We start from the raw sequence: 170,310 nt of genomic DNA, 5'->3' as shown, positions 1-170,310 counted from the left end.
TGTCACGCACTGTTATGTAATTAGATGACCAATCGGTCGTGCCAACACTGTTGCGCGCCTTAACCCGATAATCGTGTCTGCCCACAGGTAAAGCCTGCTCTAAACTTTCTGAAGGGCCTACGTAAATAGTTTCACCATTTCTTTCGACGGTATATTCTAGAATGGCTGGCTCGGAAATATATTTGAATGTGAAGGTATCACCGATATAGAGCGAGCCGCTATAGCTTATCGCTGGTTGGGTTGGTGCACCAATCACTGAAATTTCTTCACTCAGCGACCAGCCACTACACTCATTTAAATTGTTACAGTTTTTACCGCGATACTGGTAGGTTCCCTGAGGTAAATCCATGTCGGTATAAAGCGTACTCGTGCCGAAATAGATAGGAGTCCAGGTTCCGCTCGACGCTTTCCGTTCGACCAGGTAGTTTCGCTGAGTCCCCATATAATCCCAGCGAACTTCAGCTATCGAAGTGCCATCATGATCAACGACGCGAAAATTAGTGAGCGGAACAACCGGTCCACAACCCTGCGGCAAAAAGTCACAATCCTGGTCCCACGCATAAACAGTCGGTATTCCTGACAACGCACCAAAAAAGCTAACCGGACTCAATGAAACGAATACCAACAACCATAAATAATTTAATTTCCTTATCATTTTATTTCTCCCTGTGAATGACTTCATAACGACCACTGATGGCAGAACGGGCTGTGAAATTTCCCGTAAAAGACGATGATGACAATACCCCTCTAAAAACAGTTACTGCACCTGATAAACAATGCATGACTATGCGACCTTGCAACTCCATATTAATCCCCCGATTAAACCGACTACTCAATTTCAAAACATCTCGTTTCTTGTATATTTTTAAACTACAGGATTTGCCCGACAAACCACTATCAATATTCGGACATCCACTAACAAAATTCGGACATTCTTTATCAAACCCGCAAAGTACAAGGGCTCCAGAGACAAAAAATCCGCAACTCACTCTGACCGAAAACCAACTGCAATGATTTTTTCTTGGCGCAAGCGAGCCCAAAGCGTTTAAAAACGCCTTAATATTGAGTTAACTGAAATAGTTCGAGTGGAGCATTCAAGACTTCAATGCGCAGGTTGGCCAACAGCTCAACAATCAAGAGATTTTTTTCTAAGCAAAACTCGCCATAAAATCGAATTTTCATCGTAGAAAATTCAATCTCACTTTCATTCGATTGGTTGATTAAACTGGTCTTCTATCCCTGTCCCTTTTTTGGTCTACACCCCTGAACAATATTTCCTTTTTTCCTTCCAACGATTAAAGATTATTTCATTCTCGTTATTATGGTGAGTGCTTTAGGTTGGCACTTTGTTATTGATTTTCTTATTATTGTTGTTTTTTGAATTTGTCATTATTTTGAACTGACTGGTTATTAAATTGCTATAACCAAAAAAAGAATAACCAATGCCAGATTAAGTTGCAATGGCCGGATAAAAACAATATTTGGATAAACTCAATACACAAAATAGTTCAAATTGTTTTATTCCGACTGACCTGGTGAATTCGACTGTTAGTTCAAATTGACTGATTGCAAAACTTAAATATTCTTGCTTAGGTGATTCAAATAATATTTAAAAAACACCAGGGTGGCAAAGGCTAATTTTTGTGGAAAATTTATGTGTGTACTTTTCAAGCATATAAAAAAACAAAAGAATTTCGGTTAATTTTAAACCATGTTTTTTTACAAAAGATAATTTCTATTCCATTTACATATCGCTTTCCCTAACCAGTTTATTACCCGGCCATTACCGAAAGTTTTTAATTCATCAATAGCAGTTAATTCCCCGCACGAACCAAACCACCAAGACCTCTTTTTTCCATTGTTTTCAGCAAATGGTCGCGCACTTTGGCTTCCGTTTCAAAAGCTTCGATTTCCGCCACCAGCTGTTGCATTTCGCTTAATTCAAAACGAGAAATCGCGCGTTTTACTTTTGCGAGGCTACCAATATTCATACTAAGTTCGTTATAGCCCATACCAACCAACAATAGAGAAGCCAGCGGATCAGCCGCCATCTCGCCGCAAATCTGTAGCGGAATTTGCGCATGCTCACATTCATGGGCAATTTGTTTTAATACCCGTAAGATCGCAGGCTGAAAATGGCTGTACAAATTTTTTACGCGTAAGTTGTTGCGATCTACAGCCATCAGATATTGAATTAGATCATTAGTTCCAACCGAAATAAAATCGACTCTTTTGGCGAAGCTTTTCAGCTGAAACAAAGTTGCCGGTACTTCAAGTATCAAACCAACTTGCGGTTTTGTAACCCGTTTTCCAATCGCAGCCAATTCTTCCTCAACTTCGTCAAACGCTTGATTGATCAAACGATAACTTTCATTTAGCTCTTCCAGCGTCGTCACCATGGGAAGGGCTAATTTAAATCCTTCACACCCTTCACTGGCTTTAAAAATTGCGCGTAGCTGAACCAGGAAAATCTCTGGATGATCGAGAGTTACACGCACACCACGCCATCCTAAAAATGGATTCTCCTCTTCAATTGGAAAATAACTAAGCTGTTTATCGCCACCAATATCCAGCGTTCGAATGGTGACCGGTAGCCCTTCAAACTCTTGCAGAAGATCACGGTAAATACAGGCCTGAACATCTTCAGAAGGAAACTGGTCAAGCTGCATAAAAGGAATTTCAGTTCGATACAGGCCGATCCCGTCAGCACCGGTTTGCCTGGCTCTGGAAGAATCAGTACCTAAACTGCTGTTGATCATCAAATTGACTTTCATGCCGTCACGAGTGGCATTAGGTAAATGTTGATCCTGACTAAGTTCTTGTGCAAATTGACGCTCTTCGTCTAACAACACTTGGTATTGGTTCACCAAAGTCTGGTTTGGTGAGACAAACAACTGGCCGTTATAGCCATCAACAATCAATTGCTTGCTATCCATGCGGGTAATCGGACAAGCCTCCAACCCCATAATGGCGGGCACACCCAGCGCTTTAGCCAAAATAGCGGCATGTGAAGTGGAAGAACCTTTTAAAGAAACAATACCCACAATATCGTTAGCCGGTAAATCTGCAAGCATTGCCGCGGTAATATTTTCGGCAACCACAATAGTCCCCGGCTCAATCTTTTGCCGGCCATGGGGACTGCTGAGCAGTTGTGCTAAAACGCGATTGGCCAGATCTTCGATATCATTAGCTCTCTCACGCAAGTAGGGATCCTGCATGAGTTTAAATGCATTAAGATGTTTCTGGACGACCTTTCTCAGTGCCGTCGCTGCCCAGAATCCTTTGCGGATCACTTCTTCAACTTCAACAGCCAGTCCTTTAGAACCGAGAATTTGTTGATAGGCGTCAAACAGTGCCAACTCCTGCTCAGACACTCGCCCTTGCATTCGCCGGGACATTTTCTCTAGCTGGCGATGGGTCGCTTTTACCGCAGCGCCCAGTTTAGTCAACTCACCTTCAATGTCATCGGTTTGGCGATCGGGAATACTATGAATATTTTCTAATGGAAATAGCACTCGCGCCTTGCCGATAGCAACGCCGGCTGAAGCGGGCACACCACGGACAATTCGGGCAAAGTATTCATTGGGCGGCTGTTCAAACCATTCGTTGATTTCGCTACTGGATAGAATTGTTGATAGTTGCGCTGCCAGTGTGATTAAAAAGGTTTCTTCGTCTAATTCAAATTGGCGGGGTGCTTTTTGTTGAATAACCAGTACGCCAAGAACTTTCCGCTGATGAATAATTGGCACACCCAAAAAGGCATTAAACTCATCTTCTCGAATTTCTGGAATATGTCGATAGGCGGGGTGCTGGCTGGCTTGTTGCACGTGAATGGGCTCTTCACGTTGTCCGATCAACCCAACCAGTCCTTCGTTAAACCCGAGTTTCACCTGTCCCACAGACTCAGGATTTAGACCGCGGGTTGCCATTAAAACAAATTGATGGAGCTGGTAGTCTGCGATATAAACAGAGCAGACTTCAACATCAAGTGCACGGCAAATTTCTGCGACAATGACATCCAGCTTTTGCTGTTGTCCGTCTGCGAAACTGACCGCTTGAGTAACCTGGCGTAACTGCTCCAGCAATAGAGCCTCCTTAAATAAAATCTCAGAAGGCAAATAGGAAACACTAGCGACTAGTATAACCTTCAATAACGACTAGCTTTTGCGGTTAGATCGACGCCCTCTGTTTTTTCTTTGTCTTGCTTGATATTCCATCATGCACGGCATCAGTTCACTTAACGCTTGTCGATAAACTGACTGCTTAAATGAAATGACCTGGCGCAATGGATACCAGTAATTAACCCACATAAAGTGGTCAAACTCCGGATGTCCGGTTTCATCAAAATGTATTCGCGACTCGTGGCTGGTGAGCCGCAATAAATACCACTTCTGCTTTTGACCGACGCACAGTGGGTAGCTATCCTGGCGGATGTAACGATTAGGCAACCGGTATTTCAACCAGTTTTTAGTCGAACCTAGAATCTTAACGTCTTGCTTATCTAACCCAATCTCTTCCTTTGACTCTCTGAACAAAGCCTGTTCAGGAGATTCTCCCGCATCAACCCCGCCTTGCGGAAATTGCCAGGAATTTTGTCCTATGCGTCTGGTCCAGAGCAGATTGCCAAAATCGTTGCATACAATGATGCCGATATTGGCTCGAAATCCCTCTGAATCAATCACTTATCGATACCAATTAAAATCTATTATTAACTTATTCAAACACACAATTGAGTATTCAGCAAATTTCTTTGGTATATTTGCTGCATATCACAAATGAAGCATATTAAAGCCGATTAACTTTCTCTCTATGGAAATCATCGTTCCACCACCACAAACAGAAACTGAGTTGCTAGAGCGAACCAACCAGCTGGCTGGAAAATCTATCGGCGAAGTCGCCAGGCAAATGAATATTCCAGTACCGGAAAATCTGAAGCGCAAAAAAGGTTGGCAGGGGCAGTTCATAGAAACTTGCCTGGGCGCGGATAGTGGGAATTTGTCTCAACCGGATTTCAGCCACCTGGGCATCGAGCTAAAAACTTTACCCATCGATTATTCAGGCAAAGTGCTCGAATCAACTTATGTCTGCGTTTTAAACTTAACCGGCCAATCGCTTCTCCAATGGCATGACAGTCCAGTGTTTAAAAAGCTCAATAAAGTTTTGTGGGTCCCTGTTGCCAAAGCACCGGGACAGTCAGTGATTGACTACCGCATCGCTACCCCTTTTTTATGGCAGGCCCCGCCGCAAATTCTGGCCGTGTTACAACAAGACTGGGAAAACGCAGTTGAACTGGTCAGTCTGGGGAAAGTCGACCAGTTGAACGCGCGGCAGGGTGAATATTTGCAGGTTCGCCCCAAAGCAGCTGACTCCAAGGCACTTACTCATGCGGTAAACCGCGAAGGAAAAATGATCGAAACCCTGCCAAGAGGGTTTTACCTGAGGTCGAGTTTCACCCAGCAAATTTTGCAGCAAAATCTGAAACTATCGTAAATTTCTAATTCACATTGTTTTACCCCTCTCCGGCGGGAGAGGGCCAGGGAGAAGGGAAAGGTTTAAAACATATGCTCAGTACTGATCCTTAGCACGATCTTTCGGCAAAGGAACCATCGATGAAATCAGAAAACCCGCCACCAGTGAGATCCCGATAACAGCCACATCAAAAGCTATCTCCAGGCCACCAACAATATCTTTTTCTACCAATGCCAAAATACTCCGATAACCAACGGAACCAGGCACCAGGATAATAAATCCAGGCATCATAATCATCGCGCCGGGAATAGAAAAAACCCGCGAACCGAGTTTTGCTAACAATCCGACCGTAATTGCACCACTAAACGCACCGAGTGATGGCCCTAGCAATTGAGATGCGAAATGAACAGTGGTAAACGCCGATAACGCTGCCAGCAGAAACCAGACGACATCTTTTTTGCGTGCTTCAAATAGAGGAACAAGTGCAATAGCCGCCACTGCCGCAGCCAACCAGATACTCCAGAATGGCACCTGAGTCACGCTACTATCTTGCACACTGAAAGAGAACAACTTTCCAACTTCAACGCCTAGCGCACTGCCAAAGGCCAGTTGAATAAATACCGTCGCAGCCCCAGTCAATCGCGCAGTACCAGACACCATGTTTTGGGTCGCCAATTCTGCCATTGCTATGGTTAACGATAATCCCGGGAGCAATATGATCAGCCCGGAAATAACCACCACAGACACGGCGATATTCGGCAACAAGAAATGCTCGATAACAAAAGCCAACAAGGTCGCCAGAAAAGCACAGGTTGACGGCAAAAGGTGATCAAGCAATGGCCGAGTTCTTGAAGCTAGCGCAACCACACCAACCACAAGGCCGATAACCCCTGCCGCTGCAATTTCTAACATTCCACCGGAAAAAATCCGAGCGATTGCACCCGAAACAAAAGCGAACGCCAACACGGTGATCCACCAGGGATACTCAGGCTTGGCTTGAGAAACAGCTTTTAATTTAGCGGCACCATTATCACTTGACAGATTACCAGCGATGACCTGCTGCGCGATATCTGTCGTTTTGCGCAATTTTTCCAGGTTAACTTCGCCTGGTGCAACACGGATCAGGTAAGTTTGGGGCTCGCCCTGCGGCGGTAACAGCGTCATGCTAATTGAGGTTGGCAAAGACATGCACTGAATACCATAGCCAAGCGCTTCCGCACACCCGTTCATGGTATTTTCAAGCTCATATGCTGGCAATCCGTAAGTATGCAGTGCCTTGGACAATCGCAATAAAAACCCAACGGGTTCACGTCGGTCGGGCGCGTGAGGAACTTCGTCCAGCGAGCGATTTTCAGTAACCAAAATATCCGAAAGTTGCGACATTAATGTATTTTCAATTGTTGGGATGATTGGATGTTCCAGACTATACCACGAATCAAAATGCCTTTATTTACAATGACTTTTTGTTTAATTTGAGGTACTTTGCTTAGTCAGAAAACTACTTTGATAAAGTATAAGTCAATATTTTGTTTTTGCCCGTTAACCTGAACGCATTCAAAAAAGCTGCCGTTTGCCTGCTGATATTGCTGGGCTGTATTTTTGCAAGCCCGACGTTTGCCAGCCGCAACGCTATCAGCTTTTTACATATCGGCACCGAACAGGGACTCCCGCAGAGTACCGTCAACACCATCTATCAGGACAGCCAGGGGTTTATGTGGATAGGTACTTACGACGGATTAACTCGTTACGATGGGTATCGATTTGTTAATTTTAAAAATAACCCACAAGATCCCGGTTCGCTTTCCGATAATATCGTGGTTTCGATTATCGAAGATGATCAGGGTTACTTATGGATTGGTACAGCGCAAAACGGTGTTAATCGATTTAACCCGAAAAACGGCGAATTCACGCGATTTATTTCCAAAGAAGACGATTTTGATAGTTTGAGTAACCCTCAGGTCAGAGTGATCCATCAAGACAATGCTAATCGCATCTGGGTTGGCACCGACCAGGGACTCAATCTTTTTCTCCCTGAAAAACAAGCGTTCGCACATTTTCTCAATAATCCATTAGATAATCAGTCATTGCCCGACGGCGCAATCGTCGACATTGTTGATGACGGCAATGGCAATTTATGGATTGCCAGTGATGAGACGTTGGCGCACTTCGATATCGATCAGCAGGTTTTTACTTATTATCAGGGAGAAACCGCGCCCGAAAATATTAACGACCTTTATCTGGATACGGACAACAGCCTCTGGATTGGAACACTTTTCGACGGTCTTTATCACTTACGCCCGGACCAGAATGATTTTGAACAATACATGCACGACGAATCTGACCCCGAAAGTCTCGCCAATAATGATGTTCGTTCGATACTGAGGGTTGCCAGCGGCGATCTCTGGGTTGGGACTAATGAAGGCGGTTTAAACATTCGCCGCAAAGGCGCCAACAAGTTTCAGCGTTTTTCGCGTAACTCTGCAGACAACCACAGCCTCACCATTAACGACATCTGGTCAATGTATCAGGATCGTTCTGGATTAATCTGGGTGGGCACAGCCGGTGGTGGTATTAATATTACCATGTCCTTTGAAAACCGACTTTCTCGACTGACCCACGCGCCACATCAGTCTAATGGCTTATCCCATGAATTTGTCTGGGACATTGAAGAGGATAATAACGGATTGATCTGGATCGCGACTTTAAATGGTCTCGATCAATATGACCCGACCAATGATAAGTTTGTTCATTTCACTGAATTTTTTGACAGCAATAATCAACCTATCGGCAATCGGATCCAGGCATTCGCTTTTGATCATAAACGGCGTATCTGGTTTGGAAATCAGCAAGGGCAATTAGCAGTTTTTGACCCTAATACGAAACAGTCTCAGCTTATTCAACGCAAGGATTTTCGAAAAGGTTATGTCAGTAGCAATCGTATTCGCATGGTCGAAAGCGACCGCTTCGGCAACATCTGGGTAGGTACTGACGACGGCTTGTTAAAAATTGATTCTGAAACGCTCAACATTGCTAACGACTATAACTTTGTTGAGCAGGGCCAGCTAGGTAACACCATTGTTCGTACCATGTTGCAGGATGAAGATGGCATTATCTGGTTTGGGACATGGAACAAAGGTCTCCAGCGTTATGATCCGGAATTTGGCACCTTGCTCGCGTTTGAAAACAAACCGGGTGATGAAACTTCAATCAGTGATAATAGTGTGCGAAGTCTTTATAAAGATAATTCAGGAAATTTGTGGGTAGGGACTTTTAACGGATTGAATCTATTATCAGCCGAGCAAATTCAAAACAAAGACTTTCAATTCAAAAGTTATCTTGAAAAAGATGGTTTACCTAACAGCGCCATACATGGAATTGTCGCCGCTGCGAACGGAAATTTGTGGCTGGGTACTAACCGGGGACTATCAGAACTTGACCCTAATACCGGGCGATTTACCAACTACACTATTGAAGATGGACTGACGACCAATGAATTTACCGGGAATGCCGTGACGCGCTCTTTGTCCGACGAAATTTATTTCGGCAGCGTTAATGGCGTGACCATTGTTAACCCGATAACGCGAACTCGCAATAACTTTCAGCCACAGGTAAAAATAACTGGCATAAACGTCCAGGGAAAACCCTTTTTACCGCACGGTGTACCTTACCAGCAACAACCCATTGAACTTCAATATAACGAAAACGATTTATTTTTTGAGTTTGCTTCTCTCGATTTTCGTCACCCGGAAAGAAACCGATTTCGCTATCGTTTAATTCCCTATAATGATCAATGGACAGAATCAGGATTGAATAACCAGGCTGTATTTACCAACCTTGATCCCAATCGATATACATTTGAATTAAAAGCAACTAACAGTGATGGAAACTGGGTAGATGAAGTGGTTAAAGTGACCTTCACGATTAAGCCGCCCATGTGGCAAACCTGGTGGGCCTACTTTTTATATTTTGCATTAGTGATTGCGCTATTGGCTTACTACCTCAACAAGCATGAACGCTCACTACAAGAACAAAAAGCGATTAATGAGCATTTACGTCGCGTGGATCAACTAAAGGATGAATTTCTGGCCAATACTTCGCACGAACTGCGCACTCCACTTAATGGTATTATCGGCATCGCAGAATCTCTTAAGGAAGGAATAGCAGGTCTGCAAAATCAGAAAACGCTTAACCATTTACAACTAATTATTGATGGCGGTAAGCGACTAGCTCAACTCGTTAATGATATTCTGGACTTTAAAAAACTGTCTCATCATAACCTGGTATTGCAACGAAAAGCCGTCGATCTCTCCTCAATTGTTAATGTAGTGGTGAGTTTATTAAGACCGCTGGCGTTAGAAAAGTCATTACAAATAGTTAACTCGATTCCAGCAGAGTTACCGTTAATTTATGCCGACGAAAACCGTATTCAACAGGTGCTACATAATTTGATTGGTAATGCGATCAAATACACCAACAAGGGTTTAATAGAAATCAGTGCAAATAGTAAAAATAATTTTGTCGAAGTTTGCGTTAGCGATACAGGAATGGGGATTGACAACTCGCAGCTAGAAGTCATTTTTGAACCATTTGAACAAGCCTCCTTGCCGGAAACCATCAGTCACCGCGGAACCGGTCTTGGCCTATCGGTCAGCCACCAATTAATTGAAGAGCACGGTGGAAATTTATGGGCAGTTTCTAAGCTGGACGAAGGCTCGCAATTTTACTTTGAAATTCCAATGTGGTTGGAGAATATCCACGAAGTTGAAGTGGTGGAAAGTATCACACACGAAAAACCTGCTAGAGTGATTTCAACAACGAATAAATCTAAAACTATTAAAAAGAGGAAAAAAAATAATAACCTGGACAAAGGTAAGGTTCTTATCGCCGACGATGATCCAATCAATCTTCAAGTACTTTCAGATTTATTGCAAATGAACGGCTACCAGGTTGTCAGCGCAGAAGACGGATTAAAAGCTGTTGAATTAGGCGAACAGGAAAAATTTGATTTAGCCATTATTGACATCATGATGCCAGGATTATCTGGCTATGATGTGTGCAAAAGATTACGGAAAAAATATACAGCGATCGAGTTGCCGATACTGCTACTTTCGGCGCGAAATCAACCTGGCGATATCAGCGCAGGCTTCGAGGCCGGTGCCAATGATTATGTTACTAAACCTATTGAGCGTGAAGTTTTGTTAAGCCGTATTCATACCATGAGTTTGCTAAGAGGCCTGGTTGACGCTAAACAGCAGCAAGAACATACTGCTACATTGCAACAAGCGTGTGAGCGCATGGGAAAATATTTTCCAAAACAAATGGTTAAACAAATCATTACTAATGACACTCAGAATCCATTGGTGGCGATGCGAAAACAGATCACCGTTTTATTCGCAGATCTGGCTGGTTTTACTTCGATCTCTGATCGTTTTGAGCCCGAATCCATCACCGATATTCTCAATAGTTTTCTTGGGAAAATGGGCCAGTTAATCGAAAACAAAAATGGCGTGCTTAATGAAATTTTGGGAGACGGCCTGGTGGTCTTTTTTGGCGCCCTGGATAATATGGACAAACAATTGCAAGCAAAATCCGCAGCAAAATTAGCACTTGAAATGCAGCAAGCAATGACCGAACTTTCAGAGCAGTGGTTGGAAGCGGGCTTTGATCATAATGTCAAATTGCGCATTGGCATTCATCAAGATTTTGCCACTGTCGGAAACTTTGGTTCTGAGGATATTGTCGCCTTTAGAGCTGTGGGCAGCGGAATTAATCTGGCCTCTCGTTTAGAAAATTATTCTCCATCAGGGAAAATAACAGTTAGTTATCCTATTTACGCCCAATGCCGTAACGAGTTTGATTTTACTGAGTTAGAAGAAATTCAATTTAAAGGATTTAATCATCCCCACCGGGTTTGTCAGTTGGTGGGGGAGTCGTCTGATTGATTTGCCATCAACCTACCTACTTAAAGTTAACTACGTCTTTATCTATTTTTCTGTTTTAAATATTCAGAAGGATTAACACCAAAACAGGCTTTGAAGCACGAGCCAAAATAGCTGGCAGAAGAAAAGCCAACCTCAAATGCAGTTTGCGAAACTTGCATACCACTTTCCAGTAACTCGGCGGCTTTGCGCATACGGTAGTTTCTTACATAATCCGGAATACTTTGGTTCAACAGAGCTTTCACTTTTCTCTGTAATTGTTTTTCACTCATAAATAAAAGACCACTTAATATTGACACGGTCAATTTATCGTTCGAATAACGACTTTCCACTGCATCCTCTAGTGATTTGATAAACTCTTGATCACGGAGGCTAATTCCTTCCAGCGAAACCCGTTCATCATGATTCACATTATTTAGCTGTGAATTAACGCGAGAGCTTAATAGCCGACGAATATTGAGAAGGTTTTGACATCTAACTAGTAATTCATGTTGATCAAATGGCTTAGTGATAAATTCATCTATTTCTGTTTTCCATGCCGTTAATCGACTGCCGATATCTCCTTTAGCGGTGAGTAATATTATTGGAATATGTGAAGTTTTAGTGTCGTTTCTGAGCGCCTTGGCGACATCAAATCCTGACTTACCAGGCATCATTAAGTCAGTAATAACCAGATCGGGAATTGTATTAATTGCTTTTTCGATCCCCTCACTACCATTTTTTGCCAACTCGCAATCATAGTTGCTATTCAATAAATTATTTAACATGGCACGCATTTCAGGGTGATCTTCAACAATTAATACTTTAGGTTTATTTTCTGCCAGGGTCTCTTCTTGGCTACTAACTTCAATGGTAGATTGACTATTTCTTATTGCATCGACTTCTTGCGTTGAAATAATGCTGTCTAAATCGATCTCCGTGTTTATTTCACTAGAGTGTAGATGTTCCTTGTTTTCAGCTTTCGGCCACTCAATGCTAAAACAGGACCCCTGATCTATTTCGCTTTTTATAGATATTTTTCCTTGGTAGCGTTCAACCAGTTCTTTAACCAGAGCAAGACCAATGCCTGCTCCAGGGATATCAGTTTCATTTTGTTCTAATCTGACAAATCGCTCAAAAATTCTTTCTTGCTCTGATGACGGAATTCCTATTCCTGTATCAGAAATTGAAAAGAAGACTTTGTCTTTATTAGTTTCAAGCTTTATCGAAATAGTTCCATTAGGAGAATTATATTTGATGGCATTCGACACTAAATTAACGATTACTTTTTCCGCCGCATCATAGTTAACTTGTACGTAAGCAGAATCGCTAACATTGATTTTTATATTAAGTTTTCTCTCCTCAGCAAGAGATTGCATATTAACGGCAATTTTTTTTACAAGTTCTGAAAGATTTATTATTTCGAAATCGCTTTTTTGGTCGCTGTCAATTCTCGCAATGTCTAATAGTTGATCGACCATTCTTAGCAAACGTTTGGCATTATTTATGACCGGCATGAAGTCAACCTTATAATCTTTGTGCTTTTGTATAAACGAATTGACCGGTCCAATAATTAGCGTTAAAGGCGTTCTAAACTCGTGAGAGACATTGGCAAACATTTCATTTTTTCTTTCAAGTAAGTTTTTTATCGTCTCTTTTTGAATTTCAATTTGCTCAGTTCTTTGTTTGACTTGTTGCTCTAATTCCTTTGCCTTACGCGTAAGTACACGTAAACGATACTGGTATATTGAATATAGAATAAAGCCAATCGCAATAAAATAGAAACTATAAGCCAACCATGTTCTCCACGGAGGTGGAGTGATTGTTAAAGTAAGCTCTCTGACTGGCCCCCATTGTTCACTATCTTCTATGCGTGCCTGAACCTTTAAAGTATATACACCGTCAAATAAACTGGGATAGCTTGCAAAGTTTTGTTGGTAATTAGCATACAACCAATCTTCATCATAGCCATCTAATTTGTATCGGTACTTAACCTTGTGTGGCACCGAGAAATTTGATGAAAAGAAATCAAATTTGATTGTACTTTTTGAGTATTTTATCTCTAAATTTTCGACATAAGGTATTTGAAAGTTAGTATTAACTAAAGGATGGTTTCTTAGATCAACCTTATTATTATTCAGGTAAAAATCGCTGAAATTAACTTTTACATGCTCTTCCGGATGCTCGAATTTATCAAAACTCAACTTTAACGATTTTTGCAAATATGGGAAAAAGCCTACGTTATTTTCGATATATGGTTTCGAGTAATAAGAAGCAGTAGAGATATCTTCGAATCTGCTAAGATCCACTATTGAGTGTTTTTCGCTTTCCTTATTAAATATATAGAAGAGTCCTTCCGACTCAATCCATAAATCTGTATCAGTCTCTACCGTTCGTCCAACATATACATCTACATCGTGCACATGTTTTACGTTTTTTGATAACATGTCGACTGAAAACACTCCAGCCTGCGCACCAACCCATAAATAACGACCTAAACCTTGACTTATAGTATTACATCGAAGTGTAACTTGATTTCTATTCGTTAAAGTGACTTTTTGTAAATTCGCGCCATTTAGATCGGAATAGAATAATTCGCCATCCATAGCACAGCCCCATACTTGGCTATCAAAATTTCTAAGGTAGAAAGGAGAGATTTTCGATTTTAAGCCACGTTTTTTCCAAAAAATCTTCGCTATTTTTTTGTTAAAATGTTGATAACGAATAACCCCTTTTGAAGTTACGACCCATAAGTAACCATTATCTCCACCAATCAAAGAAACATTATTGATATTTAAGTTGCTCAGCGTTTTGTTAAGCGCAGTTGCTTCTATATTTCGTTTACTAGAGCTATCATAAAAGTATACATTAACTCTCCCTTGAAAACGCTTAGTGTAATAAATACCAATTCCATTTAAAATTCCGGAACTCTGAATTTCATGCTCTAATAGCTTTTCACCCAATAAAGTTTCTCTATCGAAATGCCAAAAACCATTTGAGGACATGAAAAGGTTATTATGAATTTTATCCATGGACATCAGTAGTCCCTTACTTGTAGTAGCCGTAAAGAACTCATATACATCTAAATTCTTACTTAACTTAACTAGGCCCCCATCCGTCCCAAACCAGATAATACCTTCTTGATCTTGGTGTGCTTGATAGAAATCATCATTCTTAAAAGAAGACTGAAAAGCGTTGCTAGACAGAATTTCTCTTGCAGAAAATTTTCCGATGTTAATGACGCAAATATTAATGCTATCGCCACTAAAACTCAGCCAGATTCGATTAGCATCATCAAAAAACATTTTTTTAATCGGCTGCCTACAAAGCTCCTTTTCTTTCCAATCGAGTAAGGTGATGTCGTTATTTTTTTTCGAGTTAAATTTATAGATATTTTTTGATGTCGCAACCCATAGATATCCATCATTACTTTTTTCAATATCTACAACTTGAAAATTATTAGTATCCCTTAAAAAAGCAGGTAAATGTCTTTTATAACTATTATTGTGATCTAGTTCGACAATACCATTATTTGTTCCAATCCATAGTTTTTTTCCTTCCTGAACAATATCTGACACAGAATCAATTGTCGATTTCTTATTATTGCTAACAAGAGGGAATTCCTCAAACTGATTTATTTTTCGATTTAACTTTTGTAAATTTGTTGTGGTGCCAACCCAAATATCGTTGGAACTGTCAACAAAAACTTTCGTAACTTTTCCTTCATCTAAGAGTTCTCCGTGCTTATTTTTTAGATTGTATAATTTCGTACTGCTAGTTCTAGTATTATATCTAACAATAGTCCTCGGATAGATGCTCAACCAGATATTTTTCTCAAGATCTCCAGTAACATGATGTACCCAATATTTGGAAGCCATAATATCTTGTATATTTACTAGAGAAAATCGAACTCCGTCATAACGATAAAGTCCATAAACAGTACCAACCCACAAAAAACCGTCTGAACTTCGATAAATGTCGAAAACAGAATTACTACCAAGGCCATTCTTCTTTGTGAATGTCTCAAAAATCTTCGTTTGAAAAACTCTATCTGATTTTGGATAAGAGTGAATACTAATAAAAAAGAGAGGGATAACTAAAAAGCTTATTATTGGTTTTAACTTCATATTGAAACGACAAGCCTAAACCGAAAAATTAGCGTTATTTGTAATTTCATTAGATAATTGAATCGCCTTTCTACACAATCTTAACTATTGTGAACAAACACACGTAACATTTCGACCCCATGCTGAGACAGCACAGACTCAGGATGAAATTGAACCCCCTCAATCGGAAATTCTCGATGCTTAATTCCCATAATATATTCAATATCATTTTGCCTATCATCCTGATTTTCATCGGAATTAAAATTCGTCCAGGCAGTCACTTGCAAACAATCGGGCAATGATTCTTTTTCCAATACCAAAGAATGATATCGAGTAGCTGTAAACCCTTGTGGTAATCCTGTAAAAATCCCTTGGTTAACGTGATAAATTTTCGACGTTTTACCATGAACTACAGTTTCAGCTTTAACAACTTTTCCACCGAAGCATTGCCCAATCACCTGGTGGCCAAGACAGATACCCAAAATTGGAATAACGCCTTTGAAATGATTCACGATATCCAATGACAACCCCGCTTTATCAGGATCACAGGGCCCCGGCGAAATCACAATATGGGAGGGCGCTAATCGCTCAATATCTGCTAGCGTTAACTGATCATTACGCTTAACAACCACTTCGCTTTTTTGTTGTTGCTCTTCATCGTCGTTTATCTCAGCAGTAATTTGCTGCAGATAATGAACAAGATTAAAAGTGAAGGAGTCATAGTTGTCGATCATTAAAATACGACCGACATTTTTACTTGCTGTCACGATAATTAAGCGCCGACAGCTTTAGTAATATTTTGTCGCATTGACTCTATCGTTGCTTGATAATCTTCGGCATTAAAAATAGCTGACCCAGCAACGAAAGCATCGGCACCGGCGGCAGCAATTTCACCGATATTATCAACCTTAACACCGCCATCAACCTCCAGGCGTATATCATAACCACTGTTATCAATTAAGCTTCTGACCTGTTTAAGCTTATTAAGTGTTTGTGGAATAAACGACTGACCACCAAAACCGGGGTTAACCGACATCAACAAGATGACATCTAACTTGTCCATTACATGCTCCAGATAATGTATCGGCGTCGCAGGATTAAAAACTAAACCAGCCTGACAGCCAGAATCACGGATCAGTTGCAGGCTTCTATCAATGTGTTCACTGGCCTCAGGATGAAAAGTGATAATACTCGCACCAGCTTCAGCAAAGTCCGGAATAATCCTATCAACTGGCTTTACCATCAAATGCACATCAATCGGTGCTTCAATGCCATGATTTCTCAATGCTTTACAAACCATCGGACCAATGGTCAAATTAGGAACGTAGTGGTTGTCCATCACATCAAAATGAACCCAGTCAGCTCCAGCGGCGATAACAGCTTCAACTTCTTCCCCTAGACGGGCAAAATCAGCGGACAAAATAGAGGGCGCAATAATTGGCTTTCGCATGTAAAAATTCTCAGTAGCGATCTAAAGTGTATTCATTTTATAAGATTGAATGTATCGTTGCACTGAAATTTCATCCTGATTGATTGACCTACAGGTCACACTCTGACTGAGTTGTTGCGTCATTCTGCTGATTAAAGGGTAACTATCAGGTATAGTATCCGCTCAATTAATACCCGCATTTACTAATATCAGCCAAAGATGAACCGAACTTTCATTCAATTAACCATCGCTTACCTGCTTCTTGCGCTCTCATACAGCCAAACAGGTCGTGCTGCGGTTTTAGTCAAAGATAAAATGTGGCCTCAGAACATGGTACTGAATGTGGTGTTTCTTGACGGATCAGCCCAACAAATCGATCTGGTCAAAAACATTGCGCCGCTTTGGGTAGAGAATACCAGTCTGAAGTTGCGCTTTATTAGCAAAATAGACTCTAAATCCATCGACACTCACATCCGAATTAGTTTTAGCTCTCATACCGGCTCGATGTTAGGTGACCATGGAGACTACGCTGGAACAACCCCAACATTATTACTCAACCGGCTAAGTCAGGAACAACTGGCACCTGAACTGGCAAAACGGTATGTTCTTCATGAATTTGGTCACGCACTGGGATTTGAACACGAATACCGTAATCCTACCTGGCCCTTCGGCAACGCTCCCATTCAAAAACATATCGAAAATTGCATTCCTCGAATGAAGCAACTCGGCTATCTGGGGCAAAAAGCAACAATCAAGTGCAGAGAAATCAATCAGCCGCTACCAAGTCAGAAAATTAACGCCACTATCTATGACCAACACTCGATAATGAACTATCCTCAAGTAGTCGTCCTGGAAGATAACACCGAAAAACTGATTCTTGCGAAAAGCGAACTATCAGCACTGGATAAACTGGCGATGGAAAGGTGGTACGGCCTGCAGCAGTAACGAATAATTCAGCAGTGTGAAACATTTTGCCACTTCATCAGTCTTTGAGAACAATCTAATTAAATGGTCGGAGATTTTTATTTTGATGAAGCTAGTCGAAAATTATTATAAGTTACACAATGCAATCTTTAACAAAACAGACTTAATTTCTGGGCTTGGCCCCTTAGCACTCAGATTATTCCTATTCCCCGTATTTTGGGTTGCCGGCACCAATAAACTGAATGGATTTGAAGATGTCGTTGCATGGTTTGGAAATTCAGATTGGGGATTAGGCTTACCTTTTCCTGAGGTGATGGCAGGTCTGGCAGCAGGCACGGAAACAATAGGCGCCATTTTATTATTAATTGGACTTGCTACACGCTGGATCGCTATTCCCTTAATGGTAACCATGTTAGTCGCTATTTTTGCTGTCCACTGGGAGAACGGCTGGCAGGCTATACATGATTTGAATAGTTGGGGAGCAACAGAAAACACTGAAGTCGCTGTTGAAAGGTTATCTCGCGCAAAGAGTATTTTACAAGAACACGGTAATTATGACTGGCTAACCGAAAAAGGGAGTATCGCTAGCCTAAATAACGGAATTGAGTTTGGAGTCACTTATTTTGTCATGCTACTTGCCCTGTTTTTCAGCGGCGGCGGTAAGCTATTTAGCGTTGACTACTTTCTGGATAAGCATTTCAACAAAAGCTAACTTTTCAATTGAAAACTCTAAGACTAAAAATCGGGTTAATTGGTAATTAACTCGATTTTTAGTAACTGGTGCGACAAAAACGGCTTAGAAGTACAAAAAACTGAAAAAAGACAAGCCCATTAATGATAATCATTATCACTTATTTTATAATCACTAAAATTATGCTGAGGCAGTCGAATTTTTTAATACAATTCAGTTATTGAGCTATAGACCTGAGGCGATTAAAAAGTTAGGATCCGCCTGCAAAACAAGGGCTGTCAACACACATTTTTAAAAATGGACCGTTACCGAACCAAACAACCAGAATTGTTAACTAAATATTGTTATAACGATGTCTTAAATTCCCTATTTCACCCTTTGGAAACCAATGATTATCCCAATTAAAACAGCGAATGGTTAATTAAAATACAGTTTTATTAAGCGTTTTGGCCAATGCTATCTAAAATAATACAATCAACGCGCTTAACTTAACGATTAAAAATGCGATTTCGAACCGATTTTAAGACGGATTCATAAGACAGACTTTAAGCTAACCTGGAACACTAGAGAACAACAATGCAGGAAAAATATATCGACCGAATGCGAAGTAGTAGCAGCCTTTCCGGTGGCAGTGCTTCTTACGTAGAAGAGCTCTATGAGCAATATCTGGATTCAGAAGAATCGGTGTCGGAAGAGTGGAGAGCTTACTTTAAATCCATTGCCAGTGAACTTCCTGCAGGTCAAAAAGACATTTCACACGCACAAGTCAAAGAACAATTTTCCCAACTCAGTAACCGACGCAAAATTAGCGGCACTGTTTCTATCGAACATGAAACGAAACAAGTTGCTGTTTTAGAATTGATAGAAGCTTATCGCGTCAGGGGACATCAAGTCGCCAGCCTGGACCCGCTAGGACTCATGGAAAGGAAGCCGGTGGTTGATTTAGCACTCGGCTATCATGGCTTATCAGAGCTTGACCTAAACACTAAATTTCAAACCAAAACACTTTATTTCGGCGAAGAGCAAGCCACGCTGAAAAATATTATCGACGCACTGAAAAAGACATACTGTACCTCGGTTGGTGCTGAGTTTATGCACATTGTTAACAGTGAAGAGAAAAAGTGGTTTCAAGAAAGGTTAGAGTCGGTTCAGTCTCACCCCAAATATGACCAACAGACCAAACTTAAGTTGTTGGATCGGTTAATTGCCGCCGAAGGCCTGGAAAAATACCTTGGCGCTAAATACCCCGGAACGAAACGCTTCGGACTTGAAGGTGGAGAAAGTTTAATTCCCATCGTCGACGAGCTGATACAAAAAGCCGGAAGTTACAACACCAAAGAAGTTGTCATCGGCATGGCACACCGCGGCAGATTGAATGTTCTGATTAATACACTAGGCAAAAAAGCTTCTGAGCTAATTGATGAATTCGAAGGAACTGCCGAATATGAAATGGGTTCGGGCGATGTAAAATATCATCAAGGATTTTCGTCCAATGTTATGACACCAGGTGGAGAAATTCATTTAGCCCTGGCATTTAACCCCAGTCACCTGGAAATTGTTTCGCCGGTTGTTCAAGGCTCTGCACGAGCCAGACAGGACAAACGCAGAGATTTGTCCGGTGATACCGTAGTTCCAATCAACATTCATGGAGACGCGGCCTTTTCCGGCCAGGGTGTGGTGATGGAAACCCTGCAAATGTCTCAGACTCGCGCCTATAAAACCGGCGGTACCGTCCATATCATTATTAATAATCAGGTCGGTTTTACAACCAGTAAAAAAGAAGATGCGCGCTCAACTGAATACTGCACCGACGTTGCTAAAGTTGTCGAAGCGCCAATTCTTCATGTTAATGGTGACGATCCAGAAGCGGTTCTTTTTGTTAGCCAGCTTGCCATCGACTATCGTTTCCGTTTCAAAAAAGACATTGTCATTGACCTGGTTTGCTACCGGCGCCGCGGTCACAATGAAGCTGATGAGCCCTTTGGCACTCAGCCATTGATGTATAGCATTATTCGAAAATTACCGTCTGTTTTGTCCCAATACAGTAAAAGCCTGGTGGAGCATAATCAGATAACTAACCAACAAATCAACCAGATGGCTGATGAATATCGTGCCAACCTGGAAAAAGGCAATAGCGTCGTTAAAGGCCTGGTTGAGGATCCTGACAAAGCCCTGTTTTTCGATTGGACACCTTATCTGGGCCATGACTGGGATACACCCGCTGATACAACTTATGATCAACAAGCCTTAGTAGAATTAGCCGGTGAGTTTTGTGAAGTACCGGAAGGATTTGCATTACAACGCCAGGTTCAAAAAGTCATTGAAGATCGAAAACTGATGGCGAGTGGCGAACTTCCCGTAAATTGGGGATTTGCCGAAACACTCGCATACGGCAGTATTTTGAAGGGTGGCAATTCTGTAAGAATCACCGGGCAAGATGTTGGTCGAGGAACTTTCTCTCATCGTCATGCCGTATTGCACCACCAGAAAACCGGTGAATCTTACGTTCCATTACAAAACCTGCAAAATGTTGAGAAGCGATTCACCATCTACGATTCATTCTTGTCTGAATTAGCGGTACTCGGATTTGAATATGGTTATGCAACAACTAACCCGATGACCATGGTTATCTGGGAAGCCCAGTTTGGTGATTTTGCCAATGGCGCGCAAATGATTATCGACCAATTTATAACCAGTGGTGAACATAAATGGGGCCGGTTATGTGGATTAACCATGTTGCTACCCCATGGTTATGAAGGGCAGGGACCAGAGCATTCATCCGCAAGACTTGAACGCTTTTTACAGCTTTGCGCCGAACATAACATTCAGGTTTGCGTTCCAACGACGCCGGCACAAATTTTCCACTTATTACGCCGTCAGGTTATTCGCCCGATGAGAAGACCATTGGTCATCATGTCGCCCAAAAGTCTATTGCGCCACAAAGAAGCAGTTTCCACTATGGAAGAGCTTGCTAACGGTAGCTTTAAAAACGTATTACCTGAAACTGACGATATTTCTCCAGAAAAAGTCACCAGGCTAGTAATGTGTAGTGGGCGAGTTTATTACGATTTACTTGAGAGACGTCGCCAGATTAACGCTGAGCATATCGCGATTGTAAGAATAGAGCAGCTTTATCCATTCCCTGAAGAAGAATTAAAAGCAGCAATTTCTGAGTATAAGAACCTTGATAAAGCGATATGGTGTCAGGAAGAGCCCAAAAATCAAGGTGCCTGGTATAGCTCTCATCACCATCTAAAAGATGTAGTTCATGCCCATAACGAAAACTTGCTAGTTGAATTTGCCGGAAGAGAAGCCTCAGCCGCACCGGCAGCGGGTTATATGGCATTACATTTAAAACAGTTGGAAGAGTTTATTACACAGGCGATAGGTCAAAAGTAAGACCCCAAATTAATTGAGTGCTCCAGAGATGTGGGCATTAATAAAAAATCAGTATTGAACGAAATTAATAGATAACAAAACCTTATAGGAATAATCATGGCTACTGAAATAAAAGCTCCAACATTTCCAGAATCTGTAGCAGACGGAACCATCGCTACCTGGCACAAAAGTGCTGGCGAAGCTTTCTCACGAGACGAATTGATTGTTGATATAGAAACCGACAAAGTCGTCATCGAAGTGGTGGCTCCTGAAGACGGTACACTAAGCAAAATTCTTAAGGATGAAGGAGACACGGTGCTGAGTGATGAAGTCATTGGGCACTATGATGCCGGCGCAGGTGGTTCTACTTCAGCGCCATCAACCGACGAAGAATCTTCAAGCGGCAGCGCAGAAGCTGATAGCAGTGATGCTATTCTTAGCCCAGCAGTAAGAAAGCTGGTGGCTGAATATGAAATTAATCCTGATCTCATTCAAGGAACGGGCAAAAATGGACGCATTGTCAAAGAAGACGTGATGGCCTTTATTGAAAACCGATCAAACAAAGAAGCAGCACCTGCAGCAAGCAGCAAAGCGCCAAGCGAACCAGTCATTCCACAGGGAGAGCGTTTCGAGCGACGCGAACCTATGTCGAGATTGCGCGCAAAAATCGCGAATCGCTTAGTTGAAGCACAGCAAAATATGGCCATGCTGTCCACTTTCAACGAAGTGAATATGAAACCGATTATGGACTTACGTGCCAAGTACAAAGATGAATTTGAAAAACGTCATGATACTCGCCTAGGTTTTATGTCATTTTTTGTTAGAGCATCAGTTGAAGCGCTAAAGCGTTTTCCAGCAGTTAATGCCTCTATCGATGGCAACGATATTATTTACCATAGTTATCAAGACGTCGGTGTTGCAGTGTCTTCACCACGGGGACTAGTCGTTCCAGTATTAAGAAATGTTGATAATATGAGCCTCGCCGATATTGAAAATAATATTCGCGGCTATGGCATAAAAGCCCGAGATGGAAAACTATCAATCGATGACATGACCGGTGGAACTTTCACGGTTTCAAATGGCGGCGTATTTGGTTCGTTACTTTCAACGCCTATCGTTAATCCACCGCAAACTGCAATTCTGGGTATGCACAAAATCCAAGATCGCCCCATGGCGGTTAATGGTGAAGTCGTAATTTTACCAATGATGTACCTGGCGCTTTCTTATGATCACCGACTAATCGATGGCAAAGAAGCGGTTGGATTTTTGGTAACGATAAAAGAGCTGCTTGAAGAGCCGGAGCGGTTACTTTTAGGACTGTAATATATAGATTGCAGCACTTAAAAGCATCGACGAAAAACGGGGCAACTAGCGCCCCGTTTTTTATTTGTCCTTTCCTGTTGACGATTTTACCGGTTCGCTAAAAAGTCCTGCATAGTATAAAAACCCGCTGGCTGCTGCGCTAACCAAACTGCAGCTTCCACCGCGCCTTCCGCAAAACAATGGCGATTTTGTGCTTTATGCTCAATACTGATGATTTCGTTATCCAGCGCAAATAATACTTTATGTTCACCAATAATTTCCCCAGCTCGAATGACGGACATACCGATTTCACCTTTTTTGCGCGTTCTTTTTTCAAAACGGCTATCGGTTGTTTTGAGGTCGTTAAAATTCTCTCCCATTGCTTCGGCAATGGCCTGACCCATTCGAATCGCCGTCCCTGACGGCGCATCAATTTTGTGCTTATGATGGGCTTCGATAATTTCAATGTCGGCTTGTTTACCAAGCATTTTTGCCGCCAAAGACAATAATGCTAAAGTAGAATTAACACCAATGCTGGTATTTGGCGCAAGTAACACAGGAAAATTTTTCGCGGCATCTTTGAGTTCACTAATTTGCTCGTCACTAAAACCTGTTGTACCAATAATTAATGGCGTTTTAGTTTTAGCCGTTTGCTTTACCAGCTCCATTGTTCCTTCAGGTAAACTAAAATCAATAACGACATCACTCTGGTTTAGACCTTGCTCAATATCACTGGTGTATTCAATATTGTTAAACCCCACCTGACGTCCTAACAATCGATGGTCCGAACGGCAGAAAGCGGCAGTGAGCTCCACCTGCGAATGTGAGGTTGCTTGACTAATAACTTGCTGCCCCATTTTTCCAGAAGCGGCATTAACAGCAATTTTGGTTTTCATAATTATCCTTGTGAACTTATCATCAATTAAGATCGCTTTACTTAAAAACTATTAGTAGAGTGCAGAATAAAAACGCGCAATAAAGCGCGTTTTTAAACAGTATTAATTTTAACTATCTAATGAAATGATTAACTTAAAATGTCACCAGACATATTTATCTTAAACTCTGATTAAAAGCTTGTAGCAAATCATTGCCAGGACAAAGATCGGCTTCGTCCATGGTATTGAGTGGCCGCTTGGACGTATTAATAATTTCATGGGTATTTTGCGAATCACTATTAAGGTGCAGTAACCCAGTTAACACCTGGCCACTTTGCTTCGCTTCTTCCAATGCCGATAAAACCGATTCTCTACACTTAATATCCAGAGAGCCCGGCTGACGATGCAAATTAATGACTGAACCATCATGCAATTTGACACTTTCGTGCAACTGCTCCGGATCCTGTACTTTAATTTCTTGTTCGTGAGGTACCAGATCAAAAGTACCTGTCGCTTCTTTGTGATCACGAACCCATTCGTAACTTTTGGTAGAACCGTTATTATTGTTAAAAGTCACGCAAGGGGAAATACAGTCAATCAGTGCAAAACCGTTGTGTTTTATTGCGCCTTTAATAAGAGGAACTAACTGGTCTTTATCGCCAGAAAAACTTCTCGCGACGTAACCCGAACCAAGAGAAATGGCCAGCTCGCACAAATCCATCGGCTCGTACATGTTAGGCACACCTTTTTTACTCGCACTACCGACATCAGCGGTGGCCGAATCCTGGCCTTTAGTCAATCCATAAACGCCATTGTTCATCACGATATAAACCATGTTGATATTCCGGCGAACCAGATGCATGAACTGTCCCATTCCAATCGAAGCTGTGTCTCCATCACCAGAAATACCCACGTAAACCAGGTCACGGTTAGCCATATTGGCACCGGTGGTTACCGATGGCATTCGGCCATGGACAGAATTGAAACCATGAGAGTTCGACAGAAAATACGCAGGAGTCTTTGACGAGCAACCAATACCAGACATTTTGGCAATTTTATGGGGCTCAAGTGATAACTCAAAACACGCATTGATGATCGAGTTACTGATAGAGTCATGCCCACAACCCGCGCATAACGTCGACAAAGCACCTTCGTAATTAGCCTTTGTATATCCCAGGTCATTTTTGGCCGATTCAGGATGACGAAACCTGGACTTTAAATAACTCATGCCGCTACCTCTTTACCGCTATTGGCCGTCGTAAAAGGATTAACATTTTCACCATTTAACATTCTTTCAATTTTCCGTTTGATTCGACGGGCTCGGATCGGCATTCCGTCGATATTCAATATTGACTGTAATTTTTCGGTGCCAGTGTTGAACTCATTGATAAGCAAAGTTCTCATTTGCGCATCACGATTTTGCTCGATAACAAAAATAGTGTCGTGTTGCTCAATGAAATCCTTAATATCAGGATGGAAGGGGAAAGACTTGATTCGGCAAGTATTAATTTTGATATTTTCAGCTTCCAAACCATCGAGCGCTTCATAGCTAGCTTGCGCGCTCGTGCCATAAAAAATTGCGGCAACCTTCGAATTTTCGTCGCGGTATTTAATTTGTGGTTTTGGTACTAAATCTTTTGCCGTATCCCACTTTTTAACCAATCGCTGCATATTATCTTCATAAACGCCGCTGTCTTCAGTGTAGGCAGCATAATCGTCATGTGAAGAACCACGAGTAAAGTAAGAGCCTTTAGTTGGGTGAGTACCAGGATAAGTTCGATAACCGATGCCATCACCATCGACGTCTTTATAACGACCCCAACGTTCTTTCATATTATCCAAATCTTCAGCAGTTAATACTTTTCCGCGATCATATTTACGTTCATCATCCCATATCAGCGGTCGACTCATATGATCGTTCATTCCCAAATCAAGATCCGATAATAAAATGACAGGCGTTTGTAATCTGTCAGCCAAATCAAAAGCTGTGGCAGACATTTCAAAACATTCAGCGGGGTCACAAGGAATCAACAAAACTTGCTTGGTATCACCATGCGACGCGTAAGCGGCAGAAATAACATCTGACTGTTGAGTTCTTGTGGGCATTCCTGTACTCGGACCGCTTCTCTGAATGTCCATTAAGACAACCGGAATTTCTGCAAAATAAGCAAGGCCTAAAAATTCACTCATTAATGATACGCCAGGACCCGACGTTGCGGTAAAAGCGCGAGCGCCGTTCCAGTTAGCACCTATGGCCATACCAATAGCGGCCAGTTCATCTTCGGCCTGAATAATGGCGAACTTATTTTGTTTAGTGTCATCTTCTATGCGGAATTTTTTTGCATACTTTTCAAATGCTTCGACCACAGATGTTGATGGTGTAATCGGATACCAACCAACGACTGTTGCACCGCCGTAAACAGCACCAAGACCAGCGGCACTATTACCGTCAATGATAATTGAATCGCCTACATTATCTCGACGTTGAACCTTCAAGCCACAAGCATTTGGGTAATGTTCTTTGGCATAGTTGTAACCTAATTCGAGCGCACCAATATTCGGTGGTATCAATTTCTCTTTTTTAGCAAACTGATCCTTAACCATATTGGTTAATACCTCAAACTCCATATCGAAAAGATAGGCGAGGGCACCAACGTAAATAATATTTTTAAATAACTGGCGTTGTCTCGGGTTGGTGTAGTTATCGATACACATCTGAGTTAACGGAATGCCAATTTCGATAATGTCGTCTCGTTTAAAATCTCTCGGCAAAGCTTTGGTAGAATCGAACAAAAAATATCCGCCGGGCAACAACGAATCATAGTCTTTACGCATCGTCTGGCCATTAATCGCCACAACGAAATCGACATCACCTCGACTACCCAGATGACCTTTTTCAGTGACTCGAACTTCAAACCAGGTTGGTAAACCCTGAATGTTAGAAGGGAAAATATTTTTCGGACTAACCGGCACTCCCATTCTAAACACTGCTTTGGAAAACATATTATTCGCACTGGCAGATCCAGTACCGTTCACATTCGCAAAGCGAATGACAAAATCATTAACCGCTTCTATGCGCATTCTTTGCCCGCCTTAGTAACAGAATAAGAAAATTTTTGCATGTCCCATGCTGCCGTCGGACAGCGTTCGGCACATAAACCACAGTGGAGACAAACATTTTCGTCTTTCACCATCACTCGGCTAGTTTTTAATTCGCCAGAAACATATAAATCCTGATCGGTTAAATTAGCCGGTTCTAGTAGACGTGTTCTAAGGTCTTCTTCCTCACCGTTGTCCGTAAAATTAATACAGTTAGTCGGACAAACGTCAGCACATGCATCACATTCAATACAAAGGTTGTCAGTAAATACCGTTTGCACGTCGCAATTCAGACAACGCATGGCTTCTTCGTAACCTAAATCTTGATCGTAGCCTTTTTCAACTTCAACTTTTAAGTTGTTTAGTGCAATTTCCTTATCAACGTGAGGCACCAGATGGCGCTTGTCATGATCAATTTCATTATCATAGGTCCACTCGTGGAAACCCATTTTCTGTGACAATAAATTAACCTGCGGCGCGGGTCTGTCAGTTAAACTTTCGCCCTGACAAAACTTGTGAATTGAAATCGCGGCCTGATGGCCGTGGGCAACTGCGGTAATGATATTTGATGGCCCGAAAGCAGCATCACCGCCGAAGAAAACTCGCTCATTGGTAGACTGGAACGTCACCTGATCGACAACCGGCATATCCCACTTGCCAAACTCAATGCCAATGTCTCTCTCAATCCAAGGGAACGCATTATCCTGACCAATCGCAATCAAGACCTGGTCTGCTTCCATGAAAACTAAATCTTCACCGGTTGGTACTAAAGAACGCTTACCATTTTCATCATATTCAGCGCGCACCTTTTCAAACTTCATTCCGGTCAATTTACCGTTTTCTACCACAAATTCTTTCGGTGTATGGTTTTCGAAAATCGGTACGCCTTCCGAAATTGCATCTTCAATTTCCCAAGGTGATGCTTTCATATCAGCCTGTGGACTACGCACGACAATTTTGACGTTTTTCCCGCCTAATCGAAGCGCAGTACGGCAACAATCCATAGCGGTGTTACCGCCGCCTAACACGATGACGTTTTCGCCGATAGACTTAGTGTGCTCAAAAGCCACACTATCAAGCCAATTAATACCAACATGAATGCTGTCATCGCCTTCCTGACGCCCAGGTAATTTAGTCAAGTCGCGGCCATTTGGCGCGCCAGACCCAACAAAAATAGCGTCATAATCTTTATCGACTAAACTTTTTAAACTATCGACATAATGTTTAAAATGAGCAGCAACGCCCATATCAAGAATGTAGTTAACTTCTTCGTTTAACACTTCGATTGGGAGGCGGAAAGAGGGAATCTGATTGCGCATGAAACCGCCGCCGATGTCTTGTTCATCAAAGAGCTCAACTTCATAACCCAATGGGGCAAGATCACGAGCAACAGTCAGTGACGCAGGTCCAGCACCAACCAGTGCAATCTTTTTACCATTTTTCGGCATGATGGTTGGCAGTCGATCTTTTATATCTTCTTTATTATCTGCTGCAACACGTTTCAATCTGCAAATTGCAACCGGCTCTTCTTCAACTCGGCCGCGCCTGCATGCCGGCTCACAGGGACGATCACAAACCCGACCCAAGATGCCAGGGAATACATTCGACTCCCAATTAATCATATAGGCATCATCATAACGCCCTGCGGCAATCAGTCGAATATATTCTGGCACCGGTGTATGCGCGGGACACGCATACTGACAGTCTACAACCTTGTGAAAATATTCAGGATCTTTAATATTTGTTGGCTTCACACCAAAGTCCCCTAAATGTCTGTTAAGTGGTAAAAAGCTTTGTCAAAAGCCATCAATTCTAACCAACAATTAGATACATCTAAGCATAGGTTATTTTTTGTTAATTGAGCGTGATTATACTGATTTTTCAAACTTTGTGTCTTGCTTTTGTATAAAAGATCAGCTTTTATCGAGTTATTATTCTATAAAATTCTGAATCCTATTCAGTTTCTTCTCCACTGTTCGTTAAAACCTTTGAAAAACAGCCGGTTAGCAAAGTTTTCCAAACTCAACGAAAAGCATAGGAAGAAAGTATACAGACTATATTTTAATTCTATTAGCACTTTTTACTCACAGCTTTTAATATATAAACCAATTACCTTATATATAAAAACCCCAACTCTAAAAACAGGCAATAATTATGGAGAAAGTGCAAGCCAGACTGATTTTAGCAACGATCATGTTGGTTTCTTTATTAGGAACCGCAGGTATTGCTTTACCTTACCCGATTTTGTCGCCCTATTTTATGAGTGGTGGTGATGATCCCTTAATCAATTTTGGCGGAATAGATCCTAAAATTTTATTGGGTATCGCATTGGCCACATACCCTCTGGGCATTTTGATCGGAAGCAACATAATAGGGTCTTTGTCTGATCGATATGGCCGAAAATCAATTTTAATTTATTCGTTAATTGGTAGTATTCTGGGTTACCTGGTGACCGGATGGGCGATTCAGCAAAGTTCATTCATTGGCTTTATTACTGCGCGACTGATTACCGGTTTTTGTGAAGGTAATATTTCTGTAGCCCGAGCAATCGCCGTAGAACTGCACCCACATATTGATAGAGGACGTTCATTATCACTGCTGTATGCAACGGTTTATGGTGGATGGTTAGTCGGCCCGTTAGCAGGTGGGTATCTTATGCCTTATGGCATCGAAACGCCTTTTTACATCGCGGCGATTGCGGTGTTGTTATCCCTCATCCTGGTATTTTTCACTTTGCCGGATCAGCCGCCTCAAAAACGTTCAACACTGCCCTTATGGCAAGAAATTAAAAGTAACCACTCGGCGACTTTGTTAAAAATTCCGGCAATTCGACACTTCTTTATTTACTACTTTATTTATACACTCGGCATCAATGCTTACTATGAGTTTTATCCTTTGTGGTTAGTCGAATCCTATTCTTTTAATAGCAAAGAAATTGCCTGGATTACTGTGGCGATCACTCTCCTGATGGTTTTGGTTAGCTCGACAATTGCAGAAAAAATACCAAAAAAGATCGGCGAAAAGAAGGCATTATTGGGTGGAAATTTAATATTTGCTGGACTTATCATCGTTGCGACTTTTCTCGATGCCGAATCGGTATACCTGCCATTGGCGTTAACCGGCGCAGTGATAGCTGTCATCAATATCGTGTTTCCTGCAATGCTATCTGAGTATTTCGGGCATCATGGTCAAGGTAAAATCATGGGGCTTCAGGTGAGCGTGTTTTGTTTCACCAATGTCGTCATCGCTATCGGTGGCAGTATTGTTGCTCTCATCAGCGCAACCACAACTCTTTGGCTTGCCGCCGCACTAATTGTATTATCTGTATTTTTGTTTCAGACTCCTGAAAAGCAACTGAAAAATAGCACCGTCGAGGCATAAATGAACACCTCAGATAATAAAACAAGCAACGAAAATAACGCCAGTCAGAGCAAAATTCTTCACTTGCTGAAAACCCGTGGAGAATTGACTGCCGGGCAGGTAGCAGAAATACTCAAGATGACTTCAATGGGCGCGCGACAGCATCTTGAAAATATGGAGCATCAGGGCTTGCTTGAGCATCAGTTTATTGCAGAAGGAAGAGGGCGCCCCAAGAAAAAGTGGTACTTGACCCGAAAAGCTCAGTCACAGTTTCCGAATACCCATTCCGCTTTACTCGTTAATCTTTTAGGGCATATCCAACAAGAGCTCGGCGAAAATGCATTAGATAACCTGATTACAATCAGGGAAAAAGAAATGCGTGACAGTTACCAGCAGCAACTCGCTCAATTTGAAACGGTGCCGGAAAAGCTAAGCAAACTCGCCGAAATTCGCACCAATGAAGGTTACATGGCAGAGGTGGTTGAGGAAGACGGGCAATTATTTTTAGTCGAGAACAACTGTCCCATCTGTTCGGCAGCCACCCAGTGCCAACAGTTTTGTCGTTCAGAACTGAGTATTTTTAAGCAGGTTCTAGGGTGTAAGATAGAAAGAACAGAGTATATTCTGGAAGGGGCGAGACGGTGTGCTTATCGCGTAGAAGCCTAGCTGGTGCTCAATCTTTCCAGCAATAAATCGAGCGACTCTAACAATGTTTGTTGCTGCTCTTTGCTGAGATCGCCGAGTTTCTTTTCCCATTTTTCTTTACTCGCTAGCGCTGCTTCGGCAAAAATCTGCAGCCCTTTTTGAGTGGGGACAATCCACCGCTGTCGCCCGTCATCCTTAGATTGAGCCCGAATAACCAGGTTATCTTTTTGCAACTCATCCACTAATTTGGACATAGTGGGCATGCTGACACCTTGAATATCACAAAGCTGGCGCAGCGTAACGGGATTTTTCTCTTGAATGATTCGCAATACGTCAAATCTTGCTGCGGAAATTTCCGCATTTTGCGCCGTCATATTCAAATAGCGATTCAACCGGAGAAGTTTTGTTTCTATGCTCACACTGGGTCCATAAACTCGATTTAGTTAGCAAAGCTAATTATTAGCCCAAATAAAATTCAATAAAGTTCTACAAATGCGATATTTTTTCATTTTTTATGGCTCGACTGCACCCCATTGCAGTGGTCCGATTGTACCAGCATTTCTGTTCCGGTAGTATCAAACTCAATAAGACTAATAAGTAGTTATAAGCAATTATCAGTACAATTAATTTTAAAGGGAAGCCTATGGATGATAGGTGTAAGCAAAACGAAAAAACAGGTAACCTTGTCATTGTTGGCACCGGAATTTTGACACCTGCACATCTGTCACAAGAATCCATAGCACATATTAAATCCGCCGATATCGTTCATGCACTAGTTCCGGATCCCTTAGGCTTTTCGACCATCCAAAAACTGAACGACAATATCAAAAATTTAGACGAACTTTATTATAAACCACAAGATACAGTTAACGGATCGAATCGTATTGATGGTTACAATAAGATGGTTGAGTCGATAATGTCTGATGTTCGTGATGGGCTGAATGTTTGTGCCGTATTTTACGGTCATCCAGGTGTTTTTGTTAACCCTTCACATGCCTCAATCAAACAAGCAAGAAGTGAGGGATTTGAGGCAAAAATGTTGCCATCAATCTCAGCGGAAGATTGTTTATTTGCAGACTTGGGTGTTGATCCCGGTTACATGGGTTGCCAAGCCTATGAAGCGACACAGTTTATGTTTTATAAACATTCAATCAACATTCATTCGGCGCTTGTTCTTTGGCAAATTGGAGCTGCAGGGGACGAATCAATGCAAAAATTTAATCCAGCCAAAAATGGTTTGGCAATGCTAAAAGACAGAATGCTTGAGTGGTATCCAGAAAATCACGAAGTGATTTTATATGAGGCAACGACGTTGCCCATCATAGAGCCAAGAACAGAAAAAATTTTACTTGCAAACTTAACTTCAGTCAGCGTTAAAACGATTACAACAATGTATATTCCTCCCGTGTCAAAACCTGAACTAAATTTAGAGTTTTGCAAAAAATGGGGAGTAGATACTCAAGAACTAATTTCTTGTTCAGCTTAATTGTGAATAAGGTTGTCAACATTTAATAAGTTTTTCTCGAGTTTAATTGAATCCGGTTGTAACTGAATTAACTCGTTATTTAAAGGAGGTAGAGAGGCTATCTCTATCGATTTTAATTTATCGCAAAGGAAATAAATATGTTAGAAAATAACTTACAAAACTATCTTTCAGATTTATCAGTTAATCCTCAATTGATGGCATTTCATAAGCAAGATAAAATCCAATCAATGACCAAATACGGAGTATCTCAAGAGGAAATAAAATTAGTAATCAACTCAAATTTTGAAGCTATTGGCAGCTATTTAAGTCAAAAAAATTCGCCAGCTTCAGGTACTTTTATTTCTGGGTGGATTATCTAGGATAGCAGATCTTTCGGTCAACGAATTCTCTCTAACTATTAAACCGGTTGTAGAATTTTATTTTAGCAATCCTGCTTATGCGTGTACTATATTCTATGAATGGGAATGTTTGATTTCAACGAAACTATTAAGGTAGTTATCATCAAAATTTATTGTAGTTAACAAATTTAGGGGTATATCTTGGTGCAATTCACAAAAAATAAATCAAATGGTATTAATTAGAAAGTCGGCTTTCCTTATTATTTTGTTAGTACTATACGGTAGAGTAGCGTTTATAACCGCCGACTCATCCGAAGTTGGCGTCTCTTCAAAAAACGCAAAACAGACCAACGAAATTGCTTATGCTCATTTAGTAAAGGGAGAATACGAACAAGCTTATAAGTTGTCCAATGTCGCAAAGCGAATGGCACTTTTGGAAGATGATCAAAGAGAGCTGGCAAGAGCTATCAGCAATATTGCATCGAATTTGTATTACTTAGGGAATTTTGAGCAGGCCCTCTCTCTTTATAGAGAGTCCCTAAAAATCGCTCGAGATCAAAATGACACTCTGGGTATAGATCGAGCGCTTGGAAATATTTCCGCAATTTATTTTAAACTTGATAACTTTACTGAGGCACTTAATTACCAAGTCAGAAAGTACGAGCTTCTACAAAATACAAATAACACAAAGCTTAAGGCTGCAACACTAATCGGTTTATCGGATATTTACATAAAACTAAATGACAAAGCTAAAGCATATAAATATTATGATTTAGCTAGAAAGTTGCTTGAGGGTTTTAAGCTTCCTTTTTATGATGTATACGTCTTGATGAGACGTGCAGCAATAGCTGCTCTCGACCAAAATTACTTTGAATCAATCCGCTCATTAGAACATGCTCTACTCATAGCTAAACAAAATAACTTTCAAGGTCTGGAGGTTCAAATCCTTACTGAAATGGCTGAGTTTCATTTCAAAAATAACGACACAGATAACGCAAAGAAAAACTCACTAACCGCTATAAAATCTGCAGTTGAATTAAAAATGAAGTCGAGTGAACTACAGAACCACCAACTTCTAAGCGAAATTTATGAAAAATCAGGTCAGTTTGATTTAGCATTAAAACATAGTAGAAAAACCTATGAAATGAATCAGGTAATCACTGGCGAGAAAGTTCAATTACTCGCAGAAGTTACTAAAGTAGATCGCCAAGTCTACGAGACCCAAGAACGCCTAAAACAAAGCGAACAAGAAACAAAAATTGCCCAGTTAGAATTAGAAACCCAAGAACAGATTCAGGTAATTTGGACCGCAGGTCTGATTTCACTATCTTTGCTAATAATTTTCGGATTTTACCGCCACTCAAGTAAAAAACAAATTGAACAACAGATACAAGTTAACAACGAGCTAAAAGAATTAGATAAATTAAAAGATAGGATATTAACCAACACATCACACGAATTAAGAACGCCACTTAATGGAATTATCGGTTTATCAGATATTATTGAAACTGAACATGGCGATAATCTTGATCCAGAAATATTAGAGTCGGTGAGACTAATCGGAAAAAGCGGAACCCAACTGTCAGAGACCGTCGACGACATTCTCGATTTAGCCAGGCTCAAAAATCGAAAAATGCCATTTAAGTACAGCGACTTTGATCTCATTTCGGTTATTAATGAAGTGATCAAACTTTGCGAATCATTAACCAACGGTCCTGAAGTTAGTTTTGATTTTGATGCGCAAGATGATTCACTAACTATTCATCACGATAAAAAACGCGTCCAACAATTGTTATTTAACCTAATTGGAAATGCTGCGAAATTTACTGAAAATGGAAGCATTAGAATCCGCTATGCAATGCTAGATGATAATGTTCGCATTAGCGTGAGTGACACTGGAGTGGGGATCCCCGCAGATAAAATCGAACGAATTTTTGAAGGCTTCGAACAGGTTAATCCAAATGACAATCGCAGTCATACCGGTTCAGGATTGGGCTTAGCAATCAGCCGCGAACTAATATCAAATATGAACGGTTCAATCGATCTGCAATCAGAGCTTGGCATTGGAACAACAGTCAGTATCGAATTTCCGGTCAAAAAAACCGAGACAATTTCAGCATAACCCCCAATCCAATTTTGCACTTTAGTTCAACCAAATTCGACGCAATAAAAAAGGTAGCAATTGAGCTACCTTTTTTAATCTTCTCAGGGAAAAATTCTAGATATATAGTATTTTTTGTTAATGCCAACTCAATCAATTAGTCATTTCATCCCAGAAATTTTTAACACCTTCCCACCAATTACTGGATTTTGGACTGTGTTGTTTTTTACTACCAGCTAAATACTCATCAAAGTCTCGCAGCATTTTCTTCTGCTCTTTGTTAAGTTTAACCGGCGTCTCTACAATCACTCGACATAGTAAATCGCCACGCATTCCACCACGCATTGGCGTAATGCCTTTGCCTCTGAGACGGAACATGCGACCTGTTTGAGTTTCTTCTGGAATTTTTAGCTTCACTTTACCGTCTAATGTGGGAACTTCTAGCTCCCCACCTAAGCAGGCAGTCACAAAGCTAATTGGCATTTCACAGTACAAGTTATCACCATCGCGCACAAAAATTGAATGCTCTTTAACATGAACCTGTACATAGAGGTCACCAGCGATGGCGCCAGGGCCACCAGCTTCACCTTCACCCGTTAACCGAATTCGGTCACCAGTATCAACGCCAGCAGGAATTTTGACAGATAGCGTTTTTTCTTTTCTAACCCGACCTTGCCCAGAACAAGCACCACATGGATCAGAAACAACTGTCCCTTGACCATGGCAAGTTGGACAGGTTTGCTGAACAGAAAAGAAACCTTGCTGCATTCTTACCTGACCGGCACCTTTACAGGTTCCACAAGTCGTAGGTGCTGTTCCTTTTTTCGCACCGCTACCATCGCAAGTGTCACAATTAACGTAGGTAGGAATCTTTATCGATTTCTTAATGCCTTTTACCGCATCTTCTAGTGATAACTCCAGATTATATTGAAGATCAGCACCACGTCTTTGTCTTTGACGTCCGCCACCACGACGACCTCCACCAAAGATGTCACCAAATACATCACCAAATATATCACTGAAGCTATCTGCGCCGCCTTGGCCATGAAATCCTCCCTGGCTGGGATCAACGCCGGCATGACCAAATTGGTCATAAGCTTGTCGCTTTTGCGAGTCGTTTAAAACTTCGTAAGCTTCCTTGGCTTCTTTAAATTTTTCTTCGGCTTCTGTTGAGTCAGGGTTTCGGTCAGGATGATATTTCATTGCCAAACGCCGATAAGCTTTTTTAAGCTCCTGCTCATTAGCGTCTTTACTAACGCTTAAAACCTCATAGTAATCTCTTTTTGACATCTTACGGAATACCAATAGTTAACTTTTTAGATCAGCTGCGCGGGGTGTCCCCCGCGCAACAACAACCAAGTTAAATAATCAGACAAATAATGCCTGTTAACGATTACTTCTTATCGTCGTCTTTAACTTCTTCAAATTCAGCATCAACAACATCATCATTAGCGTTATCACTTGCTGTGTCACCACCTTCTGCACCGGCACCTGCTTCAGGTTGAGCTTGTTGTGCTTCAGCTTGCGCCTGGGCATACATTCTCTCAGCCATTTTTTGTGAGGCTTTGGTTAGTGCTTCAATTTTGGCTTCAATCGCAGCCATGTCATCGCTCTTGATAACGTCTTCAAGATCTTTGATCGCTGCTTCAATCGCTTCTTTTTCGCCATCTTCAAAAGTGACTTTTTCATCTTCCATCGTTTTCTTAGTCGCGTGAATCAAGCCATCGGCTTTGTTACGAACTTCGACTAATTCCTGGAATTTCTTATCTTCTTCAGCATGCGCTTCGGCGTCACGAACCATTTGCTCGATTTCATCATCAGACAAACCAGAAGAAGCTTTAATCACGATAGATTGTTCTTTACCCGTCGCTTTATCTTTAGCTGACACGTTAAGAATACCGTTCGCATCAATATCAAAGATAACTTCAATTTGCGGCATACCACGTGGCGCAGGTGGAATGTCAGAAAGATCAAACTTACCTAATGACTTATTTTGTCCAGCCATCTTACGCTCACCTTGCAACACATGCACGGTTACCGCAGTTTGATTGTCTTCCGCAGTAGAGAACACCTGATTCGCTTTGGTTGGGATAGTAGTGTTTTTATCAATCAGGTTAGTCATCACACCACCCATGGTTTCAATACCAAGAGATAGTGGCGTAACATCTAACAATAGTACGTCAGTCACATCACCTGCCAAAACAGCACCTTGAATAGAAGCACCCATTGCAACCGCTTCGTCTGGGTTCACATCTTTACGAGGCTCTTTTCCAAAGAAACCGGTAACCGCTTCTTGTACTTTAGGCATCCGCGTTTGACCACCAACCAGGATAACATCGTCAATATCAGAAACATTCAAGCCTGCGTCTTTGATTGCAGTTTTAACTGGCTCCATTGAACGCTCAATCAGGTCATCAACCAATGACTCTAATTTGGCGCGAGTCAACTTAACATTTAAATGTTTAGGACCAGACGCATCTGCAGTGATATATGGCAAGTTAACATCAGTTTGTTGACTTGAAGACAACTCAACTTTCGCTTTTTCGCCCGCTTCTTTCAAACGCTGTAATGCAAGCGGGTCATTGTGTAAATCAATACCGCTTTCTTTCTTAAATTCATCTGCCAAATACTCAATGACGCGCATATCGAAATCTTCACCACCAAGGAAAGTATCTCCATTGGTCGCCAATACTTCAAAAGTGTGCTCACCTTCTACTTCTGCAATTTCAATAACCGAAATATCGAATGTACCGCCACCTAAATCATAAACAGCGATTGTTTTGTCGCCCTTCCCTTTATCTAAACCATAAGCAAGTGCAGCGGCTGTCGGCTCGTTAATAATTCTCTTAACTTCCAAACCCGCGATACGACCGGCATCTTTAGTCGCTTGACGCTGTGAATCGTTAAAATATGCAGGAACAGTGATAACTGCTTCGGTGATAGTTTCACCCAAAAAGTCTTCAGCAGTTTTCTTCATTTTCTTTAAAACTTCTGCGCTAACTTGTGGTGGTGCAATTTTTTCGCCTTTCGCTTCAACCCAGGCATCACCGTTATCTGCTGCAGAAATTGTGTAAGGAACCATTTTGATGTCTTTTTGGACGACATCATCTTTGAATTGACGACCAATTAATCGCTTGATCGCAAACAATGTATTGTTAGGGTTAGTAACCGCTTGTCGCTTGGCAGATTGACCGACCAGGATTTCACCTTCGTCAGTATAAGCAACGATTGAAGGCGTTGTGCGCGCACCTTCTGCATTTTCAATGACTCTTGTATCTTTTCCATCAAGAACAGCCACGCAAGAGTTGGTTGTCCCCAAATCGATTCCAATAATTTTACCCATGTTATTTCTCCAACATTTTTGTTTTGATTCGCTAGTCGTTGTAAAGCAAAACCGAAAACAAACTTCATTAAATCTTCAGATGCCCTTTATCTGGGGGCACTATTTGCTAATTCAAGGTTTTTTTACGCTTTTTGATCGATTTCCGGCGCCTTACCTTTCGCCACTATCACCCTTGCAGGACGAATCAATCGCCCATTCAAAGAATAGCCCATCTGAATCACTTGCATAACGCTATTTGGTTCGTGCTCATCGCTTTCCTGCATAACCATAGCTTCGTGTAAGCCGGGATCAAATGCATCGCCTAGCGGAGAGATTTGCTCAATGGAAAACTTATTCAAAGTATCAATTAATAATTTATGCGTTAGCTCGATACCTTGGTGCATAGCAGCCTGCGCATCATTTTCAACCGGATGCTCAAGTGCCTTTTCCAAACTATCAACAACAGCCAGTATTTCTTTGGCAAATCTTTCGAGTGCAAATTTACTCGCGTTGCTGACTTCTCTTTCTGCGCGACGACGGATGTTTTCCGATTCTGCTTTTGCACGAATAGCAACGTCTTTATGTGTCGCGACTTCTTCTAACGCTTTATTTAGTTCAGCGGTTAAGCTCTCAACCTTCTCCTCAAAAGTCTGGTCTTTCTCCGCTTGCTCGGTCACCTCTTCGACCTGCTCATCAGGTGTTTGAAGATCCTCATTATTACTCATTGATACAGCTCCTAAGCCAAAAAGAACGATCTGTTCGTCCCAGATTTATTAGTAAGTCCAAAAATTAGATGGTGAAAATATGGGGGCGAGTTGGCTATATTCAAGCCAATTTTCGATAGATCAGGAAAAAATTTGGATTTATTCCACGGAAGATTTCATTGTCAGGGCATTTGAAAGCAACTTAGCAGTCACATCAACGATGGGAATGACCTTGTCATAACGCATTCTCGTTGGCCCAACTACCGCCAGAACGCCGATAGATTCACCATTCAGCTTATAAGGGGCAGTAACGATACTACAATCATGCAAGTTTTGATTACCACTTTCTTCACCAATAAAGATTTTGACACCATCAGCCACCAGGGAGCGCTCTAAAATACTCAATATCTGCTGCTTTTGCTTAAACGCCTGGAAAATTCGTTCCAGGTTTTCCAATTGCCCATGGGTGGCCATCGATACAAGGTTAGTCTGGCCGGAAAAATGAAATCCGGACCCTTTATTTTCCGCGCCACTTTCTGTTTCCAACCCTTGCTCTGCCAATTTAATCGCTTGCCGAGTTAGCTCATCCAACTGCCGTTGTTCGTTAATCATCTGCTGTAACAAGTTTTCTCGCGCAGTATTTAAGTCTTTGCCGGCAATGTGATGGTTAAGGAAATTAGCCATCACGCTGAGTTCTTCACGGCTGTAACCACGTTCAACCCGAATAACGCGATTTTGAATTTCTTCATTTTGAAGCACGAGTACAACCAATATACGGTTATCGGACAAAGGCACAAAGTCGATATGTTCCAGTTTTTGAAAAGGTTTACTGGGTATTTGCACCAAGCTGGCCATTCGTGTCATTTCAGATAACACAGAAGACGCATTCCCTAAAATAGTGTTGGTTTCCTGACCGGGATTGAGTGAATGTTTTAGATGCTCCATCGTATCGTCACCCAAACTTTTCACTTGAACCAGCTGGTCGACGAATATCCTTAAGCCTTGCGTTGTGGGTATTCTACCGGCAGAAGTATGGGGCGACAGCAATAATCCCTGTCGTTCCAGATCAGCCATAACATTACGAATAGTTGCTGTGCTTACTGAAAGGTGTGAAGAACGTAATAGTGCCTTGGAACCAACAGGATGACCTTCTCGAACGTAAGATTCAATCAGAGATTTCATCAATATCAGGTCACGATTTTTCATAAACAACTCTTAGTTATAGGCTTCGTTCTGTTACTAATTGCGCGACCTGGGGCCCGCTAAGGGTTAGACGAAAAACGATTAAATTCGCTAGCATCTTGATAATTAACAAAAAACAACCGATGATAAACACACTAGAACAATATGAGACCTTTGGGCGGAAATTTCAAGTCCACGAGTATCCAAGATGCCAAATTCAAAAGCATTTAACAAAATCGGAATAACCGGTAAGCCAGGCAGTAAGGCCGCTATGGAAACCGTGAGTTTGTTGTGCAATCAATTACTCAAAGCCGGTAAGCGGGTTTTTGTCCCTGAACGAAACCACGAATTTGTCAATGCCAATGATGTCGAGCTTGTCGGCTTTAAGGAATTGGGTAACTTATGCGAGTTGGTCATTGTTGTCGGTGGTGACGGCAGTATGTTGAAAACAGCGCGGGAACTAGTCAACAGTCAGGTTCCTTTATTAGGGATTAATCGCGGTCACTTAGGGTTTCTCACAGATATTCGACCAACAGAGCTGGAAACCCGCGTTCCCCCCATACTTGACGGTGAATATACGCTGGAGAATCGCTTTTTACTCCACGCTGAAGTCTACCGAAAAGATCAAATCATCGGCTCTTCTTGCGCGGTTAATGACGTTGTCCTATATCCTGGTGAAATAGCGCGAATGATTTCATTTGAGCTTTATATGGACAGACAGTTTGTTTACAGTCAGCGCTCAGACGGTCTAATTGTTTCAACCCCAACCGGCTCAACCGCTTATTCATTATCCGGCGGCGGACCTATTATGGCCCCCGAGACAGATTCAGTGGTGCTGGTTCCCATGTGCCCTCATACTCTGACCAGCAGACCAATCACCGTTAACAGGCAACGTATTATTGATCTGGTCATTTCTGAAGCCAACCCTCACAGCCCACAACTCAGCTGCGATGGTCAGGAGATTATTTCCCTGGCGCCGGGCGACCGCATACAAATTAAGCAATATCCGATTGAGATGCGTCTAGTGCATCCATTGGATTATGACTACTTTGAAGTTCTTCGCAGTAAGTTGAATTGGGGCCAAAAGCTTTAACACATCCCTCCCTCTAGCTCCCTCCCAAAGCGAGGAAGGATACACTACCGACCTGTCCGCAAGGAGAGGCGCTCTTGCACTGTGCATAACAATTAGGCAACTGTAACTGTTCAAAATCTGTTAACTACTATAAAATGCAATCAACCACTAATAACTACTTGTACAGATAGATGTTAAGCCGCATTGAAATCCGTAACTTTGCTATCATCCAATGTCTGGATTTGGACTGGTCTTCGGGAATGACAGTTATCACCGGTGAGACAGGTGCCGGTAAGTCCATAGTGATCGATGCACTCGGGCTGACGCTGGGTGAAAGGGCTGATCAAGCAGTCATTTACCCACAGGCTAAGCAAGCAGAGGTCACCGCACTTTTTGATTTGGACGAAAATTCGTACGCTAGTCAGTGGCTGGTTGAGCAGGGGCTCGACGAAGAAGGAGAATGCATATTACGAAGAGTGGTGGTTAGAGAAGGGCGCAGCAAATGTTTTATTAACGGCAGGAGTGTGACTCAATCTCAGCTGAAAAGTCTTGGTAGTTTGCTGATAGATATTCACGGTCAACACGCCCATCAAAGTCTGCTCAAATCAAAAGAACAACTCAATCTACTCGATCGTTATGCGGCCCACCCCGATTTACTGAACGCCGTAAAAAAGAGTGCCCACACGCTTAAACAACTCCAGCAAAGAAAACTCACCCTTGAAGATGAAAAGCAAGCTCGAGATGCAAAACGAGATCTACTCATTTATCAAGTAGAAGAACTCAATGAAGCCAACCCGGAACAAGCGACTTTAGATAGTCTAGAACAGGAACATAAACAAGCAGCAACCAGCCAGGAACGCCTGCAGCTTGTGGAAGAAAGTGCTCAATGGCTGCATGAAAACGACTCATCATCTGCGTTATCAGCAGTGGCTAGAGTTAACGATCAAATCGCACAGCTCAAAACAATGGACGAAGGCGTAGATAATCTAAACGAAATTCTCATTCAGGTGGAAAGCCTGCTTCAGGAGGCTAAAGCAGAACTGAGTGACTATCGCAATAACCTTAATTGCGATCCTGAAAAACTTTATGAACTCGATCAACAACTCGGCCAATTTCACGATCTGGCAAGAAAGCATCATGTCTCGCTCGAACAACTACCCGCTCACTTTAAGTCGTTACAGGAAGAACTTGAACAATTGGAAGCGGATGATAACGAGTTAGATAAAATTGAACTTGAGTATCAAAAAGCGCTCAACGATTATCTGAAAAAATCTGGAAAGCTCACTAAAAGCCGGCAAAAAACAGCCAATAAATTGCAGCGTTTGGTAACAGAAAAAATCCAGGGACTCGCAATGGAAGGTGGGAAACTGGAAATTCAACTGACTTCCACAGAGAATACTCACAGTTCGGTTGGCGTTGACTCTGTAGACTTTCTGGTTTCAGCAAATCCAGGCCAACCACTGCAACCATTGAACAAGGTTGCTTCTGGGGGTGAGCTATCAAGAATCAGTTTGGCTATTTCAGTTATCACCGCCGAGCAACAACTCGTACCGAGTATTATTTTCGATGAAGTGGATGTTGGGATCGGCGGAGGAACCGCTGAAACAGTCGGCAATTTACTCAATCAATTAGCACAAAAGCGCCAGGTTATCTGTGTCACTCACCAGCCACAAGTTGCCGCATGTGGAGATAATCATCTGGTGGCTAGCAAAACAAAGCAATTGAATTCAACGACGACCAAAATGACACTACTTGATGAACAACAACGCATTGATGAAATCGGGCGAATGTTAGGCGGCTTAGTGGTGTCGGAAAAAACTTTGCTACATGCTAAAGAAATGTTGGGCGTTTGATAAATACAGCGTCATAAAACAGGCACAACTCCTTTTGCGCCTGTTTTCAGTTCATCTATGCGAAAATAACTTTCAGTAGATTCGTTTAAATCAATTTTTCAATTATTGAATATTAACGGTGAAGTCTTCGACTTCGCCCCAGGGAAAACTACCGCAAGGTGATGCATAGCTGCCATACCGCATCGCGATTCGAGCTCGAGTAACACCTGTTTCTACAGACATCGGTAAGTTTATTTCTCCATTAATTTGGCTTTTGGAACTCTGAGAAAATACGCTCTCGTCTGTTTCAAATTCGCCATTTTTATTAAAGTCGATCCAAACTTTCCAGTTCTCTCGATAACTTGTAGATCTGAACCCAGGCTTCAAAATCAGCGTATTCGAACCTGCTCTTAAGTCAACAACAGATTGCTCGGTTAAGTCCTGGTATCCACTGGTACTTTTTCCAGAAGAAAAAACTTTGTCGGCCAACTGAACTTCTTGAATCCATTCATAAGACGTATTCCGTCCATTAGCAGCGCAATACGAAACCACACTAGTGTCTTCCTTTACATTGATTAAAATCGTGTGGGTTGTTCTCTGTCCAGCAGAATCGCCAATTCTTGCGTTTATCGTATAAGTTCCGGCTTCAAACTTTCGGGACACCGTTTTGCCATTCCCCATAGGACCAGAACCGTTATAGGTCCACTCAATATTATCGCTAATTTCACCGTCCTCCTGATCACTAGCCTCAGCGGTAAACTCGATGAGATCGCTGGTGAGGAATTCTGCATTATTCGCAGGCGATAAAATATTGACCACCGGTTTCGCATCAGGCACTTCAGTGACAGAAAGCTGAACCGTTGCAGTATTTATTGCTCCCACTGAGTCGGTAGCAGCTGCCGTTATTACATGCTCTCCCAATGATAAACTAGTGATGCTGATTTGAGCGCCGGTTCCGAAGTGACCATCCACATCAGAAGACCAGGAAATACTTGGATCAATATTTCCATCTTCTTCATCTTGCGCACTCGCGTTAAACTGAATATTTTCACCCAGATGATATGTAGAACTCTGAGCAGGGGTACTGATATTCACAGTGGGTGTTGAATTGGCTAACACGCTGAACGAAATAGATTCTGATGTAGACCCCCCCAATGAATCCGTGACAGACGCTCTTACAACGTGATTCGAATTAGCAAAAAATGTTTTGCTAAAACTGGCACCTGTGCCTAAGTCTCCATAATAAGGTGAATGCCAACTAATTTGCGCAGAAAGATCACCGTCTTCAACGTCTGACGCCGTCGCAGAAAAATGAATCGGAACGCCTTCATAAAACGTCTGGCCTGTCGGAGAACTAATATTGACAACCGGCAACTCATTCACAGAACCAGTGTCACTACTGTACTCAATTTCGAGTTGCGCATCACGTTCGATGGAAAGGAATGCATCCCACCAGGAAGCCACTAAATTAAAGCCGATATAATTTGTCGTTCCCATTTTATCTGCAACGAAAGAAGTGACATCAATCTCATACTCCCCAGTAGGGTAGTCAATGCTGGTGACTAACAAGTCTGAATGTTCAAAGTCATCTAGTTCGATTGTACCGTTAGCCGTATATCCATACACTCTCACTTTATCGCCAAAAGTAGAAGTAGAGCTGATCGTTTTTATTTTTAATTTGGCCGAATCGACAGAGATATTTGTGCTATCAGGAATAGAGCCAAGATTGAACTCGAACATTCCTCTAAACTCTGTGTATTTAGTGAAGTCCAGACTACGATAACGACGAATGACGACTTTATCGTTTTCTAAATAGTTATCAAACTCACCATCCATCGTCCAGTTATAGTTTGCTCCACCATCGATGCCGTAAGCAGATACACTTTGATTGAGTGAAAGCGTTTCTGCTTTTATTAAAGTTGAACAAAATAAAGCAGGCAGTAAAAACAGTGAAGATAATTTAGATTTGTTTTTTAACATGTAAAGCTCCTTTTCAGTCCATAAATAAGCAAAAAGTACAGTGTATATTTGCAAATATTTTTAACTGACAAACAAGCAAGTTGTCAGTGGCAATTATGACTGAGTGATTGAGATTGAATTAAAAATTACTACAAGAAAAATAAAATCTGAGGAGCTAGCAACCTCGAAAGGCTGGATTGAAATATCTTTTACCTGACGAATCTAAAGATAAAATGAAAGTTTTAAAGCGGCTGGTTTTAAAAAAATATTTTTTTGGGAAAAAGAAAGAATTCATAAGAAAAACTCCGTTTGAATTCGAGATGGTTTAGACAGAAAAGTCGTGTAGGAAATCACCTCAAACAACGACAGCAATTATACTAAAAAAGTGCCGTTTTGTCCAACAAAAAGTGCCACTAATTCTGTGTTTTTTTTCGACAATTGTCTTCTCTGATTATTCAAAAATAACTTCACACCAAAGCGTTTTCCAACGCGATACTTTCTGCTCAGCGGTTAGTTTTTTTGGTGAAACGACTTGAGGCTCTCCGAGCTCATTTTGACGATCGAGCATCGTGCTATTGATAGCACCTTTAACACTCTGACCTGACTGATAGATCACGGCAACAATACTTTCACAATTGCTACAGCCGATAAAATCGGCTTGCTCATCGCCTTGCTTCAAAACTAATTTTGAGTGGCCACACTTAAGAATAATTTTACCTTTCGGGTCGGAAACATAACTAATATGACGACTTGTACAAAAATCACAGTCACATTGCCTGGGAGAATAATTTGACAGTCGCTCAGGCAAATCAATCGTAAACCCAATAGCACCACATTGACACTTTCCAGAATTCATTAGCTTTCTCCAATTTAAAAACGATAGGTCTGTCTATTGAATACGCTCACAACACATCTGTCAATTCACCATAATCTGGCACGCCATATAACAATCATTAAACCATAGATTCCTTGTAGATATTTTGTTGTTTCACCTCTTAAAGATATACTTAACCAGAGTTCTTACATAAGAACTCTGGTTATTTACTTTTAGTCACTCAAATTTTACCGTTTAAAATAGGGCGTCGTGATTCAATGAGTATTAAGCGAAAAACTAAGCAAGCAGAACAAATGGTTAACTGGAATCTTGTGTTTCCAAATCAGGCCAACCCAAGCGGTAATATGTTTGGTGGTGATGTCTTAGCGATAATGGATACCACCGCAGCGATGGCCGCGAAGCGATTTAGTGAGCACCAAGTTTCAACAGTGACAGTAGAAGCAGTTCATTTCGCCAAGCCAATAATGGTTGGCGACAACATAAAGACAACGGCAAAAGTCGTTGCAGTGGGCTCAACTTCACTGACGGTTAAATCCGATGTTTACCGAGATGATGGCAATGGTGGGTTAATGAAATGTGTGAGCGCTTTTTTAACTTTTGTTGCATTTGACTATCAAAGACAGCCAACGATAGTCCCGTTACTGGAACTACTACCCGAGGACGAAAAAGATCACAAAAAAGCACTTATTATCAGAGAGTCAGCAAAGAAACGGGAGGAAATGCTTAAGCAGCTTTAAAAACAGGCTCACTAATACGGTCGCCGGTAAATTATCGAATTTAGGAAAGACCACCCATCTTATTTGAAATTGACGCGTCTTTAGCCAGTTTCCGCTTCGCGGTGTTATCAAGTATTTCTTGACGACGCTGGTTATCGGCGCCATGCCAGCCGGTTATCTCATCAATATGACGAAAACACCCAACACAAATATCTTCTTCGTCCAGGCAACACTGACTAATACAAGGGGAGGTGATTGGGGTTGCATCCTGGTTATTCATAGCTAGCTTTCTCGTACTCTCTTCTCAAACATCTTTTCACCAAGTTCGACTTGGCGATAAGTCTGGCTGCAAGTTGGTGATCTTTAGTGAGTTATTATATCAAGATTCAGGCAATCTGCTGCCATATTCCGACCGAATAGCAATAATTGCCAATCAATACAACGAAATCAGTTCAAAGTTGAAGGTAACCGCGGCGATGACAATAATTTCGCAAACCGCTTCCAACGTCCAATAGGGCTTTGGTCCGGACCGGCCTCGACCCAATTTTTAACCAGCTCTTTTCCCCAATTATAATTAATCACATAGGCACCATAACTATCAATAAAACGGACTCTCTGCTTTGCTTTTTCCGGGCTCATCAGTGCATACTTTTGCAACATTTCCTGCGCTTTGTCGGCGTCAATTTTTCCGTTTCTATAGGATCTCGCTACTTCATTAATCGCATAGTCCAGCTTTCCGGTTAGCTGCGTGACTTGCGCATATTGATCCGCCAGCTCAGGATTGAGTCCCGCCAGCGGAAAAAGCAGCTTTTTTTCAAACAGTTTTTTCTCATCGCCGGGAAATGCCATATCCACGCCATAGTTAGCGCTTCCTTCGGCAATAAGCGACTGTGGACTAAAAAGAGGGTAAACGGAAAACTCGACCCAACCTCGCTTTTTTACCAAATTAGCTTCCAGCAAGCCATTATAAGTATGGTGTCCCGGATAACCTTCGTGGCAACCCAAATCAACCGCGCGCGATATTTCAATCGGTAACTCGGTGTTAACCTGAATGAGAGAGAAACCATTACCTTTATACCAGTTGTAACCACTCCAGGGCTTATCTTTCACAAACTCCAGCGTAAAGGTTTCATTACCAAGTAACTCAACATAAATTTTGGTTCTCTCTCGGCATGCTTTTATTGCCGCGTCAAACACAGCTTTTAACTTGTCCTCTGGAATAACAAATTGACTGCGAAAAGCATTGATCTTTTCCGCCAAGGGTTTCTCACCTGGCAGAAGTTTATCTAACTCATCGAGGACTTTCTGAAATTCAGACCATTCGTATTGCGGTGGTTGAGTGTCATAAAGTGCCTTACTTTCCTGGTCAAAATTATACTTAACATTGCCAATTAACATTAATGCTCTGGCCGCAAGAGACCCGAGCTGAGTGTTCAGATAAGCAAACCTCAATGGCACAGTATCATTTTTTTTCTGCTCGCGAGTTAAGACGTCTTGTAATGACTTGGCCGCAATGACAATTTTTTTTAAGTCCATTGGCGCTTTTGCCGCCTCTTCGCGCCACTTTTCCGGCCCATAATAAGCGTCAACATAATTGCTATCGTGCTGACCCATGGCTAACACCAACTTGACGTATTGCTCAGCCACTTCGTCAACAACTGCCGAAGAAGCAAAAGTATTTAAATTTAACAGGAATAGGGAAATGACAATCAACTTTATTTTTTTCATTTTATTTCTCTGAATAATTTTCGTGCACGCTATTTTTTTAATAGCGTGCCTCAATTTCAATAGCCCAACTAACTGCGCCAGAAATCGGGGGTAAACAATACTAACAATGTAAAAATTTCCAAACGACCGAACAACATTGAAATCGCCAATACCCACTTAGACAAATCGCTTAAGCTGGAGTAATTGTTAGCAACTTCACCCAGCCCAGGACCCAGATTATTCATACACGCCGCCACAGCAGAAAATGCGGTAACCTGATCGAGCCCATCGGCCATCAAAATTAACATAAAGATAAAAAACAACGCGACATAAGTTGCGAAAAATCCCCACACTGCTTCAATAATACTTTCGGGTAAAGATGAGCTACCAACTCGAATTTTGAAGATTGCACTAGGATGAATCAGCTTTTTAATTTCTCTTGCACCTTGTTTAAACAACAACAAAAACCGGATGACTTTCATCCCACCGCCGGTAGAACCTGCGCACCCACCGATGAAACTGGCAAATATCAATAACACGGGAAGGAACAACGGCCATTGAGAAAAGTTGTCAGTAGAAAAGCCGGTTGTTGTGGCAATTGATACGGTGTGAAATATGGCGTTTCTAAAAGCTTTAGAAAATTCAAAGTTAGCCTGGAAAATTAATACCAATAGCGCAATTAAACTGACTGTGATAATTATAGTGATATAAACTTTAAATTCGGGATCGCGCGTATAAGGCTCAATCGTTAATCCGCGAACAGAAGCAAAGTGTAGTGAAAAATTTACACCGCTGATTAACATAAATATGGTGCAAATCATTTCAATTCTTGAACTGTCGAACCATCCGATACTTTGGTCGTGAGTAGAAAAGCCGCCGATTGCAACGGTAGAAAAACTATGGCTAATTGCATCGAACATCGACATACCTGCGCCCCAATAACTGAGCGCGCAAATAATGGTTAATCCGAGGTAAATAAACCAGAGTGCCTTAGCCGTTCCGGCAATTCTGGGCGTTAATTTTGAGTCTTTGACCGGCCCGGGAGTTTCCGCACGATAAAGCTGCATTCCCCCAATACCAAGCATGGGTAAAATAGCGACCGCGAGTACAATGATCCCCATGCCCCCCAACCATTGGAGCTGTTGTCGATAAAACAAGACAGAATGGGAAAGGTCGTCTAGCCCAACAATTACCGTTGCGCCGGTTGTGGTTAATCCCGAAAAGGATTCAAAAACCACATCAGCTATTCCAAGGTTGTTAATGTCACTTAAGTAAAGCGGTATGGCACCAAATAAACTCAACACCGCCCAAAAAAGCACGACGACCAAAAAACCATCTCTGATCCTCAACTCGCCGCGTAACTTTTTTCGAGGGAGAAAAAGCACCAGGCCGGTTAATAAGCTGATCAGAAAACCGAGAAAAAATGCAAGGCCACCACCATCCTTGTACAACACTGCCACACCCATAGGTGGTATCATGGTGACGCTGAAAATCATCAACAAAATACCGAGGATTCTTATTATTAACTGGCTTTGCATATTTTTATTTGAAGCTTATCTCTTGTTGAACACTTTTTATTGATAAGGAACTGTTGGTTAAAAATCGGCTGTCTTGGCAAATTAGAAAAATGTTAAATCCACCTGGAACAGCTGCTCAACATCACGTACATATTTTTTACCAACCAAAAATAAAATCACATGGTCATTACTCTGAATAACAATATTATGATGAGCAATTATAACCTTATCATCACGCACAATTGCCGCGATTGTGGTCCCTCTGGGAAGTTCGATATCACCAATAGCTCTGCCCACAACCTTGGAAGTTTCTTCGGTACCGTGGGCAACCGCTTCCATCGCTTCAGCCGCTCCACGTCGCAAAGTATACACGTTGGCAACATCACCACGACGAATATGCGTTAGCAAACTACTAGTTGTAGTTTGTTGTGGCGAAATCGCAATATCAACTTCATTACCCTGAAGTAAATCGATATAAGCAGTGCGATTAATGAGCACCATGGTTTTTCGTACACCTAATTTTTTCGCCAGCATCGCCGACATAATATTGGCTTCGTCTTTATTGGTGACGGCAATAAACACGTCCATATGATCAATATTTTCATCGAGCAACAATTCCTGATTACTGGCATCGCCTTGAAGAACAATCGTGTTCTCCAGTCCATCACTGATTGAATGGGCTTTCTTGGGATCAGCTTCCAATAACTTGACGTGATAAGTATCTTCAAGGGATTTCGCTAAGCCCTGGCCGATATTTCCGCCACCGGCAATCATGATTCTTTTATAAGGATTTTCAAGCTTTTGCAGTTCACCCATCACCTGACGAATATGATGACTGGCAGCAATAAAAAAGACTTCATCATCGGCCTCAATAACTGTATCGCCCGTCGGCATAATCGCACGACCGCGACGAAAAATGGCGGCAACGCGGGTTTCGATGTTCGGCATGTGATCTTTTAACGCGGAGAGGGCATTTCCCACCAGTAATCCACCGTAGTAGGCCTTTACCGCCACCAACCTGACTAACCCGTCAGCAAAATCAACGACTTGCAGCGCCCCCGGGTTTTCAACCAATCGTCTGATATATTTAACTACCAGTTGCTCAGGACTAATGACAACATCGACTGGCAAATTTTTCGCGTCGAACAGCTTTTTCTCTTTTAAATATTCTGCACTACGTACGCGCGCTATTTTGGTCGGAGTGTTGAAAATCGAATAGGCAACCTGGCAGGCAATCATATTGGTCTCATCACTGTTGGTTACCGCGATTACCATATCTGCATCCTCAGCGCCTGCTTGACGCAGAATTTGCGGATGAGCGCCATAGCCCACAATGGTTCGGAGGTCGAGGTGGTCCTGTAATGCTCTAAGTTTTTTGGGATTGGTATCAACCAGGGTGATATCGTTATCTTCACCAGCTAAGCTGATTGCAAGGGTTCCACCAACTTGTCCTGCACCTAAGATAATTATTTTCATTGTTTCTCTATGCCTGGATCAGGCTGTTCCTGCTCACTAATTTTGAGACTGTCGCTCATTGGTAAATGATCTTGTCGAGTAATCATCTTTCTTGATAAATCGCTACTGAAATCATTTTATTGCATTCCTTTCAACAGTGAGCTTATTTTAGCCACAAGCGTTAAGATTCACCAACAATCAACAACCTCGTCCCCAAAAAATCAACCAGCCCATTTAATTATTATTTACAACGACTTACCAGTAAACAAGGAATTAGAAGAGTTTTTTAACCAGGCTTTTTCAAACCACACAGGTAAAACCCGTCCATTTGCGCTTCTCCGGGAAAAATCTGATAGCCGAACTCAGCCTCGTTATTCAGTTTTTTCTCTATCTTATTGGGTAGTGAAACAAACTCGACTTCATTTCTCTTGGTAAAAGCAGCAATTTGTGCATCGTTTTCCTGTTTAAACACCGAGCAGGTGGCATAAACCAATATGCCGCCGGGCTTAAGCAATTCCCATGTTTTATCGAGTATTTTTGACTGTATTTCAACTAGTGGCTGAATATCAGTAGTTTTACGGTGTATTTTAATATCCGGGTTACGTCGGATCACACCGCTCGCCGAGCAGGGAACATCCAATAAAATTCGATCGTACAGTTGCCCGTCCCACCAATCTTCGACCTCGGTGACATCGGCACAAATAAGATGACAACTCTGAGCAGGATAAAGTCGCTCAAGGGTTTCTTGAATTTTTTGTGCACGCCTTGGCGACAACTCGACAGCCGTTAACTCAAGATTTGGCTGACGCTGCATAATATGGCCGGTTTTTCCGCCTGGCGCGGCGCACGCGTCCAACGCTCGAAGGTTCTCGTCGAGTTGCAACAATTCAACCGCAAGTTGTGGTGCCGCATCTTGAACGGTAACACCGCCCGATTGAAATAGCGGCAGTGAAAAAACATCAGATGCTTTTTCCAGCACCACAGCATCTGCTGCGACAGGATGGGGAGATGCCTGATAATTATTTTCTGTCAGTTGCGAAAGATAGTCTTTCTGAGAAATAACTTGTGTATTAACACGCAAAATCATTGGCGCATGTTGATTATTTTGCGACAAAATATCTTCGGCGCGAGACGGCCAGTCCTGACGTAATTTTTTAATAATCCAGCCAGGGTGGGAAAATTGAAATTGCAGCGATTTGCTCAAGGAATCTTCGATCTCATCCTTTTCTCGCTGATATCGGCGCAAAACACCGTTTATCACGCCGCTCGCCCATTTCTTTTTAAGTTTTCGAGTTAACTCAACTGACTCAGAAATGGCCGCGTGATCGGGTGTTGATAAATATTTAAGTTGATAAAGACCGGTGACTACCACTAGCAACAAATCGAGATCTTTGTCTTTAAATGGTTTTGCCAACAAATTTTCAGCAATGGTTTTAAGCTGATGATAATAGCGCAAACAGCCATAGAGTATCTGTTTTGCCTGGGCTTTTTGCTGAGGAGATAACTGGTTGGCTGGATGCCTGTCTGAACCAGGAGATTGACTACTGTTTGCCAACAAATCGTTAACAGAACGACCCTCGTGGACTCTGATTAGCCAGCCTAGCGCCACTAAACGCGGATCAGCCACGACTTCCCAGAACCGGACTGTTTTCAAACCATTCTTTACGAGAATTAAGCAGGGCGGCGGCGTCCATCTTCTTACTGCCATCAGGTTGAAGATGTGTCAGTAAAAGTGTTTTCTGGTCACCACACACAACTTCTATGCCGTTTTTTGAAAAACCTGTTACTGTGCCCGGAGTTTGCTCCGTTTCTGGTTTTATTCCAGGTTGCGCTTGCCAAACTCTCAATCGTTTATTATTAACACTTGTGAAACAAACCGGCCAGCCATTAAAGGCTCTGATTCTGCGCTCAATTTGCTCGGCGCCCTCAGACCAGTCAATTTCGGCTTCTTGTTTTGACAACTTATGGGCATAACAGGCGAGAGTATCATCCTGAACTTCTCCATAATTCGAAGCGTCGAATTTCGATGGATTAAAGTCCGTCAAATATTGATTAATTGCCTGACCGCCGAGCACAGCCAACTTATCGTGCAAACTGCTGCCGGTTTCCTTATCTTCAATCGGACAATTCAGTTTTAGCAGCATATTCCCTGTATCCAGTCCCTTATCCATCTGCATAATTGTAATGCCGGATTCATCGTCGCCATGCTCAATCGCTCTTTGAATGGGCGCAGCACCTCGCCAACGGGGCAGTATTGAGCCATGGATATTAACGCATCCATATCGGGGCGTATCTAAAACAGCTTGGGGCAGCAAAAGCCCATACGCCACCACGACCATCAAGTCGGCCTGATAACTTGCCAATTGCTCAACACTGGACTCTTGCTTAAAGTTTAGCGGTTGTTCGACTGGAATATTGTGGCCTAGCGCGAGTTGCTTCACAGGTCCGGCAATTAATTTTTTACCGCGGCCGCTAGGCCTGTCTGGTTGACAATAGACGGCACAAATATCGTGTCCTTGTTCAAGCAAAGCTTTTAGCGCGCTGGCGGCAAAATCCGGCGTACCGGCAAAAATTATTTTTAACGGATGGTTATTCATTTCAGGCGCGGTTTCTAGCCTTATGTTCTTTTTCGAGTTTTTTGCGGATACGCTGGCGTTTTAATGGCGATAAATAATCGACAAATAATTTTCCCTGCGTATGATCGAGTTCGTGCTGAATACACACAGCCAGTAAACCGTCTGCATCGAGCTCAAATGGCTCACCATTCCGGTCCAGTGCTTTAATTGTCACCTCATCGGCTCTTTCAACCTTGGCGTAGATCCCTGGAAATGAAAGGCAACCTTCCTCCATTTCTTCTACACCCCGCAACTCAACAATTTCAGGGTTAATGAATGTTAGCGGATTGTCATTATTTTCAGAAACATCAATGACAAAGAGGGTCTTGTGAATGTCCACCTGAGTAGCGGCCAGGCCAATTCCAGGCGCAGCATACATGGTTTCGAACATGTCATCGATCTGCTTTTGTAAGCTCGCACCAAAATCAGTAACCGGTTTCGCTTTGGTGCGTAAACGAGGGTCTGGATATTCAAGAATTTCTAATGTTGACATAACTCTGTGACGTAAGTTCTAGTAAATTCATAAGTAATACTGCTAAGATAATGATCATACTGGAAAATTTGCTATGAATACACCATTTTAACAAACTAGTCTTTTTAACTGATTTTAGGCTAAAATGGCTTACAGAGAGCAAAAATTAACAATGGGCCCACCTAGATAAGGGAAAGCGCAATGAAAAAACTCACCATTGGCATTTTGTCGACACTGCTCAGCTTATCCGCTTGGTTCAGTAGCGCCGCCGAATTAAAACAAAATCATCCAGAATTTCATATTGTGCAGCCCGGCGACACTTTGTGGGATATCTCCGAAAAATTCCTGGATACTCCCTGGTTATGGCCGGAAATCTGGCATGTTAACAACCAGGTTGATAACCCGCATCTAATTTTTCCAGGGGATATTATCGCTCTGGTTTATGTTGATGGCCAGCCAAGAATTACCAAAACCAATCGTTTGCCAAACGGAACTATTAAGTTAAGACCGAAGGCGAGGGAGCTGTCTGCTGATTCAGCTATCTCCACATTACCACTAGATGCAATCTTACCCTTTCTGACCTCAGCACAAGTTGTCTCCGAGTCTCAAATCGAAGACTCTCCTTATGTAGTGGGTAGCGATAGTGACCGCTTACTAGCGGCTGAAAATAACAAAGTTTACGTTCGAGGGATCCTGGACGAAGCCGCACAAAAATATACCTTCTTTCGCAAAGGCGATCCCTACATCGATCCTGAAACCGGCGAAATGCTAGGTATAGAGGCCATTCATATTGCCGAGGGCTTAAAAGAGGTTTCTGGCGACCCGTCAGTAATGCGGCTGAAAAAGTCGGTACAGGAGTTACGACGCGGTGACAGAGCCTGGCCAACTAATGAAGAACAATTACGACCTGTTTATTTTCCTCATTCACCGAAATCATTCGATGGCGGGCAAATAATTTCTGTTTACGGTGGCGTGCAGCAGATAGGGCAATACGATGTTGTGGTCATTAATCGTGGCGAGAGAGAAATGATGGAAGTTGGCCACGTGCTTTCAATATACAAAAAAGGTGAGACAATTGTCGATGACATTGCGACTAAAAGACGTCAGGAAGATGATTCTGTTAGTGCTCTGACTAAATTTAAGGAGTCAATCACCAATACTAAGCAAGAAGTTAAGTTACCCGACGAGTTAGCGGGCAGGCTCATGATCTTTAGAACTTTTGAAAAGGTTAGCTTAGGTTTAGTGCTAAAAGCAGAAAAAACCATCCACGTTTATGATAAGGTAAAGATGCCGTATTGATAAACACAGGAACAAAAGCAGGGAATGCACTCAGTTAAAAGTTCTGAACAATTAACTCAAAAATCGATAAAAAATCAAAAAACTCAGAAAAGTAGCAATGAAATTGGTTATTTACTCGCGTTAAAAAACCTCAAGGGCGTTGGCATCATCAGCGCCCATAAACTCCTGAATCACTTTCACACAGCACAAGCTATTTTCGATGCCAGTAAGGAGCAGCTGATACAGGCGGGTTTAAAATCATCAGTTGTTAACCAAATACTAAGCTTTAACTTTGACGCCTTAGAAACAGCACTTAGTTGGTCGGACTCGTCAGATCGTCACATCATTCCATTAAATTCAGCCTATTACCCACCCTTACTTGCCGAAACCGCTACGCCACCATTATTACTTTTTGCCCTCGGTAACCCCGAGTTGCTTTTGTCTCCTCAGATTGGGGTGGTGGGATCTCGGCAACCAACGGCTCAAGGTTTGTCGAATACACAGTCTTTTTGCAAAGCGCTCTGTGAACACGGATTAACAATTACTAGCGGCCTTGCGACCGGTATTGACGGAGAGGCACATCGAGCAGCACTTGCAGCCGATGGCCACACCATAGCGGTCATGGGCACTGGACTTAACCGAGTGTACCCGGCGCACCACCGAGAACTTGCCCATCAAATAGCGGAAAGAGGGCTATTAATTTCAGAAAAAATGCCAATGGAACCTTTCGATAGAGGAAGTTTTCCACAACGAAATCGAATTATTGCTGGCTTGTCCCTTGGAACTTTGGTTGTTGAAGCGGCGGAAAAAAGCGGTACCTTAATTACCGCACGATGTTCAGTTGATGAGGGGAGAGATGTGTTTGCAATTCCCGGCTCAATCCATAATTCGCTCGCCAAAGGCTGCCATAAACTGATAAAGCAAGGCGCAAAGCTCGTCGAATCTGTAGAAGATATTATTGAAGATTTACCCTGTATCGCGAAGGGGCAAATCGATCGCTCACAACAGCATAGCAGGGCCGCACTCAGCCAGGAAGATGCAGAATTTCTTAAGTTGATCGATTATGACATAACCAGTCTGGACACTATCGTGGTTCGTAGCCAATTGACAGTGGAAGCTGTGACCAATAAACTACTGTTGTTAGAATTAGAAGGCTGGATTATTAACAGCGCAGGCGGTTATATCCGTCAATAATACCTTTTTGGGGAAAATGAATGAAAGCAGGAGTACTTGATGTACTACTCTATATCTTCGAGAGATTTCAAGACGACGAAATTGTGCCAGTAGAAAGAGCTCAAGAACTGGTGAGTGAACTTGAAGAAGTCGGATTTAAAAGTATTGAAATAGACTCTGCGCTTAGTTGGCTGGATGGTCTGGTTGATACCAGTTCTGATAATTTCGCACCAATTGAGTCTAGTCAACAAAACACTCGCGTTTATCACCCTTACGAACAGCATTTTTTATCCACAGAATGTCGTGGTTTTATGTATTTTCTGGAACAGGTCGGTGTACTCGATCCACATAGCCGGGAAGCCGTCATTGATCGCGTGCTTGCATTAGAATCAAGTAAACCGGTAGATCTCGACCAGTTAAAGTGGGTCGTCATGATGGTTCTATTCAACCTACCGGGGAAGCAGGGTGCTGCAGTGTGGTTGGAAAACATGGATGCCTGTTTCCACTAAAGAAACAATTGCTCTCAAACTCAGATTACTGATACGGCGTTATTCCATTTGATTGGCGCTTAAAACGCTTGTAACTCCATTGATATTGTTCTGGATTTCGTTCAATGATCTTTTCAATTTGCTGATTCATTGCGAGATTGAATGGGTCAATTTCTCTTTTTTCGAACGGAAAGTCAGCTTTCTCAATATTAATTGAAAAACCCTTACCATCTTTTAATCTTATACAGCTGCCGAAAAGCAACTGAGCGCCGGTCTTGCCAATAAATTTATGCAACAACGTCATGGTATAAGCAGGATAACCAAAAAAGGGGGTATAAACTCCGGCACCTTCTCGCGGCGCCTGATCAGGCAGGATCATCATAATTCCGCCTTTTTTTAACGCTCTTAACAACCCCATAATACCTTTAGGATCTGTGGCAAAAGGTTTTCCGCCAAACTTGGTTCTTGCCTTAAACATCACCTCATCCAACAAATCAAACTTCGCCGGGCTATACATGGAAATCGCTGTGTAATTCAATTGCAACCAGTGCCAGAAATATTCCCAGTTACCAATGTGAGGAACGGCTACAATTATTGGTTTCTCTGCCTGCCGGCATTCTTCCAGTATGTTCTGTCCGTTAATTTCGAAGATTTTCGATTCAATCTCTTGCTTGCTTCCCATCCATGCATCAACGACTTCGCCATACATTAACGCACTTTCCGCCACAACCTGACGGGCTAAAGTGCGTCTCTCTCGCTTCTCAAGCGCAGGGAAACAAAGCTTCAGGTTGGTCAACACGGTTTGACTATTTTTGCTGTTAAGCCAATATCCTGCATAGGCAAAAAACCGGCTTAGGCCAGTTACAATCATTCGCGGCAGGCGGTACGAGCACACCAGAACAACTTTCATTATTGCACCCTTAATTCGGGTGCTTGTTCTATCTCGATAAGCCAAAATTCACCGCCTGCTGATGAGTTGCTTTATTTCAGCCAACTCTTTTTGTAATTGCTCAATTTGCGCTCTACTTGCCGGCTCACCGCCTTCCTCAGTCTCACCATGGCTCTCAGCGCGGTACCGCTCGTGCTCGCTACCCATAACTTCCAATACTGTGCCAACCATCATATTCAGGAAAATAAACGCAGTTAAGAAGATAAAGCTCAAATAAAAGATCCAGCTAAATGGATAGACATCCATTGTTTCATACATCACGTCAGTCCAGTCTTCAAAGGTCGCGACTCGGAAAAGCGTCAGCATTGAAATAGAAACATCACCCCATAGCTTTTGATTGATATTTTCAAAAAGAATACTACCAATAGCGGCGTAAATGTAGAAAATAACGAACATTAGCAGCGCTATATATCCCATTCGAGGGATCGCTTTAAGTAATGCGTTAATCAATATTCTTAATTCTGGAATCATTGAAACCAGACGCAAAACCCTGAAAACTCTTAACAATCTAGCTAAGAGCACACCCGAACCACCAGCCGGAATCAGACTACCGATAACAATGGCGGTATCAAAAATATTCCAGCCGCTGGAAAAAAACTTCTTAGCGTTATTGGTCGCTAAATAACGAATAATAATTTCAATCGCAAAAAAAACGGTAATTGCCACATCGGCGATCACTAGCGCCTGAATGTATTCTACAGGCAAATTGTGTGTTTTAGCACCGATTGAAAGAGCAGAAAAAACAATGACCAAAACAACAGATACCTGGAATATCTTGCTTTGGTTAATTTTTTCCAGTTTGGTCAAGAATTGGGTCCACAAAATCGCTAAACTCCGCTTGAAAGTGTTGCTTAAAAAAGAACCGGATAATAATCAAAAAACGGCTGTGAGAAAAGTAGATTGGTATTTTAGTTGCCTTGACAATCAGCAAAAAGCACAATCAGAAGATTGTGCTTTTCTTGAACTTGATGAAAGTTAAGCGATTGCTGACACAGCTCAATTGAAAAGAGCGGAGATATCTATCAATTTGATTAACTAACGGTTAAACGTGATACCACTAAATTTAAACCCGTCTTTATCGCCTTTATGAAGCAAACCGCCTTCAGGATATCCATCCACAGCTTCAAGCACGGTATCAAACTTGTCCAAAGCCTCTACATTTGCGCATAACGCTTCAGCTTTTACTTCGATTTCTGTGGCATTAGCTTCAACATACTCCTCCATTTGGCGCTCCATATTCTCCATTCTAAATTCGAAATCTTTTAACTCCTCCTGGTCACCCGAAAACACCGCAGTCAGCACGCTTCCTGCTATTTTTCCGGCATACTTGGTCGCGGCAACCTCGATCAATTTCTCAAATTCTTCGTCAAATGCATTCTCAAAGGAGGCTTCCAATGCCTGTGTATTCAAGCTTGTCGCACTAATATTTTGCTTTATTTTGTTGCTAATCGCTTCGATTGGCTGAATTAGATCACTGTGAACACCTTGATCATCTCCTACCAGTGCAGTAAGCGCGATAGTTGTCGCTTTGATACCTAGCTCAGCACCTTCCACCGCTATTTCTGCAATTTTTGGCACCATTGCTCTGGCACCAGCTTGCAGTTTTTCACTCGCGCGTTTTTGTTTCGCGGTTAATTTTGCGGCTTCGCCATTGATAAATAGCTTGTCGCCTTTAAATTCTATTGCGTCGCCGCTATTTTTATCAAAAACAACTCTGTCTTCGTCAATATTAATATTAAAATCCGTTGAAAATTCACAAACATTTGAATCCGCATTGGCAATACCGCTCGCCCCCAAAATCATTGCGGTCAATAATATTTTCTTCATTGAAATCCTCCCGTAAACGATGGTCTATAACGCCAGCTATTTCTGCACGCTAACCATTGAGTCGTCTAAAATAGCGATAAAGTCGGGATTTGTGTAGCGAAGGATGTAAGAAACTATTTCAGAGGAGAAGAAGAGAGCGTGTTTCTGAGATAAACACGCTCTTTTATGAGTTTGATTACTGAGCTGGAGCCTGCGATTTGTTTAGCCCGGACAGTTCTTTCACTGCCTCTTCCATACGCTGATAAGAGCCAAGTCCGGCACTATTAAGTTTATAGCGTTTATTAACCAGGAAAACCGGTGTGCTTGCCACTTTATTCTTGAAAGAATATTGTTTTGCTAGACGCATCTGAGTTTTCAACCAGTAAGATTTTGCCACCTTATCATAAGCATCTGATTCGACGCCCAAAGATAGGAAAAACTCTTTCATGTCGTCTTCCCCTTTAAAAAACTTCTTTTCAACGTGAAGCCGATGAAAAATTTTGCCATGGCTTTTCTCTAACACGCCCAACTTTTCACCAATAAAATAAGCTTTAACGTATATTTTCCATGCTGGGCGTAATTCCACCGGCACAGCTCTAAATTTCAGTCCGGGATTATTTTTTTTCAGATTAGTGGCAAATTGTTCCGCGCCATAACATGCACCACAAGCATAATTAAAAAACTCTTCTACAACCGGCTCTGTCTGGATTTGAGGCCCTACGATCTCATAGTCTTTGCCAGCTTCGAATGAGTTAGCAGCAACATTCCACGAAGCAGAGGCGATAACCGCAACCCCAATCGCGAATAACTTCTTCAGTTTTTTCATAATACCCTCTTGGTCAAAAATCTTATCTTATACTTTAAAACAGCCAGTGGCTTTAATAAGCCGCCCATCGATTGATAAGCAGCTTTTCGAAAAATAACTATTCAACAGTTACTGACTTAGCCAGGTTTCTAGGCTGGTCAACGTCTGTACCACGGATAACCGCAACGTGGTAAGACAACAGTTGCAGCGGCACCGTAAAAATAATAGGTGCAATATAGCTTCCCTTCGCTGAACAGTGAATTAATTTAATACCGCTATTTTCACTAATTTCACAAGCTTCATCGGCAAACACATATAATTGACCGCCGCGAGCGCGAACTTCTTCCATATTTGACTTTAACTTTTCGATTAGTTCATTATTTGGCGCGACCACAACAACCGGCATATCTTGGTCAATAAGCGCCAACGGACCGTGTTTAAGTTCCCCCGCAGCATAGGCTTCAGCGTGGATGTAGGAAATTTCTTTTAGCTTCAACGCACCTTCCATCGCAATCGGGTACTGCTCCCCGCGCCCAAGGAATAAACAATGATCTTTTTCGGTAAACTCTTCAGCAACCTGCTCAATCAATTGATCCATCGTCAACGCTTCGTTAATTTCCGCCGGTAATTGGCGTAGTTGCTCAACAATAGAAGCAATTTCGGCTTCAGTCATGGTTTGTCTGGTTTGTGACATTGCCGTCGCTAACATCAGCAATCCAGTTAACTGCGTGGTAAAGGCTTTGGTTGAAGCCACACCGATTTCTGCACCAGCGCGAGTCATAAATGCCATATCCGACTCACGAACCAACGAAGAGCCAGGAACATTGCATATCGCCAGACTCGCCATAAACCCTTGCTCTTTCGCAATGCGTAAAGCAGCCAATGTATCGGCTGTTTCGCCAGACTGAGAAATGCTGATAAACAATGAATTAGGGACTGCAACCGTTTTTCGATACCGGTACTCGCTGGCAATTTCTACCTGGCAAGGGATACCAACCATCGACTCAATCCAATATTTGGCGACCATGGCGGCATGATAACTGGTTCCACAAGCAACGACCTGTACCGCCTCAGCGTTCGCTAACAATTCAGGCGCTTTATTTCCGAACGATTCCACGATAACGGAATCATTCGCCAGTCTTCCTTCCAATGTGCTGCTGATCGAACTAGGCTGCTCGAAAATCTCTTTCATCATGAAATGACGGAATTGGCCCTTATCGCCCGCGTCGTGTTGAACGCTGGACTCTTCAAACTCTCTTTTAACCTCTTCACCAGATGGTGCAAGGATTTTAACGCTACGACGACTAATTTCCGCAACTTCGCCTTCTTCAAGGAACATAAACTGTCGCGTAACAGGTAATAACGCCAGTTGATCAGAGGCAATAAACATTTCACCGATCCCCTTACCAACCACTAGCGGACTGCCTGAACGAGCAACCACTAACTTATCCGGGCTGTCCAGCTCCATCACAACAGTACCATACGCGCCTTCTAACAATTTAGTCGCTTTAAGCACAGCATCTAACAATGAATCGCTTGATTGGCGCTCCCTTTCGATTAAGTGAGCCATTACTTCGGTATCGGTATCAGAAGCAAAAACATAACCTTGTGATTTCAATTCGCTTCTCAGGTTTTCGTAATTTTCAATAATACCGTTGTGAACAACAGCAATACGCTCATTCGAAAAGTGGGGGTGTGCATTAGATTCAGTTGGCTCTCCATGGGTAGCCCATCGGGTGTGGGCAATACCACTGCTACCATCGACTGGCTCCTCATCAAGTGCTTTTTGTAATTCAGAGACTTTTCCGACTCGTCTGACTCGCGCAATTTGATTGTTAGAAATAACTGCTAATCCAGCAGAATCATAACCTCGATATTCTAATCGCCTAAGCCCTTCAACTAATATTTCGGCTATATCTCTTTGCGCGACTGCGCCGACTATTCCACACATGTAATTGGATCTCCCTCGAATTATTTTTGTTTGGTTGGTCGTTTCCAACCAGTAATATTTTTCTGCTTAACTCTTCTGGTACAAAGAGCATTATCTTCAACATCACTGGTGACGGTCGTGCCCGCGCCAACAGTAACATTTTTGCCAATTCTCACCGGTGCAACAAGTTGTGTGTCAGAGCCGATAAAGGCTCCATCTTCGATTATTGTTTTATGTTTGTTTGCACCATCATAGTTGCAGGTAATAGTTCCCGCACCTATGTTTACCTGTCGGCCAACTTCGCTGTCGCCGATATACGCCAGGTGTCCTGCTTTAGATCCTTCGCCAATAGTTGACTTCTTAATTTCGACAAAGTTGCCAACATGAGAGTCATCACGTAAATGAGTCCCGGGACGAAGTCTGGCGAATGGACCGACGCTACACCCTTGGTCAACCGTGCTATCTTCAATCACACTGTTCGCTTTAATGACGCTGCCCGCACCAATTACACAATCTTTCAGAACTACGTTGGGTCCAATTCGAGCCCCTTCATGTAGGCAGACCCGGCCTTCAATAATACAATTAATATCGATAACCACGTCTGACTCACAAGTCAGGGTACCGCGTAAATCAAACCGAGTGGGGTCAAGAAAAGTCACGCCGCCACCCATCAGTTGCTTAGCCATTTCTAACTGCCATACTCGTTCTAATTCAGCCAATTGGCGTAGCGTGTTAATCCCTTCCACTTCAAACAGCTGCTTAGGTTGCATAGCTGTCACCTGATTACCTTCAGCGACGGCCATAGCGATAATATCAGTGAGATAGTACTCGCCTTGCGCATTATCATTGTTTAGCTGATTGATCCATGTCGTTAACTGATTCGAATTACAGCAAAGAATGCCAGTATTGATTTCATTGATTTTCTTTTGCTCATCGCTAGCATCTTTATGCTCAACAATTCCGGTTACTCGATCATCAGCGTCTCGAGTAATTCGACCATAGCCAGTGGGATCATCCAGAAAACAGGTCATTAACGCGATTCCAGATTTATCTGACTCATGGATAGCGACCAATTCTGACAATGTATCATGGTGAATGAGCGGAACATCGCCATATAAGATTAAAGTCGGTGTATCGGGTTTTAAGCCATCAAGGGCAACCTTAACCGCATGACCGGTTCCAAGCTGTTGTTTTTGTTCAACAAAAGAGAGTTCTACCCGACCACCATCAACTGCTTGTTTAACCGCTTCAGCACCGTGACCGACAACCAGGTGGCAGTGGTTTGCCCCCATAGAGCGACAGCTATCAATAACGTGTTGTACCAGTGATTTACCGGCTATTTGATGCAAAACTTTAGGTAGTCGTGACTTCATTCGGCTACCTTTTCCGGCAGCAAGAATTATGACCTGGATATCCATTCTATTGTATTGATCCGTAGTTATTAGGTAAGAGACCTATTTTACTCACATTGACAGGCAAATAAAACCTCTAAGGCGTTCCGAAAAGTAGGGAAAAGAGCAGGATCTGTCGGGTAAAACAGTTGAGTTGTTTCAAATACCGCTCTGCTGGGCTGAGTTAGCTTTTAACTCAGACGGGAATTAGCTATGCTTCGAAACATGAAATTGTCGAGTTTTAATTCCAAGGCCCTGATTGCCAACTTCATTATTTGGGCCGCATTCATCACCATTAGTTTATCTGCGTCAATTATTGATTCGGAACGAGCAGGCCACGAATTTAACTATTCTCTAAGAACAACAGGCTATCTGATCAGCTTTATACCCTGGATGTTTGTTACACCATTTTTTTATTGGGTACTTCAAAAGCAACAAAAACTTAAGCGACTATCAATTTTAAAAACCTCTTTATTTTTACTCATTGCCTGGGCCCCACTTGTCGCGTTTTTTGAAACTAAATCTTTTATGGTGATAAGAGACATCAGTGATCGATCGATGCTCGATATTGTGGTTCATCTGCCGATTTTTTACTGGGTCTATTGTCTGATGTTATTTTGTGCGGTGATGGGGGCTTGTCTCTCGCTCATTTACTACCAGAGATATGATGCCAATAAACTGGAAGCGTTAAAAATAAAGCAGGCAAATGTTGAGTTGGAACTTCAACTCAGCGAGCTAAGAATGAAGTCGCTGCAAACTCAGTTGGAGCCCCATTTCTTATTTAACTCACTCAATTCAATCGCTAGCCTGGTCAGGATCACCGAGAAAAAACAAGCGTTGACAGCCATAAAACAATTGAGTGACTTGCTGCGCTACGCAGTGGAAGCAAGCAGCCATAAGTTTGTTCCAATCGACAATGAGATCGACTTTGTTCAAGATTATTTATCGCTTCAATCATTGCGGTTTGACGATAAACTGTCAGTGGAATTTATCGACAAAAGAACTTCCCACAATCAAGAATGCCCACCATTTTTGTTACAAATTTTTGTCGAAAATGCGATTAAGCACGGTTTAGAGCGGTGCGGCGATTCGATGGATCTCATCATCAAAATTAGCGATTTAAATAACTCACTGACTTTATTTATTCAAAACACTCACCAACGAACACAAACTAAAACACGGGGCCTGGGTATAGGGCTCTCTAACTTAAAATCGCGCCTGGAAATTTTGTACCGTGACACAATTGAATTTAATACCTTTGAGACCTCTCAGCACTATACTGTAGAAATAGTTGTACCGGCTTTCGCCAAAGATGACTAGCAATAAATAGAAGTGTTTTGATTAAACTAATCACTTTTTCAATGACATAATTACACATTCAACACCACCAGAAAAATGGCAGAGCAACAAAAATATAAAGCACTAATTGTCGATGATGAGAGCTTAGCCAGAGCGAACATTGAATATTCACTGATGGAATTTAGTGATTGGTCGATTTGCGGTCAATGTAGCCGCGGCGACCAGGTATTAGACTCTGTCAAACAACAAGATCCTGATGTGGTTTTTCTCGATATTAAAATGCCGGGACTAGATGGTTTAAGCGTTTGTGAACAACTTCAACAACTAAACAAGCCGCCCTTAATTGTATTTGTAACTGCCTTCGATGTGCACGCGGTTGATGCATTCGAATTGTGTGCACTTGATTATCTCTTAAAACCCTTCGACGACGAACGCTTTGCCAAAACTATCGACAGGGTAGAAAAGCTATTGATCAACAACCATGATCAACAAGAACAAGTTAATCAACTCAAACAAGTATCAGCTCAACCAAATGAGAAATTGGAAACGCTCATCGTACGATCCGTTGGTAGGATTCAGTTGATTGCTATCGAAAAAATAAATTGGTTATCAACTGCCGGAAACTATGTTGAGCTACACCTGGATGATCAAATTATTTTACACCGGGTAAGTTTGAGTTATCTGGAAAAACACTTAACAACAGAGGATTTTTTTCGAATACATCGAACGGCGATGATCAGAATTTCCCAAGTAAATGAATTTTTGACGCTTGCCGATGGACAATATGCTGTCGTGTTAAAAACGGGAGAACAAGTTAGTGTAAGTCAAAGCTATAAAGAAAGACTTCTTTGTCGCCTTGGCATTGAATAGCAAAATTTCTCACTTCTGTCTCAGTAACAAAGCTCTCCCTAAAACTAAAATCGGCCGACATAATGCCGGCCGAATAAATCAATAGTTCAATCAAGTATCAGGTTAGCCTAAAAAGCATAAGTCCATTGCAACGAATAAGTTCTACCGAGTGGAGAATACATTCTTTGCTCAAAATAAGGCCATTGACCAAATCCACTAACCGGTGGCTCTTCGTCAGCCAGGTTTGAAACCATCAATGTGAAGGCATGTTCGTGGTACTGGTAATTCAATCGATAGTCCAGCTTAGTGAAATCTTCAACCTCAGTAGTTTCAGTTCCATGCGAACCGGTATAGTAAGCCGACAATACGTGCTCGAAATCACCTTGATCCCAGATCAAACTTGCATTAAACCGGTTTTCTGGAAATAAGTATTCACCGTCTAATTCTGTTCGACTATTCAGTGCTTTGTTATCCTGTTGTAATTTTAATAAGTGGGTAACGCTCATTTGTAATTCAACCGACTGGCTTAAACTCAGTCGCGATGTAATATCAATGCCCTGGGCTTTCTGGCTATCAATATTTAGAAAGGGATCCGTAACAAAGGCGATTGAGTTATCCGGGTTAAAGGTGATCAAGTTTTCATAGATCAAGTTGCCCGACTCATCAACGGCATTTAATATCGTGTTAACACCAAGATTGGTAATGATATCTTCAACATCAATCTGCCATAAATCGAATGACGCCATAAAGCGCTCATCGATATCAAACACTATACCTAAATTAAAACTCTCGGAAGTTTCAGCATCAAGGTCAGGATTCCCCTGAGTGACAAATGGAATAGTGCCTGCAGAGCCAGATACCTGATCGGTATGTAGTTCAAACAGATTAGGCGCGCGGAAACCAGTTCCCCATGAAGCTCTTACCAACAGAGTTTCATTAGGTGCATAACTAAAAGATACTTTAGGGTTAACGCTGGAGCCAAAGTCACTATAGTCGTCATAACGCACCGCCAGGTTAAGTTCTAGTTCCTCAGTTGCAGGAATAATAAACTCGGCAAACAATGCGGAAATATCTCTATCACCCCTGGCCGACGAATTACCAAGACCAACAACATTTCCGTCAATTATCGCCTGGTCAGAAGAGTCACGAATAAACTCTCGTCTGAATTCAATACCCGAAGCGAAATAAAGTGTACCACTCTCCAACTCCGCAAGTTCTCCAGATAGATTGCCCGATACCGATGAATGATAGCTTCGTCCGTCGTGATTAAATTGAGACGTATAGTTATCAATTTGCTGCTGCGATAGTGGATTAAATGGATTAATTTCTCCGTTATTAACCGCAGCGAATAGCGCATCACGATCGGTCACACTCATCCAGCCTTTAGAATAAACTTCTTTGACCTCTGTCAAACCGTGACTTAACGCTACATCATAATCGAAGTCGGAAATAAAACCTTCGATACCTGCCACAAAACGATAATTACGCGACTCTGTTTCAATTGTCTGAAGCCCTAGCTCAGAAAAACCTCGGCGATAAAACATATCTTCGGTCAGAGGGTTAATAGCAGAGTTAGCGGCGATAAAAAAGTCACCTCCAACCAAACCAAAAGGTACATCAGAACTTGTTTCAATCTGGTTAGCGCTAATACCTGCATAAAAAGTACTATCACCAAAATATTGATTCCATTTTACTGAAACAGAGGCCCTTTGATTTTCTGGAATAAGTTGGCGCAATTTCGCCCAGTCGTTGACACAAACCTGACCTTGAACATTATTGAGGAAACCTGCTGCGTTTTCTGTTCTCTCGCAGTTTTCAGCGGCGGTCGCCAATAAATTAGAGTTGGCGTCTGAAGTAATATAGGTTCCGGGAAAACTAAATGAGCTTAGGTCGCCCAATTGTAACCGCGAGCTTTCATCTAGATCTTCACCAAGCAACGCCTGGTAATCTTGTAATTCTGCGATCACAATCAAATCGTTAGAGTCGCCTGAAAAACCGCCAAGATAAGAAATAAAGTTACCGTTATAATTGGAATCTGACTGAGTCGTTTTTACAGCGATCTCACTACCTTTATGTTCACGTTTTGTGATCACGTTAACAACCCCAGAGATCGCATCTGAACCATAGACAGCTGAAGCGCCATCTTTTAAAATTTCGACGCTTTCAACTTCTGCCAATGGAATGATATTAAGGTCAACAAATGCAATATTTCCATCTTGGCCAAATGGGTAACTTGGCAATCGTCGTCCATCAACTAACACCAAAGTTCTGTCTGTTCGTAAACCTCTCAAATTATAGCTAGCGGCTCCAGGTGTGAAGCCACCTGTTTGTTGATTGTTTAAAGATGCGCCATTGCTATAAACAGTTGTCTGTAATAAATCAGCCAGGGTAGTGGCTCCTGAACGGGCAATTTCGTCTTTACTGATTATTACGAGAGGGGAAGATGATTCGTTATCGATGCGTTTTACATGAGAACCGGTGATAATAATTTTTTGCTGGTCGTCCTGCGTCATTTCGGCATACGTTGAAAAACTGGTTGCCGAAATACAGACTGACACAGCGAAAGAAACAGGATGAAACTTTCGCATTTGATATTACTCCATTGATTGGTAAGACTAAAAAATCGGGCAGGAGTATAAAGTAATTTTTTAGTGAGTCAACGCAATACTTTATTGAATTTACTTTTAATTTTTTGATCAATTGGAGTTCGTTTTTTTCAAAAAACATTTTTTGAAATTACTGTGCAGGAGTTCTCAAATACAGTTTTACTATTGTGAATTTTCTCTAAAAAAGACAAATCAAAAAAATAAAATTGTCTGACAGGATTGGAAGAAATAGACGACAAGATCAAAATTAAAAAACTAAAAAAATGGGAACAACCCACTAAAAAAAATATTTTAGTGGGTTATCGTCTCAAAGAATCAATTAACTGACAAATAATAGCCTTGCTTGGGTAAAGTCCTGATCTTGACTTGGGTCACACCCAAATCATTTAATTTTTTTCTTAGTTTGCAAACGCTATGGGTGACACCTTTCGCACCTGTATAATAGTTTCCATCCCAAACTTTTTCGATCAATTCTGATCGTGAAACTAATCGTGACTCATTGGCAACCATATGAAACAAAACTTCATTGAGTTTATTCCTCAAATAAATAGTTTGTGTACCTAGTGATAAACTTTGACTAGAAGCATCATAAATCAAATTGCCAATTAAAAACTGTTTCGATTCTAAGTGAGCAATATTGGGGTTGTACATAAGGGTTACTCCTCTATTTTTCTACGCTAGAATGACGTGCTTTGATTCCTGACAATAATTCAGTTTCAACACCCCACAAATTCATACTGATAACCTGAATGGGTTCAATACCAAAATCACCGAAGTAAGGGTACTTTTTGTATATGCGTTGAGCGATTTCTTGACGCTTATTTTTGATAAGGTGCGACTTGTCACTACTAAGATTTGCTTTATGCTGTATGGCATCTGAAACGCTTTTTCTTAGCAACTGAATATAATTAATTTGCTGGTCAATGATGGTGGTTCGTCCAGGTTCTCCATGACCTGTAAATAAAATGTTCTTTTCATATTCTTTCTTAATGTATTCCAGTTGGGATAATATCTTTTTAGAACGTCCCTCACCGAGATAGTAATGAACATGGTGCATAGTGGCGTCACCAGTAAAAAGCCACTTTTTCTGTGGTAAATAAATCAAGCTATTATTTTCGGATTCTCCCGCACCTAAATCATCTAACTGAAATTTTAAACCATCAATAACAACCACTTCTTTATGTTGCAGCGTTTTAGTAATACCGGTAAATCGCTTCTCAACTTTATCGCCAAACGGTTTTGAAAATGAGCTATTTAAAAATCGTTTAAGAGAACTTTCGAGTTTTTCAGCTGTTGTTTTCGAAGAATAAATTGGAAACTGGCCAAACTCATCTTTTAGCAATGCGAGTCCGGCGAAATGGTCGGGATGAGGGTGAGTAATAAACACCGCAGCCAGTGGTTTGTTAGTGGTCTTGATGATACTCGCGATTTTTTTCGCATCAGCAGGCAGTAATTGAGCATCAATCAGGACAATACTTTTTGTCGTTTCAATCCAGTAGGCATTCACCCCCCAGGCTGCGAGACTGGTGTATCGATTGACTTCAGCCCGCGGTGAGTTGCTCTCAACCACCTGACCAATCGTTACCTGGATTGAGCAGATGGATAGCAACAGGCAAAAAAGTATCTTCATAAATGACTCAATTAGATTAGATAGAGTCATTTTTGTACCTAATTGAGCTATGCCTAACAAGGCAGATGTGACCAGACAAGGGGACTATTTGATGAAATGCCCGATCCGGAGTTTGAGCAAATTAGCTCTTTCATTGTTATGGAGTGAGTTTGCGTAACAGCAGTACTCATCAAATCCTTGCTAGCCGACGCTATTATGCTGATTAAAGAAAAGATTAGTCTTAGATTGACGCGAGATTCTAGTTCGGACTCAATCTATTAACAATTGCTAGTCAAGATGAACCAGTTTATAAACTTGGATTACTAACCTTTTAATTTAACTGGATTAGTGTCGTCGGTTTCTTTCTATTTTGAGCCTTACTTATCTCAATTGAGTTATTCGTACCAATTTCTTCATTGCTCAAAATCACCTCTTTCGTGGACGAAGCCTGGCTGGCAGATAAAACTCCACACATAATAATTGTGGCTAACATGGCAATGATAGGTTTTAAAAGGGATAGTTTCATGACTGTTCACCCAAATTTAGGCATCTGAATATATAGTCGTAATGAAACCGGAAAAAGTTTGAATTTTTCTTTAATAAATATGAATTAGCCTGACTTTTACCTATTTATCTAAAATTTGGGCTTAAAAAACAAAAAAGGCGCTAAAAGCGCCTTTTCATAACTTTACCACTGACTCAGTAACTAATAGCTTACTTACCAACCTTCTTACGAATAGCCTGAATGGTTCGTAATTGAGCAACAGCTTCAGCTAATTCAGCCGCCGCTTTTGAGTATTCAATTTCTGAGTTTTGATCAGTCATTGCGGCTTCAGCTGCTTCTTTTGCGGCAATTGCTGCCGCTTCGTCCACATCATCAGCTCGCGCTGCAGTATCCGCAAGGATGGTAGTCACATGGGGTTGAACCTCTAACATCCCGCCGGAAACGTAGTAATGTTCTACTTTTCCATCGTGATCTGTGACTTTTACCGTCCCCGGCTTTAGCTTGGTCAGCAAAGGGGCGTGACCCGGAGTAATTCCCAACTCGCCTAATTCACCTGTTGCGACTAGCGAATCAACAGTACCAGAAAAAATCGACTTTTCTGCACTGACGATATCTAATTGAAATGTATACATATCCAATTTCCTAGGTTCTTAAGCTCAGTTTAAAGGGATTTAGCTCTTTCCACTGCCTCTTCGATAGTACCAACCATGTAGAAAGCTTGCTCTGGTAAGTGATCATACTCACCGTTAAGAATTCCCTGGAATCCGGCAATGGTATCTTTAAGAGATACGTATTTACCTGGAGAACCGGTGAAAACTTCTGCAACGAAGAATGGCTGTGATAAGAATCGCTGAATCTTACGAGCACGAGCAACCGTTTGCTTGTCTTCTTCAGAAAGCTCGTCCATACCAAGAATCGCGATGATATCTTTCAATTCTTTATAACGCTGAAGTACCGATTGTACGCCACGCGCAACGTCGTAGTGCTCTTGTCCGATAACTAACGGATCAAGCTGGCGCGAGGTTGAGTCTAGTGGATCAACCGCTGGGTAAATACCAAGCTCTGCGATTTGACGCGAAAGTACAACTGTCGCATCCAAATGAGCAAATGTTGTTGCAGGTGATGGGTCAGTTAAGTCATCCGCAGGTACATATACCGCTTGAACCGAAGTGATAGAGCCTGTTTTGGTTGAAGTAATACGCTCCTGAAGTACACCCATTTCTTCTGCAAGTGTAGGCTGATATCCTACCGCCGATGGCATACGACCAAGTAGTGCTGATACTTCTGTTCCAGCAAGTGTATAACGATAAATATTATCGATAAATAATAATACGTCACGACCTTCATCACGGAATTTTTCCGCCATGGTTAACCCAGTCAAAGCAACACGAAGTCTGTTTCCTGGAGGCTCATTCATCTGACCGTAAACCAGTGATACTTTGTCGATTACGTTTGAGTCAGTCATTTCATGATAGAAATCGTTACCCTCACGAGTACGCTCACCAACACCTGCAAATACAGAGAAACCAGAGTGCTCCGTTGCGATGTTACGAATTAATTCCATCATGTTTACGGTTTTACCAACACCCGCACCACCGAAAAGACCAACTTTACCACCTTTCGCAAATGGGCAAACCAAGTCAATAACTTTGATACCGGTTTCGAGCAATTCGTTAGCCGCAGCTTGATCTTCATATGAAGGCGCTTCACGGTGAATAGACATGCGTTCTTGCTCACCGATTGGACCTTTTTCGTCGATTGGGTTACCAAGAACATCCATGATTCGACCTAGTGTTTCTTGTCCAACAGGTACTGAAATTGGTGCGCCGGTATTGGTTACTTTCATACCGCGGCTCATTCCTTCAGAAGAACCCATAGCGATACAACGAACGATACCGTCACCAAGTTGTTGTTGTACTTCTAGTGTTAATTCACTGCCTTCAATATCAAGTGCATCATACACTTTTGGTACATCAGTCCGTGGAAATTCCACGTCGATGACAGCGCCGATGATCTCAACAATGCTACCGTTGCTCATTGTTTGTTCCTCTATTAATATTTAATCTTTAAATTCGTTAACTAAAAATCTCTGGCTTGTTACCGCAGTTATACTGCCGCAGCCCCACCAATAATTTCTGAGATTTCCTGAGTAATAGCCGCCTGACGAGCCTTATTATAAATAAGTTGCAAGTCATCAATAATATCACCGGCGTTGTCGGTTGCTGCTTTCATCGCAACCATTCGTGAGGCTTGCTCACATGCAATATTATCTACAACACCTTGATAAACCTGAGACTCGATGTAGCGAACTAATAACACATCTAAAAGCTCTTTAGCATCTGGCTCGTATATATAATCCCAGTGATGCTTTAGTTCATCTTCTTCATTTTTCTCGACAGGAAGAAGTTGATGAACTCGAGGCTCTTGAGTCATTGTATTGACAAATTCATTGTGGACGAGAAATAAACGGTCAATTCGGCCTTCATCAAAAGAATCCAACATGACTTTCACGGTACCGATAAGATCGGTAACTGTTGGTGCATCACCCAGATGAGATGTTTTAGCGACAACATTGCCACCAAAACGACTGAAGAAACCAGCAGCTTTTGAACCAATTAAACATAGATCAATTTCTACGTCTTGTTCTTGCCACTGTTGCATTGACTTCAAAGCATCTTTAAAAAGGTTAGTATTTAAGCCACCACATAATCCACGATCAGTCGAAACGATGATAAAACCAACACGCTTCACTTCTCGGTCAATGATGTAAGGATGTTTATACTCAGTGTGCCCCATACCCAGGTGTCCGATAACACCACGGATTTTTTCAGCATAAGGTTTGGTTGCTTCCATACGATCTTGCGCTTTACGCATTTTACTCGCAGCAACCATTTCCATCGCACTGGTAATTTTCTGAGTATTTTGAATACTTCCAATCTTGGTACGAATTTCTTTTCCGACCGCCATAGACTGTTCCCAGTAATTTAGTTAACGTTTCAATTTCACCCTTTCACATAAGAAAAGGGTTAGAGGGGAGGGAAGAATAAATTCAGCCCCTCACCACAAAAAACTACCAAGTAGCAGTTTCTTTAAACTTACGAATTGCAGCATCTAACTCAGCTTTAATTTCGTCGTTGTAATTACAAGTTTCGTTGATTTTATCCATCAAGGCTTTTTCATTGCTTCCCATATGGTCTTGTAATGCCGACTCAAAATCCTGAATTTTGTTTAACTCAATATCAGTTAAGTGTTTTTCTTCAGCTGCAAATAATGAAACAGCCATTTGCGCAACAGACATCGGTGCGTATTGGTTTTGTTTCATTAATTCAGTCACTCGCTGACCGTGCTCTAACTGCTCACGAGTCGCGTCATCAAGATCCGATGCAAACTGAGCGAATGCCGCCAATTCACGATACTGTGCAAGTGCCAAACGAACACCACCACCCAGTTTCTTGATAATTTTAGTTTGCGCTGCGCCACCAACACGAGATACCGAAAGACCCGCGTTAACCGCAGGGCGGATACCCGCATTAAATAAATCAGTTTCAAGGAAAATCTGACCGTCAGTGATAGAGATTACGTTTGTTGGTACAAACGCTGATACGTCACCCGCTTGAGTTTCGATAATTGGAAGCGCAGTTAAAGAACCAGTTTTACCTTTAACTCGACCGTCAGTAATCTTCTCAACATGCTCAGCATTAATTCTCGCAGCACGCTCAAGTAGACGAGAATGCAAGTAGAATACGTCACCAGGATAAGCTTCACGTCCAGGCGGACGACGAAGTAACAAGGAGATTTGACGATAAGCCCAAGCTTGCTTGGTTAAATCATCATAAACAATTAACGCATCTTCACCGTTATCACGGAAATATTCACCCATGGTACAACCAGAGAATGGTGCGATAAATTGTAGTGCCGCAGAATCTGAAGCCGCCGCTGCAACAACAATAGTGTGAGCCATTGCGCCGTGCTCTTCAAGCTTACGTACGATGTTAGCAATTGTTGATGCTTTTTGACCAACAGCAACATAAATACATTTTACACCGGTGCCTTTCTGGTTGATGATTGCATCAACAGCTAAAGCTGTCTTACCAGTCTGACGGTCTCCGATGATCAACTCACGTTGACCTCGACCAACAGGAATCATCGCGTCGACAGATTTATATCCAGTTTGAACTGGTTGATCAACCGATTGACGAGCGATTACACCCGGTGCGACTTTTTCTACAGGAGAGTAAGTTGCAGTTTCAATTGGGCCTTTACCGTCGATTGGATTACCTAGTGCGTCAACAACGCGGCCAAGCAAGGACTCACCTGTTGGTACTTCAAGAATACGACCGGTACATTTGGCTTTTTGACCTTCTACAATGTCAGAATAATCACCTAAAACTACCGCACCAACCGAATCACGCTCAAGGTTTAGTGCCAGGCCGTATTTTCCGCCAGGTAATTCAATCATCTCACCTTGCATAACTTCCGCAAGGCCATGAATTTTTAAGATACCGTCAGATACACTAACAATAGTACCTTCGTTTCGCGCTTCAGACACAACTTCAAAGTCGTTGATTCTTTGTCTGATTAATTCACTAATTTCTGATGGATTCAGTTGCATGCTCATGCTCTGTGTTCCTTATACGTTTAGAGTGTCAGACAATTTAGCCAGCTTACCGCGGACTGAACCATCAATCACTAAATCTTCTGCTTGAATAATCAAACCACCCAGAAGTTCTGCGTCAACATCAACGCTCACTTCAATTTGTCGGCCAAGCTTTGCCGCCAATTTTTCTTTTAGTTGAGTGATTTGCTGCTCATTTAACTCTGTCGCTGAAGTGATTTGCGCGTCTATTGTTTTTTCAAACTCGCTACGCAAAAAGTTAAATAACACTTCGATTTCAGGTAAAGCCAAGAGTCGCCCATTTCGTGCCAATAGTTTAATAAAGTTGGTGCCTTTATCATCCAACTTATCCTGACACACCTTAAGCATCGCGTCTCTTTGATCTTCTTTAGTAAAATGAGGGCTCGTTAATAGCTGTTGCATCGACTCATCGCTAATCACGCTAGCTGCAAAGCCCAGCATATCTGACCATTCAGCCAGTCGCTTTGCTTCTAATGCATGCTCAAACGCTGCTTTTGCGTATGGTCTTGCTAATGTTGTTAATTCAGCCATGGGCCACCTTCATTTCGGTTAAAGTTCAGCAACTAAGCTATCAAGAATATCTGCTTGCGCAGATGCATCGATATTGCGTTGAAGAATTTTTTCAGCGCCAGCTAAAGCTAACACAGAAACTTGCTTGCGCAGTTCTTCCCGAGCACGATGAACATCTTGTTCGATCTCTGCATGAGCACCGGCGATAATTTTATTCGCTTCGCTGCGCGCATCATCTTTTGCAGAATCTACGATTTCAGCGTGGCGCTTTTTCGCTTGCTCTAACAACTCGGCCGCTTTTTCTTTGGCTTCACGCATAGTTTCAGCAGCATGCTTCTTAGCCAACTCTAAATCGTGCTGGCTTTTATCTGCAGCTTCCAAACCTTCTCGGATTTTATCTTGACGCTCAGTGATAGCCGCATCTAGCAATGGCCAAATGTATTTCATTGTGAACCAGACGAAAAAAATCATCGCTATCGTCTGGCCAAACAGGGTTGCATTTATATCCACGGCAATCTCCTCTTAATGTCGGTTAAATTTAAAGACTTTGAGGGTGATTAACCTGCAGCAGTTGCTAACTGTGCTACGAAAGGGTTAGCAAAAGTGAAGAACAATGCGATACCAACACCGATCATGGCTACCGCATCCAATAGACCAACAACGATGAACATTTTAACCTGTAGCATAGGTGCTAATTCTGGTTGACGGGCAGCGCTCTCAAGGAATTTACCACCTAAAAGACCCATACCAATACCAACGCCAAGTGCGCCAAGACCGATAAGGATAGCTACTGCGATTGCGGTAAAACCGATTACTGTTTCCATTTTGTTCTCCTAATTAGGAATAGTTAAGTTTAAAGTTATTAATTAAAAGTATTAATTAGTGATCTTCATGCGCAAGGCTGAGGTAAACCACAGTCAGCATCATAAAGATGAAAGCTTGTAAGAAAATTACCAATAAATGCAATACGGCCCAACCAAAGTGAAGTGGTAACTGAACCCACCCCAAGAGCGCGATGAGTATGAAGATCAGCTCTCCCGCATACATATTACCGAATAGACGAAGCGATAAAGAAATTGGCTTAGCGATTAGAGCAGCCCCTTCCAATACTAAGTTGATTGGTATCGCTGCCCAATGATTAAAGGGGTTCATGGTTAGCTCTTTAGTAAATCCACCAACGCCTTTAACTTTAATGCTATAAAAAATGATTAGGATAAATACTGACAAAGACATGGCAAAAGTAATATTAACGTCAGTACTTGGTACGATTTTCAGGTAAGGGACGCCCATCCAGTGAGCAAGGCCAGGAATATAATCCACAGGAATCAGGTCCATTAAATTCATCAGGTAAACCCAGACAAAAATTGTCAGTCCCATCGGCGCTATCAGTTTATTCTTACCATGAAAGGTATCTTTTACATTGGTATCTACAAAGTCGATGATCAGTTCGATAAAGCACTGGAATTTACCAGGCACACCAGTAGTCGCTTTCTTTGCCGCACTACGGAAAATCCAAAGGAAAATTAATCCCAAACCAATCGAAAAACCCAAAGTGTCGACATTTAGTGCCCAAAAGTTCCCAGAACATAGTGTTGGGTTATCTGCGGTATTGAATGCCCAACCTGCCTCAGTAGAGCATGCTTGGAGGTTCTGGAGATGGTGCTTGATATAACCCGCACTTGTTTCTGCACTCATAAACTCATTATTCCTGTTATTAATGGGTTTTGATGATAATTGGCGCTAACCATTGGCTTAATAGCGCCACTACATAACCAGCTAAAGCAAAGATTTCAAATCCCGGCAATTGCCAAAATGCAACGGATATCAATCCGACTGCAAGAAATATCTTTATTGTTTCCCCTAAATAAAAAGCCCCAACCACCTGTTTGTTGGCTTGCGCTCCAGATTTAGAAAACGCTTTATAAACGAAAAAGCAATTCGCTAAAAAAACTGCCATTCCGCCCGATAGCAAAGCAACTGCTACCTTAAATTCTTTAATCAAACCGAAACATGAAACAAACGCTATGATTAGAGCCTGTATCATCAATAGTTTCTTGGCTTGTTGGTATCCGTGGCTTATTAAGGCTTGACTCATATATCAAAATTTCTCAGCAAATTTCGCCTCAATACAACCCGGACCTTTCGATTGGCCCTTTACGCCGGCTTCAGCCGCGCAAAAAACAACCATTTAAATGCGGCGCAAATTATAGAGATCAATGCCTTTATTGGCAAGTGATCAGCCGCTTTAATTCAGCGTAAATTATGCTTATTTACAACCAACCGGCTATGTTCTAATTCTGATTGCCATATTAAGTTGAGTAATGCTAATTATCGAAAACGATAAGCTCATGTTATTAAAGGGAATGTTGTCTAGTTTCTTCGGGCTTTCTAAGTACATTGGAACGAAGTGTAATTTTTAACCAGAGAATAACCAGTGATTACAAAAAGATTAAAAAATGATGATTTGTTGATTTTACCAATTTTGAATACAAAGGTTGTGGCGTAGCGTCATAATCAAATTCGATTGCGCGGTATTCAGATTGCTTGTTTGATACGTGATAGCTAGCGTTTTTTGATAAAAACCGGAGCCATTGCCAGGCTTAACGATCGGCGTCGCTACTAATCTGTTATCACTATTACTTCTGATAAGATTCTTTCATCGTTTTGGGGAGTTTTTCAATCGAAGTTCGCAACATTGTTCTGGGCATGTTTTGATAGTTTTTGTCTAGAAACTCGGTCAAAATGGATTCTTCCCGTTTACCAACTTCTTTTAGCATCCACCCAACCGCTTTGTGCATAAGATCTTCCTGATCATTAATGAGCACCTTGGCTAATTTAAGTGTGTCGTTAAAATCATTTTGTCTGATAAAGAAGTGAGTTGAAACAATGGCAATTCGCCGCTCCCAAAGAAGATTAGATTTAGCTAATTGGTAGAGTGGCTTCCTGTCACCTTCAAATAAATGTGCTCCAACTATTTTAGAGGCAGAACAATCAACTAAATCCCAGTTGTTAATACGCTGCGTATTATTTAGGTAGGTTTCGAACACCGCATTTTTAAGCTTTTCGTCCTTCGCTTTATATAATTCAACCAACATTAATAAAGCAAACATGCGAATTTCATGATAATCGTTGTTTAATAAAGATTCGCACAATGACAATTCTAGTGGTTTCAGTAATTTTACCTGTTCTCTTAATTGAGGTACGGTAATTCCCAATAGAAGATCGTGTTCGCCATAATCTCCTTTGCCAGACTTAAAAAACCTTTTTGATTTTTCAATGACTTCAGCATTTGCTAATTTCTCAAGTCGGGCAACCACCTCTTTATATTTCATTTTGCTTTTCCCTTGAGCCATCTCGCAACATGTTGCTTACTGCAAGATTTCACTTTAAAGTTAAATATCAAGTTCCACATCTGATTCTAGCCGCGTAGTACAGGTTAGAATGAAGTTTTCTTGCTTTCGCTCTGAATGTAAACCGATCTCATTTACCGTGTTGGTGTCACCGGACAATTTTTTAACCTGACAACAGCCACAATTTCCAGCGCGACAAGCTGACTCTATAGCGATACCTTCAGCTTCAATTCTTTCCAATAAAATTTCGTCCGCTTCTACGATCACTGTTTTACCTGTTTTCTTAAAAGTCAGATTAAATGGTCCGTCAGGTTTTTCATCTCGCATTTTTTGAGCTTCAACTTTTTCAGCTGCAAGTTTGGATTTTTTCTTTCCACCGGGATCAAAAGTTTCATCATGATACTGGCTCATATCAAAGTCGAGCTGCTGCAAACAGGTTTTCAGCTGTTCCATAAATCCTTCAGGTCCACAACAAAAAATAGTTCGCTCGTGGAGATCAGGAACAATATCTAACAATAAATTTTTATTTAATCGGCCACGTCTACCTAGCCAATTTTCAGTTAATCCTGGTTTGGTGCACACAACTTCCAGATTAAAATTAGCATGCTGATGATCGAGCAACGCCAACTCTCGCCGAAAAATAATATCCTGCACCGAGCGGGACCAATTGACAAAATGTATGTCTTTATCAGCTGATTGATCGCACCAAAACCTGGCCATGGACATTACCGGTGTGATCCCTGAACCCGCGGAAATCAACAGTACTTTATTCGATTTTATATCCATACAGTTAAATCGACCGGCAGGTCCACGCAACTCTAATGATGAGCCGACTTTAATATTTTGATGCAACCATGGCGAAACACTGCCAGCCGGGTCTAACTTGACGGTTAATTCCAGCACATGGGGGCGAGTAGGGGAAGAAGCGATAGTGTAGGAGCGGTTATGCCTTTCTCCGTCAATAGTGACCTGAATACCGATAAATTGTCCTGGTTTAAAATGAAACAACTGCGCTTGCTCTGTTTTAAACTGAAATGTTTTAACGTCATGAGTTTCTTCGATCACATTAACGCAGATCGCCGTTGTCTTTCGCGTAGACCAGGACTCAAGCGATTGGAGTTCAGTCAGGTTATCTACAAACATCTATCAATTAACCTTTAATTTTCACACCGGTTTTCATTCCAATTATTGATTCCGGTGATAGATAAAATTTGTGAGCAATTTTTTCCATTAATTTGCTCAAATAAAAAAGGGCTTATAAAAGCCCCTGTAAATTAAATTGTTGGAACAACTTAAAGTTGCTCTATTCCCATGTGTCGCAAAATACCATCGAGTTCATCCAGACTATTATACTGAATCGATATTTTACCTTTACCTTTGTTTCCGTGCTGAATAGATATCGGCGCGCCAATTTTATCGCCAATAGCTCTTTCAAGCTGTTCGATATGTGGATCAGCCGTTTCCGTCTTGTTTTTGGGTTTAATTGGTGAAAGGTGTTTACGCACCAGTTTTTCAGTTTCTCTTACCGTCAACTCTTTTGAAACAACCGTTCGAGCAACCAGTGTCTGTTCATCGCCAGGCAATGATAATAAAGCTCTCGCATGACCCATTTCCAGATCGCCGCGTTCTAGCATCACTCGACAAGGTTCCGTTAAACTTAACAATCGCAGTAAGTTAGTAACAGTGGTTCGGCTTTTGCCAACTGCATCAGCAGTCTGTTGATGAGTTAAACTAAATTCTTGCATTAATCGTTGCAACGCCACCGCTTCTTCCATGGCATTCAGATCTTCTCGCTGAATATTTTCAATCAAAGCCATCGCAATCGCGGCTTCATCAGGGATTTGTTTAACCAGACAAGGGATCTCGTCTAACTGAGCAATTTGCGAAGCGCGCCAACGGCGTTCACCGGCAATAATTTCGTATTTGTCTTTGCCGATTGATCTAACAACAACAGGCTGAATAATTCCCTGAGCCTTAATAGAACTTGCTAATTCTTCAAGTGCATCGTCGGTCATTATTTTTCGAGGTTGATATTGACCGGGTTGCAATAACTCTACAGGCAGTTTTTGTAATTCCCCTTTAGGAATCGCACTTTCAGCGGCTTCACCTTTTTGATCTTTTTGCGGTTTACTCAGGAAGGCATCAAGTGGTGAACGACCAAGTTTTTTTTTCATTAAAATTCTCTAATCGAATAATTTTTTGTTAAGCGAGTTAATCCCTTTAAGCGGCAGATCCAGCCATCGACTCTTGGCGGCGAATCATTTCTCCAGCTAAAGCCAGGTAAGCTTTGGCGCCACGTGACAAGCGATCGTATAAAAGGGCAGGCAATCCATAGCTGGGAGCTTCTGCTAAACGGACATTACGTGGAATGACTGTTCGATAAACTTTATCACCAAAATGTTCATGCAGTTGTCCGGAAACTTCAATTGCAAGGCGATTTCTCGGGTCGTACATGGTTCGAAGAATACCTTCGATTTCAAGATTGGGGTTAACGTGCTCAGTAATTTGTTGAACAGTTCGTAAAAGTGCACTCAATCCTTCAAGCGCATAATACTCACATTGCATAGGAATCATAACGCTATCAGCGGCAACGAGTGCATTAACAGTTAATATGCTGAGTGAAGGCGGGCAATCGATGAAAACATAGTCATATTGATCTTTAATGGAAAGCAATGCCTGTTTCAGGCGAGACTCTTTATTTTCCATATTGAGTAGGTGTGCTTCCGCAGATGCAAGATCTGAATTTGTCGGCAATACGAAAATTCCCGCCTGTTCTGCATTAATCACACAATCGCTAATAGGGCGCTCCCCCATTAACACATCAAGAACATGAAATTCTAATTCTTCTTTATCAACTCCACATCCGCTACTGGCATTCCCTTGTGGATCCAAATCAACAAGTAATACTTTACGCTTGGTCGCCGCCAGGGACGCAGCAATATTAATACTGCTTGTTGTTTTACCGACACCACCTTTCTGATTGGTGACTGCTATGATTTTGCCCACAAGATACCTCGGCTCCAGTTCTGCGGTTTAATCTCCGCGGTTTATTTCCTGCACAATCGTTTTACCTGACGGTTGTCATTTTTATTGGGTAATCAGGTTATTTAGTAAACACAAGAGCTCTACAGCCTAACTCTTTGTTTTTAAAATACTTTTATGAATTACCTTGTTATCGCTGCGTTAAAAATTGATCGGCGAGCGATCCATTATAGATTGATCGACGCTGGGATCAATCATTTCGTTTGGTCAATTCAATTAAACATCTTTCGACGTCAAGCCCGGGAATATTGAGTGACAAAACATCCTCTTTCCTTGCCCAGGACGGAAGTTGCTCGACTTCTTGTTCCGAATAAACACCCTTCATTGCCATCCATCGTCCGTTTTCGGCTAACAATGAACGCGTTGCTCCCACCATATCGGCCAGGGAAGCAAACGCTCGGGAGACAATCGCATCATACCCTTGCTCATCTTCAGATAATTGATGTGCCTCAATTCGACAATGATGGGCAACAACATTCTTTAGCTTCAGGTGATGAATTTGCTGACGAATAAATCTTATCTTTTTGCTGTTACTGTCTAACAGGTGAAATTCTTTGTCCGGCAACGCAATCGCCAGCGGCAAACCAGGAAACCCTGAACCGGTGCCAACATCAAGCGTTTTTTGGAAACGCCAAAAAGGCACAATCGATAAACTGTCCAGCAAATGAAGTTTCAGTGCTTGCGTTTCATCGGTAATCGCCGTTAAGTTAAACGTCTTATTCCACTTCAGCAATTCCGTCAATAATTCCATTAATTGGTCAAGCTGATGAGATGTCAAATTAAGTTGAAGGCTTTCAACGCCTTGCATTAATATTTGTCGCATACTCTCAGTCTGACTCAAGCTTGTTTAGACAGTTTGACACTGCGCTTTTTTATCGTTATCAACAACATTGAGATCGCTGCCGGCGTTACCCCGGAAATTCTGCTGGCCTGGCCAATTGTCTCTGGTCTGGTCGTTTCCAGTTTCTGAACAATCTCAGCAGATAAGCCGCCGATAGATGAGTAATCAATATTGTCTGGAATGAGAAGATCGAGCTGCTTTTTGTTTCTCTCAATTTCATCCTTTTGCCGATTGATATAGCCGGCATACTTTGCCTGGATCTCAACCTGTTCTTTCACATCAGCATTTAATCCCTGGCCAACGCCATCAATTGAATCTTCCAATAGTTGATAATTAAGTTGTGGTCGTTTTAAGAGATCCAGTTGGCTGTACTCATGAGACAGCGCTTTTTCCAGGTGACGATTAATTTTGTCTGCGGATTCCGACTGATGGTGAACCCAGGTAGTTTTCATCCGCTCTAATTCGTTCTCAATCGCGTCTCGCTTATTCGCAATCAATTGCCATTTTTGATCGCTTAATAAACCTAACTCATTCGCTTTTTGAGAGAGTCGCAAATCAGCATTATCTTCTCTAAGTAACAAACGATACTCTGCGCGAGATGTAAACATCCGATAGGGTTCTTGGGTACCTCGGGTGATCAAATCATCGATCATCACGCCAATATAGGCTTCTTCCCGTGAAGGTGACCAGGCACTCTTACCTTGCACTTGAAGCGCAGCGTTGAGCCCGGCTATTAATCCTTGCGCCGCAGCTTCTTCATAACCGGTTGTGCCATTGATTTGGCCGGCAAAAAATAAACCTGCGATATGCTTTGTCTCTAAAGAAGACTTGAGTTCTCGTGGATCGAAATAATCATACTCAATCGCATAACCTGGTCGGGTAATATGAGCGTTTTCAAATCCTTTGATTGAACGCACAAATTCAAGTTGGACATCAAACGGCAGGCTGGTGGAAATACCGTTCGGATACACTTCGTGAGTATCTAACCCTTCTGGTTCAATAAAGATCTGATGAGAATCTCGTTCTGCAAAGCGGGTCACTTTGTCTTCAATTGAGGGACAATAACGCGGGCCGACCCCTTCAATTTCACCACTAAACATGGGCGAACGGTCAAGCCCCCCTTTGATCAATTCGTGGGTTTGCAGGTTAGTGTGAGTAATATAACAAGGGATCTGGCGCGGGTGCTGAGAAGCAGAGCCAAAAAAAGAAAACACTGGTACCGGCGTATCGCCATGCTGTGGTTCAAGCCCTTCAAAATTGATACTTCGCGCATCGATACGCGGCGGTGTCCCTGTTTTGAGCCGTTCAACTCGAAAAGGGAGTTCTCTTAATCGTTGAGATAGGCCAATTGACGGTGGATCACCGGCTCTACCGCCGGAATAGTTAGATAATCCGATATGAATTTTACCGTCGAGAAAAGTTCCGGCCGTCAAAACAACCGTTTTGGCGTTGAAGCGCAGCCCCATTTGAGTGACCACGCCAACCACTTGATCCTGCTCTAATATCAGATCGTCAACTGACTGTTGAAAAATACGTAAATTGTCTTGTGTTTCCAGCGCTTTACGGACGTAGTTCTTATACAAGGTACGGTCAGCCTGAGCACGCGTTGCCCTGACCGCAGGCCCTTTGCTGGCATTGAGTTTTCGAAAATGAATTCCTGCGTGATCAATGGCAGTCGCCATAATTCCGCCCATCGCATCCACTTCTTTAACCAGATGACCTTTACCAATTCCACCAATGGCCGGATTGCAGCTCATCTGGCCTAAAGTTTCGATATTATGAGTTATCAGCAAAGTTGACACGCCAGTGCGCGCTGCTGCAAGTGCAGCTTCGGTGCCGGCGTGCCCACCACCAACTACAATAACGTCAAAACTCTCGTCAAAAATCATCAATTTTTCCATGGATTAAAAAAGGAGGGCGATCTTACCTAAAACTGTTTAATATTTGAACGACATTTAGCGATTAATTTAACAGTTTTCCTAAATGGCATAAAAATATTCGTATTTGTTCACTAATTAACGGATTATTAGCGTCAGTTCTGTCATTTTCGAGCTTTCTTTATTTTAACAAACAATTCTGGATCGGCTATTTAGTTCTATCAAATTAATTACCAAGATTAATGTTAAAAGTACTAAACAAAATTACTCGCTATTTATTGCTACTGGCTTTTGTAGCTTATCTGCTTTTCCTGTGGCAGGTAAAAAATGATATTAATGAATTTTTACGTAGTAGGCCGCTGAATCTCGAAATAGACTATTCATGGCTATGGGTAGACTGGCAAGGTAAAATATTCCTCCAAAATGCTGTTGGTTATGCAGACAGTGATGTTCCCATCTGGCACTCAGCTCTGGTTCAAGTTGATTTTGGTAGCCTCACAGACATCTGGAAAATGAAAGAGTATGTGGTATTCAGGAATTTGCCGCCTAATCTGAAAATTCTCATTGTTGAAGCTCATACGACCAAAGCGCTCGATCTGAAGGCGTTTTTTCAAACCTCAACGATAAAAATTCTAACTTCACTGGTGCCGGTCGAGTGCCAGAACAATTTTTATCAACATCCAGCCCCCTTCAGATTTAGCCTGCTTTCAGAACTGAAGTACCAGGAAACTTCGTCTCAAATAGAATTTGATGTGGATTTAAAAATGTTGGGGCTAATGAACGCAGTATTTACCGGAAATATTGACAACTTTAATACTAGTTCAACCAATAACCCCTTCGTTAGTTCGCTCACTTTTAGTAGTGACAGGCATACGTTGTTGCAGCAAAGAATACAAAAATGTATCGAAGATTCGGCCCTGCCGCCAGAAAGGGTAGTTAAACGATTTTCTGAGCAGCTTAACCGATTTGCGTCTGAAAGAAATTATTCATTAACCCGGGAATTCACTGATATTTTCGAGAACTTCGTTTTCTCCCCCCAGTCGTTCCATGTCAGTTATCATCCACCTGTTGGATTAAACTGGAACCAATTAATGCAAATGCCAGTTCACGAGTTGCCCGATAAAGCAGGGGTTACCTTGGAGCTCAACGCAAAAAACACCAATCATTACTTTTCCAACCTGGCACAACGAACCCAAATTCAAAAGGAACCATCGAATGCTAGCACAAAACAGGAAAATAATAGTTTCCTGCCTGTTAGCTATTCTGGATTGCAAAACTTTGAGGGATCAAAAGTCATCCTTCACCTGACCAATAATGGGACAGTGACAGGGATTATCGATCGATTAAAAATAAATCGGCTAGAACTCGCTCAACATCAATTCGGCGGAAAGTCGATATTACCATTTAAGTACAGTGAAATAAGCTCTATAGAGTTAGTAAACAATCACTAATATCAATCTATGGAAGGTTTGGAACGATAAAAACTATTTTCCGATACAGAAACTACTAAAGATTTTACCCAACAAATCATCTGACGAGAACTCACCAGTAATTTCATTGAGACAGTTTTGCGTCAACTTTAACTCTTCAGCTAAAATCTCACCGGCAGCCATTTCAACAAGTTGCGCGTATCCTGTTTGTAAATGGTGAGAAGCTCGAGTCAAAGCGTCAATGTGTCTCCGCCTGGCCATAAACGTACCAGATTCACTTGCCTCAAAACCAACCGACTGCTTTAGGTGCGATTTTAGCAATGCCAATCCCAGTCGCTTTTTCGCCGAAAGGGTAATTACCGTTTCACTGTTTTCAGTCGCAATACCAGCTACTTCATTTGTCACATCGCATTTATTGCGGATAAGGGTGACAGGGGGTAACTCCACCTCAGAATCGATAAATTGCCTTATTTCCTGCTGGGCCAGGTGTACCTCACCGTCGCTAGAATCAACCACTAACAGTATTCGATCAGCCTGTTCAATTTCTTTCGAAGCTCTTTCAATACCAATTTGCTCGACTTTGTCTCGCGCCTGTCTTAATCCAGCGGTATCAATAATGTGCAAGGGAAGACCGTCAATATTGATTTGTTCGGACAGCACATCTCGAGTGGTTCCAGCAATATCAGTGACAATCGCCGATTCTTTACCAGAAAGGGCATTAAGTAAACTCGATTTACCGGCATTAGGCTTACCGGCGATAACGACCTTCATGCCTTCCCGCAACAAACTGCCTTGATGTGCGCTGGACAACAATTGTTTAAGTTCTTTAACAATTTCGTCGAGTTGAAGTGTGACTTTGTCATCGGCGAGAAAATCTATCTCCTCATCTGGAAAATCAATCGCGGCTTCGACGTACATCCGAAGGTAGATAACTTTTTCAACCAGTTGATTTATCTGTTGGGAAAACTCGCCGGTTAAGGAACGCAAAGCCGACTTAGCCGCTTGCCGAGAACCGCTGTCAATTAAATCAGCGATAGCTTCCGCTTGAGCAAGGTCTAACTTGTCGTTAAAGAAAGCTCTTTCAGAAAACTCTCCAGGTTTGGCTAACTGTGCGCCACAAGACAGGATTGTCTCAATTAACAAGTCCATGACAACGGGGCCGCCATGTCCCTGGAACTCCAGCACGTCTTCACCAGTAAAAGAGTTAGGGCCATCAAAAAACAGGGCGATTCCCTGGTCGAGCTGTTGACCGGTAAGATCACGAAACGGAAGGTAGTGAGCATAGCGCGGCTTAATGGATTGACCCAGTAATTTTTGCGCTATGTCATGACACAATGGTCCCGAGACTCTGACGATAGAGACACCACCTTTACCAGGCGGCGTCGCTAAAGCAACAATGGTTGATTGATGGGGCTCAGTCATCGAGAGCTACTTATTTTTTGCTTCCTGTTCTTTGTTGAACTGGTTAGTGATGTAAAGTTGCTGAGCAATCGAGATCAAGTTATTCATTAACCAGTATAAAACCAGACCAGCCGGGAAGAAGACGAAAAAGATCGTCATAAACACCGGCATCATCTGCAACATTTTTTGTTGCATTGGATCCATCGTCGGCGAGGTCGGTTGCATTTTCTGCATCAGGTACATACTAGCGCCCATCAATAATGGCAAAATGTAGTAAGGATCTTTAACCGCTAAATCATTTATCCACAGAATAAAAGGCGCGTGTCTTAACTCAACGCTCTCCATCAAAACCCAGTATAAAGCGATGAAAACCGGCATTTGAATTAACAATGGAAAACAGCCGCCTAAAGGATTTACTTTTTCCTTCTTATACAACTCCATCATCTTCATCGACATTTGCTGGCGATCATCCCCATAACGCTCTTTCATTGCAGTCATTTTGGGTTGTAATAATCGCATTTTCGCAAAGGAGCGGTACTGAGCCCTGGCTAGCGGGTAAAGCAGCATCTTGATTGCTATCGTAACCAAAATGATAGCCGCTCCCCAGTTAATCACAAATCCCTGGAAAAATATTAACATGTAGAAAATCGGCTGGCCGATCCACCAGAGAAATCCATAATCAACAGTCAATTCAAGACCTTCTGATAATTTTTCCAGATCTGCTTGAATTTTCGGCCCAACATAAAGTTTTGCTGCAAACTCTACTGATTGGTCAGGATCTATCCATACCCAGTCCTGAGTAATTCGAATTTGAGATAAACCAGCTTTCCTCAAATTTTTTGAAGTTGCATCAATTTTATTAATCGACTTCGATTCGCCTTCCGGGACCCAAGCTGTAACAAAATAGTGTTGCAAGATAGCTATCCAGCCACCTTGAGTTTGAGCGCTCAGATCGCTTTCAGCTAAATCGTCAAAATCGTACTTTTCGTATTTAGATTCTTGCGTTGAATACGCGGGTCCAAGGTAAGACTGCATACCAATACCGACAGATTCTTGGCCGTCAGCAGGTAGTTGATCTCTCTGTAAAGCAGTAAACATGCGGTTGGCGATCCGCTCGCTACTTTTGTTATTAACCAAGAACTTCACATCAACAACATATTGTCCTTTGTGGAAAGTAAATCGTTTTATATATTCGACACCGTTTGCATTTACCCAGGTCAGATCCACATTAATCGATTCTTTACCATCAAGTTCATAGTGGTTTTGCGCGGAATGATAATTAGCTACATTTTTGTTGAAATCTGGTGCACCTGTGCCGAATAACCCTGATAAAGCCAGAAATATTCGCCCATCGCGGTTTTCTAAGATGTTGATAGGTGGCGAATTTTCATCTAGGGACATTTTGTAATTCAGTAATTCTGCAGATACCAGATTTCCACCGTTTGGTGAAATCAACACTTTCAACGTATCTGTAATTACCTCAATTGGTTGAGTTGATACCGAAACTTCAACTGAAGGGTTTGTTTTACCTGGCTCTTGCGGAATTTCAGCTGACAAATCATCAGCGTTATTTGGGCTAGCAGAAGGAATTGCCTGCTCTGACTGATAAACATCAACGGAGCTTTCGATAGAAGGTTTGGAAACTGGCTCTGGTTTATGGTCTTCTTGCCACGCCTGGTAAAGCAAAAATGTTAAGAACGCAAAAAGAATAAAAAGAAAAGTACGGGCGGATTCCATAATAAGTTAATTCTCGTAATATTAGTGCTTATGTTGACACTGACAAAATGGCTCTGGAACTTCATCAACGCCGCCAGGATTGAGTGGGTGACATCGAGAAATACGCTTAATCGTCAACCAGGATCCTTTGAAACTACCATGCTTGCGGATCGCTTCAATCGAATAGTTAGAACATGTAGGGTAGAAACGACATTCACCGCCAATAAACAAACTTAGCGTTTTTTGGTAAATCTTGATGAAACCGATCAAAATCGTTTGCATTTTTTGTGGAATTTGTCGAATAAGTCGTCGCGAAGTCGGATTATATCTGTTTTGGGTAATACAGCAATATCCCGTCGTGTAAGAATCACCAAATCGTAACCGTCTAAGGTATGCTGCCTAACCCTGAACTCTTCTCTGAGTAACCTTTTCACCAAGTTTCGTTGATAGGCGAATTTAAGGTTTTTTTTCGCAATAACCAATCCTAATCGCGGATGTTTAAGGTTATTTTTTCTCGCCAACAGGGTAAAAGCTTTATTGTTGACCTTAAAAGCTTTATCAAAAACTCGGCTAAAATCTTTAGCTGTTAAAAGACGAAGCTCCTGCTGAAATTTAAAGGACGCATTTATCATCCCCAATTCCTAACAGGAGCAACTAATTCTATCTAAGCTGATCAATCAACAATTAAGCAGTAAGTCTTTTACGACCTTTTGCTCTACGTCGATTAATTATCTGGCGGCCATTTTTTGTTGCCATACGTGCACGGAAACCGTGACGGCGCTTGCGCTTAAGTGTGCTAGGCTGAAATGTACGTTTCATCAGTCTATCCGTTATTTAATTAGCTAGTGATCACAGGCAACACGACTACCTGTCTGTAAGGGGCGCAAATTCTATTGCATTGAATTTTCAGTGTCAATGAGTTTTCTGCTCACTTTTTATTCTTTTGTCAAGTTGCTCCATTTTCTTTTGTCCAACTTTTATCACTAACTACTATATATAGTAATAATGTAAAAATTCTGTAACTAAATATGCGATCTTTTTAAAAATAGTTCTCATTTCTGTGGATAACCTATTTACCAAAAATAATTTAAAAATAGGAAAATTTCCCTAATTTTTAAGCCAGATCGCTGATAGTCGCTAAAACATTAACTAATCCGATCCAAATTTACTAAGTTATCTACAGGCTAATAATAATTATAATAAATAAAAAAGATCTTATTATTACTTATTATTAGATCTGCTTAATTCTGTGGATAAGTAACTATATCACTTTAAATACAAGTATTTAGGCAAAGGATAACTATGTCAATATAAACTGTAAATCAACTTAAAAAACTTTGATCAAAAGTGTAAAAATAAACACAAATTATTAAATCTCTTGTTATGCACACAATTTTATACATTAAATTAACAAAAACGATCACAAAACCGTTATTAAAGAAAAAAATTGCTCATTAAACCCACATTGTTAATTTCTAGAAGATTCAAAGAAAATTATGACAAAACGCGAAATTCTGTGGATCAATTATTAAATTCGATCTAAACTTCACAACTCTTTCACAACACATTTATTAAAAGTGTTAGAAAAGGAAAGAAAACGTAGCTGAAAGCAATAATCAGCTTAACTTAAGCCAGTCAATAATTAATAATAATCCCGAACCCTCAATCAATGTGGAATAAGTGCCAAAGATATCTGCAGGATGAGCTGCCACCTACTGAATTCAGTACCTGGATCCGTCCGTTAAAAGCAACCTGTAGTGAAGATAAACTCCATCTCCAGGCACCCAATCGATTCGTGCTTGATTGGGTTAGAGAAAAATACTTGTCTAGAATTCAAGAAATCTTATCAAGCGAAGTACAAAATAAAATTGAAATACAACTTGATATTGTTTCGGTTAATCCTTTGTTTGAAAAGAAAGAGAAAGCTAACAATGTTTTAGTCAAGGAAACCCAGCAGCAGCAAACAACTGTTAGTGAACAACCAAAAAAACCTTCTTCAAATCCTTTAGAAGGTAATAAAAAGGGCAATTTGAACCCAGCATTCAAGTTCGATAGTTTTGTTCAAGGAAAAAGCAACCAACTTGCTATGGCGGCAGCTAAGCAGGTCGCACAAAATCCAGGGACAGCCTATAACCCACTTTTCATTTATGGCGGTGTCGGTTTAGGTAAAACCCACCTAATGCAATCAGTTGGCAATCAAATTTTAAAGAACAAGCCGAATGGTAAGGTCATTTACCTACATTCTGAGCGATTTGTTGCTGATATGGTAAAAGCGTTACAAACCAATTCAATTGAAAAGTTTAAGCGGTTTTATCGCACAGTCGATGCGCTATTTATCGACGATATTCAGTTTTTTGCAAATAAAGAACGATCCCAAGAGGAATTTTTTCATACCTTCAATGCATTACTTGAAGGAAATCAACAAGTTATATTAACATGTGATCGTTATCCCCGAGAAATAGATGGTGTTGAGGAACGCTTAAAGTCGAGGTTTGGATGGGGCTTAACCGTTTCTATTGATCCACCGGAACTTGAAACAAGAGTTGCAATACTGATTTCGAAAGCTGAGGAAACTGGCATTGAACTTCCACACGAAGTTGCTTTTTTTATCGCGAAAAGAATACGTTCGAATGTACGCGAACTCGAAGGCGCGCTAAAACGCGTTATTGCAAATGCACAATTCACTGGCAAAGAGATCACCGTCGAGTTTGTTAAAGAAGCTTTAAGAGACCTGATTGCGGCGCAGGATAAACAAGTCAGTATCGAAAATATTCAAAAGACGGTGGCTGAATATTATAAAATTAAGGTTTCTGACTTGCTGTCAAAGCGAAGAAATCGTTCTATTGCCAGGCCGCGCCAGCTGGCAATGTCGTTGGCAAAGGAGCTCACTAATCATAGTTTGCCAGAGATAGGCGAGGCGTTTGGCGGAAAAGACCATACGACAGTGTTACATGCATGTCGTAAAGTAAAAGCGCTAAAAGAAGAATCACAGGATATTAACGAAGATTATACAAACTTGATGAGAACATTATCGAGTTAACGGTGGTATGAGGAGCACCAAATAATGAAATTTTCGATAGGAAAAGAAGAGTTAGTCGCACCATTGCAGTTGATTTCCGGCGCTGTAGAGAAACGCCAGACATTGCCTGTGCTCGCTAATTTGCTTTTAAAAATCGATAACGGCCAACTAACTCTGACTGCAACTGATCTCGAAATAGAGATGTCAGCTAATCTACCATTGGAAGGCGAGTATGTGGAAGGTGATATCACTGTCCCTGCGCGAAAGTTGTTAGATATTTGCAAAAGCCTATCCGATGATAACGTAATCGAGATCACCCTTGATGAAAACAAATTAAGGATTTCATCTGGTAAGAACCGTTTTTCTTTATCGACAATTTCAGCGCAGGAGTTTCCAAATATTGAGGAAGCGGTGTTTAATTTGGAATTTGAAATTGAGACCGGCGATTTTAAAAATCTTTTTGATAAAACTCAGTTTGCCATGGCGCTGCAGGATGTTCGTTATTACTTAAATGGAATGTTGCTAGAAATAAACGGCGCTAACCTAGTGTCAGTGGCAACTGATGGCCACCGTTTAGCGCTCTCTAAAATCGAGTTAGAACAACCAGTTAATGAAGAATTAATGCAAGCTATCGTACCCAGGAAGGGGATATTAGAGGCAGGTAAATTGTTGTCTTCTGCAGAAGGTAAATGCAAGGTAGAGCTTAGCAGTAATCATATTAGAATCACGTTAGGGACTTACGTATTCACCTCTAAATTGATTGATGGCAGGTTTCCAGATTACGATAAAGTGTTACCCAGGAATTCACAGCGGTTACTGGTCGCGGATAAAGGTGCGTTGAAAGATGCCTTCTCTAGAGCTTCTATTTTGTGCAACGAAAAATTTCGTGGTGTTCGGCTCGATATTAAGGGAAATTTATTAGAGATCCACGCAAATAACCCGGAACAAGAAGAAGCTGAAATTGAGTTAGATGTCGACTATAACGATGAAGATCTGGAAATTGGTTTTAATGTCGGCTATTTGCTAGATGCGCTTAATGTTATTCAGTCGGAAAATGTCCGGTTTAATTTAGGTGATTCCAATAGTAGTGTGTTGATAGAGAATGCTGATTCGAGCGACAGTTTATATGTCGTCATGCCTATGCGTTTGTAAATGGTTAGAAATACAACATTGAATGTATTTAAAGTCTTTTAGCCATCAAGGAATACGGAACCTCGCTTCTGGTAAGTTCGAATTGAGTCCGGCTTTGAATATTGTTTATGGCGAGAATGGGGCAGGGAAGTCTAGCTTGCTAGAGGCTATCTGTTTACTCACCTCTGGCCGTTCTTTCAGAACGAATAAACTAGACTTGGTAACCAATGAAGAAGCAACCCAATTTATTGTTTTTGGGCAAAACGAAGAGCAAGGAAGATTTGGTTTAAACTACCAAAAAAAATCTAAGACAAAGCTCATTAAAATAGACGGTGAAAAGGCAAAGGCGTTGTCCTCTTTGTCGAGAATTTATCCGACCCAAGTTATCTGCCCGGAGTCATACCACCTAATTGATTCCGGCCCCTCTGAGAGAAGAAAGTATCTAGACTGGTGTTTGTTTCACGTGAAACATCAGTATCATTCTGAGTGGAAACAATATTCGGCTAACTTGAAACAACGAAATGCACTATTACGAAGGAGCAGTAAACCAGATCTGGAGCAATTGGAAATCTGGGATAAGTTGCTTTGCGACAGTGCGAATAAAGTTAATCAAGAACGAGAGGCATTACTTCTACAGTTAGAGCAGACGGTTTTAGCGACCATAGCTCAGCTCAATATTGAGTTTTGTGATTCTCTGACAATGCGCTATTATCCGGGACATTCGGGGGATTTGGCAGAAAAGTTAAGAGGTAATTACCAGTCTGATACAGATTCGGGATTTACAAAATTTGGACCCCATAAGGCAGATATCAGACTGAAAGTTAATGGCTACCTGGCAAAGGATTATTTGTCACGAGGGCAGAAGAAAATTTTAATCAATGCCTTGCTGTTGGCTCAAACAAATTTTCTAAAGACTCAAACTAACAAGGATAGTCTATTCATAATCGATGATTTTTCATCTGAGTTAGATCAGAATAATCAGCGAGAGCTTTTAAGCATGTTGATAGCGCAAAACAATGTGCAAATCATTTTGTCTTGTTTGCAACTTGATTCACTAAAGTGGTTAGAAAAAGGGTATAATAATGCCCATATGTTTCACGTGAAACATGGGAATGTCACTCCCATCAAATCATCAGAAACTTATTGAATTAATTAAGAAAAGGTAGAGTATTGAATGTCTGAAAATAACGATAGTTATGATTCATCCAGTATCAAGGTTCTAAAAGGACTAGACGCAGTTAGAAAACGTCCCGGCATGTACATTGGAGACACCGACGACGGTACCGGCTTACATCATATGGTATTTGAAGTTGTCGACAACTCGATTGATGAAGCGCTCGCTGGCCACTGTTCTGACATCAATGTCACAATCCATCCTGATAATTCCATCTCAGTGTCCGACGACGGTCGTGGAATTCCCGTTGGAATACATCCAGAAGAGGGGGTTTCTGCGGCTCAGGTTATTATGACGGTGCTACACGCAGGTGGTAAATTCGACGATAACTCTTACAAAGTATCAGGCGGATTGCATGGCGTTGGTATATCTGTTGTTAACGCGCTTTCTGATCAACTATCCTTGACCATACGCCGGGAAGGTAAGGTTCACGAGCAAAACTATAATCTCGGTGAACCTGTTGCACCTTTGGCGATTATTGGTGATACGCAAAGAACAGGCACAGAATTACGATTCCACCCAAGCCCTGATATCTTTAGTGATATTAACTACCACTACGATATTCTTGCTAAAAGACTAAGAGAACTATCTTTTCTGAATTCCGGCGTGAGTATTCGTCTTAAAGATGAGCGTTCTGGTAAAGAAGATCACTTCAAATACGACGGTGGCATACAAGCATTTGTTAGCTACTTGAACCAGGCAAAAACGCCAATCAACGATAAAATGTTCCACTTCACTGCAGAAAGAGAAGAAGACGGTATTACTGTTGAAGTGGCGATGCAATGGAACGATAGTTTCCAGGAAAATATATTCTGTTTTACCAACAATATTCCTCAGCGTGACGGTGGGGCGCATTTGGCTGGATTCCGTTCTGCGTTAACTCGAACCTTAAATAGCTATATCGAAAAAGAAAATGTCGGTGGAAAGAATAAGGCATCAACGACTGGCGATGATGCAAGAGAAGGGTTAACCGCAGTTATTTCTGTCAAAGTACCTGATCCGAAATTTTCGTCTCAAACGAAAGACAAGTTAGTTTCCTCTGAAGTAAAAGGCGCCGTTGAGCAAGCGATGAGCCAGAAGCTCAGCGAATATTTACTAGAAAATCCTCAAGAAGCTAAGACCATAGTAACCAAAATGATGGATGCTGCTCGAGCCAGAGAAGCGGCGCGGAAAGCAAGAGATATGACTCGCCGTAAAGGTGTTTTAGATATTGCTGGTCTGCCAGGTAAATTAGCTGATTGTCAGGAAAAAGACCCTGCGGTTTCAGAACTTTATATTGTGGAGGGTGACTCTGCGGGCGGTTCTGCTAAGCAGGGGAGAAACCGTAAAAACCAGGCGATTTTGCCGCTAAAAGGTAAAATTCTTAATGTGGAAAAAGCGCGTTTTGACAAAATGTTATCTTCAGCTGAAGTTGGTACGTTGATTACAGCACTCGGCTGCGGCATTGGCCGTGACGAGTTTGATGTTGAAAAAGCGCGTTACCATCGAATTATCATTATGACCGATGCTGATGTTGATGGAGCGCACATTAGAACGCTCTTGCTGACTTTCTTTTATCGTCAAATGTTACCGCTGATAGAGCGAGGCTTTGTGTATATTGCTCAGCCACCACTTTATAAAATGAAGAAAGGTAAACAGGAAACCTATATTAAAGACGACGCCAGTTTGGAAGAATATTTAACTAGTATGGCGCTAGATGAAGCATCATTACATGTTAATGCTGAAGCACCTCCTTTGGGCGGAGCGGCACTAGAAAAACTGGTTAATGAATATCGTTCAGTCGAAGCTGATATTCGCCGACTGTCACAGTTGTACGCACCTACAATCTTAAAGGAGCTTGTTTACTTACCTGAGTTATCTGTTGAATCTTTGGAAGACAAAGATAAAGTTGAAGAATGGATAAGCTTACTTGATAAAAGCTTGAAGGATGACGGAAAGGCTGGTGCAACTCGTTATGAATTATCGGCTAAGAAGGACGAAGAAAGAAATCGTTACCTACCTGAAATTAAAGTCATTCATCATGGTTTATCCAAAGTATATAGTTTAGATAAATCTTTCTTTGCTTCTGGAGAATACAAGAAAATTGTCGCACTTGGTTCTCATATAAACGGTCTCTTAGAAGTGGGTGCTTACATACAACGTGGAGCTAGAAAACAAGAAGTTTCGAGCTTTGACGAAGCTTTAGACTGGTTAATGCAACAATCAAGACGCGGCTTATCCATTCAGCGATACAAAGGGTTAGGAGAGATGAACCCGGGGCAGCTTTGGGAGACTACTATGGACCCAGAAAGCCGTCGTATGCTGCAGGTAACTATCGAGGATGCTGTTGCTGCTGATCAATTGTTTACCACGCTGATGGGCGACCAGGTTGAGCCTCGTAGGGACTTTATTGAGTCTAATGCATTGGCTGTAGCTAATTTGGATGTTTAGTTAGCCATTTAATTTGAAAGCTCAGAATTCGTGGAATGAAGTTTCATCAATTTTGAAAAAGTAAAAGGGCATGTTGAAAGGCATGCCCTTTTTATTTCAAAAGAAATCATAGTGAGTACTTACTAATAATAAGCTTTATCAGTGGTGAAATGTGAAAAAATATTTGAGCGAAAAAAGTACAGGATGGTTTAACTTCGGAATTAGTTGAGAAAATGAAAGAGCATCATTATAAAAATACATTTAGGGATAATATAAAAAACATCTTGATAACTGAGAAAGATGTAGAGAAAGCGTTTTTGGCTTTTCAAGATGAATACCATTCTCTGGATAAGAACTTAGCTCCCGCTTTTCCTTTTGAATTAGAACTCACCGAAACTGAAAGTCTAAGATATAGTGTTTTCTATCAAGGCTCAGTCGAAATGTCAGAGCAAACTATAGTGATTACTCATAAGGGATATGATGCGTATCTTTGGACTGATATCGATGGTTGGAATTTGGACAATGAACACACTGATGTTGACGAAATTGTGCGACAGCTTTCCTCAGCTCCGATAATTAATAAAGTACCAGAAAGTGTAAAGGAACTTAAAAAATTGCTCGATGATGGATATTGGTCTTTCAATAACGGGCAACTTCCTAGTTTTAAAGGCGAAAGGCCTGAAGATGATAAGGAAGTTTTTTCTTGGGACTCTGATTTTGTATTAGTTGGTAACAAACTAGATAACTTGGAAATCATGAAGCGGAATGAATGGGCAAAATTATGCGAAAGGGAGCAAAACTGGTTTAGAGAATGAAAGAAATTAAATTAGCCTCTGGCGAGAATGAGTTTTCGATAAGTTTAATCGATGAACAGACTGAAGACTTATCTTTAGAATATGATGTAAGAATACAAGTCGAAGTTAAATCAGATGATTTTATTGGGTTTACTAAATACTGGGTGCTTAGTGAGGCGATGCAAGGATTTTGTCAGTCTTTAATTAACCTTAATGAAACACGAAGTGGCTCTGCTTTATTGGAAAGTATGTCTAGCGGGGAGCACGAGATGAGAGTCTTTGTGAATAAGACGCTTAAAGGGGAATCAAAGACAGCACTTAATATCGGCGGTCCTTCTTGTGGTAGATATTACGATATCAGAGAAGGTTTTTGTTTTCCAGAATACTAACCCTGATTACTTTTTTGCTGTGAGTGAAAACGATCTTAAAAACTTACATTCGGATGCTAATAAGAAACTTTCCAATCTAATTCAGTTAGCTGACGAGTTAAACTAACTATTGGTTGTTACCTTTGAGTATAAGCCGAAAAGCAATTTTGACTGATTGTGCTCTTTAATGGAATTAATTTTAGTACCAAAGAAGCGAGAGATGGCTTGTCCAAACTCTTCAGTGGATTTTGTAATCAACTACACCAACTCTTACGCTTAGTAACAACAAACCTTTGAAATTTGTAAATATCGACGGTATAAAACAATATCAGCTATTTGGGAAACATTTAAGCTTCGACTGGCAGCTTCAAATATACAATTCGTCTTCGTGAGTATTAAGAGTATTCAATGCAAAAAAAATTAGCCAAAGTTTGTGTTTTATTGGGACTCCTATTACTTTCATCGTGTGAAAACGAAACTTCAAAATACAATCACCTCGCAAAAAATGTGCTTAAAATAAACAGCTTACCTTCTAGTGCTTTGTTGTTAGAAGAAAGTATTGGGATAAACACATTTTTTAAAGTTAAGGAGTATCACTTGGAAATTTCGGCTGCCGACTTTAAATCCTTAATATCTGGCAGAAGGTATAAGGCTTGTGCTACTCAAACAGTTTTTCTTCATGATGCAACGCTAAGCTTTTCAAACTCGAAAAACATCCTCTTAAATTATTGCATGAAAGCAGAAGGTATTGCTATCTATAGCGATAGTGGCAGGCGCAACGTATTTATAATACAAGAGTATTAACTAGAAGCATTTCTACTTAAAATTAAAATACGAAAAGTGATAATAAGAAATAGCGGCCTGAAGATGTAACTCAAACGTGTGTAATTAAAGTTAGGTAATCATGTAGTGTATGAAAATTGAACGAAAAAAAGCGCAAGAGCTAATCGCAAAGAAAAGCATCGCTTTACTTTCTGATAAAGATACGCTGAATATTATTTTCGAATATGCGATTTATGAGAATGAGAGTGAAGCAAAAGAAGGTATAGAGAATGGTGATTTGCCTCATTTAGACGATAAAGCTATTTTGGCTCTTTGTTCGTTTCCTAATCTGCCCGTACCTGATAGAAATATTTTTGAGCCATTGCTTATGGACTTCCTAATCTTTAAGTTAAACAAAGTTCAGAATTCCTATATAGAAGACAAGTTAAGAAAATACGGTTTGGACTGTGCTGTTGACGGAGAGCCAGAAGAAGTCGCTCCTTGCCCATGTTGTGACTATTTATCAATAAGTCCTGGTGAAAAAGGAGCTTGGGAGATTTGTACTGTTTGTTTTTGGGAAAATGGTGGTGATGGCCCAAACCATATGTCCTTGGCGGAAGCTCGAAGGAACTTCGAAGAAATTGGGGCTATAGATAGATGTTCACTTAAATTTATAGATATAGAAGGTCCTAAAAAATACGCTCGAAATGTTTATAAGAAGTAGCGTTTTGCAACTAATAAATGATCAAATAGGTTAAATCTACATTGTAGTAGCTCAGACTTAGTGTAAGAGCTACTGGTTTCAATGTCAGCTATAACTAAATTTTCCAAAGCCAATGTTAGCTATCTGAAGTCGAAACTCTCTGCAATTTTAAAAACACAAAATAATACAAGACAACACCCAACAACAAAAATATTAATGGCCATATAAAAGATGGCTGATAACCTTGTTTATTCTGCTTAAATTTTGGAAAGTTTTCTAGCGCTTTTTTATCGACCTGTTTTCCATTATATAAATAGAAATATATAAATTCTCGAATGTTCTGGTGGTGCTCACTAATTTTTTGCGTTTGTTCAAACCAGTCTTGACTCCCACTACCAGCCACGCGATTCACCGCTAACTGAAATGCAATACTTGGCGACAGCATACTCAGCTTTTTGAGTTCTTCAATCCTGGAACGTTCTTGCGATAAATAATGCTGCCAATATTTATCAACTGCGACATCACTCATATGTTGTTGCGCATAATACCATTCCCAGGAACCACTCCGATCTGGTAACTTAAAGTCGCTATATTCAGGATATTGTTGCTTAAACTCTGCAAACATTGTCTCGCCTTTTTTATCCCAGCCATTATTCATAACCATACGTTGCTCAAGTGTTGCTTGAAGTTCTGGCTTTTCATCATATTGATGTTGTAGATGTAAGTGGACTGAAGCCGGGATCAATATTGTCAACACTAACCAAACGCCAATGTAACTCATCGTATTGAAAGTTGAGCCTTTCGCTAAACTAATGATGAGTCCGGCAATAATAGTCCAAAACATCATGTAAACACTAAAGATCAGCAGCAGCCAGACCAAAACCAGATCAAACGGAATGGATAGCCAAATTACAGCCAATAATATGGCCCCCCAACCAATTACAGTGATAGTAGAAGATGCCAGCATAAGCCGGCGCCATATCAATATTTTTCCAATCTTTCCAATAGAGCCTAACATGCGCCAGCGGTTAGATTCCTTTTCTTCGCTAAGCAGTGTAATAGAGAGGACGCCAAGCAAAATAGGCATTAAATAAATGAGAACAAAACCCAGATCGAGACGACCGGCTTTTTGCCATGAAGGGTTCAAGATTTCGCGGCTGTAGATTTGTCCTTGTAAAGCAAGAGCGCGTATTGGCATTGAGCTGTATGCGGTCTGGCTTTGCCCAGTAAACAAACTAGTCCATGGTGATAAATACCAGCGAGTTGGAGAAAATAAATAATATCCTAAGCTCCCGGCGCTTGGTAGTTTAGCTTGTTCTTTATATTCGCTGATTTTTGTTTGATAAGCAGCATCTGAAAGTTGCTGTTCTGTTAATACTCTTTGTCTACTTTGCTCACCCAGATGAATAGCTAATATGGTGCAAACAAAGATCAAACCAAGCGTGATCCGAGAGGCTATGCTACTAAACAATAATTTGAACTCTAGTTTAAGGCTAGGTATTTTAAGATTAGAGATTTTAAGACCAGGCATAAAGCCTCCTTTTTATTGGTCGGCTTCTTGCTGTGAAAATGACGATACCAATTATCACTAATGGTATAGGCCAAAAACTGGTAAAGGGTTTCACAGAGACTACTAAATTCGGTGCTTGATAGTGGAACGCCTGAAATTTTGACCACATGTCATGGTGGGCTTTTGAGCCTCTATCTTGATGGTAGTCAATATGCTCAGCGTGGATTTGATTTAACTTGGTTATACGGTTAAACCTGTGCTGTTCTGACTGTAGCTCGTAATCATAAAAGTGTTTGATGTTCGATCCTGAAACAGCCATGGACAAGTCTCGAAACAATAAATATGGATTTATCCAGTAGAAATTGCTGACAAAAAGAAATTGCTTTTCTTGTTGTAAAATCGATGCTTTATAAAGTTTGGAATAAATTTCACTACTAATTCGCTCTCCTTCTTGAATGACAAGTGCTCGATAGTTCACAGGCAACTCTTCTACAGTTTTGACACCGTAACGCTGTAGAGTCTTAGCTTTAAACTCATTAAAATGCGGATCGTCTGGGTTATGACTATTTCCAATTTGACTCACTTGTTCTTTTATTTCACGGTCAAATGCGTTTCTGCTTAATTGCGGAAATTGTTCAGCAGCAATATCTGCTAACAACCTGGGACTGATGATAACCAGAACAAACCACAACGAAATCAATATACCCAGGGCGTACCGCGGCAAATTGGTTAAGCTTGATACTAAAAGAATACACGCGATCCAAAACACGCTATACATGATATAAATAACGGCCAATAGGCCCACTCGAATTAAAGTGTCACTCGCATATGTTACATCCGCGAAAAGCAGTAAGGCCAAAGTGGCTATAAACACTGGCAATATAAAAAGTAAAGATATAACCAGGTAGCAAAGTCCTTTACCCGTCAATAGCTGAGTTATGGAAACATCAACAGACAGCAATAGTTTTAGTGTGCCGCCTTTTTTCTCGGCAGCGATGGTGCCAAACGCCATTGCGATCAGGAGCAAAGGCCAAAAAGTGAGCATCAGATTAGCGACTGACATTTCCGAAAACCTGAGTAAGGTGCCACTGCCCTGATCATTGGCAAAATTAGCGCTGTTTTGTCGGTGAGCTTCGATAAAAATACTATTGCCAACAAAATTATTGACACCAATATCAAAGAAACTTAAAGCGCTAGGTGGTCTAAAAGTGAAATGACCAAAGTGAGCAACTCTGTGAGGATGGCGATCAGGTTGTGAGTTCCATTGATGCTCAACTATTTCTTGTGCTTTTGCCTGTTTTTCCTGAGTTTGCATATGTTGACTCCAGCCCGAAATTAAAGCGGTGAACATGAGTCCCTGGCTGATTATAAACATTAATGTGAGTAACTTTTCTTTACTCTTCTGTCGCCACTCGTGGCGAAATACAGTCAATATATTGTTCACAAAACTTACCTCAATTTAAAACTTGATGAGAAGGTTTTGAATTAACACCAATAACATCCAGATATCGTTTTTGTAATTCTCCTTGTGACAGGTCGTCAGCGATTAACGAGTCAACCACTGTTCCGTTATCGATAATGGCAATATGTGTCGCCAACTTTTCGGCGCAGTAAAGATCGTGTGTAACTAATAACACTGCTGTATCTTGATTGGCTAGCGTTTTGACAAGCTGTATAAACTCATTAGTGGCCGTTAAATCCAAACCCGAAGTCGGTTCGTCAAGTAGAAGTAGTTTTGCTTTCCTTAATACAGAAAATGCGATACCAACTTTTTGTTTCATGCCCTTGGAATATTGTTTGAGTGGTTGCGCCCAAGCTTTCTCATATAGCCCTGTTTGGCCAAGTGCTTGTTTGATCTCTTCTTTACTGGTATTTATCTCGCTTAATTGTGTCAGATATTCCAGGTTTTCGATGGCGTTGAATTGTTCATAAAGGTTCACTTGTTCCGGCAAATAAGCAATTTTTTTTCGTGCCTCAACAACCGAAGTTTGTTTTGATATATCGATTTTATTTCCGTCAACAAATATTTCACCACTGTCGGCCTCAATAAAACTAAGAATAAGATTTAAAGTTGTGCTCTTGCCTGCACCGTTAGAACCCAATAAACATAAAATTTCTCCCGGTTGTATATTGAGCGACAAGTTATTTACAGCCATTTGGTTAACAAACTTCTTTGTAAGATTTTTAGTGACAAGCATGTGAATTCTCTATTTTTAATAACTAATTTGATAAAGTTCTAATAGGGTATATTGGCTAGTGCATTAGACAGTCATATCTCGATTAATATTGATAAACGAGCAGTTGATTCGTCATAAACCAAGTAAAGGAAAATAAGTAAACTTCTCATCATTTAGTCGCGTAGCTTTTTTGGTTACTACAAGGTTTATTATTGGTAGTATCAGCATTATGACTTTTGACTTTAGTATTCTCGACTTCAGGATAAGTAAACTTTCTCCAAATTATTTCCAATGGTCCATGAGAAAAATGTTTTAGCCAAAAGTGGCTCAATACAATTTGCGCCGATAAAACTCCAATTGCAAACAAAGTAATCTGATAGAAGGGGATTTTTCCCATTAGTGAAAGTCCGTATCCATAAAAAATGAATACACATAGACTGGTTTGTATCAAATAATTGGTAAGAGACATTCTTCCTAATACGATAAGAGACCTTGTTATTAATCCTTGCTCTAATTTCTTAAAAAGCTTAACGAATATCGCGATATACGCGAGCGCTAAAAGTATTGCTCCAGCTATTTGGGCGAAGTTTTGTAGCAGGCCCAAATTACTTAAAATAAAAGGAGATCCTTCAATTGCTTTTATCCATGCATAGATGGCATTGAAAATAAGACCGGGAATAAGAAGGGCGACTATTATTTTATTCGATGGAGTATATGACTGAGCTTTACTCTGCAATAAAGGAAGATATCTTATTGCTAGATAAACACCAATTAAAAAATAGGCGAGAACAATAAAATAACGTCCTGTTTTCAAATAGCTCATTGGGCGTTCAATCGCCGAAAAAACATTAGCAAAAAATACACTAGTGATATCGCTCGAAGTTCGTAATTCAAGCTGGCTAAAAGTCGCGTATCCTAAATTACTTTTTAAAGTATTTTTTATATTCGAAAGAATTTTCCAAAAACTTCCATCGGCTGTCAGGATTAACAGCAAATGAATAAGCAAAGGTATGAGCATTAATATTACTATCCACCTCAAAAGATTCTTAGATGATTTATTAAGAAAAAGTGGTAGTAGAATTCCAACCAGACTATATAGGGTGAGTATGTCTCCATGCCAAATAAAAAACATATGAGTCAGGCCTATGATCAGCAGGATGAACATGCGCCGATACCAAATTTTGACGAGTAGCTTAGAATCCAACGAACTGTTACTTTTGATAAGGTGTAACCAAAAGCCTATACCTAACAATATTGAAAATAGTGCATAAAACTTACTTTCAATTAAAAAATCAATTAAGAATAGTGTTGTTCTATCATACAAGGGGAGTTGTTCTATTTGCTGTAAGTTAAGCGCATAAAATCCGGAAAAGCTCATCAGGTTAGCTAATAATATGCCGCAAAGTGCAAATCCACGAATGAGGTCCAACGTTTCTATTCTGTCAGATTTTGAGGTAGGTTGTAATGTGTTATTCAATGAACCTCTTCCTATTATTGTTGTTAACTTTAAACTGGTACCAATTCTTCTTTGATGTTTTGCTTCGCCTCGGTTAACTCTCTCTTATTCCAATGCATAACACTCCAGGGCATTTCGATGCCATCTAGATCATTAATGAAGATTGGTGAAAGTTCTTCTAGCGGGAAAGCATTTTCAGACTGCTTAAAAACTTCGTCTAAATAACGATGTCCTGTATCTGCAGCGATAAATAAACAAGGCGTTTCGTACCTTCGGCTACACCAGTCTGCAATTGTGTGACAAGCGCCAGCAGAAAGGCCTGCGAAAATTGCGTACTTTTTTAATAAAGCAATTGTACCGCTAAGACTATAGTCGAAGGTAATCCAATGGATATAGTCATAAAGGTTAAAGCGAACATTTTTAAAAGGAATTGCGCTACCAATCCCGGCGATAATAATGCCTGGATCTTCCAAGTGTTGAGAATTAAAAGTAATGCTACCGAATGGTTGTACGCCGTGTAATTTAGCGTCAACCCCCATATTTTTTAAGTAAGTCGCAATTGCACCAGTGGAGCACCCAGAACCGACACCTCCAACAATATTAAGTGAAGAGTGCTGAAAATTGTTGGCGATAAGTTCGGCAAATTCTTGATATCCTTTGTAGTGAATATCGTCATGGTATTGTTGCATCCAGTGAATATCTTTTCTTTCTTCTAAGATTTGATAAATACGCTTAACACGATTTTCCTGGTCCATTTTTAAATTGGGTGCGCTGGCTGCAGGCTCTACAACTGCGCCTAGAAGTTCTAGCTGTAATTTTAAAGTCGCATCGACTGTTTTACTTGCAATAATATGGCATTTCAAACCGAACTTGTTACAAGCCAAAGCTAAAGCGTAGGCATAAATACCACTAGAACTGTCCAGTAAAGTATCACCTGAGTGAATTTTTCCTTCTTTAAGCAATAGTTCCACTGCTTTAAGTGTTGAGTAAATTTTCATTGACTCAAAACGCGCTACAAATAAGTTGTCTTTTAATTTAACAATATGAGGTGTTTTGATCGCGTCAGCGATATGAGAGTGAATCATCCATTAATCTCCGTAAATTGACAGTTACCTTGTAGCGATTTGAAAAACATACTGACTTCTTCCAGAAGTTGTATACCTGGTCGTTCACAGAATAAATAGCCAATTACTGAGCCTGTATGAGCAACGATAATTCCGTCGGCATTAAAGCTTTTCATTTCATTGACCAGGCTAGAAAAATATTGTTTCGGGAAAATGCCCTGTGAAAGTTCTGCGCTTTGAGATGAAAGTTGGCAAATCGTTTTGATATCTTTTGAGTTAAACGATCTAACGACATCCCGATAAAGGTCTTTATAAGAATGTCTATTTTTTTCATAAAAATTATTTAATATTGATTTTGTGTTGTCTGTACAAACTGTCTCATCTTCATGAATGTAAAGTGCATAAAGTGGTGGAATATGGTTAAACTGTTGAATAATTTCGTGACGAGAACTGCAAAACAAAGCCAGTTCATTTAAGAAGACACTATCTGATCGCTCAATTTTTGAAAGTATAATTAATATTTCGTGGATGGTGAGTGTTCGATTAAAATACTTCGCAGCACATCGTAAAATCGCCACTATATCTGCGGTAGAACTTGCCATTCCTCTCGCCACTTGTAACTGACTGCTGAACTCCCAATGCCCATCAGGTAGTGCGACGTTGTGTAAATTACAATAGTGATCGAGTGCTATTATTGACTTTCTGTGGAGATGATTTTGACGTAGAGACTCGTAGTATTTCTGAGTATTCTCTTCTGATGTGCTGGATGGAGAAAAGTAAGCCCAACTATACTTGGGAATTAAAGAAGATATTATGGCGATTTCATTTTCGACATGTAAAGCCGGCCCTTGAAATAATTCTCCTAAGGCTCCTCTGCAGACACCCACATATTGTTTTCCAGATAAAAAAATATCTCTTGAACAGGTTCTTTTGTCGGAGTATTCAGCTCGTTTTTTTCCCTGCCTTTTTATTTTCAGTGCTACTTGTTCCACGATGTTTACCGTCAAAAGAAATTCATGTTTTAACGCGCAACACTGGCACGATGAGTAGAGTACTGTGCGATATTTTTAATTGAGATATTAACTTTTCGCCAACTCATAATTCTTGTGTTGTACCAATGTGAGATATGATATAACATATCATAACAATATGATACCAGTTAAAGCAATAGAAAATGTGAGGCAAACAATGGCACACTTATTAGTAATTGAAAGCTGGGTGGAAGGTACCGGACGTTTACTGCCTGAAACACTTAAGCGATTAGGTCATGAATACACTTTTGTTACGAGAAATGAAACCCATTATAACGACGAAAATACAAAAGAAATTCACCCAATTTTTTTGAATGCAAAATGTACTCATGTATTAGAAACAAATAACGTTGAAGAACTTATTCATTCTCTTAAAGAGTTGCACAGCAAAGAAAAGTTTGATGGGGTTTTAACGATTTGTGATTACTACATCGATACAGTCGCCCAAGTGGCTAAGGCTCTTAAACTACCGCAGGCATTTTCTGATAATGTAAGCAATGAGAGACATAAGCATTATGTGCGTGAAGCTATCGAAACAGCAGGGTTACCGAATGCAAAGTTTTTTGTGACCCGGTCTTGGCTGGAAACAAAAGAATCTGCTGATAAGCTTGGGTATCCGTTAATTGTAAAACCATCTGATCTTGCCTCAAGTGCTTTTGTGAAGTTAGTTCATAGTGAGGCAGAGCTTAAGCAAGCCTTTGAAGATCTTGAAACCTTTACACATAATTTCAGAGGACAAGCTCGGGAACCATTGTGGTTGCTCGAAGAGTATCTCAGTGGTGAAGAAGTCAGTGTTGAAGCGGTTACTTATCAAGGGAAAACAACGGTAATAGGAATTACAGATAAGAGTGTTACCGGTGCGCCTTATTTTATTGAAGATGGCCATATGTTTCCCGCAGCTTTAAACTCAACACTGGTTAAAAAAATTCAAGAATATGTTGTTAAAGTACTTAAGGCGGTCGGACATAATCATGGAATTAGCCATACAGAAATAAAAATTACCCGAGAAGGCTTGCGAGTAATTGAAATAAATCCCCGTCCAGGCGGCAACTACATTGCTGAATTGATCGAACATGTCACAGGAATCAATATGCTGGATGTACATGTCAATCTGGCAACTAATGTTGAACCCGACTTATCATCTGCGGAGAACAAAAAAGGAAGCGCAGCAATCAAATTTCTTGTTCCTCCATCAAAGGGAAAACTCAAAACACTTCAAGATAAAAATAGCTTAGATTCAAACGAAAAAATACTCCGCTGGACCATGAAAGATGTTTGCGGACTCGAGGTAGATGATCCTATCGATAATGCTTGTTATCTCGGACATGTCATTGCCCAGGATCTTGAAGGTCTTCGAGCAAGAGAGATTGCTGAAACGGCTCTCGCAAAATTAAAACTAGAATACGCATAAACAATACCCACAAAAAGTATATTAGCTTAAATCGTATGAACTCAAATCATAGGAACTTAATATGTCTCAAGTGACGACTATGTCAGAGTTGGTTTCTATTAACCAACTGATACAAAAAGTATTGCAAGGAGAATTTTCCGTCAATCCAGAGTCATTGCCTGTTGTCGGCTCTTTTTGGGTTAAACAAAGCACGCAATTTCCAGGCTCTCCTCAAAAATACCATAATCACTATTTATTGTTGCGAGTTGGCTCTGCTTTCGGTGGTTGTTGCGTTGAATTATCAGATATTGACTCGAATATTGCAGCTGAACTTTCGGGCCACTCGGTTGCGGAACTATTAGATCATTCTCTTGAAGCGGTTCGGGTAGCAGCATTAGATGCTTTCTTTGGAGAAGTTTATGCACATCGAAAATCGAATGCTAAGCCTCTCGCTTTACCAAGAGGTACGCCATTAGAACGTGCCGTTGCTCGTGATCAGGCAATTGCAGATTTACTCGATTTTGAACCCGGTAAAAAAATAGGTTTAATTGGTGTTGTTAATCCTTTGGTGGACGCGATAGTAGAGCGTGGAGGAATTTGTCTGCCATGTGATTTTAATATGAAAAAAACTCAAAGCGGTTTAACGGTAGTGCAAGACATGATGCCTGTGCTGCAGGAAGCAGATTATATTCTCGCAACAGGTATGACGTTATCAAACGGATCTTTTGACACTATTCTCAAAGTCTGTCGTTCGAGAAAAATACCTTTCGTCTTATATGCTCAAACAGGTAGCGCAATAATTCCACAATTTTTAGATCATGGTGTAACCGCTATTTCCGCCGAACCTTTTCCATATTCTCAGTTCAGTGCAGAGCCGAGTACAGTCTACCTTTATCGTTCTAGAGAAAATTAAAGTGATTACCGCGGAAAACTCTATTTCTTTAAGTGAAAATAAACGGCGATTAGCACTGCGTTCTTTATTAGTCTACACGTTTATTATGGTTATTGGCTTTTCCATGCTGATGCCATTAGTTGCCGTTCACTTTGTTAACAATATTGGTTTAACAGCAACACTCGTTGGTGCAGCGCTAGCAGTTCGCCAATTAACGCAACAAGGATTAACTGTATTTGGTGGAGCCTTGTCTGACCGTTTTGGCGCGCGAAAAATGATATGTTTCGGCGTACTGTTGCGTGCACTTGGGTTTGCGAGTTTGGCGTTTGCTGATCAACCGACAATGTTATTTATTGCGCTCATCATATCAGCATTAGGTGGTGCTTTGTTTGAAGCGCCTTATCAAGCTTCAATTGCGGCATTAACTGAAGATGACAATCGCGACAACTATTATCTGATGAGTAATTTTATTGGAGGGATCGCATCTGCCGTTGGTCCTCTTGTCGGCATACTATTGCTCAAATTTGACTTTTCTGTTGTCTGTCTTTGCGCAGCACTTTGTTTTTCAATTAACTTCATTATTGCAGCGATTTTTTTTCCTGATATCCGAGCAACAGAGCATACCGAAGAATCAAACAAAAAACGTTTTGGTGGGTTTGACAAAGTTTTCGAAAATAAAGTTTTTGTTTTATTTACTGCGCTAATGATTGGGTATTGGTTTAGTGCAATGCAAATTAACATTAGCTTTCCGTTATGGGCAGAAAAAATTACAGGTAACCTGGATAGTGTCGGAATAATGTTTGCACTTAGTGCCATATTAACCGTGGCATTGCAGTACCCTTTGGTCAAGATTTTTCAACGAAAGTTCGATACCAAAGAGACTTTTTTAATTGGCATTGTAATGATGTCATTAGGCTTAGCCTGTATAGGTTTTATCAGCAACTACTTTGCTTTTCTAGCTTGCGTTGGTTTTTATACCCTTGGGGTATTGTTAACGCGACCCACCCATCAATCTATTACCGCCGATCTTGCTGATAAAAATGCCCTGGGTGTTTTTATGGGGTTTAGTTCTTTAGGACTTGCTGTTGGCGGTGGACTGGGAAGTGTATTGGGAGGGTGGTTATTTGATCTCGCAGAATTGAACGGATGGTCTCAATTACCTTGGATAACTTTTTCACTAGTGGGCTTAATGAGTGCTTTAGGTTTCCATTTTCTATTTAAGAAGAGCTCTATTTAAGAAGAGCTTATTTATGAAGATCTTATTGAAGAAAAACTGGCAGATAGCCAAGGCATAATTCTAATTATTGATTGATTTATTTTTTAGGGGAATTTTTCTCATGTTTATTCGATTTCGCTCCATATTAGGAGTTTTTTACATTGCTATTTCGTTATTTTCTTTCTCTGTAACCGCAGATGAAAAAGAAGATAAGGAAGTAGAAGAACCTGCGACAAAAGAAAATGTTCTTGTCATTGTAGGTGATGTTGTTGGTGAGCTTTCTTTATTTGAAGAGTCATCTACCGCGAGTCGATTAGGGTTATCTTCATTGGAAACGCCTGCAACGGTTGAAACAATTACTAGCGATGTAATGCGCGCAAGGGGATACCAAAAACTATCGGATGCTATCGAAAGTTTGCCTGGGGTTGTTACTGGTGAGCATCCGACGGCGCCTTCAACATTTTCAATACGAGGTTTTACCAGAGGCCAAGTTACAGTACTACGTGATGGGTTGTGGATTGGCCCAAGTACCATGGTAATGAGGCCACAAAATACATTTAATTTAGAAAAAATAGAAGTACTGAGAGGACCATCGTCGGTCGTTAATGGAATCGGCGCTGTCGCTGGAACCGTCAATGCGATTACACGAACAGCTAAACAAACAGATACCAACCTTGTTGAAACACTGGTTTCATATGGCGAGTTTAATTCACACCATCTGGGCGTTAATGCTTCAGGTAAGATGGGGGAAAAGTCCTGGTACAATGTGAGTGTTAGTGATTATGGATCGGACGGATATGTTGATCGCACTGATTTATCTTCTACCAATCTTAATGCGAGCGGACTTTGGCATATTAATGAAAACCTGGGGATAAAATTCTCTGTCGATCATTTAGAGGACGATGTTGGCAGTTACTTTGGTACGCCGTTAGTGCCCATATCTGTGGCTCGAGATCCATTGACTAGTGCCGTGACCACAGAACGCGGAGAAACACTCGATGGTGCAACACGCTTTAATAATTATAATGTTGAAGATGCTGTTGCAGAATCTGAGCAAACTTTTTGGCGCTTAGATTTCGATTGGCAACTCGCGGATAACATGCGATTGCAAAATACAACTTATAGCTTTGATGCCGAGCGAGAATGGTTGAATGCGGAAGGGTATGTTTATTGCACCCAAGTCGTAGGAACCTGCACTGAAATTGGAACAGTACAAAGGTATTATGGCTATTTCATGCTCGACCATGAACAAGATTTGATTGGTAATCGAACCACCCTGAATATCGACAGTCAGTTTGGTGATATGGACAATCGCTTTGTGATTGGCGCAGAAACTATATCTGTTGATTTCGAACGAGCCAGAGGATTTCGAAGAAGTGCACCGCAGGTTCCTGGTGATGCCGTAGATTTATATGATGTTGTTCCCGGTGTTTATGGGCCGCGAGAACTTCGAGGAATCAGCCCAACCGAAATCGATACTCTCGCCATTTTTGCTGAAAATGCACTTCAGGTTAACGATGACTTTAATCTGGTTGCCGCGCTTCGGTACGATGAAATGGATCTGGACAGAAAAAATTTCAATGCATCGGGTGAACTGGAGGCTAATGGGTTTAGTCGCGAGTACGATTGGACCAGCTGGAGACTGGGCGCAGTTTATAATATAGCTGATAAGTCTATGATCTATGCACAATATAGTGATGCGAAAGATCCAATCAATTCCAATATTTTCTTAGTTAATAATAATCAGGATTTTGACCTAACAAGCGCCAAACAATGGGAAGTTGGTATGAAAAGTATTTGGATGGATGGAAATGCAGAAACAACGATTTCTTATTTCGATATTCAACGAGATGATATCTTCGAAAGATTTTCCTTAGATAGTGCGACTAATGTTGGCGGGCGTGAGTCTAACGGAATAGAAATTTCTCTAACCATGACTCCTTCAGAAAACTGGCGTTTTGGCGCTAATGCTTCTTATACCAATGCGGAATTTTTAGGGTCGGCGAACTTTGAAACGCTGGCCGGTAATACTCCACCCAATGTCGCCGAAGTTACCGCAAATACCTGGTTGAGCTATAACAACTTCGCGGAGTTACCACTGGAAATAGGTTTTGAGTGGCACCATGTTGGTGACCGATATGGAGACAACGCCAATACAGTGAAGCTAAAAAGCTATGCGCTGTTTGATATCTTTGCCGCCTGGAAAGCAGACAACTACCGTATTTCATTCCGCGTGGATAACGCCTTCGATGAAGAATATGTGCCCTGGTCTGACGTTTTTTATCTTCATCAAGATAGTCCCGGATTTATTTATGCTAATCAACTAATGCTAGGTGCCCCGAGAACTTATCGACTTAGTTTAGAAACTAATTTCTAAAGAAATTAGAATGCTAGCTGGAATGTGAAAATGCGAAATAAAGCTAACCTACTCATATTGATTTTCTTATCTATGCTTGCTTGCCCTTTCTACGGAAAGGGTAAGCAACAGTCGGCAGAAGTTTACGATGCCAATTTTTTCAAACAGTATCTGGTGGAAAATGCGTTAGAGATGATCCTTAGATTACCGGGTTTCGTTCTTGAGGAAGAAGAAGACATTCGAGGGTTTGGTAGTGCCGCGGGAAATGTTCTGATTGACGGCGTAAGACCATCATCAAAAGCGGGTGGTATACGTGATGCGCTCAGTCGAATTCCAGCTAAGCAAGTGATAAAAATTGAAATTTTACGTGGTGGCGCTGCAGCGGGTGAGACGGCGGGGCAGGGATTGGTTGCCAATGTGATCAGGAAAACTCAACAAAAAGATGGTCGATGGCTTTTAAAAACTGAACGAGCAGATAACGGAAAATTGTTTGGTGAAGCTCAAATCAATCTGTCGAGGCAAATTAAAAAGTGGCAAACGTCATTTAAGGCGCAAGCTCTCTATGAAGCCCTTCCAAGAAAAGCAACTATTGTTACCAGAGATGACCAGGACAATCTGATCAGCAGTCAGCAAGAAAATCGCCCCAGTATTTTACGTGATGTATTAGCTAATGGTGATGGAAAGCGACAATATGAAACAGGTATTCTTCAATGGAATGCGCAAATTATCTGGAGCCAATATAAACCAACTACACACCGCTTTGGTTTTAACAACCGTCTTCCTGACCCTGAGGGTGTAATTGATAGCGTATTTCTCAATGACCGGGATAGCCAGTTTGTTAATGGTGAACTCGGTGTTGACTGGACAGAAAAGTTAGCTAATGATTGGAGTTGGCGAGTTATCGGATTAACTAATTGGCAAGACTGGTGGGTTGATGCGACTAGCACATACTGGGAACCAGAAAATATATTTGATAAAAAAAATATATTCAGGTTTGATGAAGATAAAAGCGAAACAATATTTCGCACGACTCTCGGCAAATCGGAAAATTCGACCGTGAGACCTGAGTATGGATTTGAACTTGCTTATAATAAACTTGATAGTGGTTTAAGTTTGAGAGATGTTGACGTAAACGACAATGTTGGAGCGGTACTCTCACAATCAAAGACAACGGCAGAAGAAACTCGTGCTGAACTTTTTGCTAACGTCATTTGGCGTTCATCACTATTGATTTATAACGCTGGACTTGCAGTAGAGTATTCAAAAATCTCCGTTAGTGGAGATGCTAGTGATGAACAATCATTAGTTTATTGGAAGCCTAATTTTTCGATCAGTTACAATGTTTCTTCCTCAACACAATACCGAATCAATCTCGAACGTATCATTGGACAACTAGACTTTAGTGATTTCGCGGCATCCGCTGACTTGATTGATGATCGAGAAACGTCAGGAAACCCACGACTTTTACCCGAGCGAACAGACCGTTTTAGTTTAGCGCTTGACTACCGTTATGGTGATAAAGGTGCGATTAGTTTGGAACTATTTCACGAGTGGAGGAATGGGGTACTGGAGCAAATCGTTCTACCATCAGGTGGACGTAGTCTTGGAGACGCTGGTGACGGCAGAGTTTGGGGCCTGGATGCAGCGATGAACATTCCAATGGATTTTTTACTAGAAAATAGCCTGTTAGAAGTAAAATCAAAAGTCTATGATTCCAGTTTTGATGATCCGATTACTTTTGAAGAACGAAATCTTAGTGGACTCAAGAGTCCGTTGACTAGGGTTAATTTTCGACAGGACATTATTGATAAAAAGCTCTCATGGGGAGTTGGTTATCAAACTTATAATGTTAAAAGAAATTACTTTGTGAATGAGATTGACTATGAAAGAAATGAGCCTTTGTGGAATGCTTTTTTTGAAACGACTATTATAAATGGTACTAAAACTCGTTTTGAAATTACTAATATCGGTAAAGAAAAAACATTTCGCGAGCGTTCTGTCTATCAAGAAAATAGAGCTGGCGAACTCAACTTTGTTGAGCAATCAAATCGTGAGAGAGGAGTGGTAGTAAGCTTAACCTTTAGCCGATCATTCTAAACAAACTTTCCTAACTCGTATCCTCCTCGGGCTCCCTTTCTAAAGGAGCGAAATAGTTCCCTTCTTCATTAAAGGGGGGTTAGGTGGTCCGACATTTTCAAATCCTCCCCAGCTCTCCTTTGCTAAAGGAGGGCTTAATGATGTCTGGTTTGAACAGATGTGGTCGATTTCTTTTAAACAACCAAAGTACACGGACTAGCGTCGGTCCAGTTACCACTAATCTGTACTTGCTCATTAAATAGAATCAATTCTGATTTTAGAACTTTATTAATCTAATGTTATGTTGTAACATATCATTTTTCTGGGTTTATGATATCTGGAACTTAAATCTAACCATTTAGAGAACAACATAGAGATACTATGAATGGAATAAACAAACTACCCGTCACTGTGTTATCTGGGTTTCTCGGGGCAGGTAAAACAACAGTTCTGAGCCACATTTTGAATAATCGCCAAGGTAAAAAAGTGGCGGTTATTGTTAACGATATGAGTGAGATCAATATTGACTCTTCTATTGTCCAAAATGAAGTTTCTTTGAATCGAAGTGAAGAAAAATTGGTAGAAATGAGCAATGGCTGTATTTGCTGTACTTTGCGCGAAGATTTGCTGGAAGAGGTTAACAAACTAGCAAAAGAAGGAAGATTCGAATACCTGGTTATTGAATCCACTGGTATTTCTGAGCCTATGCCAGTGGCCGAAACATTTACTTTCGCTGATGAAAATGGCGTTTCGCTATCTGATGTGGCTGATTTGGATACCATGGTTACCGTGGTCGACGCGGTGAATTTCCTGAAAGATTACGACGAAGCAAAGTACTTAAAGGAAACAGGTGAGTCTCTGGGAGAAGACGATGAGCGAAGTGTTGCAGATCTCCTTATCGATCAAGTTGAGTTTGCTGATGTTATTTTAATCAGTAAGACCGATTTAGTCGAAGCTGGCGAAATAGAGCGGCTAACAGCAATTTTAACAACGCTGAATACCCACGCTCAAGTTTACCCTATTACTCACGGTCAAATTGAACTAGGTGCCATTCTTAATACCGGGCTTTTTAATTTTGAACATGCCCAACAGGCTCCTGGTTGGCTGAAAGAGATGCGTGGAGAACATATTCCTGAAACAGAAGAGTATGGTATCAGTAGCTTTAGCTACGTTGCTCGTCGCCCTTTCCATCCCGAAAAATTCTACCAGTTTCTTCATGGCGTTAAGAAGTATGGCAATTTAATCCGCTCAAAAGGCTTCTTCTGGTTAGCTTCTCGTCCTGAATTTGCAGGTCAATGGAGCCAGGCGGGAGGTGTTGCACACTACGGGTTTGCAGGGTTGTTTTGGAAGGCCGTTCCTAAAGACAGATGGCCAACCGATGAAGATTACCTGGCATCGATTAAAAAACAATGGGAAGAGCCCTTTGGCGATATGCGTCAGGAATTGGTATTTATCGGCCAGGGTCTTGAAGAATCCAAATTCACACGAGCGCTTGACTATTGCTTATTAAGTGAAGAAGAAGTATTGCGAGGAAAAGATTATTGGACAACTCTCCGCGATCCTTTTCCTGCATGGGAGGATAGAACATGATTAGCGAAATTTTAAAATCTCGTCCTGGTAATGATCCCTTTTTTGCCCCAAATGATGTTCATCGAAGATCAATTCAAAGTAAAGAAATTGATGTCTTAACTGACATATATCAGGAAGAGATCAATATTGCTGTCTGGCAGCGGGAGTTATCTGATGATATTAAGCTAGCTGTTAGTGATTTTCTTAATGCTAATCCTGAATTTCAAAAGGCTATGACAGTCACCCCTCAAAGCGCTTATTCCAGTCTAAGTAGCTCTCTCGGAAAAGTAAGCTATTCTGGATTGAGCGAAAATATTGCCGAACTTGTTGATATATTCTGTTGCTTATTTGATTTAAAGCGCGCTGGTTTACGGTTAGTTGTTCTCAATAAAGCCATGTGCCCGAAGTTTCACGTGGATAGAGTGCCTTGCCGTTTGATTTGTACTTATCAAGGAGAAGCAACCGAATGGCTACCTCATCATCTAGTTGACCGTAAAAAGCTAGGTCGAAGAGCTGACGAGTTAGTTGATAATCTGTCTGGTGAGAACAAACGAAAGCTCAAAAAACTTAACAGTGGAGATGTTGCATTGTTGAAAGGAGAAAGCTGGCAAGGAAATGAAAATGCTGGTTTAGTCCATCGCTCTCCGAGTTTATCTGGCGGCGAAAGTCGTTTACTTTTAACTCTTGATTTTGCTGGTTGATATTTACTGTGAACTCGATCAGGAATATCCGATGAGCAAGTCATTTTTTTTAATATGGATTTGTTGTTTCGGTTTTGTTACAGCTGACGTAATCGCCGGAAACCAAAAATCACATGTTCATGGATTGGTTACATTGACTTTGGTATTAGAAAAAAAAACGTTAGCAATAAAAATCGAGTCACCTGCTGAAAGCTTACTTGGTTTTGAACATAAAGCTCGCCAATCGTCTGAGAAACAAGCGGTTAAAAGAGCTGAAAAATTGTTGAATTCACCTGAGCTTTTATTCTCAATTGAAGGAGTAAATTGCAAACCCAAGAAGTCAAAAGTTGAATTATCTCATTTTATTGACAGCGAAGTTCATCACCATCACGGTGCCCATCATGAAATCCGAGAAAATCATTTAAAAGGCCATAATGAGGTTAGTCATAGCGAGATTAGTCATAGTGAAATATCTGCAAGTTATTTCTTTAACTGTGACAGTGAGGAGAATTTAGAAGTTGTCTCTGTGAGGTTGTTTAAGTTTTTTCCGAGAATCGAAAAAGTTAATGCGATGTGGGTAACTGACCTCGGCCAGGGGGCTGCGTTGCTGAGTTCCCGAAAAAATACTATTCCGTTGAAATAAGTATTATGGCCAAAGTTGATAAAGTTCTTGATCACGCAGAGCAACATTGCACGTCCCTTGGCGTACGGTTGACTCAAAAAAGAAAGCAAGTTTTAACTGTGCTGTTGTTGTCCAGGAAAGCTTTGTCAGCTTACGAGTTAATTGATGTTTACAAAAAAGAATTTGGTGATACGTTGCCGGCAATGTCGGCATATCGGATATTGGATTTTCTTCAGGGTAAGGATTTAGTCCACAAATTAAATCTCACCAATAAATACGTTGCGTGTTCGTGCATTGACAATGGCCACGTTCATGCTGTTTCTCAGTTCTTGATTTGCAAGAAATGCCAAAAAGTTAGCGAAGTCAATATCAATCAGTCGACTATTTTAGAATTTCAGAAAAATGTCGAGGATGCAGGCTTCCGCCTGGTTAGTTCGCAACTAGAAATGAATTGTATTTGCGAGAGCTGTATCGCAAACGAACCTTAGGAAATTAATTCTGATGAAAAATATACAAACATTAACTGATAAGTCAGCGATAGGACTTTCTTTGCTTTGCGCAGTTCATTGCCTTGCTTTTCCGTTGATTCTTGTGCTTTTGCCAAGCGTTGCTGCACTGCAATTGGACAATGAGGCTTTTCATTTATGGATGGTGGTAGCTGTTTTACCGACAAGTACTTATGCATTAACTGTAGGGTGTAAACAGCACAAACATTATTACCTTCTTGCGTTTGGGCTAGTTGGTTTAGCTTGTTTAGTTTTGGCGGTTGCTTTAGGTGAGTCAGTTCTGACAGAAGCTGGGGAAAAGTCACTAACTGTAATAGGCGCCGCAATTATTACTTACGGACACTTTAGAAACTACCGTTTGTGTTCGCATAAAGAAAATTGTCAATGTCCACAATAACGAAATGAATTTTGAAAATATTGAAGAGTAAGTTGCCAAGAGTAAAAAATGGAAAAATCATTTATACCTAATAGCTACGAAGAGTGGCGCCACTGTATTACTGTCGAGTGTGGTCTTGAGTTGACCCATGATTTTATAGAGAAGCGAATTGAATCATTGCAGAATACTAATGAACATTACACTCAACAGTTTCTTCGGCTTTATGGCCAGCAGCATTATCAAAAAGTAATTAGCTGGTTTATACAAGCACGAAAATCGGTTTAATTAGACTGTTTGTTTAAGATGATTATTTGGGAATAATAAAGTTTGTAAAGTTAATTGAGAATCTAAAGTGTGTTTGCTCACGAAATTGCAATTCAAGATAATCGTTTATTGATGGGTTTTGAAAACCACCGCTATGATGGTCCCTGGATCGATATTAACGAAAATGTGAAAAAAAATAACGCGCTACTCAAGTACGTCAGCGATACAGCAAGCAGCCAATTTTCTTTAGTTTTCCTCGGATACGAGAATAGTTGGAATTCAGCTGATCAGATCCCGGAGCGAGTTGTCTCAAGCCAATTAATCGAAAGTCTCGGTTCAATAGATACCGATGTTGGCGGCGAATCTAGTCGCTACAGTCTTTTAGCAAATTATAACAATGGCAACTGGATTGTCGGGGCCTATGTTATCGATTCGCAATTAGATCTTTTTTCCAATTTCACTTATTTTCTCGACGATCCCGTTAACGGCGATGAATTTGAGCAAGTCGATGATCGTAGAATTATTGGAGGAGAACTGATTAAGAAGTTTACGACCAATGTAAGCGACAATCATATTCATCATACTCTCGGATTACAATATCGTTATGATGACATTGAAAAGGTCGGTTTGTATAAAACAGTGCAAAGGCAACGTATTATTACGACTCGTCAAGATTCGATAAATCAATATTCGCTAGGTTTATTTTGGGAGGGAGATATAGACTTAACTGAACGCCTTACGACTAATCTCGGTATCAGGTATGATTATCTGTATGTCGATGTAGTCAGCGATAATCCACTCAATAGTGGGGTTGCCGATGATGGCTTGTTGAGTGTTAAGTTTGGATTAAAGTATCGGTTGCGCGACGACTTGTATGGTTACTTTAATGCCGGCCAGTCGTTTCACTCGAATGACGCCAGAGGAGCGACTATCTCGGTTGATCCTGTTTCAGGAGAAGGCGTTGAATCCGTCGATTTGATGGTCCGCGGCGAAGGGGCTGAAGTTGGACTGCATTTTAGTGAACAAGATAATTACAACTTGTCCCTCAGTCTATGGTATCTGGAGTTAGAATCGGAATTATTGTTTGTCGGTGATGCCGGCAATACTGAGCCAGGGCGAGCTTCGCGACGACAAGGGGTCGAGTTTGCAGGCTACTACTGGATTGATGAGTCTTTTAGCAGCGATCTCGAATTAGCTTGGTCGCATGCGCGTTTTCGAGAGGCTGCAGATGGTGAAGGCGACCGAATTGAGGGGGCTCTCCCTTTTGTTGCCAGCGTTGGATTGAACTGGATCCCTTCAGATGACTGGAGAACCAGTTTGCGCGCACGATACTTTGGTGAGCGGCCGTTAGATAGTTTTGCAGCGCAGAAATCTGACGACTTTACTGTCATTAATTTTGCCGTAACTTACAACTTGGAGCCTTGGCAAATTGACCTGAAGATACTTAACCTGTTCGATAGTAATGATCATGATATCGACTACTATTATGCATCTCGTTTGCAAGGGGAAGCCGCCGAAGGTATAGAGAGTAATCATTTTCATCCGATCGAACCTCGTTCTTTCAGGTTACAAATGCGATATGTATTTTAAATAACTTTGTGATTGAGCTTTGGAATTGGCATTATTTGGTTTACCTTATTGGATAATTTTGATTGATAAACCATACATTTAACGGTCTTATATTAATATTTAGCTTTCTTTGGGAAGTGAAGATTGAGCTGGACTGTCATCGCAGAAAGGAAGCTGCACTTTTGAACTTTCAATATAATTAAAAGGGGGTTTCTATGAATAGAAAACATATACTTGGTGTAGCTATTGCGCTAGCAATTTCTGCTTGTTCACAACAAGACGATTCAACTAATAAAACTGCAATTGATAAATCTACAACTAACAAAGTGGAAGACATTCAAGGTAAAGGTTCTGCAGCTAATTCACTTCTTGTAAAGTGGGAAACGCCATACAAAATTCCACCCTTTGAGCGTATTAGCGATAGTGACTATATGCCGGCTTTTAATCAGGCGGTAAAATCGATGAGAAATGAAATCGATGCCATCACTAATAATCCAGAAGAGCCAACATTCGAGAACACAATTGTTGCGCTCGAGACGGCGGGAAGTGAGATGACACGAATTATTCGTGTTTTTTCGAATATTACTGGAACTGATACCAATGACAAACTCAGAGCTTTGCAAGTAGAAATATACCCGAAGCTTACTCGTGAGCAAGATGCGATTACGCTTAATCAAAAATTATTCGAAAGAGTTGCGGCGGTTTACAATAAGCGAAATAGTTTAAATCTCGATCAACAGGATGCTCGCTTGCTTGAGTTAACACACCTGGGGTTTATTCGTTCAGGGGCATCCCTTGACGAAAAGTCCAAAGCAAGACTAAAAGAAATTAACGCCGAGATTTCCAAAGTTACCACTAATTTCGCGCAAAACCTTCTCGCTGAAACTAAAAACTTTGAATTGGTAGTAACCGACGAAAAAAAGCTTGCTGGATTATCTGATGGAATGATTAACGCAGCTAAAAGTAAAGCGGAAAGTAAAGGCAAAAAAGGCGCCTGGGTTTTTGGTCTGGATCGGGCAACCTATGAAGGGTTTATGACTTACTCGGAAAACAGAGAACTTAGAAAAGTGATGTTCGATGGTTACCGAGCGAGGGGCGCAAATGGTAATGAAGCAGATAACCGTGAACTTATACTTAAGATTGCTAAATTACGTGCGGAACGAGCGAAGCTACTCGGTTATGACAGTCATGCTCATTATCAGCTAGAAACCCGAATGGCAAAAACGCCGAAAAATGCAGAAGATTTTCTGTTAAAAGTCTGGAAGCCTGGTCTGGCACGCGCTGAGCAAGAAAAGGCTGAAATGCAGACAATCATCAATGAAGAAGGAAAGCGCTTCGAATTGGCTGGTCACGATTGGTGGCACTATGCAGAAAAGCTGCGCGCGAAAAAATATGCTTTTGACGAATCTCAGGTGAAGCCTTACTTTGAGTTATCCAATGTAATCAACGGTGCATTCCATGTTGCTGGCAAATTGTTCGGACTTACCTTCACTGAACTAAAAGATACACCTAAATGGCATTCTAAAGTTCGTGTCTATGATGTGAAGGATGAAAATGGTGAACACCTGGGCGTTTTTATGGCTGATTTCTACAGCCGTGATTCAAAGCGAGGCGGTGCATGGATGAGTTCATTTAGGCAGGCCTCTTCAGTAGACGATAAAGTTGTGCGTCCGATTATCACCAATAACCTGAATATTACTCCGCCGGCAGAGGGCGACCCTACATTATTGAGTTTCGATCAAGTAAATACTCTGTTTCATGAGTTTGGTCATGGCCTTCATGGATTAATGACTTTAGCACGCTACGAAAGATATGCAGGAACCAGTGGTAGTCCAAGAGACTTTACCGAGTTTCCCGCGCAATTTTTAGAGCACTATGCATCTGCGCCGGAAGTATTGCCAATATATGCTAAACACTATCAAACTGGTGAAGTTATTCCGGCTGAACTTTTGGCGAAGTTACAAGCTGCAAGTACTCATAATCAAGGGTTCAAAACAACAGAGTTTATTGCTGCGTCGTTACTCGATTTAGCTTGGCATCGATTGAGTGAGGAAGAGTTAAGCAAAATAAGCGACGCTGAAGTATTTGAAACGAAAACTCTAAGTGATTATGGTTTATTAAAGGAAATCGGGCCACGTTATCGTAGTAATTATTTCGCGCACATATTTTCTTCGCCTTCTGGTTATTCAGCCGGTTACTATGCGTACTTGTGGTCTGAAATTTTAGATGCCGACGGGTTTACTGCGTTTCGTGAATCTGGAAATATCTACGATAAGACACTTGCATTGCGATTAGCGCAAAATGTTTATCAAGCGGGTGGCCGTGAACCTGCCGATGAGTTATATCGGAAATTCCGCTTAAAAGATCCAACGATTAAACCTTTACTGAAAATTCGAGGGTTGGATTAAATTAAAACCGAATTAAACCTGAATTAAACACAGACTAAAAAGGATCAAGCGAAGCATCTGGTAACAGGTGCTTCGTTTTTCTATAGAAAAAACAGTAACTAGAAATTTATCAAAAGACTAGATTATCCTTTCTATCACCCAATAACTGCCTAAACATGCAATCATCAAGCTTCCTGGAATCACAACGAAGTGTTTGTACCAATCTTTCTTGATAGATTTATACAGCATTAAAAAAACAATCAGAGCAAAACTCAATTGGCCGATTTCCACGCCTAAATTAAAGCCTAATAGCGCACTGACAAAATGATCTTCGGGTACCCCCAGTTCACTCAGTGCGCCGGCGAATCCTAAGCCATGAAGTAACCCAAAGCAAAATACAATGAGTGGTCGCCAATAGGTCAGCGATTTAAGAAATATATTCTCTATGGCGACAAACACGATAGAAAATGCAATTGCCACTTCTACCCAGGTCCCTTCTAACACGAGAATACCTAGCACACCCAAAATCAGGGTGACGCTATGGGCCAATGTAAACAATGATATTTGAATCAGTAGTGGTCTAAATGCAGTTGAAGACAGTAGTAGAGCCAACACAAAAGCCAGGTGGTCAAGCCCCATGGGTAAAATATGTTCTACCCCGAGTTTTGTGTAGAGTAAGGCTGTTTCAAACGGCGAACGATCCAGTTTAATTTCCGGTAGGTCAAAGTTTCCATCTGTTTTTGCGGGTCGGTCAAGTTCAGCTAATTGAGCGCATAATTGCGGATCCATTTTTACATCATTGCAAAACTCATCTTCAGGATGCGCTAAAGCCTGTGTACTAAAAAAGCAGAAAAATAATACAGCTATTAGTGAAGGTACAGATACAGGCAGTAAGTAGTTATTGATTTTATTTAATATCATTTCTTGAATATTTCATATGATTTAGTCGAAGTTTAAGCTCAGGTACTCTTATTTTCTATTCATAGTATTTTTCAAAATATTGTAGATTTAAAGAATAGGTAGCTTTGGCTATTTCATTTTCGACAAGCGAAGTTTGTAAAATACCTGAAATCCAAAACGGATCATATAAAGATTCTAGTTGGAGACCTTTTGGGTATTCAACAAATATTATTTGATTTGGTGGTGGCGGTGGCATATGGATACAAGCACCGAAAAATGGTACTAAGAAAAACTGGGTAATGATTTGTTCGTCATCAAATTCCACTGGTACAACAAAACCGGGGATCCTGATCGCCTGGTCGTTCATTTCTGAAACCACCCGTGTTGATACCAGCGCTTGCTGGTAGCGGTCATCATTTGCCGCAGCAATAGTACTTTGAACCTGACTAGTGATCTGATCTTCGATAGAGCCGTCTTCAATTTCTGAGAGGTAATCTGGCGGGTTTAACAATGCATCCAGGTCATCTTTAGGCATTAGATCGGTCCACTCAATAGTTTTAAACGATGTTTTAGGTAACTTTTCTCCCGGTGTAAGGCGAGCAGTATCGGAGTCAGTCTGGTTGGCATTCGCTGTGTTTTTCCCATTGGACTTTGTGTTTATGACATCTTGTTTACTTGGTGTTTGCTCGGATTGCTCTATTTCATCGCAGGCGCCTAACAAAAGAGTTATTAGCGACACGAAAATTAACTGCCGAATATTGCCCATCTTTAGTGATTTCATAGGGGATAAAGATTTTAAATTCTATTGCAAAAAATGATACATTATATCTTTCTCAATTAGCAATCTGTTATTTTCAGTATTCCGTCGGAAAATTCATGTCTATTAGCCTTAAAAATGTCTATTTCACCTATCCTGATGCGCCCCATAGGCCAGTTCTTAATATCCCATGCTGGACAGTGGCACCTCAAGAGCAGGTTTTTGTCCATGGGCCGTCGGGTGGAGGAAAATCCACATTATTAAATTTACTCAGTGGAATGTTGGTACCTAGTCAAGAGGGGCAAGGGGGCCAAGGGGAAGTATCAATACTGGGTAAGCGTCTGGATAAAATGAGCCAGCGCCAGCTGGATCGTTTTCGAGCCAATCATATTGGTTACGTATTTCAACAGCTTAATCTGATCCCTTATTTAAGTTCGGTAGAAAATATTCTGCTAGCCACTTATTTTTCTGCGCATAAAAAGGCGAGAGTTAAATCAGCTGATGTAGAAAAACTTCTCACAAAATTAAACATCTCCCCTGATGATTGGTCCAAACAGATTGCTAAGCTGAGCACAGGGCAGCAACAACGCGTAGCAATTGCCCGTGCATTGATCAATAAACCTGAATTATTGATAGCTGACGAACCGACATCATCACTTGATCAGGATAACCGCGACAATTTTATGTCTGTTTTAGTGTCGTTAGTTGCTGAAAACAAGATTACTTTAGTTTTTGTCAGTCATGATAAGTCTTTGTCTCGCTATTTTAACCGAATTGATGCTTTGTCTGATATTAGCTGTTTGAGCGGAGCGCGCGGATGTTCATAAAGCTCGCATTAAAAAGTCTACTCAATCGTAAAGGCTCAGTCGTTCTCACATTAATGGCAATGACAATTAGTGTTTTTGTATTGTTGGCGGTAGAACACATTCGTTATCAGGCTAAGGAAAACTTTGCTAAGACGGTCTCCGGGGTCGACCTTATTGTGGGGGCGAGAACAGGGAGTCTTAATTTATTACTGTATTCGGTTTTTCGTATCGGTTCACCTACCAATAACATTGCCTGGGAATCTTTTAAGCAAATTGCTAACAACCCGCAGGTGAAATGGGCTATTCCTATAACGCTTGGTGATTCACATAAAGGTTATCGGGTAATGGGAACAACCAAGCCATATTTTGAGTATTTCAGCTACGGGAACCAGCACAAATTAAAGTTTGATCAAGGTAGCGCATTTAACCAGGTATTTGACGTGGTACTTGGATCGGACGTCGCCAAAGAGCTGGGTTATTCAACAGGCGACGCAATTATTTTATCCCATGGATTAGCGAGTACGAGCTTCAGCCTTCACGATGACCGGCCATTCACCGTAACTGGTATTTTAGAGCCAACAGGAACGCCGGTTGATCAAACCTTGCATGTGAGCCTGGAAGGGATTGAAGCGATACACATTAATTGGCGGCAAGGTGTAAAAATGCCGGGAAACAAAATGACCGAGGAGCAAATTGAGCAGCTCGAGCTCAAACCCAAAAGTGTCACCGCTTTGATGTTAGGATTAAAATCGAGGATGGCTACATTTCACGTACAACGTGAGATTAACCAATCAGTGAGAGAACCTTTGCTGGCAATACTGCCAGGTGTTGCATTGTCCGAACTTTGGCAAATGATGAACATTTTAGAAAACACACTGCTTCTGGTGGCAATATTAGTGTTTGTTGCTGCGTTGCTGGGGTTAAGTGCAATGCTGTTATCTTCTATTCGTTATCGAGAGGCAGAAATTAGATTGCTCAGAGTCGTTGGTGCGCCATCGGTCTTTTTGTTTTTTCTTATCCAGATAGAAACGTTAATGATAACGATCGTTAGCTTGATACTGGGAGCTGGAATTTTGGCGATTAGCTTGGCCGTCGCACAAGATTTTTTGATTTCGCGATTCGGTTTGCCTGTAAGCAGTAATATCCTATCTGAAAGTGCTGCCTACTATGCGCTGGGTATTATTGCTGCCTCGATAGTGATTGCTATAATTCCATCTTTAAAAGCATACAGCAAAGCGAAAATTAACATTTAACCTGGATTCTGGATATTGAGTGTATCTGACAAATGATTGTTATATTTTAAGGGTTTAAACCGAGTTTGAGTATGGGGTTACGAAAAAACTTGATTAACATTAGTTAACAATCGAATTAGTAAAATTGACTCTGCTCTATAGAATCCAGTATTTATTCGCGATATAAAGACCCATCTGCGTTTTCTTTCAATTTATCACAGGCAAGAAAAATGAAAAAAATACTATACTCCAAGCCGAGCAAAGGACTATTAGCAACACTGGTTGGCGCGGTTTTTCTGTCAACACCTGCCCTGGGTAACGATTCTACCAGATTATTGCGGTTTGCCGATATCCATAAAGATAAAGTGACGTTTGTATATTCAGGTGATATTTATGTCGCTGATATCAACAGTGGCAAATCGACGAGGCTTACGTCACATAAAGGAATGGAGACGTTTCCAAAATTTTCGCGCAAAGGGGATAAAATCGCATTTGCGGCGGAGTTTAATGGTAGTCGCCAAGTTTATACGATGAATTTGGACGGAAGCGGTGTCAATCAAATTACTTATTACAATGATGTTGGCCCAATGCCGCCACGTGGTGGTTATGATTATCGTGTCATGGATTGGTCTGCAGATGACAAACATGTTTTGGTTCGTGGCAATCGATTACCTTGGGGCGTCCGCATGGGGCGACCTTATCTGGTACCTGTAGACGGTGGTTTAGCAGAGCCACTTGCAGTTCCTGAAACCGGTGGCGGTATGCTATCGCCAGACGGTAAAAAATATTTATATACACCAATCGATCGAGAATTTCGCACCTGGAAACGCTATCGGGGTGGTCGGGCACAAGATGTCTGGATCTATGATTTAGAAAATAATACGAGTGAACAACTCACTACAAACCGAGCAACCGATAATCAGCCGGTTTGGGTCGGCGATAAGATTTATTTCTTAAGCGACAGGGAATATACACTGAACTTATTTGAATACCAAAAAGGTTCTGCCCCCTTGAAGCGGACCCAACATAAAGACCATGATGCACTGTGGGCTTCAGCAGGACCAGAAGCGCTGGTATATGAGCAAAATGGATTTTTATGGCGGTTTGATCCTGCTTCTAATCAATCGAAAAAATTGAATATAAAAATTAATGGCAACGCTGAACATTTGATGCCGCAGTTTAAAAATGTCACCGCTCAAATCGAGTCGATGGATATTTCCAAAGATGGTAATCGGGCAGTGTTTGGCGCTCGTGGGGAAATTTTTACCGTTCCCGCCAAAAATGGAGAAATTCGCAACGTCTCTAATACACCAAATGCCAGGGAGATTTCTGTTAGTTGGTCACCGGACGGAAAAAATGTTGCTTACTTAAGTGATAAAAGTGGCGAATATGAGATCTACATTCGCGCACAAAATGGCCAAGGCAAAGAGCAGCGATTAACGACTGACGGTTCGATTTGGCGGTTTGCCCCTGTGTGGTCACCAGATAGTAAAAAATTGGTATTTAGCGATAAGAATCAAACGCTCTGGAGTTTAACAGTCAAAAATAAAAAACTGACCAGGCTAGATCGTTCAGATACCAATGATATTGAGGATTATACCTGGTCACCTGATAGTCAGTGGGTAGCTTATACCAAGCAGGAAGATAATGGTTATGGTTCTATCTGGGTAGCCAATGTGAAAAGTGGTAAGGCGCAGCGTTTAACTTCAGCGAATACCAGTGATCAAGAACCTGTGTTCGACGCAAATGGAAACTATCTTTTCTTCCTGTCAAATCGTGATTACAACTTCTCTTTTAGCAGTTATGAATTTAACTACCTCTACCACCAGGCGACTCGTGTTTATGCCGCACAGTTAAATGCAAAAGCGCCCGCTTTATTTCCACATAAAAGTGATGAAGTATCTTTAACGGCTGCAAGCAAAGAAGAGGACAAGGATAAAAAATCAAAAAAGCTCGAAGTTGAAATCGACTTTGCCGGATTTGATTCTCGTGTTATTGCATTGCCAGGTGACGCCGGCAATTACAACAATTTGCAAGCTAATGGTAAGCAGGCTTTTGTATTGCGCAATCAAAATAGTCAGAATGATTTACAAATTATTGATTTGCAAAAAAATGAAAAACCTAAAGTTGTTGCCGAAAATATTAGAGATTATTCGCTTTCTGATGATGGCAAAAAACTCTTATTACGACGGGGGAATGATTTTGCCATTGTGGATGCAAAGGCTGAGCAAAAGTTTGATAAAACCAAGCTTAACTTGACTAATTTAACCTTAAAGATTGATCCAAAAATAGAATGGCAACAAATGTATGTTGACGGATGGAGAATTTTACGAGATTGGTTCTATGATCCCAACACTCACGGAAACGACTGGTTGCAAATACGTAGTAAGTACCAACCTTGGGCAGATGCCGCAACTCACCGCACAGATTTAGACTATGTGTTTGGAGAAATTGCAGGCGAACTCAATGCCGGTCACGTTTATGTTAACGCTGGTGATCAACCGCGCGTTGATAGTAGAAAACATGGATTGTTAGGCGCTGAATTTTCCCATGATAAATCAGGTTATTTTAAAATTAATAAAATTTTTGCAGGAGAAAACTGGCATGATGCGTTCCGTTCTCCGCTCACCCAGCCGGGTGTAAAGGTCAGCGAAGGTGATTTTATTTTAGCGATTAACGGTCATTCGACCAAGCAGGTAAACAATATTTACCAGTTGCTGGAGGATACTCAGAATCGAACGATTACTTTAACTTTAAATTCTCGTCCACGCATTAAAGGTAGCTGGACTGCTCAGGTGAAACCGATTGCTCGCGAACATAACCTGCGTTATCTGGATTGGGTTAACCAAAGAGCGGCCATGGTAGAAAAATTATCGGGTGGAAGGATCGGCTACTTGCACTTACCTAACACGGCAACCGATGGCAACCGCGAATTATTCAAACGATTTTTACCGCAAGTGACTAAAGATGCATTAATCATTGATGATCGATATAACGGTGGCGGTTTTATTCCCGATCGTATGATCGAGTTGCTTTCTCGTAAGACGCTAAACTATTGGAAGTTCCGTGGGCTAAAACCCAATGCCACTCCGCTGATTGCTCACGATGGACCAAAAGCCATGCTGATCAATGGTTACTCCAGCTCGGGTGGTGACGCCTTACCTTATTACTTCCGCAAACTCGGTTTAGGCAAACTGGTTGGCACGCGAACCTGGGGCGGTTTAATTGGGATCAGTGGTAATCCAGGACTAGCTGATGGTGGTTTATTGTTAGCGGCAACTTTTAGAACCATGGACACAGATGGAAATTGGATTGTGGAAAATGTCGGTGTTTCGCCGGACATTGAGGTATTGGATCGTCCCGAATTAATCAATGCCGGTAAGGATCCATCGCTGGAAAGAGCCGTTAAAGAGTTACTAATAGAACTTGAGGCTAATCCACGTAAATCAATTAAGGCACCAAAACCACCGACTAATTTTAAATAATCTATCTAGGGCGTGTTTATCTTTCGTTCTTTGAGATTGCCGCGGTCATTTTTTTGTTCAGCAAGTGATGCGGCATCCCGACGAAAGATGAGCCATGTAGCCATTCTACAGGTTCATCTTTAAACCATCGATAATGTAACTTACTTGTCGATGGTTTTGAGAATCTCGCAGACTTATGCTCGTGGTGGGAGATTTTAATCTTCTTTCACACACGCTTCGCAAATGCAATTGATTTCTAGCTGAGGGCTTTTAAGGTGATAACCTGCTTCTTCTACATTCGCCTGAAGGGTTTGAATAATTTTTTTGTTAATACCAATCTCTGTTACTCGCTGGCAATCACTACAAATCAAGAACTGGGGAACTTCATGAGCGTGATCACAGGTAATATGGGAGCAAGCAACATATTTATTGGCCAGGTTGAGCTTGTGCACTAACTGCTCTTCTTGTAAAAAATCAAGGATCCGATAGACAGACATTGCTGGAAGGGACTGGTCGAGCTCTTTAGCGCAGTAATTTGCCAGTTCATAGGCAGAAAGTGCTTTTTCAGATTGTAATAGACCAGCCAATACGTTCTTTCGTTTATCTGTGAGACGTGAACCGTTATTTTTGCAATGCTGCTCTGCGTGCTTAATGATGTAATCTATTGTCGCCATATGTTCTATCGGAGGAATGAAAGAGGGCCAAAGAACTCTGCCCAATATTATTTAATACAACAGCGCTACAATATATCATTTCGTTGAGTAAGATGAAATCATATAATGTTTACTAGTTTTTAAAGAATAGCAGTATTTTATCGATTTAAACGGATCTCTATTAAAAAGTAATAGAAAAAACTAAGAAACTTAAAGTGATTTTTCAAATGCTGTCTGTGGCTTAACTTCGTTTTCAATTTGGCACTTAAGCTAATTCCAGACGCGCCATTAGTCATTACAAATATCAGCTACTGTTTTTTTATTCTCGATTCTAATAATAAATACGTAATTAACCTTCTAAAATTCCCCAGTCCAGGAAACCGGAGGAAAGAATAAACAATTCAATATTTGGGTGTTCAGTTCGCAACGCAATCCATGAGTTGTGTTTCTAGCGAACCATCCAGGCTGTCGGATATGATTTCAATACGACTTTCGAAACAGTCATCCAACTCTACTTCCGTGAGTGCATCTTCCGTAAGGTTGTAGCCAAATATTCCCGCGTTTGTGATAAATACCGCTTTCATTCTTTCCGCCTGGATACCAGTTAGAAACGTCAATAATTTCTGGCGGTTAAATATTTTTTCCGGAGAGAATCGCCAGCCAACACTCTTAAAACCGTCGCCTTCATTGGTGGCCTTAATAAATCCACATTTTGGAATGGGGCTTTCTGAGATGGTTGGCTTTTTTTCATTATTGTAATGATGGTGGTGAGACTTTGAGAATAGGGTAGCGGTGGCGCCTTTTAATTGAGATAGCGCTATTTTGCCATGTTGGGTAAAAGTAACTTTCGCCTGGGATTGGCCATGTTGTTTGACGAAATCCGTTAACCTGTTTTTTTCTTCATTTTCATAAAGATCCAACTTATTACCCACGACAACATCTGCGAGCGCTATTTGCTGGATAAAAGTATCATGTGTCGAATATCGCTTATCCGAAAGTTTCCGAGCATCTACCAGGGTGAGTGTTTTTTGCAACGAAAGTACATCTTTATAATGGTCACTTGAAAGTACCTCTAAAACTTCTTTCGGATGTCCAAGCCCTGTTGGTTCAATTAACAGGCGATCGGGTTTGGCGAGAGCGAGTAGCTGATTTAAAGCGATTTGCATTGGTAAGCCTGATGCACAGCACATGCAACCGCCGGGTACCTCGCGAATAAATACGCCTTGGTCTTTTGAATGTTGCCCTTCAAATAAACTGCCATCAACACCAATTTCACCAAACTCATTGACTAATATTGCCCAGCGTTCATTCTTGGGTTTATTGCTTAGTAAATGGATTATCGCGGATGTTTTTCCAACACCCAAAAAACCCGTGATGATATTAGTTGGGACTGCTTCTATATTGGAATTAATGTGGCTCATTGGACTGGCTTAACTTATATATCAAGAATAGTTTTATGGTAATGCTCTAACAGCTGCAGGCTTGTTTGCAGCATAACCGGTGGTTTTTTACATGCCCGTAAGCGACAGCAATAGCGCCTAATAAAGTAAATGCTTTTTCGCCAAACTCACCCAGCGCGTCGTGACCTAAAACGAACGCTAATAACAACAGACTTAACCCGGAGATTCCCCAGGCATAGATAATTGATTGTTTGTGCTTCCGGTAGCCCGTCGATAAGGCAAAAATACTGTTAATAAATACCGCTGCTAACATATATTGATGGAATTGTTTGTCGTTAAATGAAAATGCCGCAATTGACGGTGCTATTAGTAAGACTATAGGCAAGACAATGCAATGTACTGTGCATAAAAATGAAAGGCCAATGGCCGTTTTATCTCCTATGGCTTGAATATTCATAATATATATTTTCCGTTTATCTGTTAAGCGGCATCTACCATGCAGTGTTCGCACAGGCAATTCATTTCCAGTTGCGGACTGAGTAGGCGAAACCCCGCTTTTTCTACATTCAATTGAAGATTTTCGATTATCGATTTCTTGATAGTAATTTCTTCGACTTGCTGACACTTGCTACAGATTAGAAACTGAGGGATTTCATGGGCGTGATCACAGGTGATGTGAGAGCAGGCGACGTATTTGTTTGCGATATTTAGTTTGTGAACCAGCTGTGCTTGCTGTAGAAAATCCAGAATTCGATAGACAGACATAGGAGGCATTGCAACTTCAAACTCTTGGGTATAATAGTCTGCAAGTTCGTAGGCAGATATGGCCTTTTCCGATTTTACCAGGCCCATTAAAACTTGTTTTCTTTTGGTGGTCAGTTTAACGCCCATGTGCTTACATTTCTCATCAGCACGTTCAACGATCTTAAGCAAATTTTCTGCAACTTTCTTTGTGCTCATTAATCTCTTCTAGTTCGCTTTTACTCATTGATTTTGGGGTACTATTTCAATTATTAGCGCTTGAAAAATAATGGTATGTTGTATCAAATAGGGAGAAAAGCTTTGTTAAATTTGAGTCTAATGTCATATCGACATTTTAAGGATTAGTGACAAAAGCTTCGAATTAACTCCAGTCCATAGGTTACGTTATAACATAGCATAAAAATCAATTGAGCGTTAGTCTGGATTCTTGAATACTTTTTTCCTAATCTGCGTTTGGCGGTTAGGATTGAAGCTCCATGACCAGGAAACAATAGTAAACTCGAGAATGATCAGAATGACGCCTCGTTTAATGATATTTATCGCGAAGTCTCGACTATCGCTAAAACGATTTTCTATTATCGCTGCAGACAAGTCTGCGAGAAAAACAAATATTGCTGTACAAAAATGATAATCATGCCTCGGAGTAGATTGATATGATGAAGAGTGTTTTTTTCATGATATATTTTATAAAAAAGTGCGCGGCTTAAAGCCGCGCTAAAGGAGGGGCTGCGATATGCCCTACAAATACCAATTTATTGAGATACTACCGTTGATGCCGTCACCAGGTGAGTGAATAGTGAAAGTAGCGTCATTGCCAAAGTCGAACGCATACTCATAATATTCATCGTTGATAATGCACGCAGAACTTTCATGCGTTTCCCCTGAACATAAATTACCTGTTAAAAATAAAATTCCGGTTCTTTTTTTATCATTCTCTGTTTGACGTCGGCCACTTCACAAAGGCAAACAAGAATTTAAAGTTTTCTTTTATTATTTGAGTTTTCGCTAAAATAATAATTTTTAGATATGTTATAACATATCTTTTGTGGGAGTGGAACCAAACACTTGAAATCAAAGAGCAATTTGCCGGTTGTTGTGACAGATTTAACGTCCAGGGAGAGGTTATGAAAAATTTAACCGGAAAATGTCCTTTTTTTTAACTATTTGATTTATAAGAATATCTTCTGGCTGTCGGATTTTTTCTGGATTTTGTAGCAGTAACGAGAGTGGTTCAAAATTGTGAACCAGAGTCTTGTTTATATGAACTGACGATTCGTGTTCGATTTTAAAAAACAGTGTTCATTTTCGTAAATCTCTTGTCCGCCTAACCCTCACAAAAAAATAATTCCCTTTAGATACAATGAGTTATGGTTGAACGTGATCCTGGCATATTAGCTGCTAAGTAATGGATATTTATAACTGGATGTGCGCCTAAAATTGAAGGGTTGCATTTATATCGAGTACCTTAAGAGCTTTTATGGATATTCCGATTCGCCGAAATCAAAGCGCGTTTTTTAAAAGAGTGAAACCAATATATTGCGTTATCGCCATTGCGCTAGTTGCCATGACGGTACTCTCGTTCACTATCGAGTCAGCTTTACCCTCTGTCGAAAATGAAAAAGTTTGGGTAGGGGAAGTTAAGCGGGGCGAATTTAGCCATGAAATTCGAGGTGTTGGAAATTTAGTTGCCGCAGACAATCGATGGATTTCCACTGCCTCTGCTGGAATTGTCGAACGGGTATTGGTTAAACCGGGCGCTCGAGTCTCCGGCGATAGCATTTTAATCAAATTACGTAATCCAGAATTGGAACAAGACTATAAGCAAGCCGAGTGGGAATACAATGCGGCCGAAGCGCAATTTCTGGCGTTAAAAGCCGAGATTGAAGAAAAAAATCTGGAATATGAAATGTTGGTCGCCGAGGCGAAAATGGAAGTTGAATTGGCATTGATGAACGAAAAAGCGCAAAAGCCCCTTGCCGAAAAAAATATTATTTCAGCCATTGATTTTGAAAACTCGAAGCTACGTGCACGCCAAAGTCAATTAATGTTAAGAATAAGAAGCGAAAGACAAAAACGAAGAGCTGAAGTCGCAAAAGCGCGATTAGCCGCAGAAGAAGCCAAGGTGTGGATGTTTCGCAATCAAGTAGAAAGGATGCGCGCTCAAGTTGAGGCATTAGAAGTGCGTGCAGGCTTCGATGGCGTCGTTCAACAAATTCCGATAGAGCTTGGACAACAAATTCAGGTGGGTACCAGCGTCGCACGAGTTGCAAATCCGCAAGAATTGATCGCTGAATTACAAGTACAGGAAGTGCATGCTGAAAAACTCAGTTTAGATTTGGTGGTTATTATCGATACCAGGAATGAGCTGCTAAATGGAAAAGTTATTCGAATTGATCCCAGAGTAGACAAGGGAAATGTTCAAGTTGATGTTGAATTTAATTCGCAACTATCTAATAGCGTTAGGCCCGATTTGAGTGTCACTGGAACAATATTGGTAGAAAAAATTGCCGATACACTTTTTATTGATCGGCCTGCCGGTGTCAGTGCAAATAGTGAGTCATTGCTTTACATTGTGGACCCCTCAACATTGGTCGCTAGAAAAAGCCTGGTGAGTTTTGGTAGTGCCTCTGTGAGTCAAATAGAAATTTTAAACGGTTTGCAGCTTGGGGAAAAGGTTGTTCTCTCTGATACGACAGAATTTAGGCAGCACAATAGTATTCAAATAAATTAGCAGTATCCGAATAATTTAGTCATTTCGTTCGCCACATTGAAGAGGCGATGAACAATCAAATATAGAAAACAAGAGGTAGTCTTGATGCCAACGAACCAATCGAATAATAGCGAACTATCGAATTCCAGTTCTTCACCAGGTGGTCAGCATAATGAACCGCTGATTAGTCTCCGTGGCGTTGGCAAAATCTTACGTACAGAAGAATTGGAAACGCATGCGCTATCTAATATCAACCTGGATATTCATCAAGGAGAGTTTCTTTCCGTGTCTGGTCCATCAGGTTGCGGAAAATCTACTTTGTTATCGATTATTGGTTTATTAGATGAGCCGACAAGTGGGCAATTTAAATTAAAAAATATCACCACAGAAAAACTGAATATGGATCAACGGGCACAACTCAGAAGTACAGAAATTGGATTTATCTTTCAATCGTTCAATCTTATTGGTGATCTATCTGTTTATGAAAACGTTGAGCTGCCTTTATCTTATAGAGATGGGATTAAAAAAGATGAAGTTAAAACAAAAGTTGAAAACGCGCTCGACAGAGTGGGTATGACTCATCGTAAGCGTCACTACCCAGGGCAGCTATCCGGCGGACAGCAACAAAGAGTGGCAATCGCTCGAGCTTTAGTTTCAGAGCCTTCACTTTTATTGGCAGATGAACCCACTGGAAATCTTGATTCTAAAAATGGTGAGGCGGTAATGAATCTGTTAACTGAATTGCACTCTCAAGGGACAACTATTTGTATGGTCACTCACGATCCTCGATATGCCGACAGAAGCGATCGTAATGTGAGAATTTTCGATGGTCGACTAGTCGATGAAAACATTCGCACAGAAAGTGCCGATAAGTTGATCGTTGCTTAGGAGGCATTATGAGAAGGTTAATGAAAGACATAAGCTTTAGTTTTCGAACTTTAACGTCACGTCCCATATACTCACTAATCGCATTGCTAACTTTGGCACTTGGGATCAGTGTTACTGCGACTATGTTTACCTTAGTCAATAGTATTCTTTACAAACCTTTGCCGATGCCGGAATCTGAACAATTGATGATATTGTCGATTGAAAATAAAACCAAATCGAAAAAAAGTACATCTTTCAATCTTAATATTTTTCATCAAATGACTAAAGTTGATGGTGTGTTCGAATCCATTGCCTTTTGGGCATATGATCAAACAACCTTAACTGAAAACAATTCAAGCAAACCTTTGTACAACCTCCGTGTTAGCGAAGATTATTTTCGAGCGCTAGGCGTGCAACCCATTAAGGGTAGATGGCATACTATCGATGATAAAGGAAAAAATAATGTTTTAATTAGTTACGACTTATGGCGTGATGAGTTTCAGCAATCAGAGACAATTTTAGGTCGTTCCATTTTACTCGATCTAAAGCCACATACAATTATTGGCGTTATGCCACCTGGATTTAATTCGACAGGTGATTTAAATATTCAAGTTTGGAATCTGCTTGAAACCCTTGATAGGCCGGGTGGTTTAATAGCGCGACTTAAATCGGATGTTAATCAGGAGACTGCTAGCCAGCAGCTCACTCCATACAATCAAGTTTTGAATCAAGTTCGGCAAGAAAAATCTGAGGTATGGCGTTTAAAGTTAACTTCAATGGTGGAGTCGTTAACTAAAAATTATAAGCCCGCGCTCGTATTGTTGATGCTGTCAGTTTTAGCTGTATTTTTGATTGCAGTATTGAATGTGGTTAATTTAAGTTTCGCTCAATTTGGAAATCGAATACAGGAACTTGCTATACGAGTATCTGTTGGTGCTACTCGCGTTCGCCTGGTTAAACAGTTGCTGGTAGAGAATTTAATGTTGTCATTCGCCGGCGGGGCTTTAGGTTTACTTCTTGCTGCTTGGGGATTAAAGCTAGTGAAACATCTTTCGCCAGCAGATTTACCCAGGATTCATGAGTTAGCTATGGATGTTGAAGCCGTCATGGTTATCGTCTCACTAATCGTGATTGCTGGCGTATTAACTACGCTGGTTCCTGCCTTTTCCCTCGTACACCCTAAGAAATTAGCCCTGGTTTTAAAATCAGCCGGTCGTAAAATGACAGGAGATAAAAAGAGTAATCGTATTCGTCGTTCGCTTGTCGCGATAGAAGTTTGCGTTGCTGTTATACTGTTGATAGCAACAGGACTTTTACTCCAAAATTATATTTCACTACTGCAACAACCACCCGGGTTTAAATCAGACAATATCATCGCAGGACACGTTTGGCTGCCCGAACAATTTGGCAGTAAGCGAAAAGAATATTTACATTGGCGTAGTTTAATTAATGAAATTGAGAAATTGCCTGGAGTAAAAGCTGTCGCGGCGACAACTTCGCTACCGATGATGCCGACGGGAATAGACTATGATGTGAATTACAGCTATACCGGCATGTCTGAATCTTTGCCCGGTGAAGAGCCGCAAGCTGCAACTCGATCAATTACCGGAAATTATTTTTCAACCCTGCAAATTCCTATTATAGACGGCCGCGAGTTTGATGAACGAGATACCGCAAATTCATCTAAGGTTGTTATTATTAATCGAGCCCTGGCCGAACGTTTATGGCAAGAAAAATCGATAATTGGAAGAGAGCTTGTTCTTCCAAGCTGGATGGGGGGAACTCACCATATAGTTGGTGTCGTAGAAAATGTTAAACATCGTGCATTAAGTTCGGAAATTAAGCCTGAGTTTTATTTACCCTTCGCACAAAGGGTCTATAGTGGTATGAGTTTTATTGTTCAAGTAGATTCTCAACAAACCAAAATCTTGCCCAGACTACTCGCAAATACCGCTACTTCAGTAGACATTACTGCGCCTATGACGAACATTAGTTCATTACATCGTTTAACCGTGGATTCCATTGCTGCGGAAAAGTTGATGCTGAGTATTCTTGCCATTTTTGCGAGCTTAGCGTTGTTTTTAGCTAGTATCGGCGTGTATGGTATTAGCGACAATATGGTGAACCAGCGAACCAATGAAATTGGTATTCGCATGGCATTGGGGGCCCGTCCTAAAACTATTTTGCGATGGATTTTATGGGAAAGTTCGCGCCCAGTAATTGCTGGTGCTGTTTTAGGTTTGATCCTTGTTGGTTTTCTGGGAACCATAATGTCAAAAATACTTTATGGAGTTAGTGTGTGGGAGCCAACCATATATCTGTCGGTCCCGGCTACATTAGTTTTAGTGGGAATTATCGCTGCTTGGACGCCTGCCAAAAAAGCCACCAAAATTCATCCACAAGAAGCGCTTCATTGTGAGTAATATAGGTCAAGATACCCTAATTATAATTGCTTAAACCAAGCCATTCGTTGCTATTATTAATACACGTCAATGGCTTGTGTTAGACTGCTATTAAAATAATTTGATATTCGATCACTGTTTACTTTATGAAAGCTAAGCGCCAATCTCATATATTAATCGCGGACGACCAGGAGCATATTCTGGACACGCTCACCATTTTGTTAGAAGGCGAAGGTTTTCAGGTAACTGCGGTTAAAGCACTTGATGAAATCATTGAACATTGTCGAACGAGTTATTTTGACCTGGCATTGTTAGATATGAATTACACTCAGGATACGACATCAGGACAAGAAGGACTTTTATTACTCAAACGAATTCGAGAAATTGATGAAACTATTCCCATCGTTTTAATGACTGCCTGGGCCAGCATCGAGTTGAGTGTCGAAGCAATTAAAGCTGGTGCCAGTGATTTCATTGAAAAACCCTGGAAGATTAACCGACTGTTAAGTGTAATTAATAATCAACTTTCACTGGCGCGTGAGCGTAGAGCCAATCAAAGATTAAATGCTCTCGTCTGTGAACCGGAATCAATACCTGATCTGATTGTTCAATCGAAAGTGATGCAGCCTGTTATGAAGTTAATTCAGCGTACCTCGGCAAGTGACGCTAACATTCTTTTGACGGGTGAGAGTGGCGTCGGAAAAAGTCATATTGCAAAGTCAATTCATAGGCTTTCCCATCGAAGTGACAGACCTTTAGTTAAAGTGAATATGGGGGCTATTGCCGAGTCATTATTTGAAAGCGAACTATTTGGACATGCTAAAGGCGCTTATACTGATGCGAAAGAAAAACGCATAGGCCGGTTTGAAATGGCTGATGAAGGTACTTTATTTCTCGATGAAATTGCCAATATTCCTAAAGCATTACAAGGAAAGTTATTAAGAATACTTGAATCTGGTGAATTCGAAGTATTAGGTTCGTCTCATACTCGCTGTGTAGATGTTCGTATTATTTCCGCCAGTAATGTCAACTTTGAAGAAGAAATTAACAAAGGGAATTTTAGACAGGATCTTTTTTATCGGTTAAACACCATCACTATTCATATCCCGCCGTTACGAGAACGCAAAGAAGACATTCCCTTGTTGGTAGACTTTTTTATCAATAAGTACCAGCGAAAATATCGACGAGAAGGTATTGTTGTCGACAAAAAAGCCATGCAATCATTAATCGACTTTCCCTGGTATGGCAATGTTCGAGAGCTTGAACATACAATGGAGCGAGCAATGTTAATGGCATCAAGTCAAGTGATAGGCATCAATGATTTAGGGCTGCAAAAATATACTCGTCGTGAAAACCTGGAAGACATGACTTTTGAACAAGCCGAAATTTTACTGATCAAAAATGCGATAGCGAAGTTTTCTGGCAATATTCTCGCTGCAGCTGAATCATTGGGTGTTTCAAGAGCCGCCTTGTATCGTCGAATGGAAAAATATCAAATACAGACCAACTCTGAAATATAATAAATAGTGAAGATAGTTAACTTTGCTTCCACCGTTATTAAAACCGAGATAAAACCACGCATAAATCAAAATACTTTTTTAGAGTTAATGTAATGATATGACGAACAAAAGAAAAAGTTTAGAAAAACAGTTAGCCATTGCTGTGTGTGTGGCACTGTTGCCTTCGACAATAATTATTTTCCTGTTACTATTTTTCGGCGATTATTCCTTTTTACTCGTTATCACTATCTGCCTACTGGTGCTTTTGAGCGGCTTAATAGGCATGTTTTATATTTATCGAAATGTTAATAAGCATTTACTGACGTTAGCAAATTTAGTTGAGGGAATAAGAAACAAAGATTTTAGTTTGAGAATAAATTTGACCAATAAAGCGGGATCTTCCCAGGAATTAAGCAGAGAACTTAATTTGTTGGCAGAAAACTTACAACAGAATCAAATCGATTCGGTTGAATCGAGTATTACTCTCGATAAATTAATTGAACAAATCGATATTCCTGTTGTAGTTATTGATGAGCGTTTAGCCGTTCAAAATTCAAACCACTATGCCGCGAGGCTATTTAATCAGAAGCGTCGTCAAATTATTGGTTTAAGCGTTGAGCAACTTAAAATTGAAAGCTTTCTGAAGCTTCCTTCCGGTGCAATTGTCGAACATCATTTTCCAACACAAGGTGGGCGGTGGGAAATAAAATCTAAAATTCTCGTTAGTTCTGGAAGCAAATACCGCCTATTAGTTATCAGTGATATTAGTCGGGCACTTAGGTTGGAAGAAAGAAATGCCTGGAGCCGCATGGTTAGAGTTATTGGCCATGAGCTTAATAATTCGTTGACTTCGATTTCTTCACTTGCGGAGACTTTATTACTGCAACTCGATAAAAAGCCGGCAGATGATCAGCTGGGAAATCTACGCAAAGGCCTAAAAATGATTTTGGAAGGAGGGGAGTCTTTGCAGCGTTTCATCTCCGCGTATGCAAGTATTGCCAAGTTACCTGCGCCGAATTTTGAAGGATTCTTTTTACACGATTTTCTGGATAAAGTGACTGCTTTGTATCCTGATGAAGTCAAACTTGAAAAACATGAAAATATCAAACTAAATGGCGATCAGGATCAACTACAGGCTGCTGTTATCAACTTAATTAAAAATGGCATTGAAGCCGGTGAGAAGGACGATAAAGTGGTTGTGTCAGCAAAACGTAAATATGAGGGAGTTGTTATCCAGGTCTCTGATAGTGGGCCCGGCATCGCCAACCATGATAATTTATTCGTTCCCTTTTATACCACGAAGGATAACGGCTCTGGAATTGGACTTGTACTGAGTCGAGAAATTGCTGAAGCACACAAAGGTTCGCTAAATTTATATAATCGTTCATCGCAGGATGGTTGTGTTGCGGAAATCTGGCTACCGGAGAATGTTCAAAACTTTGTTTCACCAGGGTAAACCGCCCATTCACTATTGAAACGAATCGTCGGGTCAGGTCAGTTGAGCAGTAACTAATCATGTTGATAGCGATATCAACAAACCTTGACCCTCGATTCATTCATCTAAATAAACAATCTTATTTCTATTTTGCCCTATTTCTCTGGGGTGATTTTTCCCCACGAGACATTGGTTATTCTCCAACCCTGAGCCAGTTTATGTAATACAAATGCCTTAAGGTAGCTTCTTTTTTCATCATAATGGTGTACTGATTTGACAACCGCCATATTCCCATAAATATCAAGTTCAACGATATATGGGATGTAAGCGTTCACTCCCTTACCTTTATAGGCAAAATCCACCGAATAAGAAATATGCTCACCTTCCTTACTAATCCGATTATAACGAACACTCTCCGCCAGGCTTCGTTTCGCAAAGTCTGCGCCGCCTTTATGATCCCAGTGATAAAAATTATCCATGGTATCGGTGATTGCCTGCCTGTCGGTCAACGACTCGGCGTGTGTAGAAAATGGAATACCGCAAAAAAGAGTCGTGCTAAGTAGCAAAAATATTCTTAGTAATCCCATTATTTTAACTCCGTATTATTTCTAAGTAAGCTGACTAATTTTTGTGAAAGTAAGGCTGTCGACTGCGGATTTTGCCCAGTTAATAAGGGAAAGTCATAGACAATATAGGCTTGTTTAGGTTTGCCTGAAGAGTACTTACTACCCAATTCCTTAAATTTATCTTCGATCAAAAACGGATACCAGTCTTCTGCCCAACGAGGCTCTTCAGCATTTGATTTTCCCGTGGTTCTTAAACCGGCAATAAGCCTTTTCCCATTTTTCAACTTCACATAGGTTAATGCGGCGGGCCCATGACATAGCGCGGCTATAATTTTGTTTTCCTGATGAAATGCGTTAACCAGTCGACTGACCTCGGGATGACCAGCTAAATCAAAAACCGGCCCAGCACCACCAGGAAAATAGATCGCTTCATATTCGTCACTATTAATGCTCTTTAACGATTTAGGTGTGGATATCTTTTCTTCAATTTGGCGGTAGACGGTTTTTAATTCTGGTGATAGTTGCGATTCCGCCTTTGGATGTCCCGCTGCTCCTTGAGGACTGGCAAACTCAACCTGGTATCCGTTGTCAGCTAAATCTTTGTATGGTCTAATGACTTCCGGCAACCAGTACCCGCTATGATGACCTGACAGCACAAACAATACTTTGTTTTCTGCCTTCGCGTTAGTCGGTGTTAGCGTTTGGAGCATTAACAGAAACAGTACTTTTAAAATTGATTGCACACAGTTGTTAATTTTTATCCGCATTTTATATTCCTCGAAATTAATGTCCGAAGAATACTGTTACTTAAGTGAAAATTAGTCGTTGTTGTTTTGTGAGTAAAAGTGATTTTTTATGATTTGCTATAAATAATCACAAGTTATCGGAAAGTTTTTATGCGCTGGAAAGTAGGTAGCTATTATTTTGATGATCAGTCAAATGAACTCGAGAATGCCCAAAATTCAATACTATTAGAGCCAAAACCTTCCGCTGTGTTGCATTACTTTGTGCAAAATACAGGCAAAAATATCAGTCGTGATGAGCTTATGGAGGCTGTATGGCCTAACCAGGTTGTTTCTGAAAATGCGATAAATCGCATCATTGTTCAATTAAGAAAAGCGCTCAATGATTCTGAAAAAGTAAAGCGCTATATTGTGACTGTTCCCAAGGTCGGGTATCGATTTATTGCCGAATGCGTTCTTATCGATGAAAAGCTAGAAAGCACCGCCGATAGCACTGAGCCAGATAACTCAAAGGCTACTGGCCATGGTGTTAATAAAGTCCTTTTAACCTTAATCCTGATGATAGCTGTCAGCTTCTTTTTTTCCTATCAATATTATCTCAAGGATACTCAAACGACCTATAACTCTCCTAAAGTCTCGCCTTTAACGCGTTTTTCTGATATTGAGTTTGGCGCTGAACTGGCCCATGACAACCGGCAGCTAGTTTATACAGCATGGGGTGAAAATGGTTACAATGAAATTATGTATAGGCCAACACCCACTAGCCAGTCAATCAGAATTAGCCGACTCGATGGCAATGGGGCAAACCCAAGTTGGAGTCTGGATGACAGCCAGTTGGTTTATTTGTATAAAAACAAAACAACCTGTGAGTTTCACCTGGTCAACTTTAATGATGCGCAACCTGGCCCGCCGAAGGCGATTTATTCTTGCCCTCTGGAGAGCTATTCACATTTTGCTTTTTCAGTAGACCAGGAAAAACTGTATTTCACAGAAAGAAAGACAACGTTTTCGCCTTATATGGCCTATGAATTAGATATCAAGAATTCTAGTAAAATACGGCTCGCTCAACCCGTTGCAATTGGAAGAGGTAACCATTCTTTAGATTACGATTCTGAAAAAGATGAATTATTGCTGTTGAATGAGTCACGTATCGGCAAATCGACAGTATTTTCTCTTAATGTGGCGAAGCAAACTTATCAAAAGCTGGTCGACCTGGATTATCGGATAGACAGCGTAATTTGGGGGCACGAGCCTGATACTATTGTACATCCCGGTATACATCCGTCTTATCAACTGATTCAAACGAATATAAAAGACGGCACAACCCAAACGCTACTTTCAGACACGAGAAGAATATCTTCACCAAAGCGAGTTAACAATAATAAAGATTTCCTGTTTACCTCGTATCTATTTAACCGCGACATTACCTTGGACGCTGATATTCCTGTCAATATTAACTCGGCTGTCATGGATTATATCCCCGCAATATCCCATGATGAAAAATACATTGCTTTCATTTCAAAGCGCTCCGGGTATAGTCAAGTTTGGCTTTATTTAAGAGAAAGCCAAACTTTAAGTGTTTTTGATAGCATCAATGATGGAAGAATGTTTTATAGTTTAGACTGGTCTTTTGATGACAAAAAACTATTGGCAAATAGTTCGCTCGGTTTAATGGTTCTGGATCGTGAATCTGGTGAAATCGAGCAAGAAATATTACCGACTTCTCGAAGTTATACTGCTAGTTGGTATTCGAATAACGAAATTACTTATAGCGTTTTTCAAAATGAAAAATGGCTAATTCACCATTATAATTTAGACACTAACTCTACTCAGTTACTCGATGAAAATTGGGCGTTCGCTATTTCAAATGGTACAAGTACCATTTTTATTGACCAAACTATGAAAATGAATTTATCGGGCGAAACGAGGAATTACACCAATTTATGTGCACCGATAATCAACCGCTTTAGTTTTAATATCCGCTTTACTCAAAATGGTTTTTACTGTCCGGCAAAAGATAACGGCAACGACTTAATTTATATCGACAATAAGAATCAACAGAAACGACTAGCAGGAGCTTTGTATCAAGCGCCGTTTTACTCCATTACCACTAACTTGAAGGCTAACATTGAGTTAAAAAATTCGGTTAGCGACATTATGCGCACTAACTATTAACTTTTCTGCGTTGAAGGTTATGATTTTTTTGTAAATAACCCAAGCTGATAATTTCCATTGTTACTTTGGTATGCTTTACCTAACCTGGCGAAAGACGTTTTTTTAAAAAGGTGATGCATAATGAGGTTATCTTCTCGAGTTGTCGCAAAACAGCTATTGCCATCGAGAGCATTGATAACAGACTTCATTAAAAAACTCCCGATCCCCTTTCCCCTTGATTCCGACAAAGTGTAAAGATAGCCAAGTTCATAAAGGTAGTCTTTTGCTGCGTCAGGCTCGCCTGACTTTAAGAATACCTTGTTCTTATAATTGATATTTGGGCGTTTCAACGCGCCTACTGCGACACACTGATTATCGAGTTCAATAAAAATAAGTTTGTAGGCCTGTTCAATTCGTTTTCTCAAACCTTGCGCCTGAACTTCACCGCCCTCTAGAACTAACTTTTCAAAAAGTGAAATTTCATCTAGCGAACATTCTCGCGGGGTTTTAATTATCGCTCGCATACTTATTCCAAAAATCTACATTGTTGGGTTAAAGATATTTTGTGTTCAAATTACGCCCAAATGCCGCTTGAAGTGTTTCGGCATTAATCAAATTTGTTTGTGAATACCGCCGATCTCAGTACCAAAAATTTAGGCGTTCAATTGGCATTCTGCAAGTTTACTGGCCACCTGAGACTACTATAGAAAATGTTATTGAATTTAATCATTATGTCGCATTTATGTTCTATAAAAGGTGTTTATTAATTTCATTTGGTTATAAAATACAGCGCTCTTTACAAGGTTGTTATGAGTAAAGAGTTAATTCAATTTCATTATTAAGGAGAATATAAATGCAAAAGTTTTATAAGGTTTTGTGTGCGCTGGCTTTGGTTGTCGTGACGCAATTTGTTCAGGCAGGTGTATTGAAATATGAGATACAGCAGCCCACTCATCAATATAATCCTGCATTTCCAGGACTGGATTTAAATAACTTGAATTTGATTAAAGTGACAGCTGTTGAGTCTGAGTTTTCACCAGAAGTTTCCATTAGTCGCGTTGAGTTTGTTTTTCAGAACGCATCCAACCTGATTGTTAGTAACTTTAAAAAAGATGGGAACATTTACCGTGGTTTAGTCAACGGAGCCTGGGTTTACAAACAGGTTTTAGTGGAAGTTGAAGTACCGAGTCAACTGGAGCCGAATGCGCAGCTTCGAACCCGGATTATGGTTGTTGAAAACCAGAGTTTTCTCAACAACACTGGATTTACCCATGGTTTTTTAACCCTTGAAGCTGAAGGCGCTTTATTTGATGTATCTGCTAATCCAGTCGCTGACACAGCCTGGTTAAAAGTTGACAATAAAGGCTTATCAATGAAGCTCTATCAACGAGCGACATTTGACCACATGACCGGTCGACAAGGTTTCAAAATTTATACCAACTGGATGGGTCACGGAGAACGTGAGCTTTATATTAATACACCGTTTCCTCCAAGTGACTATGGCCGATTCAAAGCAAAGGCGATAAAAATAGATACCCATGTTCAACCTGATGGTGAGGCGCTGCATATGATTTCTATTGATTACGAAGATCAAGGTGGTGCTACGCAATCAACACCATTTGAAGATCTTAAGATGCATCTTGATCAAGTCTATCCGCCTGCAGCATAACTAAAACGACTAGCCGGTCATAGACTGGCTAGTTAACCTGAATAAGGCCAACCATCCAGAACAAGTCTTTTACTGCCTGTCTTTAACGATATGTTAGTAATGTCTTAAAATCTAAACGTTTTCTGGCTGTTCTTATCCCGAGTTCAGGTTAGTTATTACCTGTTTCGAATTCAAGTTATACCTTTCCGTCGATCTTTGTTTCGCTCCGATAAATAGCCGGTTGCCGACGACTTCGTGGTTGTATAAAATTCGATCATCGACAAATCGTTCAAATTCTCGAACAAAGATCAGTATTTCTCAGTTAAGTGTGCGTTAGAATAGCCAACTGAAAATCACCGACTTAAAAAATAAATGAAAAGATCCTAAGGACTCATTAATCATGAAACTCCAATTTTTGATTTCTCTGTTTATTATTTCTTTTGCGTCTACTGCCGCGACGGCTGCAGATATTGAAGCAGGAAAAAAACGAGCCGCAGTTTGCATTGGTTGCCATGGTCCAGATGGCATCAGTTTTATCCCGACTTATCCAAATTTAAAAGGACAAAAAGCCGCTTACACCGAAAAACAGCTCAGGGATTTCAAAGCAAAAAAAAGAATCGACCCAACAATGATAGCTCAGTCGATGTCCTTGTCTGACGCGGACATTAAAAACATTGCTGCTTATTATGAGAGCTTAGGTAAGAAGTAAGTAGTTACTAATTTAATGGTTAGCTAGTGCTCGCCAGATAAAACAGGGGAATGGATGATGGAGAGCATCACCTGGAGTGATTTTGAAAAAGTCCAAATCAGGGTCGGAACTATCGTAGAAGTTGAAGATTTTCCACAGGCGCGAAAACCCGCTTTTAAACTGAAAGTCGACTTTGGCAATGAGATTGGTATTAAAAAATCCAGCGCACAAATTACTGATCTTTATTCGAAGCAGTCTTTGTTGGGTAAACAGGTTGTCGCGGTGGTTAATTTTCCGCCCAAGCAAATTGGCCCGTTTATGTCGGAATGTTTAGTGACTGGTTTTTTTCAGCAGGACGGAGCGGTAGTATTGGCGGTGCCTGATTCCGAAGTAGCTAACGGGGCACGTCTGGCCTGATAAATTTCTTAACCCGAATTCAGATTATTTTGCGTTCGACGAAGCCGTCAATCTATCGCAATATTTTCGTCGACAAAGCTTTTTAAGTTATCGTAAATTGGCAAGTTTTGGGGTAGCCCGCCTTTTTCGAGCGTTCTTTGTCCTTTACCGGTTAACACCAACACTGGTTTACAACCCGCGTTAATAGCGCACTTTATGTCTGAGAGCGAATCACCGACAAACCAGGTTTGCGCCGGGTTTGCTTCAAACATTTCTATTAATTTGTTGGGCATTCCTGGATTAGGTTTTCTATTGGGTCCAGGTTGATCTGGGTGATCAGAGCAATATTCTAGTGCATCAATATGAGCGCCAACACGAGCGAGCTCCATTTCCATTTTTTTATGCATCATCGCCAGGGTGACTTCATCGAAGTAACCGCGGGAAATTCCTGACTGATTAGTCGCGACGCCGACTTTATAACCTGCCCTATTCAGTATTGCGACCGCCTTGAGACTCGATTGAATGGCTATCCACTCTTCGGGACTTTTAATGTAGTCGTCAGAGTCGAGATTAATCACGCCGTCGCGGTCAAGAATAATCAATTTGGTTGTTTGGGTCATATTGTTAAAACTGAGAATTAAGTTTGTCTCGCTCTTCGCTTAATTAGCATCAAGCGTAAGGTTTAGATAGAAAAATTTCAGCTGGAAAAATGAGAAATCAAAATGATTTCTCATTCCAACTCAATAGGTTACGAGTTATTAACGCTGCCTACTTTTGTAATAAGGAGATATCTGCAATACCCAAAAATAAATTTCTCAATTGGGCGATTAGCGCGAGTCGATTATTACGTATTTGCGGGTCGTCGACATTGACCATGACGTTGTCAAAAAAGTTATTCACAACTTCTTTTAAGCCCGCTAATTTATCCAGCGCTTGTTGATAATGTCCTGCTTGAACCTGAGAGTTAACAAACTCTGCAACCTCATTGATTGTCTGGTAAAGCGCAGTTTCCTCTGCTTCAAACAATTGTGTGTCAATATTGACAGCCGCAGGGTCAAAATCAGATTTTTCCAGAATGTTCTTAACCCGCTTATTCGCTTCGGCCAAATCCGCACTTTCTGGGGTTTTGTTGAACAAATCAACGGCTTTTATTCGATTGTAAAAATCCAACGGCTGAGTCACATTGAGTTCTTGAACAGAATTAATGACTTGCGTGTTAATCCCCTTCTCCTGATACATCGCTGTCGTTCTTGCCGCGAAAAATTCCAACAAATTCGATTTGGTCTCAGCATTAAGGAGCCCGTCGTCGAAAGTGTTAATCGATGCATCGATTAATTCCACTAAATCCAGCGTAACAGATTTTTCGGTAATCAGTCTTAACACACCAAGCGAAGCGCGCCTTAGTGCAAAGGGATCTTTGGCGCCCGTTGGTAATTGTCCGATGCCGAAAATTCCGACCAGCGTATCTAGTCGTTCAGCCAACGCGAGAATCAGACCCGTTGTTGTTTGCGGTAACTCATCTCCAGCAAACCGAGGCATATAGATTTCATCCATGGCTGCCGCAACTTCAGAATTTTCGCCATCATTGGTTGCGTAATAACGTCCCATAATGCCTTGCAGATCAGGAAATTCATAAACCATATCGGTCATTAAATCACACTTACAAATTTCGGCTGCGCGGGTCGCTGTTGCTTGATCAGCACCAAGTGAGTGAGCAATTACTTTTGATAATGATGATATTCTTTGGCTCTTGTCATACAAAGTACCCAGCTTATTTTGGAAGACAACAGTTTTCAATTTATCGATATAATCTTCCAGTTTCTTTTTACAATCGTTGTCGTAAAAGAATTTGGCATCGGCTAAACGAGGACGAATGACTTTTTCATTGCCTTCAATCACAGACTCAGGTTGACTGCTCTCAATATTGGAGATGGTGATGAAGTTGGGGAGTAATTTGCCATCGTTATCGATCAAGTGGAAATATTTCTGGTGCTCAGCCATTGAAGAGATAAGTGCTTCAGCGGGAACCGTTAAAAACTCCTGGTCAAATTTGCCCACCAACGCCACCGGCCATTCCACCAGTGCGGTGACTTCTTCTAATAAGTCTTCATCAACAACTGCTGTCGCGTTAATTTTCTTTGCTGCGTTTTCAACTTGAATGCGAATTTGCGCTTTTCGGGCTTCAAAACAACTCACAACTCTGGCATCCAATAATTTGGACTCATAATCGGTTGCATTGTTGATTGCAATGCTTTGTGGCGCATGGAATCTGTGTCCAAAGCTGAGGTTGCCGGCTTTTATTTCGAATAGTTCGACCGGTAAAACTTCCTCACCCAGAATCGCTAAAACCCAATGTACAGGCCGACTAAATTGACTAGTTGAGTTACCCCAGCGCATGGCTTTAGGCACCGGCAGCTGAGACACGGCTTTTTGCAGAATATCCTGGATTAACTCGCTGGTTTGTTGGCCTTTAACGTCAGCCACAAAAGCCAGGCGCTCGCCTTTATCGGTTTGCTTGCGGCTCAGTGCTGAAACTTCCACACCGCAGGATTTAGCAAAACCTGTCGCAGCCGGTTTCGGATTGCCATCATTATCAAAAGCTGCGGCCACGGCTGGGCCTAATCGTTCAACCTGCTTATCTTCTTGTGCCGAATCTAACTCAGTGAAACGAATAGCCAATCGTCTCGGTGTCGCAAACCATTCACTGGCAACAAAGGAAAGTTGTAATGACTCAAACGCGCTAGCCACGCTGTCATGTAAAGACTTGGCTAGTTTGGTGAGTGCTTTTGGTGGTAATTCTTCGCAGCCTAATTCAAAAAGGAAATCTTGTTTGTTCATTATTGTTTCTCCTGCTGACAAATCGGAAATCCAAGCGCTTCGCGAGAATCGTAATAAGCTTGAGCCACTGCTCTAGACAAGGCTCTGACTCTTAAGATAAATCGCTGTCTTTCCGTGACAGAAATGGCATGTCTTGCATCTAGCAGGTTAAATGCATGGGAGGCTTTAAGGACCATTTCATAAGCTGGGAGTGGCAATCCTTTTTCTACCAACTGCTGGCTTTGAGATTCACAATAATCAAAATAACCAAACAAGTAATCCACGTCAGCGTGCTCAAAATTGTAGGCAGACATTTCAACTTCATTTTGATGGAAAACATCACGATAAGTGACTGGGCCTTGTGGGCCGACAGTCCAGATCAGATCAAAAATACTGTCAACACCCTGAAGGTACATGGCAATTCTCTCCAGGCCATAGGTGATTTCGCCGGTGACCGGTTTACATTCTAGTCCGCCGACCTGCTGAAAATAGGTAAACTGGGTCACTTCCATTCCGTTTAACCAAACTTCCCAACCCAGGCCCCAGGCACCTAATGTGGGTGATTCCCAGTTGTCTTCAACAAAGCGGACATCATGCTCTAAGGTATCAATCCCCAGAATATTAAGTGATTGAAGATACAGGTCCTGAATATTTTTAGGAGACGGCTTTAAGATGACCTGGTATTGGTAATAGTGCTGTAGACGATTAGGATTTTCGCCATAGCGGCCGTCAGTGGGTCGTCGACAAGGTTGTACATAAGCTGAGTTCCATGGCTCAGGACCTATCGCACGCAAAAAAGTGGATGGGTGAAATGTGCCCGCGCCGACTTCCAGATCCAAAGGTTGCACGATAACGCAGCCCTGTTCGGACCAGAATTCCTGTAGTGCCATAATCAAACCCTGGAAGGTTTGTGGTGCACCCTCAATCCCCTTATTTGTTGACCTTATATCAGACAAAACCTTGCTCCAGCAATACCCAGATTAAAGGCCGAATTATATCAACCCTGTTTAGGCGATCCTATGGCTTGAGGTCGCTAAAATGAATAAATCTGTGGATAATTTCATCATTAACCGATATAAGCGCAAATAATAGGCTAATTAACCTGAGATTCGGATAAGGAAATTCACCAGCGTCCCTATTTTGCAGCTCTCTGCGTTAAGCCTGCTTTCAATAGCTTGTATTGCTTCACAGCCTTGCCTTGATAGCCACAAAAATAGTGACACTGGCCACGATTGAGAGAATGAATTTAAAAGGAATAATTTTAACGCATTGAAATAACAACCGATTAACAGCTCGGTTGAATTCCCTTATCCAAACCTCAGGCTAATTAAACAGGTTTTCCGTCCAAAATTTTCAGAAAAGTCATCGGCTCAGGTCGGACGCGGTAGTTGTCAGTCAGGTCTGCAAATAGGATAACACCGTTTTCATCAGTGATAATCACGGTTGGCATCACCGTGTCTGAATCATAGCCTAATAACTGCATTCCCATGGGCAAGCCCTGTTTTGCCAAAATGCCGAGCCGATCAGCGACTCGACAGTTTTTATCAACAGCATAAATAAAAGATAAATTAAACTTTTTGGCTAACTTTTGAGTTTTCGCCTGCGACTGGGGACTAATCAATACTATTTTTAACCCGCGTTCCATCAACTGTTGGTATTCATTCGCTATCTCTCTGATCTGTGCCATACAAAGCGGACACCAGTTTCCGCGATAAAAAAGGTACAGCACGGGACTTCCTTGCAGATTTTTTGATTCAAAAGGCTGATTATTAATATCTGATAAAGTCAGTTCGGGAAGCGGCTTTCCCGGGATTAATAAATCGGTTTCTCGATGGCTATATTTTGAAAACCAGTAGTCATAAAGCAGCCAACCAAAAAAGCTCCCTGCAGCTAGTAACAGGCTGGGTAATTCGATGACCTTAATTTCAGGAAAGTTAATGATCATATTGTTAAATACAACCAGTAAAAAGCCGATCAACTTAAGCAAGGTAGCCCAGGTTAAATGAGGAGAGGTTCTTGCTACTGGTTGAGCCAATAGTAGTGTGTCAAATACAAGAACACCGGGAATTGACGCAATGAATAGTCCTGACCATAAACTGGTGAAACCATCATTCCATAACTGGTAAACCGAATAACCCAATGCAACATGCAGCAAAGTTAAATAGAAAGAAATAAACAGAGATTTGAGCAGCATGATTTTCTGGATTCTTAAAGTTTATCGGTGGTAAGTAGGTTTTAGTGATGATTAATTTGAGTATTTGTTACATAAAAGTAGGTAAGGTGCGGTCGCTGTCATCAGAAATGTATGACGTTATCGAAATGTTAAATGCAACTCCCACATAATCGCTACTTAATTGCCATGACACTTTTTATATTTCTTTCCACTATTACAAAAACAACGGTCGTTTCTACCGATTTTAATCGGTGGTAGATGCTCACCATCCAGGTAAAACCAATGTGAATCTTGTTTGATAAAGCGAGAACATTCATGAAGCTGTTGAATACCATTTTCTTGGTAAAATGCAACAAACTCCACTGAGCCCTGATTTGGTTTGCTGTCATCAAATTCCGTCGAAACAATTTTCAAACCTATCCATTTTGTACTATCGATAGTTTGCTGGATTTTGGCTTTTTCGTCTAATTGGCGTTTTTCCGGCGCTAAAGTGTCGAGCAGGTATTGCGCGTTTCCGGTGCTGTAGGCTGAATAGCGAGAACGCATTAATTGTTCTGGTGTGAGCGGCTTTTTCGCAGTGCGAATCAATGGTTCGCAGCACTGAGCGAAAGATCCATTGTTTCCACAATAACAGTGATTCGTCATTTTTATTTGAATAATGATTAATTGATATCTTTCAGACGGACTTCAATTGTTCGTGTCGCCTGCATTGGTTGACCGGCATTACATTGTCCTTGACTGCTAACCTGATAATAATCTTCCGAGCCGACGGTAATTGTTGTACAAGTTGTGGTCGCACTACAACCATTTAGCCCATTGGCATTAAAATTAAAGTTCTGATTAGCGCAAACACCTGCACCACCGGCGATTGGAAATATACTGGTGGCCTGTAACTGAGCGCCAGACTCCGCAGCAAAAAAAGCTCGGGTAGCGATCACCTGTTGCGCGTTAGCCAGGTTCGATTGTGTATTGATCCGGGTTAATGCTGTCGCCAGCAACCCGACAATAATAATTATAAATAACAAAATAGCAAGGCTGATCCCTTGCTGCTCCTTCGGCAATGAAACTTTGCTGTGTCTTCGATTGAATTTGCTAAGGAACATTTCGAACATGCACCTCGTGAAAAATCTCAAATGACTCGTCGTTTCCTGCTAGATTGCGGTCGCGATTTTGTAGTCGAAAATTAATTTGCAAAATTCCAGCGCGACTTAAAGTGCCCGGTTGATAATTAAAAACAGTACCGTTAGCGGAAAAATCTTCTCCCATTAATTCTGTTGTTCCGCCTGCGGGTGGGAAAACTTGTGCGGCGGTAATGGCATAACCTGTGTAGCGATTAACTTCTCCATTATTGTCATTTAAACAGTATGAAACAGGTGTGTCTAGCAAGTAGAATCGATCTTGTGGGGAGCGACGATCAAAAGTAGTTGGTGCTGATAAATTAATCGTTGATTGGCTGCCGCTGGGAACAATCGAAGCAACATTTCCCAGGGTTCCAGCAACGGTGTAAGTTGTGGTTGGATCGATGGGCATCACTGCAACCAATAATCCGGCGGAAAAACTGAGATCAAAACCCACGGCATCAAAACTGCTAACCGCACCAGTCGCCGGTAAATTGAGATAACTGGATGCGTTAACAATATTCATAAATTCGACACAGTGGACGTTAATAGAATTTCCCGAACGAATACTTTGAGGCAGGGCTTCTCTGACTTCTCTTGATACTCTCTCCATTAACCATTTGCCGGATTGACTAAGGCGATTTCGATCCTTGGCATCAATGTAGCTAAAAACTGCGGTGCTGGTGATATTGGTAAATGACACTGCCAGAATGCCAATTAATATGATGACAATGATTAATTCAATTAAGGTAAAACCTTTTTGTCGGGAAATTTTTCTCATCAGAAATTTCCCCTGTATTGACTAAAAACATATCGACTGGTGTCAGGAGCAATGACAGTGACCTGTATTCTTTTGAGTGCTTGAGCTGTGAGGCCAAAATCCGTTCCCGCATAGGTCACGGATACATTAACGGTAAAGCTGTTGAACCCGGTGCGATTATTTCCTAAAGCATCTTGTGGTGGACTGTCACTGAGGTTGTGGTAGTCATCAATATCATCAAATAGTACGCGCGTTTCTCCCCCTTCAGCGCCTAAAGCTCCGCTACAGGCTGGAGCAGAAGGTGCGTCGCACCGCAATGCATTGCCGGTGGGAGAGTTTTCGTCGTAACGTTTTAATCCAATCTCTTCCAGATAAGCCTGTCCTAGCTCGGCGGACTTTACTTGAAAAACAGGTTCTACCGACTGCCGTTGAGTGACCGCGAAAACAGAAAAAAAGATAATCACGGCAATACCGGTCAGTGCAATGGTAATGATTAATTCAATTAACGAGTAGCCTCGCTGATTGATGCAATGTGCATTTAACATCGGTGAAGATAACCACTGGTTTCAATGCAAACTTGTTGAGTGTTGTTAATAGTAACATTAATTGTGGTGGCGGCAGTTTCGCCCAGACTATTAAAAACCACATTACCAGTTGGTGCAAGTGTGACGTTATCTCCCAGATTGATTGGTAAGCTGAGATTAGACACAGAAAGCGATACTCCATCAGCTAAAATATCGAGTTGATTGCTTTGAATTGATAACGCAAAATTTCGCGCGGAATCATTCATCGAAAGTTGTTGGGTAAGCCGAGCGACGCTGATCAATTGTTCGATAGCGCTATCTTGTTGATAGTCGTCGGAACTTTGAATACGACTTTGAATGTAAACTGAGATAACCGCGAGAACCGCGACAACAATAATAAGTTCCAATAAAGTGAAAGCCGCCTGTTGATAAGGCGGCTTATGAAATTGCATCGGGCTCTTTTTTAGCAGTTAGCTGCGGTCACTGCGGCAGTATTAATGACCGGTGCGGCATTAGCTGCGGCCGACTCTGTATAAGTAATTACGCATGCAGCTTGTCCGACATACGTAAAAGTACTGACACCTGCTGCATGAGCTACGCTTATTTCTGGAGAAAAATCGAGCGCGGCTTCAATCCCGGTTGCTGTTCCTGCTGGATAACCAAAGTCTGTATCGACCGCGACACCTTGAACGGTTACCTGACTTGCGGCGGTTCCGTCACTTGCGGTGCCTTCTTCACCTTCGATTAAGGATTTTGAATAAACTAATGTAGCGGCGCCTCTAACAGCACCTTCGAGTCCGTTCATAACTGAAATTCTTGCGTCGGTTTGTAAATCAACAAATTTAGGACCAGCGATTGCAGCCATTATCCCTAAAATGACAATAACAACAATCAGTTCTATCAAGGTAAAACCTTTTGATTTAGACATATTTCTTTTCACTGAATTATCCCCATATGGTGTGCCTGGTTGTGGCGAGTTTAAAAGAATCTAATAAAAGTGTAGTAAAGAATTGTTTTTTTTCCATAAAAATTAACCTGTTACCAACAATAGACTGACTTTTCCGGTGTTCGAATTGTATCTTATCTGCCTATCGTTAATTCTCGGACTTCGATAAACGCAAATATCGTTATTCATGAGCGTTACTAGGTAGTTTTCGGGCTCAGAATTGGTTGATACGCGGGGTTGAAGTGGCCCCATCAAGAATTGCCAGATCTGTTTACAGTTTTCTGCGGACTCAGGTTTTTCTTGTCTACTGTTAGTAATATCGGTTCCTATTGGATATCCTTTAGAATTAAAATCCAGACCCACTTCATTTTCGACCCATTGATCAGTGGGTGTTGGGTTAGCCTGTCCGGCCAAAAATTTTAAGTTAGCCAGTCTGATGGAATTTTTAAGTGCCAAAAAGTTAAAATAAAATGCGTTTTGCTCAAGACCACTGCGCAAACTTGGTTGCTTCAGAAACCAGAAATACCCTACGACCACCAAAAAAATAATAATGACGCCCAAATAAAGATAACTACTTTTTACACCGGATGCTGTTAACGAACTAGCCATTGCGTACCCTGGAAGTTAATTCCCACATAGGCAGGTACACAGCAAGCATTAGAATTAATACGATGGCGCCGATAAATACAATGAGCACTGGTTCAATATAGTCTGATAATTTTTTCAAATCATAATCAACCTGCTCTTCGTAGAAAGCAGCAACTTGATCGAGCATCTCATCGAGTTGGCCAGTTTCTTCGCCGACAGAAATCATTTGAATGGTTAATGGCGAGAACATCTCCGACCGAGTTGCAACCAGCCGAATTGATTCGCCTTTTTCAACCCCACTTCTCATTTCGCGAATATGCTGTGCGACCCAGACATTGTCGACCACATCAGCGACAATATTGAGTGCATTAATGAGCGGAACGCCGGAGCGATTCATCATGCCAAAAGTTCTCGCAAATCTGGCAAGTAAAGAACGGTAAATGATGTCGCCAAAAATAGGGATCTTCAGCTTTGTTTTATCCCACCACAAATTCCCATTCTCCGTTTTTATGTAGCGCATCGCTGCATATACGCAACCCACGCTGACGACTAACAAGTGTGGCCAGAAATTAATAAAAAAACTACTGGTCGCCATGAGTATTCTTGTTGGTAACGGTAACTCTCCGGCATCAAAACTCGAGAACAAATTAGCAAATTGCGGGATCACAAATATGTTAATAATAATGACCGCGCCAATAATAGCCATCATGGCAAAAGTTGGGTAACGTGTGGCGGTTTTAATTCTCTGCTTGGTTTTTTGTTCTAGTTCTAGATAATTAGCGATTTGTTTGAACGCTTCTTCTAATCGACCTGAGTTTTCACCAACATGAATAAGGCTAATGTACAATGATGAAAAAATGTGATCGTGTCTGGAAAATGCTGTGGCTAAGTTGGTCCCCGCATTTAGGTCATTGTAAATCGATTCCAGAGCATCTTTGAGCGCGGCGGAATTGGTGGTTTCTAGCAATCCACTGATGGCTCGAGTTAAAGGGATCCCTGCCTTGGTTAAACTATACATTTGGCGGCTGAACATAACCAGTTGGTTAAGGTTCACTTTTTTCGATTTAAATAACTGACCAACATCAAGGTTAAGAAGTGTCTTTTCTTCCTTGGCCTCAACAATTGAGATTGGGTAATTGCCTCGTGCTAGTAATCTCTCCGCTACCGCTTCCTGGTTAACCGCGTCAATGGTTCCGCTAACGGCCTCGCCGGTGGAGGTTTTCGCTTTGTACTCGAATACTGCCAAGTTACTTCTCCAGATCTTCTATTGATTCACATACTCGGAGTACTTCTTCAACGCTGGTAATACCGTCCATAGCCAGGTTGATCGCAGATTGGCTCAGTGGTGTATAAAACTCAGACTGATTGGCTAGTTGAACTAGTTGGTTAAAATTCTGTGTGCGAATCGCTTCCAGCATTTTTTTATCGGGCAATAGTATTTCGAAAATAGCAGCTCGGCCCAGGTAACCGGTGTTGTGGCATTGAACGCAGCCTTTCCCGTGTTTCCATTTAGTTGTTTCATCCACCAGGTTACTTTCTTTAGCCAACCAGACTACTTCGTGCTCATCCGGGTGATAGTCTTCGATACAGAATGAACAAATTCTTCTGACGAGTCTCTGCGCAATTACACCGCGTAAACCGCTCGCTAACAGGTAAGGTTCAGCGCCCATGTCGGCTAATCGAATGGCCGCTGATAACGTATCATTAGTATGTAGTGTTGAAAGTACCAGGTGTCCGGTAACGGCAGCGCGTAAACCGATTTCAGCCGTTTCCTGATCGCGCATCTCCCCTACCAGAACAATATCTGGATCTTGTCTGAGTACTGCCCTTAGCACTTTGGCGAAGGTGAGATCGATTTTGTTATTCACTTGAACCTGGTTGATTCTGGAAAGTTTATACTCCACGGGATCTTCGATCGTAATAATCTTTTTTTCCGGAGAATTGAGCTCTGATAAAGCTGAATAGAGCGTCGTCGTTTTACCGCTACCGGTTGGGCCGGTTACCAGAATTAATCCGTGTGGATAAGCTAGCAGTTTACGAATTTCTTTTAAGATTTTTGGTTCAATGCCAGTTTGCTCCAGCTTTAATAAACCTGAGCTTTGATCCAGCAAACGCATTACCACAGATTCTCCATGCTGCACTGGCATGGTGGACAAACGTATATCGACTTCATGGCCGCGGGCACGAATTCGAAAACGACCGTCCTGCGGAATTCGCTTCTCGGAAATGTCCAAACCACACATTAATTTCAGGCGAAGAACTAATGCAGGTACAATTCGAGTTTCTTTTATTACTTGTTCTTGCAATTGGCCGTCGACGCGCATTCTCACCCGTAGCACTTTTGAATCTGGTTCGATGTGTACGTCAGATGCTTTCATTTGCATCGCCTGATCAAAAATACTCTGGAGTAATTTGGCTACTGGCGCGTCTTCATTGGAAAGATTTTCGTTCAGTCCCGGCAGGTCGAAACTATCATCGCTTAATTCATCTTCGAGTTCTTCAGCTAGCGACGATATCTCGCTGGCCGAGCGGTATAAATTGTCAATGTTGGTTATGATTTCTGATTCGAGTGCAACACATAACTTGACTGGCTTTGAGAGTTTTTCTTGTAGCTGATCGAATTTATCCAAATCAGTAGGGTCGGCCATTGCTACTATAAAGTGACCTTCTTTTTCGTCAATAACCAGCGCTCGTAAACGCCTCGCGTTCATTTCGCTAAGTTGTAGCACTGATTCTGTGTTAACTTTGAATCGAACCAAATCGATAAATTCGATTTGTAGTTGCTCAGCCAATAACATGAGCAGTTGTTTTTCGTCCACATAACCGAGACTGACCAACAACCTCCCCAACCGTTGGCGACTAGATTTTTGTTCGGTTAGCGCATCTTCAAGTTGTTTTTCCGTGATAACTTTTTTTTCAACTAATAGATCGCCTAGCCTGACTTTTCTTAACATCGTTATTTAACCTTGATGAATGCTTAATTTTTGTCGGACAAATTCAACTTGCTGTGATGATAGACGGTTATCTTTCAACGCATTTTGAAAACTGAGTTTTGCTTGATTAATTTGACCAAGCGCTTCGAGTGAAATACCTAATGCAATATAAATATCGCCTCTGTTTGGTGATATACCCAGGATACGGCCATAGTCTTGAATGGCTAATTGATGTCTGGACTGTTTTTGGCGAATAATCGCGCGAGTTTGCAATAAGCTGGGTTGAACTTCATTGAGCTGGCTCAAATCTAAAAGAAAGCTCTCGGCGGTTGCTAAATCATTTTGCTCGACAAAATATCGAGCGGCGGCAATACGAAATGCCGGTTGGGAAGGACTTTCTTTAACTGCTCTCTGCAAAAAGGAACTTAATTCAGGGTGTTTACTTTCCCAGGCTGTTTTGATGAGTTGGAGTCTGGCAGGGTCGAACCTGGGGTTTTGCTGCACCAGAACTTTAAGTTTGGTTATCGCATGCTCGGCGCCAAAAAGTTTTTTTTCTGATTGGATTGAGCGAAGCTTTTCATTGAGCTGTGTGGCTAGCGACTTAGTTTTAATTTCGGATTGAATGAGGGGAGCTTTTTTCGACTCTTCTTTTAATATTTGTCTCTTCGAAAAGCTTACCTTTTTATTTTCTTCCAGTTGACCAGTTGCTTTTTCTTTTGACGCTACGATAGTTTTTTTACTTTTACTAACTATTTCTTTTACGATAGGCTTTAGCGCGCTTTGTTTTTCAGCGGTGTTTTCACTTTTTATTTTATTAACACCAGGCTTCGTATTTGATTGTTCATGCGCTACTAATTGTTTCGCCTGGTTGCCATCTAGCTTGTTGGACGCTGTACCATCCATTGAAAAAAAATACCAGGCGAGAATTAAAATACCGACGCCGATAAACAGCCCAGTTACAATGGGAGAGAGCGAAAATTTTTTGGCTACCGGTTGAAAGTTAAGCTGTTGCTTGACCGGTTGTGAGTCTTGTAACTCCCTTAACATTTCATTGACGACGCTCATCCGATCCCCCAGAAAGCCATGGCTGAGCTACTTGCCAATACAGCGACCAGCGCCGCGATCAACTTGGTGTGGTTTTGAATCCAGGTATTAACCGACTCGGTATCTTTTGCTGCTTTGATAAGATTGATTGCGTTAATACTATCTTTATTTTGCCCAAAACTTAGCAGCAGTGCCTTATGGCATAATATATTGATGATTCTTGGAATGCCTTTGGAGTAATGATGAACTAGCCAGTTCGCAAATACTGAATAGCGGATTTGGGTACTGCCGACTGACTCTAAACGCTTCTTTACATAAGCACAAACCTGGCCAGTGTTAAGCGGTTTTAAGTGGTAACTAAATACAATTCTTTGTTTAATTTGTCGAAGCTTCGAGTTTGCTAACTTAACGTCTAATTCTGGTTGTGCAAACAAAACAATTTGAAGCAGTTTATGTTGCTCGGTTTCCAGATTGGTAAAAAGACGTAAAGTTTCCAAGCCATCATTATCTAATACTTGTGCTTCATCGATGACTAATACAACCGGCCCATGTTTTTTGTTAAGGTTGAGAAGTCGGGTCTGAATTCTCTGGGTTAACTGGTCGTCTCTGCATTCGGTACTGATTCTGATCCCGAGTTCTTTTGCCAGGGAAAACTTCAATTCTCGTGCGCTCAATTTTGGATAAGGAATGTAAGCGGTACGACGATTAGTATCGAGCTGGTTAAGTAGCAGGCGGCACAACATGGTTTTTCCGGTGCCGACTTCGCCAGTAACTTTCACCAATGCTTCGCCACTGTTGATGGCAAAAGTTAAAACATTGAGCGCTTCGATATGGGGTTCCAATGGGCAAAAAAGTTCCGTATCGGGCGTTAACCCAAATGGTAACTTTTGCATTCCGAAGCGATAAAGGTACATGGTTTGCGAATGACTAAAGTTTATTAAAACGCTTTTTCACTCGCTGAATTTCATCGCGAGTGAAATCATTGTTCACCAGGTTTGCTTTCAGCAAGATCACCAGTTCGCTTTTAACCTGAGACTCTCTGGTCTGGGTAAATATCTTACCAAGTACTGGAATATCTCCGAGCAATGGTGTTGTGTTTTCTCGGTTTCTAATTGTATTTTGCATTAGCCCGCCGATAACAATGATTTGCTGATCTTTGGCTCTTACAATGCTATCGGATTCTCTAATATTGGTGAGTGCTAGAGGTAAGGTAAAGTTATCTTCACCAAGGGTGATTGTTTTTTGTTGATCGGTAACTTCACTAACCACTGGATGAATGTGTAAGACAATTTCACCCTGATTATTTATCTGTGGTGTGACGTCCAGTGATATGCCTGAAAAGAAAGAAGTTAGCGTGACATCCGGTGTTGTCGCTGTACTGGTTCCTGTGACTGTTGTGGTTGAAACGTCGGTTACGAAGAATTCATCGCTGCCGACTTTTATAACGGCTTTCTGGTTGTTGACGGTAGATACTCTGGGAGATGACAAAACCTGAACGTCGCCCTGAGTTTTTAACAGGTTTATGGCGGCGTCAAATCGATTTCCCTGGTAAAGCATTGAAAAAACACCGTTAAGCGGATTTTCTTCGTCGAGGGTATTGAGAACCTGACCTTGCGGGCCAAAAATAAAACCATCGCCGTCATTCACCAGGTTAACCTTTCTCCAATCAATGCCCGCTTGATAGCCGTCATTTAAAATCACTTCGATGATTTTGGCTTCCAGAATAACTTGTCGGTTGAGTCCGTTTTGAGTGACTCCTAAATACTCTTTAATTAGACGTTGAGTTTTTGGCATGGCTTTAACAACAACGATCCCGGCGTGAGGGCTGACGACGATGCTGGCTTTTTCTTCATCTTTTACAATTAAATCCAGGCTAAGCTTAAGCTCTTTCCAGAAATCGGTGTTGCTTTCGGTGTTAATTTCAGATGAATTAAGTTGAGTAACGCTGTTTTGAGTACCGGTTTGATTGTTATCTGATTGGCCCCCGCCTTCTGATGACACTAATGTTTGTCCGGCGACATTAGTGCGAGATTTGCCGCGGCGGGAAAGATTTAAGTAATCGACAGGATAAATCGCAGTCATTGTCTCTGCGGAAGAAACAAAAAACAGGTTATCTTGTTTTTCTACCATTAATGGATAGATTTTTTCAAGGGCCGCTAACACTTCGGAAACTGTGACATCTTTAAGCTGTAAAGAAATCTTGATGTCGATATCTGGGCTGACCATTAAGTTGTAATCGGTGCCGTCAACCAGGCCGAGTAAAAAGCTACGCGCATCGATATTTTTGACAGATACATCGAACTTTTCTTCTTCGATTGTGGGATCTTCTAATGCGACTGGTGGTAGAAGGGTATCTAACATTTCCTGGCTGCTGACAACAGGCCGGCCAGAATTCTGCAATTTTTGAAGTTTTGCGAGTTCTTCAACGGCGATAGAGACTTTCTTCTCTTCTGGCGCCGGCTGAAATGTTTCGCAGCTGGTTAATAAGCTAACCATAAGAATAAAAGAACTTAACTTCAATGTCGTTTTTACCATAGTCATTTACTTTTTATTTGTGGGATCAATGTTAATCTTCTACTGCCGTTAGCAGAGCTTATTAACACGCTACCCTGATATATTTTCATAATACGGCTACCTCGATAGGTATCGCCGACTCGATAAGTGTCGCCTTCGATAATGGCGTAACGCTTTTTGCCGCGAGTAATGATTGCTGTTAATACTTGTTTAGGGCGTTTTGTTTTCGGTTTAGTATCACTGACAGAAACGCTTCCGATTAAAGGTTTTGTCGGATCGCGCTGCTCCGCACTCGACGCAATACTAACGGCTAATGCGATAGCGCAAAAACAGGGTAAAGCCATTTTAATGGTCATGTTAGCCACCAATCCATTTCCTCTCTAAGCTTAAGGTGGAAACCACCAGTGTTACTTTGGAAACAGGGTGAGTCTGTACCGTATATTGTAAACTTTCAAAATTGACTTTCTGTGGCATGTTTTCAATTTGTTTGAGGAAGTTTTGCGTGTCGCTGTATTTTCCTTCAAACACCATTTCAAGTGGGTGTCGATACATCTGGATCGAATCGTCTGCTTGGGCGTCATTTTCATCGACGAAAAGTGGTAACGCCGGCTGCTTGACCAAAGATAACAAAGTCAATTTTTCTGAACGGTTAATAATTTCTTTGAGAACCGTTGCCATTGCTTCTGGCTTAACAAGATTGATTGTACGTTCTTCAAGTGTTTGCTTAGCTTGTTCAATTTGTTGTTTAATTTGCCCTAGTTGCTTGCGTTTTGGGTGGTTACGTTGGTTGGAAATCGCTGCATTGAGTAAGTTTTGACTTTCCAGCGTTTCGTTAATCTGTTTATCTACCTGATCTATCAGCCCTTGTAAATTCTTGGTTTCGGTTTGAACTGGCGAAAACCAGAGTAGATCGACGATAAAAACCAGGATCACTATGCTGGAAAAAACCAGTAGCAAACGCAACCTGATAGGCAGTTTGTCATACTTTTCTGTCAGCTCAGTTAACTTATTGGCCATCGAACTTCTTACCATTAATGAGTGAAAAGTTAATTAAGCGATTGTTTTTTCCGTCCCTAGTTATTTGTAGTTCATCAAATTGACGCTTTAGTGAACTCGCATCTTTCAATTCATCGACATAACGCGGAATTGAATCTGTCTTGGTTGTCGTTCCATGTAAGCTTAAATTTTGCGCATCAATATTAATTTCAGTTAACCAGATTGAATCAGCTTTGCGTTCTGATAGTTCCTGTAAAATTTGACTGTAAATATCGCTTTGAGATTTCTGCGGGGTTTTAACCAACCCGATTACTTTTCGATATTGATTCAACATTTTGAGACTATTATTCAACTCTATCTCAAGTGCTTGAATCTCGGAATCCTGTTTTAGCTTTTGAGTCAACTGGGTGATCTCTGTTTGCAATTTGGCAAATCGCACCTGCTTTTCTGCCAGGCGTTTTTCCATGTCTGACTTTTCAACCGATAAGATGCTGCCAATCACAATTAACCCAATAAAGGTCAACGCAAAAATGGACAGGGCAAACTGACTGTTAAAACTAAGCGGTTTGGGTTTGTACTCGTCGAAGTAGAAGTTAACTCTTTGCATTCAGGCCTCCATTCCCAGAGCGAGTCCTACCTCAGCCAGGTTGGGGGCCTGTGAATTTTCCTGTTTCGTTTCAACCTTCGGTGAAATCAGAATGACGTCGGTTTCTGTTAATTGCTTGATAGTTTCAGCCAGGGCTTCACTTTTTTCCGATTCTTGTTGTAATAAAATGGCATCAAGCGGGCGGCGGAAGATTTGGCTAATAACGTAGTCAAGGGTTCTCTGAGTTTCTAACAAAAACGATTCTTCCTGGGCTTCCTGATCGGTATCAAGTACAAACTCACCTTCTCCAGCCTTAGGCATAAAACGACCCTTTTTATGTCGACTGAAACACAATTCACCGCCATTATAAAAATTAAATACCAGACCTTTATCGTCTTCACCGACAAAACCAATAATTTTATCCTCGGATAAATGTTTGATGAGCGCGTTGCCTATTGATAGTTCTTCAATTTCAATCGACTCCATCAGTAGTCCGCTTTCCCGTGTAATGTTAATCAAAGACTCGACTAGCTGCTTTTCAACGACAACAGCGGTAACCTGTTTTGCTCGGTTGTCTGGGTGGCTTGGTCGATAATGGCTGACCAGAACTTCGTCAACGCCGTGATCCAGCAGATCTTTGATTTGCCATTTGATTGCGTTATCAAGTTCATCGTCGAGCACATTGGGGGCGTCAATACTGTGGGTTTGGTATAATTCACGCATTAGGAGCCAGCGACAGACGGTTTTCTTGCAGTTATTTTGCCCAACCCATCGCGAAAATTTATCGCCCAGCTCTGACAAATTGGCATATTTGATCGATTCTGATGAAGAAAGTGACAACCCTGAGTCTTTTATCCAAAAATGGTAAAGCCGACAATGTTGGCTGTCTATTGAAGCCACAACGAGGTTGTCTGTGAATTTTTTGCCCGGAAATTTCATTTTATACTTAGATTAACCTAATAAAATCAAATAGATATGTTTATTTTTTTGTTGGCAAAGAACGTGCAGTTATGTGCTCGAGAACTTTGGTGCGGGAAAATTTCAGGAATGCTGAAAATTCCAATGTTATTAATTCCCTACAGCTTTTAGTTAAAGTGTAGTCAAGATTTCAAAAAAGGTAGTAACTATTTGAATTGATAGTCAATAAAGTAATTTAGCGTAGATCTTTCATCCAACCTGCTAAGTCGGCTATAATTTGCGCCTGATTTAATCGCTGAAATTTTTAATTGGCGATCACTGAAAATTGCCAATTGTTAAATTGGGGGAGAAAGACATTGTATAAATTGGGGTCTAAATTGAGAGTCATGTTGATTGCGCTACTTGTTGCATGTGCAGGCGCAGTATCCGCGCATCACATGGAAAAGGAGTCAATTCAAAAAAGAACCAAACCTAGCGGCGAAGTTTATCGAGTTGGAGATGATGTTCCGGTATCTAAACCACCGGTTGTTGAAACGAGCGGACCGCGCAGTGGTGAAGAGGTGTACACCGCGAAATGTGCTATGTGCCACGGTGCCGGAATTGCTGGTGCACCAAAAGTTGGTGAGGCGAGTGCCTGGACCGATCGAATCGCTCAGGGTAATGACATATTATTCGAACATGCGATTAAAGGATATCAGGGAAGTGCTGGATTTATGCCTGCTAAAGGTGGTTGTGCCGACTGTAGCGACGAAGAAGTTATAGCAGCGGTAGAGCATATGTTAGAAATGCTCAAATAATCACTTTTCCTGTCGGAATGGATGATAAAAAAACCGGGATTTAGTAATCCCGGTTTTTTTATTGACTCGCTTTTTCTAAGAGTATTTCAAGTTTTTCCACGAGATTATTGCGGGCCCGCATGAGCATTTGCTGGCTTTCATCGTGTTTCTGCCAACTCGCTTCGCCAAACACAATATGATACTTAATTGATTTGCTAATAAAGTCTATCTGTACCTTCATGGCTTTATGGAGTTTTTCCTGCAAAGAATTTAGCGCCTCACCGGGCGTTTCCGGTAGCACCATCAAATAGGTGCCATGATCGGTGTGGCCAATCATGTCGGCCCACCGGAGTTCATTCATTAAGGTGTCTTTGATAGTTTGATGTAAAGTTTCTTCAATCACATTATCTGGTTTTTCTAACACAATCAGGTGAAGCTTCAGTAGTGATAGCGGATTGTTGTAGCGGCGACTTCGGCTCACTTCATAGTCAAGAAATTCAACCCAGCTGGCACGTTTCGGTAAACGTGAGCCACCCAATTTGTTAGCAGCTAAGCTGAGTTTAGATTGTTGTTCTCGTTCACGAGTGAAATAGTGGATTTTGGCTTTTTCAGGTTGCTCAAGGGTATTTTGCCAGTACTGAAACTTAACGTCATCATTGCCATTTTCATTAAATAGCTGGACTATTTGTGCGTTTTTATCAATGGCTTCTATCGGCAACGATGGGTAGAGCTTGCCAACGACTTCACTCTCATCGAGGTGGGTATCACTCAGAAATTGAGAATTGCACCAAAGAACGCGCTGGGAGTTGTCACTAATGACAATGCCTAGAGGTGATTTTTCGAGGAGTTCTGTTTGGTCAAAGGACATATCAAACTCAAAAAAGTACTGTTATTGTTAAAAATCATATTATCGTCATTAATAGTTGATCATAAAGCAAAAAATACTTCTACACTATTATTTCATCTAAAGGGTTACATCACCTACACTATTATAATAGCCGTTCGCCTAAAAAACTCAATATTGTGACAAAGCAGGAAATCGACCCTAAACAGATAAAACTCATCACCTCTCGGTTCGTTCAATTGAGTGAAGCCCGCTTAAATAGAATGTTAAGCGGGTTTAGTTTTAGCCAGTCAGACTATATCAAACTACTCCCGTTTCTATTTCACGTAAATCATCCGCTACTTCCTGGTTATGTTGATAAAAGTACACCTTGCGGAATTCCTAATTATTATCCGACTGCGCTTGAGAAAAAAATCCTCAAAACCGTTAGTCGTAGTTACAAGTACCAATCGCGTGCTTACCTTAAATACGATGTTGTCGGATTATATTTGATGGGCAGTACCGGAACGCTGGCTCAATCGGTGCGTAGCGATCTGGATTTATGGATTTGTGTCACCGAGCATTTTGACAAACCTCAATTAACCAAACTACAAAAAAAAGCAGGGTTAATCGGTGAATGGTTAGCTGGTGTTGGGGTGGAGTTGAATTGTTTCGTTGTTCATAAAGACGATTTTGCACAGCGAGCGAGTAAGAGTTTGTCGAAGGAAAGCTGTGGCGATACCCAAAATTATTTGTTGCTGGATGAGTTTTACCGTACCGCGATCTGGTTGTGCGGGCGTATGCCATTGTGGTGGTTGGTGCCGCCAGGTGAGGATCATTCACAGTACAGCAAGCGGTTGCTGACTAACAAACATGTTGATTTTGCCGACTGGTTAGATTTTGGCGAAGTGTCTGAGATTCCTGCGTCTGAATATTTTAGCGCCGCGTTGTGGCAAATGTATAAGGCCATTGAATCACCTTACAAATCGTCGGTTAAGTTGTTAATTCTAGAGATTTATGCGCGCCATTTTCCGCAAACGGGACTGCTTTCGGCCAACTATAAGCAGCTTATTTATGATGGTGAGGATGAACTTAAAAAACTCGATCCCTACATGATGATTTTGGAGTATGCGGAGGACTTCTTAAAAAAACAACCGCAGAGATTGGAGTTTTTAAGGCGGGCCTTTTATCTGAAAGCGGGCTCTAAAATTCAACTGAATAAACAGAATAAGAAAAATTGGCGCTATCAGCAATTGCGTGAATTGGTAATGCATTGGGGGTGGAAGCAGTCCAGGCTGGACTACTTGAATGATCGGCTTAACTGGAAAGTGGATGCGGTTATTAAAGAGCGGCAAGATTTAGTCAGAGAACTTACTCACTCCTATCACTTCCTTTCTAATTTTGCTCGTGTGCAAGGTGTACGGGATCAAGTTAGTCAAAATGAGCTGGCTTCGCTCGGCAGAAAACTCTATGCAGTATTTGAAAGGCGGGCAAGTAAAATTGATCGTGTTAATACCGGAATTGCCAAAGATATTACCGAAGCCGCAATTACCATTCATCAAAAAGCAGAGAATGAGTGGGTGTTGTATCTCGGTCTAATCACGCAAAAGCAGTTGGCTATTCGACCATCTGCGCACACCGCAAACTGCTTTTTTGATATTTTAGCCTGGTGTGTTTGTAATCATGTAGTAACGCGTAAAACAAATTATAAAGTGTATGCAAAGTCGAGTTATTTCGATCATGAACTTGCCCAGGGAATTGTCAAAGATCTTTTTTCAATGGTAGACCTGCAAAAAGAATCTTACCTGGATGATGATACATTTCAAAGTCCGGCAAAATTGATCAAACTTGGTATTTATCTAAACACTCAACAGGACCCATTGACTAAAGAAAAAAAAATGGATGTATACAGTATTGGCGGTAATTCGGACTTTTTTAATTGGGGAGAAAGCCAGGTTAATATGGTGGAGCAGTTTAATACTTTTTGTATTAACAGTTGGGGAGAGTATTCCAGTAAGCAATATAATGGCGTTTTCTCCTGGATAGATTTTTTCGTCGACAATAGAGCGATCATTAATGACGATAATATGATCTTTTTTTGTCGTGGTTTACCATCAACTGCCAAAGTTCAAGAAAGAATAACCGGGTTGCTTGGCCAGTGGAATCGACTAATCTTGAACAGCGAAAGAAAATCAAAGTTTTATAGTTTTT

Annotated in this window: 148 protein-coding genes (1 of these 148 only partly in view); 56 read left to right on the top strand and 92 right to left on the bottom strand. The window is 41.2% G+C overall.

The window, feature by feature from the left end:
• The 4 genes from FLL46_RS09115 to rppH form a co-directional block, all read right to left on the bottom strand.
• A partial coding sequence (locus FLL46_RS09115) for a hypothetical protein (RefSeq protein ID WP_142893172.1) occupies positions 1 to 655 on the bottom strand: 655 nt, incomplete at its 3' end.
• Position 656: 1 nt separating this feature from the next.
• Positions 657 to 989 carry a hypothetical protein gene (locus tag FLL46_RS09110; RefSeq protein ID WP_142893171.1) on the bottom strand — a complete coding sequence of 111 codons (333 nt, stop codon included), beginning with the start codon at positions 987 to 989 and terminating at the stop codon, positions 657 to 659.
• 825 nt (positions 990 to 1,814) lie between these two features.
• Positions 1,815 to 4,085, bottom strand: coding sequence for a phosphoenolpyruvate--protein phosphotransferase (gene ptsP, locus FLL46_RS09105; RefSeq protein ID WP_168204102.1), 2,271 nt, complete (start codon positions 4,083 to 4,085; stop codon positions 1,815 to 1,817).
• A gap of 72 nt (positions 4,086 to 4,157) precedes the next feature.
• On the bottom strand, positions 4,158 to 4,682 hold the full coding sequence (gene rppH / locus FLL46_RS09100) for an RNA pyrophosphohydrolase (RefSeq protein ID WP_142893169.1): 525 nt from the start codon (positions 4,680 to 4,682) through the stop codon (positions 4,158 to 4,160).
• Positions 4,683 to 4,809: 127 nt separating this feature from the next.
• Here rppH and mutH point away from each other — a divergent pair, with 127 nt between their 5' ends.
• A complete protein-coding gene (mutH, locus tag FLL46_RS09095) occupies positions 4,810 to 5,490 on the top strand; it encodes a DNA mismatch repair endonuclease MutH (protein ID WP_168204101.1) in 681 nt (226 codons plus the stop codon).
• A gap of 75 nt (positions 5,491 to 5,565) precedes the next feature.
• On the opposite strand, the gene FLL46_RS09090 is transcribed toward mutH, so the two are convergent.
• Positions 5,566 to 6,852: a threonine/serine exporter family protein gene (locus tag FLL46_RS09090; RefSeq protein ID WP_142893168.1), complete on the bottom strand. Its 1,287-nt coding sequence runs from the start codon at positions 6,850 to 6,852 to the stop codon at positions 5,566 to 5,568.
• 143 nt (positions 6,853 to 6,995) lie between these two features.
• On the opposite strand from FLL46_RS09090, the gene FLL46_RS09085 reads away from it, so the two are divergent.
• Entirely contained in the window at positions 6,996 to 11,411 is a 4,416-nt protein-coding gene (locus FLL46_RS09085) for a two-component regulator propeller domain-containing protein (RefSeq protein WP_142893167.1), read from the top strand.
• Between the two features lie 38 nt (positions 11,412 to 11,449).
• Here the strand turns inward: FLL46_RS09085 and FLL46_RS09080 are convergent, their stop codons facing one another.
• From FLL46_RS09080 to rpe, 3 genes are all read right to left on the bottom strand, one after another.
• Complete coding sequence (locus tag FLL46_RS09080) at positions 11,450 to 15,514, bottom strand: hybrid sensor histidine kinase/response regulator transcription factor (protein WP_142893166.1); 4,065 nt, start codon at positions 15,512 to 15,514, stop codon at positions 11,450 to 11,452.
• Between the two features lie 80 nt (positions 15,515 to 15,594).
• Positions 15,595 to 16,227 carry an anthranilate synthase component II gene (locus FLL46_RS09075; protein ID WP_142893206.1) on the bottom strand — a complete coding sequence of 211 codons (633 nt, stop codon included), beginning with the start codon at positions 16,225 to 16,227 and terminating at the stop codon, positions 15,595 to 15,597.
• A gap of 38 nt (positions 16,228 to 16,265) precedes the next feature.
• Positions 16,266 to 16,943, bottom strand: coding sequence for a ribulose-phosphate 3-epimerase (gene rpe / locus FLL46_RS09070; RefSeq protein WP_142893165.1), 678 nt, complete (start codon positions 16,941 to 16,943; stop codon positions 16,266 to 16,268).
• A gap of 198 nt (positions 16,944 to 17,141) precedes the next feature.
• Here rpe and FLL46_RS09065 point away from each other — a divergent pair, with 198 nt between their 5' ends.
• The 4 genes from FLL46_RS09065 (at position 17,142) to odhB (ending at position 23,238) form a co-directional block, all read left to right on the top strand.
• Positions 17,142 to 17,867, top strand: a complete 726-nt coding sequence (locus FLL46_RS09065) for a zinc metalloprotease (RefSeq protein WP_142893164.1) — start codon at positions 17,142 to 17,144, stop codon at positions 17,865 to 17,867.
• 85 nt (positions 17,868 to 17,952) lie between these two features.
• Positions 17,953 to 18,558 carry an HvfX family Cu-binding RiPP maturation protein gene (locus tag FLL46_RS09060; RefSeq protein WP_142893163.1) on the top strand — a complete coding sequence of 202 codons (606 nt, stop codon included), beginning with the start codon at positions 17,953 to 17,955 and terminating at the stop codon, positions 18,556 to 18,558.
• 555 nt (positions 18,559 to 19,113) lie between these two features.
• Positions 19,114 to 21,936, top strand: a complete 2,823-nt coding sequence (locus tag FLL46_RS09055; RefSeq protein WP_142893162.1) for a 2-oxoglutarate dehydrogenase E1 component — start codon at positions 19,114 to 19,116, stop codon at positions 21,934 to 21,936.
• A gap of 96 nt (positions 21,937 to 22,032) precedes the next feature.
• Entirely contained in the window at positions 22,033 to 23,238 is a 1,206-nt protein-coding gene (gene odhB / locus FLL46_RS09050) for a 2-oxoglutarate dehydrogenase complex dihydrolipoyllysine-residue succinyltransferase (protein WP_142893161.1), read from the top strand.
• Positions 23,239 to 23,324: 86 nt separating this feature from the next.
• Here the strand turns inward: odhB and dapB are convergent, their stop codons facing one another.
• The 4 genes from dapB to FLL46_RS09030 form a co-directional block, all read right to left on the bottom strand.
• On the bottom strand, positions 23,325 to 24,113 hold the full coding sequence (gene dapB / locus FLL46_RS09045) for a 4-hydroxy-tetrahydrodipicolinate reductase (RefSeq protein ID WP_142893160.1): 789 nt from the start codon (positions 24,111 to 24,113) through the stop codon (positions 23,325 to 23,327).
• A gap of 154 nt (positions 24,114 to 24,267) precedes the next feature.
• Positions 24,268 to 25,320 carry a 2-oxoacid:ferredoxin oxidoreductase subunit beta gene (locus FLL46_RS09040; RefSeq protein WP_142893159.1) on the bottom strand — a complete coding sequence of 351 codons (1,053 nt, stop codon included), beginning with the start codon at positions 25,318 to 25,320 and terminating at the stop codon, positions 24,268 to 24,270.
• Positions 25,317 to 27,173, bottom strand: coding sequence for a 2-oxoacid:acceptor oxidoreductase subunit alpha (locus FLL46_RS09035; protein ID WP_142893158.1), 1,857 nt, complete (start codon positions 27,171 to 27,173; stop codon positions 25,317 to 25,319). The genes FLL46_RS09040 and FLL46_RS09035 overlap by 4 nt, the downstream gene beginning before the upstream one ends.
• The gene (locus FLL46_RS09030; protein ID WP_142893157.1) at positions 27,164 to 28,945 is read right to left on the bottom strand and encodes an FAD-dependent oxidoreductase; all 1,782 of its coding nucleotides are present in this window, start codon (positions 28,943 to 28,945) and stop codon (positions 27,164 to 27,166) included. Before FLL46_RS09030 ends, FLL46_RS09035 begins: the two co-directional genes overlap by 10 nt.
• A gap of 400 nt (positions 28,946 to 29,345) precedes the next feature.
• On the opposite strand from FLL46_RS09030, the gene FLL46_RS09025 reads away from it, so the two are divergent.
• Together FLL46_RS09025 and FLL46_RS09020 are read left to right on the top strand one after the other, a co-directional pair.
• Positions 29,346 to 30,572 (top strand): MFS transporter, encoded by a 1,227-nt coding sequence (locus tag FLL46_RS09025; RefSeq protein WP_142893156.1) that lies wholly within the window; start codon positions 29,346 to 29,348, stop codon positions 30,570 to 30,572.
• Positions 30,573 to 31,217 (top strand): helix-turn-helix transcriptional regulator, encoded by a 645-nt coding sequence (locus FLL46_RS09020; RefSeq protein ID WP_142893155.1) that lies wholly within the window; start codon positions 30,573 to 30,575, stop codon positions 31,215 to 31,217.
• Here the strand turns inward: FLL46_RS09020 and FLL46_RS09015 are convergent.
• Positions 31,214 to 31,615 (bottom strand): MarR family winged helix-turn-helix transcriptional regulator, encoded by a 402-nt coding sequence (locus FLL46_RS09015; protein WP_142893154.1) that lies wholly within the window; start codon positions 31,613 to 31,615, stop codon positions 31,214 to 31,216. The two genes, FLL46_RS09020 and FLL46_RS09015, sit on opposite strands and share 4 nt — an antisense overlap.
• 224 nt (positions 31,616 to 31,839) lie before the next feature.
• Between FLL46_RS09015 and FLL46_RS09010 the strand changes: the two genes are divergently transcribed.
• The 3 genes from FLL46_RS09010 (at position 31,840) to FLL46_RS09000 (ending at position 35,142) form a co-directional block, all read left to right on the top strand.
• Positions 31,840 to 32,682, top strand: coding sequence for an SAM-dependent methyltransferase (locus FLL46_RS09010; RefSeq protein ID WP_142893153.1), 843 nt, complete (start codon positions 31,840 to 31,842; stop codon positions 32,680 to 32,682).
• A 137-nt stretch (positions 32,683 to 32,819) separates the two neighbouring features.
• The gene (locus FLL46_RS09005; protein ID WP_142893152.1) at positions 32,820 to 33,041 is read left to right on the top strand and encodes a hypothetical protein; all 222 of its coding nucleotides are present in this window, start codon (positions 32,820 to 32,822) and stop codon (positions 33,039 to 33,041) included.
• 208 nt (positions 33,042 to 33,249) lie between these two features.
• Complete coding sequence (locus tag FLL46_RS09000) at positions 33,250 to 35,142, top strand: tetratricopeptide repeat-containing sensor histidine kinase (RefSeq protein ID WP_142893151.1); 1,893 nt, start codon at positions 33,250 to 33,252, stop codon at positions 35,140 to 35,142.
• A 132-nt stretch (positions 35,143 to 35,274) separates the two neighbouring features.
• Here the strand turns inward: FLL46_RS09000 and dnaJ are convergent, their stop codons facing one another.
• The 4 genes from dnaJ to hrcA form a co-directional block, all read right to left on the bottom strand.
• Complete coding sequence (gene dnaJ, locus FLL46_RS08995; protein WP_142893150.1) at positions 35,275 to 36,411, bottom strand: molecular chaperone DnaJ; 1,137 nt, start codon at positions 36,409 to 36,411, stop codon at positions 35,275 to 35,277.
• A 103-nt stretch (positions 36,412 to 36,514) separates the two neighbouring features.
• Complete coding sequence (dnaK, locus tag FLL46_RS08990; RefSeq protein ID WP_142893149.1) at positions 36,515 to 38,464, bottom strand: molecular chaperone DnaK; 1,950 nt, start codon at positions 38,462 to 38,464, stop codon at positions 36,515 to 36,517.
• 122 nt (positions 38,465 to 38,586) lie between these two features.
• Positions 38,587 to 39,168: a nucleotide exchange factor GrpE gene (grpE, locus tag FLL46_RS08985; RefSeq protein WP_142893148.1), complete on the bottom strand. Its 582-nt coding sequence runs from the start codon at positions 39,166 to 39,168 to the stop codon at positions 38,587 to 38,589.
• Between the two features lie 138 nt (positions 39,169 to 39,306).
• The gene (gene hrcA, locus FLL46_RS08980) at positions 39,307 to 40,353 is read right to left on the bottom strand and encodes a heat-inducible transcriptional repressor HrcA (protein WP_142893147.1); all 1,047 of its coding nucleotides are present in this window, start codon (positions 40,351 to 40,353) and stop codon (positions 39,307 to 39,309) included.
• Between the two features lie 184 nt (positions 40,354 to 40,537).
• Here hrcA and FLL46_RS08975 point away from each other — a divergent pair, with 184 nt between their 5' ends.
• On the top strand, positions 40,538 to 41,422 hold the full coding sequence (locus FLL46_RS08975; RefSeq protein ID WP_142893146.1) for an NAD(+) kinase: 885 nt from the start codon (positions 40,538 to 40,540) through the stop codon (positions 41,420 to 41,422).
• 170 nt (positions 41,423 to 41,592) lie between these two features.
• Complete coding sequence (recN, locus tag FLL46_RS08970; protein WP_142893145.1) at positions 41,593 to 43,254, top strand: DNA repair protein RecN; 1,662 nt, start codon at positions 41,593 to 41,595, stop codon at positions 43,252 to 43,254.
• A gap of 102 nt (positions 43,255 to 43,356) precedes the next feature.
• Here recN and FLL46_RS08965 read toward each other — a convergent pair whose 3' ends face one another.
• Both FLL46_RS08965 and FLL46_RS08960 read right to left on the bottom strand, forming a co-directional pair.
• Positions 43,357 to 45,213, bottom strand: coding sequence for a GEVED domain-containing protein (locus FLL46_RS08965; protein WP_142893144.1), 1,857 nt, complete (start codon positions 45,211 to 45,213; stop codon positions 43,357 to 43,359).
• Positions 45,214 to 45,643: 430 nt separating this feature from the next.
• Positions 45,644 to 46,048, bottom strand: coding sequence for a GFA family protein (locus tag FLL46_RS08960; RefSeq protein WP_142893143.1), 405 nt, complete (start codon positions 46,046 to 46,048; stop codon positions 45,644 to 45,646).
• Positions 46,049 to 46,284: 236 nt separating this feature from the next.
• Between FLL46_RS08960 and FLL46_RS08955 the strand changes: the two genes are divergently transcribed.
• Positions 46,285 to 46,764: an acyl-CoA thioesterase gene (locus FLL46_RS08955; protein WP_142893142.1), complete on the top strand. Its 480-nt coding sequence runs from the start codon at positions 46,285 to 46,287 to the stop codon at positions 46,762 to 46,764.
• 40 nt (positions 46,765 to 46,804) lie between these two features.
• Here FLL46_RS08955 and FLL46_RS08950 read toward each other — a convergent pair whose 3' ends face one another.
• The 7 genes from FLL46_RS08950 to def form a co-directional block, all read right to left on the bottom strand.
• Positions 46,805 to 47,023: a DUF1289 domain-containing protein gene (locus FLL46_RS08950; RefSeq protein ID WP_142893141.1), complete on the bottom strand. Its 219-nt coding sequence runs from the start codon at positions 47,021 to 47,023 to the stop codon at positions 46,805 to 46,807.
• Between the two features lie 167 nt (positions 47,024 to 47,190).
• On the bottom strand, positions 47,191 to 48,471 hold the full coding sequence (locus FLL46_RS08945; RefSeq protein WP_142893140.1) for a hypothetical protein: 1,281 nt from the start codon (positions 48,469 to 48,471) through the stop codon (positions 47,191 to 47,193).
• A gap of 68 nt (positions 48,472 to 48,539) precedes the next feature.
• Positions 48,540 to 49,988 (bottom strand): TrkH family potassium uptake protein, encoded by a 1,449-nt coding sequence (locus tag FLL46_RS08940; RefSeq protein ID WP_142893139.1) that lies wholly within the window; start codon positions 49,986 to 49,988, stop codon positions 48,540 to 48,542.
• A gap of 81 nt (positions 49,989 to 50,069) precedes the next feature.
• Positions 50,070 to 51,443, bottom strand: a complete 1,374-nt coding sequence (trkA, locus tag FLL46_RS08935) for a Trk system potassium transporter TrkA (protein ID WP_142893138.1) — start codon at positions 51,441 to 51,443, stop codon at positions 50,070 to 50,072.
• A gap of 265 nt (positions 51,444 to 51,708) precedes the next feature.
• Entirely contained in the window at positions 51,709 to 53,076 is a 1,368-nt protein-coding gene (gene rsmB / locus FLL46_RS08930) for a 16S rRNA (cytosine(967)-C(5))-methyltransferase RsmB (RefSeq protein WP_168204100.1), read from the bottom strand.
• The gene (gene fmt / locus FLL46_RS08925; protein ID WP_142893136.1) at positions 53,042 to 54,019 is read right to left on the bottom strand and encodes a methionyl-tRNA formyltransferase; all 978 of its coding nucleotides are present in this window, start codon (positions 54,017 to 54,019) and stop codon (positions 53,042 to 53,044) included. Before fmt ends, rsmB begins: the two co-directional genes overlap by 35 nt.
• A gap of 1 nt (position 54,020) precedes the next feature.
• Positions 54,021 to 54,530, bottom strand: a complete 510-nt coding sequence (def, locus tag FLL46_RS08920) for a peptide deformylase (RefSeq protein WP_142893135.1) — start codon at positions 54,528 to 54,530, stop codon at positions 54,021 to 54,023.
• Between the two features lie 180 nt (positions 54,531 to 54,710).
• On the opposite strand from def, the gene FLL46_RS08915 reads away from it, so the two are divergent.
• Genes FLL46_RS08915 through FLL46_RS08905 form a run of 3 tightly spaced genes read left to right on the top strand, consistent with a single transcriptional unit; the run spans position 54,711 to position 57,469 of the window.
• Positions 54,711 to 55,808: a LysM peptidoglycan-binding domain-containing protein gene (locus tag FLL46_RS08915; RefSeq protein ID WP_142893134.1), complete on the top strand. Its 1,098-nt coding sequence runs from the start codon at positions 54,711 to 54,713 to the stop codon at positions 55,806 to 55,808.
• A gap of 24 nt (positions 55,809 to 55,832) precedes the next feature.
• On the top strand, positions 55,833 to 56,981 hold the full coding sequence (dprA, locus tag FLL46_RS08910) for a DNA-processing protein DprA (protein WP_142893133.1): 1,149 nt from the start codon (positions 55,833 to 55,835) through the stop codon (positions 56,979 to 56,981).
• Between the two features lie 20 nt (positions 56,982 to 57,001).
• Positions 57,002 to 57,469, top strand: coding sequence for a Smg family protein (locus tag FLL46_RS08905; protein ID WP_142893132.1), 468 nt, complete (start codon positions 57,002 to 57,004; stop codon positions 57,467 to 57,469).
• A 25-nt stretch (positions 57,470 to 57,494) separates the two neighbouring features.
• On the opposite strand, the gene FLL46_RS08900 is transcribed toward FLL46_RS08905, so the two are convergent.
• Both FLL46_RS08900 and FLL46_RS08895 read right to left on the bottom strand, forming a co-directional pair.
• A complete protein-coding gene (locus tag FLL46_RS08900; RefSeq protein WP_142893131.1) occupies positions 57,495 to 58,358 on the bottom strand; it encodes a lysophospholipid acyltransferase family protein in 864 nt (287 codons plus the stop codon).
• 48 nt (positions 58,359 to 58,406) lie between these two features.
• The gene (locus FLL46_RS08895; protein WP_246119287.1) at positions 58,407 to 59,150 is read right to left on the bottom strand and encodes an ion transporter; all 744 of its coding nucleotides are present in this window, start codon (positions 59,148 to 59,150) and stop codon (positions 58,407 to 58,409) included.
• On the opposite strand from FLL46_RS08895, the gene FLL46_RS26930 reads away from it, so the two are divergent.
• On the top strand, positions 59,143 to 59,376 hold the full coding sequence (locus FLL46_RS26930) for a hypothetical protein (RefSeq protein WP_168204070.1): 234 nt from the start codon (positions 59,143 to 59,145) through the stop codon (positions 59,374 to 59,376). The genes FLL46_RS08895 and FLL46_RS26930 overlap by 8 nt on opposite strands.
• Before the next feature lie 56 nt (positions 59,377 to 59,432).
• Here the strand turns inward: FLL46_RS26930 and FLL46_RS08890 are convergent, their stop codons facing one another.
• From FLL46_RS08890 to glmU, 4 genes are all read right to left on the bottom strand, one after another.
• The gene (locus FLL46_RS08890) at positions 59,433 to 60,224 is read right to left on the bottom strand and encodes a DUF2884 family protein (protein ID WP_142893130.1); all 792 of its coding nucleotides are present in this window, start codon (positions 60,222 to 60,224) and stop codon (positions 59,433 to 59,435) included.
• A gap of 175 nt (positions 60,225 to 60,399) precedes the next feature.
• Positions 60,400 to 61,029, bottom strand: coding sequence for a thiol:disulfide interchange protein DsbA/DsbL (locus FLL46_RS08885; RefSeq protein ID WP_142893129.1), 630 nt, complete (start codon positions 61,027 to 61,029; stop codon positions 60,400 to 60,402).
• A 97-nt stretch (positions 61,030 to 61,126) separates the two neighbouring features.
• Complete coding sequence (gene glmS / locus FLL46_RS08880) at positions 61,127 to 62,959, bottom strand: glutamine--fructose-6-phosphate transaminase (isomerizing) (RefSeq protein WP_142893128.1); 1,833 nt, start codon at positions 62,957 to 62,959, stop codon at positions 61,127 to 61,129.
• Positions 62,960 to 62,979: 20 nt separating this feature from the next.
• The gene (glmU, locus tag FLL46_RS08875) at positions 62,980 to 64,356 is read right to left on the bottom strand and encodes a bifunctional UDP-N-acetylglucosamine diphosphorylase/glucosamine-1-phosphate N-acetyltransferase GlmU (RefSeq protein ID WP_142893127.1); all 1,377 of its coding nucleotides are present in this window, start codon (positions 64,354 to 64,356) and stop codon (positions 62,980 to 62,982) included.
• Between the two features lie 186 nt (positions 64,357 to 64,542).
• Here glmU and FLL46_RS08870 point away from each other — a divergent pair, with 186 nt between their 5' ends.
• Both FLL46_RS08870 and FLL46_RS08865 read left to right on the top strand, forming a co-directional pair.
• Entirely contained in the window at positions 64,543 to 65,649 is a 1,107-nt protein-coding gene (locus tag FLL46_RS08870; RefSeq protein ID WP_142893126.1) for a sensor histidine kinase, read from the top strand.
• 75 nt (positions 65,650 to 65,724) lie between these two features.
• Positions 65,725 to 66,498: a LytR/AlgR family response regulator transcription factor gene (locus tag FLL46_RS08865; protein ID WP_142893125.1), complete on the top strand. Its 774-nt coding sequence runs from the start codon at positions 65,725 to 65,727 to the stop codon at positions 66,496 to 66,498.
• Between the two features lie 107 nt (positions 66,499 to 66,605).
• On the opposite strand, the gene FLL46_RS08860 is transcribed toward FLL46_RS08865, so the two are convergent.
• The 19 genes from FLL46_RS08860 to mnmG all read right to left on the bottom strand — a co-directional run bounded on the left by FLL46_RS08860 (position 66,606) and on the right by mnmG (position 85,465).
• The gene (locus FLL46_RS08860; protein ID WP_142893124.1) at positions 66,606 to 69,065 is read right to left on the bottom strand and encodes a TonB-dependent receptor plug domain-containing protein; all 2,460 of its coding nucleotides are present in this window, start codon (positions 69,063 to 69,065) and stop codon (positions 66,606 to 66,608) included.
• A 333-nt stretch (positions 69,066 to 69,398) separates the two neighbouring features.
• The gene (locus FLL46_RS08855) at positions 69,399 to 69,734 is read right to left on the bottom strand and encodes a winged helix-turn-helix domain-containing protein (RefSeq protein ID WP_142893123.1); all 336 of its coding nucleotides are present in this window, start codon (positions 69,732 to 69,734) and stop codon (positions 69,399 to 69,401) included.
• Positions 69,735 to 69,747: 13 nt separating this feature from the next.
• On the bottom strand, positions 69,748 to 70,743 hold the full coding sequence (locus tag FLL46_RS08850; RefSeq protein ID WP_142893122.1) for an MBL fold metallo-hydrolase: 996 nt from the start codon (positions 70,741 to 70,743) through the stop codon (positions 69,748 to 69,750).
• A gap of 280 nt (positions 70,744 to 71,023) precedes the next feature.
• Positions 71,024 to 71,218 carry a hypothetical protein gene (locus FLL46_RS08845; protein WP_142893121.1) on the bottom strand — a complete coding sequence of 65 codons (195 nt, stop codon included), beginning with the start codon at positions 71,216 to 71,218 and terminating at the stop codon, positions 71,024 to 71,026.
• Between the two features lie 188 nt (positions 71,219 to 71,406).
• Entirely contained in the window at positions 71,407 to 71,829 is a 423-nt protein-coding gene (locus tag FLL46_RS08840) for a F0F1 ATP synthase subunit epsilon (RefSeq protein WP_142893120.1), read from the bottom strand.
• Positions 71,830 to 71,858: 29 nt separating this feature from the next.
• Complete coding sequence (gene atpD, locus FLL46_RS08835) at positions 71,859 to 73,235, bottom strand: F0F1 ATP synthase subunit beta (protein WP_142893119.1); 1,377 nt, start codon at positions 73,233 to 73,235, stop codon at positions 71,859 to 71,861.
• A gap of 68 nt (positions 73,236 to 73,303) precedes the next feature.
• Positions 73,304 to 74,164, bottom strand: coding sequence for a F0F1 ATP synthase subunit gamma (atpG, locus tag FLL46_RS08830; protein ID WP_142893118.1), 861 nt, complete (start codon positions 74,162 to 74,164; stop codon positions 73,304 to 73,306).
• A 103-nt stretch (positions 74,165 to 74,267) separates the two neighbouring features.
• A complete protein-coding gene (atpA, locus tag FLL46_RS08825) occupies positions 74,268 to 75,809 on the bottom strand; it encodes a F0F1 ATP synthase subunit alpha (RefSeq protein WP_142893204.1) in 1,542 nt (513 codons plus the stop codon).
• Between the two features lie 18 nt (positions 75,810 to 75,827).
• Entirely contained in the window at positions 75,828 to 76,364 is a 537-nt protein-coding gene (locus FLL46_RS08820; RefSeq protein WP_142893117.1) for a F0F1 ATP synthase subunit delta, read from the bottom strand.
• An 18-nt stretch (positions 76,365 to 76,382) separates the two neighbouring features.
• On the bottom strand, positions 76,383 to 76,853 hold the full coding sequence (locus FLL46_RS08815; RefSeq protein WP_142893116.1) for a F0F1 ATP synthase subunit B: 471 nt from the start codon (positions 76,851 to 76,853) through the stop codon (positions 76,383 to 76,385).
• 47 nt (positions 76,854 to 76,900) lie between these two features.
• A complete protein-coding gene (atpE, locus tag FLL46_RS08810; protein ID WP_142893115.1) occupies positions 76,901 to 77,167 on the bottom strand; it encodes a F0F1 ATP synthase subunit C in 267 nt (88 codons plus the stop codon).
• Positions 77,168 to 77,222: 55 nt separating this feature from the next.
• Positions 77,223 to 78,038 (bottom strand): F0F1 ATP synthase subunit A, encoded by an 816-nt coding sequence (gene atpB, locus FLL46_RS08805; RefSeq protein WP_142893114.1) that lies wholly within the window; start codon positions 78,036 to 78,038, stop codon positions 77,223 to 77,225.
• A 19-nt stretch (positions 78,039 to 78,057) separates the two neighbouring features.
• The gene (locus FLL46_RS08800; protein WP_281281955.1) at positions 78,058 to 78,387 is read right to left on the bottom strand and encodes an ATP synthase subunit I; all 330 of its coding nucleotides are present in this window, start codon (positions 78,385 to 78,387) and stop codon (positions 78,058 to 78,060) included.
• Positions 78,388 to 78,979: 592 nt separating this feature from the next.
• Positions 78,980 to 79,675 (bottom strand): DNA alkylation repair protein, encoded by a 696-nt coding sequence (locus FLL46_RS08795; RefSeq protein ID WP_142893112.1) that lies wholly within the window; start codon positions 79,673 to 79,675, stop codon positions 78,980 to 78,982.
• A gap of 60 nt (positions 79,676 to 79,735) precedes the next feature.
• Positions 79,736 to 80,836, bottom strand: a complete 1,101-nt coding sequence (locus tag FLL46_RS08790) for an FAD-binding oxidoreductase (protein ID WP_142893111.1) — start codon at positions 80,834 to 80,836, stop codon at positions 79,736 to 79,738.
• A gap of 149 nt (positions 80,837 to 80,985) precedes the next feature.
• Positions 80,986 to 81,867 (bottom strand): ParB/RepB/Spo0J family partition protein, encoded by an 882-nt coding sequence (locus FLL46_RS08785; RefSeq protein WP_142893110.1) that lies wholly within the window; start codon positions 81,865 to 81,867, stop codon positions 80,986 to 80,988.
• Between the two features lie 46 nt (positions 81,868 to 81,913).
• Positions 81,914 to 82,699, bottom strand: coding sequence for a ParA family protein (locus FLL46_RS08780; protein ID WP_142893109.1), 786 nt, complete (start codon positions 82,697 to 82,699; stop codon positions 81,914 to 81,916).
• A gap of 226 nt (positions 82,700 to 82,925) precedes the next feature.
• Positions 82,926 to 83,558 (bottom strand): 16S rRNA (guanine(527)-N(7))-methyltransferase RsmG, encoded by a 633-nt coding sequence (rsmG, locus tag FLL46_RS08775; protein WP_142893108.1) that lies wholly within the window; start codon positions 83,556 to 83,558, stop codon positions 82,926 to 82,928.
• 14 nt (positions 83,559 to 83,572) lie between these two features.
• Positions 83,573 to 85,465 (bottom strand): tRNA uridine-5-carboxymethylaminomethyl(34) synthesis enzyme MnmG, encoded by a 1,893-nt coding sequence (mnmG, locus tag FLL46_RS08770; protein WP_142893107.1) that lies wholly within the window; start codon positions 85,463 to 85,465, stop codon positions 83,573 to 83,575.
• A gap of 230 nt (positions 85,466 to 85,695) precedes the next feature.
• On the opposite strand from mnmG, the gene FLL46_RS08765 reads away from it, so the two are divergent.
• Positions 85,696 to 86,904, top strand: coding sequence for a hypothetical protein (locus FLL46_RS08765; RefSeq protein ID WP_142893106.1), 1,209 nt, complete (start codon positions 85,696 to 85,698; stop codon positions 86,902 to 86,904).
• A gap of 33 nt (positions 86,905 to 86,937) precedes the next feature.
• On the opposite strand, the gene mnmE is transcribed toward FLL46_RS08765, so the two are convergent.
• From mnmE to rpmH, 5 genes are read right to left on the bottom strand one after another with little or no spacing between them, the layout of a single operon-like run.
• Positions 86,938 to 88,305, bottom strand: a complete 1,368-nt coding sequence (gene mnmE, locus FLL46_RS08760) for a tRNA uridine-5-carboxymethylaminomethyl(34) synthesis GTPase MnmE (RefSeq protein WP_142893105.1) — start codon at positions 88,303 to 88,305, stop codon at positions 86,938 to 86,940.
• A 6-nt stretch (positions 88,306 to 88,311) separates the two neighbouring features.
• Positions 88,312 to 90,021, bottom strand: a complete 1,710-nt coding sequence (gene yidC / locus FLL46_RS08755; RefSeq protein WP_142893104.1) for a membrane protein insertase YidC — start codon at positions 90,019 to 90,021, stop codon at positions 88,312 to 88,314.
• A gap of 21 nt (positions 90,022 to 90,042) precedes the next feature.
• Entirely contained in the window at positions 90,043 to 90,282 is a 240-nt protein-coding gene (gene yidD / locus FLL46_RS08750; protein ID WP_210418638.1) for a membrane protein insertion efficiency factor YidD, read from the bottom strand.
• Positions 90,267 to 90,632 carry a ribonuclease P protein component gene (gene rnpA, locus FLL46_RS08745; RefSeq protein WP_142893102.1) on the bottom strand — a complete coding sequence of 122 codons (366 nt, stop codon included), beginning with the start codon at positions 90,630 to 90,632 and terminating at the stop codon, positions 90,267 to 90,269. Before rnpA ends, yidD begins: the two co-directional genes overlap by 16 nt.
• 52 nt (positions 90,633 to 90,684) lie before the next feature.
• Positions 90,685 to 90,819 (bottom strand): 50S ribosomal protein L34, encoded by a 135-nt coding sequence (gene rpmH / locus FLL46_RS08740; protein WP_142893101.1) that lies wholly within the window; start codon positions 90,817 to 90,819, stop codon positions 90,685 to 90,687.
• Between the two features lie 850 nt (positions 90,820 to 91,669).
• Here rpmH and dnaA point away from each other — a divergent pair.
• From dnaA to FLL46_RS27325, 8 genes are all read left to right on the top strand, one after another.
• Positions 91,670 to 93,040 (top strand): chromosomal replication initiator protein DnaA, encoded by a 1,371-nt coding sequence (dnaA, locus tag FLL46_RS08735; RefSeq protein WP_142893100.1) that lies wholly within the window; start codon positions 91,670 to 91,672, stop codon positions 93,038 to 93,040.
• 24 nt (positions 93,041 to 93,064) lie between these two features.
• Positions 93,065 to 94,171 carry a DNA polymerase III subunit beta gene (gene dnaN, locus FLL46_RS08730; protein ID WP_142893099.1) on the top strand — a complete coding sequence of 369 codons (1,107 nt, stop codon included), beginning with the start codon at positions 93,065 to 93,067 and terminating at the stop codon, positions 94,169 to 94,171.
• Positions 94,172 to 94,193: 22 nt separating this feature from the next.
• The gene (gene recF, locus FLL46_RS08725; protein ID WP_142893098.1) at positions 94,194 to 95,297 is read left to right on the top strand and encodes a DNA replication/repair protein RecF; all 1,104 of its coding nucleotides are present in this window, start codon (positions 94,194 to 94,196) and stop codon (positions 95,295 to 95,297) included.
• A gap of 27 nt (positions 95,298 to 95,324) precedes the next feature.
• Positions 95,325 to 97,754 (top strand): DNA topoisomerase (ATP-hydrolyzing) subunit B, encoded by a 2,430-nt coding sequence (gene gyrB, locus FLL46_RS08720; protein WP_142893097.1) that lies wholly within the window; start codon positions 95,325 to 95,327, stop codon positions 97,752 to 97,754.
• Positions 97,755 to 97,966: 212 nt separating this feature from the next.
• Positions 97,967 to 98,548 (top strand): hypothetical protein, encoded by a 582-nt coding sequence (locus FLL46_RS08715; RefSeq protein ID WP_142893096.1) that lies wholly within the window; start codon positions 97,967 to 97,969, stop codon positions 98,546 to 98,548.
• Positions 98,545 to 98,916: a hypothetical protein gene (locus tag FLL46_RS08710; protein ID WP_142893095.1), complete on the top strand. Its 372-nt coding sequence runs from the start codon at positions 98,545 to 98,547 to the stop codon at positions 98,914 to 98,916. Before FLL46_RS08715 ends, FLL46_RS08710 begins: the two co-directional genes overlap by 4 nt.
• A 387-nt stretch (positions 98,917 to 99,303) precedes the next feature.
• Complete coding sequence (locus FLL46_RS08705; RefSeq protein WP_142893094.1) at positions 99,304 to 99,699, top strand: hypothetical protein; 396 nt, start codon at positions 99,304 to 99,306, stop codon at positions 99,697 to 99,699.
• A 109-nt stretch (positions 99,700 to 99,808) separates the two neighbouring features.
• The gene (locus tag FLL46_RS27325; RefSeq protein ID WP_210418637.1) at positions 99,809 to 100,381 is read left to right on the top strand and encodes a CPCC family cysteine-rich protein; all 573 of its coding nucleotides are present in this window, start codon (positions 99,809 to 99,811) and stop codon (positions 100,379 to 100,381) included.
• A 115-nt stretch (positions 100,382 to 100,496) separates the two neighbouring features.
• Here FLL46_RS27325 and FLL46_RS08695 read toward each other — a convergent pair whose 3' ends face one another.
• From FLL46_RS08695 to FLL46_RS08670, 6 genes are all read right to left on the bottom strand, one after another.
• Positions 100,497 to 101,891, bottom strand: a complete 1,395-nt coding sequence (locus tag FLL46_RS08695) for a DUF3526 domain-containing protein (protein WP_142893093.1) — start codon at positions 101,889 to 101,891, stop codon at positions 100,497 to 100,499.
• Complete coding sequence (locus FLL46_RS08690; protein ID WP_142893092.1) at positions 101,878 to 103,314, bottom strand: DUF3526 domain-containing protein; 1,437 nt, start codon at positions 103,312 to 103,314, stop codon at positions 101,878 to 101,880. Before FLL46_RS08690 ends, FLL46_RS08695 begins: the two co-directional genes overlap by 14 nt.
• Positions 103,315 to 103,324: 10 nt before the next feature.
• Complete coding sequence (locus FLL46_RS08685; RefSeq protein ID WP_210418636.1) at positions 103,325 to 104,026, bottom strand: ABC transporter ATP-binding protein; 702 nt, start codon at positions 104,024 to 104,026, stop codon at positions 103,325 to 103,327.
• 190 nt (positions 104,027 to 104,216) lie between these two features.
• Complete coding sequence (locus FLL46_RS08680) at positions 104,217 to 105,524, bottom strand: DUF418 domain-containing protein (protein WP_142893090.1); 1,308 nt, start codon at positions 105,522 to 105,524, stop codon at positions 104,217 to 104,219.
• A 29-nt stretch (positions 105,525 to 105,553) separates the two neighbouring features.
• The gene (locus FLL46_RS08675) at positions 105,554 to 106,588 is read right to left on the bottom strand and encodes a pyridoxal-phosphate dependent enzyme (RefSeq protein WP_168204099.1); all 1,035 of its coding nucleotides are present in this window, start codon (positions 106,586 to 106,588) and stop codon (positions 105,554 to 105,556) included.
• Positions 106,585 to 107,559, bottom strand: a complete 975-nt coding sequence (locus FLL46_RS08670; RefSeq protein WP_168204098.1) for a GHMP family kinase ATP-binding protein — start codon at positions 107,557 to 107,559, stop codon at positions 106,585 to 106,587. Before FLL46_RS08670 ends, FLL46_RS08675 begins: the two co-directional genes overlap by 4 nt.
• A gap of 196 nt (positions 107,560 to 107,755) precedes the next feature.
• Between FLL46_RS08670 and FLL46_RS08665 the strand changes: the two genes are divergently transcribed.
• The 13 genes from FLL46_RS08665 (at position 107,756) to FLL46_RS08605 (ending at position 123,522) form a co-directional block, all read left to right on the top strand.
• A complete protein-coding gene (locus FLL46_RS08665) occupies positions 107,756 to 109,009 on the top strand; it encodes an ATP-grasp domain-containing protein (protein ID WP_142893088.1) in 1,254 nt (417 codons plus the stop codon).
• 61 nt (positions 109,010 to 109,070) lie between these two features.
• Complete coding sequence (locus FLL46_RS08660) at positions 109,071 to 109,901, top strand: Rossmann-like domain-containing protein (protein ID WP_210418635.1); 831 nt, start codon at positions 109,071 to 109,073, stop codon at positions 109,899 to 109,901.
• Between the two features lies 1 nt (position 109,902).
• Complete coding sequence (locus FLL46_RS08655; protein ID WP_142893087.1) at positions 109,903 to 111,117, top strand: MFS transporter; 1,215 nt, start codon at positions 109,903 to 109,905, stop codon at positions 111,115 to 111,117.
• Positions 111,118 to 111,217: 100 nt separating this feature from the next.
• Entirely contained in the window at positions 111,218 to 113,473 is a 2,256-nt protein-coding gene (locus FLL46_RS08650; protein WP_142893086.1) for a TonB-dependent receptor, read from the top strand.
• 30 nt (positions 113,474 to 113,503) lie between these two features.
• Entirely contained in the window at positions 113,504 to 115,549 is a 2,046-nt protein-coding gene (locus FLL46_RS08645; RefSeq protein WP_142893085.1) for a TonB-dependent receptor domain-containing protein, read from the top strand.
• Between the two features lie 360 nt (positions 115,550 to 115,909).
• Positions 115,910 to 117,118: a zinc metallochaperone GTPase ZigA gene (gene zigA, locus FLL46_RS08640; protein WP_142893084.1), complete on the top strand. Its 1,209-nt coding sequence runs from the start codon at positions 115,910 to 115,912 to the stop codon at positions 117,116 to 117,118.
• On the top strand, positions 117,115 to 117,798 hold the full coding sequence (locus FLL46_RS08635) for a DUF1826 domain-containing protein (protein ID WP_142893083.1): 684 nt from the start codon (positions 117,115 to 117,117) through the stop codon (positions 117,796 to 117,798). The genes zigA and FLL46_RS08635 overlap by 4 nt, the downstream gene beginning before the upstream one ends.
• 31 nt (positions 117,799 to 117,829) lie before the next feature.
• Complete coding sequence (locus FLL46_RS08630; RefSeq protein ID WP_142893082.1) at positions 117,830 to 118,420, top strand: DUF2796 domain-containing protein; 591 nt, start codon at positions 117,830 to 117,832, stop codon at positions 118,418 to 118,420.
• A 5-nt stretch (positions 118,421 to 118,425) separates the two neighbouring features.
• Positions 118,426 to 118,887 carry a Fur family transcriptional regulator gene (locus FLL46_RS08625; RefSeq protein ID WP_142893081.1) on the top strand — a complete coding sequence of 154 codons (462 nt, stop codon included), beginning with the start codon at positions 118,426 to 118,428 and terminating at the stop codon, positions 118,885 to 118,887.
• A gap of 13 nt (positions 118,888 to 118,900) precedes the next feature.
• Positions 118,901 to 119,302 carry a MerC domain-containing protein gene (locus FLL46_RS08620; protein WP_142893080.1) on the top strand — a complete coding sequence of 134 codons (402 nt, stop codon included), beginning with the start codon at positions 118,901 to 118,903 and terminating at the stop codon, positions 119,300 to 119,302.
• A gap of 48 nt (positions 119,303 to 119,350) precedes the next feature.
• A complete protein-coding gene (locus tag FLL46_RS08615) occupies positions 119,351 to 119,566 on the top strand; it encodes a hypothetical protein (RefSeq protein ID WP_142893079.1) in 216 nt (71 codons plus the stop codon).
• 69 nt (positions 119,567 to 119,635) lie between these two features.
• Positions 119,636 to 121,135, top strand: coding sequence for a TonB-dependent receptor (locus FLL46_RS08610; RefSeq protein WP_142893078.1), 1,500 nt, complete (start codon positions 119,636 to 119,638; stop codon positions 121,133 to 121,135).
• A 194-nt stretch (positions 121,136 to 121,329) separates the two neighbouring features.
• On the top strand, positions 121,330 to 123,522 hold the full coding sequence (locus FLL46_RS08605; RefSeq protein WP_142893077.1) for a M3 family metallopeptidase: 2,193 nt from the start codon (positions 121,330 to 121,332) through the stop codon (positions 123,520 to 123,522).
• Positions 123,523 to 123,639: 117 nt separating this feature from the next.
• Here FLL46_RS08605 and FLL46_RS08600 read toward each other — a convergent pair whose 3' ends face one another.
• On the bottom strand, positions 123,640 to 124,422 hold the full coding sequence (locus tag FLL46_RS08600) for a HupE/UreJ family protein (RefSeq protein ID WP_142893076.1): 783 nt from the start codon (positions 124,420 to 124,422) through the stop codon (positions 123,640 to 123,642).
• A 55-nt stretch (positions 124,423 to 124,477) separates the two neighbouring features.
• Positions 124,478 to 125,140 (bottom strand): DUF3299 domain-containing protein, encoded by a 663-nt coding sequence (locus FLL46_RS08595; protein WP_210418634.1) that lies wholly within the window; start codon positions 125,138 to 125,140, stop codon positions 124,478 to 124,480.
• Between the two features lie 137 nt (positions 125,141 to 125,277).
• On the opposite strand from FLL46_RS08595, the gene FLL46_RS08590 reads away from it, so the two are divergent.
• The 3 genes from FLL46_RS08590 to FLL46_RS08580 all read left to right on the top strand — a co-directional run bounded on the left by FLL46_RS08590 (position 125,278) and on the right by FLL46_RS08580 (position 130,681).
• Positions 125,278 to 125,985: an ABC transporter ATP-binding protein gene (locus FLL46_RS08590; protein ID WP_142893075.1), complete on the top strand. Its 708-nt coding sequence runs from the start codon at positions 125,278 to 125,280 to the stop codon at positions 125,983 to 125,985.
• Positions 125,976 to 127,217 carry an ABC transporter permease gene (locus FLL46_RS08585; protein WP_142893074.1) on the top strand — a complete coding sequence of 414 codons (1,242 nt, stop codon included), beginning with the start codon at positions 125,976 to 125,978 and terminating at the stop codon, positions 127,215 to 127,217. Before FLL46_RS08590 ends, FLL46_RS08585 begins: the two co-directional genes overlap by 10 nt.
• Before the next feature lie 209 nt (positions 127,218 to 127,426).
• On the top strand, positions 127,427 to 130,681 hold the full coding sequence (locus FLL46_RS08580; protein ID WP_142893073.1) for a S41 family peptidase: 3,255 nt from the start codon (positions 127,427 to 127,429) through the stop codon (positions 130,679 to 130,681).
• A 194-nt stretch (positions 130,682 to 130,875) separates the two neighbouring features.
• Here FLL46_RS08580 and FLL46_RS08575 read toward each other — a convergent pair whose 3' ends face one another.
• From FLL46_RS08575 to FLL46_RS08560, 4 genes are all read right to left on the bottom strand, one after another.
• Positions 130,876 to 131,334 carry a Fur family transcriptional regulator gene (locus FLL46_RS08575; protein WP_142893072.1) on the bottom strand — a complete coding sequence of 153 codons (459 nt, stop codon included), beginning with the start codon at positions 131,332 to 131,334 and terminating at the stop codon, positions 130,876 to 130,878.
• A gap of 395 nt (positions 131,335 to 131,729) precedes the next feature.
• The gene (locus tag FLL46_RS08570) at positions 131,730 to 132,734 is read right to left on the bottom strand and encodes a CobW family GTP-binding protein (RefSeq protein WP_142893071.1); all 1,005 of its coding nucleotides are present in this window, start codon (positions 132,732 to 132,734) and stop codon (positions 131,730 to 131,732) included.
• Between the two features lie 46 nt (positions 132,735 to 132,780).
• Positions 132,781 to 133,170 (bottom strand): MerC domain-containing protein, encoded by a 390-nt coding sequence (locus FLL46_RS08565; protein WP_142893070.1) that lies wholly within the window; start codon positions 133,168 to 133,170, stop codon positions 132,781 to 132,783.
• Between the two features lie 23 nt (positions 133,171 to 133,193).
• Positions 133,194 to 133,673, bottom strand: coding sequence for a Fur family transcriptional regulator (locus FLL46_RS08560; RefSeq protein ID WP_142893069.1), 480 nt, complete (start codon positions 133,671 to 133,673; stop codon positions 133,194 to 133,196).
• A gap of 1,279 nt (positions 133,674 to 134,952) precedes the next feature.
• Between FLL46_RS08560 and FLL46_RS08555 the strand changes: the two genes are divergently transcribed.
• The 5 genes from FLL46_RS08555 to FLL46_RS08535 all read left to right on the top strand — a co-directional run bounded on the left by FLL46_RS08555 (position 134,953) and on the right by FLL46_RS08535 (position 142,409).
• Complete coding sequence (locus FLL46_RS08555) at positions 134,953 to 136,206, top strand: efflux RND transporter periplasmic adaptor subunit (RefSeq protein WP_142893068.1); 1,254 nt, start codon at positions 134,953 to 134,955, stop codon at positions 136,204 to 136,206.
• A gap of 84 nt (positions 136,207 to 136,290) precedes the next feature.
• The gene (locus tag FLL46_RS08550; protein ID WP_142893067.1) at positions 136,291 to 137,073 is read left to right on the top strand and encodes an ABC transporter ATP-binding protein; all 783 of its coding nucleotides are present in this window, start codon (positions 136,291 to 136,293) and stop codon (positions 137,071 to 137,073) included.
• Positions 137,074 to 137,081: 8 nt separating this feature from the next.
• Positions 137,082 to 139,475, top strand: coding sequence for an ABC transporter permease (locus FLL46_RS08545; RefSeq protein WP_142893066.1), 2,394 nt, complete (start codon positions 137,082 to 137,084; stop codon positions 139,473 to 139,475).
• A 125-nt stretch (positions 139,476 to 139,600) separates the two neighbouring features.
• Positions 139,601 to 140,974: a sigma-54-dependent transcriptional regulator gene (locus FLL46_RS08540; protein WP_142893065.1), complete on the top strand. Its 1,374-nt coding sequence runs from the start codon at positions 139,601 to 139,603 to the stop codon at positions 140,972 to 140,974.
• A 97-nt stretch (positions 140,975 to 141,071) separates the two neighbouring features.
• Complete coding sequence (locus FLL46_RS08535; RefSeq protein ID WP_142893064.1) at positions 141,072 to 142,409, top strand: sensor histidine kinase; 1,338 nt, start codon at positions 141,072 to 141,074, stop codon at positions 142,407 to 142,409.
• A gap of 134 nt (positions 142,410 to 142,543) precedes the next feature.
• Here FLL46_RS08535 and FLL46_RS08530 read toward each other — a convergent pair whose 3' ends face one another.
• Together FLL46_RS08530 and FLL46_RS08525 are read right to left on the bottom strand one after the other, a co-directional pair.
• Positions 142,544 to 142,975, bottom strand: coding sequence for a hypothetical protein (locus FLL46_RS08530; protein ID WP_142893063.1), 432 nt, complete (start codon positions 142,973 to 142,975; stop codon positions 142,544 to 142,546).
• Positions 142,975 to 143,721 (bottom strand): type 1 glutamine amidotransferase domain-containing protein, encoded by a 747-nt coding sequence (locus FLL46_RS08525; RefSeq protein ID WP_142893062.1) that lies wholly within the window; start codon positions 143,719 to 143,721, stop codon positions 142,975 to 142,977. The genes FLL46_RS08530 and FLL46_RS08525 overlap by 1 nt, the downstream gene beginning before the upstream one ends.
• A 129-nt stretch (positions 143,722 to 143,850) precedes the next feature.
• Here FLL46_RS08525 and FLL46_RS08520 point away from each other — a divergent pair, with 129 nt between their 5' ends.
• Positions 143,851 to 145,872 (top strand): winged helix-turn-helix domain-containing protein, encoded by a 2,022-nt coding sequence (locus FLL46_RS08520; protein ID WP_142893061.1) that lies wholly within the window; start codon positions 143,851 to 143,853, stop codon positions 145,870 to 145,872.
• 17 nt (positions 145,873 to 145,889) lie between these two features.
• Here the strand turns inward: FLL46_RS08520 and FLL46_RS08515 are convergent, their stop codons facing one another.
• Positions 145,890 to 146,375 carry a GNAT family N-acetyltransferase gene (locus tag FLL46_RS08515; RefSeq protein ID WP_210418633.1) on the bottom strand — a complete coding sequence of 162 codons (486 nt, stop codon included), beginning with the start codon at positions 146,373 to 146,375 and terminating at the stop codon, positions 145,890 to 145,892.
• A 329-nt stretch (positions 146,376 to 146,704) separates the two neighbouring features.
• On the opposite strand from FLL46_RS08515, the gene FLL46_RS08510 reads away from it, so the two are divergent.
• From FLL46_RS08510 to FLL46_RS08500, 3 genes are all read left to right on the top strand, one after another.
• The gene (locus tag FLL46_RS08510) at positions 146,705 to 147,520 is read left to right on the top strand and encodes a hypothetical protein (RefSeq protein ID WP_142893059.1); all 816 of its coding nucleotides are present in this window, start codon (positions 146,705 to 146,707) and stop codon (positions 147,518 to 147,520) included.
• A gap of 379 nt (positions 147,521 to 147,899) precedes the next feature.
• Positions 147,900 to 148,208: a c-type cytochrome gene (locus tag FLL46_RS08505; RefSeq protein WP_142893058.1), complete on the top strand. Its 309-nt coding sequence runs from the start codon at positions 147,900 to 147,902 to the stop codon at positions 148,206 to 148,208.
• 54 nt (positions 148,209 to 148,262) lie between these two features.
• Positions 148,263 to 148,604 (top strand): tRNA-binding protein, encoded by a 342-nt coding sequence (locus FLL46_RS08500; protein WP_342779781.1) that lies wholly within the window; start codon positions 148,263 to 148,265, stop codon positions 148,602 to 148,604.
• 47 nt (positions 148,605 to 148,651) lie between these two features.
• On the opposite strand, the gene gmhB is transcribed toward FLL46_RS08500, so the two are convergent.
• The 20 genes from gmhB to FLL46_RS08400 all read right to left on the bottom strand — a co-directional run bounded on the left by gmhB (position 148,652) and on the right by FLL46_RS08400 (position 166,305).
• Positions 148,652 to 149,203: a D-glycero-beta-D-manno-heptose 1,7-bisphosphate 7-phosphatase gene (gene gmhB / locus FLL46_RS08495; RefSeq protein WP_142893057.1), complete on the bottom strand. Its 552-nt coding sequence runs from the start codon at positions 149,201 to 149,203 to the stop codon at positions 148,652 to 148,654.
• A 148-nt stretch (positions 149,204 to 149,351) separates the two neighbouring features.
• A complete protein-coding gene (glyS, locus tag FLL46_RS08490) occupies positions 149,352 to 151,421 on the bottom strand; it encodes a glycine--tRNA ligase subunit beta (RefSeq protein ID WP_142893056.1) in 2,070 nt (689 codons plus the stop codon).
• Positions 151,421 to 152,356, bottom strand: coding sequence for a glycine--tRNA ligase subunit alpha (glyQ, locus tag FLL46_RS08485; RefSeq protein ID WP_425456722.1), 936 nt, complete (start codon positions 152,354 to 152,356; stop codon positions 151,421 to 151,423). Before glyQ ends, glyS begins: the two co-directional genes overlap by 1 nt.
• A 371-nt stretch (positions 152,357 to 152,727) precedes the next feature.
• On the bottom strand, positions 152,728 to 153,594 hold the full coding sequence (locus FLL46_RS08480) for a peroxiredoxin family protein (RefSeq protein WP_142893055.1): 867 nt from the start codon (positions 153,592 to 153,594) through the stop codon (positions 152,728 to 152,730).
• Positions 153,595 to 153,750: 156 nt separating this feature from the next.
• Positions 153,751 to 154,218, bottom strand: coding sequence for a YchJ family protein (locus tag FLL46_RS08475; protein ID WP_142893054.1), 468 nt, complete (start codon positions 154,216 to 154,218; stop codon positions 153,751 to 153,753).
• Between the two features lie 17 nt (positions 154,219 to 154,235).
• Complete coding sequence (locus FLL46_RS08470; protein ID WP_142893053.1) at positions 154,236 to 154,676, bottom strand: hypothetical protein; 441 nt, start codon at positions 154,674 to 154,676, stop codon at positions 154,236 to 154,238.
• A complete protein-coding gene (locus tag FLL46_RS08465) occupies positions 154,666 to 155,472 on the bottom strand; it encodes a prepilin-type N-terminal cleavage/methylation domain-containing protein (RefSeq protein ID WP_142893052.1) in 807 nt (268 codons plus the stop codon). The genes FLL46_RS08470 and FLL46_RS08465 overlap by 11 nt, the downstream gene beginning before the upstream one ends.
• Positions 155,472 to 155,996 carry a type IV pilus modification PilV family protein gene (locus tag FLL46_RS08460; RefSeq protein ID WP_142893051.1) on the bottom strand — a complete coding sequence of 175 codons (525 nt, stop codon included), beginning with the start codon at positions 155,994 to 155,996 and terminating at the stop codon, positions 155,472 to 155,474. The genes FLL46_RS08465 and FLL46_RS08460 overlap by 1 nt, the downstream gene beginning before the upstream one ends.
• Complete coding sequence (locus FLL46_RS08455) at positions 155,990 to 156,427, bottom strand: type II secretion system protein (RefSeq protein ID WP_142893050.1); 438 nt, start codon at positions 156,425 to 156,427, stop codon at positions 155,990 to 155,992. The genes FLL46_RS08460 and FLL46_RS08455 overlap by 7 nt, the downstream gene beginning before the upstream one ends.
• 11 nt (positions 156,428 to 156,438) lie before the next feature.
• Positions 156,439 to 156,903, bottom strand: a complete 465-nt coding sequence (locus FLL46_RS08450; RefSeq protein WP_142893049.1) for a prepilin-type N-terminal cleavage/methylation domain-containing protein — start codon at positions 156,901 to 156,903, stop codon at positions 156,439 to 156,441.
• A gap of 102 nt (positions 156,904 to 157,005) precedes the next feature.
• The gene (locus tag FLL46_RS08445; RefSeq protein ID WP_142893048.1) at positions 157,006 to 157,530 is read right to left on the bottom strand and encodes a hypothetical protein; all 525 of its coding nucleotides are present in this window, start codon (positions 157,528 to 157,530) and stop codon (positions 157,006 to 157,008) included.
• Entirely contained in the window at positions 157,523 to 158,755 is a 1,233-nt protein-coding gene (locus FLL46_RS08440) for a type II secretion system F family protein (protein ID WP_142893047.1), read from the bottom strand. The genes FLL46_RS08445 and FLL46_RS08440 overlap by 8 nt, the downstream gene beginning before the upstream one ends.
• A 1-nt stretch (position 158,756) precedes the next feature.
• Positions 158,757 to 160,463, bottom strand: a complete 1,707-nt coding sequence (locus FLL46_RS08435) for a GspE/PulE family protein (protein WP_142893046.1) — start codon at positions 160,461 to 160,463, stop codon at positions 158,757 to 158,759.
• Between the two features lie 6 nt (positions 160,464 to 160,469).
• Entirely contained in the window at positions 160,470 to 161,507 is a 1,038-nt protein-coding gene (locus FLL46_RS08430; protein ID WP_142893045.1) for a tetratricopeptide repeat protein, read from the bottom strand.
• Positions 161,504 to 162,379: an ExeA family protein gene (locus FLL46_RS08425; protein ID WP_168204097.1), complete on the bottom strand. Its 876-nt coding sequence runs from the start codon at positions 162,377 to 162,379 to the stop codon at positions 161,504 to 161,506. Before FLL46_RS08425 ends, FLL46_RS08430 begins: the two co-directional genes overlap by 4 nt.
• Before the next feature lie 34 nt (positions 162,380 to 162,413).
• Entirely contained in the window at positions 162,414 to 164,021 is a 1,608-nt protein-coding gene (gene mshL / locus FLL46_RS08420) for a pilus (MSHA type) biogenesis protein MshL (RefSeq protein WP_168204096.1), read from the bottom strand.
• 2 nt (positions 164,022 to 164,023) lie between these two features.
• On the bottom strand, positions 164,024 to 164,356 hold the full coding sequence (locus FLL46_RS08415; protein ID WP_142893042.1) for a hypothetical protein: 333 nt from the start codon (positions 164,354 to 164,356) through the stop codon (positions 164,024 to 164,026).
• Between the two features lies 1 nt (position 164,357).
• A complete protein-coding gene (pilO, locus tag FLL46_RS08410; RefSeq protein WP_168204095.1) occupies positions 164,358 to 165,017 on the bottom strand; it encodes a type 4a pilus biogenesis protein PilO in 660 nt (219 codons plus the stop codon).
• Positions 165,007 to 165,603, bottom strand: coding sequence for a PilN domain-containing protein (locus FLL46_RS08405; protein WP_142893040.1), 597 nt, complete (start codon positions 165,601 to 165,603; stop codon positions 165,007 to 165,009). Before FLL46_RS08405 ends, pilO begins: the two co-directional genes overlap by 11 nt.
• Entirely contained in the window at positions 165,604 to 166,305 is a 702-nt protein-coding gene (locus FLL46_RS08400; RefSeq protein ID WP_142893039.1) for a type IV pilus biogenesis protein PilM, read from the bottom strand.
• A gap of 551 nt (positions 166,306 to 166,856) precedes the next feature.
• Between FLL46_RS08400 and FLL46_RS08395 the strand changes: the two genes are divergently transcribed.
• Positions 166,857 to 167,297, top strand: coding sequence for a c-type cytochrome (locus tag FLL46_RS08395; protein WP_210418632.1), 441 nt, complete (start codon positions 166,857 to 166,859; stop codon positions 167,295 to 167,297).
• A gap of 58 nt (positions 167,298 to 167,355) precedes the next feature.
• On the opposite strand, the gene FLL46_RS08390 is transcribed toward FLL46_RS08395, so the two are convergent.
• Entirely contained in the window at positions 167,356 to 168,144 is a 789-nt protein-coding gene (locus FLL46_RS08390; RefSeq protein ID WP_142893038.1) for a GGDEF domain-containing protein, read from the bottom strand.
• A 155-nt stretch (positions 168,145 to 168,299) separates the two neighbouring features.
• Here FLL46_RS08390 and FLL46_RS08385 point away from each other — a divergent pair, with 155 nt between their 5' ends.
• Positions 168,300 to 170,310, top strand: partial view of a class I adenylate cyclase gene (locus tag FLL46_RS08385; protein ID WP_142893037.1) — the 5' portion only. 758 nt of this gene lie beyond the right edge of the window; the window shows 2,011 of its 2,769 coding nt (coding positions 1-2,011); the start codon lies at positions 168,300 to 168,302; its stop codon lies beyond the right edge, outside the window.

It is taken from the genome of Aliikangiella coralliicola, from assembly GCF_007004725.1.
GTDB classification, from domain to species: Bacteria; Pseudomonadota; Gammaproteobacteria; order Enterobacterales; family Kangiellaceae; genus Aliikangiella; species Aliikangiella coralliicola.
The sequence above is the reverse complement of the archived record's forward strand: the minus strand, read 5'-3'. Positions and strand labels throughout refer to the sequence as shown.

Coding starts and splice junctions, on each gene's coding strand:
- mutH (WP_168204101.1), top strand. CDS start 4,810: ATGGAAATCATCGTTCCACCACCACAAACAGAAACTGAGTTGCTAGAG.
- FLL46_RS09090 (WP_142893168.1), bottom strand. CDS start 6,852: ATGTCGCAACTTTCGGATATTTTGGTTACTGAAAATCGCTCGCTGGAC.
- FLL46_RS09080 (WP_142893166.1), bottom strand. CDS start 15,514: ATGAAGTTAAAACCAATAATAAGCTTTTTAGTTATCCCTCTCTTTTTT.
- FLL46_RS09075 (WP_142893206.1), bottom strand. CDS start 16,227: ATGATCGACAACTATGACTCCTTCACTTTTAATCTTGTTCATTATCTG.
- rpe (WP_142893165.1), bottom strand. CDS start 16,943: ATGCGAAAGCCAATTATTGCGCCCTCTATTTTGTCCGCTGATTTTGCC.
- FLL46_RS09065 (WP_142893164.1), top strand. CDS start 17,142: ATGAACCGAACTTTCATTCAATTAACCATCGCTTACCTGCTTCTTGCG.
- FLL46_RS09060 (WP_142893163.1), top strand. CDS start 17,953: ATGAAGCTAGTCGAAAATTATTATAAGTTACACAATGCAATCTTTAAC.
- FLL46_RS09055 (WP_142893162.1), top strand. CDS start 19,114: ATGCAGGAAAAATATATCGACCGAATGCGAAGTAGTAGCAGCCTTTCC.
- odhB (WP_142893161.1), top strand. CDS start 22,033: ATGGCTACTGAAATAAAAGCTCCAACATTTCCAGAATCTGTAGCAGAC.
- dapB (WP_142893160.1), bottom strand. CDS start 24,113: ATGAAAACCAAAATTGCTGTTAATGCCGCTTCTGGAAAAATGGGGCAG.
- FLL46_RS09040 (WP_142893159.1), bottom strand. CDS start 25,320: ATGAGTTATTTAAAGTCCAGGTTTCGTCATCCTGAATCGGCCAAAAAT.
- FLL46_RS09035 (WP_142893158.1), bottom strand. CDS start 27,173: ATGCGCATAGAAGCGGTTAATGATTTTGTCATTCGCTTTGCGAATGTG.
- FLL46_RS09025 (WP_142893156.1), top strand. CDS start 29,346: ATGGAGAAAGTGCAAGCCAGACTGATTTTAGCAACGATCATGTTGGTT.
- FLL46_RS09020 (WP_142893155.1), top strand. CDS start 30,573: ATGAACACCTCAGATAATAAAACAAGCAACGAAAATAACGCCAGTCAG.
- FLL46_RS09010 (WP_142893153.1), top strand. CDS start 31,840: ATGGATGATAGGTGTAAGCAAAACGAAAAAACAGGTAACCTTGTCATT.
- FLL46_RS09005 (WP_142893152.1), top strand. CDS start 32,820: ATGTTAGAAAATAACTTACAAAACTATCTTTCAGATTTATCAGTTAAT.
- FLL46_RS09000 (WP_142893151.1), top strand. CDS start 33,250: ATGGTATTAATTAGAAAGTCGGCTTTCCTTATTATTTTGTTAGTACTA.
- dnaJ (WP_142893150.1), bottom strand. CDS start 36,411: ATGTCAAAAAGAGATTACTATGAGGTTTTAAGCGTTAGTAAAGACGCT.
- dnaK (WP_142893149.1), bottom strand. CDS start 38,464: ATGGGTAAAATTATTGGAATCGATTTGGGGACAACCAACTCTTGCGTG.
- grpE (WP_142893148.1), bottom strand. CDS start 39,168: ATGAGTAATAATGAGGATCTTCAAACACCTGATGAGCAGGTCGAAGAG.
- hrcA (WP_142893147.1), bottom strand. CDS start 40,353: ATGAAAAATCGTGACCTGATATTGATGAAATCTCTGATTGAATCTTAC.
- FLL46_RS08975 (WP_142893146.1), top strand. CDS start 40,538: ATGCCAAATTCAAAAGCATTTAACAAAATCGGAATAACCGGTAAGCCA.
- recN (WP_142893145.1), top strand. CDS start 41,593: ATGTTAAGCCGCATTGAAATCCGTAACTTTGCTATCATCCAATGTCTG.
- FLL46_RS08965 (WP_142893144.1), bottom strand. CDS start 45,213: ATGTTAAAAAACAAATCTAAATTATCTTCACTGTTTTTACTGCCTGCT.
- FLL46_RS08960 (WP_142893143.1), bottom strand. CDS start 46,048: ATGAATTCTGGAAAGTGTCAATGTGGTGCTATTGGGTTTACGATTGAT.
- FLL46_RS08955 (WP_142893142.1), top strand. CDS start 46,285: ATGAGTATTAAGCGAAAAACTAAGCAAGCAGAACAAATGGTTAACTGG.
- FLL46_RS08950 (WP_142893141.1), bottom strand. CDS start 47,023: ATGAATAACCAGGATGCAACCCCAATCACCTCCCCTTGTATTAGTCAG.
- FLL46_RS08945 (WP_142893140.1), bottom strand. CDS start 48,471: ATGAAAAAAATAAAGTTGATTGTCATTTCCCTATTCCTGTTAAATTTA.
- FLL46_RS08940 (WP_142893139.1), bottom strand. CDS start 49,988: ATGCAAAGCCAGTTAATAATAAGAATCCTCGGTATTTTGTTGATGATT.
- trkA (WP_142893138.1), bottom strand. CDS start 51,443: ATGAAAATAATTATCTTAGGTGCAGGACAAGTTGGTGGAACCCTTGCA.
- fmt (WP_142893136.1), bottom strand. CDS start 54,019: ATGAATAACCATCCGTTAAAAATAATTTTTGCCGGTACGCCGGATTTT.
- def (WP_142893135.1), bottom strand. CDS start 54,530: ATGTCAACATTAGAAATTCTTGAATATCCAGACCCTCGTTTACGCACC.
- FLL46_RS08915 (WP_142893134.1), top strand. CDS start 54,711: ATGAAAAAACTCACCATTGGCATTTTGTCGACACTGCTCAGCTTATCC.
- dprA (WP_142893133.1), top strand. CDS start 55,833: ATGCACTCAGTTAAAAGTTCTGAACAATTAACTCAAAAATCGATAAAA.
- FLL46_RS08905 (WP_142893132.1), top strand. CDS start 57,002: ATGAAAGCAGGAGTACTTGATGTACTACTCTATATCTTCGAGAGATTT.
- FLL46_RS08900 (WP_142893131.1), bottom strand. CDS start 58,358: ATGAAAGTTGTTCTGGTGTGCTCGTACCGCCTGCCGCGAATGATTGTA.
- FLL46_RS26930 (WP_168204070.1), top strand. CDS start 59,143: ATGACCAAAACAACAGATACCTGGAATATCTTGCTTTGGTTAATTTTT.
- FLL46_RS08890 (WP_142893130.1), bottom strand. CDS start 60,224: ATGAAGAAAATATTATTGACCGCAATGATTTTGGGGGCGAGCGGTATT.
- FLL46_RS08885 (WP_142893129.1), bottom strand. CDS start 61,029: ATGAAAAAACTGAAGAAGTTATTCGCGATTGGGGTTGCGGTTATCGCC.
- glmS (WP_142893128.1), bottom strand. CDS start 62,959: ATGTGTGGAATAGTCGGCGCAGTCGCGCAAAGAGATATAGCCGAAATA.
- glmU (WP_142893127.1), bottom strand. CDS start 64,356: ATGGATATCCAGGTCATAATTCTTGCTGCCGGAAAAGGTAGCCGAATG.
- FLL46_RS08870 (WP_142893126.1), top strand. CDS start 64,543: ATGCTTCGAAACATGAAATTGTCGAGTTTTAATTCCAAGGCCCTGATT.
- FLL46_RS08865 (WP_142893125.1), top strand. CDS start 65,725: ATGGCAGAGCAACAAAAATATAAAGCACTAATTGTCGATGATGAGAGC.
- FLL46_RS08860 (WP_142893124.1), bottom strand. CDS start 69,065: ATGCGAAAGTTTCATCCTGTTTCTTTCGCTGTGTCAGTCTGTATTTCG.
- FLL46_RS08855 (WP_142893123.1), bottom strand. CDS start 69,734: ATGTACAACCCCAATATTGCTCACTTAGAATCGAAACAGTTTTTAATT.
- FLL46_RS08850 (WP_142893122.1), bottom strand. CDS start 70,743: ATGACTCTATCTAATCTAATTGAGTCATTTATGAAGATACTTTTTTGC.
- FLL46_RS08845 (WP_142893121.1), bottom strand. CDS start 71,218: ATGAAACTATCCCTTTTAAAACCTATCATTGCCATGTTAGCCACAATT.
- FLL46_RS08840 (WP_142893120.1), bottom strand. CDS start 71,829: ATGTATACATTTCAATTAGATATCGTCAGTGCAGAAAAGTCGATTTTT.
- atpD (WP_142893119.1), bottom strand. CDS start 73,235: ATGAGCAACGGTAGCATTGTTGAGATCATCGGCGCTGTCATCGACGTG.
- atpG (WP_142893118.1), bottom strand. CDS start 74,164: ATGGCGGTCGGAAAAGAAATTCGTACCAAGATTGGAAGTATTCAAAAT.
- atpA (WP_142893204.1), bottom strand. CDS start 75,809: ATGCAACTGAATCCATCAGAAATTAGTGAATTAATCAGACAAAGAATC.
- FLL46_RS08820 (WP_142893117.1), bottom strand. CDS start 76,364: ATGGCTGAATTAACAACATTAGCAAGACCATACGCAAAAGCAGCGTTT.
- atpE (WP_142893115.1), bottom strand. CDS start 77,167: ATGGAAACAGTAATCGGTTTTACCGCAATCGCAGTAGCTATCCTTATC.
- atpB (WP_142893114.1), bottom strand. CDS start 78,038: ATGAGTGCAGAAACAAGTGCGGGTTATATCAAGCACCATCTCCAGAAC.
- FLL46_RS08800 (WP_281281955.1), bottom strand. CDS start 78,387: ATGATACAGGCTCTAATCATAGCGTTTGTTTCATGTTTCGGTTTGATT.
- FLL46_RS08795 (WP_142893112.1), bottom strand. CDS start 79,675: ATGAAATATAAAGAGGTGGTTGCCCGACTTGAGAAATTAGCAAATGCT.
- FLL46_RS08790 (WP_142893111.1), bottom strand. CDS start 80,836: ATGTTTGTAGATAACCTGACTGAACTCCAATCGCTTGAGTCCTGGTCT.
- FLL46_RS08785 (WP_142893110.1), bottom strand. CDS start 81,867: ATGAAAAAAAAACTTGGTCGTTCACCACTTGATGCCTTCCTGAGTAAA.
- rsmG (WP_142893108.1), bottom strand. CDS start 83,558: ATGCGACAAATATTAATGCAAGGCGTTGAAAGCCTTCAACTTAATTTG.
- mnmG (WP_142893107.1), bottom strand. CDS start 85,465: ATGATTTTTGACGAGAGTTTTGACGTTATTGTAGTTGGTGGTGGGCAC.
- FLL46_RS08765 (WP_142893106.1), top strand. CDS start 85,696: ATGTTAAAAGTACTAAACAAAATTACTCGCTATTTATTGCTACTGGCT.
- mnmE (WP_142893105.1), bottom strand. CDS start 88,305: ATGACTGAGCCCCATCAATCAACCATTGTTGCTTTAGCGACGCCGCCT.
- yidC (WP_142893104.1), bottom strand. CDS start 90,021: ATGGAATCCGCCCGTACTTTTCTTTTTATTCTTTTTGCGTTCTTAACA.
- yidD (WP_210418638.1), bottom strand. CDS start 90,282: ATGCAAACGATTTTGATCGGTTTCATCAAGATTTACCAAAAAACGCTA.
- rnpA (WP_142893102.1), bottom strand. CDS start 90,632: ATGATAAATGCGTCCTTTAAATTTCAGCAGGAGCTTCGTCTTTTAACA.
- rpmH (WP_142893101.1), bottom strand. CDS start 90,819: ATGAAACGTACATTTCAGCCTAGCACACTTAAGCGCAAGCGCCGTCAC.
- dnaA (WP_142893100.1), top strand. CDS start 91,670: ATGTGGAATAAGTGCCAAAGATATCTGCAGGATGAGCTGCCACCTACT.
- dnaN (WP_142893099.1), top strand. CDS start 93,065: ATGAAATTTTCGATAGGAAAAGAAGAGTTAGTCGCACCATTGCAGTTG.
- recF (WP_142893098.1), top strand. CDS start 94,194: ATGTATTTAAAGTCTTTTAGCCATCAAGGAATACGGAACCTCGCTTCT.
- gyrB (WP_142893097.1), top strand. CDS start 95,325: ATGTCTGAAAATAACGATAGTTATGATTCATCCAGTATCAAGGTTCTA.
- FLL46_RS08715 (WP_142893096.1), top strand. CDS start 97,967: ATGAAAGAGCATCATTATAAAAATACATTTAGGGATAATATAAAAAAC.
- FLL46_RS08710 (WP_142893095.1), top strand. CDS start 98,545: ATGAAAGAAATTAAATTAGCCTCTGGCGAGAATGAGTTTTCGATAAGT.
- FLL46_RS08705 (WP_142893094.1), top strand. CDS start 99,304: ATGCAAAAAAAATTAGCCAAAGTTTGTGTTTTATTGGGACTCCTATTA.
- FLL46_RS27325 (WP_210418637.1), top strand. CDS start 99,809: ATGAAAATTGAACGAAAAAAAGCGCAAGAGCTAATCGCAAAGAAAAGC.
- FLL46_RS08695 (WP_142893093.1), bottom strand. CDS start 101,891: ATGCCTGGTCTTAAAATCTCTAATCTTAAAATACCTAGCCTTAAACTA.
- FLL46_RS08685 (WP_210418636.1), bottom strand. CDS start 104,026: ATGGCTGTAAATAACTTGTCGCTCAATATACAACCGGGAGAAATTTTA.
- FLL46_RS08675 (WP_168204099.1), bottom strand. CDS start 106,588: ATGATTCACTCTCATATCGCTGACGCGATCAAAACACCTCATATTGTT.
- FLL46_RS08665 (WP_142893088.1), top strand. CDS start 107,756: ATGGCACACTTATTAGTAATTGAAAGCTGGGTGGAAGGTACCGGACGT.
- FLL46_RS08660 (WP_210418635.1), top strand. CDS start 109,071: ATGTCTCAAGTGACGACTATGTCAGAGTTGGTTTCTATTAACCAACTG.
- FLL46_RS08650 (WP_142893086.1), top strand. CDS start 111,218: ATGTTTATTCGATTTCGCTCCATATTAGGAGTTTTTTACATTGCTATT.
- FLL46_RS08645 (WP_142893085.1), top strand. CDS start 113,504: ATGCGAAATAAAGCTAACCTACTCATATTGATTTTCTTATCTATGCTT.
- zigA (WP_142893084.1), top strand. CDS start 115,910: ATGAATGGAATAAACAAACTACCCGTCACTGTGTTATCTGGGTTTCTC.
- FLL46_RS08635 (WP_142893083.1), top strand. CDS start 117,115: ATGATTAGCGAAATTTTAAAATCTCGTCCTGGTAATGATCCCTTTTTT.
- FLL46_RS08630 (WP_142893082.1), top strand. CDS start 117,830: ATGAGCAAGTCATTTTTTTTAATATGGATTTGTTGTTTCGGTTTTGTT.
- FLL46_RS08625 (WP_142893081.1), top strand. CDS start 118,426: ATGGCCAAAGTTGATAAAGTTCTTGATCACGCAGAGCAACATTGCACG.
- FLL46_RS08620 (WP_142893080.1), top strand. CDS start 118,901: ATGAAAAATATACAAACATTAACTGATAAGTCAGCGATAGGACTTTCT.
- FLL46_RS08615 (WP_142893079.1), top strand. CDS start 119,351: ATGGAAAAATCATTTATACCTAATAGCTACGAAGAGTGGCGCCACTGT.
- FLL46_RS08605 (WP_142893077.1), top strand. CDS start 121,330: ATGAATAGAAAACATATACTTGGTGTAGCTATTGCGCTAGCAATTTCT.
- FLL46_RS08600 (WP_142893076.1), bottom strand. CDS start 124,422: ATGATATTAAATAAAATCAATAACTACTTACTGCCTGTATCTGTACCT.
- FLL46_RS08590 (WP_142893075.1), top strand. CDS start 125,278: ATGTCTATTAGCCTTAAAAATGTCTATTTCACCTATCCTGATGCGCCC.
- FLL46_RS08585 (WP_142893074.1), top strand. CDS start 125,976: ATGTTCATAAAGCTCGCATTAAAAAGTCTACTCAATCGTAAAGGCTCA.
- FLL46_RS08580 (WP_142893073.1), top strand. CDS start 127,427: ATGAAAAAAATACTATACTCCAAGCCGAGCAAAGGACTATTAGCAACA.
- FLL46_RS08575 (WP_142893072.1), bottom strand. CDS start 131,334: ATGGCGACAATAGATTACATCATTAAGCACGCAGAGCAGCATTGCAAA.
- FLL46_RS08570 (WP_142893071.1), bottom strand. CDS start 132,734: ATGAGCCACATTAATTCCAATATAGAAGCAGTCCCAACTAATATCATC.
- FLL46_RS08565 (WP_142893070.1), bottom strand. CDS start 133,170: ATGAATATTCAAGCCATAGGAGATAAAACGGCCATTGGCCTTTCATTT.
- FLL46_RS08560 (WP_142893069.1), bottom strand. CDS start 133,673: ATGAGCACAAAGAAAGTTGCAGAAAATTTGCTTAAGATCGTTGAACGT.
- FLL46_RS08555 (WP_142893068.1), top strand. CDS start 134,953: ATGGATATTCCGATTCGCCGAAATCAAAGCGCGTTTTTTAAAAGAGTG.
- FLL46_RS08550 (WP_142893067.1), top strand. CDS start 136,291: ATGCCAACGAACCAATCGAATAATAGCGAACTATCGAATTCCAGTTCT.
- FLL46_RS08545 (WP_142893066.1), top strand. CDS start 137,082: ATGAGAAGGTTAATGAAAGACATAAGCTTTAGTTTTCGAACTTTAACG.
- FLL46_RS08540 (WP_142893065.1), top strand. CDS start 139,601: ATGAAAGCTAAGCGCCAATCTCATATATTAATCGCGGACGACCAGGAG.
- FLL46_RS08535 (WP_142893064.1), top strand. CDS start 141,072: ATGACGAACAAAAGAAAAAGTTTAGAAAAACAGTTAGCCATTGCTGTG.
- FLL46_RS08530 (WP_142893063.1), bottom strand. CDS start 142,975: ATGGGATTACTAAGAATATTTTTGCTACTTAGCACGACTCTTTTTTGC.
- FLL46_RS08525 (WP_142893062.1), bottom strand. CDS start 143,721: ATGCGGATAAAAATTAACAACTGTGTGCAATCAATTTTAAAAGTACTG.
- FLL46_RS08520 (WP_142893061.1), top strand. CDS start 143,851: ATGCGCTGGAAAGTAGGTAGCTATTATTTTGATGATCAGTCAAATGAA.
- FLL46_RS08515 (WP_210418633.1), bottom strand. CDS start 146,375: ATGCGAGCGATAATTAAAACCCCGCGAGAATGTTCGCTAGATGAAATT.
- FLL46_RS08510 (WP_142893059.1), top strand. CDS start 146,705: ATGCAAAAGTTTTATAAGGTTTTGTGTGCGCTGGCTTTGGTTGTCGTG.
- FLL46_RS08505 (WP_142893058.1), top strand. CDS start 147,900: ATGAAACTCCAATTTTTGATTTCTCTGTTTATTATTTCTTTTGCGTCT.
- FLL46_RS08500 (WP_342779781.1), top strand. CDS start 148,263: ATGATGGAGAGCATCACCTGGAGTGATTTTGAAAAAGTCCAAATCAGG.
- gmhB (WP_142893057.1), bottom strand. CDS start 149,203: ATGACCCAAACAACCAAATTGATTATTCTTGACCGCGACGGCGTGATT.
- glyS (WP_142893056.1), bottom strand. CDS start 151,421: ATGAACAAACAAGATTTCCTTTTTGAATTAGGCTGCGAAGAATTACCA.
- FLL46_RS08480 (WP_142893055.1), bottom strand. CDS start 153,594: ATGCTGCTCAAATCTCTGTTTATTTCTTTCTATTTAACTTTGCTGCAT.
- FLL46_RS08475 (WP_142893054.1), bottom strand. CDS start 154,218: ATGACGAATCACTGTTATTGTGGAAACAATGGATCTTTCGCTCAGTGC.
- FLL46_RS08470 (WP_142893053.1), bottom strand. CDS start 154,676: ATGTTCCTTAGCAAATTCAATCGAAGACACAGCAAAGTTTCATTGCCG.
- FLL46_RS08465 (WP_142893052.1), bottom strand. CDS start 155,472: ATGAGAAAAATTTCCCGACAAAAAGGTTTTACCTTAATTGAATTAATC.
- FLL46_RS08460 (WP_142893051.1), bottom strand. CDS start 155,996: ATGTTAAATGCACATTGCATCAATCAGCGAGGCTACTCGTTAATTGAA.
- FLL46_RS08455 (WP_142893050.1), bottom strand. CDS start 156,427: ATGCAATTTCATAAGCCGCCTTATCAACAGGCGGCTTTCACTTTATTG.
- FLL46_RS08450 (WP_142893049.1), bottom strand. CDS start 156,903: ATGTCTAAATCAAAAGGTTTTACCTTGATAGAACTGATTGTTGTTATT.
- FLL46_RS08445 (WP_142893048.1), bottom strand. CDS start 157,530: ATGGCTAGTTCGTTAACAGCATCCGGTGTAAAAAGTAGTTATCTTTAT.
- FLL46_RS08435 (WP_142893046.1), bottom strand. CDS start 160,463: ATGTTAAGAAAAGTCAGGCTAGGCGATCTATTAGTTGAAAAAAAAGTT.
- FLL46_RS08430 (WP_142893045.1), bottom strand. CDS start 161,507: ATGAGCGTCGTCAATGAAATGTTAAGGGAGTTACAAGACTCACAACCG.
- FLL46_RS08425 (WP_168204097.1), bottom strand. CDS start 162,379: ATGCAAAAGTTACCATTTGGGTTAACGCCCGATACGGAACTTTTTTGC.
- mshL (WP_168204096.1), bottom strand. CDS start 164,021: ATGGTAAAAACGACATTGAAGTTAAGTTCTTTTATTCTTATGGTTAGC.
- FLL46_RS08415 (WP_142893042.1), bottom strand. CDS start 164,356: ATGACCATTAAAATGGCTTTACCCTGTTTTTGCGCTATCGCATTAGCC.
- pilO (WP_168204095.1), bottom strand. CDS start 165,017: ATGGCCAATAAGTTAACTGAGCTGACAGAAAAGTATGACAAACTGCCT.
- FLL46_RS08405 (WP_142893040.1), bottom strand. CDS start 165,603: ATGCAAAGAGTTAACTTCTACTTCGACGAGTACAAACCCAAACCGCTT.
- FLL46_RS08400 (WP_142893039.1), bottom strand. CDS start 166,305: ATGCGTGAATTATACCAAACCCACAGTATTGACGCCCCCAATGTGCTC.
- FLL46_RS08390 (WP_142893038.1), bottom strand. CDS start 168,144: ATGTCCTTTGACCAAACAGAACTCCTCGAAAAATCACCTCTAGGCATT.